The 230,686-nt window shown below is 40.0% G+C and carries 228 protein-coding genes, 6 tRNA genes, 2 pseudogenes and 1 riboswitch (2 of these 237 cut by a window edge); of the genes and pseudogenes, 85 read left to right on the top strand and 151 right to left on the bottom strand.

Going from position 1 to position 230,686, the window contains the following annotated elements:
- The 5 genes from L4F93_RS08980 to L4F93_RS08960 all read left to right on the top strand — a co-directional run.
- Window positions 1–158, top strand: the 3' portion of a protein-coding gene (locus tag L4F93_RS08980) for a hypothetical protein (RefSeq protein WP_250349971.1). 607 nt of this gene lie to the left of the window's left edge; only the last 158 of its 765 coding nucleotides appear in the window; its start codon lies beyond the left edge, outside the window; it ends in the stop codon at window positions 156–158.
- 522 nt (window positions 159–680) lie between these two features.
- Window positions 681–998 (top strand): hypothetical protein, encoded by a 318-nt coding sequence (locus L4F93_RS08975; protein ID WP_250349970.1) that lies wholly within the window; start codon window positions 681–683, stop codon window positions 996–998.
- A gap of 64 nt (window positions 999–1,062) precedes the next feature.
- Window positions 1,063–1,746 carry a bacteriophage T4 gp5 trimerisation domain-containing protein gene (locus L4F93_RS08970; RefSeq protein WP_250349969.1) on the top strand — a complete coding sequence of 228 codons (684 nt, stop codon included), beginning with the start codon at window positions 1,063–1,065 and terminating at the stop codon, window positions 1,744–1,746.
- Window positions 1,747–3,162 (top strand): hypothetical protein, encoded by a 1,416-nt coding sequence (locus L4F93_RS08965; RefSeq protein ID WP_250349968.1) that lies wholly within the window; start codon window positions 1,747–1,749, stop codon window positions 3,160–3,162.
- 832 nt (window positions 3,163–3,994) lie between these two features.
- Window positions 3,995–4,579 carry a phosphatase domain-containing putative toxin gene (locus L4F93_RS08960; RefSeq protein ID WP_250349967.1) on the top strand — a complete coding sequence of 195 codons (585 nt, stop codon included), beginning with the start codon at window positions 3,995–3,997 and terminating at the stop codon, window positions 4,577–4,579.
- 82 nt (window positions 4,580–4,661) lie between these two features.
- On the opposite strand, the gene L4F93_RS08955 is transcribed toward L4F93_RS08960, so the two are convergent.
- The 17 genes from L4F93_RS08955 to L4F93_RS08875 form a co-directional block, all read right to left on the bottom strand.
- On the bottom strand, window positions 4,662–5,714 hold the full coding sequence (locus tag L4F93_RS08955) for an SEL1-like repeat protein (RefSeq protein ID WP_250349966.1): 1,053 nt from the start codon (window positions 5,712–5,714) through the stop codon (window positions 4,662–4,664).
- A 126-nt stretch (window positions 5,715–5,840) separates the two neighbouring features.
- Window positions 5,841–6,893 (bottom strand): SEL1-like repeat protein, encoded by a 1,053-nt coding sequence (locus L4F93_RS08950; RefSeq protein WP_250349965.1) that lies wholly within the window; start codon window positions 6,891–6,893, stop codon window positions 5,841–5,843.
- Between the two features lie 125 nt (window positions 6,894–7,018).
- Complete coding sequence (locus L4F93_RS08945) at window positions 7,019–8,071, bottom strand: SEL1-like repeat protein (RefSeq protein WP_250349964.1); 1,053 nt, start codon at window positions 8,069–8,071, stop codon at window positions 7,019–7,021.
- A 126-nt stretch (window positions 8,072–8,197) separates the two neighbouring features.
- Window positions 8,198–9,244, bottom strand: coding sequence for an SEL1-like repeat protein (locus L4F93_RS08940; protein WP_250349963.1), 1,047 nt, complete (start codon window positions 9,242–9,244; stop codon window positions 8,198–8,200).
- Between the two features lie 65 nt (window positions 9,245–9,309).
- Window positions 9,310–10,365 carry a DUF6396 domain-containing protein gene (locus tag L4F93_RS08935; protein ID WP_250349962.1) on the bottom strand — a complete coding sequence of 352 codons (1,056 nt, stop codon included), beginning with the start codon at window positions 10,363–10,365 and terminating at the stop codon, window positions 9,310–9,312.
- The gene (locus L4F93_RS08930; RefSeq protein WP_250349961.1) at window positions 10,365–12,419 is read right to left on the bottom strand and encodes a phospholipase D-like domain-containing protein; all 2,055 of its coding nucleotides are present in this window, start codon (window positions 12,417–12,419) and stop codon (window positions 10,365–10,367) included. Before L4F93_RS08930 ends, L4F93_RS08935 begins: the two co-directional genes overlap by 1 nt.
- A 1-nt stretch (window position 12,420) precedes the next feature.
- The gene (locus L4F93_RS08925) at window positions 12,421–13,092 is read right to left on the bottom strand and encodes a PAAR domain-containing protein (RefSeq protein WP_250349960.1); all 672 of its coding nucleotides are present in this window, start codon (window positions 13,090–13,092) and stop codon (window positions 12,421–12,423) included.
- Between the two features lie 54 nt (window positions 13,093–13,146).
- Window positions 13,147–14,298 carry an SEL1-like repeat protein gene (locus tag L4F93_RS08920; protein ID WP_250349959.1) on the bottom strand — a complete coding sequence of 384 codons (1,152 nt, stop codon included), beginning with the start codon at window positions 14,296–14,298 and terminating at the stop codon, window positions 13,147–13,149.
- 123 nt (window positions 14,299–14,421) lie between these two features.
- The gene (locus L4F93_RS08915) at window positions 14,422–15,582 is read right to left on the bottom strand and encodes a DUF6396 domain-containing protein (RefSeq protein WP_250349958.1); all 1,161 of its coding nucleotides are present in this window, start codon (window positions 15,580–15,582) and stop codon (window positions 14,422–14,424) included.
- A gap of 190 nt (window positions 15,583–15,772) precedes the next feature.
- Window positions 15,773–16,921 carry an SEL1-like repeat protein gene (locus tag L4F93_RS08910; protein ID WP_250349957.1) on the bottom strand — a complete coding sequence of 383 codons (1,149 nt, stop codon included), beginning with the start codon at window positions 16,919–16,921 and terminating at the stop codon, window positions 15,773–15,775.
- Window positions 16,922–17,044: 123 nt separating this feature from the next.
- On the bottom strand, window positions 17,045–18,208 hold the full coding sequence (locus tag L4F93_RS08905) for a DUF6396 domain-containing protein (RefSeq protein WP_250349956.1): 1,164 nt from the start codon (window positions 18,206–18,208) through the stop codon (window positions 17,045–17,047).
- Window positions 18,209–18,372: 164 nt separating this feature from the next.
- Window positions 18,373–19,524, bottom strand: coding sequence for a DUF6396 domain-containing protein (locus L4F93_RS08900; protein WP_250349955.1), 1,152 nt, complete (start codon window positions 19,522–19,524; stop codon window positions 18,373–18,375).
- Complete coding sequence (locus tag L4F93_RS08895; protein ID WP_250349954.1) at window positions 19,524–21,479, bottom strand: phospholipase D-like domain-containing protein; 1,956 nt, start codon at window positions 21,477–21,479, stop codon at window positions 19,524–19,526. The genes L4F93_RS08900 and L4F93_RS08895 overlap by 1 nt, the downstream gene beginning before the upstream one ends.
- Window positions 21,480–21,507: 28 nt before the next feature.
- Window positions 21,508–22,080 (bottom strand): PAAR domain-containing protein, encoded by a 573-nt coding sequence (locus tag L4F93_RS08890; RefSeq protein ID WP_250349953.1) that lies wholly within the window; start codon window positions 22,078–22,080, stop codon window positions 21,508–21,510.
- A gap of 54 nt (window positions 22,081–22,134) precedes the next feature.
- Window positions 22,135–23,175, bottom strand: coding sequence for a DUF6396 domain-containing protein (locus tag L4F93_RS08885; protein WP_250349952.1), 1,041 nt, complete (start codon window positions 23,173–23,175; stop codon window positions 22,135–22,137).
- The gene (locus L4F93_RS08880) at window positions 23,175–25,208 is read right to left on the bottom strand and encodes a phospholipase D-like domain-containing protein (protein WP_250349951.1); all 2,034 of its coding nucleotides are present in this window, start codon (window positions 25,206–25,208) and stop codon (window positions 23,175–23,177) included. The genes L4F93_RS08885 and L4F93_RS08880 overlap by 1 nt, the downstream gene beginning before the upstream one ends.
- Before the next feature lies 1 nt (window position 25,209).
- Entirely contained in the window at window positions 25,210–25,893 is a 684-nt protein-coding gene (locus L4F93_RS08875; RefSeq protein ID WP_250349950.1) for a PAAR domain-containing protein, read from the bottom strand.
- Between the two features lie 278 nt (window positions 25,894–26,171).
- On the opposite strand from L4F93_RS08875, the gene tagH reads away from it, so the two are divergent.
- Genes tagH through L4F93_RS08830 form a run of 9 tightly spaced genes read left to right on the top strand, consistent with a single transcriptional unit; the run spans window position 26,172 to window position 39,472 of the window.
- The gene (gene tagH, locus L4F93_RS08870; RefSeq protein ID WP_250349949.1) at window positions 26,172–27,413 is read left to right on the top strand and encodes a type VI secretion system-associated FHA domain protein TagH; all 1,242 of its coding nucleotides are present in this window, start codon (window positions 26,172–26,174) and stop codon (window positions 27,411–27,413) included.
- 11 nt (window positions 27,414–27,424) lie between these two features.
- Window positions 27,425–27,976 carry a type VI secretion system lipoprotein TssJ gene (gene tssJ / locus L4F93_RS08865; protein WP_250349948.1) on the top strand — a complete coding sequence of 184 codons (552 nt, stop codon included), beginning with the start codon at window positions 27,425–27,427 and terminating at the stop codon, window positions 27,974–27,976.
- A 2-nt stretch (window positions 27,977–27,978) separates the two neighbouring features.
- Window positions 27,979–29,322, top strand: coding sequence for a type VI secretion system baseplate subunit TssK (gene tssK, locus L4F93_RS08860; RefSeq protein WP_250349947.1), 1,344 nt, complete (start codon window positions 27,979–27,981; stop codon window positions 29,320–29,322).
- Window positions 29,323–29,325: 3 nt separating this feature from the next.
- Window positions 29,326–30,063, top strand: coding sequence for a type IVB secretion system protein IcmH/DotU (gene icmH / locus L4F93_RS08855; protein ID WP_250349946.1), 738 nt, complete (start codon window positions 29,326–29,328; stop codon window positions 30,061–30,063).
- A gap of 8 nt (window positions 30,064–30,071) precedes the next feature.
- Window positions 30,072–32,681: a type VI secretion system ATPase TssH gene (gene tssH / locus L4F93_RS08850; protein ID WP_250349945.1), complete on the top strand. Its 2,610-nt coding sequence runs from the start codon at window positions 30,072–30,074 to the stop codon at window positions 32,679–32,681.
- Window positions 32,666–33,331 (top strand): type VI secretion system-associated protein VasI, encoded by a 666-nt coding sequence (gene vasI / locus L4F93_RS08845; protein ID WP_250349944.1) that lies wholly within the window; start codon window positions 32,666–32,668, stop codon window positions 33,329–33,331. The genes tssH and vasI overlap by 16 nt, the downstream gene beginning before the upstream one ends.
- Before the next feature lie 27 nt (window positions 33,332–33,358).
- Window positions 33,359–34,747, top strand: coding sequence for a type VI secretion system protein TssA (tssA, locus tag L4F93_RS08840; protein ID WP_250349943.1), 1,389 nt, complete (start codon window positions 33,359–33,361; stop codon window positions 34,745–34,747).
- Window positions 34,748–34,766: 19 nt separating this feature from the next.
- Window positions 34,767–38,267, top strand: coding sequence for a type VI secretion system membrane subunit TssM (gene tssM / locus L4F93_RS08835; RefSeq protein WP_250349942.1), 3,501 nt, complete (start codon window positions 34,767–34,769; stop codon window positions 38,265–38,267).
- A gap of 35 nt (window positions 38,268–38,302) precedes the next feature.
- On the top strand, window positions 38,303–39,472 hold the full coding sequence (locus L4F93_RS08830) for a type VI secretion system ImpA family N-terminal domain-containing protein (protein WP_250349941.1): 1,170 nt from the start codon (window positions 38,303–38,305) through the stop codon (window positions 39,470–39,472).
- A 46-nt stretch (window positions 39,473–39,518) separates the two neighbouring features.
- On the opposite strand, the gene mobH is transcribed toward L4F93_RS08830, so the two are convergent.
- From mobH to L4F93_RS08815, 3 genes are all read right to left on the bottom strand, one after another.
- Window positions 39,519–41,426, bottom strand: a complete 1,908-nt coding sequence (gene mobH, locus L4F93_RS08825; RefSeq protein WP_250349940.1) for a MobH family relaxase — start codon at window positions 41,424–41,426, stop codon at window positions 39,519–39,521.
- Window positions 41,427–41,543: 117 nt separating this feature from the next.
- Complete coding sequence (locus L4F93_RS08820) at window positions 41,544–42,293, bottom strand: Abi family protein (protein ID WP_250349939.1); 750 nt, start codon at window positions 42,291–42,293, stop codon at window positions 41,544–41,546.
- A 153-nt stretch (window positions 42,294–42,446) separates the two neighbouring features.
- Entirely contained in the window at window positions 42,447–42,587 is a 141-nt protein-coding gene (locus tag L4F93_RS08815) for a hypothetical protein (protein WP_250349938.1), read from the bottom strand.
- A gap of 348 nt (window positions 42,588–42,935) precedes the next feature.
- Between L4F93_RS08815 and L4F93_RS08810 the strand changes: the two genes are divergently transcribed.
- Together L4F93_RS08810 and L4F93_RS08805 are read left to right on the top strand one after the other, a co-directional pair.
- Window positions 42,936–43,577, top strand: coding sequence for a recombinase family protein (locus tag L4F93_RS08810; RefSeq protein ID WP_250349937.1), 642 nt, complete (start codon window positions 42,936–42,938; stop codon window positions 43,575–43,577).
- 112 nt (window positions 43,578–43,689) lie between these two features.
- A complete protein-coding gene (locus tag L4F93_RS08805) occupies window positions 43,690–44,145 on the top strand; it encodes a hypothetical protein (protein WP_250349936.1) in 456 nt (151 codons plus the stop codon).
- Window positions 44,146–44,220: 75 nt separating this feature from the next.
- Here L4F93_RS08805 and L4F93_RS08800 read toward each other — a convergent pair whose 3' ends face one another.
- From L4F93_RS08800 to L4F93_RS08770, 7 genes are all read right to left on the bottom strand, one after another.
- Entirely contained in the window at window positions 44,221–45,027 is an 807-nt protein-coding gene (locus L4F93_RS08800; RefSeq protein ID WP_250349935.1) for an N-6 DNA methylase, read from the bottom strand.
- 78 nt (window positions 45,028–45,105) lie between these two features.
- Entirely contained in the window at window positions 45,106–45,855 is a 750-nt protein-coding gene (locus L4F93_RS08795; protein WP_250349934.1) for a hypothetical protein, read from the bottom strand.
- Window positions 45,856–46,009: 154 nt separating this feature from the next.
- Window positions 46,010–46,978, bottom strand: a complete 969-nt coding sequence (locus tag L4F93_RS08790) for an ArdC family protein (RefSeq protein WP_250349933.1) — start codon at window positions 46,976–46,978, stop codon at window positions 46,010–46,012.
- Between the two features lie 78 nt (window positions 46,979–47,056).
- Complete coding sequence (locus L4F93_RS08785; protein WP_250349932.1) at window positions 47,057–47,884, bottom strand: hypothetical protein; 828 nt, start codon at window positions 47,882–47,884, stop codon at window positions 47,057–47,059.
- Between the two features lie 88 nt (window positions 47,885–47,972).
- The gene (locus L4F93_RS08780) at window positions 47,973–48,143 is read right to left on the bottom strand and encodes a hypothetical protein (protein ID WP_250349931.1); all 171 of its coding nucleotides are present in this window, start codon (window positions 48,141–48,143) and stop codon (window positions 47,973–47,975) included.
- Window positions 48,140–48,397: a hypothetical protein gene (locus L4F93_RS08775; protein WP_250349930.1), complete on the bottom strand. Its 258-nt coding sequence runs from the start codon at window positions 48,395–48,397 to the stop codon at window positions 48,140–48,142. Before L4F93_RS08775 ends, L4F93_RS08780 begins: the two co-directional genes overlap by 4 nt.
- Before the next feature lie 95 nt (window positions 48,398–48,492).
- Window positions 48,493–48,843: a hypothetical protein gene (locus L4F93_RS08770; RefSeq protein WP_035686545.1), complete on the bottom strand. Its 351-nt coding sequence runs from the start codon at window positions 48,841–48,843 to the stop codon at window positions 48,493–48,495.
- A 381-nt stretch (window positions 48,844–49,224) separates the two neighbouring features.
- Between L4F93_RS08770 and L4F93_RS08765 the strand changes: the two genes are divergently transcribed.
- The 6 genes from L4F93_RS08765 (at window position 49,225) to L4F93_RS08740 (ending at window position 54,202) form a co-directional block, all read left to right on the top strand.
- A complete protein-coding gene (locus tag L4F93_RS08765) occupies window positions 49,225–49,662 on the top strand; it encodes a TIGR03757 family integrating conjugative element protein (protein WP_250349929.1) in 438 nt (145 codons plus the stop codon).
- A 1-nt stretch (window position 49,663) separates the two neighbouring features.
- Complete coding sequence (locus L4F93_RS08760; RefSeq protein ID WP_395895764.1) at window positions 49,664–50,590, top strand: TIGR03756 family integrating conjugative element protein; 927 nt, start codon at window positions 49,664–49,666, stop codon at window positions 50,588–50,590.
- Window positions 50,591–50,601: 11 nt separating this feature from the next.
- Window positions 50,602–52,602, top strand: a complete 2,001-nt coding sequence (locus L4F93_RS08755; RefSeq protein ID WP_250349928.1) for an integrating conjugative element protein — start codon at window positions 50,602–50,604, stop codon at window positions 52,600–52,602.
- Between the two features lie 62 nt (window positions 52,603–52,664).
- Window positions 52,665–53,102, top strand: a complete 438-nt coding sequence (locus L4F93_RS08750; RefSeq protein WP_250349927.1) for a hypothetical protein — start codon at window positions 52,665–52,667, stop codon at window positions 53,100–53,102.
- Between the two features lie 365 nt (window positions 53,103–53,467).
- The gene (locus L4F93_RS08745; RefSeq protein WP_250349926.1) at window positions 53,468–53,986 is read left to right on the top strand and encodes a type III toxin-antitoxin system ToxN/AbiQ family toxin; all 519 of its coding nucleotides are present in this window, start codon (window positions 53,468–53,470) and stop codon (window positions 53,984–53,986) included.
- A 57-nt stretch (window positions 53,987–54,043) separates the two neighbouring features.
- On the top strand, window positions 54,044–54,202 hold the full coding sequence (locus L4F93_RS08740) for a hypothetical protein (RefSeq protein WP_326938198.1): 159 nt from the start codon (window positions 54,044–54,046) through the stop codon (window positions 54,200–54,202).
- Window positions 54,203–54,216: 14 nt separating this feature from the next.
- On the opposite strand, the gene L4F93_RS08735 is transcribed toward L4F93_RS08740, so the two are convergent.
- Both L4F93_RS08735 and L4F93_RS08730 read right to left on the bottom strand, forming a co-directional pair.
- Entirely contained in the window at window positions 54,217–54,570 is a 354-nt protein-coding gene (locus L4F93_RS08735) for a type II toxin-antitoxin system PemK/MazF family toxin (protein ID WP_250349925.1), read from the bottom strand.
- Window positions 54,570–54,836: an AbrB/MazE/SpoVT family DNA-binding domain-containing protein gene (locus tag L4F93_RS08730; protein ID WP_250349924.1), complete on the bottom strand. Its 267-nt coding sequence runs from the start codon at window positions 54,834–54,836 to the stop codon at window positions 54,570–54,572. Before L4F93_RS08730 ends, L4F93_RS08735 begins: the two co-directional genes overlap by 1 nt.
- 241 nt (window positions 54,837–55,077) lie before the next feature.
- Here L4F93_RS08730 and L4F93_RS08725 point away from each other — a divergent pair, with 241 nt between their 5' ends.
- Complete coding sequence (locus tag L4F93_RS08725; RefSeq protein WP_250349923.1) at window positions 55,078–55,413, top strand: DUF3742 family protein; 336 nt, start codon at window positions 55,078–55,080, stop codon at window positions 55,411–55,413.
- Between the two features lie 38 nt (window positions 55,414–55,451).
- Here the strand turns inward: L4F93_RS08725 and L4F93_RS08720 are convergent, their stop codons facing one another.
- The 30 genes from L4F93_RS08720 to L4F93_RS08575 form a co-directional block, all read right to left on the bottom strand.
- On the bottom strand, window positions 55,452–56,966 hold the full coding sequence (locus tag L4F93_RS08720; protein WP_250349922.1) for a conjugal transfer protein TraG N-terminal domain-containing protein: 1,515 nt from the start codon (window positions 56,964–56,966) through the stop codon (window positions 55,452–55,454).
- Between the two features lie 13 nt (window positions 56,967–56,979).
- The gene (locus L4F93_RS08715; protein WP_250349921.1) at window positions 56,980–57,279 is read right to left on the bottom strand and encodes a hypothetical protein; all 300 of its coding nucleotides are present in this window, start codon (window positions 57,277–57,279) and stop codon (window positions 56,980–56,982) included.
- The gene (locus L4F93_RS08710; RefSeq protein WP_250349920.1) at window positions 57,276–57,674 is read right to left on the bottom strand and encodes a hypothetical protein; all 399 of its coding nucleotides are present in this window, start codon (window positions 57,672–57,674) and stop codon (window positions 57,276–57,278) included. Before L4F93_RS08710 ends, L4F93_RS08715 begins: the two co-directional genes overlap by 4 nt.
- Entirely contained in the window at window positions 57,655–60,489 is a 2,835-nt protein-coding gene (locus tag L4F93_RS08705) for a conjugative transfer ATPase (RefSeq protein WP_250349919.1), read from the bottom strand. Before L4F93_RS08705 ends, L4F93_RS08710 begins: the two co-directional genes overlap by 20 nt.
- On the bottom strand, window positions 60,489–60,893 hold the full coding sequence (locus L4F93_RS08700) for a TIGR03751 family conjugal transfer lipoprotein (protein ID WP_110478407.1): 405 nt from the start codon (window positions 60,891–60,893) through the stop codon (window positions 60,489–60,491). Before L4F93_RS08700 ends, L4F93_RS08705 begins: the two co-directional genes overlap by 1 nt.
- Before the next feature lie 22 nt (window positions 60,894–60,915).
- Entirely contained in the window at window positions 60,916–62,346 is a 1,431-nt protein-coding gene (locus L4F93_RS08695) for a TIGR03752 family integrating conjugative element protein (protein WP_250349918.1), read from the bottom strand.
- Window positions 62,333–63,250, bottom strand: coding sequence for a TIGR03749 family integrating conjugative element protein (locus L4F93_RS08690; RefSeq protein ID WP_250349917.1), 918 nt, complete (start codon window positions 63,248–63,250; stop codon window positions 62,333–62,335). The genes L4F93_RS08695 and L4F93_RS08690 overlap by 14 nt, the downstream gene beginning before the upstream one ends.
- On the bottom strand, window positions 63,251–63,889 hold the full coding sequence (locus tag L4F93_RS08685; protein ID WP_250349916.1) for a PFL_4703 family integrating conjugative element protein: 639 nt from the start codon (window positions 63,887–63,889) through the stop codon (window positions 63,251–63,253).
- On the bottom strand, window positions 63,890–64,258 hold the full coding sequence (locus tag L4F93_RS08680; RefSeq protein ID WP_250349915.1) for a TIGR03750 family conjugal transfer protein: 369 nt from the start codon (window positions 64,256–64,258) through the stop codon (window positions 63,890–63,892).
- A 42-nt stretch (window positions 64,259–64,300) separates the two neighbouring features.
- The gene (locus L4F93_RS08675) at window positions 64,301–64,711 is read right to left on the bottom strand and encodes a DUF2976 domain-containing protein (RefSeq protein ID WP_250349914.1); all 411 of its coding nucleotides are present in this window, start codon (window positions 64,709–64,711) and stop codon (window positions 64,301–64,303) included.
- A 2-nt stretch (window positions 64,712–64,713) separates the two neighbouring features.
- On the bottom strand, window positions 64,714–64,962 hold the full coding sequence (locus L4F93_RS08670) for a DUF3262 family protein (protein ID WP_250349913.1): 249 nt from the start codon (window positions 64,960–64,962) through the stop codon (window positions 64,714–64,716).
- Between the two features lie 10 nt (window positions 64,963–64,972).
- Complete coding sequence (locus tag L4F93_RS08665; RefSeq protein WP_442778838.1) at window positions 64,973–65,251, bottom strand: integrative conjugative element protein, RAQPRD family; 279 nt, start codon at window positions 65,249–65,251, stop codon at window positions 64,973–64,975.
- A gap of 276 nt (window positions 65,252–65,527) precedes the next feature.
- Window positions 65,528–66,217: a TIGR03747 family integrating conjugative element membrane protein gene (locus L4F93_RS08660; protein WP_250349911.1), complete on the bottom strand. Its 690-nt coding sequence runs from the start codon at window positions 66,215–66,217 to the stop codon at window positions 65,528–65,530.
- Entirely contained in the window at window positions 66,214–66,552 is a 339-nt protein-coding gene (locus tag L4F93_RS08655) for a hemophilus-specific protein (protein ID WP_250349910.1), read from the bottom strand. Before L4F93_RS08655 ends, L4F93_RS08660 begins: the two co-directional genes overlap by 4 nt.
- Window positions 66,549–68,780: a type IV conjugative transfer system coupling protein TraD gene (gene traD / locus L4F93_RS08650; RefSeq protein ID WP_250349909.1), complete on the bottom strand. Its 2,232-nt coding sequence runs from the start codon at window positions 68,778–68,780 to the stop codon at window positions 66,549–66,551. The genes L4F93_RS08655 and traD overlap by 4 nt, the downstream gene beginning before the upstream one ends.
- On the bottom strand, window positions 68,780–69,292 hold the full coding sequence (locus tag L4F93_RS08645) for an integrating conjugative element protein (protein ID WP_250349908.1): 513 nt from the start codon (window positions 69,290–69,292) through the stop codon (window positions 68,780–68,782). Before L4F93_RS08645 ends, traD begins: the two co-directional genes overlap by 1 nt.
- The gene (locus L4F93_RS08640; protein ID WP_250349907.1) at window positions 69,293–69,556 is read right to left on the bottom strand and encodes a hypothetical protein; all 264 of its coding nucleotides are present in this window, start codon (window positions 69,554–69,556) and stop codon (window positions 69,293–69,295) included.
- 30 nt (window positions 69,557–69,586) lie between these two features.
- Window positions 69,587–70,297 carry a lytic transglycosylase domain-containing protein gene (locus tag L4F93_RS08635; protein ID WP_250349906.1) on the bottom strand — a complete coding sequence of 237 codons (711 nt, stop codon included), beginning with the start codon at window positions 70,295–70,297 and terminating at the stop codon, window positions 69,587–69,589.
- Window positions 70,276–71,031, bottom strand: coding sequence for a TIGR03759 family integrating conjugative element protein (locus L4F93_RS08630; RefSeq protein WP_250349905.1), 756 nt, complete (start codon window positions 71,029–71,031; stop codon window positions 70,276–70,278). Before L4F93_RS08630 ends, L4F93_RS08635 begins: the two co-directional genes overlap by 22 nt.
- Entirely contained in the window at window positions 71,024–71,665 is a 642-nt protein-coding gene (pilL2, locus tag L4F93_RS08625; RefSeq protein WP_250349904.1) for a PFGI-1 class ICE element type IV pilus protein PilL2, read from the bottom strand. Before pilL2 ends, L4F93_RS08630 begins: the two co-directional genes overlap by 8 nt.
- A gap of 200 nt (window positions 71,666–71,865) precedes the next feature.
- Complete coding sequence (locus L4F93_RS08620; protein WP_250349903.1) at window positions 71,866–72,102, bottom strand: hypothetical protein; 237 nt, start codon at window positions 72,100–72,102, stop codon at window positions 71,866–71,868.
- A 101-nt stretch (window positions 72,103–72,203) separates the two neighbouring features.
- Window positions 72,204–72,560 carry a hypothetical protein gene (locus tag L4F93_RS08615; RefSeq protein WP_250349902.1) on the bottom strand — a complete coding sequence of 119 codons (357 nt, stop codon included), beginning with the start codon at window positions 72,558–72,560 and terminating at the stop codon, window positions 72,204–72,206.
- Between the two features lie 83 nt (window positions 72,561–72,643).
- On the bottom strand, window positions 72,644–73,318 hold the full coding sequence (locus L4F93_RS08610) for a hypothetical protein (protein ID WP_250349901.1): 675 nt from the start codon (window positions 73,316–73,318) through the stop codon (window positions 72,644–72,646).
- Window positions 73,319–73,440: 122 nt separating this feature from the next.
- Window positions 73,441–74,088, bottom strand: a complete 648-nt coding sequence (locus L4F93_RS08605) for a DUF3560 domain-containing protein (RefSeq protein WP_250349900.1) — start codon at window positions 74,086–74,088, stop codon at window positions 73,441–73,443.
- A 112-nt stretch (window positions 74,089–74,200) separates the two neighbouring features.
- Window positions 74,201–74,338, bottom strand: coding sequence for a hypothetical protein (locus L4F93_RS08600; protein ID WP_250349899.1), 138 nt, complete (start codon window positions 74,336–74,338; stop codon window positions 74,201–74,203).
- Between the two features lie 10 nt (window positions 74,339–74,348).
- Window positions 74,349–74,609: a hypothetical protein gene (locus tag L4F93_RS08595; RefSeq protein WP_250349898.1), complete on the bottom strand. Its 261-nt coding sequence runs from the start codon at window positions 74,607–74,609 to the stop codon at window positions 74,349–74,351.
- A 98-nt stretch (window positions 74,610–74,707) separates the two neighbouring features.
- Window positions 74,708–75,106: a heme utilization protein gene (locus tag L4F93_RS08590; protein WP_250349897.1), complete on the bottom strand. Its 399-nt coding sequence runs from the start codon at window positions 75,104–75,106 to the stop codon at window positions 74,708–74,710.
- A gap of 79 nt (window positions 75,107–75,185) precedes the next feature.
- Window positions 75,186–75,650 carry an STY4534 family ICE replication protein gene (locus L4F93_RS08585; RefSeq protein ID WP_250349896.1) on the bottom strand — a complete coding sequence of 155 codons (465 nt, stop codon included), beginning with the start codon at window positions 75,648–75,650 and terminating at the stop codon, window positions 75,186–75,188.
- Between the two features lie 753 nt (window positions 75,651–76,403).
- Complete coding sequence (locus L4F93_RS08580; RefSeq protein WP_250349895.1) at window positions 76,404–78,434, bottom strand: DNA topoisomerase III; 2,031 nt, start codon at window positions 78,432–78,434, stop codon at window positions 76,404–76,406.
- Between the two features lies 1 nt (window position 78,435).
- Window positions 78,436–78,723, bottom strand: a complete 288-nt coding sequence (locus tag L4F93_RS08575; protein ID WP_250349894.1) for a hypothetical protein — start codon at window positions 78,721–78,723, stop codon at window positions 78,436–78,438.
- Window positions 78,724–78,817: 94 nt separating this feature from the next.
- On the opposite strand from L4F93_RS08575, the gene L4F93_RS08570 reads away from it, so the two are divergent.
- The gene (locus L4F93_RS08570) at window positions 78,818–79,543 is read left to right on the top strand and encodes a hypothetical protein (protein WP_250349893.1); all 726 of its coding nucleotides are present in this window, start codon (window positions 78,818–78,820) and stop codon (window positions 79,541–79,543) included.
- A gap of 61 nt (window positions 79,544–79,604) precedes the next feature.
- Here L4F93_RS08570 and L4F93_RS08565 read toward each other — a convergent pair whose 3' ends face one another.
- From L4F93_RS08565 to L4F93_RS08355, 44 genes are all read right to left on the bottom strand, one after another.
- Window positions 79,605–80,084 carry a hypothetical protein gene (locus L4F93_RS08565; protein WP_250349892.1) on the bottom strand — a complete coding sequence of 160 codons (480 nt, stop codon included), beginning with the start codon at window positions 80,082–80,084 and terminating at the stop codon, window positions 79,605–79,607.
- Between the two features lie 27 nt (window positions 80,085–80,111).
- Window positions 80,112–80,621: a single-stranded DNA-binding protein gene (ssb, locus tag L4F93_RS08560; protein ID WP_250349891.1), complete on the bottom strand. Its 510-nt coding sequence runs from the start codon at window positions 80,619–80,621 to the stop codon at window positions 80,112–80,114.
- Window positions 80,622–80,821: 200 nt separating this feature from the next.
- Window positions 80,822–81,163, bottom strand: coding sequence for a hypothetical protein (locus tag L4F93_RS08555; RefSeq protein ID WP_035689393.1), 342 nt, complete (start codon window positions 81,161–81,163; stop codon window positions 80,822–80,824).
- 178 nt (window positions 81,164–81,341) lie between these two features.
- The gene (locus L4F93_RS08550) at window positions 81,342–81,863 is read right to left on the bottom strand and encodes a DUF3158 family protein (RefSeq protein ID WP_250349890.1); all 522 of its coding nucleotides are present in this window, start codon (window positions 81,861–81,863) and stop codon (window positions 81,342–81,344) included.
- A 34-nt stretch (window positions 81,864–81,897) separates the two neighbouring features.
- Entirely contained in the window at window positions 81,898–82,650 is a 753-nt protein-coding gene (locus L4F93_RS08545; RefSeq protein WP_250349889.1) for a PFL_4669 family integrating conjugative element protein, read from the bottom strand.
- A gap of 500 nt (window positions 82,651–83,150) precedes the next feature.
- The gene (locus tag L4F93_RS08540; protein ID WP_250349888.1) at window positions 83,151–84,377 is read right to left on the bottom strand and encodes an STY4528 family pathogenicity island replication protein; all 1,227 of its coding nucleotides are present in this window, start codon (window positions 84,375–84,377) and stop codon (window positions 83,151–83,153) included.
- Between the two features lie 163 nt (window positions 84,378–84,540).
- Window positions 84,541–85,092, bottom strand: coding sequence for a DUF2857 domain-containing protein (locus tag L4F93_RS08535; protein WP_250349887.1), 552 nt, complete (start codon window positions 85,090–85,092; stop codon window positions 84,541–84,543).
- A gap of 10 nt (window positions 85,093–85,102) precedes the next feature.
- On the bottom strand, window positions 85,103–86,809 hold the full coding sequence (locus L4F93_RS08530; protein ID WP_250349886.1) for a ParB family protein: 1,707 nt from the start codon (window positions 86,807–86,809) through the stop codon (window positions 85,103–85,105).
- Complete coding sequence (dnaB, locus tag L4F93_RS08525) at window positions 86,799–88,175, bottom strand: replicative DNA helicase (protein WP_250349885.1); 1,377 nt, start codon at window positions 88,173–88,175, stop codon at window positions 86,799–86,801. Before dnaB ends, L4F93_RS08530 begins: the two co-directional genes overlap by 11 nt.
- Entirely contained in the window at window positions 88,168–89,010 is an 843-nt protein-coding gene (locus L4F93_RS08520) for a ParA family protein (protein ID WP_250349884.1), read from the bottom strand. The genes dnaB and L4F93_RS08520 overlap by 8 nt, the downstream gene beginning before the upstream one ends.
- 323 nt (window positions 89,011–89,333) lie before the next feature.
- Window positions 89,334–89,564 carry a DUF1353 domain-containing protein gene (locus L4F93_RS08515; protein ID WP_250349883.1) on the bottom strand — a complete coding sequence of 77 codons (231 nt, stop codon included), beginning with the start codon at window positions 89,562–89,564 and terminating at the stop codon, window positions 89,334–89,336.
- 48 nt (window positions 89,565–89,612) lie between these two features.
- Entirely contained in the window at window positions 89,613–90,686 is a 1,074-nt protein-coding gene (locus tag L4F93_RS08510; protein ID WP_250349882.1) for a collagen-like protein, read from the bottom strand.
- Window positions 90,687–90,697: 11 nt separating this feature from the next.
- Window positions 90,698–91,024, bottom strand: a complete 327-nt coding sequence (locus L4F93_RS08505) for a hypothetical protein (protein ID WP_250349881.1) — start codon at window positions 91,022–91,024, stop codon at window positions 90,698–90,700.
- A 2-nt stretch (window positions 91,025–91,026) separates the two neighbouring features.
- Window positions 91,027–91,353 (bottom strand): hypothetical protein, encoded by a 327-nt coding sequence (locus L4F93_RS08500; RefSeq protein WP_250349880.1) that lies wholly within the window; start codon window positions 91,351–91,353, stop codon window positions 91,027–91,029.
- A gap of 61 nt (window positions 91,354–91,414) precedes the next feature.
- Complete coding sequence (locus L4F93_RS08495; RefSeq protein ID WP_250349879.1) at window positions 91,415–96,787, bottom strand: phage tail protein; 5,373 nt, start codon at window positions 96,785–96,787, stop codon at window positions 91,415–91,417.
- A gap of 29 nt (window positions 96,788–96,816) precedes the next feature.
- Window positions 96,817–97,425: a tail assembly protein gene (locus tag L4F93_RS08490; RefSeq protein WP_250349878.1), complete on the bottom strand. Its 609-nt coding sequence runs from the start codon at window positions 97,423–97,425 to the stop codon at window positions 96,817–96,819.
- Window positions 97,368–98,111 (bottom strand): C40 family peptidase, encoded by a 744-nt coding sequence (locus L4F93_RS08485; protein ID WP_250349877.1) that lies wholly within the window; start codon window positions 98,109–98,111, stop codon window positions 97,368–97,370. Before L4F93_RS08485 ends, L4F93_RS08490 begins: the two co-directional genes overlap by 58 nt.
- Window positions 98,108–98,830 carry a phage minor tail protein L gene (locus tag L4F93_RS08480; protein WP_250349876.1) on the bottom strand — a complete coding sequence of 241 codons (723 nt, stop codon included), beginning with the start codon at window positions 98,828–98,830 and terminating at the stop codon, window positions 98,108–98,110. Before L4F93_RS08480 ends, L4F93_RS08485 begins: the two co-directional genes overlap by 4 nt.
- Window positions 98,830–99,156: a phage tail protein gene (locus L4F93_RS08475; protein ID WP_250349875.1), complete on the bottom strand. Its 327-nt coding sequence runs from the start codon at window positions 99,154–99,156 to the stop codon at window positions 98,830–98,832. Before L4F93_RS08475 ends, L4F93_RS08480 begins: the two co-directional genes overlap by 1 nt.
- Complete coding sequence (locus tag L4F93_RS08470) at window positions 99,156–102,653, bottom strand: tape measure protein (RefSeq protein ID WP_250349874.1); 3,498 nt, start codon at window positions 102,651–102,653, stop codon at window positions 99,156–99,158. Before L4F93_RS08470 ends, L4F93_RS08475 begins: the two co-directional genes overlap by 1 nt.
- Window positions 102,654–102,715: 62 nt before the next feature.
- Window positions 102,716–102,922 carry a hypothetical protein gene (locus tag L4F93_RS08465; RefSeq protein WP_103853811.1) on the bottom strand — a complete coding sequence of 69 codons (207 nt, stop codon included), beginning with the start codon at window positions 102,920–102,922 and terminating at the stop codon, window positions 102,716–102,718.
- Window positions 102,923–102,975: 53 nt separating this feature from the next.
- Complete coding sequence (locus tag L4F93_RS08460; protein ID WP_250349873.1) at window positions 102,976–103,293, bottom strand: DUF2513 domain-containing protein; 318 nt, start codon at window positions 103,291–103,293, stop codon at window positions 102,976–102,978.
- A 56-nt stretch (window positions 103,294–103,349) separates the two neighbouring features.
- Window positions 103,350–104,255: a phage antirepressor N-terminal domain-containing protein gene (locus L4F93_RS08455; RefSeq protein ID WP_250349872.1), complete on the bottom strand. Its 906-nt coding sequence runs from the start codon at window positions 104,253–104,255 to the stop codon at window positions 103,350–103,352.
- A 333-nt stretch (window positions 104,256–104,588) separates the two neighbouring features.
- The gene (locus tag L4F93_RS08450; RefSeq protein WP_250349871.1) at window positions 104,589–105,098 is read right to left on the bottom strand and encodes a hypothetical protein; all 510 of its coding nucleotides are present in this window, start codon (window positions 105,096–105,098) and stop codon (window positions 104,589–104,591) included.
- An 89-nt stretch (window positions 105,099–105,187) separates the two neighbouring features.
- Window positions 105,188–105,424: a phage tail assembly protein T gene (locus tag L4F93_RS08445; RefSeq protein ID WP_250349870.1), complete on the bottom strand. Its 237-nt coding sequence runs from the start codon at window positions 105,422–105,424 to the stop codon at window positions 105,188–105,190.
- Window positions 105,425–105,468: 44 nt separating this feature from the next.
- Window positions 105,469–105,882, bottom strand: coding sequence for a hypothetical protein (locus L4F93_RS08440; RefSeq protein WP_250349869.1), 414 nt, complete (start codon window positions 105,880–105,882; stop codon window positions 105,469–105,471).
- 62 nt (window positions 105,883–105,944) lie between these two features.
- A complete protein-coding gene (locus L4F93_RS08435; protein ID WP_250349868.1) occupies window positions 105,945–106,598 on the bottom strand; it encodes a hypothetical protein in 654 nt (217 codons plus the stop codon).
- Window positions 106,599–106,600: 2 nt separating this feature from the next.
- A complete protein-coding gene (locus L4F93_RS08430; RefSeq protein WP_250349867.1) occupies window positions 106,601–106,945 on the bottom strand; it encodes a DUF3168 domain-containing protein in 345 nt (114 codons plus the stop codon).
- Entirely contained in the window at window positions 106,942–107,421 is a 480-nt protein-coding gene (locus L4F93_RS08425; RefSeq protein ID WP_250349866.1) for an HK97-gp10 family putative phage morphogenesis protein, read from the bottom strand. The genes L4F93_RS08430 and L4F93_RS08425 overlap by 4 nt, the downstream gene beginning before the upstream one ends.
- Entirely contained in the window at window positions 107,414–107,737 is a 324-nt protein-coding gene (locus L4F93_RS08420) for a phage head closure protein (RefSeq protein ID WP_250349865.1), read from the bottom strand. Before L4F93_RS08420 ends, L4F93_RS08425 begins: the two co-directional genes overlap by 8 nt.
- Window positions 107,738–108,052, bottom strand: coding sequence for a head-tail connector protein (locus tag L4F93_RS08415; protein ID WP_250349864.1), 315 nt, complete (start codon window positions 108,050–108,052; stop codon window positions 107,738–107,740).
- Between the two features lie 52 nt (window positions 108,053–108,104).
- Complete coding sequence (locus L4F93_RS08410) at window positions 108,105–109,304, bottom strand: phage major capsid protein (protein WP_250349863.1); 1,200 nt, start codon at window positions 109,302–109,304, stop codon at window positions 108,105–108,107.
- 1 nt (window position 109,305) lies between these two features.
- The gene (locus L4F93_RS08405; protein WP_250349862.1) at window positions 109,306–109,965 is read right to left on the bottom strand and encodes an HK97 family phage prohead protease; all 660 of its coding nucleotides are present in this window, start codon (window positions 109,963–109,965) and stop codon (window positions 109,306–109,308) included.
- Window positions 109,949–111,193, bottom strand: a complete 1,245-nt coding sequence (locus L4F93_RS08400; RefSeq protein ID WP_250349861.1) for a phage portal protein — start codon at window positions 111,191–111,193, stop codon at window positions 109,949–109,951. The genes L4F93_RS08405 and L4F93_RS08400 overlap by 17 nt, the downstream gene beginning before the upstream one ends.
- A complete protein-coding gene (locus L4F93_RS08395) occupies window positions 111,190–112,701 on the bottom strand; it encodes a terminase large subunit (protein WP_250349860.1) in 1,512 nt (503 codons plus the stop codon). Before L4F93_RS08395 ends, L4F93_RS08400 begins: the two co-directional genes overlap by 4 nt.
- The gene (locus tag L4F93_RS08390; protein ID WP_100295770.1) at window positions 112,701–113,162 is read right to left on the bottom strand and encodes a terminase; all 462 of its coding nucleotides are present in this window, start codon (window positions 113,160–113,162) and stop codon (window positions 112,701–112,703) included. Before L4F93_RS08390 ends, L4F93_RS08395 begins: the two co-directional genes overlap by 1 nt.
- A 98-nt stretch (window positions 113,163–113,260) precedes the next feature.
- Window positions 113,261–113,584 carry an HNH endonuclease gene (locus L4F93_RS08385; RefSeq protein ID WP_065231301.1) on the bottom strand — a complete coding sequence of 108 codons (324 nt, stop codon included), beginning with the start codon at window positions 113,582–113,584 and terminating at the stop codon, window positions 113,261–113,263.
- Window positions 113,581–113,790 (bottom strand): Rz1-like lysis system protein LysC, encoded by a 210-nt coding sequence (gene lysC, locus L4F93_RS12465; protein ID WP_082990972.1) that lies wholly within the window; start codon window positions 113,788–113,790, stop codon window positions 113,581–113,583. Before lysC ends, L4F93_RS08385 begins: the two co-directional genes overlap by 4 nt.
- A complete protein-coding gene (locus L4F93_RS08380; RefSeq protein WP_250349859.1) occupies window positions 113,759–114,100 on the bottom strand; it encodes a DUF2570 family protein in 342 nt (113 codons plus the stop codon). The genes lysC and L4F93_RS08380 overlap by 32 nt, the downstream gene beginning before the upstream one ends.
- Window positions 114,073–114,594: a lysozyme gene (locus L4F93_RS08375; RefSeq protein ID WP_250349858.1), complete on the bottom strand. Its 522-nt coding sequence runs from the start codon at window positions 114,592–114,594 to the stop codon at window positions 114,073–114,075. The genes L4F93_RS08380 and L4F93_RS08375 overlap by 28 nt, the downstream gene beginning before the upstream one ends.
- Window positions 114,591–114,836, bottom strand: coding sequence for a hypothetical protein (locus L4F93_RS08370; RefSeq protein WP_207761604.1), 246 nt, complete (start codon window positions 114,834–114,836; stop codon window positions 114,591–114,593). The genes L4F93_RS08375 and L4F93_RS08370 overlap by 4 nt, the downstream gene beginning before the upstream one ends.
- A 149-nt stretch (window positions 114,837–114,985) precedes the next feature.
- Window positions 114,986–115,330 (bottom strand): antiterminator Q family protein, encoded by a 345-nt coding sequence (locus L4F93_RS08365; protein ID WP_100295766.1) that lies wholly within the window; start codon window positions 115,328–115,330, stop codon window positions 114,986–114,988.
- Window positions 115,331–115,674: 344 nt separating this feature from the next.
- On the bottom strand, window positions 115,675–118,113 hold the full coding sequence (locus L4F93_RS08360) for a primase-helicase family protein (protein WP_250349857.1): 2,439 nt from the start codon (window positions 118,111–118,113) through the stop codon (window positions 115,675–115,677).
- Window positions 118,114–118,121: 8 nt separating this feature from the next.
- Complete coding sequence (locus L4F93_RS08355; protein ID WP_250349856.1) at window positions 118,122–118,328, bottom strand: transcriptional regulator; 207 nt, start codon at window positions 118,326–118,328, stop codon at window positions 118,122–118,124.
- 118 nt (window positions 118,329–118,446) lie between these two features.
- Between L4F93_RS08355 and L4F93_RS08350 the strand changes: the two genes are divergently transcribed.
- The 19 genes from L4F93_RS08350 (at window position 118,447) to L4F93_RS08260 (ending at window position 130,617) form a co-directional block, all read left to right on the top strand.
- A complete protein-coding gene (locus tag L4F93_RS08350; RefSeq protein WP_250349855.1) occupies window positions 118,447–119,127 on the top strand; it encodes a LexA family transcriptional regulator in 681 nt (226 codons plus the stop codon).
- A gap of 289 nt (window positions 119,128–119,416) precedes the next feature.
- Window positions 119,417–119,493: transfer RNA gene (locus L4F93_RS08345), tRNA-Leu, on the top strand.
- Between the two features lie 57 nt (window positions 119,494–119,550).
- Complete coding sequence (locus L4F93_RS08340; RefSeq protein WP_250349854.1) at window positions 119,551–119,841, top strand: hypothetical protein; 291 nt, start codon at window positions 119,551–119,553, stop codon at window positions 119,839–119,841.
- Between the two features lie 142 nt (window positions 119,842–119,983).
- The gene (locus L4F93_RS08335; protein ID WP_250349853.1) at window positions 119,984–120,376 is read left to right on the top strand and encodes a hypothetical protein; all 393 of its coding nucleotides are present in this window, start codon (window positions 119,984–119,986) and stop codon (window positions 120,374–120,376) included.
- A complete protein-coding gene (locus L4F93_RS08330) occupies window positions 120,366–121,577 on the top strand; it encodes a DUF2800 domain-containing protein (protein WP_250349852.1) in 1,212 nt (403 codons plus the stop codon). The genes L4F93_RS08335 and L4F93_RS08330 overlap by 11 nt, the downstream gene beginning before the upstream one ends.
- A 20-nt stretch (window positions 121,578–121,597) precedes the next feature.
- Complete coding sequence (locus tag L4F93_RS08325; RefSeq protein ID WP_250349851.1) at window positions 121,598–122,146, top strand: DUF2815 family protein; 549 nt, start codon at window positions 121,598–121,600, stop codon at window positions 122,144–122,146.
- Between the two features lie 82 nt (window positions 122,147–122,228).
- Window positions 122,229–122,573 (top strand): hypothetical protein, encoded by a 345-nt coding sequence (locus L4F93_RS08320; RefSeq protein ID WP_250349850.1) that lies wholly within the window; start codon window positions 122,229–122,231, stop codon window positions 122,571–122,573.
- A 60-nt stretch (window positions 122,574–122,633) separates the two neighbouring features.
- A complete protein-coding gene (locus L4F93_RS08315; protein ID WP_250349849.1) occupies window positions 122,634–123,440 on the top strand; it encodes a DUF2303 family protein in 807 nt (268 codons plus the stop codon).
- A gap of 88 nt (window positions 123,441–123,528) precedes the next feature.
- Window positions 123,529–123,714, top strand: coding sequence for a hypothetical protein (locus L4F93_RS08310; RefSeq protein ID WP_250349848.1), 186 nt, complete (start codon window positions 123,529–123,531; stop codon window positions 123,712–123,714).
- A complete protein-coding gene (locus L4F93_RS08305; RefSeq protein ID WP_250349847.1) occupies window positions 123,689–125,752 on the top strand; it encodes a DNA polymerase in 2,064 nt (687 codons plus the stop codon). The genes L4F93_RS08310 and L4F93_RS08305 overlap by 26 nt, the downstream gene beginning before the upstream one ends.
- Before the next feature lie 2 nt (window positions 125,753–125,754).
- Entirely contained in the window at window positions 125,755–125,961 is a 207-nt protein-coding gene (locus tag L4F93_RS08300; protein ID WP_250349846.1) for a hypothetical protein, read from the top strand.
- Entirely contained in the window at window positions 125,961–126,239 is a 279-nt protein-coding gene (locus L4F93_RS08295) for a VRR-NUC domain-containing protein (RefSeq protein WP_250351667.1), read from the top strand. Before L4F93_RS08300 ends, L4F93_RS08295 begins: the two co-directional genes overlap by 1 nt.
- Window positions 126,227–127,627: a DEAD/DEAH box helicase gene (locus L4F93_RS08290; RefSeq protein ID WP_250349845.1), complete on the top strand. Its 1,401-nt coding sequence runs from the start codon at window positions 126,227–126,229 to the stop codon at window positions 127,625–127,627. The genes L4F93_RS08295 and L4F93_RS08290 overlap by 13 nt, the downstream gene beginning before the upstream one ends.
- Entirely contained in the window at window positions 127,617–127,910 is a 294-nt protein-coding gene (locus tag L4F93_RS08285; protein ID WP_250349844.1) for a DUF6378 domain-containing protein, read from the top strand. The genes L4F93_RS08290 and L4F93_RS08285 overlap by 11 nt, the downstream gene beginning before the upstream one ends.
- Window positions 127,907–128,125, top strand: coding sequence for a hypothetical protein (locus L4F93_RS08280; RefSeq protein WP_250349843.1), 219 nt, complete (start codon window positions 127,907–127,909; stop codon window positions 128,123–128,125). Before L4F93_RS08285 ends, L4F93_RS08280 begins: the two co-directional genes overlap by 4 nt.
- A gap of 2 nt (window positions 128,126–128,127) precedes the next feature.
- Window positions 128,128–128,286, top strand: coding sequence for a hypothetical protein (locus L4F93_RS08275; protein ID WP_250349842.1), 159 nt, complete (start codon window positions 128,128–128,130; stop codon window positions 128,284–128,286).
- The gene (locus L4F93_RS08270) at window positions 128,273–128,755 is read left to right on the top strand and encodes a hypothetical protein (RefSeq protein ID WP_250349841.1); all 483 of its coding nucleotides are present in this window, start codon (window positions 128,273–128,275) and stop codon (window positions 128,753–128,755) included. Before L4F93_RS08275 ends, L4F93_RS08270 begins: the two co-directional genes overlap by 14 nt.
- A 58-nt stretch (window positions 128,756–128,813) precedes the next feature.
- Window positions 128,814–129,296, top strand: a complete 483-nt coding sequence (locus L4F93_RS08265; protein ID WP_250349840.1) for a class I SAM-dependent methyltransferase — start codon at window positions 128,814–128,816, stop codon at window positions 129,294–129,296.
- A 229-nt stretch (window positions 129,297–129,525) separates the two neighbouring features.
- A complete protein-coding gene (locus tag L4F93_RS08260) occupies window positions 129,526–130,617 on the top strand; it encodes a tyrosine-type recombinase/integrase (RefSeq protein WP_250349839.1) in 1,092 nt (363 codons plus the stop codon).
- A gap of 40 nt (window positions 130,618–130,657) precedes the next feature.
- Here the strand turns inward: L4F93_RS08260 and L4F93_RS08255 are convergent.
- The 9 genes from L4F93_RS08255 to L4F93_RS08215 form a co-directional block, all read right to left on the bottom strand.
- Window positions 130,658–130,744 (bottom strand) — tRNA-Leu (locus L4F93_RS08255).
- 2 nt (window positions 130,745–130,746) lie between these two features.
- Window positions 130,747–130,822: transfer RNA gene (locus tag L4F93_RS08250), tRNA-Gly, on the bottom strand.
- A 359-nt stretch (window positions 130,823–131,181) separates the two neighbouring features.
- Window positions 131,182–131,730, bottom strand: a complete 549-nt coding sequence (pgsA, locus tag L4F93_RS08245) for a CDP-diacylglycerol--glycerol-3-phosphate 3-phosphatidyltransferase (protein ID WP_250349838.1) — start codon at window positions 131,728–131,730, stop codon at window positions 131,182–131,184.
- A gap of 116 nt (window positions 131,731–131,846) precedes the next feature.
- Window positions 131,847–134,711, bottom strand: coding sequence for a valine--tRNA ligase (locus tag L4F93_RS08240; RefSeq protein WP_250349837.1), 2,865 nt, complete (start codon window positions 134,709–134,711; stop codon window positions 131,847–131,849).
- A 15-nt stretch (window positions 134,712–134,726) separates the two neighbouring features.
- Complete coding sequence (locus tag L4F93_RS08235; protein WP_250349836.1) at window positions 134,727–135,203, bottom strand: hypothetical protein; 477 nt, start codon at window positions 135,201–135,203, stop codon at window positions 134,727–134,729.
- Between the two features lie 236 nt (window positions 135,204–135,439).
- Entirely contained in the window at window positions 135,440–136,036 is a 597-nt protein-coding gene (locus L4F93_RS08230; protein WP_250349835.1) for a zeta toxin family protein, read from the bottom strand.
- A complete protein-coding gene (locus L4F93_RS08225) occupies window positions 136,020–136,202 on the bottom strand; it encodes a hypothetical protein (RefSeq protein ID WP_250351719.1) in 183 nt (60 codons plus the stop codon). Before L4F93_RS08225 ends, L4F93_RS08230 begins: the two co-directional genes overlap by 17 nt.
- The gene (locus L4F93_RS08220; RefSeq protein ID WP_250349834.1) at window positions 136,202–136,642 is read right to left on the bottom strand and encodes a GNAT family N-acetyltransferase; all 441 of its coding nucleotides are present in this window, start codon (window positions 136,640–136,642) and stop codon (window positions 136,202–136,204) included. Before L4F93_RS08220 ends, L4F93_RS08225 begins: the two co-directional genes overlap by 1 nt.
- Complete coding sequence (locus tag L4F93_RS08215; RefSeq protein ID WP_250349833.1) at window positions 136,642–137,085, bottom strand: DNA polymerase III subunit chi; 444 nt, start codon at window positions 137,083–137,085, stop codon at window positions 136,642–136,644. The genes L4F93_RS08220 and L4F93_RS08215 overlap by 1 nt, the downstream gene beginning before the upstream one ends.
- A 242-nt stretch (window positions 137,086–137,327) precedes the next feature.
- On the opposite strand from L4F93_RS08215, the gene fumC reads away from it, so the two are divergent.
- From fumC to L4F93_RS08160, 11 genes are all read left to right on the top strand, one after another.
- Entirely contained in the window at window positions 137,328–138,722 is a 1,395-nt protein-coding gene (fumC, locus tag L4F93_RS08210) for a class II fumarate hydratase (RefSeq protein WP_250349832.1), read from the top strand.
- A gap of 195 nt (window positions 138,723–138,917) precedes the next feature.
- The gene (trpE, locus tag L4F93_RS08205; RefSeq protein ID WP_250349831.1) at window positions 138,918–140,462 is read left to right on the top strand and encodes an anthranilate synthase component I; all 1,545 of its coding nucleotides are present in this window, start codon (window positions 138,918–138,920) and stop codon (window positions 140,460–140,462) included.
- A 9-nt stretch (window positions 140,463–140,471) separates the two neighbouring features.
- Entirely contained in the window at window positions 140,472–141,053 is a 582-nt protein-coding gene (locus tag L4F93_RS08200; RefSeq protein ID WP_250349830.1) for an aminodeoxychorismate/anthranilate synthase component II, read from the top strand.
- Window positions 141,054–141,063: 10 nt separating this feature from the next.
- Window positions 141,064–141,450 (top strand): tautomerase family protein, encoded by a 387-nt coding sequence (locus L4F93_RS08195; protein ID WP_250349829.1) that lies wholly within the window; start codon window positions 141,064–141,066, stop codon window positions 141,448–141,450.
- A 324-nt stretch (window positions 141,451–141,774) separates the two neighbouring features.
- Complete coding sequence (gene trpD, locus L4F93_RS08190; protein WP_250349828.1) at window positions 141,775–142,779, top strand: anthranilate phosphoribosyltransferase; 1,005 nt, start codon at window positions 141,775–141,777, stop codon at window positions 142,777–142,779.
- 15 nt (window positions 142,780–142,794) lie between these two features.
- Window positions 142,795–144,204, top strand: coding sequence for a bifunctional indole-3-glycerol-phosphate synthase TrpC/phosphoribosylanthranilate isomerase TrpF (trpCF, locus tag L4F93_RS08185; protein ID WP_250349827.1), 1,410 nt, complete (start codon window positions 142,795–142,797; stop codon window positions 144,202–144,204).
- A gap of 15 nt (window positions 144,205–144,219) precedes the next feature.
- Complete coding sequence (gene trpB, locus L4F93_RS08180; protein WP_250349826.1) at window positions 144,220–145,416, top strand: tryptophan synthase subunit beta; 1,197 nt, start codon at window positions 144,220–144,222, stop codon at window positions 145,414–145,416.
- Window positions 145,416–146,222 carry a tryptophan synthase subunit alpha gene (trpA, locus tag L4F93_RS08175; RefSeq protein ID WP_250349825.1) on the top strand — a complete coding sequence of 269 codons (807 nt, stop codon included), beginning with the start codon at window positions 145,416–145,418 and terminating at the stop codon, window positions 146,220–146,222. Before trpB ends, trpA begins: the two co-directional genes overlap by 1 nt.
- Window positions 146,223–146,383: 161 nt before the next feature.
- The gene (gene can, locus L4F93_RS08170) at window positions 146,384–147,082 is read left to right on the top strand and encodes a carbonate dehydratase (RefSeq protein WP_250349824.1); all 699 of its coding nucleotides are present in this window, start codon (window positions 146,384–146,386) and stop codon (window positions 147,080–147,082) included.
- A gap of 65 nt (window positions 147,083–147,147) precedes the next feature.
- Window positions 147,148–148,245 (top strand): 5-(carboxyamino)imidazole ribonucleotide synthase, encoded by a 1,098-nt coding sequence (purK, locus tag L4F93_RS08165; RefSeq protein WP_250349823.1) that lies wholly within the window; start codon window positions 147,148–147,150, stop codon window positions 148,243–148,245.
- A gap of 173 nt (window positions 148,246–148,418) precedes the next feature.
- Window positions 148,419–149,609 (top strand): amino acid aminotransferase, encoded by a 1,191-nt coding sequence (locus L4F93_RS08160; RefSeq protein ID WP_250349822.1) that lies wholly within the window; start codon window positions 148,419–148,421, stop codon window positions 149,607–149,609.
- A gap of 63 nt (window positions 149,610–149,672) precedes the next feature.
- Here L4F93_RS08160 and L4F93_RS08155 read toward each other — a convergent pair whose 3' ends face one another.
- On the bottom strand, window positions 149,673–152,678 hold the full coding sequence (locus tag L4F93_RS08155; RefSeq protein WP_250349821.1) for a chondroitinase family polysaccharide lyase: 3,006 nt from the start codon (window positions 152,676–152,678) through the stop codon (window positions 149,673–149,675).
- Window positions 152,679–152,688: 10 nt separating this feature from the next.
- On the bottom strand, window positions 152,689–153,753 hold the full coding sequence (locus L4F93_RS08150; protein ID WP_250349820.1) for a porin: 1,065 nt from the start codon (window positions 153,751–153,753) through the stop codon (window positions 152,689–152,691).
- Window positions 153,754–154,043: 290 nt separating this feature from the next.
- On the opposite strand from L4F93_RS08150, the gene L4F93_RS08145 reads away from it, so the two are divergent.
- Together L4F93_RS08145 and L4F93_RS08140 are read left to right on the top strand one after the other, a co-directional pair.
- The gene (locus tag L4F93_RS08145; RefSeq protein WP_250349819.1) at window positions 154,044–154,847 is read left to right on the top strand and encodes a sulfite exporter TauE/SafE family protein; all 804 of its coding nucleotides are present in this window, start codon (window positions 154,044–154,046) and stop codon (window positions 154,845–154,847) included.
- Between the two features lie 12 nt (window positions 154,848–154,859).
- On the top strand, window positions 154,860–155,417 hold the full coding sequence (locus tag L4F93_RS08140; RefSeq protein WP_250349818.1) for a Crp/Fnr family transcriptional regulator: 558 nt from the start codon (window positions 154,860–154,862) through the stop codon (window positions 155,415–155,417).
- Window positions 155,418–155,532: 115 nt separating this feature from the next.
- Here the strand turns inward: L4F93_RS08140 and bioB are convergent, their stop codons facing one another.
- The 4 genes from bioB to thiB form a co-directional block, all read right to left on the bottom strand.
- The gene (gene bioB, locus L4F93_RS08135; RefSeq protein WP_250349817.1) at window positions 155,533–156,546 is read right to left on the bottom strand and encodes a biotin synthase BioB; all 1,014 of its coding nucleotides are present in this window, start codon (window positions 156,544–156,546) and stop codon (window positions 155,533–155,535) included.
- A 39-nt stretch (window positions 156,547–156,585) separates the two neighbouring features.
- Window positions 156,586–157,239, bottom strand: a complete 654-nt coding sequence (gene thiQ, locus L4F93_RS08130; RefSeq protein ID WP_250351666.1) for a thiamine ABC transporter ATP-binding protein — start codon at window positions 157,237–157,239, stop codon at window positions 156,586–156,588.
- Between the two features lie 97 nt (window positions 157,240–157,336).
- Window positions 157,337–158,896 carry a thiamine/thiamine pyrophosphate ABC transporter permease ThiP gene (thiP, locus tag L4F93_RS08125; RefSeq protein WP_250351665.1) on the bottom strand — a complete coding sequence of 520 codons (1,560 nt, stop codon included), beginning with the start codon at window positions 158,894–158,896 and terminating at the stop codon, window positions 157,337–157,339.
- Window positions 158,897–158,931: 35 nt separating this feature from the next.
- Window positions 158,932–159,939: a thiamine ABC transporter substrate binding subunit gene (gene thiB, locus L4F93_RS08120; protein ID WP_250349816.1), complete on the bottom strand. Its 1,008-nt coding sequence runs from the start codon at window positions 159,937–159,939 to the stop codon at window positions 158,932–158,934.
- A 43-nt stretch (window positions 159,940–159,982) separates the two neighbouring features.
- Window positions 159,983–160,071, bottom strand: a riboswitch (TPP riboswitch).
- A gap of 116 nt (window positions 160,072–160,187) precedes the next feature.
- Here thiB and glnE point away from each other — a divergent pair.
- Window positions 160,188–163,148, top strand: a complete 2,961-nt coding sequence (gene glnE, locus L4F93_RS08115) for a bifunctional [glutamate--ammonia ligase]-adenylyl-L-tyrosine phosphorylase/[glutamate--ammonia-ligase] adenylyltransferase (protein ID WP_250349815.1) — start codon at window positions 160,188–160,190, stop codon at window positions 163,146–163,148.
- Here glnE and pepT read toward each other — a convergent pair.
- Entirely contained in the window at window positions 163,145–164,401 is a 1,257-nt protein-coding gene (gene pepT / locus L4F93_RS08110) for a peptidase T (RefSeq protein ID WP_442778828.1), read from the bottom strand. The two genes, glnE and pepT, sit on opposite strands and share 4 nt — an antisense overlap.
- Before the next feature lie 201 nt (window positions 164,402–164,602).
- Here pepT and potA point away from each other — a divergent pair, with 201 nt between their 5' ends.
- The 4 genes from potA (at window position 164,603) to L4F93_RS08090 (ending at window position 168,544) form a co-directional block, all read left to right on the top strand.
- Complete coding sequence (gene potA, locus L4F93_RS08105) at window positions 164,603–165,718, top strand: spermidine/putrescine ABC transporter ATP-binding protein PotA (RefSeq protein ID WP_250349814.1); 1,116 nt, start codon at window positions 164,603–164,605, stop codon at window positions 165,716–165,718.
- Window positions 165,705–166,565: a spermidine/putrescine ABC transporter permease PotB gene (potB, locus tag L4F93_RS08100; protein WP_250349813.1), complete on the top strand. Its 861-nt coding sequence runs from the start codon at window positions 165,705–165,707 to the stop codon at window positions 166,563–166,565. The genes potA and potB overlap by 14 nt, the downstream gene beginning before the upstream one ends.
- A complete protein-coding gene (gene potC, locus L4F93_RS08095; protein ID WP_250349812.1) occupies window positions 166,565–167,332 on the top strand; it encodes a spermidine/putrescine ABC transporter permease PotC in 768 nt (255 codons plus the stop codon). Before potB ends, potC begins: the two co-directional genes overlap by 1 nt.
- A gap of 135 nt (window positions 167,333–167,467) precedes the next feature.
- Complete coding sequence (locus tag L4F93_RS08090; protein WP_250349811.1) at window positions 167,468–168,544, top strand: extracellular solute-binding protein; 1,077 nt, start codon at window positions 167,468–167,470, stop codon at window positions 168,542–168,544.
- 221 nt (window positions 168,545–168,765) lie between these two features.
- Here the strand turns inward: L4F93_RS08090 and L4F93_RS08085 are convergent, their stop codons facing one another.
- A complete protein-coding gene (locus tag L4F93_RS08085) occupies window positions 168,766–173,934 on the bottom strand; it encodes a S8 family serine peptidase (protein WP_250349810.1) in 5,169 nt (1,722 codons plus the stop codon).
- 616 nt (window positions 173,935–174,550) lie between these two features.
- On the opposite strand from L4F93_RS08085, the gene L4F93_RS08080 reads away from it, so the two are divergent.
- The 3 genes from L4F93_RS08080 (at window position 174,551) to L4F93_RS08070 (ending at window position 177,956) form a co-directional block, all read left to right on the top strand.
- Entirely contained in the window at window positions 174,551–176,188 is a 1,638-nt protein-coding gene (locus tag L4F93_RS08080; RefSeq protein WP_250349809.1) for an NAD-dependent malic enzyme, read from the top strand.
- Window positions 176,189–176,315: 127 nt separating this feature from the next.
- Entirely contained in the window at window positions 176,316–177,275 is a 960-nt protein-coding gene (locus tag L4F93_RS08075) for an AEC family transporter (RefSeq protein ID WP_250349808.1), read from the top strand.
- Between the two features lie 273 nt (window positions 177,276–177,548).
- Window positions 177,549–177,956 (top strand): OsmC family protein, encoded by a 408-nt coding sequence (locus L4F93_RS08070; protein ID WP_250349807.1) that lies wholly within the window; start codon window positions 177,549–177,551, stop codon window positions 177,954–177,956.
- 118 nt (window positions 177,957–178,074) lie between these two features.
- Here L4F93_RS08070 and uvrB read toward each other — a convergent pair whose 3' ends face one another.
- Window positions 178,075–180,108 (bottom strand): excinuclease ABC subunit UvrB, encoded by a 2,034-nt coding sequence (uvrB, locus tag L4F93_RS08065; protein ID WP_250349806.1) that lies wholly within the window; start codon window positions 180,106–180,108, stop codon window positions 178,075–178,077.
- A 390-nt stretch (window positions 180,109–180,498) separates the two neighbouring features.
- Here uvrB and L4F93_RS08060 point away from each other — a divergent pair.
- Window positions 180,499–180,574: transfer RNA gene (locus L4F93_RS08060), tRNA-Asn, on the top strand.
- A 162-nt stretch (window positions 180,575–180,736) separates the two neighbouring features.
- Window positions 180,737–181,708 (top strand): calcium/sodium antiporter, encoded by a 972-nt coding sequence (locus tag L4F93_RS08055; protein WP_250349805.1) that lies wholly within the window; start codon window positions 180,737–180,739, stop codon window positions 181,706–181,708.
- A gap of 66 nt (window positions 181,709–181,774) precedes the next feature.
- Here the strand turns inward: L4F93_RS08055 and zevB are convergent, their stop codons facing one another.
- Window positions 181,775–182,803 (bottom strand): zinc transporter permease subunit ZevB, encoded by a 1,029-nt coding sequence (gene zevB / locus L4F93_RS08050; protein ID WP_250349804.1) that lies wholly within the window; start codon window positions 182,801–182,803, stop codon window positions 181,775–181,777.
- A complete protein-coding gene (gene zevA, locus L4F93_RS08045; RefSeq protein WP_250349803.1) occupies window positions 182,794–183,426 on the bottom strand; it encodes a zinc transporter binding subunit ZevA in 633 nt (210 codons plus the stop codon). Before zevA ends, zevB begins: the two co-directional genes overlap by 10 nt.
- 352 nt (window positions 183,427–183,778) lie before the next feature.
- On the opposite strand from zevA, the gene ettA reads away from it, so the two are divergent.
- A complete protein-coding gene (gene ettA, locus L4F93_RS08040; protein ID WP_250349802.1) occupies window positions 183,779–185,449 on the top strand; it encodes an energy-dependent translational throttle protein EttA in 1,671 nt (556 codons plus the stop codon).
- A gap of 291 nt (window positions 185,450–185,740) precedes the next feature.
- On the opposite strand, the gene guaA is transcribed toward ettA, so the two are convergent.
- The 3 genes from guaA to guaB all read right to left on the bottom strand — a co-directional run bounded on the left by guaA (window position 185,741) and on the right by guaB (window position 189,812).
- Window positions 185,741–187,300, bottom strand: coding sequence for a glutamine-hydrolyzing GMP synthase (gene guaA / locus L4F93_RS08035; RefSeq protein ID WP_250349801.1), 1,560 nt, complete (start codon window positions 187,298–187,300; stop codon window positions 185,741–185,743).
- 45 nt (window positions 187,301–187,345) lie between these two features.
- Window positions 187,346–188,236, bottom strand: a complete 891-nt coding sequence (locus L4F93_RS08030; RefSeq protein WP_250349800.1) for a DMT family transporter — start codon at window positions 188,234–188,236, stop codon at window positions 187,346–187,348.
- Window positions 188,237–188,348: 112 nt separating this feature from the next.
- Window positions 188,349–189,812, bottom strand: coding sequence for an IMP dehydrogenase (gene guaB, locus L4F93_RS08025; protein WP_250349799.1), 1,464 nt, complete (start codon window positions 189,810–189,812; stop codon window positions 188,349–188,351).
- Window positions 189,813–189,945: 133 nt separating this feature from the next.
- Between guaB and birA the strand changes: the two genes are divergently transcribed.
- Window positions 189,946–190,878, top strand: coding sequence for a bifunctional biotin--[acetyl-CoA-carboxylase] ligase/biotin operon repressor BirA (gene birA, locus L4F93_RS08020; RefSeq protein ID WP_250349798.1), 933 nt, complete (start codon window positions 189,946–189,948; stop codon window positions 190,876–190,878).
- 52 nt (window positions 190,879–190,930) lie between these two features.
- Here the strand turns inward: birA and L4F93_RS08015 are convergent, their stop codons facing one another.
- The 3 genes from L4F93_RS08015 to hldE form a co-directional block, all read right to left on the bottom strand.
- Window positions 190,931–191,761 carry a DUF5718 family protein gene (locus tag L4F93_RS08015; RefSeq protein ID WP_250349797.1) on the bottom strand — a complete coding sequence of 277 codons (831 nt, stop codon included), beginning with the start codon at window positions 191,759–191,761 and terminating at the stop codon, window positions 190,931–190,933.
- Window positions 191,762–191,900: 139 nt separating this feature from the next.
- Window positions 191,901–192,239: a YegP family protein gene (locus L4F93_RS08010; RefSeq protein WP_250349796.1), complete on the bottom strand. Its 339-nt coding sequence runs from the start codon at window positions 192,237–192,239 to the stop codon at window positions 191,901–191,903.
- 211 nt (window positions 192,240–192,450) lie between these two features.
- The gene (hldE, locus tag L4F93_RS08005; RefSeq protein WP_250349795.1) at window positions 192,451–193,878 is read right to left on the bottom strand and encodes a bifunctional D-glycero-beta-D-manno-heptose-7-phosphate kinase/D-glycero-beta-D-manno-heptose 1-phosphate adenylyltransferase HldE; all 1,428 of its coding nucleotides are present in this window, start codon (window positions 193,876–193,878) and stop codon (window positions 192,451–192,453) included.
- A gap of 132 nt (window positions 193,879–194,010) precedes the next feature.
- Here hldE and L4F93_RS08000 point away from each other — a divergent pair, with 132 nt between their 5' ends.
- Window positions 194,011–194,946, top strand: coding sequence for a Kdo(2)-lipid IV(A) acyltransferase (locus tag L4F93_RS08000; RefSeq protein ID WP_250349794.1), 936 nt, complete (start codon window positions 194,011–194,013; stop codon window positions 194,944–194,946).
- A gap of 160 nt (window positions 194,947–195,106) precedes the next feature.
- Here L4F93_RS08000 and L4F93_RS07995 read toward each other — a convergent pair whose 3' ends face one another.
- The 6 genes from L4F93_RS07995 to sstT all read right to left on the bottom strand — a co-directional run bounded on the left by L4F93_RS07995 (window position 195,107) and on the right by sstT (window position 200,557).
- Window positions 195,107–195,676, bottom strand: a complete 570-nt coding sequence (locus tag L4F93_RS07995) for a TorD/DmsD family molecular chaperone (protein ID WP_250349793.1) — start codon at window positions 195,674–195,676, stop codon at window positions 195,107–195,109.
- Window positions 195,676–196,308, bottom strand: a complete 633-nt coding sequence (locus L4F93_RS07990) for an NAD(P)H-dependent oxidoreductase (RefSeq protein WP_250349792.1) — start codon at window positions 196,306–196,308, stop codon at window positions 195,676–195,678. Before L4F93_RS07990 ends, L4F93_RS07995 begins: the two co-directional genes overlap by 1 nt.
- On the bottom strand, window positions 196,309–196,761 hold the full coding sequence (locus L4F93_RS07985) for an NfeD family protein (RefSeq protein ID WP_250349791.1): 453 nt from the start codon (window positions 196,759–196,761) through the stop codon (window positions 196,309–196,311).
- Between the two features lie 61 nt (window positions 196,762–196,822).
- A complete protein-coding gene (locus L4F93_RS07980; protein WP_250349790.1) occupies window positions 196,823–197,743 on the bottom strand; it encodes an SPFH domain-containing protein in 921 nt (306 codons plus the stop codon).
- 47 nt (window positions 197,744–197,790) lie between these two features.
- Complete coding sequence (gene modF, locus L4F93_RS07975) at window positions 197,791–199,236, bottom strand: molybdate ABC transporter ATP-binding protein ModF (protein WP_250349789.1); 1,446 nt, start codon at window positions 199,234–199,236, stop codon at window positions 197,791–197,793.
- A gap of 76 nt (window positions 199,237–199,312) precedes the next feature.
- Window positions 199,313–200,557: a serine/threonine transporter SstT gene (gene sstT, locus L4F93_RS07970; protein ID WP_250349788.1), complete on the bottom strand. Its 1,245-nt coding sequence runs from the start codon at window positions 200,555–200,557 to the stop codon at window positions 199,313–199,315.
- A 346-nt stretch (window positions 200,558–200,903) separates the two neighbouring features.
- Between sstT and L4F93_RS07965 the strand changes: the two genes are divergently transcribed.
- Entirely contained in the window at window positions 200,904–201,338 is a 435-nt protein-coding gene (locus L4F93_RS07965) for a LexA family protein (RefSeq protein WP_250349787.1), read from the top strand.
- Window positions 201,339–201,412: 74 nt separating this feature from the next.
- Window positions 201,413–201,670 carry a DinI-like family protein gene (locus L4F93_RS07960; protein WP_250349786.1) on the top strand — a complete coding sequence of 86 codons (258 nt, stop codon included), beginning with the start codon at window positions 201,413–201,415 and terminating at the stop codon, window positions 201,668–201,670.
- 307 nt (window positions 201,671–201,977) lie between these two features.
- Here the strand turns inward: L4F93_RS07960 and L4F93_RS07955 are convergent, their stop codons facing one another.
- Both L4F93_RS07955 and pyk read right to left on the bottom strand, forming a co-directional pair.
- Window positions 201,978–202,640 carry an NAD(P)H-dependent oxidoreductase gene (locus L4F93_RS07955; RefSeq protein WP_250349785.1) on the bottom strand — a complete coding sequence of 221 codons (663 nt, stop codon included), beginning with the start codon at window positions 202,638–202,640 and terminating at the stop codon, window positions 201,978–201,980.
- A 164-nt stretch (window positions 202,641–202,804) separates the two neighbouring features.
- Complete coding sequence (pyk, locus tag L4F93_RS07950) at window positions 202,805–204,244, bottom strand: pyruvate kinase (protein ID WP_250349784.1); 1,440 nt, start codon at window positions 204,242–204,244, stop codon at window positions 202,805–202,807.
- A 204-nt stretch (window positions 204,245–204,448) separates the two neighbouring features.
- Between pyk and L4F93_RS07945 the strand changes: the two genes are divergently transcribed.
- Window positions 204,449–204,525 (top strand) — tRNA-Val (locus tag L4F93_RS07945).
- Between the two features lie 32 nt (window positions 204,526–204,557).
- Here L4F93_RS07945 and recR read toward each other — a convergent pair.
- Complete coding sequence (gene recR, locus L4F93_RS07940) at window positions 204,558–205,163, bottom strand: recombination mediator RecR (RefSeq protein ID WP_250349783.1); 606 nt, start codon at window positions 205,161–205,163, stop codon at window positions 204,558–204,560.
- 82 nt (window positions 205,164–205,245) lie between these two features.
- Window positions 205,246–205,575 carry a YbaB/EbfC family nucleoid-associated protein gene (locus L4F93_RS07935; RefSeq protein WP_103853095.1) on the bottom strand — a complete coding sequence of 110 codons (330 nt, stop codon included), beginning with the start codon at window positions 205,573–205,575 and terminating at the stop codon, window positions 205,246–205,248.
- A 117-nt stretch (window positions 205,576–205,692) separates the two neighbouring features.
- Here L4F93_RS07935 and L4F93_RS07930 point away from each other — a divergent pair, with 117 nt between their 5' ends.
- The 3 genes from L4F93_RS07930 (at window position 205,693) to L4F93_RS07920 (ending at window position 208,194) form a co-directional block, all read left to right on the top strand.
- Complete coding sequence (locus L4F93_RS07930) at window positions 205,693–207,621, top strand: DNA topoisomerase III (protein ID WP_250349782.1); 1,929 nt, start codon at window positions 205,693–205,695, stop codon at window positions 207,619–207,621.
- Window positions 207,622–207,754: 133 nt separating this feature from the next.
- The gene (gene secG / locus L4F93_RS07925; protein WP_250349781.1) at window positions 207,755–208,093 is read left to right on the top strand and encodes a preprotein translocase subunit SecG; all 339 of its coding nucleotides are present in this window, start codon (window positions 207,755–207,757) and stop codon (window positions 208,091–208,093) included.
- Window positions 208,094–208,108: 15 nt separating this feature from the next.
- Window positions 208,109–208,194: transfer RNA gene (locus L4F93_RS07920), tRNA-Leu, on the top strand.
- A 243-nt stretch (window positions 208,195–208,437) separates the two neighbouring features.
- Here the strand turns inward: L4F93_RS07920 and L4F93_RS07915 are convergent.
- Window positions 208,438–209,577: pseudogene (locus L4F93_RS07915) on the bottom strand (NADH-dependent flavin oxidoreductase).
- A gap of 206 nt (window positions 209,578–209,783) precedes the next feature.
- Between L4F93_RS07915 and L4F93_RS07910 the strand changes: the two are divergent.
- The 5 genes and pseudogenes from L4F93_RS07910 to L4F93_RS12460 all read left to right on the top strand — a co-directional run.
- Window positions 209,784–210,740 carry an ABC transporter permease gene (locus L4F93_RS07910; RefSeq protein ID WP_268741075.1) on the top strand — a complete coding sequence of 319 codons (957 nt, stop codon included), beginning with the start codon at window positions 209,784–209,786 and terminating at the stop codon, window positions 210,738–210,740.
- Window positions 210,733–211,701: an iron chelate uptake ABC transporter family permease subunit gene (locus L4F93_RS07905; RefSeq protein WP_250349780.1), complete on the top strand. Its 969-nt coding sequence runs from the start codon at window positions 210,733–210,735 to the stop codon at window positions 211,699–211,701. The genes L4F93_RS07910 and L4F93_RS07905 overlap by 8 nt, the downstream gene beginning before the upstream one ends.
- Window positions 211,692–212,465 carry an iron ABC transporter ATP-binding protein gene (locus tag L4F93_RS07900; protein WP_250349779.1) on the top strand — a complete coding sequence of 258 codons (774 nt, stop codon included), beginning with the start codon at window positions 211,692–211,694 and terminating at the stop codon, window positions 212,463–212,465. The genes L4F93_RS07905 and L4F93_RS07900 overlap by 10 nt, the downstream gene beginning before the upstream one ends.
- Before the next feature lie 14 nt (window positions 212,466–212,479).
- On the top strand, window positions 212,480–213,394 hold the full coding sequence (locus L4F93_RS07895) for a siderophore ABC transporter substrate-binding protein (RefSeq protein WP_250349778.1): 915 nt from the start codon (window positions 212,480–212,482) through the stop codon (window positions 213,392–213,394).
- Between the two features lie 137 nt (window positions 213,395–213,531).
- Window positions 213,532–213,648, top strand: a pseudogene (locus tag L4F93_RS12460) (hypothetical protein); the annotation flags it as partial.
- A 71-nt stretch (window positions 213,649–213,719) separates the two neighbouring features.
- On the opposite strand, the gene L4F93_RS07885 reads toward L4F93_RS12460, so the two are convergent.
- The 10 genes from L4F93_RS07885 to seqA form a co-directional block, all read right to left on the bottom strand.
- Window positions 213,720–215,207, bottom strand: coding sequence for a carbon starvation CstA family protein (locus L4F93_RS07885; protein WP_250349776.1), 1,488 nt, complete (start codon window positions 215,205–215,207; stop codon window positions 213,720–213,722).
- Between the two features lie 269 nt (window positions 215,208–215,476).
- The gene (gene dnaX, locus L4F93_RS07880) at window positions 215,477–217,567 is read right to left on the bottom strand and encodes a DNA polymerase III subunit gamma/tau (RefSeq protein ID WP_250349775.1); all 2,091 of its coding nucleotides are present in this window, start codon (window positions 217,565–217,567) and stop codon (window positions 215,477–215,479) included.
- A 21-nt stretch (window positions 217,568–217,588) separates the two neighbouring features.
- Window positions 217,589–218,131 carry an adenine phosphoribosyltransferase gene (gene apt / locus L4F93_RS07875; RefSeq protein WP_250349774.1) on the bottom strand — a complete coding sequence of 181 codons (543 nt, stop codon included), beginning with the start codon at window positions 218,129–218,131 and terminating at the stop codon, window positions 217,589–217,591.
- Window positions 218,132–218,212: 81 nt separating this feature from the next.
- Window positions 218,213–219,166: a lauroyl-Kdo(2)-lipid IV(A) myristoyltransferase gene (lpxM, locus tag L4F93_RS07870; RefSeq protein ID WP_250349773.1), complete on the bottom strand. Its 954-nt coding sequence runs from the start codon at window positions 219,164–219,166 to the stop codon at window positions 218,213–218,215.
- A 10-nt stretch (window positions 219,167–219,176) separates the two neighbouring features.
- The gene (locus L4F93_RS07865) at window positions 219,177–219,941 is read right to left on the bottom strand and encodes a TSUP family transporter (RefSeq protein ID WP_250349772.1); all 765 of its coding nucleotides are present in this window, start codon (window positions 219,939–219,941) and stop codon (window positions 219,177–219,179) included.
- Between the two features lie 22 nt (window positions 219,942–219,963).
- Complete coding sequence (gene mepA, locus L4F93_RS07860) at window positions 219,964–220,821, bottom strand: penicillin-insensitive murein endopeptidase (protein WP_250349771.1); 858 nt, start codon at window positions 220,819–220,821, stop codon at window positions 219,964–219,966.
- Window positions 220,818–221,900: a chorismate synthase gene (gene aroC, locus L4F93_RS07855; RefSeq protein WP_250349770.1), complete on the bottom strand. Its 1,083-nt coding sequence runs from the start codon at window positions 221,898–221,900 to the stop codon at window positions 220,818–220,820. The genes mepA and aroC overlap by 4 nt, the downstream gene beginning before the upstream one ends.
- Window positions 221,901–221,921: 21 nt before the next feature.
- Complete coding sequence (gene mscK, locus L4F93_RS07850; protein ID WP_250349769.1) at window positions 221,922–225,236, bottom strand: mechanosensitive channel MscK; 3,315 nt, start codon at window positions 225,234–225,236, stop codon at window positions 221,922–221,924.
- Between the two features lies 1 nt (window position 225,237).
- Window positions 225,238–226,644 carry an o-succinylbenzoate--CoA ligase gene (menE, locus tag L4F93_RS07845; RefSeq protein WP_250349768.1) on the bottom strand — a complete coding sequence of 469 codons (1,407 nt, stop codon included), beginning with the start codon at window positions 226,642–226,644 and terminating at the stop codon, window positions 225,238–225,240.
- Between the two features lie 11 nt (window positions 226,645–226,655).
- A complete protein-coding gene (seqA, locus tag L4F93_RS07840) occupies window positions 226,656–227,288 on the bottom strand; it encodes a replication initiation negative regulator SeqA (protein WP_250349767.1) in 633 nt (210 codons plus the stop codon).
- A gap of 79 nt (window positions 227,289–227,367) precedes the next feature.
- Between seqA and L4F93_RS07835 the strand changes: the two genes are divergently transcribed.
- The 4 genes from L4F93_RS07835 (at window position 227,368) to fur (ending at window position 229,567) form a co-directional block, all read left to right on the top strand.
- Window positions 227,368–228,153 carry an alpha/beta fold hydrolase gene (locus L4F93_RS07835; RefSeq protein WP_250349766.1) on the top strand — a complete coding sequence of 262 codons (786 nt, stop codon included), beginning with the start codon at window positions 227,368–227,370 and terminating at the stop codon, window positions 228,151–228,153.
- Between the two features lie 126 nt (window positions 228,154–228,279).
- Window positions 228,280–228,567 (top strand): LexA regulated protein, encoded by a 288-nt coding sequence (gene ybfE, locus L4F93_RS07830; RefSeq protein ID WP_250349765.1) that lies wholly within the window; start codon window positions 228,280–228,282, stop codon window positions 228,565–228,567.
- Window positions 228,568–228,569: 2 nt separating this feature from the next.
- Window positions 228,570–229,097, top strand: coding sequence for a flavodoxin FldA (gene fldA, locus L4F93_RS07825; protein ID WP_115249319.1), 528 nt, complete (start codon window positions 228,570–228,572; stop codon window positions 229,095–229,097).
- Between the two features lie 29 nt (window positions 229,098–229,126).
- A complete protein-coding gene (gene fur, locus L4F93_RS07820; protein ID WP_250349764.1) occupies window positions 229,127–229,567 on the top strand; it encodes a ferric iron uptake transcriptional regulator in 441 nt (146 codons plus the stop codon).
- Between the two features lie 59 nt (window positions 229,568–229,626).
- Here the strand turns inward: fur and ubiG are convergent, their stop codons facing one another.
- A complete protein-coding gene (ubiG, locus tag L4F93_RS07815) occupies window positions 229,627–230,337 on the bottom strand; it encodes a bifunctional 2-polyprenyl-6-hydroxyphenol methylase/3-demethylubiquinol 3-O-methyltransferase UbiG (RefSeq protein ID WP_250349763.1) in 711 nt (236 codons plus the stop codon).
- 221 nt (window positions 230,338–230,558) lie between these two features.
- Between ubiG and gyrA the strand changes: the two genes are divergently transcribed.
- On the top strand, window positions 230,559–230,686 hold the 5' end (the start) of the coding sequence (gene gyrA, locus L4F93_RS07810) for a DNA topoisomerase (ATP-hydrolyzing) subunit A (RefSeq protein WP_250349762.1). The gene runs 2,524 nt beyond the window's last position; the window shows 128 of its 2,652 coding nt (coding positions 1–128); the start codon lies at window positions 230,559–230,561; its stop codon lies beyond the right edge, outside the window.

Here is a 230,686-nt window from a genome sequence, read left to right as displayed (position 1 = left end):
CAGAAGATCTAGAAGACTACTTAGAGAAAATATCTAAAGAGAATTATTGTGTCATAAATTTCTCAAAAAAAATGAGAGATGTCATTCCTAATACTGAGAATTACCAATATTCTCCAACAAAAGAGATTTATCGTTCATTTATAGGAAAAAGCAGATGATTTTATTATTCATAATTCAATTAGTATTCTCTTTTCTTAGCATCTTATACTGGATAGATTTTCAGGTTATGCTTCATTATCAATCAGATGAGTTTAGTGTTGCATTTAGTTGTCTAATTATTTCAGTAAATCTAAACTTGCTATTTATTATAATTGAAACAATTAACACATCTATATTTTTAATTCTTAAAAAGTCAGTTACAAAATTAATTTTGGTATTTGTAACATTGAAGCTAATCTTGATTTTTTTATTGTTTTTTTATATTAGGAAAGGAGAGATATTTCTTAACCAAGAAACAGTGTTGTTTGTAACAATAAGTGAGATTATATCCATTATAACATACCTTCTTTTGAAAATGAATAAGAAGAATTAAAGCATAAAAACGATAACGCCATTCCAGCAATAAAATATATCATTGATAATTTATATATAGCAATATTGATGCTTACACTTGTTCCATTATTATTTTTATAAAAATAATAGGAGATCGTGGCAATCTAAAAACAACATAGGAGAATTAAGTGAGAAATAAATTTTTAATATGCATAGCATTAGTTATTGTTTTAGTTTTTTATAATTTTTCTTTAAATCTATACTCTCTATTAATAGATCCTGAAAATTTCATCCCTAGAAAGAGTAATATATTTACATTTCATCCAACATCTATTGATAGCGGTTCTGGTGGATTTTGGTTGTATGGCGAAGATTTTACCAATTATTATTATTTTAACTGGAATGAAAACAAGTCATACTTTTTTACTCCTAAAAATAATAAATGTCAAAACTTTGATAAATTTAATTATAGAACTTGGTGTGAATTAAAAAAGGAATATAATTAAAAGGTTATATAGAAATTTTATATAGTAACATAGCACATTCAGCAATAATGAATCTAGATAGTAATTGCACATTAAATCAAAAACTTACAAAGGGGAAGGTTACAACAGCATTCTCTTTGAGGATGCCGCGAACCGAGAATTATTTGAAATGCATGCCCAGCGGGATATGACCACCCTGGTTGAGCATGACCAAAAAAATCACATCAAAAACCACCGCACTTTAACGGTTAACGGTAGCCAACGTACTCAAATTGACCAAGGCAGAACCACCCAAATCACCACCGGTAATGACATCAAAACCGTCTTAGCGGGAAACAATCTTGAAACCATCAGCTTACTTAAAGCTATCCAAGCGAAAGAGATTTTCAACTATGCTCACGACCGCATTGAGCTTGAAGTGGGCAAACAAACCAGCCTGACGATGGACAATGAAAAGATTCTCCTTCGCTTTGGTAAAAACACGATTTTGATGAATGAAGAAGGGATTTGGTTGGATGGTGTGCATATTGGGATGCAGGAGACAGAAGTCGAATTAGCTTCAAACCAATCACAATATGAAGATAAAAAAATGACTTTACAATATGCAGATATCTATGGAAAATCCCCACAAGGAGAAGAAATCACCCTCACACCCTCTAAATCAGGTCAGTCGCTTCAACTTACTGCAGATAGCCAAGGGAAAATAGAGATAGAAGACACGAGTCTCAACTTTTTTACTGCAACTCAGTCAACAAGGGAGAAAAAGTAGATGTCATCAGCAGCGCATCACAATGAAACTTCAATAAGAAGAAAAGAAGTTCGCTATATTTTCTTACCTGGAGAACCTGTTGAAAAACTCGCTCGTTCTTGTGATTACACTATTTTATTAGGCTCTGTACAAGAAGTTGTGTTCAACTTCCAAACGAAACTATTTACGGATTTAACCGTTGAAATTCTCCCAAGCGAAAAAGATAGCAACAATTTTAGACTCAATGCCGTTTATGATAAACAAACCAAAAAATTAATACATGGTAACTTCTCTATTTCAAATCAAGGCATTCCCTACCGTGTCCAAGTGAGCCGATTTTTTGATGGCACATTTATTGTTCGCTCAAAAGATAAAGAACTGGGTCGATACAAAACCACCAGAATAGGCATTCAGACCGAAGAAATAGAAAAACCAGATTTATGGCTAGAGCCTATGTATATTGGATTTTCAGATGTGCCAGACATCAATCAACTACATGGCATTCATAAGGCTCATCAACAAAGTGCTTATAAATGGGTAAAAACGCTTGATCAATTTAATCATCAGGAAGTATTTAAACCCCTCTATCAACCTGAACGCATTCTTCAGGCTTTTGATGAATTATGGAAAGATAATGGTTATGCTTGCATCAAAAATGAGCCTGAGGAGGTTGGTGTGGTTGCGTTATTTAAAGTCAAAAAAGAATCTAATCTCTCAAAAATTCCCTTACAATACTACCCTTTTGGAACACCAGTCGAACGCTATAAAACAGCACAAACAGTTGAAGTAAGGGAATTAGAACATATCCTTGAAGATAAAGAATATAAGGAGCTTATAGAGATTCTCCAATATTACTCTAACGATGACATGGCTTTAGTTAAAGATACAATTGATTACACATTAGAAAATAAACATTGGATAAAAGCAATGAGTCATAAAGTCGAAGTAAAATGGATAAACGGATATTTAGCCATTGTATTTAAAGGAAAAACTCCTGCTTTTGGATTTAGATATGCTGGATTAGCGCATGAAAAATTAAAAGGTGTAACCGGAGGAATTCATATTAGTAAAAATATTAAACGAATTTGGCTATCCGCAAAAGAAGTACTATCCATCAAATCATTAGCTAAAGCAAATTTCTCCGGCCCATTAGCCGCAACAGGATTCGTGATTGATGTCATTTTGGATTATGATACAGTGATGTTGGATGAATCAGGGAGTCGAGATATTGTAGAGTTATTAGGAAGAATTGGATTATCTTTTTTGGGCGGAATGGCTACTGTGGCGATAAGTTCCATACTAACTCCCTTAATTATATCTACACTTAGTTTAACATCTGCAATTTTTATTTTTCTAATAGGAGGGGCTATTCTATTAGGCACTAGTTATTTGATGCAAAACTTTATCAATTATACTAAGGATAGCATATGGGAATAAAATATATTAATGAAAAAATAATGTATACTTTTCACATTGATAAGAAAAATCCTCTTCCTTTTTCTGTAAAAGCCTCTGGATTATTTGTTATCTTTGTTATACAGTTAATCATACTGGCATTTTCTGATTTCAACATATCATCTAACGCAAAGACTTATTTGATAATCTCCACTGCAATATTTGAACTATTCTATGTTAATTCATATATACTTATAACGAAATATTTAGAAAAAAAGAATAATATTGTTGCATTAATGTATCTACACTCCACTATATTTGGCAGTGGGTTCCGTTACTTAATTATATTTATCCCAATACAGTTTTTTATATTTTTTAAGCACCAAGAGTTATACTATAACATTATAATAACTTTGTTACTGATAACTTTTCTTGCTATTATTTCCTTAGTAAAGATAGATGATGACAAGCTATTTAACGATAGTTTACTTATATACACAAAAAAAAAGAAAGATCAAGGTTATCGATTGGTCATAGATAATCTAGTTAAAAATCCAATATTAAAATATTTTGTTTACGGCTTCCTAATTGCATTCATTATGCTTATGTTTATATCAACAAGGCATCGTCATACAGAAGAAGCACTCTATTATGTTCTTTATACAATTAGTTTTGGAGGATGTATAATTCTATATACTGAAATCTGCTATCTATTACTCATAATCAAAATAGAGATAAAAAGATTAATAAAAATATGCAGGAGAGATAATAAAAGCCCAAAGATTAAATAAATATTGTAGAAGTTAAAACTTCTATATAAGCTACCTTTAACTAAGGTAAAAAAATAAACTAAATTAGGTTCTAAAGTATATCTATGAAAAATTTTTATATAATTATTCCAATGTTACTTATTTCTTCCTGTACAACTACGCCTACGGAAATACCGCAGAATACACAGCATTGGGCCACATTACAAAACCAAGACACAAACCTTTATAACATAGATAATAAATTATTTCGTAGTGAGCAACTCATCTCAGAAAACTATGATTTAATTCAAAAACACAATATAAAAACCATTGTCAATTTACGTTTTTTTGATCGTAATGAAGACAGGAACGCTTTTCAGCATACCAATTTAAAACTTATCAATACACCATTACTTTCTTGGGCAATAACGCCTAAAGAAGTCGCTAATGTACTATGGGAAATTGAACAAGCACAAAATCAAGGTGCGGTATTAGTGCATTGTTATCATGGCGCAGATCGTACAGGTCTAATTTCTGCTATGTATCGAATCATATATCAAAATTGGGAGCCTAACGAAGCAAAACGAGAAATGATTGAAGGGCCGTATGGATTCCATTCAATTTGGAAAAACATCGAAGGATTCTTTACCCCAGATAATATTAATCAAGTTAGAGAAAACCTAATTCAATTAAGAATGAATAAAAACTAGCACAATGTTTTAACAAAAATCTGCACCTTAATAAATTGCCTCTTAGTTCAACTTTTGAGGTGCAGATAAAATAATGGTTTCCTTATTTTTTCAACGGCAATCCAGTTTGCCAATCTAACCCTGCTTTTTCAGCGAGTTTTTGCATTAACTCATCGCTTGGTTTTTGTGGTGAAGGGGCTTCAAACCAACGTTGAAAAGCGATTTTACCGTCCCAAGGTGGAAGTTTGGCTGGGGGTAAAGGAACGATTTCATCAAGGTCGGGAACGGTGGGTTTTAGAAAATAGTATGTAAATAAGTAATCATCGATCATTTCATAACGAGCCGATCGTTCAAGATCTTGAGTTATCCCTGCATTTAAAGGGTGTTTCTGACTTTTATCAAATGCTTGATATAACTTAAATGCTGACTGTTGGTTTCCTGCTTTTACCCCTTGATGGTACATCTGAATCGCATCTTGGTATTTCTTATCATTCTCATAAGATATTCCCAACCATTCAGCAGCCTCAGCCTGCCCTTGCATCGCTGCACATTTTAGTAATTTCTCTCTCAGGTCTAACCTAAATCGCAAGGTATTTTTATCATTAAGCAACGCTAAAAGCTGTCCTATATCATATTGTGCATCTCGGCTTCCCATATCTGCAGCTTTACGCAGATAAGCAAACTTCCCCCCTGGAGTAGTTTTTACCCCATAGTTGCTATCAAGGTGGTAGTAAAGTTTATACATTGCGGTGGCAGGTAAAGTTTTTTCTAGTTCTTTATTTAAGTGATACACTTCTGTTTGTGGTTTCTTCACCACCACACGTTTGGTTTCCAGCAGCCACTGTAAGCGTAAATTCGCTTGATAATCACCATTGTAGGCAGCAATGCGGTAATACACTGCCATATTTTGCCAGACCTCATCACCTTTCTTGCCCCGCCACATATTGTGTAGGTCATGATACAGCGCATAGTCATAGAGGCTATGTACTTCTTTATCAATAGGCGGACGCACTTCATGTTTACATTCAAAAGTGAGATTATCTAAAATGCTGTTGGTTTTTTGCATCGGCTTATCCTTACTGGTTGAGACCACTGTGTGACACGCACACAAGCTGGCAATAAGACTGAATAATACAAGTTTTTTGATTGATTTCATTAATCTAACCTCGCTACATTAGGATAAAAATAGAACAGTGATGCTTAAACAAAAACCATAAATCCGCCTTAATTTTCCACCGCACTTTTATTTCTGCCCTCAATGAAAAGTGCGGTGGTTTTTTCCTTATTTTTTCAACGGCAATCCAGTTTGCCAATCAAGCCCTGCTTTTTCAGCCAGTTTTTGCATTAGCTCATCACTGGGTTTTTGTGGTGATGGGCCTTCAAACCAACGTTGAAAGGCAATTTTGCCGTCCCAAGGGGGAAGTTTGGCAGGGGGTAAAGGCACAATTTCATCAAGATCGGGAACGGTGGGTTTTAGAAAATCATAATCAAATAAATAATCGCCAATCATTTCATAGCGTTTTGATCGTTCAAGATCTTGGATAATTCCCGCATTTAGGCGATGCTTCTTGCTTTTATCAAATCCTTGGTATAGTTTAAATGCAGATTGCTGATTGCCCGATTTTACACCTTGATGATAGGCTTGAATTGCTTCTTGATATTTTTTATCAGATTCATAATAAATTCCTAACCACTTTGCGGCCTCACCTTGCCCCTGCGTTGTTGCACATTTCAGTAATTGCTCTCTTAAATCTAGACGAAATTTTAGTGTGGCATCATCTTTAATTAATGCTAATGTCTGTCCTAGATTAAGTTGCGCCTCCCTACTCCCCATATCCGCTGCTTTACGCAAATAGACAAACTTCCCCCCTGGGGTAGTTTTTACCCCATAGTTGCTATCAAGGTGGTAGTAAAGTTTATACATCGCTGTGGCAGGTAAAGTTTTTTCTAACTCTTTATTTAAGTGATACACTTCTGTTTGTGGTTTCTTCACCACCACACGTTTGGTTTCCAATAACCATTGCAAGCGTAAATTCGCTTGATAATCACCATTGTAAGCAGCAATGCGGTAATACGCCGCCATATTTTGCCAGACCTCATCGCCTTTTTTGCCCCGCCACATATTGTGTAGGTCATGATACAGCGCATAGTCATAGAGGCTATGTACTTCTTTATCAATAGGTGGACGCACTTCATGTTTACATTCAAAAGTGAGATTATCTAAAATACTATTGTTTTTTTGCATCGGCTTATCCTTACTGGTTGAGGCCACTGTGTGACACGCACACAAGCTGGCAATAAGACTGAGTAATACTAGTTTTTTGATTGGTTTCATTAGTCTGACCTCGCTACATTAGGATAAAAATAGAACAGTGATGCTTAAACAAAAACCATAAATCCACCTTACTTTCCACCGCACTTTTGTTTCTGCCCTAAGTTAAAAGTGCGGTGGTTTTTCCCTTATTTTTTCATCGGCAATCCAGTTTGCCAATCTAGCCCTGCTTTTTCAGCGAGTTTTTGCATTAACTCATCACTTGGTTTTTGCGGTGAAGGGCCTTCAAACCAACGCTGAAACGCAATTTTTCCGTCCCAAGATGGAAGTTTGGCTGGGGGTAAGGGAACGATCTCATCAAGATCGGGGACGGTGGGTTTTAAAAAGTAGTATTTAAATAAATAATCATCGATCATCTTATAGCGTGTGGCGCGTTCTAGATCTTGATCAATACCTTTATTTAAAGGGTGTTTTTGTCTTTTATCAAAAGCTCTATATAACTTAAATGCTGATGGCTGATCTCCCGCTATTACCCCCTGATGGTAAATATAAATTGCCTCACTATATTGTTCGCTCAGTTCCAATATTGTACCTAAACTTATTGCCGCCTTTCCCATTCCTTGTTGTGAAGCACAATTTAATAATTGCTTAACTAGATTAATTCTGAAATCCAATGTATTCCTATCATTTATCCACTTTAAAATATCAGCCATTGCAAACTGAGCCTCCCGACTCCCCATATCCGCTGCTTTACGCAGATAAGCAAACTTCCCCCCTGGGGTAGTTTTTACCCCATAGTTGCTATCAAGATGATAGTAAAGTTTATACATTGCGGTGGCAGGTAAAGTTTTTTCTAGTTCTTTATTTAAGTGATACACTTCTGTTTGTGGTTTTTTCACCACCACACGTTTGGTTTCCAGCAGCCACTGTAGGCGTAAATTCGCTTGGTAATCACCATTGTAAGCAGCAATACGGTAATACACTGCCATATTTTGCCAGACCTCATCACCTTTCTTGCCCCGCCACATATTGTGTAAATCATGATAAAGGGCATAGTCATAGAGGCTATGTACTTCTTTATCAATAGATGGACGCACTTCATGTTTACACTCAAAGGTGAGATTATCTAAAATACTGTTGGTTTTTTGCATCGGCTTATCCTTACTGGTTGAGGCCACTGTGTGACACGCACACAAGCTGGCAATAAGACTGAGTAATACTAGTTTTTTGATTGGTTTCATTAGTCTGACCTCGCTACATTAGGATAAAAATAGAGCAGTGATATTTAAACAAAAACCATAAATCCGCCTTAATTTTCCACCGCACTTTTATTTCTGCCCTCAATGAAAAGTGCTGTGGTTTTTTCCTTATTTTTTCAACGGCAATCCAGTTTGCCAATCAAGCCCTGCTTTTTCAGCCAGTTTTTGCATTAGCTCATCACTGGGTTTTTGTGGTGATGGGCCTTCAAACCAACGTTGAAAGGCAATTTTGCCGTCCCAAGGGGGAAGTTTGGCAGGGGGTAAAGGCACAATTTCATCAAGATCGGGAACGGTGGGTTTTAGAAAATCATAATCAAATAAATAATCGCCAATCATTTCATAGCGTTTTGATCGTTCAAGATCTTGGATAATTCCCGCATTTAGGCGATGCTTCTTGCTTTTATCAAATCCTTGGTATAGTTTAAATGCAGATTGCTGATTGCCCGATTTTACACCTTGATGATAGGCTTGAATTGCTTCTTGATATTTTTTATCAGATTCATAATAAATTCCTAACCACTTTGCGGCCTCACCTTGCCCCTGCGTTGTTGCACATTTCAGTAATTGCTCTCTTAAATCTAGACGAAATTTTAGTGTGGCATCATCTTTAATTAATGCTAATGTCTGTCCTAGATTAAGTTGCGCCTCCCTACTCCCCATATCCGCTGCTTTACGCAAATAGACAAACTTCCCCCCCGGTGTAGTTTTTACGCCATAGTTGCTATCAAGGTGGTAATAAAGTTTATACATCGCTGTAGCCGGCAAGGTTTTTTCCAGTTCTTTATTGAGATAATACACTTCTGTTTGTGGTTTTTTTACTGCTACTCGTTTGGTTTCCAATAACCACTGCAAGCGTAAATTGGCTTTGTAATCGCCATTATAGGCAGCAATGCGGTAATACACTGCCATATTTTGCCAGACCTCATCACCTTTTTTGCCCCGCCACATATTGTGTAAATCATGATAAAGGGCATAGTCATAGAGGCTATGTACTTCTTTATCAATAGGTGGACGCACTTCATGTTTACATTCAAAGGTGAGGTTATCTAAAATGCTGGTGGGCTTTTTCGGGGCTGTTGAGCTGGCCTTGGGGGAGCAAGCCATAAGTAGGCAACTTAACCCTGTAACAAATAATGTTAATTTTACTGTTGGCATAAAATCTCCTTAATTTTCCACCGCACTTTTTTATGCTCTCAATGAAAAGTGCGGTGGTTTTTCCCTTATTTTTTCAACGGCAATCCAGTCTGCCAATCTAGCCCTGCTTTTTCAGCCAGTTTTTGCATTAGCTCATCACTTGGTTTTTGCGGTGAAGGGCCTTCAAACCAACGTTGGAATGCGATTTTACCGTCCCAAGGTGGGAGTTTGGCTGGCGGTAAGGGAACGATTTCATCAAGGTCAGGGACGGTGATTTTTAGAAAATAGTACGTAGATAAATAGTCATAGATCATCTGATAACGTGTTGAACGTTCTAGATCCACATATCCCCCTAAATAATCTAATTGTTTAGAGTTTGTAATCCTAAACCCGTCCGCTAAAGTAAGCGCTGATAATTTGTTTCCTGCTTTTACACCTTGGTGGTAAACTTGAATCGCCTCTTGATACCTTTTATCTAGCTCAAAGCCAATTCCTAACGATTTAGACGCCTCTCCCATACCTTGTTGAGATGCACAACTTAGAAATTGTTCAACCAAAGCTGTACGGAAAGCGAATGTTGCCTTATCATCCATTCTCTCAAGGATTTCGCCTACGGCGAACTGAGCCTCCCGACTCCCCATATCCGCTGCTTTTCGTAAATACGCAAACTTCCCCCCTGGGGTAGTTTTTACCCCATAGTTGCTATCAAGATGATAGTAAAGTTTATACATCGCGGTGGCAGGTAAAGTTTTTTCTAACTCTTTATTTAAGTGATACACTTCTGTTTGTGGTTTCTTTACCACCACACGTTTGGTTTCCAATAACCATTGCAAGCGTAAGTTCGCCTGATAATCGCCATTATAGGCTGCAATACGGTAATACGTCGCCATATTTTGCCAGACCTCATCACCTTTTTTGCCCCGCCACATATTGTGTAAATCATGATAAAGGGCATAGTTATAGAGGCTATGTACCTCTTTATCAATAGGTGGACGCACTTCATGTTTACATTCAAAAGAGAGATTATCTAAAATGCTGTTGTTTTTTTGCATCGGCTTATCCTTACTGGTTGAGGCCACTGTGTGACACGCACACAAGCTGGCAATAAGACTGAGTAATACAAGTTTTTTGATTGGTTTCATTAGTCTGACCTCGAAATTTCTGTGGTTAAACGTAAAAATTCACATAAAGGTTGATGGGGTAATCTTTGTTTATAACGTTGTTTTCTATTTATATCCATCAATTTTTCCCATTTATCAAACACTACCTTCGTTCTCTCAAAACGGTTCATTTCTTTAGGATTAACCTCCGAATTATGATTAGTATGTAAACTCCATAAATCATAACGCAACGCCCTTGCTACAGCCTGACACTCCGAAATAATCCCCAACTCCGTATCCACCTGCATACTGCGGGTATTCAGATTGGCTGAGCCAATAAAGGTAAACACATCATCAATAATCGTAACTTTCGAATGAATATACACCTCTTGCCACGCATCCATTGAGGTTAGCGTGCAAATATGCGTCCGAATCCCCACTGCATCACTGACTTCGCGTTTGAGTTGTTTCATCTCTTCATATTGTGCCTGAATCGCCTGTTGCTCCTGCTCGCTTAATGCAGATAACTCCTCTAAAACTGCCGCTTTTTTCTGGGCAACCGCCACTCCACCTTGCCCGCGTTCCTCTTGTGCAGTTAAGGTTTCAAGCTGCTCTTCTAGCTCTTGCCTTTTATTTCGATAATCATCATATTTGGTATAATCGCCATCATTCGTGTTGTCACTATCCAACTGGGTGCTTACCCCCGGCAGCACATCCTCTCGCCCCAATAGCTTGAGCATTTGATAGGTGTTATAGGTTCCACTACCAATTCCCGCATCACTGGAATTGGTCACCACAAACCAATATAACGGTTGGCTGACCTCTCGCCCATTGTCTTTCAATCGTTGCCAATGGGATTGATACGCTCGCACCAATTCTGTCCAGCGAAAATATTGGTTTTCCGTATAAATAAAATGGCTCGCCTTTTTGATATTCTCCAAATACATCGCTCGGATATGCTCTTCTTTCGGATTATCATAAGTGCGTAAGATTTGCGCCATAATTAATTCACCCAACTCAGAACGTGGGGCAAACGAATCTCGCGTTAGCACACTTCTTCGTCTATCTGCGGCCAAAGGCGTGTTGTAGGCTTCCCTTGCCTCTCGGTCAACCCATCCCACCAAATTACGGCTATCACTTCTATCCCAAGATTGGCAAAAATTATGGTTGATATCCCACAATACCTTTCCCGTTACTAAAGAAGAAACATCTTGCAACGGTATCGGGGCGTTACGTTGCGTATATGGCGTGATAGGACGGCTGTAATGAGTACTTTCATCCCAATACTCATCAAGCATATTATGCTCTAATACGAATCCCACTGCATTAGGTGGGTCAATATAATCAATCAGCACCGTCTTTTGATGATGGGAAGGGGAAACATACAATACGAGCCGGTTCATAACAGGCAACGCACTGGCCTCAGGATAATGATTAAAATGACTTTTCACACTGCGTTTTTTCACTTGCAATTTCACACGATTATCACTGAAACTAAAGCCATAAAGTTCTGTAAAAGCCCCTCTAAACACCGTTTCCGAATAAACTTCATTTAATCGGTTTAACTCGGCTAAATCCTTTTCTCCTATCTTGCCCGCCACCGCACGATACCACCAATAATCATAAGCGCGCTGAGCCTCGCTCTGATATGCTTTACCTTTTTGCTGGAAAGGCATTAACCCCGGTGCATTTCCTAAATTGGCCTCTCCCAAGCCTTTTACGGTTTGGAAGTCTATCCACATACTCCATACTAAAACCTTAACCTCTCTGCCTTCTACGGCTTTTTGTATCAATAATCGACCAATACAAGGAGATTCCCCATCTCGCTTAAAAAGCATGGAAGGTTGAAAACCCCAAATTGCAATGTCGATAGAATGTTTTGCCTTAGCGATAAAATCATACAGGGTTTCAAAAGTTGTTTGACCATTAATCAATGGCTGAAACGTCGCCGGTGTTGCAGGTGGTGGCTGAACAATCACCGGCCTTTCCGCCCCCATCTCGTTACAGGCATCTTGCCGTAAAAACCAACTTTGGTTTAACTTCCCTTGGCCTGTGGCCTTTGAAATAACAATGGTTGGATAGCGGTTTTTTGACATCTTAGTTATCCTTTAATACTTGGTGATAATCAGCAAGCTCGTTATCTTGAGCTTGCTCTGTCGGATACCCTTGTTTATCTAATGTACTAGCAAGGTCTATTTCCTCAATTAATTGCAAATGAAACCGTTGCCCATTGCCTAGCTCAATTTCGCCTTCTTTGTCTGTGTCTTTCACTTCAAAATAAAGCGAGCCGGTTTCATCAATAACACCTTGCCCAATCTCTTGCTGTTCAATCATCACTTTATAAGGCATTCCAGCATAAGCACTCTGCTTTGAATGTGCCGATTCCATTAAATTTAATCGAATCTCTTTAGCACCAGCGATACTTTTGCCATGCACGGTTTTTGTGCTGTCATAAACGGTAATCGTTGGAAAAGCATTGATAATCACCCCGCCACAGCTGGTTTTATCCCCTTCTCGGGCTAAGGCCTTACCGCCAATGGAGACGGTTTTTGCTCCAGCGATAATTACACCACTATGTCCTGGACATTCTACCTTATCACCAATACAAGCCGCCGCTTTGCCACCAAAGGTGACAGTAGATTGCCCTCCCACAACCTGGCCAACCGAACCATCAGGGTGTAGCACAGAAGCACCAATATGAGCAGGATTTTTGCCTTTCGGCGTAATCGACCAATGTTTTGGAGAAAAAGTTGATTTTGAGTCTTGCATAATGAGATTCCTTGTCTCTAACATCAATACATTCAACGTGCATCGTCTTTGCCCTTATTTTTTCAACGGCAATCCAGTTTGCCAATCTAACCCTGCTTTTTCAGCCAGTTTCTGCATTAACTCATCACTTGGTTTTTGTGGTGAAGGGCCTTCAAACCAACGTTGAAAAGCGATTTTACCGTCCCAAGGTGGAAGTTTGGCTGGGGGTAAGGGAACGATTTCATCAAGGTCAGGGACTTTAGGTTGGAGATAGTCTTTCGTTGACAAATAATTCTGTATCATTTTATATCTTACTGAACGCTCTATATCTTCAGGCAGATTTAGAAAATCAATATCTTCACCATCATTTTTTCGCTTACCATCAAATCCATAAGCTAATCTATTTGCTGAGGATGAAGAACCATTTTTTACGCCTTGATGAAACGCTTGAATTGCTTGCTCATATTGACCTTGATTTTTATAACGGATACCTAAAAATGTGGAGGCCTTTGCTAAGCCTTGGTCCGAAGCACATTGTCTAAGTTGCTCAATAATTTTTTGTCTATATGGGAGCGTTTCGGGATCATCTATATCCCCTAACATATCTGCCACCACATACTGCGCTTCTCGACTACCCAAATCCGCTGCTTTTCTTAAATAGGCATATTTGCCGTCTTTTTCTTTAGTGGTGACACCAAAGCCAATATCTAGATGTCCATAAAGCTTATAATATGCCGTCGCCGGAAGTGATTTCGCTAGAAGTTTATTGAGATTATGCACCTCATCATAGCTCGTTGAGGTTAAGGCTCGGTTGGTTTCTAATAAATATTGCAACCTTACATTGGCTTTATAATCCCCATTAGCTGCGGCAATTCGGTAATAAGGCAAAAGTTCATTCCAATCCCCTGCTTTCCCTGTCCACATTTTGTGTAAATCTTGATAAAGGGCATAGTTGTAAAGCAGTTGGGCTTCTTCGGGGATAGGTGGTCTCTCTTCATGAACACAGCTAAATTCTAAGGCAGCAAGTTGTTGCATAACATCCATTTTATACTCCTTTTTCAATTTTTCACTTTCAGCTCTTTCTTTGGCGGTACAACGTTCTGGTCGATAACTCGGCCCTCCGCCCATAAAAATAGGGTTACATTCTAAATACTTAATCAATAAGACAAAACTTACGGGAACGGCAATGGCAATAAACCAAAATATTTTTAAACACGCGTGCTTCATTAGTCTAACCTCGCTACATTAGGATAAAAATAGAACAGTGATATTTAAACAAAAACCATAAATCCACCTTAATTTCCACCGCACTTTTTTCTGCTCTCAATAAAAAGTGCGGTAGTTTCCCCCTTATTTTTTCAACGGAAGACCAGTTTGCCAATCTAGCCCGGCTTTTTCAGCCAGTTTTTGCATTAACTCATCACTTGGTTTTTGCGGTGAAGGGCCTTCAAACCAACGTTGGAATGCGATTTTACCGTCCCAAGGTGGGAGTTTGGCTGGGGGTAAGGGAACTATTTCATCAAGGTCAGGGACTTTAGGTTGGAGATAGTCTTTCGTTGATAAATAGTGTCTTATCATCTCGTATCTTAATGAGCGTTCTAAATCTGTAGAAAGATTTAAAAAATACATATCACTTCCGTCATCTTTCCTTTTATCATCAAAAGCACTAGATAACCATCCTGCAGAAGAAGAAGAGCCGTTTTTTACCCCTTGATGAAAGGCTTGAATTGCTTGCTTATATTGTCTTTCATCCTGATAACTGATTCCTAAAAACTCCGAAGCCTCCGCTAAGCCTTGTTCTGAAGCACATTGCCTGAGCTGTTCAATTATTTTTAGTCTATATTTAAGCGTTTCAGGATCATCAACTGCACCTATGTATTTAGATACTACATACTGCGCCTCTTTACTACCCAAATCTGCTGCTTTTCTTAAATAGGCATATTTACCGTCTTTTTCTTTGGTGGTGACACCAAAGCCAATATCTAGATGTCCATAAAGCTTATAATATGCCGTCGCCGGAAGTGATTTAGCTAGAAGTTTATTGAGATTATGCACCTCATCATAGCTCGTTGAGGTTAAGGCTCGGTTGGTTTCTAATAAATATTGCAACCTTACATTGGCTTTATAATCCCCATTAGCTGCGGCAACTCGGTAATATGGCAAGAGTTCATTCCAATCCCCTGCTTTCCCTGTCCACATTTTGTGTAAATCTTGATAAAGAGCATAGTTGTAAAGCTGTTGGGTTTCTTCGGGGATTGGTGGTCTCTCTTCGTGAACACAGCTAAACTCTAAAGCGGCAAGTTGTTGCATAACATCCATTTTATACTCCTTTTTCAATTTTTCACTTTCAGCTCTTTCTTTGGCGGTACAACGCTCCGGCCGATAACTCGGCCCCCCGCCCATAAAAATAGGGTTACATTCAAGGTATCTTATGAGAAAAAAAAGCCCTACTAAGCTGGCAATAAGTAGCCCCAATAAGATTTTAAAACAAGTGTAACAACGGTGTTTCATTAGTCTAACCTCGATACTTTCGGATCTGCTCGGAAAAATTGGCGTAAGGGATGTTTAGGCATTTCACCATTTTTTAATTTGGACAAAAGGAAAGCATTATCACCGCACTTTTTACCCTATTTCAAAAAGTGCGGAATTTTCCACCGCACTTTTCTTTCTGCCCTAACTTTAAAGTGCGGTAGTTTTTCCCTTATTTTTTCAACGGAAGACCTGTCTGCCAATCTAGCCCTGGTTTTTCAGCGAGTTTTTGCATTAGCTCATCGCTTGGTTTTTGTGGAGAAGGGCCTTCAAACCAACGTTGGAAAGCGATTTTACCGTCCCAAGGTGGAAGTTTGACTGGGGGGAGAGGAACTATTTCATCAAGATCAGGGACTTTAGGTTGGAGATAATCATATTTAAATAAATAACTATCAATCATTTTATAGCGAGTTGATCTTTCTAAATCCTCTGGAAGATTTAAAAAATTATCATCTGTTCCATCATCTTTACGTTTACCATCAAAGCTACGGGATAAGATAAATGCTGACATATAAGAGCCATTTTTTACCCCTTGATGATAGGCTTGAAGTGCTTGCGAATATTGCTCTTTATCCTGATATCTAATACCCAAAAACTCCGAAGCCTCTGCTGAACCTTGCTCCGAAGCACAACGTCTAAGTTCCTCAATAATTTTTTGTCTATATGGGAGCGTTTCAGGATCATCTATATCCCCTAACATATCTGCAACCACATATTGAGCCTCTCTACTGCCTAAATCTGCCGCCTTTCTTAAATAGGCATATTTACCGTCTTTTTCTCTAGTAGTGATACCAAAGCCAATATCTAGATGTCCATAAAGCTTATAATATGCCGTCGCCGGAAGTGATTTCGCTAGAAGTTTATTGAGATTATGCACCTCATCATAGCTCGTTGAGGTTAAGGCTCGGTTGGTTTCTAATAAATATTGCAACCTTACATTGGCTTTATAATCCCCATTGGCAGCAGCAATTCGGTAATAAGGCAAAAGTTCATTCCAATCCCCTGCTTTCCCTGTCCACATTTTGTGTAAGTCTTGATAAAGGGCATAGTTGTAAAGCAGTTGGGCTTCTTCGGGGATAGGTGGTCTCTCTTCATGAACACAGCTAAATTCTAAGGCAGCAAGTTGTTCCATTTTCTGCATAGTATTTTCCTTTTGTTGTGCTTTTTCTTTGGCGGTACAACGTTCTGGTCGATAACTCGGTCCCCCGCCCATAAAAATAGGGTTACATTCAAGGTATCTTATGAGAAAAAAAAGCCCTACTAAGCTGGCAATAAGTAGCCCCAATAAGATTTTAAAACAAGTGTAACAACGGTGTTTCATTAGTCTAACCTCGCTACATTAGGATAAAAATAGAACAGTGATGCTTAAACAAAAACCATAAATCCGCCTTAATTTTCCACCGCACTTTTTCTGCTCTCAATGAAAAGTGCGGTAATTTTTCCCTTATTTTTTCAACGGCAATCCAGTCTGCCAATCTAGCCCTGCTTTTTCAGCCAGTTTTTGCATTAACTCATCGCTTGGTTTTTGCGGTGAAGGGCCTTCAAACCAACGTTGGAATGCGATTTTACCGTCCCAAGGTGGAAGTTTGGCTGGGGGTAAGGGAACGATTTCATCAAGATCGGGGACTTTAGGTTGGAGATAGTCATGATCAAATAAATAATCCCATATCATTTTATATCTTACTGAACGCTCTATATCTTCAGGCAGATTTAGAAAATCAATATCTTCACCATCATTTTTTCGCTTACCATCAAATCCATCAGACAAATACGATGCTGACATATAAGAGCCATTTTTTACGCCTTGATGAAAGGCTTGAACTGCTTGTTCATATTGCCCTTGGTTTTTATAACCAATTCCCAAAGAAACTGAAGCCTCCGCGACCCCTTGTTCCGAAGCACATTGCAATAATTGTTCTGCCAGTTTTAACCTGTATTGGAATACCTCTTTAGATTCATTCTCATCTTCAATATTTTCAAGCATTTCTGCTACCACATATTGCGCTTCTCGACTACCTAAATCCGCTGCTTTTCTTAAATAAGCATATTTACCATCTTTTTCTTTAGTGGTGACACGAAAACCAATATCTAAGTGTCCGTAAAGTTTATAGTAAGCGGTGGCTGGCAATTGGCTGGCTAACAGTTTATTGAGACTATGTACCTCATCATAGCTATTTGAGGTTAAAACTCGGTTGGTTTCTAATAAATATTGCAACCTTACATTGGCTTTATAATCCCCATTGGCTGCGGCAATTCGGTAATATGGCAAGAGTTCATTCCAATCCCCTGCTTTCCCTGTCCACATTTTGTGTAAGTCTTGATAAAGGGCATAGTTGTAAAGCTGTTGGGCTTCTTCGGGGATAGGTGGTTTCTCTTCGTGAACACAAGTAAACTCTAAGGCAGCAAGTTGTTGCATAACATCCATTTTATACTCCTTTTTCAATTTTTCACTTTCAGCTCTTTCTTTGGCGGTACAACGCTCCGGCCGATAACTCGGCCCCCCGCCCATAAAAATAGGGTTACATTCTAAATACTTAATTAATAAGACAAAACTTACAGGAACGACAATGGCAATAAACCAAAATATTTTTAAACAAGCGTGCTTCATTAATCTAACCTCGATACTTTCGGATCTGCTCGAAAAAATTGGCGTAGGGAGATGAAAAAACACAGATTGATGAGAGAAGTAAATTTTACTGTTGGCATAAAATCTCCTTAATTTCCACCGCACTTTTATTTCTGCCCTAAGTTAAAAGTGCGGTAGTTTCCCCCTTATTTTTTCAACGGCAATCCAGTTTGCCAATCTAGCCCGGCTTTTTCAGCGAGTTTTTGCATTAGCTCATCGCTTGGTTTTTGTGGTGAAGGACCTTCAAACCAACGTTGGAATGCGATTTTACCGTCCCAAGGTGGGAGCTTGGCTGGCGGTAAGGGAACGATTTCATCAAGATCGGGGGCTTTAGGCTGGAGATAATAATAATCAGATAAATAATCCCATATCATTTTATACCTGATTGAACGTTCAAGATCTTTAGGGAGATTTAAAAAATCATTATCTGTTCCATCATCTTTGCGTTTCCCATCAAAACCATAGGATAAGGTAAGAGCTGACATAGAAGATCCATTTTTTACCCCTTGATGATAGGCTTGAAGTGCTTGATTATATTGTCCTTCATCCTGATATCTAATACCCAAAAACTCCGAAGCCTCCGCTAAGCCTTGTTCTGAAGCACATTGCCTGAGCTGTTCAATTATTTTTAGTCTATATTTAAGCGTTTCAGGATCATCAACTGCACCTATGTATTTAGATACTACATACTGCGCCTCTTTACTACCCAAATCTGCTGCTTTTCTTAAATAGGCATATTTACCGTCTTTTTCTTTGGTGGTGACACCAAAGCCAATATCTAGATGTCCATAAAGCTTATAATATGCCGTCGCCGGAAGTGATTTCGCTAATAACTTATTCAAACTATGTACCTCATCATAGCTCTTTGAGGTTAAGGCTCGGTTGGTTTCTAATAAATATTGCAACCTTACATTGGCTTTATAATCCCCATTGGCAGCAGCAATTCGGTAATAAGGCAAGAGCTCATTCCAATCGCCGGCTTTCCCTGTCCACATTTTGTGTAAGTCTTGATAAAGGGCATAGTTGTAAAGCAGTTGGGCTTCTTCGGGGATAGGTGGTCTCTCTTCATGAACACAGCTAAATTCTAAGGCAGCAAGTTGTTGCATAACATCCATTTTATACTCCTTTTTCAATTTTTCACTTTCAGCTCTTTCTTTGGCGGTACAACGCTCCGGCCGATAACTCGGCCCCCCGCCCATAAAAATAGGATTACATTCTAAATACTTAATCAATAAGACAAAACTTACAGGAACGGCAATGGCAATAAACCAAAATATTTTTAAACACGTGTGCTTCATTAGTCTAACCTCGATACTTTCGGATCTGCTCGAAAAAATTGGCGTAAAGGACGTTTAGGCATCTCACCTTTTTCTCTTGCCTCTTGATTTTTTTTAATTAATTTTCCCCATCTATCAAATACCTTTTTAGCATCACGGTGATCATGTAAATCAGGGGGATTGGCATCACTATCATTCTTTGCATGCAAACCCCATAAGGTTTGCCGTAACTCGCGAGCAACTTGCCCATTTTCAATTACTATACCTAACTCGGTATCTTTCTCCATACTGCGAGTATTTAAATTAGCTGAGCTGATTATCGTAAAAACATCATCCATAATGGTAACTTTGGAATGCACATAGACTTCATTCCAACTATTGGCTGAGGCTAAGGTGCAAATGTGACTTTTGATACCCGGTGTTTGGTCAATTTTTGCCTGAAGTTTTTTGAGCAACTCTGCATCTTCTTGCTCAATACCTTTTTCAGCATTCTTTTGACTGCCTTTTATCTCTTTTTCTAAGTCAGCTTTTTGTTTTTTTAGTTCGTCAATGGTTTCCATTGTTGACTTCGGATCAGAAAGCAAAGAGGGCTGTGCTAATTTGAAGTGATAATAATCCATTTCTGCTTGAATTTCTTCAATCTTTAACTGCCTCACCACATTAGGCATCACATCTTGTCTACCTAATAATTTCAACATTTGATTGGTGGTGTAAGTGCCTTTACCAAGCCCATCATCTGAAGAGTTGGTTACCGCAAACCAATAAATTGGGCTGGTTCGCCCTGCTTGGCGCATTTTTTCCCAATGGGCAAGGAATGTTTCAACTAATGGAGGATAACGAAAATATTGATTTTCCGTGTAAATATAACTCACCGTTTTTTTGATATTTTGCAGATAAATTTTTTGAATATCGGTGACTCGTGGTTCATCATAAGTGCGTAAAATTTGGGCTTTAACCTGATGGCCAAATTTTTCATTAGGGATAAACATTTCACGGGTTAGATGTTGTCGTTGTTGGGTGAGATTCTCTGTCGCCTCATAATTCCCTCGATTTTCAAATAATCCATTACGATCCCAAGATTGGCAGAAGTTATAGTTGATATCCCATAACACTTCACCCGTCACAACACTCGACACATCTTGTAACGGTGTATTGACATTTTTTCCTAGGTGAGGAAGTTTGATATCGCCATAATGATGTTCGTTCGTATCCCAATAGTTATCAATCATATTATGTTCCATCACAAAGCCGACTGCGCATTCTGGTAATTCATAATCAATTAACACGGCTTTTTGATGATGAGAAGAAGCGGTGAAAAGCAGGCTTTCGGCTTGCCAAGGCAAATTTTTATCAAAATACTTACGGTTATCAAAGGTGTCATTAAATAAAGCGATACGGCGATTTTTATATTGGATTTTCTTTCTTGCCACTGTGCGGGAAAAAGTAACTAAATGTGAATAATTTTGGCTAATATTATCAAGATCAGTATGCAAGCGCCCTTCAATAGCCATATACCAATATCTATCATATTCTTCTTGCTCTTTCCCCACATCAGCTACACGCTTATGGAACGCACCCGGTTTTCCTCCTAAATTGGCATTCTCAGCCAAAAAAGTTTGTGCATGAAACCACATACTCCAAACCAGTAAACGAATTTGAACATTTTCATACGCTTTGATTATGAGCAAATCCCCAATGCGGTAAGTTTTGTCATCGCTACCTCGCTTAAAACACATAGAGGGCTGAAAGCCCCAAATTGCTATATCAACAGAACGCTTGGCATTGTTAATTGCTTCATACACTTCAGCAAATGCCGTTTCACCATTCACTAAGGCTTTAAATGTCGCATCCACCGGTCGACTTTTATCCCCATTTTGGTAAGTCTCCGCATTATCTAAAAACCAACGCTCTGTTAAAATCACTTCATTTTGATGTTTCGCAAGTTGTATGCGAATCGGTTGTTTTTCCTCGTCCATCACGTTTCCTCCTTAATGTTACAGAAGATTAGCTTTCCGTCGCGATGATATAGCGATCGCCATTTTTAAGCACAAGCTCAAATTCGTTGATGTTTTCTGGAACTTCAAGGTAAAAATCCCCTTCTTCATTAGAAACGCCCTCACCAACTTCACTCCCATCAATGTAAAGCTTATACGGCATTCCTACATATTTCTTTTGCTCAGAAAAGGCTGATTGAAAGAGAGATAATTTAAGTTCCTGTTTTCCCTCTGCACTTTTGCCATGCACGGTTTTTGTGCTGTCATAAACGGTAATCGTTGGAAAGGCATTGACAATCACCCCGCCACAGCTGGTTTTATCTCCCTCTCGGGCTAATGCCTTACCGCCAATAGAGACGGTTTTTGCACCGGCGATAATCACGCCACTATGCCCTGGGCATTCTACCTTATCACCAATACAAGCCGCCGCTTTGCCACCAAAGGTGACTGTAGATTGCCCTCCCACAACCTGGCCAACCGAACCATCGGGGTGTAGCACAGAAGCACCAATATGAGCAGGATTTTTGCCTTTCGGCGTAATAGACCAACGTTGTGGGGAAAAAGTTGATTTTGAGTCTTGCATAATGAGATTCCTTGTCACTAACATCAATACATTCAACGGGCATTGCCTTTTCCCTTATTTTTTCAACGGCAATCCAGTTTGCCAATCTAGCCCTACTTTTTCAGCCAGTTTTTGCATTAACTCATCACTTGGTTTTTGCGGTGAAGGGCCTTCAAACCAACGTTGAAAAGTGATTTTACCGTCCCAAGGCGGAAGCTTGGCTGGCGGTAAGGGAACGATTTCATCAAGGTCGGGGACTGTGGGTTGTAAATAACTATAATCATAAAGGTAAGTTTTAATCATTTCATAGCGTTTTGCTCGTTCTGGATCGTGAGAGATGGGTAAATAATCATATTTGTCCTTGTTAGTCGCTCCATCCCTAAACCCATAATATAATGTTAAGGCTGATAGGGCATTACCATTCCTCACTCCCTGCTGATAAGCATTAAGTGCTTTGTCATAAAGTCCATCAATCTGACGACTTCCTCCAAGCTCTAAGGAAGCCTTGCCCATTCCTTGATCTGATGCACATTGATAAAGTTTTCTCCAGAGCTGGCTGCGCAACTGAAAGCTTTTATCATCTTTGATTTGACCTAAAATTTCAGCCATCGCATATTGTGCCTCTTTGTTGCCTAAATCTACCGCTTTGCGTAAATAGCTATACTCTCCAGATGAGAATACTTTCACACCATAGCCTTTGCTTAAATAAACAAAGTAGCCATAATAGGCGGAAGCTGGTGCCAGTTTTTCTAACTGTTCATTGAGGGTAATGACCTCTTTTTTATTATTTTCTGCGATAATTCGGTTGGAATAGAGCAAGTATTGCAAACGTTTATTGGCTTTGTAGTTCCCGTTTGCAGCAGCAATGCGGTAGTATTTTGCTAAATCATTCCAACCACCGATTTTTCCTTTCCATAAGCGGTGTAAATCATGATAACGTGCGTATTGGTACAGGGTTTCGGTGTCAGATGGAATGGGCGGTAAAACCTCATGAATGCAGTCCACATCAAGACGTTGTTGTAGTTCAGCTTGTGAAAACATACTTCCTCCTTTAGCACAGGCACTGAGTAAAAAACAAATAATCGGGATAAGCCCACGTGTAATATTGCGTTTCATTAATCCAAACTCCATAAACTAAATTGTGTGTTTAAAAAGCGGCGTAAAGGGAATTTGGGTGGTTGTTGTTCCTTTTCTAACTTTTGATTTTTATTCAACATATAGTCCCATTTTTCATACACTTTCGCCGCATCACGATAATGCACTAAATCCGCTGGATTTGCCTCAGGCTCGCCCCCCGTGTGCATTGCCCATAATGCCGTGCGTAAGTGGGTTGCCACCGCACGACATTCGGTGATAATGCCTAATTCCGTATCCACCTGCATACTGCGGGTATTCAGGTTCGCGGAACTAATGCATAAAAAGACATCATTAATCAAGGTGACTTTTGAGTGAACATAAACCTCCTGCCATTGTTTAGGATTGGAATTCATCGCCACTAGGGTGCAAATATGGGTTTTAATCCCAATTTCTGCAGCGAATTGTTCATAAGCTTGCTCAGCAGTCATTGCATCATCCTGTGCTTGTTGCGCTTGTTGTTGCTGATGCAGGCGGAAAAAACGGATTTCATCCGCTTTATACTGCTGCGAATTGGTATAATTCTTCCCCAATAGGCACTGTTTGGTAGTATCCAAGCATCGCTGGCGTGCCAGCTCTTTTTGATAAGCTTGCTTGATGTCTTTTTCACTCACCTCACCAAACACTTTCATCATTTTAGGCAGTTGCTCACCGCGTCCTAAATGTTGGAACATTCGCTGGGTGCTTTCCATGCCACTCCCTAAGCCTGCTTTTGTTGAATTAGTCACCACAAACCAATGAATAGGATGTTGAGGCGTTCGCCCATCTTGTTTCTGCTTTCGCCACATTTCTATAAAACTATCGACCAACGGCGGAAAACGAAAATATTGATTTTCTGTGTAAATGTAACTGGTCGCCTTTTTGATATTCTGCAAATACATTTGCTTAATATCTTCCACTTTGGGCGTGTCGTAAGTGCGTAAAATTTGTGCTTTTACTTTTGTCCCTAATTCACTACGGCAGGGGAAATCTTTCGCTACAAGTGTCTTCTCTCGCGTAAATGTGGCCAATGTCGCTTCATCAACCTGTTGGCTTTGTTCAGACCGTGCGTTGTTATAGTAATTCAGCGTAAAATTATCTTGATTGCGATTCCACGATTGCAGAAAATTTTCATTGAGATTCCACAACACTTGCCCTGTGACAAGGGCGGAAACATCCTGTAACGGCGTTTGAACATTTTTGCCTAAGTTGGGCGCGTCTAAAGGCGGATACTCATAGGCTGGGTCAGGCGTTGCCGTTGCTCGCATAAATTGGTGTGTGTGAGTATCCCAATAGTTATCTACCATATTATGCTCTAGCACAAACCCAACCGCCTGCGTAGGGTGTTCATAATCAATTAATACTTGTTTTTGATGATGACTTGGAAAAAAAGAAAGTGCTATTTTAGTCGGTGGTGAAAGTTCTTCATCTAGATACTTAATAGAAGAGGCTTGTCGAACAAGGCGGTTTTTATATTGTAAATAGGCATATTTTTTCTCTCGACAAAACCGCTCTAAATTATCATAGGCTTGGCGGAAATAATCAGGAATAGTCGCTGGTCGCTGAATACCATTCCCTTGCACCGCCGTATACCAGTAAAAATCATAATACTTTTGTGCCTCTGTAACTTCTGGCTCCCCTTTCTTTTGTATCGGTGCTAAATAAGGCAGATTGCCTAAATTTGCATCGCTAAAGGTTTGAAAATATTTCTTCATACTCCAAACCAATACCTTGACTTTCACGTTATCCAAAGCTTTCTGAATGAGTAAATCGCCAATGCAAGGGGATGTGCCATCACGTTGAAAAAACATTGAAGGTTGAAAGCCCCAAATCGCAATCTCAACAGAGTGTTTTGCTGCATTAATCCGTTGAAATAAACATTCAAATGCTTCTTGTCCATTAATTAAAGGCTGAATGGTAGCATCCACAGGTATGGCTTGAGCATCTTGAGGCTCTTTCAAAAACCAACTGTCAGCGGCATTAACCTGTCGTGCATCAATTGATAGCGTAATGCGACAAGGTGATAATTCGGTCATCTCAATCCTCCTCAATCAATGTCTGATAAGAATGTCGATAATCATCGTGAAATTCCGTTGAATGGGGAAAGTAGCTGGTACTGTGAGCAAGCGGTTTGTCATTATGTGGGTTATCTTCTCGATTTAATAGAAAGGCAAGTCCATTTGATAGCTGTATTTCAATCACTTGTGTTTGTTTCTTTATCTCGAGATAAATATCCCCTTTGTCATCAATAATACCACGGCCAATTTCAACATTGTCCACTTTTGCAAGGTAAGGTACTCCTGCATAAGCGGCTTGCTCGGCATGTGAAGATTGGTATAGCGAGATTTTTAGCTCAACGTTCCCCTCTTCTGTAGTCTTCCCATGAACAATTTTGCTTGTATCATAAACGGTTATGGTTGGAAAGGCATTGATAATCACCCCGCCACAGCTGGTTTTATCTCCCTCTCGGGCTAATGCCTTACCGCCAATAGAGACGGTTTTTGCACCGGCGATAATCACGCCACTATGCCCTGGGCATTCTACCTTATCACCAATACAAGCCGCCGCTTTGCCACCAAAGGTGACTGTAGATTGCCCTCCCACAACCTGGCCAACCGAACCATCGGGGTGTAGCACAGAAGCACCAATATGAGCAGGATTTTTGCCTTTCGGCGTAATAGACCAACGTTTTGGAGAAGAAATTAAATTTGAGTGTTGCATAATGGCGTTCCTTATGCTTATATAGATTGAACATTATTTCAGCATAGTTTATATATGCAATGCAAGCTAAACAATGCTCGACTTTGTATTTATTCATTAAGATGAAAGATTCCACAAAAACATATTTAGTTATATAATGTTTTATGTCCGAGGTTTAAGCAGGGTGTCTGTATTTTGCTTTTCCTATAGGCAGCCTCTTCTTTAGTTGTTAAATCTATTTTTAGTTTTTTTATTATTATCAGTAAAAAAACTAACACAAATTGGTATGGAGCAATAAAATGATAAGCGGAGACAATAAGACTCTAATCCTGAAAGTAACAAACTCTGCAAATATAGAGAGTGGCTGTCAGGCTTATTTTATTTTTGATTACAATGGAGGAACGCTAGGTAGCAGTAAGAATAATCTGTGGGTTATTCAAGATACCAAGAATAACATTCAGCCCGACCAGGCTAGAGTTGAATGGCGAGATAACCATTATTGCTTCCAAGTCACCGGTAAGAATGAGGTTTCGATCAATGGAAGTATGATAAATTCTCGTTCTGGTTTTATTAGATTAAATAAAAGTGACATCATCACCATTGGTAATATAGAGATTAAAGTTTATATTGAAAATGAAAAAGATGTGGATCTTAAATCTCTCGCTCTAGAACCAGTAGAAATTATCGGTACGCAAGATCATTTAAAACACCTAATCGGAGATAAAAAACAATTCTCCTCCCCTCAGAATAAAACAAATAATTTCCTCAAAGAGGATAAAAGTCTAGATCCTTTATCAGCCTTATCTAATGATGATCCAACAGTTTCCTCCACAGGATTATTAAATAATGAAAGTCCATTTACTCACTCTTCGGCTACCTCTTCAAATATAGGACGCGCTACCATGTCTTCATCAAACTTTATTGATTTACCACAACCTGAACAACATCAAAAATCCGAATATATTGAAAATGCATATGTAACTATTTCTCCTTTGCTACGAGAAATGGATACGAAAATACCGTTAAACAATAGCCAAGACATCAATGATATTCTAAGTGAGATAGGAAGCACATTAAAAGCAACAGTTGATGGTCTATTACGTTTACAGCAAGCTCAAAGTAGTTTATCAGATAAACACCTACGCCCTATTGAGGATAATCCCTTACGTTTAAACTTAGATTATCCAGCCACAATGGACATTTTATTTGGGAATCAAAAAAGCCCTGTTCATTTAGCTGCGCCTGCTGCTGTATCTGAATGTTTAAATAATTTACTCATTCATAATGAAGCAAACAAAATGGCTATCATTAGTGCGTTATCTGCAATCTTACAGGCATTCTCACCCGAAATGTTATTGGCTCGTTTTGAAAATTATCGCCGCAGTAATGAACGGCAAGACATGGATCCATCCTGGGCTTGGCGAATGTATGAAAATTACTATCGAGAATTGACTTCAACACGTCAGCAAGGCTTTGAGAAACTGTTTTGGGAAGTATACGAACAAGCCTACGATAAAGCATTACGGGAACAGGGTAAGTAATAGGATTCAGTATGATTAGCAAATTTAGTTTTTTCCTGAAAATTGCCATTTATTTACCAATTAGCATAGTCTTAATTGGGTGCAGTAGCACTTTAGAAACAGCGACAAAAATTGGGCAGATAATTAGTGACCCTAGCACCCCAGTAGGACCAATTGAAGATCGGCCATCTACAATGGCATTAACTTTATTAACTGATAATAATGTTAATCCTAATGATGATGGTGAGCCTTCCCCTTTAGAATTACAAGTTATTTATCTTTCTGAAGACTCAAAATTACTCGCCTCTTACTATGAACAATTTGAAGGAGATAGCTTAAAAGATATACTAGGAAAAAACTATATTTCTCATCAAGATTATGCAGTTCAACCAGATCAGTACAAGGTTATTTCTGATATTACATTAGATAAAGATACACGTTATTTAGGGGTTATTGCCTATTACTCAGATCCAGAAAAAGCACAATGGCGCAAAGTCATTCCAATCAAAGGTAAGGGATACCATTATAATATTTTAGTTTATTTAAAAAAATGGACATTTGATATTAAGGAGTATAAAGAATAAATATGGCAACAAGAAATCGCGTTATTTGGGGAGAAGGGACTTTTGTTAGACCTCAGCACTTCCAGCAACAACAACGGCATTTAGATTATCTACTGTCGAACCAGCTCCTTTCTCTAACAGGGTATAATTATGGATTACAATACGTAGAAATTGATTCGGAGCTTTTGAACTTAGGTAGAATTTCTCTCATCGCTGCAAAAGGTTATTTTTCTGATGGTACTTATTTTGATATACCATCTCAAGATGCCAACCCAAATATTCTTGAAGTTAAACAAGGTGATAATGTCGTTGGACAATGCATTTATTTAGCATTACCTACTTTAACGAATACTATTAATGAAATTCAATCAGAAAATCAAAAAAATAATCATATCGTACGTTATAAAGAAGTTCATGAAGAAATAAGAGATTTGCATACACCTCATGGAGATACTTCAACCATATTTTTAGCTCAATTATCACCACGCTTAATGTTTGAAATGGAAGATAAGAGTGCTTATACCTATATCCCTATTGCTAAAATAAAAGAGCGATTGGAAAATGGCCAAATTATTTTAGATGAAAAGTTTATTCCAACCTGTATGACAATCTCTGCTTCTACGGTATTGAAAGATTTTGTCGTTGAAATGGAAAATACACTGGATCAACGAACATTAACATTGGCATCTCGCATTGGTTCTCCTGGACAGCGAGGCGTTGCTGAGGTTTCTGAATTTTTAATGCTACAATTACTTAACCGTAAGTTGCCATTTTATCGTCATTTAAATATTCATCCTAATTTACATCCTGAATATTTTTATCGAGAACTTGCTTCATTTTGTGGAGAATTGATGGTTTTTACTGATGCTTCGAGAACAGTAAGCCCATTCCCTCCTTATGATCACCTTAATTTGACAAAAAGTTTTCAGCAACTATGTTCAGAAATTAGAATGGCATTAAGTACAGTTCTAACACCTAGAGCAGTATCAATCCAACTTGCTATTAACGAACATGGCATTCGTTCTGCAGCAATTAATGATGAACAATTACTCAACACTGCAACATTTATTTTAGCTGTATCTGCAAGGATACCTGTTGAAAATTTAACTCATCAATTTATGCATCAAACCAAAGTTACCTCTCAAGGTCGCCTACAGCAACTGGTAAGTGTACAAGTACCCGGTGTTTCTCTTATATCATTAGGCGCAGCCCCAAGAGAGCTACCTTACCATGCAGGTTATGTTTATTTTCAGCTAGATACAAATTCAGATGAATGGCAAGAAATTAAACGTAATCGAACTATTGCTTTCCATATATCAGGCGAATTTCCAGATTTAGATATGCATTTATGGGCGATAAGGAATTAATTTATGTTCGATCAGTCTGATTTATCATTACAAGAATATTATCATCTTCCATTGCGCGGAAATAACATTAATAAGATGATTGATGCTGCAACGCCATTACTCGGAATGATTTTACGCCTAAAAGAAGTAAATGCAGATATGATGCCCGAGAAACTGTATTCGCAAGTGGTGACGGATATACAGTCTATGGAGCAGTTACTAAGAGAAAATCATTATGAAGCTGGTATGATTGTCTCTTTCCGATATATTTTATGCACATTTATTGATGAGGTTGTGCTATCGCATGGATGGGGAAGCAGCAATAGCTGGTTAAATAAATCCTTATTGACTCATTTCCATAATGAGACTTGGGGTGGTGAGAAAGTTTATATCCTACTCGATAAGCTAATGTCTGAACCTAAACGTTATAGAGATCTCCTTGAATTTATGTATCTATGCTTCTCCTTGGGGTTTAAAGGACGTTACAAAATAAACAATCATAATGCTGAGTTTGAAGATATTTTTAAACGTTTATATGATTTGCTCCTCACATTAAGAGAGAATAAACCAGAACATCTTGTTTTATATCAAAATAATGATGAGCAAATACAACAACCTTATTCATTAACCAAAAAGCTCACAATTAAAAGAATTCTTATCTATCTCATTATCGTATTAACTTGTATTTATGCGGTCTATTTCTTTATGCTAGACCATCAAAGTGATGTAATTTTAGAGCAATTAAATAATTTACTTAATTAGGAAAATGTATGAAAGTAGAATTATCCAGCCTTATTGCCAAACTCTCTCCAGTTACTAAATCCATTATGGAAAGTACTGCTGCACAATGTATGTCAGAAAACCAAACAGAAATTTTGGTACCTAATCTGTTATTACAAGCAATAAAAACCCCACTTTGTGATATAAGAAAAATACTTTCTCATTTTGACATCGACGTAGATACACTGTCAGAACAGCTCCAAGAAACATTACCTCAAACTCCATCTTTAGTTGAGGGGAACTACCCTAGTTTCTCACCATTATTAGTAGATTTATTACAAGATGCCTGGTTGCTAACAACCACTGAACTTAATCAAAAAGTCCTTAGAAGTGGCGCTATTTTATTAACTTTACTTGCAACACCACAACGTTACTTATTACCCAAAGTATCGAATATCTTAGTTAATATCAATCGTGATTTATTAAAGCAACAATTTGAGCAAATTACATTTGGCTCTAGTGAAAGCGATACTTTCGAAAGAGAGCAAAATAGAAATAACTATGAAACTGAACATCAGCTTCTTAATAAATATGCACAGAATGTGACCGCATTAGCAAGAGAAAATAAATTAGATCCTGTCTTATGCCGAGATGACGAAATTAACTTAATGATTGATATACTTTGTCGTCGTAGAAAAAATAATCCGATCATCGTTGGAGAAGCTGGCGTTGGTAAAAGCGCATTAGTTGAGGGGCTTGCCTTACGTATTGTGGAAGGAAATGTCCCTGAAAATATGAAAGATACCGAGTTGATGACATTAGATCTCGGAGCTATGCAAGCTGGTGCATCTGTAAAAGGTGAGTTCGAAAAACGTTTTAAAGGTATTATGTATGAAGTTAGTCATTCACCAAAACCAATAATTCTTTTTATAGATGAAGCTCATACATTAATTGGTGCAGGTAATCAACAAGGTGGGTTAGATGTATCCAATTTATTGAAGCCCGCACTTGCTCGAGGAGAATTAAAAACTATTGCTGCAACTACCTGGAGTGAATACAAAAAATATTTTGAAAAAGATGCCGCACTTTCTCGTAGATTCCAATTAGTCAAGGTTGATGAGCCAAATGTTGAAGAATCTATAGTGATCTTAAGGGGGTTGCAAAATATTTATGAAACCGCCCATAATGTATTGATTGAAGAGGAAGCGCTTATTGCCGCAGCTCAATTGAGTGAACGTTACCTAACAGGCAGACAATTACCAGACAAAGCCATTGATGTACTAGATACAGCTTGTGCTAGGGTGGCTATTAATTTCACTTCTCCGCCAAAACAACTAGCCTTATTTCAGAATCAATTATCACAGATAAAATTAGAAATTGAGCTATTAGAGCGTGAAATTTCAATAGGATTTAGCCAAAATAATGTTCGTTTAACGCAATTAAATAAACAATACAATCATATACAGAAGCAAAAGGATGCCTTATCTAAACAATGGGAAAAGCAAAAAGATTGCGTAAACCAGATTATAAAATTAAGAGAGACTCTTTTAAATAATGATGTTGCAAATAAAAGATCAAATATCAATAAGTTAAAACATTTATCCTCTCGTTTATCAAAATTACAAGAAACACAAATTCTTGTTGCACCTCAAGTGACGAAACAACAGATTGAAAGTGTTATTGCAGAATGGACCGGAGTCCCATTAGACAAATTATCACAAGATGAATTGAATACAATTACTCATCTACCTCAATTCTTAACCCAAGAAATAAAAGGTCAGGATCTTGCAATTCACCACCTATATAAACATTTACTTACTGCAAGAGCTGATTTGCGTAGATTAGGACGCCCGCTAGGTTCATTCTTATTAGTAGGTCCAAGTGGTGTCGGTAAAACAGAAACAGTAATACAAATTGCAGATTTATTATTTGGAGGGAAACAGTATCTAACGACAATCAATATGTCTGAATTTCAAGAAAAGCATACTGTTTCTCGCTTGATTGGCTCTCCTCCTGGCTATGTTGGTTATGGCGAGGGAGGAATACTTACCGAAGCAATTAGACGTAAACCTTATTCCGTTGTCTTACTAGATGAAGTCGAGAAAGCGCACCCAGACGTACTAAACCTTTTTTATCAAGCTTTTGATAAGGGGGAGCTTGCCGATGGAGAAGGTAGATTAATTGATTGTAAAAATATTGTATTCTTTCTAACATCAAATTTAGGCTACCAAACTATTGTAGAGAATGCCGAAACGCCTGAAGTGATAGCGGATAAGCTTTATCCTGAACTAGCAAATTTCTTCAAACCAGCTCTTTTGGCAAGAATGGAAATCGTTCCTTATTTACCATTGAATAAAGAAACGCTATTGACCATTGTAAATGGAAAACTCAATAAGCTCGTTAACCTACTCACTGAACGTTTTAATGCAAAAGTGACTATCTCAGAAGAAGTGAAAGAGGAAATTTTATCTCGTGCAAGTAGATCTGAAAATGGGGCTAGAGTCCTTGAATCAATTATAGATGGCCAACTATTACCTCCAATTTCATTATTACTTTTACAGGCATTAGCAAATAAGGAAAACATAGATCATATCCACTTTATCGTTGATAACCATACGTTTATTGCAAAAATTGGAGACAAAGAATGCAATTTAAGCTAATTTTATACGTGATCGGAATTCTGTTTCTCCCTCTTTCTATACACGCCAGTGAAAAGGGAGAAAATTTAGATCTTTCCCTATTAAAAGACATAAAAAAATGCCGTACGGTTCAATCTGTGTTAGAACGAATAGAATGCTATGATTCTATCTCTATTGGTCAAGAAACTGGGGAGCAAAACTCAAACTCCCCCAAAGGAGAGGCGTGGACTCGAGCAAATCAGCAGGAAGCAAAACGCGAAACGAATACTACCCATTTTATCTTAACTGAACACGGAGATACTAATCCAACAATACTATTAACAACACCCGCTTTAGGGCATCGTTCAAATAGGCCAATTCTTATGTTTAGTTGTATTGATAATATCACGCGATTACAAGTAGCTCTACCGGCTCCTATCAATAAAAGAAATAGTATTTCAGTGATATTGACAACAGAAAATTCGACATTCTCAACACAATGGTTTGTTCGTGAAGACTATTTTTTACTCGAGTCTAGCCGTGGTTTAGATGGGATCAAAGAAATACAAAAATTATTTAATGCAGATACATTAAAAATACAAGCTAAACATAAAGAATTTTCTGATTTGATCTTCAATATCAAAGAATTGGCTAATGAAATTAAGCCACTACGAACAGCTTGTCACTGGTAAATAAATTTTATAACGTTGAGCAACACTATGGATTACTTAGAACAACATCCTTGGCGTCAGTTAATAGCTTCTCCTATTAGTTCGCCGATTGAGCAAGAAATCTCAGAACAAAATCTAGACTGGGAATATTTAGATGGCGAAATGGTTAAGCTAGGCTCTCTAGAACATGAACTATTGGATATTGATAACGTTCAAAAAACGGCCCTTTCTCTACTCTCTAACGAAAGTAAAGATTTAAGAATCTTAGCCCATTTATTACGAACGCTACAGCATTCTGGTGGTGTTTTAGAAGTATTACTTGCTCTGCAATTATTGAGTGATTATGTCGAGCTATATTGGGAAAACGCACCGCCATCTTCTGAACTAAAGAAATATCGTTTAACAGTACAAATCTGTAAACGTTTTGAAAATGCTGCTAACAACTTCAAGCAATCTGCCTCCCGAATAGAACAAGAAGTTGCACTTCAACTATTAAATAAACTTCATCAATATTGGCAAGATAACAAACTGGCTACGACATTGATGGATTTACTTTCTCGTTACGCTGTAGATCGAGAAATTACCATTACTCCTAAAGATCCCGAACAGAAACAACCACCGAAATCACAAAAACAAACGTTTAGTTCCTCTACGCCATCAAATCATTCTATTATTGACCCTATAGAAGTGGATGCAAGCAATGAGAGAGCTTGGAAAAATACCTTGTTTAAGGTGGTAGAATATTTATTAGATCGTGAAATATCCCAACCTTTAGGTTATTTACTCAGACGCTATGCAATTTGGAATAACATTACTACAATTCCTTTAGCTGAAGAAAATAAAACGCCTTTATCTCCACCTTCAGCAGATCGAATCGCCTATTATGAGTCATCAATAGCAAATGCAGATCTTGCATTATGGAAAGATATCGAACATAGTCTCACTGTTTCGCCTTACTGGTTTGAAGGACATTATTTATCTGCGATGATAGCTATTTCATTGGGCTATGATGAAGTAGCAAATGCTATTAGAGATTCCGTAAATGAATTTTTAGAACGTTTACCTCAATTAAAAGAATTGTATTTTAGCGATGGAACAGCTTTCTGCTCTGAACGTTTGCTACAATGGCTATCTGAGGATAATTTGTATATAAATGATAATACATCTGCACTTCAGGTTAATGGAACATCTACTGATGATTTATCTAATGAAGATATTGAAATTGCACTTGGATCCTTGAATAGAAAGAAACATACAGATTTAAAAGACAAGTTTTATGATCAAATTTTCTTAGCTCAACTACTAGAAGAGAAAGGCTTCAATGAGCTAGCCAAACAGCATTATTTTTCTATTTATAAATCCATAGAAAATCTTTCTGTAAAAGAATGGGAAGATAGTTTATATAGTACACTTAAACAAAAATTAGATAGAAATTAAAAATATAAGGTTTATAAAAATGAAATTACCATTAGCATTAACAACATTTAAACCACTTTTAACGAAAATTAGAAGTTCAGGAATTGTGCTATGTATTATAGGGTGGTTTGCATTATTAATCTTCATCTGGCTAAAAGGAGAACACTTTGCTTTAGGTGAATATAAACCACTATCAAGTTTAACTTCTAGATGGCTAACAACAGCTATATTAATTATTATTGCAATAAGTTTTATTACTTGGAAAGTAATCCAAAGATTAAGAACACTTGAAGCACGTCAACAAGAAGATAAACAACAAAAGTATCAATCTATAAAACCTGAAATAGATGCACAACGTCGATATTTTGACCATTGGGTTAATCAATTCAAAAGACATATAAACCAACAAGACTATGCCTATTTCCTGCCATGGTATCTTATATTAGGAATTGAAGATAGCGGAAAAACTACATTACTGCAAGAAGGTGGAAATTTTACTAAATTATATAATGATGAAGAGGGTGAGCAGCGAGTAAATTTCTCGATATTTACTAATAAACAAGCCGTAGTAATAAACCCTAATCACAATCTCATAGAACAGCTCGATAATATTGAAGAAAAACCCAAATTATATAAAAAATTGTGGGGTAATTTATTACACCAAATTGCCGAACAAAGAGCAAGACAACCATTAAATGGCATCATTCTTACTATCGATATACATAGATTATTAGTGTCAGACAAAGCTCAGAAAGAAATGTATGTAAAGCTATTATCTCAGCGTTTGCAAGATATTTTTGAGATGACTCAGGGAGCATTGCCCATCTACCTGATTATGACAAAACTAGATATATTGCACGGCTTTGATAGTATTTACCATACATTAAATAAAGAACAAAAAGATGCTGCATTAGGTATTAGCTTTAGTCAACACGGTGAAAATTGGAAAATAGAGTTAGAGCATTTTTGGAATCACTGGATTTCTCAAATGAATGCTCTACTCCCTTCCTTACTCTATCAAACGACTTCTGAAAAACGTAGCCAACTTTTTAGCTATGTAAGACAATTAGCAACAGCAATGGATATATGCATTCCCTTTCTGGAAAGTTTAATGACGAATAAAAGTCGTTCATTTCATTTTCTAAAAGGGGTTTATCTGACATCTGCAACTCAAAAAGGGAAAATAGATGACATTTTTGTACAGTCTGCATCGGAACAATATCACCTTGGTAGACAAACCTACCCAATATGGGGAGTAAAAAATACTCAACCTTATTTTTGTAATGAACTCTTTGAGCAAGTTATTTTTAGCTATCCAAATCTCGCACAAGAAAGCCAAGGCTGGATAAAGCAATATCGCTCTTACATAAAAACATTTTGTATCTCAAGTGGTATTCTTGCATTAGCTTTATTAGGAAGCTGGCATTACTTCTATTATAAAAACTATCAGGCTGGTATCAATGTACTTGAACAAGTAAAAGAGTTTAAAGCGATCCCTATTTCCTCTGAGCAAGATCATTTTGGCGATAAACAATTACCACTACTTAACCCGATCCGAGAAGCCACATTATCTTACGGCAATTATCACGATAAATCTTATATTTTTAAGGATATGGGACTATATCAAGGTAACGATATTGGCCCCTATGTAGAAAGCACTTATTTAAGGCTTCTTCAATTAAGGTTTATTCCAGCCATTATGAGTGGTTTACTAATCGAACTCAATAATGCGCCAGCAGAAAGTGAAGAAAAATTAGAAATTCTAAGGGTAATGCGTATGCTTGATGATAAAACAGGTAGAGATAACCGTTTTGTCAAAGAGTTTATGCGTAATTACTGGAGTAATGAATTTCCAGGACAAAAAGGATTACAAGATAATCTAATGTTACATCTAGATTATGCATTGCAACATACTAACTGGTTTAACGGTCGATTAAACGGAGATGAGATTCTCATTGAGGCTTATAAACCCTATGATTTATCCATAAAGGATGCTCAAATCGAATTAGCTCGTCTCTCAATTTACGATCGGGTTTACCAAAACTTAAAAATAAAAGCAAACACTGTGCTTGCGGCTCCTTTGAATTATAGGGATGAAATAGGCTCAGGTTTTGATACAGTGTATATGGCAAATAATGAGCAATTATTGAAGATCCCTAGATTCTTTACAGAACATGGACTAAAAAATTATTTTGTTAAACAAAATGAGCATTTAATTGATTTAATAGCAATGGATAGTTGGGTATTAAATCTTAAAGAAAATATGGAATACAGCGACGCAGATCGACAACGTATTAGCGAGCGTATTTCAGAACAATATGTGAATGATTATATTTCCACTTGGCGATCTGCGCTAAATAATTTAGATATTAGGGATTTTGCTAACCTGGAAGAAGCAATAAGTGCAATTGAAAAAATAACAGGCGGAGAACAAACAATTAAGCGAGCCTTGGTTATTTTAAGCGAAAATACGCTACCGCCTATATTACCAGATAAAGAAGGAAAGGAATTGCAAGAAGCAATAAATACGCTAGAGTATCGATTAATGTCGCAGATAGATCATAGTTTTGCTGAAGAAAAATCAGTCTTAAACGATGCAGAAAACAAAAATAGTGCATTGCAAGATATTTATCAGAAGCTATCTGATCTACATCGCTATCTTCTATCCATCCATAATGCACCAGATTCTGGAAAAGCTGCATTACAAGCAGTAAAATTAAGAATAGATCAGCGCTCATCTGATCCTATTCTAGAACTGCAGCAATTAGCAAAAACACAGCCTCAACCAGTTTCTCGTTGGTTAGGACAACTTGCGGAATATTCTTGGCGTGCAGTATTAAAATCAGCTATTGTTTCATTAGAAGTTGAATGGAACAATAAAGTGGTAAAACTATATAAAACCTATATAGATGGGCGTTATCCTTTTTCTGATAGCGCACAAGAGGTTCCACTAAGTGAATTCACCCGTTTTTTTGCCCCTAATGGGATTTTGGATGAATTTTATCAACATAATTTAAAACCATTTATCGAAAGCGACCTAACTGAATTATCAGAGGATCACTCACCATTAATTAGGAATGATGTCGTTGAGCAATTAATGCTGGCTCAAGAAATTAGAGATACGTTCTTTAATACAGGAAATGGAATTGGTATTCAATTTACCATTGAGCCAATCAATATTTCAGCAAATAAAAGACGTAGTGTATTAAATCTTGATGGTCAAATTATTGATTATTCACATGGCTTAAAAAAACAAACAAATATTGTCTGGCCAAATTCAATGAATGCGAATGTAGAAAGTAAGCTGACACTCGTTCCAACATCAAGTAATGCTCCACGTAGTTTAATCTTCAAAGGACCTTGGGCACAAATGAAATTACTTACTACTGGAAAAATAAGTAATGAAAAAGAAGGATCATTTGATATTCGCTATGATGTTGATGGAGGATATGCTACTTATAGAGTACATATTGATGCCTCAGACAATCCATTTTCTAAGGAACTATTTAAACTATTCAAATTACCTGAAACATTATATTAGTATGCTTTTTAAATGCTTTATTTTAAAGAATAGATATGAAAAATATGGATAAAAACATTACGGAAATCCAAGTAGGCAAAAACCCTTCTAATACAGATGCTTATTTAAAAATTAGGGAGCAAATCAACTTTCTCAGTCGTCCAGAAAAACGTATTGACTGGAGGAAAGTTGCTAATTTATCCTATGGTATATTTAACCAAAATGGTATGGATCTACAAACGCTTTGCTATTATACCGTTGCCAAATCTTATTTAGATCCCACTATTACACAAATAAATCAAAATCTAAGCATTATGGCTACTTTAATGAGTAATCACTGGTCTACATTCTGGCCTGATGGAATTCAGGCTAGGATAAATATCTTAAATTGGTTAAATAAACATATTAGTCCTTTAATCTTAAGTATAAACATTGATGATAAAACCTCAAAAGAGCTCTACAGGCTAAAAAATCACCTTACAGAAATACTAAATCAAATTAGTCTACATACAAATACATCTTGTAATCTGACTAATACATTAAACTTATTACAAGAGAAACTGAAAATAGAAAGAGAGCGGGATAATAATTTTCATATAGAAGAGAAGAAGAACATAAACGTTAAAAAAGAAATTCAAAAAACTCCCTCTAGAGCACAAAAGATAATAAACTATGAACATCCCAATGCCCCAGTGATAGAAGCAACTCATAGTTTTTCTCCACCTAAAAATAATAGACGCTACATTAGCCTTCTAAGTAGTTTTTGCATAGGTGTTATACTATCCTTTCTAGTTAGTTATTTTTATCTACAACAAAAAAGTGAGAACTTTCAACCTATACCACATAGTTCACCAGGTATCTTAACAATTGACTCAATGAATATTGAATTACAGTATCAATTAAACCAACAAGAAAACATTGTTAAATATGTAGAATACATTCAAAAAGAGTTGGCAAAAAATCAACTGAAACAGAAAATAACACAATTACAAAAAGAGCTAATTACAGCAGAACAAGAAAAAAAAGGAATAACAATTTCTCAATTAAAAACAGCACTTTATGATATGGAGCGCACTATAAATATAAATCCACCGATTGAGCAACAACTTTACCAGTACAGTCTTACGCCTCAAGATTATATGCTACAAACATCACTTGAAGAAAAGTTAATAGGTTTATTAGTATATTATTATAGAATACGTCAAGACAACCAAAATATTAAATGATTTAGATACATATTAAATTATATTTTTTAGATAAACCTAGAAGTATCTAGTCATCTAATAATAGGTATCTATTATTTATTAAGATTTTATCACCAAAAAATAATTTGGTATTCGGGACAAGATAACCTGTTAAGAATGACGATTTTTTAGGTCCAATCACCTTACAACGCCAAAAATTAGTCGTATCATCCTTGATCATTCGTTTTCTATGTAAGCCTAATGCTTGAAATTCATATTGTAAATTATTTACACATTCTTCATTATAAGGCTTCCCTTTTTCTTGTAAATATAGTTCAAAAGAACTTGGGCTAACAATAAATAAACAATCATTAACAATATGAACTTTTGCCGTACGATCATTAAAAGTGAGTTTATTATTTAGCAGTTTATCTTTTAGCCAATCCACAAATTTCTGACCTTCGGATTTTAAATGCTTATTTTTATCTGTTGAAGATACAACAACAGCCTCCGTTTCAACAGTGATACAAGTATCTAAATCCTCTGACTCAGATTTTAATGTCATTGTTGCCTCAGTTTCAGAATTCTCAGAAGATATATTCTCAACTTTTTGCTTATTATTGCTATTAGGTGCGAACATATTTAGTAAAAAATCAACACTATTCTCATCATTATTTTCTAATGTTGCATCAATATTATGTGATTGAAGTTCGGCATCTTTCTCTTGTAAGTTTGAGGTAGTCTCTGTATTTCCTTTTTTATTTATAGGTGCAGTATCTGCAACAGCATTTATTGTATTCGATGTATTTTCTTCTTCCTCATTTTCCTTTTCTACAACACGGATTGTTCCAGCAAATAATTCAGGGCGATCATCAACATTATCCCAAATTACCTCAGGTTTAATACGTAACAAGCTAAACTTATCTTTTGGTTTCCAACCTGCATCTGCCTTTAACTGACAATACCAAATCGCCATACCTTCTGACGTACTTTCAATAACTTGATGAGCTTGCATTTCATCAAACAGTTTACGATTATCATTCGGCGCACTAATCCCCTGTCCTATCAAATAAGCTCGAATTTGATCTGCCGCAGTTTTACTCATTAGCCATAACCCTTCTTCGGTAAGCCAACCATCTCCTGGACCTTTAGCACTGATTTTAAATTTTTGTGAAACTAAATAACGTAAGGCTAAAACAAGTTGTTTTGCAAAGGAAATTACTGGTTTTTGGACAAGTTTAGTAATATCACCGCCAAGAGCAAGAGCAACACTGTTTTGATCTGCTTTTTGCACAATTTCAGCTAATACACTCGCTTTATCATAATGTCCCGCCATAGCATACATTAATGCAGAAAAGACGTCGGGATAATTTGCTAGCCAATCGAAAGTTTCTTTGGAAATCAGTTGATTCGCGATAAATCCCCCTAATACTGGATGAAGCTCATAATCCCTTTTCTTTATATACTTAAACTTATACGGCAACGTTGGGACACCATTCCAAGCAAACCAACGTTTTCCATCTTGTAACTGTATTTCGATATCTACAATAGATTTACCAATATCGTGGACTAAGGCTAAATAAATCACTGCTGTGGTCCAAGCATCTTTTTGTTTTGCTTGTTCTTCTGGAGCTGCATTTAATGGTAAAACATAGTTTTGGCGTAATTTAGCCGCAAAAGAAATGACTTCTAAACCGTGGTCTAGCATCCCACCTAAATGGGCGTGATGATGTGATTCTGAGGCTGGCAATAGCTGAACCATCTCTGCATAACGCTCAATGGGTTTTTGATACAAATGTTCAAACATTTCCCTTGTCATTGAGACTTGTTGCCACAGCAAGCCAAGATAACGCTGCCGCAATTCTGTATTAAGTAATTCTTGGGCAGAATGAGGCTTAATCCAATCGTCTATATCCTGCTTTGGGAGAGCGTTATCTTTTACTATTTTAGATGTATGTGGTTTTGATTTAAAAAACTGTGTCAGTGATTTAAACATTAAGGTATCTCGCAAAAAATATGAATAATGAAAGAAAAGGCCATTTAGCCCTTTGGCCTTTTCGGGTAAGACCTTTCCCTTGGAAAGGTTACCCTTAAATCCCTTAGGGGATTTCCCTTAGGCCTTTTCTTTTTGAGGTTTTCGTGCGATTGTTTGACTTATACGCTCAAGTTGCTTCAATATATCTGCCGTTTTAGGCGAAATGTACCATAACACCTGTTTTATATTATTAAATACGTTGATAAGATCGATTTTACTTTCATCGAAAATTGGCTCATGGTGACAAATTCTATTCCTTAGATAACGTACTCGGCTTGTTATGTTATGTATCTCATTCACTATTAAATCACGTTCATCAGGGAAGGAAATACAAACATTAGGGAATGCTTTATTAAAATGATTTATCCATCTCATTCGATGAGTTCGTGATAACATATTTTCCCAAAATATAAAGTTAAGCTCTGCCACAACTTTTCCTGACGAAATCTCATTAGTATCTATTCTTAATGGCTGTAAGCGTCCATTGATGAAATGGAATTCATAGGTTTTGTGTGAAGACAACTTATTTACAATACGGAGCAATTCTTCTCTTGTTGCAGGTTTTAATGCTCGAATAAAGTTATCATTTAGAATACTATGTGCCCTATAACTAGGTTCTAGCGCATTAATAATGGCATTTCGTAATGCTACTTCATATAAGCTAATCACTTCCAAAAGTGCGCCACTTATTTGTATGTTCCAAATATAGAGTTCATATGCCTGCATATCTTTTAATGAAAGGTCATCTTCATCTTTGAAGTAAGATAGATAGGTTTCTATTCTTGCTTGGGATAATAGAGTGTGAAGCTCACTAATTTTAAATGCCATAATTTTAAACCATATTAATTAACACATTGACAACGATGTCATTGAAGTATAGCATATAGGAAGACTTAGGGACTGTGAAGATAGCGATCATTGATTAGCTGGACCCCCCTTTGCAAAAGAGATAGCCCCAATTGATGAAATTGGGGTTTCTTTTTATTCATCAATTTCTGCTTCCACTCCTTCTTCCTCTATAATCACTTCTTCCCATTCATCTTCTGATAAAAACTGCCAATAATTACAAATCCAACCATCTTCAAATTTTTCCCATACCCCCGCATAGTTATACTCTGTCACTTCGGGATCCGCGTGGCAAATTTGGCCCGCTTGAATTTGAGCATTGGCCCAACTTGAAAAAAGAAGGGATATAACGATAATCAAAGCTCTCATTGTTATGTAATCTCATTCCTCCTGTTCCAGTATATTTATCCTAAATGACTTTTCCTCTCCTAAATTCTCTGAAATTTCAAAACAATTAACTATCTAAAAATCCCCTGATATTTTGCAAAATAGTGACCGTCATTAGGGTATACCTCAATGACACTGGCAAAAAGCCATTAAATGCCTCCGTCATTTAGACCGAAAATGGGGTTCAATAACAGAGTCATAAAAAAATGACCTTAATGAAGGTATATTGAGTATTTTATGTTCGCACGAATTTATATGCGGGTTTCAACCGAAGAGCAAGACCTACAACGCCAAGATAAATTGATTGAGGACGCAAAACAAAAAGGATTTTATGTGGTTGCGGTTTATCGTGAAAAAATTTCAGGTACAACAGAATGGGAAAAACGCCCAGAACTTTCTCGGTTAATTAGTGATTTGCAACAAAACGATATCGTGATTGCTGAAAGTATCGATCGCTTAACACGGTTAGAACCGAAAAAAGCCCTTGAGTTAATTAATGCCATACAATCAAAAGGGGCAAAAATTCAGGTTCCTGAGGTATTTGACTTTGATACCGTGTCACAAAGCCTCGGTACAAGTGCGGAGGTTTTTGACCCTAAATTTTTAATGTCGGATCTCTTTTCTGCAATGCAGAATATGTTTTTAAAACTTGCCGTCAGTGTGGCACACAATGATTTCCAAAAACGAAAAGAACGACAATATCAGGGAATTGCACTAGCACGCAAACAAAAGAAATATCAAGGACGGCAACCTAATACCGCATTACACCACGCCATTATTGAACAGCGAAAAAATGGGACATCCATTAAAGAGACCGCTGCAATCCTTAATACAAGTGAAAGTACGGTATTACGGGTTTGGCGAAAATATAATACTTAATATAATTAAAAACGGTAATGAGGAATATCATGAACCATAACATTTTAAAACTGAATGCGGCATTTACTCAAAATAGTCCTATTAAATGAAGATGCACATAAGGAAAAACAAAATGAACGAAAAACAAGAATTAATAAAGTATCTATTTGAGTTTACTGAATTTTCTAACTACTTAAGGAAATTCTTAAAACAAAGAGAACGGAAAATTATACAGAATATTAATATCCTAATTTATATATTTTCTGGCCTTCTTATGTGCAGTTTATTTTTTTCTTTATATTGTGCTTTTACAGAGGAAGCATTTATAAATTTATTATTCTGTTTTCTATGCATGACATTAGAACTTTATTGTAGAGATAAAGTTATAGAATTTACTTTTAAATTTAGAAATGAGATCAAAACGGCAACGATAACAACAGCTCCAAATTTTGGATTGTTAATGCATAATTCAACCTACTTCAACAGATGTATATCTAAATTACTACAAAAGAAATCAGACAACAAAGTACTTGTAACAGTGCTATTGGACACATTGGATAATATTGAATACATGCTTAGAAAGCAGTAAGTCTATATACCTATCTAATGTATTTGACATCGTCGTAATAGTAAAAAGCACTCATTATTGAGTGCTTTTGTTCTATCAGTAAAAAATCACTTCATCTTCATCAAGTACTTCTTCCTCTCCCACAATGGCAGGGAAAAACGATGGTTTTAATGTCGATTCAGTTTCAATCCATTCTTCAGCATCGACAATTTCAGCCTCTGCTTTATTTTGAATATCACTGAGAGCCCATTTTGATGACCAATCCCCCATAACATACGCTAACGTATATATACAAATACGTTGTTCATCGCATAAGGTATCCCCTACAACGATACAAGCGGGAATGTGCAAAAGTGATAATTGTATATAACACATCATCGCAGCTGTGAAATCAACATCTTGGCAATGCACGCAAAACTGTTTTTGAGGGTTAAATCCATATTCATACAGTGTATTAACACAACCGATCACCATAACACCTGATCCACAGCAAGGCTCCGAAAGGGTAATATATCCTTTGCGATTTATCGTACTATCACAATCTTGTAATACGACTTTAGCCATTAAATCACCAATATAAGAGGGGGTGAAATACTGCCCCTTATAATTGTCGCCGAGTTCCAGTGCCATAAAAACTGTCCCGAGAAAATCGTATGGTTTCTCAGTGAGTGCATTGATCACGATTGATAAAAGTTGAGCCAATTTTAAAAACTCTTCATTATCATAACGTGCCCTTGAATGCTTAAATCGTGCTATTAAATCTGCATCAGCATTTGCACCGTAAGTGGCTTGATAAAATTCTATCGCAGAAAGTGTGATAAAATCTAAAAATACGGAAGAACGTCGGTATTGAGGCGCTATCTTATTAAATAATTGGATAAATTCTTTCTCATAATTACGCATAATTATCTCCATGAAAAACTAGAGATAATCCCCCTAGGGAATTACCCCTAGGGTTAACGTATTGTCTAAACCTTACTGTTAAGAAAACTTAAAATCCTCTTCAGAATAACCAAATTCTTCCGCGATTTTTAAGGCTTGCTTGGTTGAGTCAGGATATTGGTAATAACAGGTTTCTGCTTCATCAGAACTTTCAACACCACCAAAAAATATTCCTGGTTCAAAATAAGTCAATTTTATTTTGGCCTCAGGAAATGTCTGAATAAGCGTATTTACCCATTCATTAGGTGGGTTCCAAGGCGTATCAAAGCAAACATAAAAACAGGTATTACCTTCATTAAACTCATCACAATATTGGGTATTTGCGTTCCACTTGACCCCCCAATTGTTATAAGCCCAGTCGTACCATGTTCTAGCACCATATTTTAATTGATTATCAATATAAGCCTGTCCCAATGCTAAGTCATAGCCAAAATAATTTTGTTCATCTGGATTATTTCTCAAAAAATAAACAAAATTGCCAATAGTCCAATTATTTTGTCGAGATAATAAAGAGAGCCTTAACCCCTTTCTCTCATTTCCAGTAATATAATCCGCAATAAGGTTATCCGTTAGTGTCTGAGACTGATCCAAACGAAGCAATGTTTCTGAGAAATCACCCAAACTACCACAAGTGATATTTAACTCTTTAGGCATAGGGATCAGTAAATTGAAATCAACGATTCGTTCTTTCTCTTTTGGATCAAATCGAAAGACTTTTTCAGCAATCGCTTTTGCTAACGTTGCATTGGTCGTATCTACTTCAAGGGTATTTTCACACCAATTTGGCATTGTGTATCTCCTTATTTAAGTTAAATGATAAAAGGGATACACTACCCCAAAGGGATAAATGTATCCCCATTGGGAAAAGTGCGGTTAAATTTCACCGCACTTTTAAAGGTTGAAAGGAAGAGGTGCATCATTAAATGATGCCACTCCGTATGGTTTACGCTGCTTCAGGATAGTAATGTTCATATTGTTTTTGAACATCAAGCGTCTCAAGCATATATTCACAGGCTTTGCGGGCAAACCCTGAGGCTTTGAGAATGGCACGATTATCCTCTTTCAAAATCTTGAGCCAACTTTGAATATAGGCGGCATTTTGTGGAACTTGGTTAAACCCAAGATGTGCACATAAAAATGCCCCGCCCATTTCAGCAATTAGCTCTTCAAACGCATAGACTTTGTTGCCAAATTTGGCTTTACCTGAGGCAATGCCTTCTCGATTTAAACGCGAGGCGTGCCCTGTGGCATGCGTCATTTCGTGCAAAAGTACACTGTAAAAATCCTGCTCTGAATGGAATTGCTTCATTTCAGGCATCACAATTTTATCGGCACTCGGTCGATAAAAAGCGTTAGGACTTGGTCCGATATTCACTGTCAGCGACATACCATCGATAATTTTGCGAATATCTGCGTAAATCTGGTATTGGGTCAGCTCAGCATCTACTGTACGTTCTTGAACGTGATCAAACATTACTTTCGGCAAACCGTCACATTGTTCGATGTTGAAAACAGGATAACGTTTTAAAATGGCAAACTGCTCCATTTCAGGGTTTCCTTCTTCATCACAAATCGGGTTACCCTCATCGTCGCATTTTTCACGTTCAATCGGACAATAGCTCGCCACAATCGTCGCGTTCTCACCTTTACGCACATAGCCACCTAATTTGTTGGCCGCGCGAGCGGTGATCCATTTACATTGTCGATAGCCATTTTCTGCACCCGCAAGCCATAAAAGTAATATATTTATTCCTTGATAGTATCGTCCTGATACCGCATTACGAGGGATACCTAAATTACCCTCAGGGTTATTCCAAGGTTTTAGCCAAGGAACCGTGCCCGCTTCAAGTGCGCTAATAATGCGATCGGTAATTTCTTGGTAAATATCTGTTTTCTGTGTTGAATTGTTCATTACTGTTCTCCTAAATAGAAAAAGGGAACAGCCCCACAATCGGGAATGTTCCCCGATTGGGTTGAAAAGTCAGTCAATTTATTGAGGCTGACGTAATTGCGTTAAGCCCGCCAACTTGTGTGCAAAGGTTCTTGCTTCACGAATAGCATCAAGGATTAAATAACGTTGACTGCCGCCGTAAGTAGTATCCTCACTCAAGCAAGTACACCAACTTAAAGAACTCTCACCCATTTGAATGCCGAGTGCTTTGTGATATACCGTGGCACTTAAATCAACGATTTTCATACCACTCAAGATGGCTTCGCAAAATTGATTGGTATCCTCGTAGCCAAAATCTTCTGAGCTAAAATAGCCATAATGAAAAGGCACAGGTTCAACCGTAAATTCAATGCGATACTGCTTGGTGTTAATGGTGCGACGTTTTTCTTCTGGTTCAATATACATCGACTCCAGTAAACGATAACCGAGACGTTCCAGCATTGTTGAGATGGCTTTAATATATTCACCTAAATCCGCAATAAAGCTATCCCAGATTTCTCTGAACATTTCTTTATCTTTGTTGCGAATATCTCGAAAGCAAAACGCTTCTTCCGCTGGACGAGCATCAAGACTCATCGTATTACAATGTGAATAACGATACCCGAAATGATTACGCGTAATGTCAAGTACATTGAAATACTCATTCGCCCCGATATATTCGGCAATAAATGCAAATCGGCGATAGGCTTTCTCTGTTTGATCAGGATAAATGTGTTTATACAAATTTATCCAATCATCAGAATAAAGTCGCCCATAAAAAGCAACGCCATCGCCTTGGCTATAAGAAAGCGAACTTTCAATAGTTAATTCACTTGGAAAGCCTGCTTCAACCAATTTATTGTCAAAATAAGTGTGTAAAATATTCATTGTGTTTCTCCAAAATAAAAAAGGGGAAACACATTTCCTCAAGGGAAAGGTTTTCCCCTAAGGATAGGAATATCTTATCGTGATACGATTAAGATAGGTGTTGAAGGGTTAAACCCCCTTCAAGAACAGAAACGTTGTCTGAAAATAAAACCGTTCCTACAAGTCCCATCAGGTAAGCCCCTTTGCGTAAATCATCACTTAAGCGCAATAACGTTACTGTCTGTAAATGATGGAATAATGCTTTTAGCTTGGCTTTCATCTTGTTCGCCCTCCTGAGACCAACAAGGTATTTTCATCTTTTTGAGTCACCTCCAAAAAACGAAAATGTGAACCATGTTGTGCTGGCATTTTTTGTAAAAATCGCACCGCACTTTCTTGTGGTTGGCGAGCTGCCCAAACAGCCTTAGCTCGCTGAATAATTTCATCAATCAAGGCTTGCTGGGGTTTAGTATCAAGATGCTGATATTTCGGCATATAATCTCCAACTGCTGAGAATAAAATTTGCACTCTCATTGTGTTTCTCCTTAAAAATAGTGGGGAAACACAACCTCCTTGTGGGAAGCAATATGTTTCCCCAAAGGACGTAGCAAGGTTAACTAAATGTCAGTTTAGTAATACCAAAATAAGATAGCCGCAGACACCGCCCCCATCAGTAAGCCAATTAAGCTCATTGAGAGAACGACTTTTAAATGACGCCGCTTAAGTTTTTCGATTTCTTCACAATACGAAATTTCCTGTTGCTGTTGCAACATTTCGTGAAAGGCTTCTTGCTCAGCCAAACGTCGCTGAACATCGTCTTCAATACTGTGATGAACTGCTTGGCTCACGCCTGATAGTTTGTTGCGTGCAAAAACCACGGCTTTGCCTAAACCCCGACCTAAAACATAGGAAAAAGATTTTTTGGCTTTTTCGGGTTGTTGAGATGATCCAAAGGGATCGAAAGGAAGTGAATTGCTCATAATGCATTCTCCATTGAAGTTAAACATAGGTTCAAGGAGAAACGCCCTGCAGGGACATTTTTCCCTGAACAGGTGAGATAAAAGACACATTCACAGTGTAATCACTGAAACCTCTTTCAGAATGCTGAGGTTATTTCGGCAATGAACACAACTACCACAGCGGGCTAGTCCGTTGCTATTTCAGGTGTTCTGCAACGTTTTAAGGGCTACCAAAGTAGCTGACTTAATGCCCTTATCATACAAAATTCACTCCCATAAAAAAATCCTTTTTTGCTGTTTCTTTGCACAATAATTGTTTCTATTTCAAAGAGAATTAATTATTCAGTTCATTTTGGAAGTTCGCTAAGGTTGGGCTATTTCTCTTTTAGTTGGTAAAAGGTCATGATAAAGCGAACGCTCCTTGTATGTTTAAGTATCAGTATAGCTGCTTGGGCTGAACTTCCACGCGAAGTCAATATCACGGTTTTCAGCACACAAGCCTATCCCATTCAAAATGTCCAATTAGCTCAGCATCTTTACCATCTCGACCGCGTCGAACAATGGGAAGACCAGCTTAGCCAAGGCTTAAGTACCAATCCTACACAAGCGGAATATCAAGCTAAAGCGTTTTTTCAACGTCCTGATAGCCAAACCCAAATCCGCGAATTACAGCAGGCTTATCAAGGCGTGATCATGGGCTGGCAAATGGGCATTCGCAAAGTGCCCGCGATGTTATTTGACAGCCCACAATTTGGTCAAGGTGTTATTTATGGTGTCACTGATGTTCAGTATGCCATTCAACTTTGGAAACAATGGATAAATCAAAAAGAGGGAAAATAACGTGACAATAAAAATCCCGCAAAAACTGACCGCACTTTGTACCGCACTTGCTTTTACTACAACAGCACAAGGCGAAATCAATACCGCAACCATTATGGCATCGAGCGCCTCAACTAGCTGCTTAGAATACAAGGTGGTTGGCACCTGTTTCTGGCTCTTCTGCACTTATTTTGGTTGCAAAGTTCGCACTTCAACAAAAGTACGCCACTTTTTGCCTGAAATGGTGGTTTCAGCCTATAACCACGATGGACAAAATCCGTGGTCAGAAATGAATGTGATGTCTCAAGGGGTTAAAGGCGGGGAATATCGCTCACCACAAAAAAATTACAGCCAGCTTAATTTTAAAAATGCTACTGCACTTGGCCACCCTCAAGGGGCGATTGGTAATTTGTTAAAAAGTACAGGTTATTATTGCCAAACCCAAACAACACCATTTATGCCGTATTTTTTAAGTAGTCTTGATTACTTTGCTTGGCGACAAAATTTGCCCGAGATGTTTTACCCTGAAGCCCTCACGCCAGGAATGCGTGAAGTGCGTTCAGGGGCGGAGATGTGGGGAAATATTTTTCCTCGCGGTGGTGCGGTAACCCAAGTGGATGATTATAAGGCATCAGCCGTCATTGCACAGCGTGTTGCCGACATTGTTACCCGCACAGGACAACTCCATATTTATCAGCCTGCTGCGAGAACAGGCGGTGCAGGCACTTGGTATCCTAAACCCGTTAAAGAAGGCAATGCCAATAATCATAAATGGCAACAACTCTCCCCTGAGATGCAACAATCTTGCAGTGCATTCCCTGATACCCCGCCAACAATGTTATCTGAAAAAGGCAATTATGCCTGGGCGTTATGGCGTCCTTATAAATGCTGTAAGCGTCGTGGACAAACCTTTTTATACAGTATTGATTGGTATAACGACAACGAATAAAAGGAAACAAAATGAAACGACTCAATAAAGTCAGTGTTGCGGTACTTTTCGCACTCAGTACATCTCCCATTTATGCAGAGAGTTCCCTGTTAGACAACATTCAATTCAATAAATCCGACTCTGTTTTATCCGATCAAATTTACTATCAAATCGGCGGCGGTTCAGGCTATATGACACCACCGACACGAGCAAAATCCCTAAAAGCCATTGAATTTGGGATCGGCTGGAAAGCCAATTTAATGTGCGGTAATTTTGACATTAAAACCACCGTAAAAAACCAATTAAATGGCATCACGGAGGGATTTAAGGATTTAATGGGAAACGTGATGGAGTCGGCAAAAGGGGCGGTAGCCAGTCTTCCTGCGATGGTTATTCAGCGTGCCAATCCGCAGCTTTATGACATTCTGACTAATGGCGTTTATCAAGGACGGCTTGATTTTAATCGTCTAAAAACCAGTTGTGAAGCGATGTCCAAGCAACTTGCTGACTATACCCTAAATGGGCGTTGGGCAAAATCGGCGGATTTGGAAAATTATAAAGACATTGTGGCCACCGAACCTGATGCACAAAAAGCACAGAAAAAATCGGAAGACAATAAAGGGAAAAATGGTAAAGAATGGATTGGGGGACAAAAACGCGGCGGCGAAAATCAAAAACAAATCAAACTGATTGAAGATGTTTCTAAAACGGGTTACAACCTCTTACATAACCGTAATGCCTTAGATGAAAGTCCACTGCTCGGCCAATCTTGTACAGGGGCAACTTGCCAAATCTTTGACTCACCACAAAAACTCTCTGATTTTTTAACCAGAGCCATTGGTGAACAATCCATCTCGACCTGTACAGAAGATTGTGGCCCGAAAACCAGCTCAAAAGCGGGGGTTGGGCTAGCACCTGCGATTGAGGAAGAAAATGTGCAAACCATAGAGAAACTCGAACAAGTGCTGAATATGGATACCCCAAGTAAAGAAATGCTGGCTGAACTGAGTTCCAATACTATTCCTGTTACACGGGGACTCATTGAAGCCTTACGCGAAGATCCCGACGTGGAAGTGCTTAGCCAACGTTTGAGTGCTGAAATCGCGACAGCCAAAGTGATGGAAAAAATGTTGCTAGCACGTCGAGCAATACTCGCAGGAATGCGAGAGCCTTATGTGGCCGCCGATCAAAATGCACAACAAGAGCTGGAGAAAGCCTTAAATAAAATTGATTTGGAAATCTCTCAAGTCAAACTTGAAATGGATATGCAAAAAATGATCACCAGTAACACCGCATCTGTTGTGCTCCAAAACAAACTCAACCGCGAAGCCAATGTTGGCAATCATGGAGAGGGCTATGACAACGTGGATAAACGTGTCAATGACTTAGCTTACGGCACGCCAAATGCAGAAGATCATATGGAAGCAGGCGATATTGCCTTACCTCGCCGAAATATTGCCCTAGATGTTCCGATTGTGAACAACGTTGTGCCTTATAGACCGCCTTATAACACAGGGAGTAAAGCGGGTATTTATTCGGGCAGTTACAATCCCATTGCACCAATTAACGGTTCTTCATTTGATCAAGCAACGGGATTATTAAGAACATTTGAGGGATTCATCAGCAAAGCGGATTGGGACGTAAACGCCCATCGTGTAGGCTACGGCTCAGATACCATTACCAAAGCGGATGGTACAGTGATCAAAGTACAACCTGGAATGACCGTAACCAGAGAAGATGCAGAGCGTGATCTAGCTCGAAGAACTCAACTCTATACGAACCAAATAAAACGAGAGATTTCAGAACAAACCTGGAATGGTTTATCTGATCGGGCTCAAGCTGTATTAACCTCTTATATTTATAACTACGGTACGTTAAATAAGACCAAAAGTGTCATTAGTGCTGCACAAGCCTCGGCACAATCAGGCGATATGACCTTATTAGCCAATGCGATTAGACGGCGTCAAGTGGACAATAAAGGTGTCAATGCAAGACGCCGAAACCAAGAAGCCGATTACATTCTCGGCAAATAGACTGTATTTCGTACAAGCAATATAGTATAACATTTAAAATATTTCTACTTTAGGAGAAAAATATGAGACATAAAAAACTGCTTTTTTCAACATTAGCAATGGCCACATTTCTCACGATGATGCCTGCTCAAGCGGAAACAAAACCTATTTTTTCCTGCTCTACCGCACAAGGGAAAAAACTTTTAGTCGAAAAAGCAGGGAGTAATTATGTACTATCTTATCAAGGTCTCAAAGTGACTAACCCAATAAGTCAAATATTGGAGAGAACGAATTCTCATATCGTGAGCCGTTCAGGCTATGTGTTATACTCACTTGAATTCAGCGATCCGAAGTATAGCTATTATATGCAATACCAAGAATCAATGGGTGATGAAAAACCACTCTTTGCAGGGCTTTTCAGAGTTGAACCAAACAGCAATAATGACCCAACAACACTAGTGAAATGTAGCTTGAAAAAACCGATTTCAAATAATTTTGAAATTAATTTAATGAATAACTAACCGATTAACTTCCTCCTAGCTAATCAAAGCACGCAATAGCTAGAATTGCGTGCTTTGATTGACAAATTTCCCTATATTACGCAGCGTTTCTTGACAGCCTTAACAAGCATCATTCTCTTCTTATAAAACTCTTGATATTTTTATGAAAAGCGTCTATATTTAAAGTTGAAAGGCGTAAGCTGCCATAGTGCTACTTAATTTAGGTGCTTCGCTGCCGTATAATGCGAGTTTTACAAGTAGGTGCTTCGCTGCCGTATAATGCGAGTTTTACAAGTAGGTGCTTCGCTGCCGTATAATGCGAATATTAAAGTAAAGGTAAAAAAGGGCAGTTTAACTGCTCTTTTTTGCTATGTAGGACTAAAATTATGGAAAATAATACGCTTGAGCTATGTTACATTAATGACAGCTATATCCAATATTTAAAAAGTATGGGGAATAATGGGATTGAAGATAATTATTCAAAATCAGAGCATCAAAAGCCTTATATCGGTATAGTATTGACGGTCAAAGGTTATAAATATTTTGCCCCCTTATCATCTCCAAAAGAAAAATACGCAAAAATAGCCGATAGCAACCCTACTTTATTTAAAATCCTTAAAAAAGACAATAAAACTCTGTTAGGAGTCATTCGATTAAACAACATGATTCCCGTTCCTGAAAGTGCAGTAAATAAAATCTATATTAACACTATCACAGACAATAATTACAAGAATTTACTTCTCTCTCAGCGTCGAATCATTATCTTCAATACTGACAAAATTCTGCGTAAAGCTGAAAAAATGTATTATCTTGTTGTTAATAAGAAAAATAAATTTTATAGTAGTCTATCAAATGATTTTCTTGCTCTTGAACAGGCTTTAGATAACTATACTGATACCCAATAAAGTATGACAAACCGCTCCTTTTTATTGCAACACAAGATGAATTAGATAAGCCAATTGATGATGAAAGAAACAATTTATAATCCAATCGTTATTGATACAAATATCACTCCTGCTAATGAAATTTGGGATAACTGGTTTAATGATGAACGGGTCGCATCAGCAGATTTTATGTCCGATAGAGAACAACTACAAGTACAAGAAAAAGAACCTTTTTAATTGTAACTAACAATTTAGTCTTTCAGTATTGCCTCAATAATATCCTGTGTTTCAGCTAAAATATAGTCAGGCACTGACTCCACTTTCTTTGCATTTCTCCCTTTAAAATCAATAATTCTGGCTTGGTACGCCACAATAACACCTTGTGTTTTACAACCTGTCCCACTTAGTGTTACGGCAAAACCGTTATTTCTCGCAAGTGTAGCATTACCTTGTGTAATAGGAGCAATCATCATAAATCCGAGATTATGAAAAGTATGATCACTTAGTACCAAGGCAGGACGACTCTCCCCTTGTAGCTCGTTTCCTACAACAGGATTTAAGCATACAGTAATAATATCACCTCTTTTAAAATTGTATTTAGCCATTAAATTTCATTCCCTATTGGTGTAAGGGAATCCCATTCTTCAATAACGGGGAGTTGGTCAGTAGAGGTCATTGCGATACGTTCAGTTAAACTGAGTCTTCGTTTTTTCGGCGAATTAGGAACAATGACGATTTTGATTGTATTGTCATTCACCTTTTCTAACTCTAAAAAATCGCCCATATTTAAATTCATTGATTCAGTAAAGCCTTTCGGTAAACGAATCGCTTTACTATTACCCCATTGTTTTACTTGTAATCTCATAGTCATAGTAGGCAAAACGTATATCTTTCGATAAACGAAAATTCAGCCTCTCCTTAATTCATTGGTCGTTCATTCAAACACATTTGTATCATTTTATGATACGGATTTAGTGTAACTTTATTTTCTGTAATGTCAAATGATTACGCAAATTCATTATAAATTGCCTATTGACTTTTCCACACAAGAGGACAAAAATAATCAGCATATAAATTGTACAACCCTATGAAGATCATAAACGGAGGCAAAAATGAAAATGACACGTTTTGCAAAATTCGTTGATAAGACAGAAAATGTGATTAACAAATTTAAATGCTGGCAGGTGTCTAAATGGCTTAAAGCGGTTATCATTCTCGGCATTTCTGTCTTGCTCTTTGGTGTATTTTACTATTTGACCGCATTCACAATTTTGTTAGCTTTAATCATGGCTTTTAAATTTTTTCCTGAAGATGTAAAAGGTATCTTAAATTTCTTCAGTGAAATTTTTTCAACTGATGATGCCAAGAAAGATACTGAAGATGGTTATAGAGACGGAGACTTAGGGTTTGGATTTTATGTCGGTGATATAAGAACCGATGATGATTAAATAGCAAAATCAAGAATGACTTTGCTATTTTTCATTATTTATTTCGACATTGTTTTCGCACCAGATTGAACAATATTCGTTCCATTTGAGCCACTTTCTTTAACTTGTCGTGAACCTTGTGTGAAATGATCTGCCAATTTTCCTACATTCACTCCAGCCCAAGACATTGCCGTAACCCAAAGTCCAGGCAAGATCAAAAACATCATTCCCAGCACAAAACTCATAATTACATCATCACGGTCATTTTTTAAAAATGCCCAACTCAGACTCACCTCCGACTGATGACCTGGTGAGTTATATAAAATACTGATAAAAAACGAATCCAACCAACGTGCTAACTCCCACCAAAATGACACGGTCACTAATGCAAACTGCACAAACATCAACGTCACAATCGCTTTTAAGGAATAGCCACTAAATATAATGACCATCGGCGTTAAAATAATCACTGCCATAATCAGCAAGGCTTGGATCATAGGCAACGCATTACGCATTGCATCAAAACCAGGGTAAGCGGCAAGGCTGCCCGCCGTAATCCCCAATGCGGATACCACTGAAGAGACATTATTGGTTAGCGTAGAATCTAAACTACCACCGTACCCCTCATAGGCTTTCCCCCTTGAAATATTAATATTTTCAGGGCGTAATAAGGTGCGAAGTAACGCCTCATCTTGAATATTCGCATCAGTAAACAGCTCGCCTAATTTCACCGATAAATTTTGTCGCATATCCGAAAGTAGCATATCTTTTAACCCTACTTGGCTATCTGCCCACCATTCATCGCAATGAGGAAAACCGCCCTCACCCGTATTGGGTAATCCCTGATCACGGTTAGGTTCATAAGCCCAACGTTGCATCGGTTGCATCGCTCGATAACGAGGGTAAAGTTCACTATTGTTCACTAAAATTTTCCCACCAAGCCAGCTTACTTCTCGGGCTTGTGCGGCATTCATTGCTACTTGGCTATCCAACACTTTACGACGAGCAGGCAAATAACATTGCTGCACAAATTGACGGACTTCGGTCAGCAGTGCGGGGTTGTTAATTTTTTCGTGTTGCACCTCAAAGCGAATTTGACGTAAGTCAGGTTTACAAGGAATGGTTGAAACCGCCCCATGCAAAATCCCCTTATTAATGGCGTGTACTAATCCCCACAACAAGGGTACTTTGGCTTGTTTATCGGCGAACTCACTCACCATACTGGCATAACCTGTTTTTTCAGGTGCTAACGGCACTTTATAGCCACAATGCTTCGATTGCTCCACATTGTAAGCCATATTATTCAGCGAAATCGGCAACATCGGGGCAAGGGTAATCACAATCACCAGCATTGCAGGAAAAAATTGTATGCCTAGCCAATCAATCAGTAATTCGCCTTTGTTCCCTTCATCTGCCCCTTGCTTTTTCACCTCTAACCACGTTTTAATCAGTACGCCAATTAAAGGCGCAATAAATAAGCCTGTACTGGCAAGCAATCCAAATAAACCATTGTTGATTATCCAACCCAATAACGTGAGAAAATATTCAAGATAGCTATCCACATTAAACGTCATCTTATTCTCCCATTTATAATCGATACAGAAAATTCAGCCCTTCAACGGTGAAGAATACCGCTATCACTAATCCCCAAAGTTTAACGGAGAATGGACGAACACGATAAATGCGATACATTAATCCTATCACCACTGCATACAAGAAAAGCCGCCAAGCAAACCAGCCATTGGCGGTTTCCTGCAGCCACTGTGTTAAATTAAGTCCTGGCATATAGGTAACCAATACCACGCCAAGCAAAAGCACACTAAAAAAGAGCAATACGCCGATTAAAAGTGCGGCCAATATTTTGCGTGTTTTTGAACGGGGTTTCATTGTGTGTATCCTCCAAATAGCCCAGTCGGAATCGTTGGAGGAACAGCAAGCCTTTCGCTCAAGGCATAGGCAAACCAAAAGGCATCAATGTCATCAGCAACACTTAAAGAAAGCCGTGTGGCATTCATCTCGCTAACAAATTGATAATACCCGCCAATATTGAGTAAAAGGTAGGTGATCCCTTTCTCGCCAATCACCTTAATATGCCACGCACGTTGTTTGAACACGCGATGAGGATACAAAATAAACTGTTGTACATCCCCCACTCTTGCCAAAATCTGCTTACAAAGCCTCTCTAAATCTTGCAAAACTGGGGCAAGATTAAAGGGTCGAATAATTGGGTCAGCTCGAAATAAGAGACCCGTATAAGATGACTTAATGCTTGTATTCGACATTCTCAATTCCTCTTGCTTTATCAATCTGTGTCGCCATAATTAGTGCCGCATCTAGTTCACTGCATTGATGTTCTGCCATAATGGCACGTCGTTGCGCTTTTTCGTGTTTTTCAGTCATTCCTAAAGCGAGATAAATACTCGGTGGCACAACACGGAATAAGGCTTCCATATTCGTTGCCAGCACCACACCTTCGGTATATTTTTTATCGGCTTTTTTCGCTGACAATAACATCAGTTTTTGAGCCTCCGACAATCGACGAAAACGGTTTACTTCTTCGATTTCATCATTGGTGAGATTCAGCAACTCCCACCATTCAATCATACTAAGCAATTTCGCGGCCTCTTTCGGAAAATCTTCCATATTTTGTGTGGCCAGCCACAACCAAATGCCTAGTTTTCGCCACATTTTTGACCCTTTTACCAAAAACTTGGCGAGTAAGGGATTAACGGTGATAATATGGGATTCATCGGTAATATTAACGATAGGACGAAAACTATGTTGATATTTTTCCCCAAGACTGTTGATATGGTTGATCAAGGAAATGTAAGCTATGGCAAGTTCTGCTTCATAGCCTTCTCGCGCAAACATCGCTAAGTCCACAAGCGTAATATCAGCCTCTGGCCAAATCTCCCCTTCACGGTTAAAAAACTTCCCATTGATTCCCGTACAAAACATATCCATTGCCTCAGCCATTTCAGCCAATCTTGCACGCCGTTCTTCTCGGGTATCGGGGTGTTGACTCAACGCCTCTAACGCATCTCTTACATCACCCGCGAGGGTTTGTCTCCCCTCGGCATAGGTTTTTTCTGCGGCCATCATAATGGCGCGACGGATTTGGGCACGGTCGGCACGACTCATTTTGTCATCTTCTTTCATCTCACCGCCCGTGATCATTAAGCGCGTAGTCAATTCCATTTCAGCTAATAAATCACGTTGCTCACTGCCCTCTTCGTCCTCTTCTTCCTCATCAATAACTGCCTCAACATCGACGTTCATTTCGAGGAGTTTATGCGCTTCGGAAAAAAGCGGTAAGGCAATATCACTGCTCGGTTCAAGGGAGATACGGTTGACCGTTAAGCCATAACGTTGGGCGTAATCGGCAAATAAGCCAAAGGAGTTTCCTGCTTCAACCACAAAGAGACGTGGTCGATGTACCGCCATCAGTTGTGCCATTTGGGCATTCAATGTGGCTGATTTTCCCGACCCTGTTGGTCCTAACAGCAATTTATGGGCATTTTTGGCTCTGTCTTTCGGATTAATGGGGTCAAAATCCAAAGGTGAACCACCGCGATTAAAATAGGTAATGCCAGGGTGTCCAGTGCCTGTTTCACGCCCAAAGACAGGCAACATATTAGCGAGGTGCTGCACAAAATAATACTTGGTATAGTAATGCGTTTTCATATCCAACTGTGGATTGAAATTCATTGGCAACCAACGGAGATAACTGTTCAACGGCGCAATTTCAGCATTTTCTTTGACGGGAACAAGATTGTTACTCAATAAAATGGTTCTAAGCTCACGAGAACGTCGCTTGAGTTCTTTTTCATCTTTACCACGAAGATAAAAAGCCAGACTGGCTTGATAGAGCTTGTGACCATCTTTGAGGTATTCCATCACGGTTTTAACATCTTGTTTCAGGTAAATCGATTCATAATTTTCGCCTACCGCACGGCTGCTAATTCGTTCAAGATGGGCTTCTAATTTGTCTTGCGGATACACCACAATGGTTGTAACCATAATGGTCGATTCAGGCAACAAGTCGAATAAAGCATTAATATTCTTACCACGTCGTACCTCACCGGTAAAATGCCCAATGGCGGGGGTATTTCTTAGGTTATCTACAACCACCACTTCGTGTGGCAATCCATCAAAATACCAATAGTCATCTTTACTTTCAGGTTGGTTATAAAAGAGATTTTCAGAAAAATCTTGCCCAACAAACGGCAAGTCATCGCTTGTTGGTTGATGCAGTTTGTCATAACAGCTACCATTATCAAGATCAAAAGCCATCGCAGGATTGGGATTAAACCAACGTAGAAGCCATTGATGGATCTGCTCGCCTGTTTGGCGTGTTAAGTGAAGCCCCGCGGTCGTTAATGCACCAACTACTCGCTCACAGGCATTATTTAAACTTTCTACCGCGCTTTGTTCTTCATTTTTCCCCACATAACGATAGATGACCATTCTGGTACGACGAATGCGTCCAGACCAAATGGTGTTAGTAATACGATCATCAACAAATAAGCCCCCAGGTTTGCTAATATCGTTTAAATGCTTTGCCGTATTTTTCAGCCATTCTTGCGTAAACGCAGTTTGCAAAATATCAGGGGCAATATAGTCTTTCAGACTTTCCACATAAGGACGTAAATCTTGTTCATCTTGACAATAAAACTGCACAACGTACGGGTAATTATCTAATTCATCAAAACTGTCTTGCAGTGCGTCTTTAACAAGGCTTCGTACACGACTTAAATAGTCTTCGCCACGCCCTTCCGTACCAATAGGTTTAACATCAAATACCACGCCAACACTGCGAACATCATCTAATAACATCACGCCTTCTTGTTCTAAAAATTCGCCCCACGGCAGATAATCTACAAAAGAGGGTTGTTTGCTATAGAGTCTCTGATGATGTGCTGCTTGGGTTAATTTTCCACTCCGCCTCACGGTATGAGGCACTGAAAACCCAGATGAATGCTCAGAGGAATGCATTTCCTTCTCAACGTTTTTCTCTACGTCCTCGCTTTTTTCTGGACGAGAAGCCACCGTCTTATCAGGAAAAAAGGACGTCAATACGTCTGAAAATACGCCCATTATAACCCCCTTGTTCGTTCACCTGGTTGAGCATACTGTACGCGACTATAAAAGGGGATCACCGTGGAATACCCTGGGATCGGCATTGGCTCACCTGATGCCGATAAATGAGGATACACATACATAATTAAATCTGGATTAGGGAGCTTGGGAAAAAGGTTTTTAATTTCATTTTCCGCTGTGCGGGTATAATCCTGTTGTTCTTTAAACCCGATATAATTGACAGGATCAAGCTGACGGTTGTTACTATCACGATAAACCTGTAACTGTGCGCCACTGCCGCCTTTATTCCAAATCGCCTGCATTGTTTCCTCCCCTGTTGGCAATAAGGCTTTTTGTGAAGTTGAGCAAGCGGACAATACACAAAACGTGATAAGTGCGGTAAAAATTTGTCTTCTTTTCATAGCAAATTCCTTAATTGAAGTCTTAATCAAGCTGAGAGGAACGAGAAAATTGGGCATATTTCACTTTACGTCCGTTGAGGTCGTAATCAATATCAATGGCTTTATCAATGTGGATCGCAATAGGGTGTCCAGGTGGTACATAAATGGCATCAAAATTCTGCCCATAACGCTCTTTAAACCAATTTGCGGTTTCTTGAATGCCTTGCCCAAGTGCTTGGCCTACCACATATTTGCCTTGCTGTCCCGTTACCGCACCGACAACCGTATTGCCATCAACCACCGTTGTAGTTTGAGCTTGCGAGTAACCTTGTGCGGCTGCGCCCGCGGCAGCCAATAAGAAATGCGTGCCTAAATATTCAGGAGCATTAGTTTTCCGCTCACCAGGAATGCAAGGGATACCGTGCGGGTCGGATAACCAGCCAATTTTTTCATCCCCTTTGCCCTGGTTGCCATGGGTAACAATCCGTCCATCACTAAATACAAAGGTCAAACTTTTGACCTTGCCGCGCACGCAAGATAAGGTCCAATCCCCTGTTGTCGTCCCTGACACAATGGCTTGTTCGATGTCTGGCAGTTCAATGCCATTAGCAATTAAATTATCTCGCCCAATAATGGCTTTAAAAGGGTAAGGATCGTTCACCGCATTACCAATTGGGATACGCCCTAACAAGGCGGTCATTGACGTTGATCCCATCAACGTTGAATTTTCAGGGATCGTGTAAACCGCAATTTTACTTTTTTGTTTCCCACTTGATGAATTTGAAGAGGTTGTGCCACGATCATTCTCATCACTGCCTGAAATAAAAGGTAATCCTTTCTTACCCGATGTGCTATTGAATGCATTAAGGTTTGGGAAGCCAATTTTAGCGGGGTTACGTTCATCTTCGATTTGATCATCAGGATTAACCCATTCCACGCGCTGTCCGTTTTCCTCTGTCCCTGTTCCCACTTGACCATTTCCGATAGGCAACGCCGTATCCTCCTCAACGCCAATCCCATTGGTTGTATTACCTTGATACGTGGTTGACTCATTAGACGACGTGCGACCTTGTACTAACTGCGACATCTCTTCGCGAAGCATCGCGACCATATTTTGTAGCTCTTGCGTTTTGCTTTGTACCGCCTCATCGACTTGTTGCTGGACATCTTGCTCACGTTTACGCAAGGTTTCATTTTCTTTGAGGATTTTTTCATTTTGCGAGATCACTTTCTCATAACGACGGTTACTTTCTTTCGCCGCCCCAATTAACGTGCGAACCGTATCATTTTTGGTATCTCCCTCTAAACCAAGTTGGCGGATTTCTTCAGGCGTGAGATCTTTAAGTGCGGTATCCAACACACTGGGTTTTGTGCTTGAAGGCGATGATGAACCACTAAATAAGAGATAGGACACACCGCCGACCATAAGAAAAATAATCGCACCAATGACAATAAACAGCTTATTGGCTTTCATTTTGTGCCTCCTTCACCGTTGCAGAACGGGTTTGCTCAATCACTTTTTTCACCACAATTTTGGTGCGTTTAACTTTTTTCGGTGGTACGTATTTTTTTGATTCAGGAATGATGGCTTGATTTGGTCGCCCTTCCGTGACCAAATAAAGGGTTGTGGTATCTTCCGTTGAACCAACGCCCCCCAACCAATGATGTTGAAAGGTCGCCGCATAAAAACGCCCTTGCAGCTCACGTGGGTCGAGGTCAAGGCGTGAGGCGCCTTTATTTTGTAGGCGAATGGCGGTGACCACATAATCACCCAGTTGCCAGCTCATCAGTGGCGTGGCTGTAATAGGATAAGCAGGTAACAAGGTCGTGATTTTTGACGGCAGACCGTGTGCAATCTGGCGAATACCTGGAACGGGCTCAACCGTTCGCAATGGGGCATAAAACATCTGTGCGGCATAACGGGTCAGGGCGGCAGGTACCGGTAATTGAAGAGAGGTAGAAGTTTGCTCTTCTGCCTCTTCATCTTGATTTAGACTGCCTGATTGATTTTCTAATTTTCCCTCATAAAGCAAGCGAACGGTTTCTTGAGGATTGACCACCTTTTCTTTTGCGGTAATATCTAGCAAAATAATTTCATTGGTCAGCATATCTTTGAGCTGCAACCGTGCGGTAGGAAAAGGTGCTAAGGCTTTAAGATAGACCGCCCCACCTGTGGATTGTAAACGGATTTTCCCCTCCAAGGCTTTTGGATAGCCCACTTTGACGTTTTTATCGACCAAAATGACCCGTTCTTTCTCCACCTGCAAATCAATCGGCAAAGGGAGGCGTTGCCACTTCATTAAGATTTCGGCTTGAGCATTCCACGCAATGACAGCACAACAGAGTGCGGTCAAATTTCGTAAGGTTTTTCGCTTCATTTATTTTTTCTCCTCACTCTCGCTTGCCTCTAAACGTAAGGGTATTGAGGCATAACAGTTAAAACCTAACCCCCAAGGATTACGCTGCGAATCAATATCCATTCGCACAATACTGATCGGGAAACGGGTTAAGACACGTTTGACAGGTTCGTCTTTGTAATACTCATCGACACTTAAATCCAAATTCACCGTCCAGCTATCTCGGCTATGGACAATCACGCGATCATCACTAAATCCTCGTCCTGGGATTTCATACACACCACGCACACGATCTCGCAATTCACTATGACGTTGGCGATCCTCATAATCTTGTTGCAAAAAGGCTTCACATGAAGGCGTCAAAAAAGGCTTTAATGCCTCAATGTTTTTTTCGTAATCTTGAGTCCCATCAAGTGTCCAACGATTAAGCTGCTGAAAGGTTTGATAGGCAAAGGCATACACGGTTGATGTAGGCACTTCCCACCAAGGTCGCTGGCTGCCAGCCCTTAAATCAGGGGGAAGTAAGATTTTTAAGGTGCTTGGGAAGGTGTAAATAATAAACATCAAGGCAAAACAAATAATGGTGATGCAAACGATCGCAATTTTAGCGACGGTTAATTGGCGATCTTTATGGTTCAATTCACTTTTCAATCTACTCATTTAGAACAGTCCTCTTGAAGAACGACGAGTGGCCCAAAAGCCGACACGCCGAATAAATTTATTGCCGCCTAAAAGCGAATCCATGCGTTCTTCAATCAGACGGTTTAAATAGGCTTCAGGCTTGCCCCGCTTTAAGCGTGCGAACACCACTTTGCCAATCAGTACAAAAATAATGCACATCAACATCGCAAAAGCAGGGGCAAGAATCCAAGACAGCCCAATTGCCCACAGCACAAGCCCCAAAAACAACCCAATCCCAAATCCGATCGCTGCTGCAATACCAAATTCAGGTACCGTCATCCCACCGTACACAGTAGCTTCTCGATTAAGTCGGGTGGGTAAAAATTGAATATCCTCTTGATTTGACATGGTATATCCCTATCCTGTGAGCAAAAGGTAAGCAAAATAAGATTAAAAAAGTCCAACGGCCATCTTCACTAACCAGAGCGAGAAGAAAATCAGAATAAAACCAATAATCAAAGCGGTAATAAAGGGACCCCAACCTTTTTTATCGTTTTCATCTGTTGCTTGCGTATAAGTTTTAATTAAGGCTCTAACGACGGCATAGATACACCAAGCTGAAAATAATACTGCTGCAAGGGTGACTAATGATTTGAGCACAATAAAAACAATTTCCATCGGATCGGTCGTATTACTATCCACGCCAGGAATTTTAAAATCAGGAATTTTGGATGCGTCAGGTCCTGCGGCTAAGGCGTTTTGCACAGCCCCAAAACACAGAACAGAAAAAGCCAAATAACGCTGTGTTCCCCATTGCCAAGAGCGTTTTACTTGTTGAAAAAAAGAATGAAAAAGAGTCATAATTACCTCTCAGAAACGAAAAATAGCACGACAACAATTAACACTGCTGCCCCTTTCAGAATCAATTTTAAGTAGTCAAAGATGTCCCCCTTAAACCCACTGAATAACCCGCTGTAACCTTTTTTCATTGCCCATACATAAGCAAATAGCAACAATGCCACGAAAATAATCGCAAAGAAGGCACGAAGCTCAGTAGCATTCAAGCCACTGGCAATTTCAAAAGCCTTAAGCGGGGTATAATCACTTGCCATACTATCCTCCTTAATGTCTTAATTTGGTGTAATCTTCTTGCAAGCGACGAGAGGCGTTGGGATCGCGAGGAATGGCACGTGTTGGATTAATATATTGATTAATGCCACTTTTAATCGCATTAATATCTCGACGTGCAGCCTGATAATCAAAATATTCACGGTTTTTCTCCGAGGTCTGAGCGAGTACCTCGGCACGCGTAAGTGAAAGCTGAGCAGCCTCAAGCTGCTTGATAGCCTGAGCTAACTGTGCAGTTTCAGAAGCCTGCACAGTTAATGTCATCATTGACATTGATACGGCAAATAAAACCTTTTTTCCTAACGGATTCATCGACAACTCCTTAACTTAAATTGATTCGGGTTAAGGTTGCCAAAAACACAATGGGAATTTAATGAGAAATTCTATTCAGAATTGAGAGAGTTTTTAGGGAAAAAATAGATACAGCGTCAAAGGTATTGTTGAGGCTCACGAAAAAGATAAATAATCTGATACTCAGATTAAACGACATAATAATATTGAAGGAAATAATTCCTATTTCCTTCAAATTTCATTCTATGCAGTGCGACGTTATAAATATTTTTTAAAGCTCGCTGCCGTAATACAAATAGATAAACCAAATAAAAATGCGGCAGGAATTAAAATAATATTCGGGTAAACAGAAACAGGAATGGACAAATAAAGTACCCAAGAGCCTATCATCACAGGCTTAATGTAGCGTCTTGCATGGTGATACAAAAAACTTGATTCTCGTCCTGAGCCAAATTTACGCAAATCACGCATCATTAATCCCTCCGTAAAACCTGCAAAGGCGGCTAATAGAAACAACGGACTGGTAAAAATAATCACAATCAACCGCACAACAAAGGTAATCGACACATAAATAATGGACTCTAAATAGGCTCGCGTATAATGGTAAATCAAGTATTCCCAATCACTGTGTTTGTTGGGTGACTGTAACCAAGGCTGAAACCCAGTTTTCACAAATAGCCAATCATGCAAAGTGAGGGTAATAGTATTGGCAAGCTCACTCGGCGAATAACCAAAGAGGCTGCGTGTTGCACTTTCTGAAATCCAGCCTAATTCTTGAATCATCATCGCTTGGCTATGCAGATGACCTTGTTCAGGCCAAATAAACGCAATACCTAACCATTCAAAGAGAATGCTTAATAACAGGGAGATTAACAATGCAGCCAATAAGGCTGAAACTGTATGACAAGGTCCTTTTTTCTTGCTTGAACTTGAGGTTTGTTCACTCACTGAAGTGCGTCCTTATGCGATAACTGACAGTGAATAAGGGCGTAGCCTTGCTCATTTTTTGTTGACACCAAATAAAAGCAGGTTCGTTGTGTTGCTATATCTTCTTCGCGTAAAGGAACATCACTGGCTGTCCACAGTGAGATGCCCTCATCAGCATACTTTGTGGCAAATTGATGCACGGAATCTTGACTTTCAACCCACTTATTCAAATAAGGCTCAAGATAAACAAGCAACGCTTCTGAATTAGGTAACCCACAAGAGACTGCAAAATCAGCGTCAAAATTAATGGTACAATTTGGTAAATCTAATACATTAGTTTCTTTTTCAAACGTCATTCTTCTTCTCCTAAGTCTTCTTCAGTCTCTACTTGACTGACAGGTTCGCCGTCATCCTCTTCTGGCATATCAATATCGCTCCCCCAATCCACCTCTACCTTGGCAATACGTTCTTCTGCAATCATCTCTTCAAATGAACTCGCAATATCTTTTGAGGGGGTATATTCCTTAAAAGCAGGCTCCCACCAATTTGCTGCCACATGGTAATGCTTTTGCATTTTCTCCAAAAGTTCTTGCATCGAAGCGGGGATCACATCGTCTTTATCAATGGCAGGCAGTGGCATTCGCACTTTATATAACGTACTCCCGTTCATCAAAATAAATGCCTGTCCCTTAGGGAGGTTGGTGACATTCGCCACATCTAATAACGGCACTTCTTTTTGTGAAATCCGCTCTCCTGTATTGGAAGTGAAGGCTTTGTCATCATCAGGATTGCTTGAGTCGGTCACACTTGAGGTAACCATACTCTGTAAAATCGTCACCCGATGCAGTTGATCGGTAAGCAATTTTGCGGTTTCAGGCGATTTAACCCGAAACATAATCAAAGTATTAAAGTTCCCAATAGTTTGCTCGGCTTTGGCACGATTGCCCAAACGGGCTTCAATATCGGCAATGGTTTGGGTATAGGCGGTCACTTGCATACCTGCCCCACGTCCTTTATTGATAAGGGGGATAAATTCATCGCCCATCAGCTCATTAAACTCATCGCAATGTAAATTGATTTTTACGGGTTTATTTGAACCGCCAAATGCCTCAGGTAATCCTTCATTCACACCGTGCTTATAAATATGTCCAGCCATTGAAACGAGATCGGCAAACATACTATTACCTACCGCTGCTGCAACCGTGGCATCAGAAAGTGCATCAAGCCCAACATACACAATGCCTCGTTTACGGATCACTTCTTCCCAATCAAAAATCGGTCGTTCATCATTCACATCCGTATAGTCTGGCGATAATAACTCTTCGATTTTCCCCGTGGTCAATTTTTCCAAGAGCGGTAATAATGACGCCACAATTTTATCAAAATAGGTTTTATCATAACGTACAGCCGTCGCCAATCCCTCCAGAACAGGATCGAAGATTTTATTTTCCAAAATATATTGATTGATCACCCAAATCAGTGGGCGGTCTTTCATACCAAAGGATAAATTTTTTACATCAACGCCTGCGGCAATGCTTAATAGCTGTGGCCAAAGTGCAGGATCACGGGCATCAAAATAGGTTTTAGCATAATTAAGAAACAGGGAATCAATATTTTGTACAAAACGAGAGATTTGCGAATAATTTGGACGCTCCCCCATTTCAACTAAAGCTCTTGCAACAATATTAACAAAACGCCAAGCAAATTCTTTAAAGGCGGCAGAATTACCCGCCCCACTTAACTGCCCTGAAATCCTCCCTGCAACCTCTGAAACACGCCCAAAGCGTCCAATAGGATTATAGCGTGCTGAACGTTCAGGATAGCCCAAATGGAACATATAAAATTCCTTATCACGTCCAGCCCGTTTCGCTTCGGCATACATCCGTTTTAACATATCGGGATCACCTTTGGGATCAAAAAAGATGACCACTTCGCGCTCTGCTTGCGTTTTCCCTCGATGAATATCTTGCGTAACAAGGACCTCAGCAAAACGGGTTTTCCCTACCCCCGTCGTGCCAAAAACAGCCGTATGTCCACCGCGTGAATTTAACGGCTGCATCACATCAACTTCATTGAGTTCTATGCCATGAATTGCAGGAATCCCTTCAACAGGCGGCAGGGGTCTCACGGGATTAAAGCGAGAGTCAGAAGTTGTGAGTTTAGTAATAAAATTATCGTGATGTTTTTCATATTCTCTTGCTCGATTAAAAAATTTAGAAGAGCGGAGGTATTTTTTTCCCTCTGCCGAAAAGCAATCATACAATCGCTGAGTATGTTCAGGTTGCCATTCAAATCCGCGACCAAGAAATAAAAATTTCTGGCTAACAGGAATTTGACGACTGGTTAACGCATAATAAGGTAGACGCTTTAAATTCCGATGATAACGCACAATACGCCACCCTTGTCGAAAGCGAAAATAACTGATCCCGCCAAAGCCCGCAGCAAGTCCATAGCCAATCATAGGATTTAAGGCAAGAGACCAAGGCGCTACTGCACAAATATAGGCACAAGCAGCATGAGCCGCAGCGGGATAAAATTCCACAGGGGGACGCAGTAGCCCTTCTAATAAATACTTCGATGCCATTATTGTGATACCCCTGTTTCAGTGATTAGTGCAGGATAATGACTCAGCTTCAAACGACGACTTAAATCGTCCGCACTGGTTGGTAATAATGGCACATTTGGGGCAAGCTCACGTAGCGCGGTCAATTCCTCAAGGGTTGCTACATTCACCACTAACCCCACCGCTTGATTGGCTAATAATACGTTATAATGTTGTTTAAGCCATTGACGAGATAAGTTATCTACTCCCACTAAAAACAGCGGTGACATCCCAGTAAGATCAAGTGCTATCGGGCCGACTTTACCCGGGGTTAAACGATGGGAAACCACAGGGAGCATATCGGCCTCACTAATGGTATCAGGGATGGCATTCGGAAAATTGGAGGTATTTCCGTCCACCTCAGGCTGAATTCCTTCATAAAAACGTACCGCACTTTCACCACCTAAATCGGCAATGACGGGCAGTTCTGCCGAAACGGTATTTGTGTAGAAAACAAACATCGTACCTAAAATAAGCGAACGAAATAGGTTCATTTATTTTCTCCTTAAAAAACACACATAGACGAAATAACCTATCACCGAAAAATTCAAACTAATGAGTAGCGTAACCCAATAAATCTGATTGAATAGGGCTTGATAGGCTAAAGGGTAACCTTGCAATCTAGCTAATTGAGCTATCGTTGTCTCAAAATGGTCAGGTGAGAAAAAATAGAGCCATACACAACCATAAACGACGAGAAAACAAACCCCAACGCTGAAAATAAATTTGATAATGGCAGCAATTTTTTTATTCATCATATTTCAAATCTCGTAAATTTCTCTTATCGTTTATTTTGGCTCAACCCAAACAAGCGGTGTACCTTGTGGTTCAACCCAAAAAATGGCTTGATTTTGCACCGCACTTTTAGGGGATACCCAAGCATAGTTTTGTTCGTTTAAATGGATTCGGTTATTGGCAATGTGTTTATGCAGTCGATAACGCTGGCCTTGATACGCAAGAAATTGCGCAACCGACATCCCTTTACGCATACCATTGCGACGCATATTGCGAATATCTTCGGCATTCGCACGCCCTAACAAGGCTCGATGCAATCCCTCTAAACCAATGTTATGGGCAAGATAGAGATGTTCATCAGTCGGTTTAATGCCACGTAAGGCAAACTGTTCCAAATGCCAACGGGCTAATAACGCAGTGGCATAGGTATTTGTGCGGTGATGACGACGTGGATCGGATTTTGTGCCACGATTGGAGGGCGTAATTAATCGCATTCCAAGCATTTTCCCTCGCGTACTCTGTGCTAACCAATTCCACGTTTTTTGTGTAAACTGCCCAACGCCTAATGCGCCTGTTGGAGAACGTTTTCCATACCAACCATCTTCCATCTTCACCAAACCTCTTAACATCGCCTCACTCACTTGATAATGTCGTGCCGCATTATGGATATCTTGATCGATGTCTTGACCAAAACTAAACGCCTGTGCCGAAACCGTACAGGTACACAACACAAAAATCCCCACTAATAAACGAGTGATTGCCATTGTCCGTCCTGTTGAATTTGAAATGCGGCGGGCATTTTGCCTTTCGCATACTGCAACCAATACCCCGTATCGTGATTTAGGGTAATTAACCGTTTTTTCACCTTAATCGGATCAATCTGATGTTTCTTCGCCCACGCTTGAATCGCTTTATTATTCCCGCCGACGATATAAATATCGACAGGGGTGCTATTGCCTACATGGGAAAGAATACGGCTCACATCCGCCTCACATTTTGCACAGTTGTCTAAACGGGTAAAATAAATCACCCGTCCAGCCGATTGTGAAATATGCGGTTCAACCTCAAACGGCAATTCATTAGGATAAAGTTTGGCAAAGGCTTTATCATAGGCACGCTGAAATGCAAGCTCCCGTTCAACACGTTCATACATCTTACGGGCTAAGAGTTCAGCATATCGGGTACGTTCTTCCTCGGTTTTTGCTTCAATGCCCAAGGTCGTTAAGGGGTCAAGATTCGGCGACCATATTCCCCGCTCCCCTTTTTGTAATTCAAGGTAACGTTGCCATTCTTCAGTGGTCAATCCCCATTCCTGGGCTTTCTGTTGTAATTCGGATTGGGTGAGGGGATGTGTATCTAGCTGCTTTTCAAGGGTTGTCGTGTGGCTTGACGTTGCTGAAAGTAACGATGAAGAATGCGTTAAGGAATCCGCATTTCCCTGAAACGAAATGCCTATCCCCAATATGGACAATGAAACCCACTGAGCCAATTTATTCATTGATCACCTCAGTTTCTGTCGTGGTTGAAATGATTTCGACACGTTTGGTTTCCACATCAATAGGCTTATCACGCGGTGTAAAACACACCGTACGATTAAACGCATTTAACGTCATTGCGTAGGCAGGACCTGCCAACATTTGGAGGGCTTCACGAAGTTTGATTGGTCCAAATTGACGATGAACTTTAGGGAGCGGTAACGAAAAGAGCGACGCTGTTTGATTAAAATGAGAACCTGCACAAAGACGCAATCCTGTGCCTGACAAGGTGCGTGTTAAACCTTGTTCAACGGTTACCACATTAAGGTTTTTTTTCTTTGGCAACATATTTACCGTCACCATCTGTTCCAGTAAATACTTCTGTCCCTCTTCTGGTGAAGTGTTCACAAGCGTATAACGACCCTGACGGATTATTTGTGTTTTAGATTCATCTAAGCTTTGATAAATATCTGGCACAATAACTTGCTCAAATTTCACTGAAGGCGGAGAGGTATTTTGTCCAATAACCACTTCTGGCTCGGGGAAGCCCTGTGTTTCAGTAGCCGTTGATAAACCTTGTTGAGGGTGTTGAACACAACCGAGCATTGTCACACTCACACACCCTATAATTAAAAGTGAAAAATAAGATTTTTTCATTGTTCTTCTCCAAAGCTAAATTGATGAATTATCGCTTTACTATGGAGAAGATAAGATGGAAGTGGAATAATTTTTTATTCTGGCAATAGAAATAAATAAACGCATAGCATTCTTGCTATTAAGTCATACATTTAGAGAATAAATGGCAATAAGAAACCCGTTTATTACACAATAAACGGGTTATGGTTAGTGAGTTAATTTTACTTACATAGAACAGGATTACCTTCAGTATCAACTTTTACCGTTAAAACTTCATTTTTTATCCTTAAGTAAGTAACATCATCAATACAAATTTCTTGTATTGGCGAACGAGAAAAAATAGCCTCTCCAGTCACGTTCTCATATATCAACATAACGATTAGTGAAAGTAAAATAACGGCTGAAATAAAAAATAACCCTATCAATAAATTAGGTAAATATTCCTTTTCATTGTTCATAAGTTCACCTCAATTTTTATTCAAAATTTCAAGGAAAACCTCCCATAGGGAAAGTTTCCCTTATGGGATATAGTACGACGAACATTCGCCATACTTGGACGTTAATGTAATGTGGATTTGATTTCTTCCACTTTTGCCATAAACGCATTAAGCGTGTTAATCGCTTCACCATCAATACAAAAATGGCTGTCGAAACCATTTACAAAGGTGAATACCTTAACTCGCTCATCGCCCTCCTCTAAACTAATCTGTTCAAAAAAGAGACTTTCGAGTCGTCCAATAACGAGGCTTTGGTAAATATTGCCAAGATGAGGAATTTCCTCACAACCTCGAGCCACTTCCCAAACCTCGCTATCTTCAATTGTGGCATTAAAGTGATAAAGAATGCCCTCCCAGTCTGCTAAATTTTGGCTAACAGAATGGAGATAGAGTTCAGGCATAATATTATTGCAGTACATATGTGTTTCTCCTAAATAATCAATCAGAGAGAAACACACCCTAAAGGGAAGTATTTCCCTCTAGGGTTAAGATAGTGTAATAATTAGTTTACCTGCACAGATAAAGCCACTTGTCCTTTTTCTTGTTCAATGAGCATTAAGGCATCATTGAGCAAACGATGAACTTGCTTTTTCCATTGCTGTAACAACTCCCACGGATTTTGTGGTACTTCAGCAAAACCACGTTGTTTCACAAGGTCAATAATACACTGGGCTTTATGCATAATACTTTCAAGCTCAATGACTAAACTGTTAACCAAATAGGTTTTACCTGGCGAAATAAAAGAGAAATTACGCATTTGTGCATTGATTTGTTCCATTGCCTCTAACGCCTGCTCTGAAATTAGTTGAAAATCCCAGTGCGTTGGTTTGAGTTCAAATGGACGCCCAAAGGCTAAAAGTGCGTGACTGCCATTTAACAATTGTTGACATTGTTGAATAAAGGCTGGGTTTTGCATTGTTTTTTGAAAACAAGCATGTTCTGGCTCAAACGCCTGAATACACGCAAAATCCATACTCATTGATTCATCACATTCAATCTCACGTTGACATTGTGATAATTGACGATAAAACCCTTTCACTGAGGACAGATGCGTCAACTCACTGACACGATCGCAGAGTTTATAGGTTAAATAGATGAATCGTTGCTGAATATTTTTTACGGTTTCATCGTAAATTTGAGCCGCTTCCAAAACTTGGTTTACCGTTAATGTTGTCATGGTGTTTCTCCTTAATTGATAAAAAAATGAAAGGGAAACGCCCCATAAGGGAATGTTTCCCCTATGGGTAGATAAAGTGCGGTCAATTTTCACCGCACTTTTAACGTTAAAGATAAATGTGCTTAATCCCAAAGCAATGTCGCTAACTCCACTTTTTTCGCCAATTCATTGACTTTTTTCTTGGCGTAAGTGAGGGAATAACTATGTTCGCGTTTTTCTGGATTGTCTTTCAAATCTTGATGGTTTTCCTTAGCTTTAGCCAATTCAACCTGAAAATACGCAAGACTTTCTGGCATAGATAAATCAATGACTTCTGCACGCTCTCGCCAATAAGGGATTTTATCCTCATAACACTCGGCTTTTTGCATTTCTTCGACCGCTTTATCCATACGTTTGGCATTTCGCTCAATTAAGGCACGATGTCGTCTTTCGCTATGATGTCCCACTTTAATGGGTTCACCGAGGCTTAAAAACTCACGTCCTTCATTTGCAGCGTCACAATACTGTTCGCTACGCGTTTGAGCATTGTCTGCCACCGTTTGATAGTGTGCAGCTTTTTTAAGTGCATAGGTCTGACGGTTTAATCCATCACAACGCACGAAAGAATAAAAATAGAAGTCATCTTGTTGTTTCACAAGGTTGTAGATTTCTACTTTCGTTTCTTTCCCATATTTACTGGTTAGCATGACAATATCCCCTCGTTGATGAGGTTCAGGGCATTTCGCCAAAAAGACATTTGGAACAAATTTTGCATACGTGTTAAGTGACATAAGATATTCTCCTAATAAAACAGGGAATATCTGCCCCACAAGGGAAAATATTCCCCTATGGGTATAAGTCGGAATCGACCTATTCAAAAATAGGTTGATTTAATGTGAAGAGTTAACGGGGTTTGGCTTGTTTATCTGCTTTCACGTTTTTTCCAGAAATCAGATCCCAATTCGCCCAATATACCAAAGCGGTAAAAGTACCTGCTGCCAGGACTAAAACACTTGATACACCTAATAACCACCAGTTCATACAAGCCTCCTTAGCGATGTTGCTTCGTGCGTTTGACTGGTTTATGTGCCTTTTTTGACATTATATCTGCCACATAATTGAGAAGCAAACCTAATAACCAAAAGGTAATACCAACAGTTAAGAGTACAAAAGCCTCTATTTCATCAATATTATCTTTAGCTAAGACAAAACCAATCAATCCAACGCCAGCGATGGTTCCCGCTTTACGAAAATCCTCCGCAATATATTGCAACGTTTTCGCTGGAATTTTGTTAAAAAATTTGTGAATCATATCGTTCACCGCCTTTCATAAAATTAAGGGAACGACACCACAAGGGACATCATCCCCTATGTGGGTTTGAGTGAGTGTTAAAACAGACCAATCAATGATTAATCATCGCGATAAATATCACCTGAAACCGTATTGACCGCTCCCTGTATCCGTTGTGCTTGCACATCACCATTCACGGTTTTAACACTACCAGACACATCGCCGTGTATAGACACATCACCATTGACCGTTTCAATGTGTTCGACATTACCTGTTACCGCAATATCGGTGACATTGCCTGCATCAATATGATTCACATTACCGAAGACTTCAATATGTAAAACGGGTGCTTTTTCAAGCACAATCACCTGACCATCAATGATAAGCTGTGGTGCTTGAATTGACACTTGCCCATTCTCTATTGAGATGGTTTGTGATGAGGCAATCATATTTTTCACATTGCCGTGAGCAATCTGAGTGAAGACAGGTTTCCCGTTAACATAAATACCTTGTTTCATTGTATTCTCCTGCTAAAAAGAAAATGAGGATAAAGAAAAAGACTGACAAATGTGCCAGTCTTTCCGTTGAGTATAATGATTAAGCTTGTGGTGCTGATAATTCTACGTTGGCATTTTCAACATGTTCTGTTTTTGCTTCAGTAGAACTAGAATATTTGAGTTCACCATCAACTTTAACCATTTTTATGTTAATCAAGCGACCTTTCAATGCCACGCCTGTATCACCTTTCTTGTGATTTTTACCGTCTTTTTGATAGGTAAAGGTATCAAACCAAAGGTCTGACATCACAAAGGCGACCAAGACTTTTTTGTTAGCATTTACAGCATCTTGACAACGTTTAACCAGATTTTCCGTATCTTTCCCAACAACATTACAGTTGAAAAAACGGTATTCAGGTTTAGAAGACTCTCCTACTAATGCAGCAATATCGCAAGAGTAGAAAGGCGTTCCTTTTTTCGGCTCAACTAAACGGATATTGTTCAAGTAGCCTAAACCTTGAGTATGAAGGTTAAAGAAATTTTTTTGTGTAGATGAGTTAGACATAATGTTTCTCCTAAAGTAAAAATAAAAAAAGCGGAGAAACATCCTTACCCAACACGGGAAAAATGTTCCCCGCCAGGGTTAAACAGATGAGGCAGCATTCCTGTTTTCACAGCGTCATCTTTCAGAATGCTGATGACATTTCGGCTGGTATTAACACAACTACCACTGCGGGCTAGTCCGTTGCTCTTTCAAGTGTTTGGCAACTTCTAAGGGCTACAACGTAGCGACTTAATACCCACATTAAACCGCAAAATCGTCTCTCTCGTATAGAAAGAATTAAATATTAATAGAAAAGAATTTTGATCCAAAAGTAAATAAGCCATAAATGAACAATTCACTTATGGCTTATTTACTTTTTAAGATAACAATTTGAAAAAATTGTGTGAATGACAGACCAATATAAATGGATGATTGAAATCTTCCCATCTTCGTTACAATGTTTGATTTCCTATCGCATTTACCTGATTACATTGTGGTCTTTAATCAGTATAACGGAGGCATCTCAATCGATACAAAGGGCACCCAATTTTTCACCAGTGGGCTCTGGCTAGGATAAAGAAGCAACGTATTGCTAAGTCGTCATACCACTTAATAAAATGCGATGATGACTTAGCAATCACGCGATTGTCGATAAAAAGATAAAATACACACTCCCAATATCACTGAACCCTCTTTCAGAGTGCTAAGGGTATTTCGGCACAACATTGATGACCGACAATGTTAAAACGGCTTACTTTTGCCTGCCATACTACCTTATTTGACGGACTGACGCAAATTTGCAAATTGTTGAGAAAGGTTAATCGATGTCGCTTTTCTGGCAGAGGATTTTTTCTTGGCGTTTGATTCAATATATTTACATTGTGGATAGCCCGTACAACCCCAGAAGTCCCCATTTTTCCCTTTCATTTTTCGAAGTCCCTTACCGCATTGTGGACATTTTTTAATGTCTATATTGCCCATTTTGATACCTTGATGCCCACAGGTTTGAATAAGATGACGAATAAACTGTTCTTGCTTTTGCATAAATCCTTGCAAGCTCATTTGGTTCTCGGCAATTTGGTTTAAGGCTTGTTCCCACAATGCCGTTAAACCAGGATCTTTTAATACCGTCGGTAAATTATCAATCAACATGGCACCTGCCTCTGTCGCCACAATGGATTTCCCCTTTTTCTTGATATAACCACGATCATAAAGGGTTTTCATAATACTGGCTCGAGTGGCTTCTGTCCCCAGTCCTTCTGTTTCGCGTAACTGTTTCTTTAGCCGTTCATCGGTAACAAAGCGGGCGACATTCACCATTGCCGTGAGCAATGTGCCTTCTGTATAGTGTGCAGGTGGTGTGGTTTTAAGCGATTTTACTTCCGTATTCATCACCTTTAACATTTGCCCACTATTCAGTATTGGCAAACCTTGTTTCTCTCCCTGTGCTTCTTTAGAAGCACGAAACAACGCTTTCCAACCCAAAACCACAATCACTTGACCTTTGGCAATGAATTGATGCTCTCCACAAGATAGCTGAATCTGGGTTTTGTCCACTTCAAAGTGCGGTAGAAATTGAGCGAGATAACGACGTCGAATTAAATCGTACACCTTAAATTCATTTTCATCCATTTTAGTAATATCAACAGGCTGTGTTGTGGGAATAATCCCATGGTGAGCGGTAATTTTTTTATCATTCCAAGCACGGGATTTTTGGCTCAAATTAAGCTGTGTTCGTAAAGGCTGTAACTTAGGATCTGACTGCATTAGGCTACTGATGACCTGAGGCACTTCAAGTAATTGTGCTTCAGGTAGATAACCGCAATCCGTACGCGGATAGGTGGTTGCTTTATGTTTTTCATAAAGGGATTGTGCAATATCAAGCACTTGTTGCGTTCCTAAATCATAGAGACGATTACATTCTGCCTGTAAATCACTTAATGCAAAAAGTAACGGCGGACTTTCTTTTTCCCGCTTTGTTTCTACATTCTTCACTTGCACTTGACCCGCCTGACGAATCTGTTGCTCTGCCTGCTGAACAACCTTTATCTCTAAACAACGCCCCTCTTCATCACAATATTTTTCAGGAACTAAAAGACTCGCCTCGAAAGACTGCGTATTGGCTCCACAGACTTGCACCATCAAGGCATAATGCGAGGTCGGGACAAAATGAGCAATTTCCTTATCTCGATTCACTACGAGAGCCAATGTAGGACTTTGCACTCGCCCCACCGAAAGCGGCGGACCTTGATAACCTTGTTGCTGTGCCAAAAGGGTAAACATTCGACTACAATTCATTCCAATTAACCAATCTGCCCGACTACGAGCAAGCCCCGCATAATAAAGTGGCAAGGTTTCTTCATTAGTTTTAAGGTGGCTGAGGGCTTTACGTACACTAATTTCATCAAGTGCGGTGATCCATAGCCGCTGAATATGTCCACGATAGCCCGCAATGTCCAATAACTCACGGGCAATCGTTTCCCCTTCTCGATCAATATCAGTTGAAATCACCACCGTGCGTGCTTTTTTCAGCAATGCCATCACGGTTTTATATTCTTTTTTTGCATCAGGTTTAGGGGAAACTTGCCATTGGGAAGGGATAATTGGGAGGGTATCTAATCGCCACGCTTTAAGTGCAGGATCGTATTGTTCTGGCGAAAATTGTTCGACTAAATGCCCTCTTGCCCAAGTCACAACGATTGTGCCGTCAGCTGTAGATAAATATCCTTCCCCTTTTTGGGTTGCCCCCAAGACTTTTGCAATATCCCGTCCTTGACTGGGTTTTTCGCATAGAAATAATTTCATTTCACTTACCTTGAAATAATGTTTTTAACTCAGGGCGATTCGTCTCAGCAATTGTTAAAATTGCTGAAACAATTTCTTGACAGAAAGAGCAAGATTGAATGTAATGACAATCATCAGGTTTTTTAATGAAATGAGACTGGAGAATATCCTCCCAATCATCGGGATAAACGCCCCCATGGATACTTATCAGATAATGTTTAATCTCTTCAATTTCAGCTTGAAGTACCCAATTTTCAAGTTCAAGCTGTAATTCGTGCAACACTTGATGACGAGTTCGAGGAAAATCCATTATGCTCTCCGTTATTCAATGATAATTTAGGGAATATTTAATCAATAACGATTTTTGCGCACAATTTCTTATTCTTTAAAATGTGGAAATAAATATGAAATGGAAAAAAGTTAGAATCGATTTTACAGAAACTGTTAAATGCAAATTTTGCAATAGGATAATTAACTCAGGTAAAGGAATCTTGATTCAAAATGAACACGGTGATTTCGCATTTTCTGGACCAACATGTGCTAAGAAAAAATCTAACATCACAAATTATGATGAGAATGTAATTGATATAACGAAAGGATGCATATTACAAGATATACCTCATTCCGAAAAATTAATACCACAACAAAAAATATTTAATGAAAACATTGCCACAGAATACGAAAACCTTACCCCAGAAGAAGATACACAAGTAGATAACTATCTCGATGAAAATGCAATAAGTGCTTATTTAACCTTACGCTTTGAAAAATTATCCCATCTAAAGTCCATTTTCACCTCCAAAAAACTAGATGATATTTATCATTCATATATCACTAATGGTAAAATTTCTAAACAAGATGAGAATTACATAAAACAAGCCATGTATGGAAATCAATATCCTCTTTTGACATATCAAAATTTACAATCCGTCTATGCAGCTGAATATTGGTTATTATCATTTATCAAATATAATTCTGATTCAGATTTAACCTTTATCAATAATGTGTTAGGTCAACTACGTAAAAAATTAACATTATCTAATAAACAAATTATTGCTATTAATAAATGGTTTATCCATTCTGAAGGTAAAACTGTAAAATTAAAGAAAAATAGTTTCATGAATAAATAATCTTTACAAAAAAGCCCAATCATCAAGATTGGGCAACACTGAGGTTTTTGAGCAAATAAACCTATTTAACCGCTTTTAAAATATCTGCTTTGATTTGATTAGCAAAGTCTTGAGAACCTTTCACCCTCCAAGAAATAAGGGTATTTCTGCCCTCTTTTTCTAAGATAACTTCAGCATAATATCGACCTTCTTTGCCAAAGGAATCTGCCATTCGATAATAAACGCCTGGCGTTTTTTCATGGACATAGCCGCCTTCGGCAATTGCGCTTTTCTTCCATGCACAGTTCTTATTTGATTCAGGATCGCATTTTAACATTTCTTCCATTGTTTCAAACCCCACATTACGCTTAATGCGTACGTATAGGGTATCAATATCTCGTTTGGAGGTTAAGGTATCCGAGAATTGTTGTTTATCCGCATTGAGCGTACGATTAATTTCTCCCGCCCAATCCCCTACTTTTTGGTTAATTGCAGAAAGTTCAGCACAACCTGAGATAATGCCCAATATAAAAAGTGCAGTTGTAATTTTTAATGTTTTCATTATATCAGCTCCAAATTATTAGCAAACTCAAAACGGAATATCATCGTCTAAAGGCATGTCATTAATATCTGACTGTGGTGCTTGCGTTGATTGTGGAGTGTTTCTTGGAGCTTGATGCACAGGCTGTGTAGGTTGCGCATATTGATTACGACCTTGTTGTGCCGCTCCAACTTGCGTTGCCTGCCCTGCTTGATAGCGCTCAGGACGGCTATCTAACATTTGAAGTACATCTCCTTGGATTTCTGTGGTGTATCGATCTTGCCCATTTTGGTCTTGCCATTTACGGGTTCTTAATCGCCCCTCGACATAAACTTTCGAGCCTTTGCGTAAATATTCTCCCACAATCTCAGCTTGACGACGATAAAACACAATCCGATGCCACTCGGTTAATTCACGTTTTTCACTTGTATTCTTATCTATCCAACTTTCACTAGTTGCCACACTTATATTGGAAACCGCTTCGCCATTCGGCATTGTTCTTACTTCAGGATCTGCACCAAGGTTACCCACGATAATCACTTTATTAATCCCTGCCATAATGTTGTCCTCACAAATGATTGATAATTGACGTTATCTGTATTAAACGTGATTTTAGTCAGGAATAAAGGGGGTAATTCAATTTCAATTTTAAATAATTATTGAGCTGCTATGGTTTACTTTAATTGTGAATGAAATTTCTATCTTTGACATAACAACCTCCATTATAAATAGCGTGTCAAATTAATTACCTAACTACTCTATTTTTTATCTACCAGATAAAAACCGATATAAGTACCATCTAGTATTTCATCTTTACACTTATCATTGCTTCTATTTAACTTTATTTCAATTGGTAAATTAAATTGCTCAACTAGGGAAAGAAATCTATTCTGGCTTAAATAAAATGCAAAAACCTGTTTTCCATTTGAAAAATCATATATATCTGCACTATCCCCATAGTGGGAACTTAAGTAAGTATAAAGTGCCAAATTACGGCTTTCACCTAACAATAAGTCTTGTTGTATACTTTTTGAATCTTCCCACGATGTAATGCTGTACGTTATATCAATAAAATGATTAAAATCTATTTGATGCTCCATTACTAATACTCCTCTATTAATCAGTGATTGTTATCTATAACCTATCCAAAGGTAATGCCATTTTTCGTTAAGGTAAGGGGCTTGTCCCCTTACCTTTAAAAGGCCTTTTATATCCAGCGAGTACAAACCTTGAAAATCCAATGAGTACAAACTCAAAATCCAACCATTACAAACTTTTTTAATTAGGCGACATTTCACCTTGAGTGATATCTTCAACTTCGGTTAATTTATCAATGGTTGCGGATAATTGTCGCATCATCGAATTTAATACCGACATTTGCATATTTAACACCAAGCGTTCTTTTTCCATCTGAGCAATACGTTTTTTAATGCCATCAGATACCGAACTATCTTCAACAAGTCCTTTCCAAATCAACCCGCCTTTTTCAGCGGATTGATTCGCTTGTCCAATCGTGATACGCCAACGTAAAAAATGCCCACCTGAAGAAGAGGCTTTATCTTGTATTAAACGAAACCCTAAGGCTTTTGTAATCTCATTGCTTCTTAATTTTTTGACAATATCTTGATGTTGGCTGATTAAATGCTCTCTCACTTGATAAAGAGAGAGCTGTAATTGCTCACAATCCTCTACACTATTTACTTCGCTAAAAAATTGTTTCATTACTGAATTCAGTGGAGTTTGTACCGCGAGATCCCGATACATATTTTTAGGAATTAATTCATTTTTCATCTTTATCATTACCTAAACCTTGTGCCATTCTTATGATGTTTTTTTATTCTGAGCCACTCTCAACAAACTCATCTTGTTCTGGTTCAGCTTCAGATGACGAGGCATTTTTTATGACTGGAGCAAAATTTGCACGTTTTTCACCCGATAAAATTTCAGGGGATAATTCATACTTCATTCGTTTTATTGCGGCTTTATAGCGTGCATTATTTTCGATGGCATCACGGCGGGTAATCCCTGAATGGCGATAATTTTCAACCAAACCAAAACACTGACGAATTAATTTTGCTCCTGCCTCAATCCAATCTGAGGCCTCGCTACGGGTCATTAAAGCAATATGAGAGGCGGCCATTACTGCACAAGCGAGCTCATCAAATTTCAAAAAAAGGAAAATTAATTGATAGCCAAGTTGAGAATTAAAGGTCAATGCATAACGTGCGGGCTCTACTGATACTGAATTTTCCATATGGAATGCCGCAGGGATTTGTTCACTATAAAGGTAATTTACCTTATCAACCAATTGCTGCATTTCCTGACGATAACCCAGCACCTTGGTTTCAAACCGTAGTAAATAATCATCCGCATAAGGATCATCATTCGTTGCCGCACGTTGAATTTGACTCAATAAGCTCAGGCAGTTCGGCATACTGATGATCCCTGCACGGGTAATTTTGCCTTGTTCATTTCGTACCGCAGAACGCCCCACCCATAATTTAGAGGCATGATGGGTGTTGATCGTAATTTCAGGTGCACTGCGTAGTGGTCCTGGTCGTTGATTTTGAAGATCAGTGGTTGTCATATAGATACTCCTATTCTATGGTTGATTTTTATACTTTGAAGAACCCTTCTTCACTGCTTATTTTTTGTACTTTGGAGGGCCCCTCCAGTGGTTATTTTTTGTACTTTGAAAAGTCCCTTTTCAGTGATTATTTTTTGTACTTTGAAAAGTCCCTTTTCAGTGATTATTTTTTGTACTTTGAAAAGTCCCTTTTCAGTGATTATTTTTTATACTTTGAAAAGTCCCTTTTCAGTGGTTATTTTTTGTACTTTGAAAAGTCCCTTTTCAGTGATTATTTTTTGTACTTTGAAAAGTCCCTTTTCAGTGATTATTTTTTGTACTTTGAAAAGTCCCTTTTCAGTGATTATTTTTTGTACTTTGAAAAGTCCCTTTTCAGTGATTATTTTTTGTACTTTGAAAAGTCCCTTTTCAGTGATTATTTTTTGTACTTTGAAAAGTCCCTTTTCAGTGATTATTTTTTATACTTTGAAAAGTCCCTTTTCAGTGGTTGTTTTTTGTACTTAATTCAACAACTGTGCTTTAAATTTCCGTATCATTGCCGCTCTCGCTTGACGTTGTTCAAGTGTTGGCACAGACGATAGCGTTTGCTCTCGCTCTGGCACAATCGCTTGTGGTTGTGATTGATTCACCACTGGCGTATGACATTGGCTTAAATGTTGTTCAAGTAAGTAGGGATTAAATTGCCCTAAATGGGCTTTTCTCACTAGGCTTAGCAAATATCCCTGTGGTTTCTTGATGGTTCCTTTTGCAAGGCGTTCACCCGCTTCAAACAAAATAGCTTGGCACAGTCCCAAATCAAGCCCTTCCATTGCTTTAGCTACAGTACGTTTCTCAAAAGGGGTTAAGTTGAGCGTCCAATCAATTTCCTCTGCCGTACCTGTACAGTATTTATTTATAAATACCGTACTGTACTTGTACGAGGTATTCGCTGAGTTCCCTAATGGAACTGAGCCTAAAATCAATGAGTTAACCTGTTTTTCTTGGCTAAGTTCCCTATTGGAACTTGGGGAATTTTGACTGAGTTCCCTAATGGAACTCGGTAAATTAATTGTTTTTTCACTGAGTTCCTCACTTGACTGACCAAGTTCCCTATTGGAACTCAGCAAATTCTGCTGCACAGTATCTAAATTTAAATGAGAAAAATCAGCCTCTTTTTCATTTCCGAGACGAGAACAATAATCTTGATAACGGGCTTGCATCCAATCAATATGTGAAACATAGTGCCATTGGGTTTTATCTGAAAGAATATTATCGACAATATGCGTCGCAACCCCTCTCACTATGACGTCTTTATGTTTTGTGGCTGAATGGAGCAAATGTAAATAATCTTCATTAAGTTGAATCGCATCTAATATAGGGATAGGCTCATCATGCAGTAAATAGACATTACCTTTTACTTGCCCTAATTCATTACGCACGGTTTCACAAAGGGTCAACCACCTTGTCAGGCGTAGCAGTAATAAGGTTTGACTGACGGTTTTACGCGATAGGCTCGCATTCAAGTAAGGCTTATCTGAAAGCAGTTTTCCTAACACCTCGTAAGACGGAAATAATCCCCCTTGAAACTCTCTAGCTTTATGCTTGATCAGTTGCCAAGCAAATTTGGCTCGTGGGGTTAAATAAGGATCATAAAGTAGCCGTGTTGGCACGGTTTCGTGCTGATTCCCAAAAAACAGTAATCCCTGCTCTGTTTTGGGCGATGTGGTGATTTGCTCAAAAATTGTCATGTTTAATTCTCCAAAACCTGTAGTGAATTATTCCGATTGTTTTGGGTCTGTATTTCGTTATAATGCTTTTGCTTTCTTAACAAAGCCACTTATAAGGGAATGCTCCATATAGCAATCCCGATCCCCCAAGAAGAGCCTGATACTCACCTTGGGGGACTCTTTTTTATTTTTTATGACGATACCAAGGCTCAACCGCACGCCAAATTGCCGTCAAATTAATTTGCGTTTCTTCCGCAAACAACATTAATAATTCCAGACCTTCCATTGATTCTAAACTCTGGATACTGCCTTTATGTTGACACCATAATTCCCATAAAAGCGTCTTTTGCTCATCAGTGGCCGTGGCTTTTCGTCCTGGCTCTTCACGAATACCTAGCAAACTGCGTCTTGCTGAGACTTTCGTCGTACTCAAACCAAAGTAGGCATTCAACATTTGAATGGACGCTCCAAGGAGTAAGGCACGATCAATAATCATTCGTTCTTGTGAATTGACTTGTGCCATTTTAACCATTTTCCAAAATGCACTGTGATCAATATTGATCGCCGCAATTGGCACTTTAGATTGGGCAATATCGTACATTTCATCAATGCTTAACTGTTGGATTTCACTGAGTTCTGCCGTTGAAAAGCCAAGGTGATGGCAGGTATTCACATTGCCTTCGCGGATATTATTTACAATGTGGTCTAAAATCACTTTATTTAAATTATCAAGCATAACGCCTCCATTAAGCTGAAGCCCGCAAATAGCGAACAAGACGAATGAGTCGAAATAGTTTCACCAAGGTGACATCATCAATTTTAGGTTCTCGGTCTGCCGAACCTAACAATAATGCGGTATCAAAAAAACAGGCTTCCGAATAGGCTAGATTCTGTGTTTGTAACATACTGAGCAACTCATAAATGGTACGTTGAGTATCATCTTTTAAAGAATCTTCGACGGCTTTCATCTGAAAGCTGTAATCGACAGGCTCATTTACAACGTGTTCAACGAGTTCATCAAGCTCAAACTGCTCGGCAATATCTAAGGCAAGTGAATAGGCTTCCGCTTTATGTTGGCGACTTGGGTACACTTGCCAAATATCCGCAACAGGTTGACGACCAACACAAGCAAACTCTAGGCCATTTGCAATAGCTTGCTGCTCACGTTGAGCCTGAATGCTCATTCCTGGCGTAATGCCATAATTTTGGGCAAATTGCTGGGCGAGATCTTGGGTTGGTTCAGAACGAGAAACCTCATCGACTGTTTCGGTATTCACAATGTCATTGACGGCTTCAGTGTCTAAACTATCGTGGCTGGCATCTTCTACAAAAGTGCGGTCATTTTTTTCTGCGTTTTCGGCACGTTCATCAAAGATTGGTGTAATGGCACTTGCACTTTCTGATTCGGTCATCTCAACGTCTTGAACAGGTTCAGAAAGGGATTTTTCCAATTGCTGTTGCTGAAATCTCGCCACATCTTCTTCACTATGCTGAATTTGTGCATCAATTTCTTGCTGCTTTTTCGCTAATTTTTGGAATTTACGCTCATCAAGATCCACTTCCACATAGAGCATTTCATAGCTGACTTTACCCTCAAGGGCATCCGTCATCTCATTAATTAAGGCATCTTGAAAGGTCTTCACATTGAATGGGTGATCATCATTACAACGAGAAAGACTATTTTTCCAAATAGCTTCAAACGTGATTTCTGTATCAAATTGATATTGTTGCCAAACCTCAAGAGCGTTATTGCGAATGGCTAGCAACTTATCTATTGGGCTATGACCTAATCCATTAAACAATACATCAGGAATAAAAGGGTACAGATAATTTATACACCGTTCCATCTTTGTTACTAAAACATGCGATATAATGTAACCGTCATTTTCTAAAACATCTGATAATTCTCTAGACGAAAGCTGTTTTCCTAACTTTTTCTCGTAATACTCCTTCGCCTGCTGAATCCCTAACGCTTTCTCTATAAAGGTTAAATCTGCACGGGTATCATTTTCAATTAAATGACCGATCAGCAAATCGAGTTCGGCTTCCACACTGTCCGCTGTCTCCCCTTTCCAAGGTTTATATAGGCATTCAATCGCCCAAAAACGCTGATCTTGGGTTTCACTAAATAGCTCTTTTAAGGCTTGAATCCGCGTATTCCCCCCGTCTGCGATGATATAAAACGGCTCACCTGGACGTTGGGTAATATTAGGCTTATGATCGAGTCCGCGACGTCGAATAGATTCTTTGATCATCTCAAAGTTAGGATTACGGGTTTTGCGTGGATTATGCTCATAAGGGCGTAATTTATCCAAAGTTACCGTAATATACTGAGAGGTTGTCGGGTAATGCGTTGCAGCCGCCCCTACATAAGAAGGCGAGGTATTCACCATTGGTGCAACATTTAAATTCCGTGCCACGGCATCTGATAATTTTTTGTTCTTAGTATTCATCGTAATATCCACCTAAATTCATTTCATTTTCAAATAAACTAAACTCACCATAAAAACGGCATTTCACGCTCCCTAATGGTCCATTACGTTGTTTGCCGATAATGATTTCAGCTAGCCCCCGATCAACACTTTCTGGGTGATAGACTTCATCACGATAGATAAATAGGATCACATCAGCATCTTGCTCTAACGAGCCAGATTCGCGTAAATCCGCATTGACAGGGCGTTTATTGGTGCGTTGTTCTAAACTACGATTGAGTTGTGAAAGGGCATAAACAGGACGCCCTAATTCTTTGGCTAAGGCTTTCAATGCTCCTGAAATTTGCGTGATTTCAAGATGTCGGTTCTCTACTCTGCCTGTGCCTCGCATTAATTGGAGATAATCAATGAACACCGCCGCAGGCAAACCATATTGGCGGCTATATTGACGTACTTTACTGCGTAATCGAGGGATCGTTAATGCTCCCTCATCATCAATAATTAAACGTTTGCTCCAGTCTTTTTGAATACGCCCCACAGCCTCAGAAAGTTTGCCCCAATCTTCTTCCTCAAGCTCAGTTGCTCGACGAATCTTTTGCAAACTTACTCGTGATTTCATTGCCATAAAACGTTGTAATAACTGGTCAGCTGGCATTTCCTGACTGAAATAAAACACGGGCTGATCCGTCAGCTTATCCAGAATACTTGCAGTGGCCGTGAGAGAAAGTGCCGTTTTTCCCATCGCAGGGCGAGCAGCGATGATAATCAGTTCCCCCGCTTGCCCGCCAGTGGTCAATTCATCAATTTGTTGAATACCTAATGGTGTGCCTGTAACAGGATCCGCACTTAAGGTAGATTGCTCCATCTTATCGAACATTTGCGAAAAAATGTCCGCTAATTGCACCGCACTTTTATCTGTTTGATTTAACGAAATTTTCGTATATCGCTGTTCAATCTGCTCGGCAAGTGCTGCCAAATTTTCCGCATTCTTAGGCTCCTTCATTTCACTTAAAATAAACTGCCCCAAGGCTAAAAATTGGCGTTGCCGACTATATTGTTTGACCAGCTCTGCATAAGCTACAATGTTGGCAACGGATGGCGTGTTATTGGCTATTTCAGCTAAATAGGCAATCCCCCCGACATCTTCCAGCCTGCCTTTTTCTTTGCAAGATTCCGATACCGTGAGTATATCAATGGCTTTATTTTGGTTAACCAGTGACGCAATAGTTTCAAAAATATAGCGATGCTCGACAATATAGAAATCTTCAGGGGTGAGAATGATCGCCACATCATCAAAGCAATCCGCATTAATCAATAACCCGCCAATGACGGAATATTCTGCCTCAAGCGAATAAAGCTCAGCGGGGGATTTTTTCGTTTTACGCATTATGTCCTCCTAAACCTTGCTCAAATTGATGGGCAAATTGAGGTAACAAATGCATACACAGTGCCTGAATTACGGCATACTCTGCTTTGCTATGTCGATAGACGGGCAATGAATAGGTTGCCGCCTCACGGTAAGCGACTTTGTCAGGAATATGAAAATCAAGGAGGGTTTTATCAGCACTTAAGTTTTGCTCAAAAAGCTGTTTTAGCTGACTAAGCACAAATTTCACATCATTGGTATGATCGACACAGTTAGGCACCGCTTTGAGCGGCGGGAGCGAAAACCCAAATGCCTCAAAGGTCTGCAATTCTTGGTACATACCTATCGTGCCGCGAAGAAATTCTTTTGCGGATAAAATATGTGGCAAGATAGGACAAAATAATAAATCGGCAGCAAGTACAGACATATCTACCGTAATATCTCGCGTTCCGCGTGTATCCACAACAATCACATCATAGCCTTTGAGTTTTTTCAGCAGAAAGCTAAACCGTATTGCACCATCAGGGGCATTGCGTAGCATCTGGCTAACATTATTTGTGGGATCGTTGGATTGAATTAAATCTAAATTTGGCAGGGTTGTTTTTGAAATAATATGGGCGGGATCGACATCTTGATAGGTCAAAAACTCATGGATACCACCTGGTGCGACATAATCTAAAGCAAAATAAGCACTGAGTGTCGGTTGCGTATCGGTATCAATTAATAAGGTCTTTAACCCGTGATCTGCACAAAATGCACCAATATTCGCCGCATTTGTACTTTTTGCTGAACCGCCTTTGGTTGAGGCTATGGTAATGATGAATGGTTTTTTGGTAAAAAATTGATTAGTGTTCATAATCATACTCACTTATACAAGAAAAATGGATAAGAAAGTATTGACTGAAATTAATTACATAGAAGAGAGTATCTAGAATTGATCAAATCTTACTTTAAACTCTACTTAAGAGTTGATTTCAAATGGTGCCCGAGGGCGGACTTGAACCGCCACGACTCGAAAGTCGAGGGATTTTAAATCCTATCCATTATAAATATCTATAAACTATAATCATTAATAAAATCAATGACCTAATCGCCTAATCATTATAATTTTATCCCACTAAATTATCAATATTTCCTACCTTTTTACCTCTATTTCGTCAAATTTACGTCAAACTAAATTTACTTCTTCTTAAACCAAATTCCCCCAAATACTCTCGCTAATCCATACAAAAGCCGCCCTAAAATCGGCCGTTTATTTTTTAGCATACATTGCAAAAATCGCTCGTCTGCTTCTTTTCGCGATACCGTGCCATTGATGCCATAATCCCGATCGTGTTGATGGCAACAGTCATTCACATCAGCAGGTGCGGATTTCCACCCTGTGCAATAATGTTTCTGTTTCTTGCTCATAAACTCTCCAAAAAAAAATGACCGCACTTTTGTGCGGCCAAAACAAAATTAACTCCGATCAAGCATACCATCAATAGATACAATGTTGTCTAGTCTATACTCTTGGGAGTTATAAATAAATACGCGTTGTCTATAGTTAACATCTGGTAATGGGCTCCCCCCCTCGAGCGTGATTGTGATACTGGTATCATCGCTAAAGCGGATTTGGTAATCGCCCGTAAACGGTGCTTTAAAGCCGAATCCGCCGTTATGAGGTAAAGAGACCACATCTACCAGGCGTTCAGGTGGCGGATCTACACGATATAAGTAAGTATCTTTTAACGGTAGCTTGCTGATTGCGTTACTATACGTCTCTGTTGTTAATAACGCTCCTGTCTCATCATAGATGGACATTGCCCCTCCGACCACTTTAATGACAATTACTTCTGGCGCAAGTGCCAATTTATAAATCTCATCCCACTCTTGTCCCTGTCTAAATGCGAGCGTGCTCGCTCCTCTACTTAAGCTAACACGCTTATAAACTGTATCGCCATCAACATTTGGGTCATACAGATGGATATAATTTTGTAACTGCACTTCTTGTTGTTGTACGCGCTGCAAGTCCACCTCAAATTCCCCAAGCGGCAAATCATCTAACGCAGGTACTGTTACGGTTACTTTGCCTGCATATTCAGTATCGTCAAAAATGAGATTACCGTCGTCCAAGTGGGCTATATCTGGAGTAAATGCATAGGTTTCCCCTTTCACCGCTGGCATACGACTAATATTTGCAACAGTAATAAGCGCACTATCTGAGGCAAATCCATATATTTTACCAAGCTGGCTAAAATCATATTGCGCCTGTGTTAACGCTTTGATGATTCGTTTTACCCCGTCATCAAGCCCAGCGTGACCTTGCTCCCCTTTTAAGCTGGCTAACCATTCTGCTTCCGTCCCCCCAAACCCGTTGTCAACGGCTACTTGATATGCGGATTTACCGCTTGGGCCAGGTTCGCCTTGTGGACCTTGTTCACCCTGAGGTCCTACATCTCCCGTATCGCCTTTTAGCAATTCTGCGGCGGTAACCGTTACATTGATGTTGATGTCTGATTTTTCAGCTTTTGCTCTGATTTCTTTGGCCATAATAGCCCTCCTTATTTTGTAATATCGTGAGTTAATAGAATTTTGCCGCGCATCAAGGTTTTCACCTTGCCGTCTTTGGTCAGCTGTAAGTCATAATCAGCTTTTTTCCAGCTCCAGTTTTTGGTGAGGGCGTGCGTGAAATTGAGTAATACCGTATTAGCATTAAACAAAGTAATCCCGCCCTCAGCGGAGGAGAGGCGGACACCTTGCCCCATTTGAGGCTTAATCTCCATTTCAAGCAGTCCGTCCCCCAATAAAAAATCGCCTTCGTCAGTGGTAAAGGCGATTTTAAAGGTGGTGTCATCTCCACGGTATAAAGCTAAGTCTTCTTGGTGCATCGCTACTCCTTAACTTTTCCACTAGCAAAGAGATAAGGATTAACGTAGCCCTCGTAGTCCTCTGGCACATACTCTTCTGGCTGCGCTTTGACTAGTTCAGATAACGCCCATTCGTACGGGATTTGGTCCCACGCCGGTACGCTGGGGATGGTAAATGTATTGACTGATAACAACTCCTTACCCGCCTCTTTTTTCGCTTTCGACACGTAAGATGCAATTGTGATGTAAGTCGCGTGATTTAGGTAATCTACCTGCAATCCTGTTACTTCGTGATAATTTACGCTCGCACCGGTGCGATTATCTTCAAGTTGTTTTTCGATGTATTTCATAATAATTTCCTCTTTGTTTGTTTTAGATAAAAGAAAACCGCCAAGAGGGCGGTTGGTTTAGTTAAAGATGTATTGTTCTCGCAGAATTTGCGATAAAGGCATCAATTTTCAATATTCCATCATAATATACACTGGCATCAGCATATATAAGAATGATATTGCCTCTCGTATTTTTGGGTAAAAAATAATAATTTCGTTTTTTCACATCAACCCCATTAATCGTAAGCTGCTCTAAACGGTTATGAGTACGTGTATACGTATCTCCTCCATCATAAGCCTCTTGATACGTTTTCTCGATATTAAATCCCTCCGTAATAAAGCGAATCATTCTATCTACGGGTCTCTGATCGATATAAATATTTACTTGTTTTCGGTCCGTGCTATATCGTAATTTCCCGCATACATAAGTGAAAAACTCATAAATATTTGAACCAATAATTTCGGTGACTTCAAGCTGACCAGTAAATTTTCCCGTTGCCCCTTCTAGCCTCGTTCCGCGGATAATGCCACCTTCGATAGTCGACCCATTAATCGTCCCACCATTAATGCGGTTACCTGTAATGGTCGTCCCCGTGATACTTCCGCCCGTAATATTCGGCGCAGAAATGGTTTGATTTGCTCGAATATGCTTACCAATAATTGTGCCATCCGCGATTAAATCGCCATTAACGGCAACGCGATTATTAACGACAGACAACATCGGTACAACATTACCATCACTGGCATTTTTCACCACGCCAAATTTATCTGCAATAACAATCACACTGCTTTCTGCTGTGCGGTTATCACCTGATGCACCCAACGCAATGCCGGCAATCGCTTTACGACCGCCTGCAATGGTTTGCGTTTTGATGGTGTGAGTAGCAGATAGCTTGCCGTCTGTTGTCGCAACAGCTCTGCTTACGGTCGAAATTTGTGCTTTAGCATCATTAATAGATGCGGTTACGGTATCAATACGTTGACCAAGTGCTTGATCGGCTCGGGTTAGCGTCTCTCGCGTACTATCAACTTTTGCACTTACTGCTTCCACTGCACTTTCTAAGTCTTCCGGTGCAGGTGTCCAGTCGGTGGCGATTGTGCCTTTTTCCAACTTCGGCTTTTTGATGTAAATTACACCATCAGCGGTTGCATAGCTTGTAAAAATAAATTGCAATGCTTCGCGATTTCGCCCCTCTTTGTCTAATTTATTGATAACAATCGGCTTAGATACTCTCACCCACTCATCAGATTTTGGCAAAACAAAGCTAGACCTTGCATTATCTTTAAACGAGTTATCATCATAAAACTGTCGCACATAAGCACTCACCGACATATCTTTTGTAGCCTTGTACCAAAAAGAAATGGTGTATTGCTCACCTAGCTCCACTTTTTGTAAAGCTGTAGATTTTTTAGCAATAAGGCTCCAAGACGAATATAGCGCGGTCGATGATGGAAGCAGTAATACGCCATCTTCAACCCTCCCTACTCTTGGCTCATCTTGATGCTTACTGAACCGCCAGAACTCAGGACTAAATGTTTCTGTATCTTGCAAAAAGTTACGCCCACCAACTTTAATGTTATCCACTTCGGCTTTCGCATCTCTCCGCCATTCGCTTTGTAGCGTTGTGCGTGCAAGACTTGCCACTTCAGTTTTATTGGCTTTTGTCGATTGGATATTCGTAATGCCCGCTTCTGCGTTACTTACACGGCTCGTTAATGCGGTGATTTTATCCGCGTTAGCTTTGTCACCACTGGCTCTAGCTGATTTTTCTTCCGTAATTTGGCTATTAGCTTTATTCAAATTCGCTGTAAGCTGATTTAGTTGTGCGGCGGTTGAAGTGCGATTATCTGACACGGTTTTTTCTACGCGAGCTATTCCGCTTTCAGCCGTCGCCATTCTTGTTGTTAAGTTGCTCACTTGTTGAGCCGTTGCTTGCTCTTTAGTGGCTTGCGTAGATTTGTAGCTTGTCAAATCTGCACTTACTGCCTCCACTGCACTTTCTAAATCTTCAGGTGCGGGTGTCCAGTCGGTGGCAACGGTGCCTTTTTCGAGCTTGACTTTGCGATACTGTACTTGCCCAATTTGGCTATAACCTAAAATGATTCGCCAAAAATCAAAATTTTCGCCATCATCTTGCAATAACCCAGTCATTGAGTAGCGTTGCCATTGGTCGGTCAAGTTAATATACCCTGTAGTAATTCGCTCAACCGTCGGCAATCCATTTCGGCGGTTTTCACGTACTCTCATCCACATTTGAGGGCTACCACTGATACAACGAGCTTCAAAACTCAATGTATAACTATTACCAACCTCAATTTTTCCAAGGCTTTTCGAGCCTTTAGTAGAGCCAAAAGGTTTAGAGTAGAGCTGCCATTGTTTCCACGTTGTAGATGAGCCTGTAACCGTAACAATACCATCATTTATTTGATGATTTCTGTCATCTCGGCTCCCTGTGGAGAAGTGCCAACGCCCGCGCGAAAAATCACCATCATCAGCATAATTTCGTCCGCCGATTTGTAAATTATCCAATTTCGCATTCAGGTTTTGGCTAATTTCAGACAGACTTTGTGCCTGTGTGCTGACGGTGCGTTGTAGAGTAGTCAATCCACTTTCTGCGCTAGCCACTCTTGATGTAAGTGCAGTACGTTGCCGTGCTTCTGCCTCATCCCCTTTCGCCCTTGCTACTTTTTCTGCATCTAACCCTGATAAGGCTTGTTCCGCTTTCGCTGTCAAGGCAGTAATTTTTTGTGCTTGTTGAGTATCGACATTTTGCAGCTGTGAAATAGCTGTGCCACGAGCATTGGCTTCCGCTTGAATTTTTGCGGTCAATTTCGTGCTTTCGGTTTGAATTGCTTTTGTGCGGTTTGTTACTTCAGCATTCAATGCCGCAGTTCGTGCTTTAGCTTCGTCTTGAATGGCTTTTGCTCGTGCTTGTGATTCAGCAACCACTTGCGAGATAGCATTAGCAACCGCTGTTTTACGATTTCCTGCCTCATTTTCTACCGCACTTGCAATGTCTGCCTGCAAGCTATCAATCAGGCTTTGATCGAGTTCGCTTTTGGTGATTTTACCGTGTAAATAATCAGTCAAGACAGTAGCATCTTGACTTGGTCGCCCCTCTACTGCGTCTGTAAATTGCCCCGCATTATCCCCATCAACCATTCTCGCCCAAAACCAAAACCGGTCATTTAAACCCAGGCCTGTGTAGGTATAGCTACTCGTTGGGTAAGCAAGGCTCACCAGTTTGCGCGCATTGGCAAATTGATTATCTTGGCTCACCCAAATTTCAATGGCGGTTTTGGGATTGGCAAAAATCGGGTTACGCCAGTTCAATTCGATAGCAAACATTTTTGGTACAGTAACCAATTCGCTGACCGCCAAACGCACAGTAAAGGTTTTTGTGACTGGTTCAGAAAGTTGCCCTTGGGCATTTTTAGCACGAACTTCGGCAATATACTCGCCATCAGGCAAGCCAACAAAAGTCATCTTCGGTGTGGTGAGATTGTCATACAGCTTATAAAACTTGCCGTCACGATAGAGTTTAATCTGGTACTTCACCCTTGCACTATTTTGTACAATGGCATCAAAACTTAGCTCAATACCGTCGCTATTGGCCTGTACTGAGACATTATTCACTTTGCGCAGACCGCTCGTTGCAAGCGTGGTTTCTCTTGGTTCAAACACGGCACCGTTATCCACAATGGCTTCTTTTTGCGGTTCGTGTTGCAAGGCAACAATAGTGTACTTGCCTTTTTCCTCCTCGCTGATTGAAAGGCATTTAAACAATTGTACATTGATTTGTTGCGTAGTAAGCGTCCGAACCGTATAAGGCACTAAATCTTCAGGCATAGTTTCTAGCACCGCCTGATTACCTTCTGCCACGCCCAGAATGCGAATGTCTTTGTGCTTACCTTCAGCGTTGATATAGGTCAAATAACTTTTACCCGAGATTGTAATCTCACGGTCTAAAATGGCTTTGTGCCCCTCAATCGCTAAGACGCGTCCACCGATATTCGTCGCCGCATAATCGCTGTCTGCCACACGAATAATATCACCGGGGATATGCATTAAACCTTCTGCACCCACGCTAAAAGTTACGGTTTTAGTCTCTAATCGTTCGGTTTCTAAAATCCACTTTCCTGCACGGTGCGCCTGTCCGCGCGAAGTGCAACCAAAAGCCGTTACCTTTTTGATATTTAACCCGTAGCGACGAATTAAGGCATCATCTGATACCACTTCCACTTTCTTTTCATAACTGTCCGAAGCGTCAATATATTCAACGTGGATTTCGTTATGTCGCGCTTTAAGTGCAGAATATTGATAGCTAAATTCGCCATTGACCACATTGGCGTTGGTATAAGTCCACACGGGGTCGGCGGGTCTATCCATCACGACAGTGAATTCACGCCCATTCCACACAGGCATTGCTCTAAAGATTGAGCAAATATCATTGATGACATCATAAGCCTTGCGTTGCTCAACAAGCCAAGCATTACAGGTAAAACGGGGTTCTTTACCACCAAAGCCGTCTGGCACAAGTTGGTCACAATATTGCGCCACTTGGTAGAGTGTCCATTTATCCACGCTAAACTCGCCCAATCGTTGACCTAAGCCATAACGCTTGTTGGTCATCAAATCATATAACACCCACGCTGGGTTATTTGACCATGCAATCTTAAACGTACCGTCCCAAAGTCCAGTATAAGTGCGGTTAATTGGGTCGTAATTACTTGGCACTTTGAGTTTAATCCCGTAGATTTCATAGTTTCGGTTTGGGATTGAACCAAAATACTCAGAGTCAAACTGGATGCCGACAAGTGCGGTATTGGGATAAGCAAACTGCGTTTCGATGATTTCGGTATAACTCGACCAAACCGTGTTATTTTGTAAACGTTGGCTTTTGCTATCGTCAGTTAAACGCTCAACCCGCACTTGAAATGGCACGGGTGGCAAATCGCCGTACTCAAACTGGCGTAAATATTGTGAGCTGTATTTGCCTTCAATCACCACAGGATAAATACGTTCCCCAATGGTTACGCGCAACTCTACCCTTGTGCCATTGGTGTCCCCTTGGTCATTCTGACTAAATAGCGACTGAACGCCAAGGGTTAAGCGCAGACGAGAAACTTTGCTATCCGTAATAGTACGAGTAATCGGCACGGTTTTGCGTACCTGTGCGCTGACTGCCACTTCTTTTTCTGACGTGTTAAACCCCTCCATTATGTCTTGGTCTTGCACACCAATGCGCCCTTGCGCGTCCACATTATTAAAATTGTAACTGTCATCGCTAGCTTGGATTGGCGTTTTATCCAAATATACAGATTTTACCCCGTCCACCAAGCCTTGGATTTCACCCTCGGAAATAATTTCAACAATATTGACTAACTGTTTTGAGCGTCCACTTTCTGGCGCTTCAACGGGCGTACGACCGCCACCACCGCCTCCTCCACCCATAATTTACTCCTTATTAAAATCATTGTTACTTATGCAAAGCTACCTTTTCCAAACCCTGTGCGACGGGGTGCTTTATACACCTCCACATCAATCGTGCGCACGCCTTGCGAAATCACCATTGAGCCTGTGAGTATGCGACCGTACGCTAACGGCACCATTCGACCTTGCGCAATCATATTGGCCCGGTTCGAGAATGCTGTGGATTGTTTCTTTTCCGCCTCATTTTGGTTTGACATAGCGGGTTGTTTGGTGAGCATTTGAGCCACCCCACTAATCATTAACCCAAGACCTGCTGAAATTAATGCTTGTCCACCGTAAGCATAGAGTACCGCTCCAACAACAACTAAAACTGCCCCAACAATAGTCTGAAACAGCCCTGCTTTTTTCGACCCTTTCAGCACCGGTGTAATATGCACCGTCATTCCCGCTTTGAGCTTGTAAAACAAGCCTTTTTCAAGATAGCGATTATCAACATATTCACGCCCAATTCGCACGGTAAATAAACCTTGCTGGATAAATTCTCGCAGTTTGGGGATTTGTGATGTCAATGCCTTAATACATTCTGCTGGTGTCTCTGCGTCTAGCTCAAATGCAGTGCCAAACTGTTTAAGGGCACCGTAAAATCTAACGTTGACCATTGCTTAAATCTCCAAATGCTATGTGTATGTTTAAACCAGTAACCATCATATAAATCTCGTTTTGATAAGCGGCGTGGGCTATGGTGCAATACCATTTGTTCGCCAATATAAATCGCAGCGTGATTTGGCACATCTGCACCTACTTGCATTAAAATCACATCGCCAATTCGTACCGCACTTTCGTCATCCAAGGGTTCAAAGCCGTGCTTGCTCATATTGTCGAGGTACAGATTGAAACCATCTTCCCACCAATAATCGTCCCGTTCAAAGTTCGGAAAATCTGCACCCGCCAAATAATAAAAATCTCGAAACAGCGTGTAGCAATCCATTACGCCGTGATTAAACTCACGCCCAAGCAACGGTGGGATTTTGGGGAAGATATAGATTTCATCACCGCACACGAGCCAAAAATCCACGTCTGCCGCCAGTTGGGTTTGGCGGTCTAAAATCGATAGCACGGGTTCACCGCCAGGGTGCGAATGCACAAGTGCGGTGATTTTTCCCTGAGAATTTGCCTGCAAAAAATCTTCAGGCGAAATCTCGAAGTTATTTTCTTTGTCTTCCGCCTGATTTTCGCAAGGCACAAAAACCATTTCCCTACCTCTTAAAACAACAAAACCGCAACATTCGTGCGGCTCTTGGGCTTTGGCGTAAGTTAAAATCGTTTGTTTTAATTGTTCGCTCATCGCGCGCCTCCCAATTTATCTACCGATACGAACCCGCCATAGTTGCAGAGATTGTTACGCAGCTTACAGCCACTAATTAAACCGCTGCACTTGTCTTTATTCTTATCACGGGTGGGTTGGTCTTTTTCATCTGCCACAGGTCCACCTGTGTAGCCGCATTCAGCCGAGCGATAAAGCCAGCCACATTGCACCGTGATTGTGCGGGCGGAAATCAAGGCATTATCTGTTTCGGTCGGTAGTGCTAGGGTAAATACAGCCACATCTCGCTTAAGCGTAGATAACTGCTCAATGACAAAATAACTCAGCACTTCTTGGCTTGGGTCGGCTTGTCGGTTTCCGTCCGCAAAATTTACCGAGTCCAAATACTGCATATAAACTTGGCGACGGCGGACAATACCGCCTAAACACTGGTCAAAGCGTTGCACAAGCCCTGTGATAAAGCCATTAATATTAGCAAGCGTTAATTCTGGGCGGTTGCTTGGTCCTTGACCTGACATCGAAAATCCACTGGCTTTTACGCCAAAGGCTTCATAAGTGTGTCCTTGCCAGACAATAGGTTGCATCATCTCGTTTGTGCCAGCGTAAAACCGAAACAATTCGCCATTCATTCCATCTTTGTCTTTTAGGTTTCGCAAATCGACTTCAAACAGTTCGATCATTGCGTTCTGCTCGAGCTTACTCAGCTCCAGTTTCATTTGGGTAGGGATTTGTTGGGGCATTATGGCACTTCCTTAAATTCACAGCTAAATTCCGTGTAGGTTTTGCCCATTTTTGCGGGCCACTTGCTACACACGACTTTTTTACGACTGTTAGTGAATGGGTCGTGGAAATAAAAAGGCTCGACACCTTTATGCCGAGCCAAAAATTCATCCACTTCCAACCGCACTTTATTTCGCACTTTCACCACCACAGGATAAACCCGCAATAAATTATTGATCGCCCGAGACTGCCGTTGGGTGTAACCATCGCCAAACTCAATCTCATTGACTTTAGGCGAGTTTTCCACGGTAAATTCTGGACGGATGCACCATTTAAAGGTTTCCATTAGCTAAATGCGCCTCCTGCGCGGAAATTGGTTTGAATAACTTGGTTTGCCTCATTACGTGCAATGGTTTTCATCAGCTCAAGGGTGATTTCAAGTTGATCGCCCTTTTGCTTCGTGCTGACCTCGGCCTGCACTGGCTCACCTTGGTTAATCACTTTGACGGTAATATTTTGCGTGCTGTTATTGTCTCGTTGTCCAACCACTGGCACTTTCGGCACCGCTACACCGCCACCATTAGCAAAGCCTCGGCGACCCGCGAAAGCTCCACCATAGTTGAGGTAGTTAAGATAATCTAACCCAATGCGGCTTGTCGCTTCTTTCGTGATGACGTACTCACCTTTATGCACTATGCCAGCGGGGGTATATTTGCCACCTAGTCCTGTAAAACCACCGGTATCAAATCCAACCAAACCACCTTTCCAATGTTCAGGTGGCGCAGTAACGCTGCCACCACTGGAATAGCCAAACGCAGAGGAAATCGCTTTAAACATTGCCATTCGGATTGTCATTTGAACAATATCTTTGATGATTGACCGAGCAAGATCACCAAAATTTGCTTTTCCAGTCATCGCCAATTCCGTTAGTGCGTCTGACATCCCATTAAAGGCGTTTACGGTGATGTTCTCAATATTTTTTGACACATCAGTAACATCAGCCTCAATTGCTTCCCAGCCATTTTTGATACCTTGCATAGGATCATTTTTAGCTTTTTCTTTTTGCTTTTGAAGTTCTGCATTACGTTTTTTTAACTTTTCAATTTCTTCATCAAGTTTCGCAATGTTTTCTTCGGACATTCCAATTTTTAAGCGCGCAGCCTCTATATCAAGTTGGTGTCCATAACGCAGCAATTCTTGTTCTTGACGGGTTTTGCCTAATAACTCAAGCTCAAATTCCATTGCTTTCAATTTTTGCTCATTATTATAAGTAAATTGTGCGATATTAACTGCTTGCTGTGCTTTATCAATTTGTTCCGCCATCGCTTTTAATTTAGCTTGCCCCTCCGTACCAAAATGCTTATATTTTTCTGCATTGGCTGCAATATCTTGAGTGAGTTTATTCACTTCTTGATATTGGCTAGGATCGCCATAAAGTGCAATATCACTCGCATTCGCTTTTAGCTCTGCCAAGCGTTGCTGCATTTGGGTAAGCTGATCGGTGTACTGCTTAACGTAATCAATTTTTGACTTTTTACTTCCGCCCGATCTTCTATTGCTCTCTTTGGCTAACTCCGCACTTACATAGGCATCAACGAACTTATCTTTCGCTTCGCCTTGATAGCCTTTATTTTTTGCTGCTTGCTCCGCATCGTGCTTATACAACGCTTTTCCTTTTAAGCCCGCGCGCACTTTATCCGCAGCTAACTTGTTGAGGTCTTCTTGCAGTTTATCATTGGCATATCCTACAATTTTATCGCCTTGTTGGAATGCCAAAATCCCTTGTCCTGCAAACATTGAAAACAAAGACTGCAATTTATTCTTCGCGTCTTCTGCGGAGATACCCAACTCGTCCAATGATTTGCTAAATAAAAAGGTTTTATCGGTGACATCTGGGGTTTTACTTGAGCCAATGCCCAAAAGTTGATTGTAATGTTCCCGGGTAGCGTTATAGCGTTCATTAGTCGCATCTAAATCCCGCATTGACTGATCTAAATCTGCGTTGAGATCGATTAACTCACCCTGAACTTTTTTCACCTTTTCGGCGTTACTTGCAAATGAATAAAGGGAATCTGCACCATAGTTAAGCATTTCCCCTTTATTGAGTTCCTCAAGTTGTTTCTGTAATTCCGCTGCCTTTTTCTTTTGCTCCTCAATTTTTTTGTTAAATGCCGCTTTGCTTTCTTCAAGGTCTTTCAGTTGTTTTTGCAATGCCGCCGCAGACATTTTTTCTAATGCAGCTTTACTTGCATCAACCGATTGCACATAATCTTTGGCTTTTTGCGTTGCTTCCTCTGTGGCATCTGCGGTAGCGAACCAATACCCCGCAAACGAGGCAACGACGGTAAGTGCGGTTATTCCCAACATAAGCGGATTGGATAAAAATGCCGCTTTCATCATTTGAAGTTCCGCGGTTACTCCCCGCACAACACCGCGGTAAACATTCATCAACGCGCTTGATTTAATTAAGCCCGCTTGATATGCACTTTGTGCGACCGCGTTTTCCATATACGCGACTTTAACGCCTTGCTTTATAGCAATAACCTGTTCTTCTGCCGCTTTTTGCAATTTTGTCATCGCAAGTTCTTGCTGTCGAAGACTCAATATTTGGGAGGTTAACGCCGCACGCTGTTCTTGCGTTGTCGCACTTTTTAAGCGAGCAACCAATAATTCGCGTTCCACCACAATTTGTTGCTTGGCGTAAGCGATATTCTGCACTTCAGCTTGTGCAAGGTTATATTCAGAGCGCGCTTTTTCATAGTTCGCTTGTGTCGTGAGTGATAAGGTTTTCGCCGCCTCACGCTCTACAATTTGTTTTTCTTTTGCAATTTTTAGCGATTTTTGATATTCAGCGAGTTGTTGGATTTTTGGGCGCGCTAAAAAGTATCCTCCCACTAAAGCGAATTGCCCCGCCCTTTCCGCTAACGTATCAAAATTATTCGCAATGGTATTCACCACATCTGCGATGGATTTTGTACTCACCAGCCCTTGATTGAGTTCACCCACCCATTTTTGCGCGGCGTTATTTAAATTAACAAAAGCGCCCGATAAGGTTGTATCATTCGCACTAAATAAACGGTCAATTTCAACCCCCATTTTTTGTAATGCTTTGATGATAACATCAGTGGTTAAAACGCCTTTTTCACCCAACTCTTTTAATGCGCCAACTGGCACACCTAAACCATCGGCGATCGCTTTCGCTAAGGCTGGCGTTTGCGTCATTACCGAAGATAATTCTTGACCATTTAACCGCCCTTTATCTAAAGCTTGGCTAAACTGCAAAAGCCCCGCCTCGGCAGAAGCTGCGCTCACCCCCGATAAGGCAATGGTTTTATTTACCGTTTCCGTTAGGCGAGCCACCTCACTTTGAGCAATCCCAAGCTCTTTTGCGCTGCTTGCAAATTTAGTGTAGACCTGTGCTGTTGCATCCGCAGATTGAAAGGTTTTTGACGAAATATCATAAACTGCCTGAATCGCCTTTGCTTCGCTTACACTATCTTCCGTTACTAACTTAATACGGTTTTTTAATTCAGTATGCGCATCGGCTAATTTAATAATTTGTTGCGCTGCATTTTTTGCTGAACCGCCCAATACTCGAGTAGCGGTTTCAACCAGCTGCCATTTTGTGGAATTATTAATGGAATTAGCGGCTTTTTCGATATTGTTTAAATATTTTGTGGTACGTTCCGAAAAGGTTTTTACACGCTGTTGGGCATTTTCAAAGTTGACCTGTAGCTGTTTTGTGAACTTCTGTGTTTTGTAATCTGAGCTATTTAATGCTTTTTCAAAGTCTAAGGTGTTTAACCCTAGATAAATATTAAGACCACCAAGTGAACCTGACATAAACTTTTCTCCATAAAAAAACCTTGCTATAAGAGCAAGGTTTTATAATCGTATAAAGGGATTTATTTATTTTGTGGGGCTTTAAATCCATTAATTATAGCACTTAAGAAAAAGGCGATAATTAAAGCCCCCCACCAAGGAATGCTAATATCAAAATAAATCATTCCTGCGATAAATAAACCTATTGGTATCAAAAAAAGTAGGGGCAAGATAATCAGCGACCAAGAAAAACGTAGTAATCCCCGAATAAAAAACATTAGATCTGACATATTCCCTCCTAAATTTTATTTTCCAATCTACCAAATCCCCACTGGCAGTCAAGCTATTTCAATAAAGAAAACAATAAACTTTTTCCTGCTAACTTAATCGCCTCAAAGGATAAATTAATCCCCTTGGCTTTAATGGTTTGTTTAATTTTATTCCACGCCGTATCACTTCGGATTTTGTCGAGAAACTCGTGTCCTTGCCACGTTAGCTTATGTTGAGCATCAATTAATTGTGATTGCTTCAACAATTGGTAGTGATATTCCACCACAGCGGGCGGAAAGCCTTTAATGCTCTCACTATCCAACGGCGTATCATCAACCTTTTGTTCAAGTTTTAACAAAATTTTGCGGATAAGCTCCCAATCGCGTTTCATTTGGGGTCTCCTACAACCGCACTTAAACTAAAGTGCGGTTGGTTTTAAGTAAATTTTTAACGCATATTAAACGGTTTATAATACGGGTTTTTAAGCACTTTTTTAATTTCAGCTCTCAAGAAATCCATTACTTTTCCGTACTTTGATTTTGGCATACGGCAAAGCGACGGAAACCCAAAGCGAGCAAAGAGTTTTTGATAAAACTTTTCCGTCATCACGCGTGATTTTTTAGTTAAATAGCGCGAGGCCTCGGATACCCGCAGCCATTCTTCACTGCGAAAACCAATCACATCAGGCGGAAGTGTTACCCGTCGATTTGGTGGTGTTGGCAATCTGACTTCTGCCTGTTGGGCGACCACCGTTTTGAAACTTGGCGATAATATCGTTTTTGTTTTGATCAACGTTTCTCGCGTATCGTCGGTTAAAAACATCTCACACACGCGGATCAGCTCATTAAATTCTGCATTGCGAAATAATTCGCGACAGGATTTAAATTTAGGCAGTGCTTTTTCTGAATAATCTACCGCAAACACTAAGAGATAATAAAGAGTGTTGAGTAACTCACGCTCCATACTAATTATTACGGGTTGAGGTTGCGATCTTTCTGCCTTGCCTTTATTCCAATAATCGTGTAGTGCCTGATAACATTCTCTTTTGTATGTGATAAGACGCTCTCTAATTTCAGGTTTCACTCTGTTTGTATCGATGCCAAATAGCCAGCCGTTGAGATATTGGATTGGGAGGCAAACCATTTCGCGATCCTTCTCATCATTTCCAACTGTGTTTATGATAAACACAGTTGAATTTAAGACATCATCACGTTTAATTCTTTGTAATTGAGAACTCCACGCTAACCCTATATTTTCACAGATAGGGCGCATAGCAACATAATGAGTATTATTTTGTTCAAAAGTGGTTAAGGTACGATTATAAAATGGGATTGTTTGAAGCTGAGTTTTCATTGTTAGATTTCCTTTTGATGGAATATCAACTATTCAGATACTACGAATAGTTGGCGATCGACAGCTCAAAACTAGTCTAACTCTAGCGGACTTATTCCCTTACGGTATTGTATTCGTCGCACTGTCGATCATTGATATTAATTATTGTTTTTGTATCCGGTATGAGAAATAGGAGAAACTCAGATACAAAAAAACCACACATTCGGGGTGATTATCCTAGTTAGATAAAGGCTTTTGAGACCTTTAGATGAAATATAAGATAAAACCCTATTTATTGCAATAGGGTTTTATCAAAAAAAAAAAGATTTATGTAATCTATAATTTGAATTCATATCAGTAAGTATATTCGATAACCCGCTTTAATCCTTTTAACTCTTCAGAGGTAAACTTAAATTCATCATTACATACTCTATACTCTACACTAGATGCAGTGCCGAATTTTTTCATATCCTTATTGGTAAAAACAACATCTATAGACTCAACAACCTGTACGGGATTTCTTTTTACATCAGTACTTATAGTATTCTTTAACGGTTGAATCGGTTTACCGTTAACTAACCAATTTGTTGTATGGCATTTCAAATACTTCCAATCCTTTCCGGTACGAATTAACGATATTAAATTCGCATTTACTTTTTGCCCCTTAAGCACTGACACTGCAAAGAACTTATCTAAAGATACTGAATCATAATAGCTTTTACTCCAATAGGCTTTTTTGTCGCCCGTAAACTTATCTATTTCAGATTTAAACACGGGCGTTTCAATATTTTTAATCATTTCTTGGTGCGCTGCACACCCAGCCAATACCGTACTAATCAATCCAATTAATACTAATTTTTTCATAATTAACTCCTACGTTAAAAAATAGGCGTTAATCATACCAAAATTAAAGGTGTTTTAAAGTGATAGAGATCACATAGAGGTAGAATAATCTACCTCTGTGCTAAAAACATCTCGCTACCATCATCAAAATCTTGGCTATTTTCCACCGCACTTTGATCTGCAAAAAACGGCATAAACTCGGTAAGTTTTGGGCTGTCTTTTTTCGGATCGCTGTTAATCGCCGCCAGTAAGTAGGCAATTTGTGCGGTGCGGTAATCTTCACGCCATAAGCCGAACGGTTGTTCTTGGTAGAATTGTTCATATTCTTGCAAGTGATGTTCTGGCATTGCTTCGATTTCTGATAGCGTTTTACCCAACGCAAGGGATAAGGTTAATTGGAACTTGCGTCGGGCGGTGAGTTTTTTGGGGCTTCCTCACCCTTGATGGCATCAGTTAATTTCTTAAAGATGTCATTATCCAGTTGAGAAAGTGCCTCTAAATCGGCGTTGTTATTCGGATCAAACAGATTTTTCCCTTGCTCATCGCATAAGCGCATTGCTAAAGTTCGGGATAACGCATAAGGATCATAGATTTGCGTCAATTGCTTAGTGAGTTCTTCTTCATTCTCTAAGTTCAATTCAATGCCTTGCTCTTTAGCAATACGCATTAAACGATGCTGTTGACCGTAAATTTGCTCATTCACTTCACCCACGGTTAATTCGCGAATAAAATAGTCTGCACCGTCAATCTCAATTTTTTTGAGTTTAGGCTTGGTGGCCAATAATAAATCTCTTGTACCTTTCATTTGTTGATTTCCTTAAAATGTTTATAAAAAAACACCGCACTTTTTATCGTGCGGTGAGTTGGTTATGCGACTGGCAATAAATAATCACGTTTAGATGGTTTAATGGTGACGCCTGACTCAAACTTGCCTTTGACTTCACCACTGATATTGGTGCTAGTTTGAATAAAGCCAGAACCGTAAAGCGATCCCTGATTATTTTTGAACACTATCAAATAGGGGAACGTTTCTTTACCGTAGAACTTCTTGCGCAAATCCGCTTGCATTGCGGTAGCGGGCGCCCAGAAGAAAGTCAGTTTTACGTTACCAAACTCAATATCGCCCGGTTCGGTTTCGGTGCCTTCGCTGCACATCGTGGTAACATCTTCTTCCGAAAGCGTGTCGCCGTCTTTTTCAATGTTTTTGATGGCACAGAAGTTATTTGACCAAATTACCCGCGCCACTTTGGCATTGGTAAACACGGTTGGTTTGTCTTGATCTGCCCAATTCACCTCATCAGCAAAAATGATGTCATTGGTTTGAACATCTTTAACAGGGTAGTAACCGTCTAACGAGCCAAGCCCGGTAATGCGGAGCAAATCCCCTTTTTTGTAACCGCTATTGGCGACGGTGATTTTGGCATTAGGCGTGATTTCGCACGCGGTGATATTTTTTTCCGCTTCAACACCCTTGCCGATATAAAATTTTGTCCCCTGAAATGGGGTGGTTTGTGTGGCCATAGTTATTCTCCATAAGCTATTTGATACATCACTACACGACGGTGTAGTTTTGTATCGGGTTCATAATCACTAAAATCCGAAATGCGTTCGGCAAAATCAAATTCATCTTCTACCGCTTCAAACAATGCTTCGCGCAAGTTAAAGATGTCATCAACTTGATTGCTGTAAATGTCGATTTGCACTTGGTAATCATCTAAATCCCCATCTTCTAGGGCAGAATTTGGGGTGATGGTGGGGAATTGATACACAATGACAGGATAGGTCGTATTGGTATCAGGGATCACTTCATAAAAACAACGCCCTGCAACCAAAGGCGACAGGGCGTTAAATAAGTCGTGCTGGATCATTTGTTTCCTTCCCTTAAGATTTCCTCTCGTAAGGTAGTAATAATGGCATTAGCGGCTTGGTCTTTCGTTTGCTCAAACGCGGTGCGCAAGAAAGGGCGCGCCGGCATTTTAGAGGTGCCGAACTCAACAAATCGCCAATAATACGGATCGTTAGGGTTATATGCCCCGCCTTTCTGTGTTTTGGCCTTGAATTTTTCGATTTGCTTACCCGAAAGCTTTTTTACACCAATATAGGTGTTGGTTCTGCCATTTCGCCCAATTTTGGTTTTGGATTGAATGGCTTTTTTTAACGTGCCTGCACGCCGGTGCGACACTTTCTCTTTCAAGGTTGGCGCATTATTGCGTGCTTTGTCGCGCACAATCGCCCCACCTTTGCGCATTGCTTTAACGGCAATACGGTTGGCTGCTTTTCGGCCGAGTTCTTTCATTGCTGCCGACAACGCCCTTAATCCTTCCACTTTTACGCTGTTAGCCATTGACGTTTTCCTTACACAGTAATTGCAATGCGGTGCTTCGTCCTTGGTAATTCAGCACTTCAACAATCTCAAAATGCCGTTCGCCAAAAACGACCCGCATTGTAGGTGTAATACCTGCCCGATAACGTAACCAAATTTGCACCGTGACTTCGGACTGCACCTGTTGAGCAGAAAAATATTCTTTCCCCGTTAAGGGTTTGACTTCTGCCCAAACTTGAGCGACATCGCGCCACTGCGTAACCAACGCCCCGTAATCGTTTTGGCTGTTGATTTGCTGCTGTATCTTGATACGATGCCGCAGTTTACCAATTTGCATTTACACCCCCATTAATCGGTAAGGCTGGATCAACCGCCAAACGCCTTGCTCAATTTCTTTGGTGATAGCTCCTACGACAACGCTTTCTCGGTGTTCATACCAATGGGCAATGGTCATTAGCATTGCCTGTTTAATCGCCGCATTCGCCACAAGCCCCATTGATTCCTCTTCGGGTACGCTATTTAGATAGAGTTTGCGCCCGAGTTGGCTTTCAAGATAGGATTGGGCAGCGGTTTCATACTGAGTTAAGAGCGTGTCTTCTTCATTATGATCGATACGGCAATGTTGTTTGATAAGCTCAAGCGAGATAAGCATTGGTAAAAATCTCCAAAAAAAGCACCGCACTTGAGTTGTGCGGTGTTAAGGGTTATTTCGTTTTCGCGGCAAGTGTGCCTTTGATAAAGGCCTCTGGGCGATACACCGCGAGGGCTAAGCGTTCTTCCGCCAAAATGGTCACTAAGTTGCGCACAAAGTCATCTTCATTTTCCGTTGCAATAGCGATGGCGGAAGCCTGACGGTCAAACACCTGCGCGCCAAGGCTAAATGCCCCTGTCAAGAAAGTGCCAGCGGTCATTGCTTGCGTTTGCACCACTGGTAAGCCCCATAAGGTTGGCTGTGCGGTACCTTGTGGATTACCGATAATGTTACGCCCCATACCATCTTTCTCCAACTCAATTTTCGTCCAATCGATTGGGTTAAGCACATAGCCTGTGGCTGGATATTCTGCAATTAAGGCTTGTAATTGTGCTAATCGCAGTTGATCAATGATGGTGTAGGTCGCCAATTTTGCGGGATCTGCAAACGCAGTAGCTTGCGGTAAAATCCCGTGTAACGCACCACTTGATCCATCTCCGTTTAAGAGTTGACGATCTTCAAACAGTTTCAAGCCGTAAATTAAGCGACCGTTGATGTAGCTTTGTAACATTGGCGCATCATCTAAAATTTGGCGGGAGGCTTTCATATAATGGGCAATGGTTTTTACACCAAGCGTTACTTCATCAAATTTAATATCCGATTGGGCTTTTTTATCTCCCTCATTCACTTGATAGGCCGCACCATTGGTAAAGCCCGTTTCACGAATGTAGGTGATAGAATTACTTTGGGTGGTGCCTTTTGCTAGCAAGTCGCGAATGGTTAATGCCTGATCTGGTGGAGTTAACACACCCGGTAATTTATGTTCAGGGATTAATGCACCCGCCGCCCCCGCTGTATTCGTTGTGGCACTGGTAATAGTGGCTTTTACGGATAAATGGGCGGAATTGCCTTTGCGTGGATCTTGCATAAATTTTTGGAAACTGTCTGATTCCATTAACTGTTCCACTAAGGATTTTTCAGCGGTCTCATTGGCTCCCCCACGACGAGCGGCTTTTTGCTCTAACTCATCTAATCGGCTTTTTGCTTCATTCATTGAGGTTAAGGCTTCATCCACTTGCGCTTTTAAGCCCTCTAAGCCTTTTTCATTGTTCGCCATTTTACCTTGTAGTTCTTCACCTAACCCTTTTACTTGGTCGGTAGCTTTTTTAAACTCGCTGGCGAGCTGTTCAAGATTTTTTTCTGTTTCTGACATATTAATGTTCTCCCGTAATGGATTTAAGAATGGTTAATGCGTTGCTAAGTGATTTTTCTTCAGGCTCGCCCTGAATGAGTTTTTTCAAGCCGTAGCTAGCAACGGTTACAGCTTGTTTTTGTGAAAACCCCAAATCTCTTAGGGCTTTCTCAAATTCAGCAAGAGTAGGCAATCTGCCTTTTTCTAACACAGATTTCACTTTTTCCACGCGACTTGCTTCATTAGCGGGAAAAGTAACTACCGAGATTTCTCTTAATTCAATGGCAAGTAATTCTGTGGAGTCCTCTTTTTCATCATAGGTCCACTTATTCACCCGATAGCCAATAGAAAGCCCATCAATGGCTCCCGCCATCATTAAAGCGTGTACCTCCTTGGCTTTTGCCACTTCATTGATCAGTAGCCGTCCTTCACCGTATAAGCCTTTCTCATCTTCTTTAAGCTGTGTCCATACGCCGATAGGCTGATTGCGGTCGTGGTTCCATAATACCGGCGGCATTTTGCCTTGCTCTTTCCACATCTTGATGGAGTCTAAAAATGCCCCTTTGCGTACGATCTCATCGTAGGCATCTTTCACATCAAACACGTTACAATAGCCCGAAAAAAAGCCATCTTCTTTGATGGCTTCGGCTTTAAATAAGAGATCTTTAGTTCGGTTTGTCATTGGTCATATCCTTTCCGATTTTATCAATCGCGGTCAAATTAAGTTGTACGGTCAGTTGATCTGCCCCCTCTACCGCAGGGAGATTTTCTAATGCCCGCACTTCATTTCGGGTCATTACGCCATTTTGCAAAAGTGCGGTGTAAAAACTCGCTCTTCCCGCACTATCCGCTCGCAATAACCCTTCTACACTAAAAATAGGGTAAATTTTTGACCGCTCTTCAGGTTTCAGCAATTTGCGTGTAATGGTTTGTTCAATCCGTTTTAGCATTGGATTGAGTGAGTAAGTGAGGAAATTTTGCGTAATTTGCTCTGCACTTGATGCCCAAGATGACGATTTATCCGTGCTATAAATTAATTGAGGCGGTACGCCAAAGGCACGGCAAATTTCCTCAATCCCAAAATAGCGGCTTTCCAATAATTGAGCGTCTTGAGGGTTGATCCAACTGCCCGACATATTGGCGGGTTCCATTCCCGCTTCAAGCACCATCCACTTGCCCGCGTTTTCAGGCTTGCCAAATTCGCTTAGCCCCTCTCGCACGCGCTTGCGTTGTTCATCGGATAAAATCCGCTCACCCGTTTTCAGAAAACCACCCGCCTTTAAATTATTGTTAAAGGCTTTGGCGGCGGCATTATTCGCAGCAGTTTGCAAGCCCATTACTTGTGCTTGGTAGCGAATGGGGGATAACCCAATTAAACCATCAAGGGTAAAACCTCTAAAGTGCAAAATATCCCGTTCGGCGTAATTGCCCCCGTCCACGTTATTTTTGGTGTAAATGTAGCGGATTTCGCCGTTATCACTGCGTTGCACCTGCATATACTGTGGATCAAGAATATCCAATGCAACCACGCGCCCACCAATCCGATTTATGCGGCAATAGGCGTTGCCCCATAAATCAAGGTTAGCAATCACCGCTTCCCAAAACTCACTGGCACACATATCCGCATTCGGCGTATCGTGAACAATTTTATAAAGAGGGTGATCGCGAGCGATTTGCCGTTGCTCATTTTTAAGGTGGAAAGGCAGTGAAGCAATGGTTTGACTGCGTAACCGCACACAAGCCCAGACCGCACTTAATTTCAGCGCAGTTTCCCCATTTACGGTTTCGCCCGCACCACTTGTTTCACTCACAAAAGGTTCCACCGTGCTGCCTTTATCAAGGCGTTTTCCGCCTGAAAACCAGCGTTGGTAAAAACGGCTCCACCAGTTTTTATCATTTAGTGTACTCATCCGATAATCATATCCTGTAAAAATGCATCAATATTCAATGGCGTTTCCGCACTTTCTGCTATGCCTAGCGCCATGGCAAGTGCGACCATTCCGTCAATTCGTCCTGTTGCTTTGTGTTTTTCAAATTTTCGGTTGCCGGCTGGATCTTTGGTAATGACTGCATTTGCCGCACACATCGTTAAAACAGGGTGCATACCGTGGCGCAGTTGCCCATTAAGCAATTGGCTTTCTAACGTATCAATTGCTGGCGACATATCCTTAAATCCTTGACCAAAAGGCACTAGGGGCAACGTAATGCCCTGTGTGTCCATTTCTTTTTTGAAAATATCCATTCGCCATCGGTCAAACGCAATTGAGGAAATATCAAAATCACTTAAGATGTCGGCAATATCCCGTACAACGTGAGCATAATCCACGGAGGCACCGGGTGTTGTGCGGATAAAACCTTGTTTTGCCCACACATCATAAGGGCTTCGATCGCGCTTTGCGCGGTCAATCAAACCTTGTTCCGGCGTCCAAAAATAACTATAAACATTGGTTTTGCCGCTTGGATCTTTGGCAACCAGCACCAGCGAGGTTAAGTCTGTTCGGGCGGATAAATCTAAACCGCCATACACACTTAATCCCGTCGGTGGCTGTCCCACTTCGCCATTGGCTTTCCAAACATCTTGCGTAACAAACGTGGATACCGTGCTAACCCGCTGGTTGAGATTCAAATTGCGGAACGTATTTTCAAAACTTGGCATTCGGTTAGCTTTGTCTGCCAATTTTTTGATGTCTTCCTCACTGCGGAACACACCTAACGCAGGATTGGCTTGTTTCCACGCTTTCGGATCAGTAATTTTTAAGTCTTTATCCGCGCTGTAAACGTGGCAAACCGTATGTGGATCGCCGCTGTTGATTGCGTCATCAATCCAAATGGAAAGCAAATCTGCATCGTTTGCCGCTTGTGTGCTGATGGTGAGCAATAATGGGCTTTTATGTGCGCCTTGTGCGGTCGTAATCGCATCAACAAAAGCCGATTGACTCCCTTGCACTTGTCCAACTTCATCTAAAATTGCCAGTACTGGCGATAAACCTTGTGCGGTTTTACCATCTGCGGCTAAGGCTTTGTATTCAACATTCATTGGCCGCCCAACCAGCCGCTTACCACTTGGCTTAATATCAACAAGGGTAGTCAGTTTAGGGTTAAGTTGGATCATTTTTACCGCGAGGTTAAATACGAGAGCGGCCTGTTCACGACTTAAGGCTCCGCTGACAATTTGGCTATTTAAGATGGCAACAGGTCCCACTAAATGTGCCAGCAATAAACACGCAATAAGTGCCGTTTTTCCATTTTTACGCCCAATCGACAAAATACCGTGTGTGGTCCCCTGTGGATTGTCATAAACGTCAAAAATAAAGCGTTTTTGGAAATCCTCTAATTTAATCGGGCTTCCTACTAACGCCCCTTCGGGGACAAAACAATATTTTTCAATAAAGGCAATGACTTTTTCTGCCGTCGTCATCAGTTAAACACCCTGGCAATTAAGCCGTCATCATCATTAATCGCATTCCGTGCCTCTTGATAAAGCTGATTGGTCTTCACTTGATCACGACTTTCCCCATTTGTGGCGCGACTGTGAATTTGCAAACTTCGGCACATTTGGATTTCACGCTTGTACAGATCTTCGATCACATAGTGCAGCGGGTGCATTTTCATTGTGCCGGTGTCTGTTTTTACCCAGCGTCGATGATTTTGTAACTCGTGTTCATAATCATCAATTTCTACATAGAGTTTTGCGAGTTTTACCGCCCGTTCTTGATCGATCGGCGTCCAACTGTCTAAGGCTCGGCTATTGATAATACTGTTCCAATAGCGCGTTTCTAATTTTGTTAATTTTTGTGGTGGTGATAGCTTGGTTTGTGCCGCTTTGGTGGCTAACACTTTTGCAGTGGTGCTATCACTACGCAATTTGCGTCCACTCATAAAATCACCTCCTAAAGCTATAAAAAAGGGTAGAAAAACTGTAATAGCGATCACGCAGAGTTCCCCCAGCGGTAGCCCAAGCCATTTGCCCGAACTTTTTACCCGCCCTCCCCCTTATTGAATGGGTGGTCTGGGTCAATAGGAAATCCACTTGCATCACAGCCTATATGATTAAGTTTTTTAATTTCAGCTTTTTGTTTTGCGCTGTCGTGATGTAACTTACAAAGCGATTGCAAATTATCTGGGTCAAAGAATAAATCTAGATTGCCCTTGTGGGGGGTAATGTGGTCCACTACCGTAGCGGGGGTAAGTTTGCCCGCTTGAGAACAGAAAACGCATAAGGGGTGTTTTGCTAATTGGTCTAAGCGTAGTTGCTTCCACGCCTTACGATGATAAAGATGATGCCAACTAGCCCTACTCATTTATGTAACTCCACTTGCCAGTCTCTAATCTTATCAATCCGATTAAGACACATATCACGCTCACGTTTGAGTATCACGGCATACTGTGTTACATCGCCATAAGTGCGCCCCTTAAATGCCGTCTTATCCAAATGCCCTAATAGTACAGGCGGAATGCTCGGGCAATGTGTTGTCTCAATCTGACTGCTGCAAGAACTCAATAACATTACGAGGAGCAGCAGCATTATGAGCGTCCACATTTTTAACCTGCGCTTGAATTGTGCGAATAACATTATCGGATTGCTCCCTGATTTTGCTTTCTGATGTAGTAATATCTTGGGTAAGTTGATAATTGCCTTTTGCCTCTGCTTTAAGGCTTGCGATAGTTTGGCTTTGCGTGGTGATGGTTTGGGCTTGCATTTGATTTTTGGCTTTCAAACTACTAATCATCTGCGACTGATGACCTACCCAACCACACAAGCCCAATATCAAACAAAGTGCGGTGAGATTTAGCCACGTTTTAAACTGGTTAAACATAATGCTTTCTCTTTTTCGCGGCGAGTTACTAATCCTTTCAATACCTTTCCGTTTGAATATTTCCAGCGGGGAAACTGCTCACACACAGCTTGAATATCGCCTTGTTTTGCGTAACGATAAATCGTAGAGGTTTTGAGTTTGCCACAGCCTACATTAAAGGTGAGTGAGGTTAATGCCTCAAATGCACCTTGCGGTAGAGCTTTGCCGTTGGCATAACGGTTGACGCACTGTTCCGCCGTTTGAATATCTTTGGCCCAGCGGTCGGCAATCTCTTTATCAGAGTACACCTTGCCGAAAGTAATATCGCCCGTTGACCCGATCCCTACCGTCCACACGTCCGCGGGGCACTTATACGGCTCACGCATACAGTTTTCAGCTTCACCGATTAATGCCATTCCCTTTTCAGTGGTGCGGATTTCATCTGAATAATTAAACATTACCAAACCAATGATTGCTACAACAGAACAGCCCGCAATTTTCTTGAAATGTTTCATTTAATATCTAGCCCTTTCCTCAATCTCGCCACAGTGAGCTGATGGATTTCTTCCTTACGTTCTTCATCACGCTTTCTCGCCCGCCAATCACAAATACGTTGATATAAATTAGCAAGTGCGGTAACAATACCGATGGCGAGGCTCAACATCATTAAATTTTGTTGATCGCCAAGCCAAGCTAAAAAGCCGCCAAAGCCTGACCAAAGATAGCTTTGTGTTCCCATATCTTTCATAATTTTCATACTCCGCCTCCTGTTTTCGAGGCAATAAAAAACCCCGACTGGCATAACCAATCAGGGTTCTATAAATTCTTACTCTGTTCTTTAGTTGCGCTTTCCGCAAGATACGGGAGAAATATACCTTAGCTGCTTAGCAGTTGTCAAATTTTTTTTTAACGTCTGCATAAAAAACCGTAAATAAAATGTTCGGCTGCCGTAAAGACTTTTTCGACATAGTGGCGCGAGCGATTAATTTTTTTCGCAATTGTTGCTTGAGACAACTGATCGATGTAAAAAGATTTGATCATCTCATAACCCAGTATATCAATTTTTTTTAATTCACATACCGCACATTCTACCGCTAGGATTTCTTCCTCTATCAAAGTTATAGATCTTGATGGGTCTTGTTCAGCACCTTCAATCCCTAATGCGTGTCTGGGGTAATCTACACCGAGATCAAATTCTCTCGACCATAACCCCCAATCATCTAACCGTAATTTAAATTCTTCTTTCGTCATTTTTTTTCTCTCCTATGGGTGGCGCTCATTTTTTAACCGCGCCACCTTGATAAAGCCTTATTCTTACTGGGTTTGTCATTATTTTTATGCCGAAAAGGTGGCGGTGGCACTACCCTCAAAAACTTTATATATAAAAATTACGTTAATACATTATGGTTCTACCATTACCACAATATATTTTTCATTTTTTAAATATCTTTTTTTACTGCCACCCTGCCACCTTTTACTATTTTTAGCTCTAATATATTGATTTATAATTATTTTTTAAGGTGGCGCTCATTTTTTAATCGAGCCACCCTTGAATAGCTAACATATTGATTTCATTAACATTGGCGGGTGGCACTTCAAGCTAGACTTTCAAAGTCCGCCACCGCATTTTCCGCCATCTCTAACTGCTCGCGAATGTAGCATAGATCGCTCAAATCGACAGAATTATCCAAAATCCAAGGACGTAGCTTTTTACCTTTAAATTTTAGCGTTGCTTGAAGGCTTATATGCTCTTGCAATAACTTTCTTAACGCCATTTGATCAACCGTCAAATCCTCATTATTTTCGGTTAAATACCGCATAATCTGTGCGATAGTCATAGCTTTAGCGGGCGGCTGGCTCAAGAAGTCGAGGAAAGCCACTTCTAAATCTGAACGGTTAAAATCAATCATTTTACGGCGTGCTGGCGTATCAAAGGAATGTGTCCAACGGTAATCTGATAAATCCAACGACACCAAATAGCTATAAACTTCGGCGATAAATTGCTTGTCATTAAGTAAGCTATAAAGGTGGTCGTAATAGGCTTTTTCTTTTGCGTGATCAGGCCCACCAAATACATTAATTCTTCGGTCTTCCTCCTTCAGCACTAGGGCATCCGTATGGTTGGTCATAAAAAAGAAATTGGTATAAACGGGCATTGTTTTCTTCGCGCCGTATTTTAAGTTGATCTCTAAGTCATTTTCAGTCAAAGTATCGCGCACTTTATCGCTTACGGCGAATCGTTCGCTACGCTCTTTGACCTCTTCGACACTGCACAGAATTGAACGGTGCATAAAGTTATTAAATTGACCGTCCACCAACTCGTGCATTTTGCACTTTGTGCAATTCCATTTGCCTAGCAAGTGCTGTAATAACTCAACGACCCAACCACGCCCCGTACCGTGTGGGGTAGAAACCAACATATTCGTGACTTTATTACGTCGTTCAGGGCGTTGGCGAAGCGAAGCCATCCACTGAATAAAGTGCTTACGCTCCTCCTCTCGCGGAATGAGGTATGCCATATGATGGAGAAAGTGCGGTAGTTTTTCCTGTGATTCTACAAAAGGAATTTCGGGAAAATGAAACTCGTTAAGATAGCGTGAACCGTCCTTATCCTCAATGATAAACTCACGTCCGGGCAAATATACCGCACTAAGCACAGATTGACGTTTAGGGTGGCGTAACCATTCTTTCCAAACAGGCACTTCGACGGGTTTCTTGCCATCTTGTTTAAAAATGGTAATATTTGCAGTAAAATTTTTGAACTCGCTAAATTTAGGCGCGTAGTTATGACGGTCGCTATCTAGGTCATAGACACGATCGTTTTCAGCCATATAAATATAGCGTCGTACAAACTCAGCCACCTTATCGTCGGGGGTGGCTTTATCATTGGCTTTTAAGGGTTCAAACATACCCTCGTAGTATCCAATCGCGTCAAGAAAATCGCTATCAGTACGATGCGCACAATGTGCGTGCTGGCATTTAAAATGCCCTTGCTCAAATCCTCCAGTATCTGCGGGGAAATAAGCGGTTGCCGTCTCGTTTGAACTCTCACCCGAATGATCATCTTCAAAAGGGCAACGGATGAAGCGTTCACCACGCTTTCCGATGCTAAAAACTTGCCATTTTTTATCAAGGAAATTAGCGACATCATCAGAAGAATGCGCATTACCTTGCGTTAGATCACGCGTGCGACTTAAATTTTGCGATTTGCTATCCACCACATCCATAACCAAAGGCAACGATTCCCATAGAGTTTCAAACTCTGCTGCGCTAATTACAGGGATTTCGGTTGGTAAACCCCCTTCCCATTCATAACGGACGCCACTTGGGTGAGTACCAATGGCGACAAATTGCTGCCCTTTTCCTAAAAATTCGATCAATCCGCCTTCGGTTAAACGAAGGATACGTTTTGGTAGCTGCGCATTTTCAATTCCGATCAAAAATAAGCATTTTTTAGAATTTGCACGGAAACGTTTTGGCGGTATTTTTCCAAAATATTGATGTAAAGTATTTGCCACAAAATTTACAATTTCTTCGTTTTCGCAATCAATATCTAAACCATAAATATAGATTTGCGAATTTTCTTCAGACATTCGCGTAATATCGTCAGACATTCGCGTAATTGATGTATTTTTAACCTTTTTTGACATTCGCGTCGTTGTTACGCGAATGTCAAATTTGCTTATTTTTTCACCGTTTACGCGAATGTCTAGTTCGTTTTTTAAACAATTACCAGAATGTTTTTGTGTTCTGACCAGAATGTTCCCTGTCCGTATGCAAACACCTAAGCGATCATCTTTTTTCCATTGGTTAATCTTTTCAGGAGTAATCTGTCTATTGGTCCAATTGGATAACCCCGCTATCATATCTTCATTATTAATGACAGAAGGTAATTTCCCTTTTTCTTTTATCCGACTACGAGGGGATAATCCCACATTAGGATCTGACACAACGGGTAGCAAATCCGCCCCAAGCCCTAGATTCGTAAAATGTTCCCAATCTGTAGGTAACGCGCCATAAATTATTTTTTTCATCACATCACCTATTTTCTTAATACGGACCAATCAATATCGGGGCGCAGTTCTTCACAGGTAACCTGCCCGTTAGTTAATTTTTCGATTTCAGGGCAACGCTCGGCGGGAACACCTGATTTTTGCCACTTAGACACCGCCCAAGGACGGATATTAAAATGCTTTGCTAATGCGGATTGCCCACCGACAATCTGAAATACTTTTTGAATGGCTAACATAAAAATTTCCTTTTTGGTCTTTCAATTCTACTTGCAGTAGATATTCTAATACTTATAATAGAGTTGATACAAGTTTTTTTTAACCGTAAAATCTACCTAAGGTAGAAAGGAGCATAAAATGACAGAAGCAACATTGAGCAGCCGCTTAAAAGCTCTAATGGATAAAAAAAATGTATCTATCCAAGATTTAAGTAATGCGATTGGCGTAACCTATGAAATGGCAAGACGCTATACGCTAGGTACAGCTGAACCGAGAATAAATAAACTAGAAATCATCGCAGAGTATTTAGGAACAAGCCCAGCTTGGTTGCAATTTGGGGTAAATGATTCAGCGATAAAAGGATCAACCTTAAACGGGGACGAACTTAAAGAGTTAAAACCTAAAAGTGAATTAATCAAAAGAGCCCCCATCCGAGGATACGCGCAGTTAGGCCGTGAGGGTTATTGGGAAGATATGAGCTATCCCGTCGGTATAGGAGATGGTTATATAAATTGGATGAGTTATGATCCAGACGTTTATGCATTAAAATGCCAAGGGACCTCAATGCAACCCCGAATAAAACACGGTGAATATGCGATTTTAGAGCCTAATCACAGAGTCATTAACGGCGATGAGGTCTTAATTGTTACAGCCGATCAGCAGGTGATGGTAAAAGTTTATGCGTATGAAAGAGACGGTTTAGTACGTCTCGAATCGATTAATGAGGATTTTGCCCCAATTGATATTCTCCGATCTGATATTGAAAAAATGCACTATCTTGCAGGGATCGCTAAAAGTAGTTTAGTTTTTGATTATTAATTGAAAGACTTTTTACACACTAAGACCGCTCAATAGAGCGGTTTTTTTTATTCTTAAAATTTTTTTTATAAAAAAAGAGAAAATAAAATGCCTAATAAATCAATAAAATACAACTTTTTGTAGCAAAAAATCAAAAAATATCACAACCAAAGGTTGACATAAAAATCTACTTTAGGTAGCATTAACACATCCAAACAAGGAACAGCTCTTTAACAATTAGATTCACACCCTTTAAGCTCAATGAGTACGCGACTGTGTGCGTGGGTGGCTGAGGTAAACACAATTTCGTGGTTGCGTGGCGCAATTGGCAGACGCACTAGATTTAGGCTCTAGCAGTTGAAGGTTCGACTCCTTTCGCAACCACCATTACATTGACCGATTCGTAGAAGTCGCTCAATGTAATGAGAACAAGGAGAAACACTTATGACTAAAATCATCATTCAACGCAGTGTGAAAAAGTATTGCGAGTCTGATAAAGTGAGACAGTTAGGTAAAGCGGGACGACGCGAACGGATGTTTGAAGTTTCCCGCAGAGTAAATACCCAGCTTGATTTTACGCCTAAACTTAGCCGAGTAGATCGTGCAACAAACTTTAATAATGCGCGAAAAATCGTTCTGCAAGAAGAACCGCCAAAAAAACGTTATCATCAATCCGCAATTCTCACCGCGAATGCAAAACAAAAACGTGTTTGTGGTCATCGAGATTTAATTTAATCATATTCAATGACAGCCCGCCAAGTGCGGGCTTTTTTATACCTAAAATTTATGTTTAGCAATGAAGAACTGATCCAAATCGCCCTACTTTATAGCTTAGGCGTCTTAGTTTATATCCTTTTATCTATTAGGAGAACATCGTATGTTAGAACAAGCCATCCAAGAAAATACCGCGGCGGTAAATAAGCTCTGTGAGTTGTTTACTGCCTTTTTATCGACTTCACAAACTGCCTCAAAACAAGTTACAGAAGCCGATACAGAAGCTGAAACAATCCAAGTCGAGCCTGAAACGGTCATTGGGGTAAACGAAAATGTAGTGCCACAAATTCCCGAGGAACCTCAAATCGATTTTGTAGCGTTACGCAAGCAAGTATCTAAAGCCACCATTGAGTTGGCAAAAATTAACCGTGATAGGGTGAAGAACCTGTTAACTCAGTATGGTGCCGAAAATGTGAAAGGATTAAAAGATACCGCCCTATTAGCTTATCAAGATGCCCTAAATCAGCTACAACAAGAGGTAACAAATGCCAACTAATCACGCCTTACTCTCACCAAGTGCGGCGCATCGATGGCTACATTGCCACGGGTCCTTATGGCTGGAATCGCAATTTGAAAATAAAGAGAGCCCCGAGGCCCTAGAGGGCACTACGGCGCACGCCTTAGCGGAAACCTGTTTGCGCAATCAATCTTCGCCAAGCCAGTACCTAGGTATGCAATTAGAAGACGGATTGATGGCGGTCGATGCCGAAATGGTCGAAAATGTCGAACGCTATATTGCGGAGGTACGGGAAGCGGCACTTAGTGGATTACTTTTTATAGAAGAAAAAGTGGATATTTCCCCCTATTTAGATCAACCTGACACCTTCGGCACGGTAGATGCGCTAATTATCACCGAAGATGAAATCCAGATACACGATCTGAAATATGGAAAAGGCGTAAAGGTTGACGCTGAAAATAACGATCAATTACAGCTTTATGCCTTAGGCGCTTATGCGCTTTATCAATTTGCTTTTGATATTAAGCAAGTGCGAATGGTTATCCACCAAGTCCGATTAAATACCGTATCAGAATGGATTATCCCGATTGAACAGCTACTCGAATTTGGCGAGCAAGCTAAGCAATCTGCGCAAGAAGTTATGCGTATCTATCAATCAGGTATCGTAACAGAAAGTGATTTTACGCCAACCGAAAAAGCGTGCAAATTCTGCCGAGCGAAAGCACATTGTAAGCCCTTAGCACAATTTGTCGCAAACACGATAGCCAATGATTTTGTCAATCTCGATACGGAAATTGATCTACAACCGGCGGTAAATCATCTTGCTTTTTGCGATACGCAGCATCTTGCGCACTTACTCCCTCAACTAGATTTGATTGACAGCTTTACGAAAGCGGTACGCACGCGTGCCACCTGTGAATTAATGCAAGGCAATCAAATCCCTGGCTACAAATTAGTTGCGGGTAAAAAAGGGGCTAGAAGCTGGACCGATGAAGCCGAAGCAGAAAAACGCTTGAAAAGCCTCAAATTTAAAGTGAGTGAGATGTATAACAAAAAATTAATCTCGCCTACTCAGGCCGAAAAGCTCCTTAAGACTCAATCCCCGTTACGCTGGGAACAATTGCAAAGTGTGGTCGAACAAAAGCAAGGATCACCCGCCGTTGTCCCCGTGTCGGATAAACGCCCTGCGCTTATCATAGATTGCGTAGAGGATGATTTTGATAACCTCGATAAATCTTAAACAACAAAAGGAAAACAAAAATGAAAGTAAAACTAAAAAATGTTCGTCTAGCCTTCCCACAATTGTTTGTGCCAAAAGCGATTAATGGTGAGGGAGAACCGCGATTTAGTGCCTCGTTCTTGCTCGAAAAAGGTTCTGAAAATATCAAAGCCCTTGAAAATGCCATTGAACAGGCTGCACAAGAAAAATGGGGCGCAAAAACGGCTGCGATTATGACATCGATCAAAGCCAAAAATCATCTCTGTTTACGAGACGGTGCGGAGAAAGCGGAATATGAAGGCTTCGACGGGAAAATGTATGTGTCGGCAAGTAATAAAGGGAAACCAAAAGTCTTTGATCGCGATGGCGCAACAGAATTGGCACAACAGGACGGTAAACCTTATGGGGGCTGTTATGTGAATGCGGTTATCGACATTTGGGCACAAGATAATAACTTCGGTAAGCGTATCAATGCCTCATTAATGGGCTTGCAATTCGTACGAGATGGTGATGCCTTTGCTGGAGGTGGCGTTGCAAGTGCCGATGACTTTGACGACCTGGGCGTAGCGGAAGTCGAAGACTTAGGTTAAAACCAATCCCAAACAGACCGCACTTTATCAAAAAAATGAAGTGCGGTTTTCTTTTTTAACCCTCAATACAAAGGATAAAAATATGAAAACAAATCTTAACGAATTTTTCGACGAACTCGATGCTGGCGTTTTCGCTAACAAAGTCGCACAAGCACTTTCTGATGTTGCTTTAGGGGTGATCAACCACGATAAGCAAGGTGAGGTCAGTATCAAGTTTTCGCTAAAACGTATGGACAGCGATAACCCTCAAGTCCAAATCTCCCATAAGGTCACTTATACCAAACCAACAAAACGCGGTAAATCTTCGGAAGAGGACACCACGGCGACACCAATGTATGTGCATAAAGGTGGCGCACTTTCCGTTAGTCCTGAACGCCCAGAAAAAGAGGGGCAAGTATTAAAGTTCGTGGATGCTAAGGTCGCGTAGACTTAGCAAAAGCCATTATTCAATTAAATAAATTTACTTAATTAAGAAGGAAAACATATTATGAGTACAAATCAAATTCAAGATATTGTAAAACTTGGTTTATCTAGCGTACGAGTGGATAACACCGCACATCCAATTGCGATTTTGCCAGAGGATATGACCATTCATAACCTCGAAGAATTTAATGATACACGGGCCTATTTCCGCGCACGATTTGAGACCACAAGTTTTAACGCCGTAGTCGAGTATGCTAAGGCCAATACGCAAGATGATGCTCAAGCGTTTATTGATGAACGTCGAATGACTGCAGAAATTGTGTTTGATATGGGGAATGTCCAGCACCCTAAACACGCTCGACACCGCGCAAAATTGGATATGGTAAAAACTGCGGCGTTTAAAGCATTATGCGAGTTTGAAGGGGTTAAACATAGCCAGAAAAACTTTGCGGAGTGGCTAGAAGATTGGGCGGATTATATCAGCGCAAATGATGAAAACGGTAACGAAATGCCGTTAAATAAGGCTATTCAAGCGGTGAGAAAAATCACACTTGATTATGCTCGCAACGAAGAGCACGAAGTAGGCGATTTCGCAGCAACTAAATCCGCGCTTGAACGTGTGGAGGCGAAAAGCAAACTAGAACTGCCTGCAAGTTTTACTTTTACCTGTGATCCTTATACAGGTCTTAGCATCCGAGATATGCATTTGCGTTTATCTATTCTTACTGGCGGAAATGAGCCACAATTAATTGTTCGAATAGTCAAAGGTGAACAATTAAAAGAAAGTATTGCGAATGAATTCGCAGATAAATTACGTGATGCCATTAGCGACACTGACATTAAAGTAAATATCGGATCAATTAGCATTTAATTGTTATTAATCCCAATAAGCCCCGTTTATTTAATGTAGGCGGGGCTTTTTATTATACAAAATACGCTAGGTTGCGTGAGGTATAAAAATGAAAACGATCATTATGTTAACCGTATTTATTACCATTTTCGGACTTGTAGGCGCAATGGATTATGAAGACGAAATCGCCATTCAAAAAGATTATTGCGAAACCTCCCTCAACGGAAAATGGGTTTCAGAAAATGACAATCAATATTGTGAGGTTCCAAATGTTCGCACATACGCTGTACGCTGACTTAGAAACCTATTCGCCGGTACCAATAAAAAATGGGGTACACGCTTACGCAGAACACGCGGAAATCTTGTTATTTGCTTATGCACTTAATGACGCTCCAGTACAAGTCTGGGATTGTACGGCGGGACCAATGCCAGAAGTATTACGGCAGTTATTAGCGGATCCAAGTGTACGACTTTGTTTCCACAATTCGCATTTCGACCGCACAATACTTAGACACACAATGCCGCACGCGATAAAAGGCGGATTAGACCGCTGGTTCGATACGATGATTCAAGCCTATTGGCACAGTCTACCCGGTGGACTTGGGGAATTAAGCGAGATATTTAGGCTAGAAACAGACCAAGCCAAAGACAAAGCGGGTAAACAATTAATTCAGTTATTTTGTAAACCCCGTCCGAAAAACAGCAAAATTGAACGCGCAACAAGCCTTACGCACCCAGAAGAGTGGGAACGATTTAAACAGTATGCAAAGTTAGACATTGAAGCAATGCGAGTTTTGCATAAAAAAATGCCGATGTGGAATGCCACACAATCAGAACATCAACTTTGGCAACAAGACCAACAAATCAATGACCGAGGTTTTGCCGTTGATATTGAGCTTGCAAAAGCTGCAATCTTAGCTATCGATAAGCAAAAAGCCTCGCTTGCCAAACAAACTCAACAACTAACAAATGGGGAAGTTACCTCTACGACACAAAGAGATGCGTTACTTGCGCATTTGCTTACCGAGTATGGCGTAACCTTACCAGATATGACTGCAAGCACAATAGAAAGACGGTTACAAGATGAAAATTTACCCGAAGCCGTCAAAACCTTACTCTCCTCTCGCTTAATCGCGAGTGCGACGAGTGCGAGTAAATACAAAAAGTTGCTTAGTGCGGTAAATACTGACGGTAGATTGCGAGGCACTCTACAGTTTTGCGGCGCAACGCGAACGGGGAGATGGGCGGGAAGAACCTTTCAACCGCAAAACTTACCCAGACCAAGTTTAAAGCAAGCGGATATTGATATGGGCATTGAGGCATTAAAAGCAAATTGTGCCGAACTTATTTTTGATAATGTTACCGAACTTGCAAGCTCTGCCTTACGCGGTTGTATTATCGCACCAAAAGGTAAAAAACTCGTGGTATCGGATCTTTCAAATATTGAGGGAAGAATGCTTGCTTGGCTAGCGGGGGAAAATTGGAAACTCAATGCGTTTAGCGCATTTGATAATGGCACCGGGGCGGATCTCTATAACCTCGCTTATGCAAAATCTTTTGGAATACCCGTTGAAAACGTAAATAAATCACAACGCCAAATCGGAAAAGTACAAGAATTAGGACTAGGTTATGAGGGGGGCGTAGGCGCATTTTTAACCTTTGCCACGGTATATCGGCTTGATTTAGACGAATTAGCAAAATCCGCAAAAATTCCGTCGCATATCAAAGTTGAAGCGCAACGCGCGTGGGACTGGGCAAAAAAACAAAAACGGACACACGGACTGACCGCTGAAATTTATCAAGTATGTGATGCCATTAAAAGAATGTGGCGAGAAGCGCACCCCGCAATTTGTGCCTTTTGGAAAAATGTTGACCTTGCGGTACGACAGGCAATACACAAACCAAACACACTTATCGGAGTAAGGGCATTGACTTTTGAAAAGGTAGGGGCGTGGTTGCGGATCAGATTGCCATCAGGTCGTTATCTCTGTTATCCGGGAATCAGGCTTGATGATCAAAATCGAATTACCTATATGGGGATTGATACTTACACCCGTAAATGGCAACGCATTCAAACCTATTCCGGCAAATTGGTAGAAAACATCACTCAGGGTTGCGCTAGAGATATTATGGCGGCCAATATGCCTACCATTGAAAATGCGGGTTACCAAATTATCCTCACAGTGCACGATGAAGTGATCACTGAAGCATTAGATAATCCCCGTTATACCCATCAACAGCTTAGCCAGCTATTGGCTATCCCACCAGATTGGGCGGATGGATTACCGCTAAATGCGGGGGGCTTTGAGGCCCATCGATACAGAAAGGACTAACAATGAAATATAAACCATTAATCAAAAAGTTACCCGATAAGCGTGGCTATATTGGGCAACTGCAAAATGAAAAAGGGCAAATCTTGCGAACTACACCTAATTTTTGTGCCGAGGAACTGGCTATTTCTGCCCTAAACAAGCATATTCGGGATTATAACGCACGTTTTAAAGTCAATATCCCGGAAGTACCACAGGTGAAAACATTTTGATGAAAACATTAATCCGCGAATCAGACATCGAAAAGCACCTCGTCAACGAAGTGAAAAAACGAGGGGGGATTGCTTATAAATTTGTAAGCCCCGCGCGTGCTAATGTGCCAGATAGATTACTGTTGTTACCCAATGGAAAATTGCTTTTTGTTGAATGCAAAGCACCTAAACAAAAACCAAGAGCGGGGCAACAACGTGAAATCGACCGCATTCGGAATCTGGGACAACGCGTCGAAATCGTAGATAGCTATGAGTTAGATCATTTATGGACAGATTAAACTTTACCCCTCGCCCTTATCAACATCTTATCATTGATTATATTATCCACCACCCACGTTGTAATATTTGGTCAGGAATGGGAACCGGCAAAACGGTCTCAACGTTAACCGCACTTGATTTATTAATCTTATTGGGGGAGATTGAGCCCCCAATATTAATTATTGCACCGCTACGGGTAGCAAGATCAACTTGGATTGATGAAGTCGATAAGTGGCAGCATTTAACCCATTTTAAAGCAATTGCCGTTGTGGGCTCTCCTAAAGAGCGTATCGCTGCACTTAATACGCCTGCGGATATTTATACGACCAATTACGAAAATATTCCTTGGTTGGTGGAGTATTTGGGGAAAAATTGGCGTTTCTCCACCGTGATTGCTGATGAAAGTACTAAGTTAAAAAGCTTCCGTACGCGTAAAGGCGGTAAGCGTGCCAAATATCTTTCGGTGGTTGCACACCCGAAAGTAAAAAGATGGATAAATTTAACTGGTACACCTTCTCCAAACGGGCTAATCGACCTTTGGGGACAACAGTGGTTTGTTGATAAAGGTCAACGACTAGGAGCAACCTTTACAGCCTTTAAAGACCGTTGGTTTAAAACGATTCCTATCGGCACAACGGGCTTTTCTAAGGTTGAGCCTTATGATTTTGCACAACAAGACATCCAACAAAAGCTAGCCGATTGCTGTTTATCCATTCAAGCGGAAGATTATTTTGATATTAAGCAACCTATTCAAACCACGATCACGGTGGAACTCCCCTTAGAGGTGATGAAAAAGTACCGTGAATTTGAACGAGAAATGTTTATTGAACTCGAAGGGCAAAATATTGAAGCGATGAATGCCGCCGCAAAAACACAAAAATGCTTACAGCTTGCCAGTGGAGCTATTTATACCGAAGATGGCTACTGGCAAGAAGTCCATAATGCAAAACTACAGGCCTTAGAAAGTATCGTGGAAGAAGCCGCTGGAATGCCAGTTTTAGTAGCCTACCATTTCAAAAGTGATTTAGCACGATTAAAAAAATATTTTCCGCAAGGAAAAGAGCTTGATACTGCCCCCAAAACTATCCGAGATTGGAACAAAGGAAAAATCCCTATTTTATTTGCCCACCCTGCCAGTGCCGGACACGGGCTTAACTTACAAGATGGCGGAAATATCCTTGTATTCTTTTCGCATTGGTGGGACCTAGAGCAGTATCAGCAAATCGTCGAACGGATAGGGCCAACCCGACAAGCACAAGCGGGACATCATCGTCCCGTTTTTATTTATCACATCGTGGCTCAAGGCACACTTGATCAAACGGTAATTGACCGCCGAAACAACAAAAAGACGGTACAAGAAATATTACTCGACTCGATGAAACAAAAAGGAGTTAAAAATGACAGCTAAAACAAACGAAATATTAAATCAACGGCAATCCATCTACGGAGACTTTGAAACCACCGCTAAAGTTGCTCAAGAAATAAAATCAACGATTGATAAACGCTCCGAAAGTTTGAATGCACAACAGCGTGAGGCTTTAGAAATGATTGCAACAAAAATAGCAAGAATATTGACAGGCGATCCCGATTATAAAGACAACTGGCAAGATATTGCGGGTTACGCGCTCTTAGGTGGCGAGCTGTATTCCCCCGTGATCGAAAAGGATATGCTTAAAGGACGACTAGAATGAACTTAAAAATTTTTAAACCAAAAGAACCTGAGCTAATTATAGATGAGGGTAAAAAATACATTCTTTTAGAGCATTCTAAAACCTTTGGCTGGGATATAGTCCGAGAAACAAGATATGGCTTACCACTTGATGAAATAAAACAAGTGTATGCGTATCAAATTAAATATCGTGATATTAACCCTAAAAATTTATTAATTGTTCCTGTGGAGGATTAATTATGGGTAGATACGACAAAATAGAAATTCACAAAGAGATGAATAAAGTTGCTAAGCAACTTAAAGATAATGATTTTATAAATAAAATGCTTATCTCTTACGATAATAACACTATGGTTATTTTCTTCAAAGATGAGGAGGAAGAAAATGAAACCATTTGATTTAGAAAAAGCTTTAGCGGGTGAACCAGTAAGACTTAAAAATGGATTAAAAGCATTTGTTCTTAATAAAGTTGAAAATAAAGAATTAGCTAATCTTTTACAAATTAATACTAATTCATTAGTTGGTTATGCATCTGACAACAGTTTGCATTTATTGGAATGGAATGAACAGGGAGATGATTTAGTTTATTGCAACCAAGAATATTCCATTACTGGTATGTGGGAAGAGCCTAGACGTTTTATTAATGGTATCGAAGTTCCTGAACCTGTAACGTTAGATAATTGGGTAAATGGAATCTCTTATTGGTTTGTAAATTTTAGTTATCGTGGCGAAATATGCCTAGACTATCTTGATGCAGATTATCACAATGACAAGAACTTAATTGAGAAAGGACTAGTATTTGAAACCAAAGAAGGTGCTGAAGCAATGGCGAAAGCATTATTGAATTATAAAATTGAGACAAAATAAAAATGAATTACGACTAACAAGCCACTGTAACAAGTGGCTTTTTTATTTGGAATAAATTATGCAAAAACCTATTTTAGATGTATGTTGCGGTAGTCGTATGTTTTGGTTCGACAAGCAAAATCCTGACGTCTTATTTGCCGATAACAGACAGACTGAAACAACGATGAAAGATAGGGATAAAATCCGTAAACTTGAGATAAATCCTGACGTCATCCACGATTTTACCGATATGCCCTACCCCGACAAATCTTTTAAGCTCGTCATCTTTGATCCACCACATTTAAAAGCTGGCGGTGATAATGCGTGGCTAGTAAAAAAGTATGGCCGACTAAACAAAGATTGGCAAACTCAACTCAAAAAAGGCTTTGATGAATGTATGCGCGTGCTTGATGACCACGGAACGCTAGTTTTTAAGTGGAATGAAACGCAAATCTCTGTTAGCGAAATCATTAAAACTATTGATCATCAACCTTTGATCGGCCACAAATCAGGAAAAGCCAATAACACACATTGGCTTTTGTTTTTTAAATTGCCAACTTAATCGGGATTTTTATTGGAGGGAATATGGAAGAAATCCTAACTATTCCAGAAGTTGCCGATAAACTCAAAATGAGCTATGGAGCTGTTTATGCTCATCGGTTTCATTGGGGATTTTTCCGTATGGAAGGATCTAGAGTATGGCGAGTAAGTAAAACAACACTTGATCAGAAGCGGCAAAACACGCAAAATGTTTGCCGATTAGACGATCAGGTCGGCGATAAGGAGAGAAAATGCCGATCAGGAAAAACAAATTCGGTGTCTGGCAAATCGATATTACCACACCGAGCGGCCAGAGAATTAGACGCTCTGCTCAAACAACTGAAAAGAAATTAGCCCAAGAGCTACACGACAAGCTAAAACACGAATATTGGCAAGTCGAACAGCTCAATAAAAAGCCCGAAAGAACGATCGAAGAAGCACTAATAAGGTTTCTTGAAGTTTCGCAAGGGCAAAAAGATTTTAAGACCAAAATCCGCCACACGGAATATTGGCGATCTGTATTGGCTGGGCGAACTCTTAGCTCTTTAACAACTGATGATATTGTAAATAATCTCCCTACGCACAAAACAAGTACGGGGGAAAAATTATCGCTATCCACACAAAACCGTTATCGTAGCTCAATAATGCGTGTTTTATCGCTTGCTCAAAAAGCAGGTTGGATAGATAGTATCCCTTATATCCCTAAAAATAAAGAGCCTAAAGTTAGGGTACGTTGGATCACTCAGCAACAAGCCCTTGAACTTCTTAATGCATTGCAGCTTAGCTGGATGCGAGATGTTTGCGCCTTTGCTCTTGCCACCGGGGCAAGAATGACGGAAATTTTATCGCTTACTTGGGATAAAATCGATCTGTCTCGTAATATCGCCATTGTCAGTAGCGATGTGGCTAAATCAGGACGAGCACGGTCGTTGTTACTAGGTAAAGATGCCTTAGCAGTGATCGAAAAAAGGCAAGCCCAACAACTCTCCCGCTATGTATTCCACCGCGGGCGAAATAAGCAAATAAAAGAAATTAGCTATCCTGATTTTAATCAGGCACTGGAAAAGTGCAATATCAGTGATTTTCGCTTCCACGATTTGCGTCATACTTGGGCAAGTTGGCACGTCCAAAACGGTACGCCATTAATGGTACTAAAAGAGCTAGGCGGATGGGAAACGCTTGAGATGGTAAAACGCTATGCACACCTCAATGCGGACCATTTACTGAGCTATGCAAATCACGTCAAACTTACGTCAAAGTGCCTTTTGGACACGACAAAATTTGACGCTGAAAATGATATTTTAAACGGGGAGCTAGAAAAGAAAAAAGCCGTAAGTTATTGATTTGAAAGGGTTAACTTACGACTTAATACGAAATTCTTAATGGTGCCCGAGGGCGGACTTGAACCGCCACGACTCGAAAGTCGAGGGATTTTAAATCCCTTGTGTCTACCGATTTCACCACTCGGGCGTTGGAGCGGGAAACGAGGCTCGAACTCGCGACCCCGACCTTGGCAAGGTCGTGCTCTACCAACTGAGCTATTCCCGCATTTAGCTAACTTTCTGTTTCGCTAAGCAACGAGGTGCATTTTACGGATTTCAATTTATTAGTCAAATAGAAATTTACTTGATTTAGTTTAATCGACTAAAAAAAGCTCAATCTTTATCTATTCGTTTATTGTTCAAGCAATATGAGAAGATTTAAAGTACAAGATGAAAAATTTAGGGATAAAAAACTATATTCCCTATTTCGCTTTGAAATGGCTATCTCAATAACGCAATAATATTGATCATTATAAAAATACTCTTGGCTATCATTCTTCGATGACTGAATTATTATAAAAAATAAGTAAAAAAATACCGCACTTTATTATTTGATGAAGTGCGGTATAAAATAGTGAAATTTTTTTAACTGTCTAATAAATTCTCTTTTGCTGCTTTTAAATATTGTAGCATTGACCAGACGGTTAAAATTGCTGCAATATATAAAAATACGATTCCTGCGATTTCCATTAATACATTATAACGCCATAATAATCCGCCTAAAGCAAGCATTTGGGAAGCGGTTTTTACTTTACCGAGCCAAGATACCGCCACTTTACTGCGGCTACCGATTTCAGCCATCCATTCGCGTAGGGCTGAAACGATAATTTCTCTTGAGATCATCACTATCGCAGGTAAGGTTACCCAAAAACTATGCTGATACTCCACGACTAACACCAATGCGGCCGCAACCATAACTTTATCAGCCACGGGATCTAAAAACGCCCCAAAGGGTGTGCTTTGATTCCATTTTCTGGCTAAATATCCATCAAACCAATCTGTAATCGCGGCGACAAAAAAAATGGCTGTTGTCAAGAAAGGCGCCCAAGAGAATGGTAAATAAAATGCCATAACAAAAAATGGAATTAAAATGACACGGAATAAGGTTAGAATTGTAGGGAAATTTAATTTCATAGGGCGTAACAGTCACAGAAAATAGATAATCTTTAATTATTTTAAAGCATATTTTTCTAATTAGAAAATACTATTTAAAAAATATCCCTCTAAAAAGAGGGATACGCTGTAATAAATTAAAGTGCCTCAATCGCCTGATATTGCGCTTGAACTTTTGCAATGGCCTCTTGATAGCCTTGCATTTTTTCACGTTCTTTCGCAATGACTTGCTCTGGCGCTTTTGCCACAAAGGCTTCATTGCTCAATTTGTTTTCAATACGAGCAATTTCACCGTTGAGTTTTTCTAGCTCTTTAGTTAAGCGTGCTAACTCGGTAGCTTTGTCAATAAAGCCTGCCATTGGAATAAGAAGCTCTGTGTTGCCAACCAATTTGGTTACCGAGAATGGCGCTTCTCCCCCATCCTTTAACAATTCAACGCTATCTAATTTTGCTATACTTGCTAATAATGCACTGTTATTAGAAAGAATTTGTTGCTGTTCTAGCGTTAAATGACGTAATAATGCGTCTAAGCCTTTGCTTGGCGCAATATTGCATTCCGCACGGATATTACGCACTGCGACGATGATCTCTTTCAACCAACTCATTTGTAGCTCTGCTTGCTCATCAATTTGGCTTGCTTCATACTGTGGATAAGGTTGTAGCATAATGGTGTCGCCACTCACACCCGCAAAACCTTTCACTTTTTGCCAAATCTCTTCAGTAATAAATGGAATAATTGGATGAGCTAAGCGTAGCAATTTTTCTAATACATTTACCAGTGTACGACTTGCCGCGCGTTTTTGTGCCACATTACCCTGTGCAAATATTGGTTTTGTGAGTTCTAAATACCAATCACAGAACTGATCCCAAGTAAACTCATAAATGGCATTCGCTGCTAAATCAAAACGATATTGTGCAAATGCAGAACGCACGGCTTCTACTGTGCGGTTAAACTGCGAATTGATCCAGCGATCCGCAAGACCATACTCCAGCTCTCCCTCAGATAAATCTAATTTATCATTGGTCAGTACGAAACGGCTTGCATTCCATAGTTTATTACAGAAATTACGATATCCCTCTAAGCGTTTCATATCCCAGTTAATATCACGCCCATTACTTGCAAGGGCGGCCAAGGTAAAACGCAATGCATCTGTACCGTGTGCAGCGATGCCATTAGCGAACTCTTTACGGGTCGCTTTCGCAATTTTTTCCGCTAATTGCGGTTGCATCATATTGCCCGTACGTTTCTCGAGTAAATCTTCAAGGCTAATACCGTCAATCATATCGATCGGGTCAAGGACATTCCCTTTTGATTTTGACATTTTTTGCCCTTGTTCATCACGAATCAGTCCTGTTACATAGACTGTTTTGAATGGAACTTGCGGTTTACCACTTTCATCTTTGATGAAGTGCATCGTAAACATAATCATACGTGCAACCCAGAAGAAAATGATATCAAACCCCGTGATCAAGACATCTGTTGGGTGGAACATTTTCAGTTCTTTGGTCTGCTGTGGCCAACCAAGGGTAGAGAATGTCCATAAAGCCGAAGAGAACCACGTGTCTAGCACATCTTCATCTTGTTTGAGTACAATATCAGAATTTAGCTGATATTTTGACCGCACTTCTGCTTCACTGCGAGCCACATAAATATTACCTTGTTCATCATACCAAGCAGGAATGCGATGTCCCCACCAAAGTTGGCGAGAAATACACCAATCCTGAATATCACGCATCCACGAGAAATAGAGATTTTCATATTGCTTCGGTACGAATTGGATTTCCCCCTCTTCTACCGCTTTGGTCGCCACTTCTGCCAATGGTTTTACGCTCACATACCATTGATCGGTGAGCATTGGCTCAATTGGTACGCCACCACGATCGCCATAAGGCACTTTTAGATCGTGTGGTTTAATTTCTTCCAATAATCCCAATGCATCGAAATCTGCCACAATTTGCTTACGCGCTGCAAAACGCTCCATTCCACGATATTTTTCTGGAATGTCTGCCACATAATTTGCGAGAGGTTTATTATCTATGCCAATAATTTCCGCCTCATCACGAATATCCGCATTTAACGTCATCACATTTACCATTGGTAACTGATGGCGTTTACCTACTTCATAGTCGTTAAAATCGTGAGCTGGGGTGATTTTTACCACACCTGTTCCAAATTCACGATCCACATAATCATCAGCAATAATTGGAATTTCACGATTTGCTAAAGGCAAGATCACAGTTTTGCCAATAAGAGATTGATAGCGTTCATCTTCAGGGTGAACTGCCACAGCAGTATCGCCCAACATTGTTTCAGGACGTGTGGTAGCAACCACGAGATAATCTTTGCCATCAGCCGTTTTTTCGCCATTAGCTAATGGGTAGCGGAAATGCCAGAGCGATCCTTTGCTTTCTTTATTTTCCACTTCTAAATCTGAAATAGCAGTGTGCAGTTTCGGATCCCAGTTCACAAGGCGTTTGCCACGATAGATCAACCCTTCCTCGTGCAAGCGTACAAACACTTCTTTCACCGCATCAGAAAGTCCATCGTCCATCGTGAAACGCTCACGATCCCAGTCGATTGAGTTCCCTAAACGGCGCATTTGCTGGCTGATTGTACCGCCTGAATAGGCTTTCCAATCCCAGATTTTTTCAATAAAGGCTTCACGACCGTAATCGTGGCGAGTTTTGCCTTCTTCTGCCGCGATTTTACGTTCCACCACCATTTGCGTGGCAATCCCTGCGTGGTCTGTCCCCGCTTGCCAAAGGGTGTTATCCCCTTCCATACGATGAAAACGAATCAGCGTATCCATTAAAGTTTGCTGGAAAGCGTGTCCCATATGCAATGATCCCGTTACATTCGGCGGTGGAATGGCAATGCAATAACTCGGTGCATTCGGGTTTTCATTCGGCTTAAAATAGCCCTGTTCTTCCCAGTGTTTATAAAGTGCTTGTTCTACGGCAGAGGGATCAAAACGATCTGCCATTTGGAATGGTTTTGTCATTTGTTTTACTCTTATTTAATATGATAGTTTTTGTTGTAAACTACTAATTCTGCTTCTTAACTCTATACATAAATTAGAATTAACCTGATAACTATAGTTACAGCTATTATTGTCGTATTTATTTTGCCAATACTTTATTTCCCTTGATATGTTAGTTTGTCCCTGCATTCCTCTTATCGACTGCTGATTTTCTTTAATTAAATTTTTTATATCTAATATATTTGTATCTAACTTTAATTGTAAATTATTAGTTACACTAGCGAGTTCTGATTTTAAAGCATATTTAGAAGTATTGTTTTGCAAATTTTCCAAGTCTTTTTTATATGATTCTAAAGTGTTTTTAACTTCCTGTATTGGCGTTATAACCTTTACTCCAGATGAGTCTGAGATATTATCTAGCCAATTTTTAGGTTCGATTACGCCAAAGTAAGAACATAATAAAAAAATGAATGCTACAAAATTAAAGTAAGATAAAAAAGATGGTTTATTCATATAATTCTCCGATAGACTCTATATTACCTCTTATTTATTGAAACTCCGATAGCACTCCTCAAGAGACGAAGGTTAGTATTTGGAGTTGCAAATTTTTGCAGAAATTCAACCGCTTATAATCCACGCACGGCAAGCAGTACGTGGTAACGATAAGCTTTCGGCTAAGCGAGCAACTCTGTAGCTCTTTCTTTTCTAACGTCCAGTCCTAACGGGGCTGAACTATGCGTAACCTAGTACTACGTTGCCGTACTAGGTGTTTCCAGCGAGTTTTTCAATTTCCCACACCACTTTGGAAATTTATCAATCCATTGAGTTAATTTATTGTCGCTAATGTGAAAAACCAAATTTGGGGCTTCGCTTGAATTATCGTAGATAAATACTTCATCACAAAGCGGTAATATTTTCGTTAAATTTTGCAAACTGATGTCGTAACGGTTACGGATAGTTGCTTCATCAATAAAATGTCCACCGCTTGCTACTCTGGCTTTTACTCGCTTGATGTTAATTGAAACCCCATCAACACCAATATAATTTAATCGCACAAAAAAGCCATTTTCTTTTGCTGTTTTAATACGTTGCAAAACGGAATTACCTGATAGGGTAGATTCCATAGAAAACGAAATTTGTTGGTTAATCGCAAATTTAAATAACTCAATCGCTTTTCTACCCGCTTGGCTATCCACCGAACGAGGATTTTCAGGGTTAATTTGCATTGCGATATGATCGGAATCAATAACAATCTGTACAGCATCTTTGTTAAATCCACGCAAAGTGGTTTTGCCTGCCCCATTTGTGCCACAGTAGAAAATAGCTAAATTATTTTGCTTGTGCATATTCAATGACTATTTCTGTACCGTCAGGGTAATGATCTACAATGTTGCCATTTGGGCGTTTGAATGTCAGCACCTCACGTTTTTTCTTATCATCCATCCAAGTTTTAAAGAGAATATGTAATTGCCGTTGTTGTTCGATAATTTCTTCTTTTGTCATTGGTTTCATTATTTATTCTTCTCCAACTTCATATCCAAATGCGGTATGCCGTCTTCTAAATATTCTGCTGAAGTGGGCTGAAAACCCAAAGTGCGGTAGAAATTTTGCAAATAAGTTTGCGCTTGGATTAGCACAGGTTCGGTTGCCCAATGTTGTTGGCAATAAGCCAATGCGTGTTGCACTAATTCTTTGGCTAAGCCTTTGCCCCGTGCGTGCTGCGCCACTAGCACTCTGCCAATATGAATGCCGTCATCTTGTGGAATAATGCGGCAATAAGCACAGATTTTGCCGTTAAATTCTTGCCAAAAATGCACCGCACTTTGATCCCAATGATCCACTTCTTGATAAGCACATTGTTGCTCCACCACAAATACGGCGGTGCGAATTTGGTAAATGGCAAATAATTCTTGTGTGCTGAGTTCAGCAAAGGTTTTTGCATTCCACCTCATCAGGCTTGCTCCGTGCTGAGCTGCCAACCTAATTGACGGTATTGTTTATAACGCTCCCGTGCGATGGCTTTTTGCGTTTCGTCAGCGGGAACAAAATCAATAATCTGATTAAAACTCGCAATAAAATCGGGAATTTGGGCTTGCAAGTTTATTAATAGATCACGGCGTTGTGCGTTGCGTTTTTCCGCCCAGCTAATTTCAATGGGGGTGGCATATTGAGTGATTTCGCCCGATAAATTATGTGGCACAAACTCTTCTGGCTCTCTCGCCCATAGGGCTTCATCAAGGCGAAAAGCCTGTTCTTCACTTTCGCAGCTAATTAGCACTTTTTTGCCTAATCGCCAAGCCTGCGCAGCCAAATCACAAGCCAAGGTTTCCATTGCAGACAATGGGGATTTTGCTTGTGTTTTGTCTAAAATGTAAAACTGTGCGTGCTTTGCCATAAAAATGCGTCTTTTACCCGTATGAAATCAGATTTTTAAACGCCTAATTTTAACGAAAAATCCGATAAATAGAAAACATTAATTTTTCCGCTGCCAAAAAATTCAAAAAAATCTTACCGCACTTTATGATCTACATCACAAAACCCAACTTTGCCAACTTTCCTCAGATTCCATTCATACTTCTAAAGTGGTAAACTCAAAACGTTTTCTTATTATTAATTCAATCATTTGAGGTAACTAGAATGGAATTTCGTATTGAAAAAGACACGATGGGCGAAGTGAAAGTGCCAGCAGATAAATACTGGGCGGCACAAACAGAACGTTCCCGCAATAACTTCAAAATTGGGCCATCGGCATCAATGCCACAGGAAATTATTGAGGCGTTTGGTTATTTGAAAAAAGCCGCTGCTTACGCAAATAATGAGCTAGGCGTTTTGCCCGTTGAAAAACGTGATTTAATCGCCCAAGCTTGCGATGAAATTTTAGCCCATAAACTTGACGATCAATTCCCATTAGTCATTTGGCAAACCGGTTCAGGTACGCAATCCAATATGAATTTAAATGAAGTGATTGCAAACCGTGCGCACGTTATCAATGGTGGAAAATTAGGTGAAAAATCAATTATTCATCCAAATGATGATGTCAATAAATCACAATCATCGAATGATACTTATCCAACCGCAATGCACATTGCGGCCTATAAAAAAGTGGTGGAAGTCACTATTCCTTGCGTTGAACGTTTACAAAAAACCTTTGCTGCAAAAGCAGAAGCCTTTAAGGATGTGGTGAAAATTGGGCGTACTCACTTAATGGATGCAACACCACTGACATTAGGACAAGAATTTTCTGCCTATGCTGCGCAATTAGATTTTGGCTTGCGTGCGTTGAGAAATACCTTACCTCATCTTGCCCAGCTTGCTTTAGGCGGTACGGCGGTAGGTACTGGCTTAAACACACCGAAAGGCTATGATGTGAAAGTAGCGGAATATATTGCGAAATTTACCGGCTTACCATTTATCACCGCGGAAAACAAATTTGAAGCCCTTGCCACCCACGATGCCATTGTTGAAACACACGGTGCGTTAAAGCAACTTGCAATGTCTTTATTCAAAATTGCAAACGACATTCGATTATTGGCTTCAGGTCCGCGTTCTGGTATTGGTGAAATCTTAATTCCAGAAAATGAACCCGGTTCTTCTATTATGCCCGGTAAAGTAAATCCAACGCAGTGTGAAGCCTTGACAATGGTATGCGCACAAGTGTTAGGTAACGATACCACCATTTCTTTTGCAGGTTCACAAGGGCATTTCCAACTTAATGTGTTTAAACCTGTAATGGCGTACAACTTCTTGCAATCTGCCCAGTTATTGGCTGATGCTTGTGTTTCTTTTGATGAACACTGTGCAAGTGGCATTGAACCCAATTACCCACGCATTAAACAGCAACTTGAAAATTCATTAATGTTGGTAACGGCATTAAATACCCATATTGGTTATGAAAATGCGGCTAAAATCGCCAAAACGGCGCATAAAAATGGTACGACATTAAGAGAAGAAGCCATAAATCTAGGCTTAGTCACGCCTGAACAATTTGATGAATGGGTACGCCCTGAAGATATGGTTGGCAGCTTGAAATAATGCCAATTTAACCTTCATCTTATTTGAAATGTTGGTAAGGAATATTCTTTACCAACATTTCTTTTCTCTTTTATAGCGAAAGCGCTCAAATAAGCCAATTAGCTAAATTTCCTTCTTGATGAAAACAGTCCTTGACAAAACCCTTTTGTACTAGTTTAATAGTGCATTATTATTTTATGCAAAAAAGGAATTCCAATGACAATGCCTTTTCTCCACGTATTTTCACAAAATGTGGCTTATCACAGCGATCCAACCGCTGTTTTTGCGACATTATGCCAAGATCAAACCAATACACTCTTACTTGAATCCGCCGAAATCAGCAGTAAAAATAGCTTAAAAAGTCTTTTATTAATTAATTCTGCGTTAAAAATTAGCTGTTTAGGTCAATGCGTAACCTTTAACGCATTAAATGAAAATGGTGTGGCATTATTACCTTTGCTACAAGAAAAATTACAACATATGGCACAACGCCTTTTACAGCAAAACAATCAACTCATCGCGGAATTTGCGCCACTCAATCCAGATCTTGATGAAGACAGTAAATTACAAGCGCCCACAATTTTTGATGGTTTACGTTGCTTAACCGCGCTTTACAAAACAAGCGAAACCCCCATTTTTCTTGGTGGCCTATTTGCTTATGATTTAGTGGCAAATTTTATTCCAATGGAAAATATTGTACTACACAATGATGGCTTAAGCTGTCCTGACTACGTTTTCTATTTAGCAGAAAATTTATTGATTCTCGATCATCAACGCCAACAAGCTCAACTCCAAACCTTCTGTTTTAATCAAAATGTGCTTTCTGCCACGGAACAAAGTGCGGTACAAATTACGCAAAAATTACAGAAAATTGAACCGCACTTACCTCTCCAATCGGCTTCAACGAAAGTGAGCGTGAACATTGAAGATGACCCCTTTAAAGAGATTATTCGCCGTTTAAAACACCACATCAACATTGGTGATGTATTTCAAATTGTGCCTTCACGCCGTTTTTCTTTGGCTTGTCCAAACAGTCTTGCTACTTACCGCCAATTAAAAGTGAATAATCCAAGCCCTTATATGTTTTATATGCAAGATGACGATTTCACGCTATTTGGTGCGTCCCCTGAAAGTGCATTAAAATACAGCCAAGATTCTCGCCAATTAGAAATTTACCCTATTGCAGGATCACGCCCAAGAGGATTTGATGCTCAAGGGAATATCGATCCCGAACTGGATGCGCGTTTAGAATTAGAATTACGTTTAGATAAAAAAGAGTTAGCAGAACATTTAATGCTAGTGGATTTAGCACGGAATGATATCGCACGGGTTTGCCAAAGTGGTACACGTCAAGTGAAAGACTTAATGCAAGTGGATCGTTATTCACACATTATGCACTTGGTCTCTCGCGTGGTGGGTAAACTTCGCCCTGAATTAGATGCCTTGCATGCTTATCAAGCCTGTATGAATATGGGAACGCTCACGGGCGCACCAAAAATCAAAGCAATGCAATTAATCTATCAAGTGGAACAACAAAAACGCCATAGCTATGGCGGTGCAGTGGGCTATCTCTCATCAGATGGAAATTTCGATACCTGTATTGTGATCCGCTCTGCTTTCGTGCAAAACAACATTGCTTATATCCAAGCTGGCTGCGGTGAAGTGCTAGATTCTGATCCCCAAATGGAAGCAGATGAAACTCGCCACAAAGCCAGAGCGGTAATTAATGCCATTATGCAAACCAACCAACTTGCACAATAAGGAAACTCTATGGCAAATATTATATTTTTAGATAATTTTGATTCCTTTACTTATAACCTTGTGGATCAATTTAGAACGCTTGGACACCAAGTGCAAATTTACCGCAATGACTGCAATATTGCGCTGGTAGAAAAAATGGCACTAAAGCCAAATAGTATCCTTGCTCTTTCTCCCGGACCGGGTAACCCACAAGAAGCAGGCATTTTACTGCCACTTATTAAACGTCTTAAAGGCAACGTGCCAATGATTGGCATTTGTTTAGGTCATCAAGCGTTAATCGAAGCATTTGGCGGTGATGTGGTTCATTCTGGCGAAGTGCTGCACGGCAAAGTTTCCAATATTCAACACGATGGACAAGCAATGTTTGCGGGGTTAAATAACCCTATGCCAGTGGCACGCTATCATTCCCTAATGGGAGAAAATTTGCCCGATGAATTTATTGTAAACGCTGAGTATAACGGTATTGTTATGGCAATCCGTCACAAAACGCTACCCATTTGCGGTTTCCAATTCCACCCAGAAAGCATTCTTACCGTGCAAGGAGGAAAATTGCTAGAAAACGCAATAAATTGGTTGCTTAATCGTCATTAAGGATAACACGATGATTATTGTTTATGGATTAAAAGATCGCCTAAATTCACGCAAGGCACAGCTTGCAGAAATTATTTATGCTTGCTTGAATCTTGAAATGGATATTCCAACGGGTAAACATTTTATTTATTTCCAAGGGACAGAAGCAGAAAATTTGTATCTACCTAGCGGACGTAGTCAAGATTTCACCGCCATTGAAATTAATCTTATGCAAGGCAGGACTGAATTTACTAAAAAACGATTAATTAAAATGCTTTTTTGTGAATTAGAAAATAAACTCAATCTTTCTCCCATAGATGTCGAGATCACCATAAAAGAGCAGCCAGCTCACTGCTGGGGATTTCGTGGAATGACAGGTGATGAAGCAAAAGATCTCAGTTACAGCATTTATCGTTAGCCAAACTTTGTATTTTAGTTATTATGAAATATTAAACAAAGCACCTTCGGGTTCCCTTCAGTCTCGTCCGAATGGAAGCTAAATTTTTAGGCGAAAAAAAATTGTAATTTTGTGTAGTGAAACGGAACAAGATCTCTTTTTTCGCCGCCCGAAAAATTTAGTTGGAATGAGGAAAAACAAGACTAGGGTGTGCTTTCTTTTGCCTACTTTGCTTTGCACAAGCAAAGAAAAGTAGGTCGCCTTTAGGGCGAAAACCTAAACCTAAAATAGATATACACGATTAAAATTTAAAAATAAAATTAACAGAATTGAAAGGAATACCCAATGCAAACCGAACAACTTCTTAACCAACTTTTTGATAAACAATCTTTATCCCAAGCGCAAGCAGAACAGCTATTTAATGCCATTTTGCAAGGCGAATTAAATAACGAACAGCTAGCAGCCGCACTCATTGCGCTAAAATTGCGTGGAGAAAGTGCAGAAGAAATCAGCGGTGCGGTCAATGCCGTCCTTGCTAATGCCAACCATTTCCCAACGCCTGATTATGTGTTTGCCGATATTGTTGGTACCGGTGGCGATGGCGCAAACACCATTAATATCTCCACAGCGTCTGCCATTGTGGGGGCTGCTTGTGGTTTGAAAGTGGCAAAGCACGGCAATCGTAGCGTATCCAGTAAAACTGGGGCAAGTGATGTTCTCAGTGCATTAGGGGTCAATATTAATATTAGTGCGGAACAAGCACGCCAAGCCCTTGATGAAATTGGCATTTGCTTTTTATTCGCACAACAATATCACCCAGGTTTCAAACACGCTGTGCCTGTTCGCCAAGCATTAAAAACACGCACTATTTTTAATATTTTAGGCCCATTATGTAACCCTGCTCGCCCAAAACATCAATTATTAGGTGTATATTCCCCCGAATTGATTGCCCCTTATGCAGAAACGGCTGTACGTTTAGGGCATAAACACAGCATTGTGGTACACGGTGCGGGTTTAGATGAAGTCGCCATCCACGGCAAAACAGAAGTGGCAGAAATTCGTGATGGAAAAATTGAACGTTATAGTCTAAGCCCTTACGATTTTGGTTTTGAGCCGCAACCATTAGAAAGTCTGCGTGGCGGTGAGCCAGAAGAAAATGCAAAATTTTTGACCGCACTTTTACAAGGCAAAGGCAAAGCAGAACACGCCCAAGCGGTGGCAATGAATACCGCCTTATTAATGAAATTATTCGGCTATGAAGATTTGAAACAAAATGCTGAAAAAGTGCTTGCTGTGCTTGCCTCAGGAAAAGCGTTTGAAACCTTAATCGCATTGCGTGCAGTAGAATAATCAAGAGAAAACACAATGATCATTAACAACCAAACTCCAACGATTTTACAAAAAATTGTGCAAGATAAAGCACAATGGGTGGAGGCAAAATCGCAAGCCTTCCCTTTGCAAGCATTTGAAAAAAAACTTGAAAAATCTGACCGCTCTTTTTATCAAGCATTAGCACAAGGTACGCATCAACGTCCGGCTTATATTTTAGAATGCAAAAAGGCCTCACCTTCTAAGGGCTTAATTCGTGCAGACTTTAACCTTGATGAAATTGCTCAAGTATATAAGCATTATGCCGCAGCCATTTCCGTGCTTACGGATGAAAAATATTTTCAAGGGGATTTTGCTTATATTCAGCAAGTTCGTCAGCAGGTTAGCCAACCTGTGCTGTGCAAAGATTTTATGATTAGCCCATATCAAGTTTACCTTGCACGCTATCACCAAGCTGACGCGATTTTACTGATGCTTTCCGTGTTAGATGATGAAACTTATTCACAACTGGCAGAATTAGCCCACGAATTAGGTATGGGGGTGCTAACAGAAACCTCTAATCAGCAAGAATTAGAACGTGCTATTGCATTAGCGGCGAAAGTTATCGGAATAAACAATCGTGATTTACACGATCTTTCTGTCGATCTTGACCGCACACCGCCTCTTGCTCGCCAGATCCCAGCGGATCGCATCATCATTAGCGAATCAGGCATTTATTCTCATCAACAAGTTCAACAATTAAAACCTTATGTCAATGGCTTTTTAATTGGCAGCAGCCTAATGGGAAGCGATGATTTGAACAATGCGGTAAGGGCGGTGATATTTGGTGAAAATAAAGTCTGTGGTCTAACACGCCCTCAAGATGTTCAAGCCGTGTATCAACAAGGTGGTTTATATGGTGGATTGATTTTTGCTGAAACCTCAAAACGCAAATTGTCTTTACGTCAAGCGCAAGAACTTGTGACGCAAGCCCCATTACGCTTTGTCGGTGTGTTCCAAAATCAACAAATTGATTTTATTGTAAAAATTGCTTCTCAGCTAACGCTTTTTGCCGTCCAGTTACACGGTAGTGAAAAGGCAGAATTTATTGCACAATTACGTCAGCAATTGCCTACTGAATGCCAAATTTGGCAAGCCATTTCCATTCCAGTAGAAAAACAAAGTGCGGTACAAATTGAACCCATTTCACATATTGATCGCTATGTCCTCGATAGCCAACTTGCCAAGCAACAAGGTGGTACAGGGCAACCCTTTGATTGGTCGCTCATTCCTACTGAAATAAAAAATAAAGCAATGCTCGCAGGGGGCATTAATCTGGAAAATGTCGCACTTGCCCTATCGCAACATTGCTTAGGTTTAGATATTAATTCAGGCGCTGAAAGCAGTGCGGGTGTGAAAGACGCCCACAAGCTCGCGCAATTATTTCAACAAATTTTAGATTATTAAGCATAAGGAAAAATTATGTCAGAAACCCAGCTTAACCCGTATTTTGGTGAATTTGGCGGAATGTATGTGCCAGAAATTTTAGTCCCTGTGCTAAAACAACTGGAACACGCCTTTGTAACGGCACAAGCCGATCCTGAATTTCAAGCGGAATTTCAAGATTTACTGAAAAACTATGCCGGTCGTCCTACCGCATTGACCCTGTGTCGTAATCTCACCAAAGGTACTAAAACAAAACTTTACCTAAAACGGGAAGATTTATTGCACGGTGGTGCGCACAAAACTAACCAAGTTTTAGGGCAAATTTTACTTGCTAAACGAATGGGAAAAACACGCATCATTGCTGAAACAGGTGCTGGTCAGCACGGGGTTGCTACGGCCCTTGCTTGTGCAATGTTGGATATGCCTTGCCGTATTTATATGGGGGCAAAAGATGTGGAGCGTCAATCACCAAATGTGTTTCGTATGCGTTTGATGGGGGCGGAAGTTATCCCCGTTGAAAAAGGCTCTTGCTCGTTAAAAGATGCCTGTTGTGAAGCAATGCGCGATTGGTCTGCCAACTATGAAACCACACATTATTTACTTGGTACCGCAGCAGGGCCTCACCCTTTCCCAACTATCGTGCGTGAATTTCAAAAAATGATCGGCGAAGAAACCAAACGCCAAATTTTAGAAAAAGAAGGGCGTTTACCTGATGTGATTATCGCTGCCGTAGGCGGGGGGTCTAACGCCATTGGAATGTTTGCTGATTTCATTGATCAACCACAAGTACGTTTAATCGGCATTGAACCTGCCGGCAAAGGCATTACCACTGGGCAACACGGCGCGCCACTTCGCCACGGTAAAGTGGGGATTTATTTCGGAATGAAATCGCCAATTATGCAAACCGATGATGGACAAATCGAAGAATCTTACAGTATTTCTGCGGGCTTAGACTTCCCTTCTGTGGGACCACAACACGCCCATTTACACGCTATCGGACGTGCAGAATATGAAAGTATTACGGACGATGAAGCCCTAGATGCCTTCCAAGCGCTAGCCAAACACGAAGGTATTATCCCTGCGTTGGAAAGCTCACACGCGTTGGCTTATGCGTTAAAATTAATCCAACAAAATCCAAACAAAGAACAATTAATCGTCGTAAATTTATCAGGGCGTGGGGATAAAGATATTTTCACAGTGGATAAAATCTTAACTGAAAAGGGGAAAGTGTAATGAGCCGTTTTGAAACCTTATTCACCCAACTTAATACTAAAAATGAAGGCGCATTCGTGCCGTTTGTCACGCTATGCGATCCCGATTTAGCACGCTCTTTTGAGATTATTTGTACCCTTGTCGATAACGGTGCAGATGCGTTAGAACTGGGTTTTCCTTTTTCTGATCCCTTATTAGACGGCCCCGTCATTCAAGCGGCTAACAATCGTGCCTTAAATGCTGGTTGTAGTACGGCAGAAAGTTTTGAGCTGCTGGCAAAAGTGCGGACGAAATATCCTGAAATTCCGATCAGTTTATTATTATGTGCGAATTTAATTTATGCACAGGGTTTAGATCATTTCTATCAACGTTGTACCGAAGTGGGCGTGGATGCCGTGCTTGTGGCAGATATTCCTTTACTTGCAGCTGAACCTTATATCCGTGCTGCGAAAAAACACGGCATACAACCTGTGTTTATCTGCCCACCAAATGCGGATGAAGCAACCATTAAAGGCGTAGCACAACATAGCGAAGGCTACACCTATTTAGTTTCTCGCGCTGGCGTAACCAGTGCAGAAAACCAAAGCCATGCAGCAAATTTAGATACCCTTGTAGAACAACTTAAAGCCCACCAAGCGCCGCCAATTCTACAAGGTTTTGGCATCGCCCAGCCTCAACAAGTAAAAGAAGCCTTGCAACTTGGTGCAGCCGGGGCTATTTCAGGCTCTGCAACAGTCAAAATTATCGAACGCAATCTAGATAATCATCAAAAATGCTTGAGCGAATTGGCTCAGTTTGTGAAAGCGATGAAAGACGCCACGTTGTAAGCTAAACTTCAATTCAAAACATAAAAGTGCGGTGAAATTTTTGTTAATTTTTCACCGCTCTTTCCCCAGCAACTCATACCTGTTGTTTATCTCGTATAGTTTAATTTACCCTTGTCTTATTATTCGTTATACTGTGCATCCATTAATTTTGGAGTATTTCAATGAAAAAAATCGAGCAACTTTTCGCCAATAATTATAGCTGGGCAACACGAATGAAAGAGGAAAATTCCGATTATTTTCGTGAGCTTGCTGATCATCAAAAGCCAAGTTATTTGTGGATTGGTTGTTCTGATAGTCGTGTGCCGGCGGAAAAGCTCACCAACCTTGGACCCGGTGAGCTGTTTGTCCATCGCAATGTGGCAAACCAAGTGATCCATACCGATTTAAACTGCCTTTCAGTGGTGCAATATGCTGTGGATGTATTGGATATTGAACATATTATCATTTGTGGGCATACCAACTGCGGTGGAATTAAAGCGGCGATGTCAGAACAGGATTTAGGCTTGATAAATAATTGGTTATTACATATTCGTGATATTTGGTTTAAACATAGCCATTTATTGGGTAAACTGCCGCCAGAAAAACGTGCGGATATGCTAACCAAACTCAACGTTGCAGAGCAAGTTTACAACCTTGGGCGTTCTTCTATTGTGCAATCGGCGTGGAAACGGGGGAAAAAACTTTCCCTACACGGCTGGGTTTATGATGTGAATGACGGCTATTTGATTGATCAAGGCGTAATGGCAACGAGCCGCGAAACGCTGGAAATTTCTTATTTAAGTGCGATTTCTCGTCTTTTAAAACAAAATGAAGATGAACAAGAAAACGCTGAAACGCCGACTGAACAAATAGAAAAATAAGCAAAAAATGCCCCGCACTTTCTATGCGGCATTATTTTTTAACCAACATCATCAAGGATTTTATAATGCAAAAAAGTGCTTTGTACCCTGTTATTTATGTGTTAGGTAATGGGCAACTTGGACGAATGTTGCGCTATGCTGGTGCGCCTTTAGATATTCAGGTTGTGCCATTGCCTTTCAATGCCCCCGTGTTTGAACTGGAAGAAGGTTGCTTAATTACCGCAGAAATTGAACGATGGGAAAACACACCTCTGACAGAAACCTTAGCCAATCATCCGCAGTTTATTAATCGTTCCGTTTTTGGCTTACTCGCCGACCGCCTTTCGCAAAAATCGCTTCTTGATGAACTCAATCTTCCCACTTCCCCTTGGACACTCATTCATTCTGCCTCCCAATGGCAAGATATTTGGCAGCAAATTGGCGATAAAGTTGTGGTGAAACGCCGTACTGGGGGATATGACGGACGTGGTCAATGGATCATCACCGAAGAAAATCAGGCGCAAATCACTCAAGATTTATATGGCGAAGTCATTGCGGAAAAATTTATTCCCTTTGATGGTGAAATATCTCTAGTGGGGGCAAGATTTAAAGACGGCGCAACCCGTTTTTATCCGATTACACACAATCTGCAACAAAACGGTATTTTACGTTATAGCGTCGCAGATAGCGCTCAGCCACAACAGGCTGTATTACAACAGCAAGCAGAAGCGATGTTAGCAAAAATAATGCACAAGCTAGATTATATCGGCGTGATGGCAATGGAATGTTTTGTCATTGGCGATAAATTACTCATTAATGAACTTGCGCCTCGAGTACATAACAGTGGACATTGGACGCAACTAGGTTGTGCAATCAGCCAATTTGAACTTCATTTACGAGCATTACTCAATTTGCCAACACCAGAACTGACTAGCACAATGCCCGCAATGATGATTAATTTAATTGGCACAACGCATAATCTGCAATGGCTCAATATGCCATTTAGTCAATTGCATTGGTATGGTAAAGAAGTGCGTGAAGGACGTAAGCTAGGGCATATCAATTTGGCTCATCCAGATCGTCAAGAACTAGTGCATTTACTGGATAAATTTTCGCAAGTACTGCCACAAGAATATCAATCTGGTTTAGCTTGGGCAAAAGACAAATTGAAATTATCTAAATAATCATCGCATTTTTTGAAAAAATATTGACTTTCTTAGACAGAAAGCCAACTTAGTACTAATAAATACTTGCGAACAGAGGGAATTCTCAAGTATAACGTTACACAGGATTTCTTCTCTTAGAGAAATAACATTATTAACCACAAATTCAACACAACATTAGAAGGATAATCACGATGTTTGAACATATTAATGCTGCTCCAGCCGATCCTATTTTAGGTTTAGGTGAAGCCTTTAAAGCCGATGATCGTACTCACAAAATCAACTTAGGGATTGGTGTCTATAAAGATGCTAAAGGCAACACACCCATTATGAAAGCGGTGAAATCAGCCGAACAACGTTTATTTGAGGCTGAAACTACCAAAAATTATCTTTCGATTGATGGTGTTGCTGATTTTAATGCGCGTACGCAAGGCGTTTTGTTTGGCGAGCATTCAGAAATTGTAAAACAAGGACGAGCTAAAACCGTACAAAGCCTTGGTGGAACTGGAGCATTGCGTATTGCCGCAGAATTTATTAAACGTCAAACAAAAGCCCAAAATGTTTGGATTAGCACGCCTACTTGGCCAAACCATAATGCGATTTTTAATGCGGTGGGCGTAACTATTCGCGAATATCGTTACTATGATGCAGAACGCAAAGCTCTTGACTGGGAGAATTTAATCGCTGATTTAAGCAATGCAAGTGAAGGCGATGTGGTGTTATTACACGGCTGCTGCCATAACCCGACAGGTATCGACCCAACCCCAGAACAATGGCAACAACTGGCTGAAATGTCTGCTAAAAATGGCTGGTTACCGCTATTCGACTTCGCTTATCAAGGGTTAGCAAATGGTTTAGAAGAAGATGCCTTTGGTTTACGCACTTTCGCAGCGAACCATAAAGAATTATTAATTGCGAGTTCTTATTCTAAAAACTTCGGCTTATATAATGAGCGTGTTGGTGCGTTTACCTTAGTTGCCGAAACCGCGGAAATCGCCACAACAGCATTGACTCAAGTGAAATCCATTATCCGCACACTCTACTCTAACCCTGCCTCCCACGGCGCTTCCAGTGTGGCGATCGTACTCGCCGATCCAGCACTAAGAGAAGAATGGACAACCGAGCTAGGGGAAATGCGTCATCGTATTAAAGAAATGCGTCACCAATTCGTCGCATTATTAAAAGAATACGGCGCACAGCAAGACTTCAGCTTTATTGAACAACAAAACGGTATGTTCTCATTTAGTGGTTTAACACCAGAGCAAGTCGATCGCTTAAAAGAAGAATTTGCTATTTATGCTGTACGTTCAGGGCGAATCAATGTTGCAGGTATCACCGAAGACAACATTCGTTACCTTTGTGAAAGTATTGTAAAAGTGCTTTAATCAAAATTTGAAAAAATAATACCGCACTTTAAAGTGCGGTATTTTTTTATGGTTTTTTAGGCGCTATTTCGCTGCGACTAATCTCACTTTGCAAGGTGTTGCATCTGTGGTTTGGGTGGATATCAATGTGGTCTCCCCTTTCACCGTTGCCGTTGCACACTGGCTAGCCTGTTTAAGCTGCCATTTACCTTTTACCGTTAAGGTAGAATTTTGTGTCTGAGAAGCGCTTTCACGCCATTGACGGGAATAAATACTAACTTCGGCTTGTTTGCCCGCTTTAACCTGATCCGCTTCAATCCCTTTATAGAAAGCGAGATCTGGATTCACAATAGATAAATCAAGTGATTGATCTTGCTGTTGTGCCATCACCATAACAGGCTGATCCGATCCAAGTACAATCCCACCTACATCATTATGCTCTGCTTCAAAATAAGCATAGGCTTCTTGTCCACTATGCTTATCTTTGACTGCGTGCAGTTTATTCGTTTGCGATAATTTTTGATAAGCTGGCATTTGATCATTTTTAGCCGCAACAAGAATGGTATATTCATATTGCCCATTTTTCGGGGCGACACCGTGATCAATAACCGCTGTGGCAAATTTCCCTTTCGTTGGTTTATCATCACGATCATCAACAGATTCTTGTTCTTGATAAGTAAACACAACATTTTGCCCTTCTGGCACATAATAGCGATTACCGGCAGGATCCGCAAAGGTAACTGCTTGTTTAATCTCTTGTTTTGTGCCTAATGCCGAAACAGCATTTCCATTGACTAAAACAGATTGAAGTTCTGCCACACTATGCTGGAATAAGGTGGTTTCTGTTCTATGTTGTTTATCAGCATTCTGAATATCTGTCCCTAATGCAATAATTTGGTTATCAAATAGGAAATAAGATTTTCGTGCAAATAGAGAATCTTGCTGATATTTACTGTGTCCACGCAGTTTCATTGCATACATACTGTTATTATGCAAATCTGTTCCACCTGCATAGGTTTCTGTGGAAAGTAGCATTTCCTCAAGCCCCGCAGCAGGAAGTTGTAACAACTGTGCTTTTAGCTCTGGATAAGGCAGATGAATGGTTGTTGTGCCAGGGAAACGGTTCCAATCCCAACCATCATAACGATAACCACGATCATCAAAATGTTGGGGGATAATTTCTAATGCACCATAGGACATATACCGTCCATAGCGATTGTTTTTCTCGTAAGATTCATTTCCTACTAAATAGCGACTAAATCCTCGTGCAATAGCAAGCCAAGACAAGTTTGGATCATCTTGATGACGGCGTTGTATTACCATTGACGCATAATTCATCGTCCAAGCCCCTACGGGTTCTGCAATGGCTGGAACTTGTTCAAAGGTTGGCTTATGCGATAATGCCGCATAAATTCCTGCAAAAGTGCGGTTAATTTTTTCCCCATTTTTCTCATTACCTGCTAAGGCAAACCATTTAAATGGTGCTGCAGCAACAGAAAATTTTCCCGTTGGGTGGCGCCCACTAATAACAATTGGGATATGCCCATCTTTACTATAAACCCACATTTTATATAACACATCATTTAGACGTTCTCGGGCATCTTGATTAAGTGCATAAGGTGAATCACTCATAGCATAAACCACAGGGGCTAGCCCACCAAAAGCGTCTTTTCCATATGCGGTGTAATGTTGTGAATGGTGGAAAATTGAGCCATCCGGCTTAAATCCCCCTGCAACCCCTTTTGATTGTAAAATGGTGGTACTCAACCAATGGGAAAATTGTTTTAACAAGCCTGTTCGTTGCTGTTCATTTGGTAACAGTAAAATACTTTTTACAATCCATTGGAGTTGCGTATTTAAAATATCCACATTTGCTTCAACAATACGTTCATCAGGCTCAAAAATACGCCCTGTTCCACTAAACCACGCCATTGCGCCTTGTGCTTGTTCAAGCAATCCTTGCTTTTCAAGTAAATCACGCATTAAGAACCACGCATCAAAAAGTTCTCGGTTTTGATAGCCCATATGGGTAACAATTTGGATACTGCTACCACGCACAAAACCTTGATCAAATAAATAACGGGTGGCAAGTAAGAATTTGGCTTCCAGCTGTTGGCGTTGTTCCTCTGTCAATTGCCCCATGCGCAAGGCTTTTGCACTTTCTAACATCACTTTACCTAGCTCACGCATTGACACAGAACGAAGTAAGAAATCTTGATCTTGCTTGCTAAACACTTGATCATTTTTCATAAACTTCTGTCGAGCAGGGAAATCAAGCATTGGACCTTGAATGACGCCCTCTTTTTCACTGATATTAAAAGCTTGATATTTTTGTAAAATTTGTGAAAAATCCACCGCACTTGGTTTATCCGTAAACACATTTAACACTTGCTCAAAACGTTGGTAAATGCTTTCACTTTGCGGATCGGAATGCAGACTTCTATTAAAATCAAAGTGCGGGTAATTTTTGCTTAACATTTGATCATACAACAGCAAACCATTCCAGTTTTTATTCACTGCCGTACTTGCAGTAGGATTAACAAAAGAGGCTTGATAATCAGGAATTGGGTAACGATTATCCACAGGAACATTGAATAAAAGCTGATCTAAATAAAGTGATCCCGCTTCATCAGGCGCTTGAATCACCAACTTGTCTAAGCTTGTCACATTTTCGCCTTGCATATCACGAAATGGCACCGCAATCCCCCGCCAGCCTGTAAAATCTAAATTGATTTTAAAGGATTTTTTTACCTGACCATTTTGTTCAAAAGCAAATTGCAAAGGCTGTTTTAAGGCGTTATCGTTATAAAGCCATAGCATAAACGTTTGCGGCAAAATATCGTCATTTTGTGAAAAATCTAAATTTTGTGAAAACACTAAGCGCCCTTTTGGCTCAAACTGCCAATGCAACGCCTGCTTCCCATCTTTGTAATGCAACGCACTCGGTGCAACTTGCCCATTTGTAACGGTTAAATAAGCTGGAGGCTGTGCTTTTTCAAAAAAATCCCACGCATAATTCGCCGCATTCACACTGCCCGTGATGACACAAGCAGTTAATAGGCTTAGCTTTGGAAATAAGCTCGCTTTCATAGGCTCTCCCTTAGAATAAGAAACGGAAACCCGTGTAGTATTGATTTACATATTTATTATGCACATTCACGTTACTGATATTACGATCACGTCCAAATTCAATAAAGGTGATTAAGTCTTTGATTGGGCGATAATCAAGCCCTAAGGTGTAACCGTGGTTCACATTTTCACCCCGTTTTTCATAACGGAATTGGCTATAACCAGCAAATTTTGGTGTGATGAAATATTTTGCTGCAAGGAAATGTCTTTTTTCTTTTACTGCATTATGATCAAGGTAGTTCGCACGTTGTAGATCTTTTAATTCACCATAGTTATAAGCAACTTCTAAATTACGGTATTTCACTTCCGCCGCCACACGCCACGCAGAACGATTTACATTTTTTTCAATCCAAGATTGATTTATTCCTGCGCTATCTGGTGCAGAGAATTGATAACTATCATAATTATCGCGAGTGTAACCCGCTCTAAAGCGTAATCGCCAGTCGTCATTCAATTTATTGGTATAATAGAGTGCAAGCCCGTAGCCATTTTTTAAATGCTTCGGTGAGTTATCCACTCCTTTTTCAGCCGAACCAAATAAATAATCCGAACCAAATTGGAACCCAGCTAATTCTACAGAACGGAAATGCAAGCCTTTATTGGCTTCTGCGGTAAGTGGATTACGTCCGCTTCCTCCTAACTGCCAATCACCTAACATAATGGCATCGCCATTGGTTGGTAAACGACCTAAATATAAACGTCCTACGGCTTTATGTTCTATACCAAGATAAAGTTGTGCCGTACGCGGATCACCAAAACCTGAATGATTGCTACCACTGGCATCTTTTCCACTAAAAACAATTCTGGTTTTACCGATTAATCGTATCTCTTCTGTCATATCTTGTGCAAAGATAAACTCCACACGCGAGCCACGATCACGCAAATCTGAACGCTGCCCTTCGGTATGCGCAAGCATTGGTCTAAATTGCCCATTAAGCTGTACGCTGGTGCCATCTTTTTTATAAATTTCTACCGCACTTGCTGTACTTGTTGCGGCAATAAGTGAAAGTGCAAGAAGGGAAAGTGATTTTTTCATATAACAATTATCCTTATTATTTATTGTGAAAAGACACCTCAAATCAAAGACGATTAATCTGAGCCATTGCGATGTTCAAGCTGGTTAGATACGACAAAAAAATAACTAAAACTGAGCATTCAACCTTATCATAGGCAAATATTTCACAGGGGAAAAGCACCGCACTTTAAAAATAAGATCAAGATCACAAAAATATTAAAACAGAGTTTTGATATTTGCTTTTATGATGCCGATCATAAGGATTATTAATTTGATTATTCATAATAAAGGAAAAATCATAAGGATAGACTATGACCTTTTCTTTGATCATTATTCTTCTTTTATGCGGTATATTAACTAACCTGATGTCAGCTATTTTTGGTATTGGTGGCGGGGTGTTGATGGTACCCATTTTACATACACTTTTCCCTTATATGCCAATCCAAATGATTTCTGCCACTTCACTGACTATCGTAATGGGATCAGCGTTAATTAATCTGTTTTACTTTTATAAGCTAAATATTGAGATTGATAAGAAAAAATTGCTCCTTTGGTCACTAAGTATGATCATTGGTGTACAACTTGGCTTTCATCTCAGCTTTAATGTTTCAGATAACCTGATAATAGGGGTCTTTGTCATTACGCTGATTGTATTGGCATTAAAAACCTTTTTGCATCCGAACAATAAGAAAAAGCAACAAGCACAGAAAAAAGATTGCTTACGTGGTAGCCTGTTCTGCTTTCTGGGTGGGGGAATTGCTGGGATTACAGGGATCGGTGGTGGCTCAATTATGTCGCCACTAATTAGCCAGTTGCCCAGTGTTAGCATTAAAAGTGTGGCGGTTTATACCAATTATATGATGGTGATTGGTGGCATTGGCAATCTTTACGGCTATTTAACCAAAACCCCAGAAGTGATTATCCCCCATTCCTTACAGATTGGCTATGTGAGTTTCTCCATTGTACTCATTGTCGTGCTAAGTGCTTTTTTTATGAGTTTTATCAGTATGAAACTTCGTGGCATTATCAAAGAGGAAACCGCACGTAAATTGCTTAGTATGATCTTGCTTTTTATTGCTTGCTATATGCTACTATTGCGAGTAATACAAGGATAAATTATATAGGATATGGAAATGCTTAAACCGATGAATTTTAAAAATTGTCAATATAATCATTTGGTTGCTGTTGAAAAAGGCACTCAGCTTTATCGTCAAGGGGAAACTGCCCACTCGTTTTATTGTGTAAAAAATGGGCTTATTGGCTTATATCATACCCTTGAAAATGGTAAAGAAAGTTTAGTGAGAATTTATAAAGCAGGGGATTATTTTGGATTTCGTACCCTATTTGGTGATAAAAAATATCACTGTACAGCCAAAGTGTTAAGAGAAGCAGAAATTATCAAAATCACGCCACAACATATTGATTCCTTCTTTTTAGAAAACCCTGAAACCATTCGCTTTTTATTCCAAATTCTTTCAAATGAACTGCGTGATGCAGAAGATCGCCTTGCTAAAAGTGCGTATTTAAAAAGTTTAGATCGTGTAATTGACAGTATTTATTTCTTAACAGAAAACTTTCCTGATTACCATTGGACACACCGAGAAATCGCTGAGTATGCAGGCTGTGAAACCGAAACTGCTATTCGCATTACCCGTGATTTAAGAAAGAAAAATTTATTATCGTAATTTCATTTTCCTCAACGGTTTAGCCTGTACTTAGCGCATTGGATTATCTTGTTAAACTGACATCGCAATAAAAATGGCAGCGTCTATGCTGCCATTGCGTCAATAAATCGTTACATTAATTTTGTTCTTGTTGCAGACGATTTTCTTCTGTTTCTGGTTCAAGATCAAGTTTTGCCATTAGAAGCTGATCGCCATCTTCTTCAGGATTTTCTGTTACTAATAGCTTATCCCCATAGAAAATCGAATTTGCCCCAGCCATAAAACACATTGCTTGCATTTCTTCTGACATTCCTTGACGTCCCGCAGATAAACGGACATAACTTTTTGGCATCACAATTCGTGCAACGGCAATGGTACGCACAAACTCCGTCCAATCTAATTCCGCCGCCTCAGCCAATGGCGTGCCTTCCACTTTCACTAATTGGTTGATTGGCACGGATTCTGGTTGTGGATCGAGATTAGCTAAGCTGGCAATAAATGCGGCACGTTCTTTCCGTGTTTCATCCATCCCAACAATTCCCCCACAACATACCTTTAAGCCGGCTTTACGCACTTTCCCAAGGGTATTAATACGATCATCAAATTGGCGTGTGCCAATAATTTTTTCATAATGCTCTGGTGCGGTATCAATATTATGATTGTAGTAATCCAACCCAGCTTTTTTCAAATCTTCCGCCATACCATCTTGCAATAAGCCAAACGTCCCGCAGGTTTCTAGCCCCAGATCTTTTACTGCTTTAATAATCGTGGTGATTTTTTCAATATCTTTTGGTTTTGGCCCACGCCAAGCCGCCCCCATACAAAAACGACTTGCACCACGGGATTTTGCCACTTTCGCTTTCTCAACAATCTCATCAACATTAATTAATTGTTGATTTTGCACCCCTGTTTGATAGCGTGCCGATTGTGGACAATAACCACAATCCTCAGGGCACCCCCCTGTTTTAATCGACATTAAGGTAGAAAGTTGAATCGCCCGTGGATTAAAATTCTCACGATGAACCTGAGCGGCACGATACACCAACTCTAAAAAAGGGGTTTCAAATAACGCTTCCACTTTACACACTGACCAATATTCTAAGGTTGGGTGCGGTGTTAAAGAAGGAATTTGAATGTTTGTGATTGTCATAAATTATCCTTATTACAAAAAGTGCGGTCTATTTTAGACCTAAATTTTTAATTCAGGTAATGATTTATCACTAATCCTACCATTTTCAACACATAAAAGGCGATCAATTTTTCCGACTAATTCATTAGGTTGATGAGTAACAATGAGCAACGTCAATGTTTTCTGCTGAGATAAATTCTCTAATAAATTCAACATTTCTTGACGCAAATGAGGATCGAGCGCAGAAAATGGTTCATCAAGCAATAAAATCGGTTTATCACGAAGCAGACAACGAGCTAAAGCGACACGCTGTTTCTGCCCGCCAGAAAGGGCATTAGGTAAGCGAGATAAAAAATCGCCTAATCCGACCGCACTTGCCGCCTTTTCCACTTGTGCTTTTTCTTCCGCACTCAGCGTTAAACTAGGCTTTAAACCTAAGGCGATATTTTCAGCCACCGTTAAATGCGTAAACAAATTATTCTCTTGAAAGAGCATCGAAACAGGACGCTGATGAGGCGCGCTAAAGGTGTGATTTTGCCCATTAAGCCAAATTTCCCCCTTATCGGAGAGTTCAAATCCAGCAATTAAATTGAGTAAAGTGCTTTTCCCCGCCCCACTCGCCCCCACTATGGCAACACGTTGTCCCGCCGAAATATGCAGTTGGAAGTGCATCGCTTGATTGGGGTAATGAAAATAAGTATCCAGTTTAATCATTATCTTGTCTAAATCATTAACGTAATAAGAACCAATATCGAACAAAAACAAAGTGCGGTGCAATTTTTTGCTATTTTCGCTTTGCTCTTGCTTTTCGCTATGCCACATTTTGCGGTTTTTCAATCATCATAAATAACAGACCACATAACCCTAATAAAATTAAAGCGGTTACGCTCGCTTCTTGCATACGATATGAGCCTAATTGCTGATAAAGCAAATAAGGCAAAGAGATGAAATCTTGATTACCAAATAAAGCAATCGCTGTGAAATCGCCCAGCGATAAGGCACAAGCCAATGCGCTAGCATACCGCATCGCTGAACGCAAAGTTTGCCATTCTACCACTCGCCAGCGTTGCCAGCCTTGCACGCCAAGAGATTGGCAAAGTCGCTCATATTGCATTGTTTGATACATTGGGGCAGAAAGCGTGCGAATCACAAAAGGCATTGCCAAAATGCCATTACAAAACGCTACAATAAGGAGAAGATGCCACGGCTGAAAATCAAGATCTTGCAAACGAATAAATAGCCCTAACGCCACCACTAAAGTTGGGATCGCAAGCACGATCATCCCCATATTACTAATGACATTGGCACAATAACGGTGGCTTTGCCAAGCTAAGCGTAGCACGAGCAAGAGTAATGCCATTGAAAATACAATAGCAAATAGCGCAGAACATAGTGCAATACTTAAGGAATAACCCAAAGCACGCCATAACTGGGGATTTTGTGCCACTTTTTGCCACGCGTCCCAATCTAATCCTGCCACCACCATATAAAGCAAGGGTAAAAAAATAAAAATCAGCACACTGCCCACACAAAAAACTTGCCAAATTTGTACCGCACTTGTCTGCTTTTCTCGCCAGAACTGGCGTAAATCGAGCTGGCTAGGATCTTTGCGATGAAAGAAGCTGCTCATCATAAGCAATAGGACACAAAAACCGCATTGCAACAACGCTAACATTGCCGCTTTAGGTAAATCAAATTCAAATAAAATGGCTTGGTAAATCGCCACTTCTAAGGTGGTATACGCTGGCCCACCACCAAGTGTGAGTACAATGGCAAAGCTAGTAAAGCAAAGCATAAAAATTAACGCAAAGGCAGGCAAAAATTGTTGGCGTAAATAAGGTAATTCGATTAAACGAATAAATTGCCAACCGCGAATATTAAGCTGTGAACTAAGCTGACGTTGCTGATTAGGAATGCTTGATAGGGCTTGCAAAAATAGACGGCTTGCTAAAGGAATATTAAAAAATAAATGTGCGATTAAAATGCCACTTAAGCCATAAATATTGGGTTTCCAGTCAATCTCAAGGGCGGAAAATAACCTTGCCACCCAACCTGAATGTCCGTAAATCCCTAATAGTCCTAGTACAGCCACCAAAGCTGGTAACACAAAAGTGAGGGAAAATAATTTCAAAATAAGCGATTTACCACGGAAATCTTGGTAAAAAAACGCACGGGCAAATAATAATCCGATACTCACCGATAAGAATGCCGAAAGAAATGCCTGCCCAAAACTAAAGGCGATAACGTGGCGAATGTAGTCATCTTTCCAAAGCGCTGTCCATTGCTGATGATTGCCAAGATTTAACACCGCACTTAAGGTAAAGCCATAAAATGTCGCCAATAGCAATATCACGCCCATTCCCCCAAGCATTGAAGAAAGGGGGAATTTTTGCACGTAACGGCGTATTATTGTGTTAAGCTGGCTTGCCAAGTGTTCGTCCATTGTTTTAATTGTTCTGTATTGACGCCACTTCCCAACGTGGTTTTGCTTTGCTGTGCTTGTTTCAACGCATCAAAGTGCGGTTCAATTTTTTCATCAATAACGGCAAACATAATATTTTTTTGTGAAATTTGGCGTTGCGCTTCTGGAGTAATCAAAAATTGCATAAAGGCATCAGCACAAGCGTTAGGGTGATTTGCCATTCGCGCTGCGGTTTCAATTTGTAGCACTTGCCCTTCAGCAAAATCTGTCGCGGCATAATTGGCATCCTTGTCATTTAAGAGATGATAAAGTGGTGAAGTGTTATAACTAAACACCAAATCTGATTCGCCTTTTAAAAATGCGCCGTAAGTTTCTGACCAACCTTTCCCTACGGTAACGGTATGGCGAGCCAATTTCTTCCACGCCGCCTCTACATCATCGCCATAAACTTCATTCATTAAGATCACTAATCCACGCCCTACGCCACTGGTACGCGGATCTTGATAAATGATGCGAAGTTGTTGATTATCAACCAATTCTTTTAGGCTTTTCGGTGGGTTTGATAATTTTTCTTTATGATACACGAAGGCATAAGCACCAAAATCATAAGGTAAGAACACCTTATCTTCCCACTTCTCAGGTAAAGAAAGTTGCGCCATTGGCACCTGATGTTCTGCAAATAATGAGGTCTTTTTCGCTTCTTCAAGCATTGTTTGATCTAAGCCTAGCACAATATCGGCTTTGCTCTTTTTCCCTTCAAGGCGAATCCGATTAAACATTACCCCAGTGCTATCAAAAGGCACATAATTCACCTGACATTGGGGGTGAGTTTGCTCAAACAGCGCTTTCACTTTTGGACCGGCGCCCCAATCAGCACTAAAACTATCATAAGTATAAACTTGCACCTCTTGCGCGGAGCTTGGTGTCGCCATCAGACTAGTGCCCAAAAGTGCGGTAAGAAAAGTAAGAGAAAAAGATTTTTTGAATTGCATAGTGTTTCCTTCCAATAAAAAACGACCAGCAATATTGACGTGAACAGCAAAAAAATTAGTTTCCTACGTCAGTATTAACTGTATCAGGTTCACGGGTATGATCTCAGCTATCAAGCACCCCGACTAATTTGAGCCTCTAGCTCGCGTTCAGTGTAGTAATTTTCCTTTACCAATGCAATCTATGTATTTAAAAATTCTTAAAATTTCTTTATAGTTAGCAATCAGTTAATGATTGATAAGGATAACCTATGGCATTTTCTGTTCCTCACCTTGACGATACGTTGAAAACACTGGCAGATTGTTTAATTCAGCATTACCCTGAACATTATAATGAAGGGCTTTACACGCAACTTGCACAGCAGAAAAATGATCCGACTAGCCTAATAGGTAAACTGGCACAAGGCATTGCAATGTCTGATTTTGTTGCAGAAACGTTAAAAAAACAACCGCACTTTTTACACCAATGTTGGCAACAATTCCCCCATTTAGAAAATACAGCCTATTACCAACAAGCCTTGCATTCCTTACTTCAAGAAGTTACTGATGACACCCAACTTTATCGCCAATTACGTCTTTTTCGTCATCGCGAAATGGCGAAGTTAAGTTTATGTCAAAGTTTAAACTTAGCGACGGTCGAAGAAATTTTCATTGCCCTTTCACAATTGGCAGAAACCATTATTATTGCCGCTCGGGATTGGCTTTATCAGCGTGCCTGTGCTGAAATGGGTATACCGATGGATAGCCACGGCAAACCGCAACAACTTTATATTTTAGGAATGGGGAAACTAGGCGGTTTTGAGCTGAACTTTTCCTCAGATATTGATCTCATTTTTACCTACCCTGCTAACGGCGAAACGCAAGGCGCAAGGCGTTCTATTGAAAATAGTGTCTTCTTCACTCGCTTAGGACAACGTTTGATTAATGCCTTAGATCAATATACCCCTGATGGCTTTGTGTATCGCACAGATATGCGTCTGCGCCCCTTTGGTGAAGCGGGGGCATTAGCCCTAAGTTTTACCGCAATGGAACAATATTACCAAGAACAAGGACGAGATTGGGAACGTTATGCAATGATCAAAGGGCGTATCTTAGGCGCTGATCCGCAAGATCCCAATGTCAAAAACTTACAAAATTTACTCCGCCCTTTTATTTACCGCCGTTATATTGATTTTAGCGTTATCCAATCTTTACGCGAAATGAAACATAAAATTGAACGGGAAGTGCGACGCCGTGGGTTATCGGATAATATCAAACTGGGCGCGGGAGGCATTCGTGAAATTGAATTTATTGTACAGGTTTTCCAACTTATTCGTGGTGGACGTGAAATTAAATTGCAACAACACGGATTGCTTCACATATTACCTGAATTGGAACAACTCGCTTTACTTAGCTCTCAAGAAGTCACTGATTTAAAAAATGCTTACCTTTTTTTACGCCGTGTAGAAAATGTGTTGCAAGCCATTGACGACAAACAAACTCAGCTTTTGCCAGAAAAAGAGCTGGATCGCCAGCGCCTGATTGTTGCTCTGCAACGTTATACCCAATGGAATACGCAAAAACAGCCTGTCCTCGTGGAAAATAGCATAACAAGCTGGGCGGATTTTGATGCCTTATTACAATCGTACCAAAATAAAGTGCGGTCGGTTTTTTCACAATTAATTGGTGCAGAAAATGATCCCTCACCACAAGAAAATAGCCAATGGAACGATTTTTTAGAAACGGATTTCAATGAGGAAGATCTTCTGCTCATTCTGCAACAAAATGGCATAACATTGGCAGAAAATGCACCGCTCCTACAACGCCTTACTCAGTTTCGCAACGAACTGGCTCGCCGTCCGATTGGAAGCAGAGGGCGTGGCGTATTAAGGCAGTTAATGCCGATGCTACTTACTCAAGTGTTTCAACATCAAGCCTATGAAAGCTTGCTCCCCCGAATGTTGGATATTGTGGATAAAATTCTCACTCGCACCGCCTATTTGGAATTATTAGTGGAAAATCCGCAAGTACTCAATCAGCTCATTGAGCTATGTTCACACTCACAGCTTATTGCTCAACAAGTGGCGCGACACCCCATTTTGCTTGATGAATTATTAGATCGCAACGCATTATTAAACCCGACCGATTTCAGCGAATATGCCAGCGAATTAAAGCAATATCTACTCCGTTTACCGCAAGATGACGAAGAACAGTTTATTGATGCCCTGCGTCAATTTAAGCAAAGCACCTTGTTACGTGTGGCAGCCGCAGATATTCTCGGCGCATTGCCCGTAATGAAAGTAAGCGATCATTTGACCTATTTGGCAGAAGCGATTATTGCTGCCGTTGTAGAGCTTGCTTGGCAACAAGTTACTGCGCGCTTTGGTATTCCTGAATATCTTCCGCCTAATGAGAAAGGTTTCTTAGTCATTGGCTATGGCAAATTAGGTGGCATTGAACTGGGCTACAAATCTGATTTGGATTTGGTCTTTCTGTTTGACGGTAGCAAAACAGGTCAAACGCAAGGCGGCAAAAAAGTGATCGACAGCAATCAGTTTTATCTCAAACTGACGCAAAAAATCATCAGTATTTTTAGTATGAATACGAGTGCGGGAGTGCTTTATGATATCGATATTCGCCTACGCCCGTCTGGTGATGCGGGTTTACTTGGCTGCTCGCTAAGTGCCTTTGAGAATTATCAGCTTAATGACGCTTGGACGTGGGAAAAACAAGCGCTTGTACGAAGCCGAGCCGTTTATGGCGATGTTGCCTTACGCCAACGCTTTGAACAAATTCGCCGTAAGGTACTTTCTGCGCCACGGGATCTTGTCAAACTTAAGGAAGACGTAAAAGCAATGCGTGAGAAAATGTATCAACATCTTGCCCATACCAATCCTGATGAATTTAACATTAAAACCGATCAAGGCGGCATTACGGATATTGAGTTTATCGCCCAATATTTGGTATTGGCTTACGCGCCGCAATACCCTAATTTAACCATTTGGTCAGATAATGTGCGGATTTTTGAGTCAATGGCAGAACTCCAAAATAGCGAAAACAAAAGTGCGGTGATAAATGTTGATATTTCTGAACATTTGAAAAATGCCTACACTCGCCTACGCAACCGTATTCATCATTTAAATTTACTTGGCTTGCCTGCGGTGGTAAAGCAAGCAGAATATCAATCTGAACGGCAGTTTATTCGCCAAATTTGGCAAACGTTATTTGATTAGCCACAGAGTTTATTGGCTAACTGGGCCATTTTTACAATCACCCTTGTTGCGTCCCACATTCCTTCAAGGGTGGTCAGTTCTTGCTTGCTATGAAAATTGTATCCGCCCGTAAATAACATTGGGCAAGGAATTTGCTTTTCCGCCAATTTTGCACCAAGATAGCCTGAACGAATCGGCGTGAGAATAGGTTCAATACCACATTGCTTCATAGCTAAATCAGCAAGTTGGAGCGATTTTGGCTGTTGTTTAATGATCTCAGCCATATTGCTATATTGATCTTCAATACTTAGCTGTGCTTTCTTTCTTAAACGTTTTTTGCGATTAAAATCCACAATCATCATCGCCAAAAATGCCTTACGTTGCTCAAAGCTCACCCGATCAAAATCACAAATTAAATAGCGCATTTCCACTTTTTCAATATCGCCCGCTAGACTTTCTAAATGAAAAAAACCTTGTTTTCGTTCTGTTTTTTCTGGCACTTCTTGAGCAGGCAAGCCTTTTTGAAATTCACACGCTAATGTCAATGCGTTACGCATTTTATCTTTGCCTACGCCAGCTTGAATATTGCGTCCATAAAGCGTTACGGTGGCGGTAGCAACATTCACATTTTCATAGCCCAAACTGCCAACCCCTTCCCCTGCAAGACAATATGCCCAATCACAAGTAAATTTATCAAAAGGAAAATGTTTCATTCCTTGCCCTGTTTCTTTATCTGGCACAAAGGCGAGGCGAATATTGCAATGAGAAAGATGATTTTGTTGCAAAATATAAAGTGCGGTCAGAATTTCTGCAATTCCTGCTTTATTATCTGCCCCTAACAAGGTTTTTCCATCACTCACCACCAAGGTTTTGTTAATCAGTTTTTGCAAAAACGGATGATATACAGGGCTAATAAATTCCTCACCAACGCCAAGAGAAATATCACCTCCGCGATAATTTTCAATCACTTCAGGTAAGGTATGTTTGCTACTACATTGCGGTGACGTATCAAGATGACTAATAAACCCAATTGTTGGCATTTGGGGGCTAATATTGGAAGGCAAAAATGCGGTCAGAATACCTTGTTTACTTAATTCAATTTGTTGCAAGCCCAGTGCGAAAAGCTCTTGTTGCAGAAATTTGGCTAACTTTGCTTGCCCTATGGAGCTGGGAATGGGTTTGGCATTAAACTTTGCTTGTGTATCAAAACTCACATAGTTTAAAAAACGTTCCAGTAATCCTTCTTGATATTGCGTGCTATTTTCCATAATCATTTTATCGCTTTACAAAAATTGTTGCATTTTATTCTAACGAGGCTGTTGGCTTGAGGTATTGATATATAACAAAATTCAACCTAATTTTTTTAGGCAAAATGTGATTAATTGCTTTTCATTGTGGGGCGTTCGCTATATCATTAGCACTTATTTTTATCTATTGATTGTTCAACCAACTTGTTAGGGAGAAAACCAAAGCTAGTGGAAAATTCAGTTCAAACCAAACCGATTATTGAGCTTCGTTCTTTAACTAAGTCTTATGGCGACAAAACGATTATTGATGGTTTAAATCTTACCATTAACAATGGCGAATTTTTGACGATTTTAGGGCCTTCAGGCTGTGGTAAAACCACTGTTTTACGTTTAATCGCAGGATTAGAAGATCCTAACGGCGGTAAGATTATTCTTGACGGTCAGGATATTACTGACGTGCCGGCAGAACGTCGCTTTGTGAATACCGTATTCCAAAGTTATGCTCTTTTCCCACATATGACGATTTTTGAGAATGTGGCTTTTGGTTTACGTATGCAAAAAGTGCCAAACGCAGAAATTAAGCCGCGTGTAATGGAAGCCTTACGTATGGTTCGTTTAGAAGAAATGGCTGAACGTAAACCCACTCAGCTTTCTGGCGGTCAGCAACAGCGTATTGCCATTGCAAGAGCGGTAGTCAATAAGCCAAAAGTATTATTACTAGACGAATCTCTTTCTGCATTGGATTATAAATTGCGTAAAGAAATGCAAAATGAACTGAAAGCATTGCAACGTCAATTAGGGATTACCTTTATTTTCGTTACTCACGATCAAGAAGAAGCCTTGACGATGTCTGATCGTATTATCGTAATGAACAAAGGGAATATTGAACAAGACGGTACGCCTCGTGAAATTTACGAAGAGCCGAAGAATTTATTTGTTGCACGCTTTATTGGTGAGATCAACGTTTTTGATGCCAAAGTGATTGAGCGTGTAAGCGAAAAAACCGTAAAAGCCAATGTTGAAGGACGTATTTGTGAAATCTATACGGATTTACCGGTTCAACCAGATCAACACTTGAAAGTGCTTTTACGCCCTGAAGATATTGTGATTGAAGAATTAGATGAAAATGAGCAATCTAAAGCGATTATCGGACACGTTTCTGATCGTAACTATAAAGGAATGACATTGGAATCCAGCATTATTCTTGATCATAATGATATGAAAGTGTTAGTGAGTGAATTCTTCAATGAAGATGATCCGCATATTGATCACTCAGTAGGACAAAAGGTCGCCCTCACTTGGCACGAAGGTTGGGAGGTTGTGTTAGACGATGAAGACAGCTAATACGGGATTTCAAAAAATTACCATTACAACCATCTTTGCTTGGTTAATTTTGTTTGTATTAGCGCCTAACCTATTGGTGCTAACAGTCAGTTTCTTAACCCGTGATGGCAGTGATTTTTATGCATTGCCATTTACCTTTGAGAATTACACACGCCTATTTGAACCGCTTTATGCCCAAGTGGTGTGGAATTCACTTTATATGTCGGGTATTGCCACCATTATTTGTTTAATTATTGGTTACCCTTTTGCCTTTATGATTAGCAAAATTAAGGAAAAATATCGCCCAATTTTGCTTTTTTTAGTGGTTTTACCATTTTGGACAAACTCACTCATTCGTATTTATGGAATGAAAATTTTCCTTGGCGTAAAAGGGGTGTTAAATAGCACATTACTGACCTTAGGCATAATTAACGAACCAATTCGTATTCTAAATACCGAAGTGGCGGTAATTATTGGTTTAGTCTATTTATTATTACCATTTATGATTTTGCCATTGTATGCCGCTATTGAAAAATTAGATCACCGTTTATTAGAAGCGGCTAAAGACTTAGGAGCAAACAGTTTCCAACGCTTTGTCAAAGTGATTATTCCACTCACGATGCCAGGCATTATCGCAGGTTGCTTATTAGTGCTATTACCTGCTATGGGAATGTTCTATGTGGCTGATTTACTTGGCGGTGCGAAAGTGTTACTGGTGGGTAACGTAATTAAGAGCGAGTTCTTAATTTCACGTAACTGGCCATTTGGTTCAGCAATTAGTATTGGCTTAACCATTTTAATGGCGTTCCTCATTTTTGTTTATTACAAAGCAAGTAAATTAATGAATAAGAAAATGGAGTTGGAATAATGAGTCGTTTACTGCGTAATATTTTTATGTTGGTGGTGTACGCTTATTTGTATATCCCAATTATCATTTTGGTCACCAATTCTTTTAATGCTGATCGTTATGGATTGAGTTGGAAAGGGTTTAGCTGGAATTGGTATGAGCGTTTATTTAATAACGATACCCTGATCCAAGCTGCATTGCACTCGGTTACCATTGCCTTTTTTGCGGCAACCCTTGCCACCATTGTGGGGGGATTAACCGCCATAGCCTTATATCGCTATCGTTTCCGCGGTAAACAAGCAGTGAGCGGAATGTTATTTATCGTTATGATGTCGCCTGATATCGTTATGGCCGTATCCCTACTTGCCCTATTTATGATTGTCGGCATTTCATTAGGTTTTTGGTCATTATTACTGGCACATATTACCTTCTGCTTGCCTTATGTGGTGGTGACAGTCTTTTCTCGCTTAAAAGGATTTGATGCCAAAATGCTTGAAGCGGCAAAAGATTTAGGTGCGAGTGAAATTACCATTCTGCGAAAAATTATTCTGCCTTTAGCCTTGCCTGCCATTGTCTCAGGCTGGTTACTCAGCTTTACCATTTCACTTGACGATGTTGTGGTTTCCTCTTTCGTAAGTGGTGTCAGCTACGAAATTTTACCACTGAAAATTTTCTCATTGGTAAAAACAGGGGTAACACCTGAAGTGAATGCACTAGCAACCATAATGATTATTTTCTCGCTAACTTTAGTCATATTAAGTCAGCTTGTGGCGAAAAAAGATAAATAGCCCGAAAAGGAAAATAATACTTCACAAATAAGTATAGACAAAATAGAATACGCCTTGACGCCCTCAAGGCGTTTTTTATTCGTATTTTGTTATACAAAATATATCTCTAACCCTCTTAACAGGAGAATGATAGAAATGAAAAAATTTGCAGGTCTTTTCACAGCCGGAATGATCGCAGTGACTTTAACAGCTTGTAATGATAAAGAAACAAAGAATGCGGAAACCAAAGCACCCGCTAACGATACCGTATATCTTTATACTTGGACAGAATATGTGCCAGATGGCCTATTAGATGAATTTACTAAAGAAACTGGAATCAAAGTCATTGTTTCAAGTCTAGAATCTAATGAAACAATGTACGCTAAATTAAAAACACAAGGTGAATCCGGTGGTTACGATGTGATCGCCCCATCAAACTACTTTGTGTCAAAAATGGCGCGTGAAGGTATGTTAATGCCATTAGATCACAGCAAATTACCTGTTATTAAAGAGCTAAACCCAGACTGGTTAGATAAACCTTATGATAAAGGTAACAAATATTCTTTACCACAATTATTAGGCGCACCGGGTATTGCCTATAACACCAATGATTACAAAGGATCTGATTTCACTTCTTGGGGTGATTTATGGAAACCTGAATTTGCGGGAAAAGTACAATTACTTGATGATGCACGCGAAGTCTTTAACATTGCGTTATTAAAATTAGGTCAAGATCCAAATACCCAAGATCCTGCTATTATCAAACAGGCTTATGAAGAGTTACTCAAATTACGTCCAAACGTACTTTCTTTCAACTCTGACAACCCAGCTAACTCATTCATCTCTGGTGAAGTAACAGTTGGTCAATTATGGAACGGTTCTGTGCGTATTGCGAAAAAAGAACAAGCACCTTTAGATATGGTATTCCCAAAAGAAGGGCCTGTTCTTTGGGTTGATACCCTTGCCATTCCAGCGACCTCTAAAAACCCTGATGGCGCACACAAACTAATTAACTATATGTTAGGTGCTAAAACTGCGGCAAAATTAACGGAAGAAATTGGCTATCCAACATCAAATGTTGAAGCATTAAAATTACTTCCTGATGAAATTACTAAAGACCCTGCAATCTACCCAACCGCTGAAGTATTACAAAACAGCTACTGGCAAGATGATGTTGGTGATGCGGTTCAGTACTATGAAGAATATTACCAAAAATTAAAAGCCGCGAAATAATTTCTCGCGACAAATAAACCTCGCTAAATGCGAGGTTTATTTTTGTCTTCTAGTAAAAAATTTATCAAAATCTTACCGCACTTAATGTACTCAAAATATAGCGAATACAATAATCCTTATGTTGCAAACGTATTCTTAAAAAGTGCGTTTTATAATGAGAAGCGGAGTAAACGGAAAAAAGTATAAAGCACGATAAACCGTGCTTTATGCAAATATGCTATCTAAAAAGAATAACCGACAGAAACATTAACTCGATGATAATGATCTTTAGCCATATCTCCAGATAAAGAAAAACGCCAATTATGATATTGATAGCCCATCCCAATGCCAAATAGTGGTTTCCAATCAGGATAGAGACGATAAGACTGCTCAATATCCACTGAGGTTGTCGCATAGCTTACGCGACCACGATTTTTATTATGTAAGGTTTTTTGTAAAGCTAAGCGACCGAATAAAGTAAGGTTTTTCAGTTTGTATTCTAGCTCTGAAATAACACCAATATTTGTCTGCTCTGTGACTAAGCGATTAATTTTCACATCATCATTTAACATTAAATGTGTTAATTGTTTATGTGTGTAATCAATATTGGCGATATTATGCCATATCCATTGGGCATTAATAGGTTGTGACCAATGAATGCCAAGGGTTGAAGCATAAGATTGAGTATTGCCTTGTGAATGGGTGTTCTGTGTATTAAATTGTTGTTGATATTTTAATTTTCCTACACCGTAGTTAAAACTTGTTAAGAGCGTCCAGTTTGGTATAAATTCATATCCATAGCCTAGACGGAATGCAACATCACGTTCATTAAACGATTTTTCAACCTCTTTGTAATGCTCTTCATATTTCTGCCGCTGCTCACTAATGCTGAAACTGAATCGGTGTTTGCCTTCCACAAGAAGACCATTAATTGCCACACTATTAAAGTGATCAGTCGTATTAATATGGCTAACATCAGGCGAGGCAGAACGATTTTCACCACTAATCCAAAGTGCGGTATGATTTTTTTGTGAAAATGATGCAATCCAATTTAAACGCTGAAAGGCCTCGTGGTTAACCCAGCTTTGCTGCTGATGTATTAATGATTGAATCCCTTGACTGAATAAATATTCAGTAAAATGTGTTCTATCTGTATTGAATAAACGGTTTGCCCATTGTTTTTGCTGTGTATTTAATTGCTGTGAAGCATAGCCTTGATCGAGTTTTTCTAAAACGCGATCGAGTAATCTTGCATCTTCCATTGCACCTAAATAAGCTCTCTGCGCTTTATTCTTTTTATTTATCGAGGACGCTTCCTCTGAATGACCAGTTGATGCGGATTCAGTTGTATTATCTGTTTCAACAGTAGAAGCTGTTTCAGTGGTTGCTGGAACAGTTGTTTCTTCGGTTGTTGATGTTTCCTCTGAATGTCCAGTTGATGCGGATTCAGTTGTATTATCTGTTTCAACAGTAGAAGCTGTTTCAGTGGTTGCTGGAACAGTTGTTTCTTCGGTTGTTGATGTTTCCTCTGAATGACCATTTGATTCGGACTCAGTTGCATTGCCCGTTTCAACAGTAGAAGCTGTTTCGGTCGTTGCTGGAACAGTTGTTTCTTCGGTTGTCGATGTTTCCTCTGAATGTTCAGTTGATTCAGATTCAGTTGCATTGCCCGTTTCAACAGTAGAAGCTGTTTCAGTGGTTGCTGGAACAGTTGTTTCTTCGGTTGTTGATGCTTCCTCTGAATGTTCAGTTGATACAGATTCAGTTGTATTGTCAGTTTCAACAGTAGAAGCTGTTTCAGTGGTTGGTGGAACGGTTATTTCTTCAGTTGTCGGTGTTTCCTCTGAATGACCATTTGATGCGGATTCAGTTGTATTATCTGTTTCAACAGTAGAAGCTGTTTCTTCCGTTGGAGGCGTGACTTTATCGTTAATTACAGGTGTTTCTGGTGAATGCCCATTTGAAGTATCTTGATCTTCTAAGGCTTGCTGAACGCTTTTACGCTGTAATCCTACATAAATCTCTTTTTTATTCTCATCGAAAACAATTGTGTTTGCCACATCAATTAAAGCAGGATTTAAATTAAGTTGAATACCATTATTAACTAACCCATTGGCACGCAATAATACTTCACGTCGGCCGTTTTGTGGCACATAGTATGGAGCAATTTGATCGACATTCATTATGCCTCCAAGGTTTGCTATACCGCTCACATTAATGGTTGAACCAATTGCTTTATTAATTACGCCAGTCGCGTTATTAATTAAATTACCATTGATATTCCAATCTGTTTGATTAAGTGATTCTATTATTCCAAAATTGTTTACACTACCAGATGTTATCGGTTGAGCTTTTTGATCTTTTGATGAAAGCTTAACTAATGTTCCAGATGCGAGTGTTCCTCCTTGTTTTACGATAAAATTGGCTTGATTCGAGCCGTTTAGAGTTAGTTTACCCTGTTCAATGATCCCATCACCCTTAAAGCTATTATTACCATTGAAAACGAGTTCTTTTTCACCTAATTTCGTAAAACCGCCATCACCCTCAATATCATTATTAAAATAATAACGTTCTGCAATACCATTGACAGTAAGTCGGTTATCATTTTGGGAATCAAAGCGCCCATATCCCATTAATGCTTGAGATTTATTAATTACGCCAACACCCCAAGTTTCATCAATACCTGGGGTACCTTTATCAATAGCTGTTGTAAACAGTGTGTTGCGTATATCTTTAGCTTCAAACCAATCATATTTTTGTTTTACTGCAAGGGCTACTCCACTGGCATATGCCGTAGCACTAGAAGTACCACCGGGACGACTAATTTCACGATATCCTTTATCAGGATTAAAATAACTAATTTGCGTATCCACATTAGATGTTATACAGAAGTTTTTAGCTTTTCCACAAGGACGAAATACTTTTTGTCCATTGCTCTTCACACCTGTTACCGCAATAATTGTATCTTTAAGTGAGGTCAGCAAATCTCCAGTATTATTATCAATAAGCGCGATGATTGTACGCCCTGGTTGAGTACCGGCTTCACTGTGATATTCACTGCTTTCGTTACCTGTTGCGAAAAGCTGTAAAGAACCTTGTTCTTTTATATTTTGTACTTGATTGACGTACTCTTGATAATTTTGTATTTCTATAAAATCTTTCCAAATATTTCCAATAACGGGAGCAGCCTTTTGAGTTTGTTGTTGTAAACGTTGGTTTGCAGCATAACTAGCAGATAAGATTGAACGCCAAGAACTATTAGGAGCCCGTACTCCCTGAGTGATATATAATTGACCCATTCCTGCGGTATTAAGCAAAATACGTCCCATTTTTGAACCATGGAAGCTATGATCATTCACATCTGGCTTAAAGTAATGTTGTACTTCAAAACTCGGTGTTTGATTTGGTTTAGCCGCAACGCTTTCAGGATAAAGTTCCCCTTCTTTGAAGGTACGAGGATCCACTCCTGTATCAACTAACATTGCGATAGCTGGTTTATGAGAGGATGAGGTTGTTGGATAACGATCTGTATCTGTCCAATTCGGAAAATAGTTTTTTTCTGCTTCAGGTAAATCTGCTAAATTTATTACCGCACTTTCTGAATGAGCGGAAACTGTTGTATCCGTTTTTTCTTTATTTGTTATAACTGTATCCGTCGGCGGAGATGGTGGAGTGATCGTATGGGTTAAATCATCAAGTGCCTCGCTAATATTTTTACGTTGTAATCCAACATAGATTTGTTTTTTATTTTGATCAAAGGCAATGGTATCCGCGATATTAACTAATGCAGAATCTAAGTGTAAACGAATGCCATTATCGACCAATTCATTTGCTCGCAACAGCACTTCTCTCCGCCCCGATTGTGGAACATAGCCCTGAGTAATTTGGCTGACTCGCATTACGCCATTTAAAATTGCCTGCCCACTCACATTGATGCTTGAGCCTATTGCCGTATTGATCTCACCTGTTTCCGTATTGGTAAAATCCCCCTCAATATATAATGGTGAAGGATTGATAACTTCAAGACGCCCGCTGTTATAAAGGCTTCCCGTAGAGATTTTATTTGGGCTTGTTCCCGTTGCGAGTGTTGCACCTTGTTTAATTTCAAATTGCGCAGTATTTGTTCCGTTAATGGTGAGTTTTCCTTGTTCTATTACCCCTTTTCCCTGAAAACGATTATTACCATTAAGAACAAGTTCTTTATCACCGCGTTTTGTGAAGCCGCCATCGCCCCCAATATCATTGTCAAAATAATAGCGTTCTGCGATACCATTTACATCAAGCACATTATTATTTTGGGCATCAAAACGTCCATAGCCATTTAACGCTTTTTGTTTATTGATTTCACCTACACCATAAACGACATCTATACCGGTCTCACCTTTATCATTTGCCGTGGTAAAGAGAGTGTTACGAATATCTTTTGCTTTAAACCAATCGTATTTTTGTGCAATAGCAAGCGCAACGCCACTCGCATAAGCGGTTGCACTAGAAGTGCCATTAGGAATATCCGCATAAATCCATTGCTTTAGAATCGGATCAAAATAGTTGATTGGTGTATCTGCATTTGCCGCCAAACAAAAATTTTTCGCTTTTCCACAAGGCTGATATTTTTGCTTACCCTTCGTAATCGCTGTAATGGCGATGACGTTATCTTTTAAACGTTCATCAAGTTGTTCAGAGTTCGGGGCAAGCATTCTTGAGACAGAGGAATAAGGTTCATTAGGAATCGCAGGATCAAGTGGTTCATTGCCATTTGCAAAGAGTAACAAAGAACCTTGTTTTGCAATATGAGCAAGTTTTTCAATATATTCAGGTTGTGCATATTCTGAGATGCCTTCTACCCAAATATTGGCTACAACAGGAGCCGCTCGCCCTGTTTGTGCAATGCTTCTTTCATTCGCCACCCCCATTGCTAATAATCGGTTTCGCCAATGGGGAACTGGCTCACCTCTTTTTCTTACTAAGCCTTGTACTGGATAAATTGAACCACCGCCAGCAGTGTTTAATAATACACGCGCCATTTTTGTTCCGTGCATTTCTGGACCATCGTCTATCATATCTGGGCTAAGTTGAGTACTAATGTGATGACTAACACTATCATAGAAAGAGAAACCGTGAGCAACAATGCTTTCAGGGTAAATTTCGTCTTTTTCAAAGGTATGAAGATCCACTCCCGTATCCACTAACATCGCGCGTAAAGTCGTCAGTTTATCCTGATTAATATGATTATGATCTGTATCTTGCCATTGATGTGGTTGAGCCTGTGCTTCGGGTAAATGTGCTAATTTAGCCACGGCGTCTTGGCGGTTTTCTGCATCATTTTGGTTTCCTTGTGCTAAGTAAGGAAAAAGTGCGAGCGTAATCGCCATCGCCAATGGTGAAAGCGAGAAAAGACGAGGTGAGTTCATTATATGGATATCCTTTAATTATTTTTTGATGTAAAAAGAAGATTGATACGTCTTAGAATGAAAGTTTACTCCAAATTGCTCTAATAGTGTATCTCTTTATGTCAGAATTTTAATCGTAATAGAAATAAAGCTAGCTAATTGCATATTCAGTACAAGATAGTATAAGCCTTGCCGTTCTACTTGAGAAGCCAGATTATAGCGAATTTACTCACAACTTCGTGCGCTTACTTACTTTTAAGCGTACAACCAAAATAACTTTCATCTGCGTTAATCTCATCATCAAATATTTCTAGCTGTAAACTATTTTAGGTCATCCCAAAATATTTTTATCACGCAATAATTCACCCAAGTTACAATAAATGCGCAAAATAACGAGCATTTACTTTTTCAATACATATGAAAATAATTACATTACTAAAAATAACAAAACAAAATAAACAAAAACCCGAATTATACAAAAACCCTTTCAAAATCAATATATTGCAAAAAAAAAAAAAAAAAAAAAAAAAAATAACATTCACTCCACTTGAAATTGTTATTTATGCGTCTATACTCAGTAGCAAATAGCTATTTTACATCTCGACAAATAATCTATTTCATAAATAAGGAGTTAATAATGAGTCATACCCCTGATATTCTAACTAATCCCCTAACCAATAAAGGCACGGCTTTTACGCTTGAAGAACGTAATAAGTTAGGTTTAACCGGGCGATTACCTGCTGCTGTGGAAACCCTTGATGAACAAGCCAAACGTGCTTATGAGCAGCTTTCTCGTTATGAAAAACCAATGGAAAAATACATTTTCCTCGATCAACTACATAATCGTAATGAAGTGCTTTATTATCGTCTTCTTACCGATCATCTCGCCGAAATGTTACCTATTGTTTATGACCCAACCGTAGGTGATGCAATAAAACAATGGAGTCGTGATTATCGCCGTTCTCGTGCTGTTTATTTAAATGTGAACCGTCCAGAAGATATTCGTGCTTCTTTTGAAACATTAGGGCTTGGCGCAGAGGATGTTGATCTCATAGTCTGTTCTGATGCAGAAGAAATCCTTGGTATTGGCGATTGGGGCGTGAACGGAACGGATATTTCTGTTGGTAAACTTGCCGTCTACACTGCCGCTGCGGGCATCGATCCAAGCCGTGTCATTGCGGTGAATTTAGATGTTGGTACCGATAACGAAGCATTGCTAAATGACCCAACTTATCTTGGTAATCGACACGCTCGTGTGCGTGGTGAACGCTATGATCACTTAATTAATGAATATTTAAAAATAGCAAGTGAAATGTTCCCAAATGCCCTCTTGCACTTTGAAGATTTTGGCCCTTCCAACGCACGTCGCATCTTAGTTGAAAATCGTGAAAAATACCGTATTTTCAATGATGATATGCAAGGCACTGGCGCAATTGTTATGGCAGCAGTCATTTCAGGTTTAAAAGTTACGAAACAAACATTCGCTGAACAACGCCTTGTCGTCTATGGGGCGGGAACTGCGGGAACAGGAATGGCAGATCAAATTAGTGCTGCAATGGAACGTAATGGACTTTCGCGCGAAGAAGCCCAAAAACGCGTATGGCTCATTGATATTAATGGCTTAGTCACAGATGATATGCCAAATCTACCGAATTACCAGCAAGAATATGCGCGCTCTGCGGCTGAAGTGGCAAATTGGCAACGTTCAGAGGGTAAAATTGGTTTGTTAGAAGTTGTAAAACAAGTCAAACCAACCATTTTAATTGGCACCTCCACAGATCACGGTGCATTCACTGAAGAAGTCATCAAAGCACTTTGTGAAGGCGTAGAACGTCCAATTTTATTACCGCTCTCTAACCCAACAGAACGTATTGAAGTGATGCCACAAGATGCAATCCCTTGGTCAAAAGGTAAAGCCTTAATCGCAACGGGTATTCCAGTATCTCCTGTGCAATATAACGGAACGGCTTTCTATATTGGACAAGGTAACAATGCGCTGCTTTATCCCGGCTTAGGATTAGGTGTCATTGTATCAGGGGCAAGCCAAGTCACTGACGGAATGTTGCTCGCTGCCGCTGAAGCTGTTGCAAGCCAAGTCAATCCACAAGATTTAGGGGCGGCGTTACTTCCCCCAGTAGATAATTTACGCGCTTCGTCAGCAACGGTGGCTGTCGCTGTCGCCAAACAAGCAATAAAAGATGGTGTTGCAACCAAACAGAGTGATAACTGGGTACAAAGCGTGCAAAACGCAATGTGGCAAGCCGTTTATCGCTAAATACGCCTATGCCGTCTGAAAATCAGGCGGCATTTTTATAAAAAAGACGGCGCTTTTATTAATTAATCTCACAAAGCGCTTTCTAAATAATCCTAAAAAAGAAATTATTCCAACAGAGGAAAATATAATGCTTTTTCTCACCGCACTTGAAAGTGTCTTATCTATCGTTCTGATTATTGTATTAGGTTTTTATTTACGCCATAAAGGCTATTTTGCAGACAGCTTTGCTGGCAATATTTCTAAACTCATTATGAATATTGCCCTCCCTGCTTCTATTTTTATTTCTGTGCTAAGTTACCTTACTCGTGAAACATTATTTTCGCTATCAGATGGATTAATTTATGGTACTGCTGCAATATTCTTAGGTTATATTATTGCGTGGTTAATGACAAAAGCCTTCAATATTCGTGCAGGGCGGAAAGGCGTTTTTATTAATACGATAGTAAACGCTAATACCATATTTATCGGCTTACCCTTAAATATTGCATTATTTGGTGAAAATAGTATGCCTTATTTTTTGGTCTATTATGTACTAAATACCATTTCCACTTGGACTTTCGGCGCTTGGCTGATTGCACGAGATAGTAGCCAATCACAATCATCACCACATCGCTTATTTAACTGGAAAAAACTTTTACCTCCACCGTTACTCGGGTTTCTTGTTGCCCTCATTTTTTTACTCATCAATATTCCTGTACCAAATTTTATTCACAGCGCATTAAGCTATATAGGGGCAATGGTTACGCCACTTTCACTCATTTATATTGGCATCACGCTTTATGATGCGGGATTAAAAAGCCTCAAATTTGATAAAGACACCATTACCGCACTCATCGGCAAATTTGCTATCGCCCCAGCGATTATGGTATTTCTCATTTTTATAGGTAAAACCGTGCTACCATTGCCAACGATTGAGGCACAAACGCTGATTCTACAATCCTCCGTTTCTGCTCTTGCCATATTGCCTATTCTTGCCAATGAAGCCAAAGGTGACGTGTCTTTTGCTACCAATATTGTTACCACAAGCACCTTATTATTTATTCCTATTGTGCCACTGATTGATGGTTTACTTGGGCTTTTAAACTAAATTTACGAAAAAAGCACCGCACTTATAAAAATGCTGTTTATCTGATTTAAACAGCATTTTGTATCATTTTATTTTTTCTAGGTTCTTTTGTTACTTAGAGATAATTCTTATAAAATCCTATTAATCTCTCCATAAATCAAAATAATCAAACTCATCCTATTCCACTTTAATTTCCCTCATTATTTTTCTAAATAAAAAAATAATATATCTTGCACTTCCCCAGTTTTCCTTTTACTCTAATTGAGCTACAAATTAGTCTAATAAGGAGTTCCTATGGCACACATTTCAACGATTCATTACACTGGCAATTTGCACAACGATTTAATCCATTTACAGAGTGGAAACAAAATTTCCACTGATGCCCCTGTGGACAATAATGGTAAAGGTGAAGCCTTTTCACCAACAGATTTACTTGCTGCTTCACTTGCCGCCTGTGCAATGACAATTATGGGAATTCGAGCAAGAAATCTTGGCGTGGATTTACAAGGCACACGCATTGAAGTAGAAAAAGAAATGGCGCTCACCCCACGCCGAGTCGCACGTATTGTATTAGATTTCTATCTTAACAAAGCGCTTGATGAACGCACGCGTGCCACGCTCGAAGCCGCGGCTCACACCTGCCCTGTCGCCAAAAGCCTCAGTGCAGATTTAGTACAAGAATTTCGTTTTCATTACGAATAACATATAAAAAAAGCCTTATTTTCATAGAAAATAAGGCTCTCACTTTCAATTATTTAAACCAGTCTTCAGAAAACTGCTGTGGAGAAATCGGATTAATGTATTCTTGTAAACATAAGATTTAGTTCTCCAAAAACCTTTCCCTTAACTGATGCAACTGATCACGTACCGCAGCGGCTTTTTCAAATTCCAAGTTTTGGGCGTGTTTGTACATTTGTTGTTCCAGTTTTTTGATTTGTTGCTGAAGTTCTTTTGTACTGGTTGGTTGATAAAGTGCGGTAGGTTCTGCCACTGATTTTTGTTTTTGCTTGCTTTTTGCTTTGTTATTGGTTGCACTTTGTCCAATATCAAGCAATTCGCCGACTTTTTTATTCAACGCTTGTGGCACAATGCCGTGTTCTTCATTGTATTTCATTTGTTTTTCACGGCGGCGGTTGGTTTCGTTAATAGCTTTGTCCATTGATTTGGTAATACTATCAGCATACAAAATGGCTTTACCATTTAAATTTCGTGCCGCACGTCCAATAGTTTGGATCAATGATCGTTCGGAACGCAAAAAGCCTTCTTTATCGGCATCTAAAATTGCAACTAAAGACACTTCGGGAATGTCTAAGCCCTCACGTAATAAGTTGATTCCGACCAATACGTCAAATTCCCCTAAACGTAAATCTCGAATGATTTCTACCCGTTCTACGGTATCAATATCAGAATGCAAATAACGCACGCGCACACCGTGTTCTTCTAAATAATCGGTCAGATCTTCTGCCATTCGTTTAGTGAGTGTAGTAACTAAAACGCGTTCATTTTTATCCGCTCTTTGGCGAGCCTCGGAAAGTAAGTCATCCACTTGAATCGCTACGGGGCGGATTTCAATTTCAGGATCGAGTAACCCCGTTGGGCGTACGACTTGATCGATAATCTCACTACCTGATTTTTCTAATTCGTAAGGGCCGGGCGTCGCTGAAACATAAATGGTTTGCGGAGCAAGGCGTTCAAATTCTTCAAAACGTAATGGGCGATTATCCAACGCGGAAGGCAATCGAAAGCCATATTCTACCAAGGTTTCTTTACGTGAACGGTCGCCACGATACATTCCGCCAATTTGTGGCACAGTAACGTGAGATTCATCAATAATTAATAAGCCATCGGCGGGAATATAGTCAAATAACGTCGGAGGTGGCTCACCTTCTTTACGCCCAGATAAATAGCGAGAATAATTTTCAATGCCTGAGCAATAACCCAATTCGTTCATCATTTCAATATCAAACTGAGTGCGTTGGGTAATGCGTTGTTCCTCTAGCAATTTATTTTCTTTGATGAAATACTCTCGGCGCTGCGCCAGCTCCGCTTTGATTTGCTCAATGGCATCTAAAATCCGTTCACGCGGGGTAACATAGTGGGTTTTCGGATAAATGGTGTAACGTGGCACGGCACCGAAATTGGCGCCAGTGAGCGGATCAAATAAACTTAAACGTTCAATTTCATCATCAAATAATTCAATACGAACCGCTTGATCATCAGATTCCGCTGGGAAAATATCAATAATTTCTCCCCGCACTCTGAATGTCCCGCGCTGAAATGCCTGATCATTGCGGGTATATTGCAACTCCGCTAATTTCGCTAAAATTTGTCGCTGGTTAATAATCGCACCCGTTTGTAAATGTAACATCATCTTCAAATAGCTATCGGGATCACCCAAACCATAAATAGCAGAAACGGAGGCAACCACAATGGTATCACGCCGTTCTAAAAAGGATTTTGTTGCAGACAGACGCATTTGTTCAATTTGGTCATTAATAGACGCATCTTTTTCAATAAACGTATCACTACTTGGGACATAGGCTTCTGGCTGATAATAATCGTAATAAGAAACAAAATATTCCACCGCATTTTCAGGGAAAAACGTCTTCATTTCAGCATAAAGCTGAGCTGCAAGGGTTTTGTTCGGTGCCAACAACATTGCGGGGCGATTAAGTTTGGCAATGACATTGGCAATGGTAAAGGTTTTACCCGATCCCGTTACGCCAAGTAGCGTTTGATGAGCCAAACCATCATTAAGATTTTCGCTCAGCTTTTCTATCGCCTGAGGTTGATCGCCCGAGGGAGAAAAATCGGAATGCAGAATAAACGGTTTGCTGTGAATTTTGTTACTCATAAAAAACGCCCTATTAGAAAAGTGCGGTCAATTTTAGCATAATTTTTTCCTTTCGGCTTGAACAAAACATTAAGTTTTACACAGAGTTATATTTGTCAAGATTGAAATCTCACAAAATCAAAAAAAATTTTAAAAAAATTTCTAGATTTTTATTAACCAATTGATAAATAAGAAAATGTTATTTTACAATCAATTTTATTGCTAATCAGTAAATACCTAGTTTTTTCAAGGGATCAGCGATTTTTTCAAATAAGAACCCACAGACTTATCCACAGGCACTGTGGATATAAAAAAAGAATATAATTTTTCAACATTTTTTTAATTTCACTGTTGACAAAGGAAAGACAGATCATTATCATCTGCGACCAATTCCTTGTGATACAGAATTATTCCTCCTTAGTTCAGTCGGTAGAACGGCGGACTGTTAATCCGTATGTCGCTGGTTCAAGTCCAGCAGGAGGAGCCAATTTTCTCTTTTGGCAGTTTTTATTTGTCTCCTTTTATAAAAGCTATTTAATTCCAAAAGAGCTTAAAGCCCATATCCTCCTTATGGGCTTTTATTTTTTCTAATTAACCTTTCATAAGAATGATAATATCCGTTACTTTTCATCATTTATAGGACAAACAAATGTTTTTATCTTTTCTCGCTATACTTATCGGATTAGTGATTTTAGTCTGGAGTGCAGATCGTTTTATTGATGGTGCCGCTTCTCTCGCCAGCTATTTAGGGATGTCGCCCTTATTAATTGGTATTGTTATTATTGGGTTTGGCACCTCTGCGCCTGAAATCATTGTTTCTGCCCTTTCAGCCCTCAACCACAGCCCGGGGATTGCACTGGGCAATGCTTATGGCTCAAACATCACCAATATTGCGTTAATTTTAGGTGTCACCGCCATTATTAAGCCAATTATCGTCAATTCACAAGTGCTAAAAAAAGAATTGCCCGTGTTAATGTTTGTTACCCTACTTTCTGCTTGTTTAATTTATGATGCCACCATTTCTCGTCTTGATGCCGTGATTTTATTGGCAGTCTTCACACTCTATATGGGCTGGACAATTTGGCAAGGCACAAAACATTCAAGCGATAGCCTTGGGCAAGACATTACCGATGAACTCAAAGAAAAATCACGAATGCCGTTAAAAACCGCCTTATTATGGTTAGTCATTGGATTGGTATTATTAATGGGCAGTTCGCAATTATTAGTGTGGGGGGCAGTAAATATCGCCACTTATTTAGGTGTGAGTGATTTAATTATCGGCTTAACCATTGTTGCCATCGGTACGTCATTACCTGAATTAGCAGCTTCTATTATGGCAGCGAGAAAAAATGAATTAGATCTCGCTGTGGGCAATATTATTGGTTCTAACTTGTTTAACACACTTGCGGTAGTAGGGATTGCAGGTGCTATTACCCCAATTCAAGCAACGTCCGAAGTGTTTAGTCGAGATATGCTCGTTATGATCGCCTTGACGGGCTTACTGTTTTTATTTGGTTATGGGTTCAAAGGACGAACAGGGCAGATTAACCGCCTTGAAGGGCTAATGTTATTTCTCGCTTATGTGGCGTATAATTCTTTGCTTATTTACACCGCACTTTGATTTGAATAATAAGACAATCAAAAGAAAAAAGGGGTGATCTTTCACCCCTATTTTTCACCGGAAAGATTATCCTCCAAATAGCACCGCGCCACCACGCATAGGCAAGGTTGTGCCATAAAAAAGTGCCGTAGCAAAGAAAATCACCACGCCGCCTGCGATCAATTTCACGACAATCTCAGCATAAGGCGAATTTTCCGAGCTAAAATACCAACGCCCCAACTTCACTGCGGTTTGCCTTGCGTATTGCACAATCAACGCAAATAAAGAGAGTGTCATTCCTGTGCCAACCGCCATTGCCATCGCGGCTGCGATTCCCCACTTATAAAGATTGAGCATATAGGAAAGAAAAAGAATAAAAATCGCCCCTGAGCAAGGTCGCATACCAATCGTTAAAATCACAAGCAAGCGGGATTTAAAATTTGTGGCGTGATCTAATTGCTGTGAACTGGGTAAATGTTGATGCCCACAGCAGCAACCTTTTTCGTGATCACAATGGATTTGTGCAACCTGAATGGGGTTCTCCAATCTATTTTTTGCCGAGGTAGGCTTAATAGAATGAATTTTCCCCAGTGAAGCAGTGCGTTTACTCTGACGAAATTTGTGCAAAAATTTCACCGCACTTTGATAAATCCAATAGATGCCCAATAAGAACATCAAAATAAACGCAGAACGTTCAAGCCAAAGCTGGCTCAATTTGAAATAATGGGAAGACAATTGCAACCCCGCCACGAGAATAGATGTTGCCACCACTGCCACCAAGCCCTGCATTAAAGAAGACAATAAGGTGAGCTGAACACTGGTTTTTAATTGAGATTGATGGGTAGATAAATAACTGGCAATCACAAATTTACCGTGTCCGGGGCCAAGGGCGTGTAGCACCCCATACAAAAAACTTATCAGCATTAAGCTTAACCCCGCTTGCACGGGATAGTGATTGATTTGATGTAAATATCCAGAAATACTTTGGTTAAACGCCTTCTGCCAACTCATCGTTTGACCAAACAAATAAGGTAAGACATAAAACCCCAGCACCACCAGTAACAGCAATATTGCGAGGTACTTAATCCCTCTTTTTGTGTGCTTTTTTAATTGCATACAATCTCCACTTTTTGGCTAAACACTTCGCCAAGGGAACTGTCCTCATTACGCTGACTGCGATCTAAAGAAGCTGCATATTCGCGCACCTTCTGATCCACATTCGGTTCAACTACTTTGCCCGAACATTGCGCAGGAAGTTGTGAAAAATCCACCGCACTTTGTTTGTTATTAAGTGTTGGATACGTCATTGCCACAAAATAAGTGGGATCGTATGTTGCTAATTCAAACTGATTTCCCTTTAGCAGTTGGGGGTTAGACAACAAAAAATCAAAATAGTACATCACTTGTGTGCCATTTGATTTCATTCCATAATGCTGTGCCTGTGCTTTATATTTGATCTTGTTCTTATTTTTATCAAAGAGATAGCTAAAATAATGCTCATTCACAATATTTTTCATTGCCTCATCAATCAACTTTTGCTTATCACTCGGCTGAGTGGATTGCGCTAAATCATAAATAATACTGGCGGAACTTGCTTCATCCAACACCCACTGCATTGAAAAGCCCACTAATCTTCCGTCTTCTACCAATACTTTGTTGTGCATATCAATAAAAGCGTGAGGATGGGCAAAACAAGATAAAGGCAATAACACCAACACACTTAAGCACTTTCTTAACATAACTGACCTTAATAAAAATTATTCTCAAAAAACGAATCCTATCACTAAACCCCATTTGAAACAAAATGCTCGCTGGAAATTCACTTGCTTAAATAGTATAAAAAAACAGTATTTATGTGATTTACATCAAAAAAATGTAAGTTGATCATTTCTTTATACACAATTTCTTTGTAGTATATACACCGTCAAGTGACAGCTTGATATTCATAAAGTTCCTAAATAAAATAATCAAAATAAATAGCTAAACTACTTTCCTACCTCCCGTTTGGGAGGTTTTTTTTCGCTTTCAATTCGCCAAAAACAAAAACATCAAGTAAAATAACCGCACTTTTTACAGCTAAGAGAACAATTTATGTCATCACAATTTGTTTATACTATGCATCGTGTCGGTAAGGTTGTGCCGCCGAAACGTCATATTTTAAAAGATATTTCCTTAAGTTTTTTCCCGGGTGCCAAAATTGGTGTGCTAGGGTTAAATGGTGCAGGGAAATCCACCCTGCTTCGCATTATGGCTGGCGTGGATAAAGAATTTGAAGGGGAAGCGCGTCCACAACCCGGAATTAAAATTGGTTATCTCCCACAAGAACCTAAGCTAGAACCACAACAAACCGTACGCGAGGCCGTGGAAGAAGCCGTTGCCGATGTAAAAAATGCCTTAACACGTTTAGATGAAGTTTATGCGCTTTATGCCGATCCTGATGCTGACTTCGATAAACTTGCCGCCGAGCAAGCACAATTAGAAGCTATTATTCAAGCGCACGATGGGCATAATCTAGAAAACCAACTTGAACGTGCCGCTGATGCGTTACGTTTACCGGATTGGGATGCCAAAATCGAGCATCTTTCAGGGGGAGAACGCCGTCGCGTAGCACTTTGCCGCTTATTGCTTGAAAAACCAGATATGCTGTTATTAGATGAGCCAACCAACCATTTAGATGCAGAGTCAGTCGCTTGGTTAGAGCGTTTTTTACACGATTACGAAGGGACTGTGGTTGCCATTACCCACGACCGTTACTTCCTAGACAATGTCGCAGGTTGGATCTTAGAGCTTGACCGCGGTGAAGGCATTCCTTGGGAAGGCAACTATTCTTCGTGGTTAGAGCAAAAAGAAAAACGCCTTGCCCAAGAAGCGGCGGCAGAATCTGCTCGTCAAAAATCCATTGAAAAAGAGTTAGAATGGGTTCGCCAAAATCCAAAAGGCCGTCAAGCAAAAAGCAAAGCCCGTATGGCGCGCTTTGAAGAATTAAATAGCGGTGAATATCAAAAACGCAACGAAACCAACGAATTATTTATTCCACCGGGTCCACGTTTAGGGGATAAAGTCATCGAAGTGAGCAATTTAACTAAAGCTTATGGTGATCGAACATTAATTGATGATTTATCTTTCAGTATTCCAAAAGGTGCGATTGTTGGGATTATCGGGGCGAACGGTGCAGGAAAATCGACCCTTTTCCGTATGCTTTCTGGGCAAGAACAACCTGATAGTGGAAATATTACGCTTGGTGAAACCGTGGTGCTTTCTTCTGTGGATCAATTCCGTGATGAAATGGACGATAGTAAAACAGTATGGGAAGAAGTCTCGCACGGACAAGATATTCTGCGTATTGGTAACTTTGAAATCCCAAGTCGTGCTTATGTTGGACGTTTTAATTTTAAAGGCGTCGATCAACAAAAACGTGTTGGTGAATTGTCTGGTGGGGAACGTGGGCGTTTACATTTAGCCAAGTTATTACAAGCTGGGGGAAACGTGCTGTTATTAGACGAACCAACCAACGATCTTGACGTGGAAACCCTACGCGCCTTAGAAAATGCGATCTTAGAATTCCCGGGCTGTGCAATGGTAATTTCCCACGACCGCTGGTTCTTAGACCGTATCGCAACCCATATTCTGGATTACGGCGATGAAGGCAAAGTTACTTTCTATGAAGGTAACTTCTCAGACTATGAAGAATGGAAAAAGAAAACATTCGGTGCTGATGCACTACAACCGCATCGTATTAAATACAAACGTATAGCAAAATAATGGCATTAAAAAAGGCGAAATGATGATTTCGCCTTTTTGTTATAAACGGTATATAAAATCAACGCCCTGAATCAATGGAAAAATTTGAAAATCGTAGATACCACGCCAATTTCCAACTCAAATATGTAGCAACCAGTTTAATACGTCAGTCTGTCTACTTTTCTGTGAAAACTCTACAAGAGACATCCAAATAATTACGCTAATTTACTACAATGCCAGCTTTGAAAAAATATATTTAAATTTTAGCCCTCAAAAGTAGGATCAATACCTACTTTCGAGCTTAAAAACTTGCTACTCCCACTCAATCGTCGCAGGTGGTTTTCCGCTGACGTCATAGACTACGCGGGAAATGCCATCAACTTCATTAATGATACGATTGGAAATTTTGCCGAGTAGGTCGTAAGGCAAATGCGCCCAATGTGCGGTCATAAAATCAATGGTTTCTACGGCACGAAGAGAGACAACCCAGTCATATTTACGTCCATCGCCCATTACACCGACAGATTTTACCGGTAAGAATACCGTGAACGCTTGGCTAACTTTATAATACCAACCTGAGTTGTAAAGTTCCTCAATAAAGATAGCATCGGCACGACGGAGTAAATCACAGTATTCTTTTTTCACTTCACCAAGCACGCGTACGCCTAAGCCCGGACCGGGGAATGGATGGCGGTTGAGCATTTCAGCTGGTAGCCCGAGAGCTAATCCGATTTTTCGCACTTCATCTTTGAATAATTCGCGTAATGGCTCTACCAAACCAAGTTTCATATAATCCGGCAATCCGCCTACGTTGTGATGCGATTTAATCACGTGTGCTTTGCCTGTTTTACTTGCGGCAGATTCAATCACATCAGGGTAAATCGTGCCTTGTGCTAGCCATTTTACGCTGCTGAGTTTTTTCGATTCATCATCAAACACATCAACGAACACTTTACCGATCATTTTGCGTTTCGCTTCTGGATCATCAATGCCTTTTAATGCATTTAAAAAGCGATCTTCCGCATTCACATGAATGATATTTAAGCCAAATTTATCACCAAACATTGCCATTACTTGCTCTGCTTCATTAAGGCGTAGCAAACCATTATCTACAAAGACACAATGTAAGTTTTTACCGATAGCACGGTGTAATAATAAAGCCGTAACGGAAGAATCCACACCGCCTGACAAACCTAAAATGACTTCATCATTACCAACTTGCGCTTTGATACGAGCGATCGCATCTTCAATGATATTTTCTGGTGTCCAGTTACGTTCACAACCACAAATATTCACCACAAAATTAGTTAAAAGGGCTAAGCCGCTTTTTGTGTGGGTAACTTCAGGGTGGAATTGCACACCATAGAAGTGGCGATTTTCATCGGACATTGCGGCAATAGGACAAGTTGGCGTAACACCCACAATTTGAAAGTGCGCTGGTAATTGGGTAACTTTATCGCCGTGACTCATCCAAACATCTAATTTATGATCACCGTCATCTAAACCGGCGAAAAGTGCGGTTGGATTTTGCAAAGAAACAGAGGCATAACCAAATTCACGGTGGTCAGAGGTTTCGGTTAAACCACCTAGCTGCATTGCCATTGTTTGCATTCCGTAGCAAATCCCCAATACTGGCACGCCCGCATTAAACACATATTCAGGGGCACGCGGACTGTTTTCTTCCGTTGTGCTTTCAGGTCCACCTGAAAGAATAATACCTGTTGGGTTAAATTCACGGATTTGTTCTTCCGTTACGTCCCACGCCCAAAGTTCACAATATACGCCAATTTCTCGTACACGGCGTGCAATAAGCTGGGTATATTGTGAACCAAAGTCCAAGATTAAAATTTTATGGTTGTGAATGTTGTTCATTGTTTACCTTTAATGTGTTACACCCTTGTTAGGGTAAATAAAAAATTATTTTCTCAATGCGATAAAACAGCCTAACATCACAAGTAACATTGCAATAACTTGAGTCATATTAACGGTTTCACCAAGTAAAATAAAACTGATAATCGCTGTTGAAATCGGTACTAAGAGTTGCAGAATATTAAAAAAGACTAATCCTTGTTGTTGTACAATATAGAACGCTAAAAACATTCCTGCCATTAAGCAATAAATCCCGGCAAGGATTAAGATAATTAACATCGTGGCTGAGGTTTCTGCTAATTGAATAATGACGCCATCATCTATTGCTAAACAAAGATAAATAATGCCTGATAGTATTGCTGTTGAGGCACTAATAACAATCGGGTGAAGCACAAGTGCGGCTTTTTTTACAACAAGATTTTGTAATGGTTGTACAATAATCCAACCTGTGAGAAGTATAATTCCTGTCGTTAAATTACTGCTTTCGCCTTGATGTTGCCCCAATAGTACGAAAGCAAATGAGCCAATAAGTGCGATAATTGAACCGATGTAAAAAGTCCGTGAAGCTAAATGATTACGCTCATCTTGATAGAATATTGCTGCCATTATTGTTGCCACAGGCATCATAATGATACCAAAGATACTTCCCGTAAGTGCTGTCGTGTACTTTATTCCTTCCGTAGAAAGATAAATATTAAGCACCATAATCACAGCAATTAAGATTAAATAGCCAACTAACTTCGGCTGCTGAGCAATGAGTACCAATTGTTGGCGATATTTCCATAGTACGATTGCAACAAATATCACACCCGCTGAAAGTAGCCTAACCGCATTATTATTTAGAATATGAAAAGACAAACTCACATAGCGGATAACGGGGAATGCTAAACCAATGGCAAGCACATAGATAAAAGCGATGAAATAACGGTTATTTAGCATTATTTTCCCTCTTAATCATTAATTGATTAAATATCAAGGTGATAACTCTATAATTTACCATTATTAACATCGCTTTTTTACGCTATTTTAAACAGATAAAAATCAAATCATTTTATCCCATTCTATAATTCGGTGCTTCTTTGGTGATGGTGACATCATGCACGTGGCTTTCTTTGATGCCCGCACCGCTGATTCGTACAAATTGGGCTTTGGTGCGAAGATCTTCAATAGTGGCACAGCCTGTTAAGCCCATACAAGAACGTAAACCGCCCATCTGTTGGTGGATAATTTCTTTTAGGTAGCCTTTGTATGGGATACGCCCTTCAATGCCTTCTGGTACGAGTTTATCTGCAGCATTATCACTTTGGAAATAACGATCTGATGAGCCTTTGCTCATCGCACCTAAGGACCCCATTCCACGATAAGATTTAAATGCACGTCCTTGGTAAAGTTCAATTTCTCCCGGTGCTTCTTCTGTCCCCGCAAACATTGAGCCAACCATCACACAGCTTGCGCCAGCGGCAATCGCTTTGGCAATATCACCAGAATAACGAATACCGCCATCGGCAATCACCGGAATACCACGATCTTTCAGGGCTTCCGCCGCATCAGCAATGGCGGTAATTTGTGGCACACCCACGCCAGTAACAATACGTGTGGTACAAATTGACCCCGGACCAATACCAATTTTAACCGCACTGGCCCCCGCATCCGCAAGGGCAATCGCACCTTCTGCAGTGGCAACATTACCCGCAATAATTGGTAAATTTGGGTATTTTGCACGAGTCTCACGTACACGTTGTAACACGCCTTCAGAATGTCCGTGAGAAGAATCAATTAATAATACATCCACCCCCGCTTGCACAAGCGCTTCGATACGTTCTTCATTGCCCGCTCCGGCACCAACAGCCGCACCTACACGCAAACGACCAAATTCATCTTTACAAGCATTTGGTTTTTGTTCTGCTTTTTGGAAATCTTTGACTGTAATCATTCCTTTCAGTTTAAAGCTATCATCCACCACAAGCACTTTTTCTACGCGATGGTTGTGCATTAATGCTAAAATTTCTGTACGAGCTGTACCTTCTTTTACCGTAACAAGACGCTCTTTTGGCGTCATCATTTTTTCTACTGTTTGGCTAAGATCATTAACAAAACGTGTGTCGCGTCCAGTAATAATTCCTACTAAATTCCCTTTGCTATCCACAACAGGGTAACCCGCAAAGCCATTTTTTTTCACTAATTCAGCCAATTCTGCTAAAGTGAGATCTGGTGAAACCGTAACGGGTTCAGAAACAATGCCACTTTCAAATTTTTTCACTTTACGTACACGATCAGCTTGACGTTCAATGCTCATATTTTTATGAATAAAACCAATACCACCTTCTTGCGCAAGAGAAATGGCAAGTTTTGCTTCAGTAACGGTATCCATTGCTGCTGAAAGCATAGGTATATTTAAACGAATGGTTTTAGTTAATTGAGTGGATAGATCGGCAGTATTTGGTAATACGGTAGAATGTGCAGGAACAAGTAGCACATCATCAAAAGTAAGGGCTTCTTTTAGTACGCGTAGCATAGCAATATTCTCTCTTTTTATGAGGTTAATGTTAAAAAATATTGCGACGAGATTATACAGAGTTTATGCTGATTTGGGAATGGCAAATTGTAAATATTTTTTTAATTAAAAAAATTCGATATAAGGGAAGAAAATGTTTAAGCTTTTAACGTTGTTAGCCGATGGCAAGAAAAATTCTCGCCAAAATTTGACCGCACTTTTACATTGCGATGAACGCGAAATGAATACGCATATTCAAGCGTTAAGTGAACAGGGCATTCACTTTGAATTGAATGGTGATGAAATCCAGCTCAAACCCGAATTGCCGTTGCTTTCAGCCGAGCATATTAAGCAGCGTCTTGCCCCTTATCCTGTGGTGGTTAAACCCGTGATTCATTCCACAAATCAATTCTTGCTAGAACAGATTGAACAGTTAAAAAAAGGGCAGCTTTGCTTGGCAGAATATCAATATGCAGGGCGAGGCAGAAGGGGGCGAGATTGGCTTTCCCCCTTTGCCGGGCAGATCATTCTCAGTGCCTATTGGACATTTCCACCGAATATTTCCCTTAATGGGCTAAGTTTAGTTATCGGTATCGCCATTGCGGAAACCTTACAAACCTTTGGCGCGCAAAGCATAGGGTTAAAATGGCCAAATGATGTGTTACTACAAGGGCGTAAACTGGCTGGTGTGCTTGTTGAAATCGCCAATCGTAAAAATGGTTTGCTGAATTTGGTTATTGGTATTGGCATTAATCTTGCCTTACCAAAACAGGCAAGCATTAATCAACCTTGGGCAGAATTAAGGGAAATTCTACCGCACTTTGATCGTGATGAAATCATCATTGCTTTGGTACAACGACTTTACCACTATCTTGACCTGTTTGAACAAGAAGGAATGACATTCTTCCATTCACGCTGGGCAGAGTGGGACGCTTTTCTTAACCTGCCGGTAAGTATGATCAGCGAAAATGGCAGCCAGCACGGTATTGAACGAGGCATAGACAGCGAAGGTTATCTTTTATTAGAAACCAAACAAGGCATAGTGCGGTTTAATGGCGGTGAAGTGTCATTACGCCGAAAAGTATAAATATAGAAAGCAACAAATAAGGGGAAGCGTTCCCCTTTATTGCGTCAATTTATTAAACTACCCTTTGCACTAGCGCTGAAATATCTTCCGCAAAACGTTCTTGCGCCGCCATTTGTTCAATTTGTTGCGATGTATATTTCTTACCGTTATACACCACCACAATACTCACATCATCAGGCTGCAAAAAATGACTTGTGCCAAATTCTGTATAGCGGGTCGCGCCAATACTGACAATGGCTTTGGTTGGATAATTCGCTTTCTTTAAGAATTCTGTAATATCATTCATTGGTCCAAAATCAGGCTGATGATTCATTTGCTCCACAATCCAATCTAGCAATCTCTGATGAAAATAACTGTACCCCAAGGCTGGACTATCCACGCCATAAGTATTCATCTCACCACGACGTTTATGAAAGCAAGCAATACGGTAATCATCAATTTCACTACCTAATGTAAAAGAAGTGAGCGGAATCGTTTTTTCTGCTAAGCCTTTGGTTTCCTCACCCCAGTTTTTCTTTTCACAAATTTTATTGGCATTAGGACGGCGGATAGAACAATCGTTATAAGCGGCAAAGGCGTAAGGTAAAAGTGCGGTTACTTTTTCGTTAGAATATTGAATATCGCACAATAATGCAATTTCAGGCTCAATCTGCAAATTATCTGCGCCTGCTTGCGGAAAACGAATATGCGTGGCACTTAACGGATTTACCGCCAAAAAGTCATATTCCCCCAGATTCTCTGCAGGTACATAAAAAGGAAAAATCGCTTTCGGCTGATGCCTTTCTGCTGTTTCTACTTGCTCAAAATCCTTCGCCTCACCCGCTTGCTCTAAATGTCCCGCAAAATTGCCTGCGACACCAAGGCCGATAACGTTTTTTGTCATTTTATTGCTCCTTTTATGTTGATCATCTCTCTCAAATCCTACAAGGTTAGAAGGGATTTTCAAGAAGAAATTGAAGGGATTTAATCATCCATAATGGGAATAAAATAAAAGCGAGAAACTCTCGCTTTTATCTTTTAAATTAGGCAGTTAAATCTTTAATTTGGGTAGTTGGTGCGTTGTTCATCACTGATTTTACACCATTTTTTGCCCCTTCTTGAGAGGCATAATATTGGCTACGCCCAATTTCTTGGTGATTTTTTGCCTTTAATATAAAGTAAGGCTTATCATTTTTAGCAACTCTCATTTCAAAGTTAGCTTCATCAGCACCATTTTTCTGTACTGAAGCAATCCCATTTAATGCTGATGCTTTAGTTTTGTACAATTCACTGGTCAAGATAATTTGTGAATTTGCCGCATATAAATTAAACATAAATTGACCATCGTTTGCTTGTTTTAGTTCATACCAACCTAATGCCATAATATTTTCCTTCTTAATAAGTCGTGGGATATTCCACGCGTTCATCATAAGCTTTTTTTCTGTTTTTTCAATGCGTTTATTAGAAACCTTAATTCAACCCATTAGGTTATTGAAAGAAAGTTAAATTTAATACGCCAACAAGAGCCTAGGGTTATCAAATTAAAAAATCATCATTTTTTACCCTGTACCTCTCCCATTTTATCCAATTGCCTTACTTTAATGATCGAATTTTATTAATCACATTACTACTAGAAAAACCATTTTCAAAATTTAACACTTTTACTTCACCGCCGTTGGCGATGACTTCTTTGCCACCCGCAATCTCTTCTGGTTTGTAATCACCGCCTTTGACTAATAGATCAGGTAGCACTTCACTGATTAAACGTTGCGGTGTGTCTTCAGTGAACTCAACAACCCAGTCTACCGCTGCAAGTCCTGCGAGAACAGCCATTCTGGCTTCTAATGGATTGATTGGGCGACTTTCCCCCTTTAAGCGTTTTACTGAAGCATCGCTATTTACTGCCACAATCAAACGATCACCAAGCTTACGGGCATTATCTAAATAAGAAATATGGCCGGGGTGAATAATGTCAAACACACCATTAGTCATCACGATTTTTTCGCCGCGCTGTTTAGCTTGAGAAACCACTTCTTTTAACTGTTGCTCATTCATTACCCCAAAGCCTGTGGTGGTACGGCCGTGAATGGCGTTTTCTAATTCCACGTTAGACACCGTAGAGGTTCCCAATTTTCCAACCACAATACCCGCCGCGACATTAGCCAAATAACACGCCTCCTCAAAGCTACGCCCATCAGCTAATGCCGTTGCTAAAACACTGATTACGGTATCGCCCGCCCCAGTCACATCAAACACTTCCTTCGCTTCTGTTGGCAAATGGAATGGTGGTTGTTCAGGGCGGAGTAAGGTCATTCCTTTTTCTGAACGGGTAACCAACAAAGCACTTAATTCAATATCTTGGATTAATTTTAAGCCTTTTTCCACAATCTCATCTTCGCTATGGCATTGACCGACAACCGCTTCAAATTCTGACATATTTGGCGTTAATAAAGTTGCACCACGATAGCGTTCAAAATTCGTGCCTTTAGGATCAATTAACACTGGCACCTTAGCTTGACGGGCAATTTGAATCATTTTTTGCACTTCATTAAGTGTACCTTTGCCATAATCAGAAAGGATCAAAGCGCCAAAATTTTGCACCGCACTTTGTAATTTATCCAACAATAAATCGCTTTTTACATTGTGGAAATCTTCTTCAAAATCAAGGCGTAATAATTGTTGATGACGCGAAAGTACACGGAGTTTAGTAATCGTTGGATGGCTCGCTAATTGCACAAAATTACAATCAATGCCCTGCTTTTCTAACATTGTTGAGAGTGCGATACCTGCCTCATCTTGCCCTGTTAAACCAACTAACTGAACAGGAACATTCAAGGAGGCAATATTCATCGCCACATTGGCTGCGCCACCAGCACGCTCTTCATTTTCTTGCACTCGCACCACTGGCACAGGGGCTTCAGGAGAAATACGATGCGTTGCACCAAACCAATAGCGATCTAACATCACATCGCCAAGCACAAGCACTTTTGCTTGTTGAAATTGAGTAGAATATTGCGCCATTTTGACCTCATTCTTTTTCATTAAATGACAAATTTTTGCAGATTTTACCATAGGATAAATGCTATTTACTAAAATTTCCGCTAAACTAGCCCTTTAATTAAACCAATTTTAACAAATAGCTCTTTTTTAATTATGGCAAATTCATCACTTCCAAAATTTCAACTCGCATTTCTTGCTCCAAAATACTGGGCATTTTGGATTGGTTTAGCCATTTGGCGCCTCATTCTTTTTCTTCCCTACCCTATTTTAGACAAAATTGGCAATGGGCTTGGCTGGCTATTTTCTAAATTATCTGTTGGCAAACGAAGAATGAAAATTGCCAAACGCAATCTCACCCTTTGCTTTCCTAATTATAGTGAACAGCAAATTAATGAAATTGCACAAGCGAATGTGAAAGCTACGGGAATGGCCATTATTGAAACAGGAATGGCGTGGTTTTGGTCGGATAAGCGCATCAAAAAATGGTCAAAAGTGGAAGGGATTGACTACCTAAAAACCCACCAAAAAGATGGCGTCATTTTGACCGGTGTGCATTTTCTTACCCTTGAGTTGGGAGCGAGAATTCTGGGGCTTTACACACCGGGTATTGGCGTTTATCGCCCAAATGATAATCCACTAATGGATTGGCTACAAACTTGGGGTCGGCTACGTTCTAATAAAGATATGCTCGATCGCAAAGATTTACGTAATATGATCAAAGCATTACGCCGTGGTGAAATTATTTGGTATGCGCCAGATCACGATTACGGCAGAAAAAATGCCGTTTTCGTCCCTTTCTTTGCAGTGAAAGAGGCGGCCACCACCACGGGCAGTTATTACTTATTAAAATCCTCACCGCAAAGCAAAGTCATTCCTTTTGCCCCATTACGCAATAAGGACGGCTCAGGCTATACCGTCAAAGTTTCTGCCCCTGCGGATTTCTCAAACCTCAGCACTGAAATAGAAATTGCCACTCGAATGAATCAAGTGGTTGAACAAGAAATTTTGCAAGGTGTGGAACAATATATGTGGCTACACCGCCGATTTAAAACCCGTCCACAAGAAAGTGATGCGAGTTTATATGATTAGAAAATGAAGGGTGAAGCAATACGCTTTCACCCTTTGTCATAAATAGTACCAAATCTAAAGTGCGGTAAAATTTTCACAAATTTTTCTTACTCTAAAGGTTGGAATGAAATATTCAGGCTAAATAAGGCTACACGACATCACCTAGTTTTTCATAAAACCGTTAAGATTGCTGTTCTTCCAATTCATCAGCCATCGCAGAGAGAATTTCCCGTGAGAGAAAGGAAAGTGAGCGATAAAAAGGTAAATTTGCTTGGTTTTCTACTAAATTTAAGAATTTAGTCGCGCAAGGTAATAAAAATTCAGCAAACAAGGTTTGTTGAGCCTCAAGAGAATCAAGGTTATCTTCAATCCAAGACGCGGTGAGAAAAATTAGCGGAAAATTCACCGCACTTTGTTCCAGTTCTGGCATTCCCCGTTCTTGACGAAAAGCGATGAAATCAGCCGATTTAAGATCATAAGCCTCAATATTCATTGGCACAAGAGCATTTTTTCCGCAGAATAAACGCTGATATTCTTGATCTAATAAGGCTAAATCAATCTTCATTTGCAATGCCTCAAGGGCTTGTTCGCTTTGTTTATCTGTTTCTAACGGCCACAGTTCATTGAGAGGTTTTTGTTGCAACCACGCAAAGACATTTTGCAACATGGCATCTTGTGGGGAACGATAAAAGAGATTGCCAAATAATCGGCTAATTAACGAAAAATGGTTAAGGCTGTTTTCGTTGTTCATTATGCGCTTTCCTTGCTGTTTAAGATTTCTTGAGTGGATAAAAGTGCGGTTAAATTTTGTGAAGTTATTTGTTCCACTTCTTCAAGCATTTTTTGGCGAGCATTATCATCAATAATATGAATATCACCAAAAAATTTATGCTGAATATCTTTAATTCCACAGAAATTAAACAACCCATCTACCAAGCAATCACGCAAGGATTTATCAATGCCAAACTGTTGATATTTTTCAACATTACTGCCGATGGTAATAAATTGTTGCATTTTTTTACCTTGTAATAAGCCCACGGATTGCCCGTTTTCTGTCTTGTAAGCGAAACCGTGGCTTAACACGCGATCTAAATAGCCTTTCAAAATTGCTGGAAACCCCATCCACCATAGGGGATAAATGAGCGTGATTAAATCTGCCTCGCGAATTAACTGATGTTCATAACGAATTTCTTCTGGCGTAATCCCTTGATTCGCACCTTGTAATTCATTCCACGAAATCACAGGGTTAAAGTTAAGCTGATATAAATCACGTACTTGCGTTTCTACCGCTCGCTTTTCGCTTGTGGACTTTACGCGGTCTAAAATGCTACGATTAAAACTGCCCTGCCCATTTGGATGGGCAAAAATAATTAAATGTTTCATTTATTCTTCTACTTTCTTAACAAATAAGGTGATCCCTTCCACGTTATACACTTCAATCACATCATTCACTCGTAAATGCTTACCTTGAATTCGCCAAGTCGTATCGCCAAAATAGCCTCGACCAATGCCGTTTTCATTGATTTCTTGCACGATCCCTTTTGTCCCAAGCATTGCGTGATCTCGTTGATTTAATGAGGAATGTGATTGATCTTGCAGATCTTTACCGTGTTGGTATTTCCACCAAGAAAAACTTAAAATAATGGCTAAAATGGCATAGCCAATCACTAAAAAAGTTAAGGATAAGGTTGCAAATAGTGCCATCACACCAGCGATAATAATCGCGGCTAAGCCCCACCAGAGTAAAAACACGCCCGGAATAAGAATTTCGGCAATCAATAAACCGAAACCTAAAATAAGCCAATGCCACACTGACCAAGTTGCGAGCCATTCCATACTTATCCCCTTATTTTATGTATTGAAAAGGGGCAAATGCCCCTGATAATGATTGGCAGATTTACTGCTTTTCACCTTTTAACAACTCAGCAATACCTGCCACAGAGCCAATTAAATTACCTGCTTCAAGTGGCATTAATACCACTTTACTATTATTCGCGCCGCCGATTTCTTTTAACGCTTCGGTATATTTTTGGGCAATAAAGTAATTAATCGCTTTGGTGTTTCCACCCGCAATCGCCTCAGAAACCATCTGTGTGGCTTTGGCTTCTGCTTCCGCCGCACGTTCACGCGCTTCGGCTTGTAAAAAGGCTTCTGCCCTCTCCCCTTCGGCTTTGAGAATACGTGATTGTTTCTCCCCTTCCGCACGTAAGATTTCAGCTTGTCGAATCCCTTCGGCTTCTAAAATTTCAGCACGCTTATTACGTTCCGCTTTCATTTGCGCATTCATTGCTGCGATTAATTCGTGCGGCGGACGTACATCACGGATCTCAATACGCGTTACTTTAATTCCCCAAGGATTCGTTGCTTCATCCACAATGGATAACAAACGTCCGTTGATATTATCACGCTGTGAAAGCATTTCATCCAATTCCATTGAGCCTAGCACGGTACGAATATTCGTCATCGTTAAATTGATGATCGCTTGCTCTAAATGGTTCACCTCATAAGCCGCACGGCGAGCATCGATCACTTGCACAAAGCACACCGCATCAATGGAAACATTGGCATTGTCTTTCGAGATCACTTCTTGCGAAGGAATATCTAACACTTGTTCCATCATATTAATTTTACGACCAACACGATCAACAAAGGGAACAACAAAATTTAACCCAGGGGTAAGTGTACGAGTATAGCGACCAAAACGTTCGATCGTCCAATGATAGCCTTGTGGCACAGTTTTAAGCGTAGAAAATAAAACTACGCCGACTAAGATTAAAAAAATAATAGCGGCCGTTGGCAACCCCTCTAATAATTCCATCTCTTTCTCCTACTATAATGATAAATAGTTATGCCGAAGTCTAACAATTACACTGGCTTTTGTATATAGTCGTATCCGCCATTTTTATTAACAAACTCAAATAAATGAGTGATACAACTTGGCACATCTTGCTCTTGATGTGAAACAAACAATAATTGCGTTTCGCTATTCATTACCAGCTGATCAATAAAGTGTTTTACCAGTTTACGATTTACCCCATCTAACCCTTGCAAGGGTTCATCTAAAATCAATACAGGTGGATGTTTTACCATTGCTCTTGTAATCAGTAATAAACGCTGCTGTCCCCAAGATAAAGATTTAAACGGCTGATTTGCTTGTGCAGTTAAATTCAATCGGGCAAGCCATTCCATTGCTTTAATGTGCAAAGCATCTGGCACTTTTTGATAAACACCAATACTGTCAAAAAATCCAGAAAGGATCACATCACGCGCTGAGCAATTCACCCGATAGTCCATATGCAATTGGCTACTGACATACCCCATTTTTTGTTTGATCTGCCAAATGGTTTCACCAGAACCACGTTGATTGCCAAATAAACGCACTTTATTAGCATAAGATTGTGGATGATCGCCACTAATCACGGAAAGCAAGGTCGATTTTCCTGCGCCATTTGGACCTTTTATCCACCAGTTTTCCCCCCGCCTTACTTGCCAATTGAGCTTATCCAGAATTTTTTTCTCACCATATTGAATGGTTACCTGCTCTAATTCAAAGAGCGGTTGATTTTCGTCAAGTTTTATCGCTGGCATCGCACGTTCAGGTAAAGGAATATGTTGCGCAGAATCCGCATAGCGAAGTTGTTGATAAAGGCTTTGTTGCTCAATGGTATTGCGTTCCCCCTGCAAAATCACTTCTTGATGTTCTAACAAGGCAAGATGATCGGCTTCATCAGGAATATCATCAAAGCGATTTAATATCAGCAAAATCGCGATTTTTGCTTGTAACTGTGCGAGCAACACTTTCCATTCTTTAACCGATTGTTGATCCAATCCTTCAAAAGGTTCATCTAAAATGAGCAAATCAGGCTGTTGTACTAAGGCTTGGCATAGCAACACTTTACGACTTTCTCCAGTAGAAAGTTGAATAAATGGGCGATCTAAAAGTGCGGTAATTTTTAACAGCGAACTATATTCTTCAAATAAAGCAAGATCCGCGTTTTCTGCCAAAATGGTTTGTTTGGCAGTTTTGCCAAAATCATCAGGGCTTACGCCATCATTATTGCGATCTTTAAAGGTTTCACTGACAATTTTTTGCTGTTTTTCAAAAGAGAGGGAACAAACAGTTTGAAACCGATTTTCCATTTTCCCCTCAAGCAAAGGCAGTTTGCCTTCTAACGCCAATGCAAGTGCGCTTTTACCACTGCCATTGCTGCCCACGACGCTCCAATAGGCATTGGGCTGAATGGATAATTCATCTATTTTTAAGCGTTGATGATGAGCAAGTTGAAATCTTGCATTTTGAATCGTAATCATACTAGCCACCTATAAAAAAAGCGGAAATTTAATCCGCTCTTTCTTATTTAACATCTTTTCATCTTTAACAAAAAGATTAACCTTTTTGTGCTTCCTCTTCAGAGATACACACCGCCGCCGTAAATACTACGTCAGTAGATGAATTCAACGCGGTCTCTGCGGAATCTTGTAACACACCAATGATAAAGCCTACGCCGATAACCTGCGCAGCAATGTCATTTGAGATACCAAACAAGCTACAAGCTAATGGAATTAATAATAATGAACCACCCGCAACGCCCGATGCACCACAAGCACACACGCTTGATACCACACTTAATAATAATGCGGTAGGGAAAGATACTTCCACACCTAAGGTATGCACAGCAGCTAAGGTTAATACCGTAATTGTGATTGCCGCACCTGCCATATTGATACTTGCCCCTAGTGGAATAGAAACAGAATAAGTATCTTCATTTAAGTTTAAGCGTTTTGCTAACTCCATATTTACAGGAATATTTGCCGCTGAGCTACGCGTGAAGAACGCAGTTAAACCACTTTCACGCACACAAGTCCAGATCAATGGATATGGATTATGGCGAGTTTTCCAATACACTAAAATTGGGTTTACGACGAAAGCAGTAAATAGCATTGCACCAATTAATACGCATAATAAACGCACATAATCAAATAATGCGCCTAAGCCTTTATCCGCAAGGGTTTCAGCCACTAACCCGAACACCCCAATTGGGGCAAAACTAATGATGAAGTGAACGATTTTTGATACCCCTTCAGACAGATCATTCATCACATTTTTAGTGGTGTCTGATGCGTGGCGTAACACTAAACCTAAACCAATCGCCCAAGAAAGAATCCCAATAAAGTTTGCATTAAACAGCGCATTGATTGGATTATCCACCACATTTAACACTAAGGTTCCTAACACTTGAGAAACTTCGCTTGGTGGTGATAAAGAATTTTCTTGTGTTTGCAATGCAATTTCTGTTGGAAAAGCAAAGCTAAATAACACCGCAGTTAATGCCGCAAGGAAGGTGCCTAACAAATATAAAATCACCACGGCTTTCATATTGCTTTGCGTACCAATTTTTTTATTCGCAATAGCTGAAATAACCAATAAAAAGACAAGAATTGGTGCAACCGCACGCAATGAGCGCACAAATACTTTACCTAAAAAACCCGCTTTTTCAGCAAGATTAAAGCCGAGCATTGATTGTAAGCTTGGTGCAATAATCGCCAAAAGTAAGCCTAGCACTAAACCGATAGAAATTCTTTTCACTAAACTTCCGTGAAAAAACAAAGAATATAAACGAGATGTATTCATAATAATTTACGATGTTGTGTTTAAGCTGAACCAAATAAATGGGTCAGCAACGAGTTAAAATTCAGATCTAAAATTAGATCCCCCATAGCCCTTGTAAAGATAGCCTAATTTTTTACTAAAGAAAATATAAAATCGTAAATTAACGCATATTATTTACATAAAGATAGAAATATTTCCTTCTAAATTAAATAAAATTCATTATTTTCTCCTTTTTGCCCTAAATCTTGTGCAGTAACACAAAAATGTGAAAAAAATTTTTATACAGTATTGACGAGCTGTATAAAACAACAGTATCATTTTCACTGTATAAAAACCCAGTAAGTTTAATGATAAGCGGAGCATCAAGATGAATTACCTCAACCAACAAACCCCGTTCTCCTATCAGCCAATGCCATTTTTAACTGATAGTAAATCTTTCAATTCCACCTTTAATAGAAAACTTGATTTAAATCTTTATTGCATTAAACACCCCCAAAAAACCTGCTTTATTCAGGTAACAAACCCAAATATGCTGGCGTGGGGAATTGAAATGGGCGATATGCTCGTGGTGGAACAAAATGATCATCTTGGCATTGGGGATTTAGTGGTAATGGAACAAAATCATCAATTCTGCATATATGAGTTTGTTGCTTATGAAGATAAAGCATTCATTTTTCTACCACTGGATGCCAAAATGAAAAGCATAAAATGTGAAAAATGGTCTGCCTTACCCATTATTGGCGTAATTACAAATACCATTCATCAAATAAAACCTAAAAAACAAATGCGATTTGCCGCTTAACTCATTGAAACGAAAAGTGCGGTGCAAATTTTTTCATTTTTACTGTTTAGGACAAATAAAATAGGAAGCATATAATGAAGCAGTTAGACATTCGTTTTATGAAAGAAAGCGACACAAAACGCCAAGAATACCAATTAAAAATCATTGCTAAGCTGCAAGATGTACTGCCTCGAAAGATCGCGGAGAAATTTGAAGATATTCACGTTCGTATCCGTTTTTCCAGTGCGGCAGGTGTGGAAATAACAGGTATCAAAAATAAAGACGAAAAGGAACGTTTAATGGAATATTTAGAAGAACTCTGGAACGACAGTTCGTTGGTTGAACTGGATTGATAAAGCAAGATAGAAGCGAATATTCATTGCGTTCATCATATAAAAAATCATAAAAAAACCACCACACTTTAGTTTATCTATGCCATTAGCTTCTAGGGGGATCTCTATTTGAATAATGCGACTAAAAAGAGACAAAATCGCTAGCAAAATTAGGTAAATTATGCAGAGAACTGGGATATTCTCAAACTATTTCACAAAGTTTTGCAGGGTTTGGGAATTTTAGACCATTACATTATTCACATACCCAATAAGGTTTGCCCTAAATATTCATCGAAGAAAAAAATAAAGTGCGGTGTTTTTTAACAATTTATTCCAGCCAAGTGACCAATTCTTCCATCGGTTTTCTTGATTTCGCTTTAATCTCTTTCGCCCGATAACCAAAGGTAACGATCACAGAAACGCCCCATTCCACTGGATCAAACGCACCTGACTGGGCTAAAATTTGATTCACCGCTTCATAGTTAAAGCCTTCTATTGGACAGCTATCCACACCAATAAATGCCGCGCCTGTCATCATATTTGCTAATGCGATATAAGTTTGTTTACTTGTCCAATCGAATAATGCCCGTTCACTTTCCAGCACGTTCATATCATTTTGTTGAAAAGTGTGGTATTTTTCTTTCGCTTTTTCCATTTGTTCTGGCGTTAATCCACGCTTAATTAAGGCATTATGCAAATAATCTGAATCGTAACGTGCATTTTTCTTTGCTAAAATCGCCACCACATAACTCGCTTCATCAAGCTGAGTTACCATTCCCCAGCTGACCGGTTTAAGCTTTTCACGTAATTCTGGATTTTGAATCACGACGAAATGCCAAGGCTCTGATCCCACTGAACTTGGTGATAAACGAGCAAGCTCTAAAATATAATCAAAATCCTCACGGCTCACTTTTTTATTTGGATCGTAATAACGTGTTGCGGCACGAAAACGAAATCTTTCTAATACTTGTTCTTTACTGATTACACTCATTATACTTTCTCCCGATAAGGTTAAATGCCATCATTATAGCAAGCACAGTAAAAATTCAGGAAATGCTATGACAATTAAAGTTGATAGACATCAAATAAAAAAAGTTACCTATTTTTGTTAGGTAACTTTTTAATCTAGGTTTAAGTTCTGTTTAAAAAATCAGATTATTCAACCACTAATGTGCGACAAGTGTTTGTTCCACCAGAGGTTAGAAGATCACCTTGAGTTAATAACACAAGATCACCCGTTACTAAATAACCTTTATCTTTCAACAATTGCATCGCCGCTTTCAATCCTTCAATAGTACGGCTTTCTTGATCGAAATGAACAGGTACAACACCACGATATAATGCACAAAGATTTAATGTTTCTTGGTTACGAGATAAGGCAAAAATTGGTAAACCAGAGCTAATGCGAGACATTAATTTCGCTGTATGTCCGCTGTTTGTCATTGCAATAATTGCGGCAACCCCTTTCATATGGTTCGCAGCAAACATTGCTGACATCGCAACCGCTTCTTCAATCGTATCAAAAGTGCGATCAACACGGTGGCGTGAAACGTTTACGCTAGGCATTTTTTCTGCCCCTAAACACACTTTCGCCATTGCTGCCACGGTTTCAGCAGGATATTGCCCCGCAGCGGTTTCAGCAGAAAGCATTACTGCGTCTGTACCGTCCAATACCGCATTGGCTACGTCCATTACTTCCGCACGGGTTGGCATTGGGTTGCTGATCATTGATTCCATCATTTGCGTTGCGGTAATCACCACGCGATTTAATTGACGAGAACGACGGATTAATTTTTTCTGTACGCCCACTAATTCAGGATCGCCAATTTCAACGCCTAAGTCACCACGGGCAACCATAATCACATCAGAAGCAAGAATAATATCGTCCATCGCTTCATCACTCATTACGGTTTCCGCACGTTCTACTTTTGCCACAATTTTCGCTTTAAGACCGGCTTCTTCCGCTAATTGACGTGCATAGTTCAAATCAGCACTTGAACGAGGGAAAGACACGGCTAAGTAATCCACCCCAATACGCGCTGCAGTAATAATATCTGCTTTGTCTTTTTCCGTTAAGGCATCGGCAGATAACCCACCGCCTAATTTATTGATCCCTTTATTATTTGAAAGAGGCCCGCCGACAGTCACTTCAGTGAAGACTTTTGCGCCTTCAGTTGATAATACTTTTAACTGAACACGACCATCATCTAATAATAAAATATCACCCGGAACAACGTCTTGTGGTAAGGTTTTATAATCTAAACCAACGGCTTCTTGATCCCCTTCACCTTTTGGTAATTCTGCGTCTAAAACAAATTTATCACCCACATTTAAGAAAATTTTGCCATCTTTAAAAGTAGAAACACGAATTTTAGGCCCTTGTAAATCCCCTAAAATCGCCACAGTTTTACCTAATTTTTGTGCAATTTCACGCACACGTTGCGCACGCCCAATGTGATCTTCAGGCGTACCGTGAGAAAAGTTCATTCTCACTACATTAGCACCCGCTGCAATAATTTTTTCTAAATTATTACCACGGTCTGTAGAAGGCCCCATAGTACATACAATTTTGGTTCTTCTTAGTCTTCTAGACATTACTTACTCCATTGTTCTTCAAAATACAAACTAAAAATTGCGGGCTATTATACGCCTAAAACCCAGCAAGATCGAGATCGCCTACGCGAAAAACAGCAAAAAACGCTAAGCCATTGATTAAATTTATGGCAATTAATCATACAATATGAAAAATGCCCTTGTGTTACACGGCAAAAGTCGCTAAGATACGCACCAAATTTCAGTGCGACTATAGCTCAGTTGGTTAGAGCACCACCTTGACATGGTGGGGGTCACTGGTTCGAGTCCAGCTAGTCGCACCATTTCTTCTAATTCCCCCTAAATTTTCTCTTATTTAATACTCAATTTCTCTGCGCCCAGAAAAAGAATGTCCAAGCGTGTTACTATCCACCGTTTCTAGCTCTCCGCCCACTGGGATACCGTGCGCAATACGAGTGACTTTGATATTGTATTGCATACAAAGTTCTGCAATATAATTGGCGGTTGCCTCACCTTCCACCGTTGGATTGGTGGCGAGAATCACTTCATTAAAGGTTTCATTTTGCAACCGTCTATTAAGCAAGTCTAAACCGATTTCTTTTGGCCCGATACCGTCTAAAGGAGAAAGATGCCCCATTAAGACGAAATAACGCCCTGAGAATTGCCCCGTTTGTTCAATGGCTTGAATATCTGAAGGTTGCTCCACCACACAAAGCAAACCAGTGTTTTGACGACGTGGATTATGGCAAATAGTACACACGTCTTCTTCAGTAAAGGTTCTGCATTGCTCGCAATGCCCAATTTGCGACATTGCGGCGGTTAAAGCACGCGCTAGCTCCATTCCACCGTTGCGATCCCGTTGCAGTAAATGATATGCCATACGTTGTGCCGATTTCGGTCCCACTCCGGGTAAACAGCGCAGTGCATCAATAAGATTTTCTAATAATGGGCTTGTTTGCATTGTTTTGCCTAAAATAAATAAAAAAACACACCGCACTTTGATTTTTAAGAAAAAATGAAGTGCAGTGCAAAATTAGGGGAATTTAGAACGGCATCTTAAAGCCGGGCGGTAATGACATTCCTGCGGTAACTGATGCCATTTTTTCTTTTTGCAATTCTTCTGCACGGCGAACAGCATCATTAAACGCGGCTGCAATCAGATCTTCGAGCATTTCTTTATCGTCTTCCATTAAAGAAGGATCGATTTCAATACGGCGACAGTTATGCGCACCATTTACCGTAATTTTTACCAAGCCTGCGCCAGATTCACCCGTTACTTCCAACTGTGCAATTTCTTCTTGCATTTTTTGCATACGATCTTGCATTTGTTGGGCTTGTTTCATTAAGTTGCCTAAGCCACCTTTTCCAAACATAATTTTTATCCTCAGTGTTAATAAGTCGCAACATTCTAACGAAAAATTAATAAATTGGGAATAATGAAATCTGTGTTAGAATGCAGAGCTTTGTTTTAGCTAATTGATGTTGTCCCTATGCGATTATTTATAGCCGAAAAACCTAGCCTTGCACGCGCCATTGCCGATGTGTTGCCCAAACCCCATCAGCGTGGTGATGGTTTTATTCGTTGTGGCGAAAATGATTGCGTAACTTGGTGCGTTGGCCATTTATTAGAGCAAGCTGAACCGGAGGCTTACGATCCCAAATTCAAAATGTGGCGCTTGGAAGATTTACCCATCGTGCCGCAAAAATGGTTGCTTATTCCACGCAAAGCGGTGAAAAAACAATTGGATACCGTAATCAAGCTCATTCATCAAGCTGATGAACTGATCAATGCCGGCGACCCTGATCGTGAAGGGCAGCTTTTAGTCGATGAAGTGTTTAGCTATGCCAATCTTTCTGCCGAAAAAAAAGCTCAAATCCAACGTTGCTTAATTAGTGATTTAAACCCAAGTGCGGTGCAAAAAGCAGTAAAAAAATTACAATCTAATCAACACTTTATTCCCCTTGCGACATCAGCTCTCGCCCGCGCTAGAGCCGATTGGCTTTATGGCATTAATATGACGCGTTCCTACACGAAACGTGGGCAAAATATGGGCTATCGCGGTGTGCTTTCTGTGGGTCGCGTGCAAACCCCAGTATTGGGTTTGATCGTTCGCCGTGATCTGGAAATTGAAAACTTCCAACCAAAAGATTATTTTGAAGTGCAGGCTTTCGTGCAAACAACGGAAGAAATCGCGCAAAAATTCACCGCACTTTGGCAACCAAGCAAAGCCTGTGAAGATTATCAAGATGAAGACGGACGCGTACTCTCACGAGCCTTAGCAGAAAATGTCGTGAAACGTATCACAGGACAACCTGCAATGGTGACGGATTATCAAGACAAACGCGAAAAGGAAGCCGCTCCCTTGCCTTATTCCCTTTCTGCCTTGCAAATTGATGCCGCAAAACGCTATGGACTTTCCGCCCAAGAGGTGTTGGATACCTGCCAACGTTTATATGAAACGCACCGCTTGATCACCTATCCACGTTCAGATTGCCGTTATTTACCCACAGAGCATTTTGCTGATCGTCACAAGGTGATGAATGCGATTTCCGCACAAGCCCCCGATTATCAATCATTACCCAGTATCATTAATCCTGAACAGAGAAATCGTTGCTGGAATGATAAAAAAGTGGAAGCACACCACGCCATTATCCCAACGGCAAAAAATACCCCCGTTAATCTCACACAAACAGAACGAAATATTTATCAGCTTATCGCTCGTCAATATTTAGCCCAATTCTGTATTGATGCGGAATATCGTCGCTGCAAAATCACCTTAAATATAGCAGGGGGAAAATTTATCGCCCAAGCCAGTAATCTACAAGTGGCTGGCTGGAAAGAACTTTGGGGTAAAGAAAATGACGAGCAAAATAACGCCGACCCCTTGCTTCCTGAAGTAAAAAAAGGGCAAAAATTATTCTGTGAAAAAGGGGAAATTCTCAGCAAGAAAACCCAGCCACCGAAACCATTTTCTGATGCGACCCTACTTTCAGCAATGACAGGGATCGCACGTTTTGTACAAGACAAAGCCTTAAAAAAAATCCTACGCGAAACAGATGGCTTAGGCACAGAAGCCACTCGCGCAGGCATCATTGAGTTGCTATTTAAACGTGGTTTTATCTATAAAAAAGGGCGTCATATTCACAGTAGCAAAACAGGGAGAATTTTAATCCAAGCGTTACCTGATATTGCCACGCTGCCCGATATGACTGCACATTGGGAAGCCCAGCTCAACAGTATTAGCCAAAAAGAATTGAATTATCACCAATTTATGCACGAATTGATACAATCCCTACCTGCCCTGCTCAGTTATACCAATTTCGATGCGTTACGGCAGCTTAGTGCATTATCTCGACAACAAATGACGACAAAAAATGCAAGCACAACAAAAAAGAAAAGTGCGGTGGAAAAATCATAAGTTTTACGGCAAGTTAAATTGCTTACAATTAAAACAATCGACAATTTTTTAAAGAAAATCGCTTGCGCGCTGTTTTAATATTCGCTAATATTCGCCCGTTAATTTTTGGTATCCAATAACAAGAGAAGAAATAATGTATCAAGCACTGTTAATTATCTACTTAGTTGTATCTGTTATCCTTATTGGTTTCATTTTAATCCAACAAGGTAAAGGTGCAAACGCAGGTGCTTCATTTGGAGGCGGTGCATCAGGTACAGTATTTGGTGCAAGTGGTGCAGGGAATTTTTTATCCCGTACAACCGCAATCTTAGCAGTTATCTTCTTTGTTACTAGCCTTGCTATTGCTAACATTAACTCTCACCACGGTGAGGTAAAACAAGGCAAATTTGATAATCTTTCACAAGTTGCAGAAAAAATTCAAGAACAGCAACCAAAAGTGGAAGAAAAACAAAATTCAGATATCCCACAATAATCTAAACCGAATTTTGCTCTGATGGTGGAATTGGTAGACACGCTATCTTGAGGGGGTAGTGTCCATAGGACGTGCGAGTTCAAGTCTCGCTCAGAGCACCATAACACTTAACTAAGCCTTTCGTAATCACTCGAAAGGCTTTTTTAATGCCTGTAATTTCAAGGCGTTAGCCTATTTTGCTTATCGCAACTAACCGTAGCTAATTGAGTTAAAGGGCGGATCGTAGTAACTATAATGGTAACTATGAACGGAATATCGTTACGATCCCATTTTTAATAGTGACTAAAAGTACACCGCACTTAATGGATATAAAAATAGCACTCATACCGAGTGCTATTTGCGTTTTAAATATCCACAGGCTGCCAATCTTGCCCTTTCACTGGTGGTAACCAAGGGCTGCCTTTTATACATAAAGACCATAAATAATCAGGTATGCGATAATGATCTGGCTGCTCAGGATCAAGTGCGGTGATAATTTCTTGCGTTTTTCCTTGAGCAATTAACGTCGCAAGATTTGGGTTAATCATTATAGACTTACCCACACCAACAAACTCTACCCATCCTGTATTCAAGGCGCCAACAAGCTGTTCTGCGCTAAATAAATTTCCCACTCCAATAAGCGGTAAACGACCATTTAGACGTTGATGAATTAATTCAAGACGGGCAGAATGAGTATCTGCACCACGGCGAGCCTTTTTATAAAAATCCCACAATGACACGTGTAAATATTGTAATGGCTTCTCAGCTAAAGCGGACACCAATTCAAGCGTATCTGCCATTGTTAATCCATTCTCACCCGGCTCTTCTGGCGATAAACGATAGCCAATAATGAATGCTGGGCATTGATGTTTCTCACGCATTGCATTCACTGCATCGATCACTGCAAGTGGGAAACGCAAACGATTTGTCAAATTCCCTCCCCACTCATCGGTACGTTGATTACTTTGCTTAGAGAAAAATTGCTGAATTAAATAACCGTTCGCCCCGTGAATTTCTACCCCATCAAACCCCGAGCGAATAGCAAGCTCTGTGGCGAAAGCAAAATCTTGAATAATTTGCAAAATCTCTTCTTGAGTCAACGCTCTTGTTTGTGTGTCAGGATCTGCTGAAGGCGCCACTTTCTCTTTTCCATTCAATAATTCGGATAGTGCTAATTTCCCGCCGTGATGAAGTTGCAGAATGGCTTTTGCTCCTTACTGTTTAATAATCTCCGCAGTTTTACTTAAACTTTCCAAATGAAATTCATTTAACGCTTCTGGCTGTCCTTGAAATGCCTTACCATTTTCTGATACCAATGTTGCTGCGGTAATAAACATTCCCATATTTTCTGCACGCCCTTGCAAAAATTGAACCTCTTGGCTTCCTAATGTGCCATCAGGGTTTGATGCAAAATGGGTTAAAGGGGCAACCACTAAACGATTTTTGATTTCAACATTGTTATTCAAAAAATACGGTTGAAATAACGCTGAAAATTGCTGTTCCATTCGATTCCTCATTCATTTATTTATAAAATCTTTTCTATCATACGCGCCAAATGATAAGAAAAATAGTGTTTTCCCTTACAAGAGGAAAATTTGATACATATGAGGGATTTTTGCACCACACTTTGATTTTTCTTTGCTCTTCAACGCTGACGTGATAACATTCAATATAATTATGCTAATTATTCTCATTTTTAAAATCTATTAATATGATTAAACGCCGTTATTTGTTTATCTTATTATTGTTACTTTCGGGTATTTCCCTCTTTTTAGGCGTAAGTACCGTTAATTTGCAAGGATTATTCAATTTTGATGCTCAGCAGTGGCAAATATTTTTGATTAGCCGCTTGCCCCGTTTAGTCAGTATTTTGATTGCTGGGGCATCATTGAGTATTTGTGGATTGGTTATGCAGCAGTTAAGCCGTAATCGGTTTGTTTCCCCAACCACAGCTGGTACGATGGATAGCGCAAGGCTGGGCATTTTAATTGCAATGTTACTGTTTCCTTCTGCTTCAATGTTACTCAAAACAAGTGTTGCAATTCTGGTTTCTTTTTGTGGCACATTGTTGTTTATGACATTGCTTTCTAAGCTGAAATTTAAAGATAGCATTTTTGTGCCGTTAGTCGGCATTATGTTTGGCAATATTATTAGCGCTATCACCGCATTTATTGCCTATCAACAAGATTTGTTACAAAACCTTTCTGGTTGGTTGCAAGGCGATTTTTCCTTAGTAATGGCTGGGCGTTATGAAATGCTATATTTCAGCATTCCGGCATTGATGCTTGCTTATCTTTTTGCCAATCGTTTTTCCATTGTAGGAATGGGGCAGGATTTTGCAGTCAATCTTGGTTTGAACTATCAGCAAGTGCTTTATTTAGGCTTAGCCATAGTTGCAACGGTATCATCGATCATCATTGTCTCGGTGGGCGTTATCCCCTTTCTCGGACTGATTATTCCCAATATTGTTACCCTTTATTTGGGGGATAATTTGAAAAAAGTGCTGTCTCACACCGCACTTTTAGGTGCTGTTTTTGTTCTGTTTTGCGATATTCTGGGGCGCGCGTTGATTTATCCTTACGAAATTTCCATTAACGCCATTGTGGGCGTATTCGGCAGTGCCATTTTTCTTTATATGCTGTTAAAACAAAGGGTTCAAAATGGTTAAGCACGTTTACGATCCTAAAAAGTCCTTAATTTTACTGAGTATTTTCGCATTACTTAGCATAGTGCTGTATGTGTTTTATCATCTCCCTACTCGCTGGGAATATGCCTTATATAACCGCGCTCTTGGCGTACTTGCTATTGTAATGACAGGTGTGGCAATTGCACTGGCTACGATGATCTTCCAAACCATTGTAAATAATCGCATTTTAACGCCGAGTATTTTAGGCTTGGATAATCTGTATTTGCTCATTCAAACCCTGATTATTTTTCTCTTTGGTTCAAGCACATTAACCTCAATGAACCCCATTGTATTATTTTTTGTTTGCACCAGTTTGATGATGTTATTCGCACTGGGTCTCTATCGTTTTTTGTTTAAAAATGAACAACAAAGCCTGTTTTTCTTGCTTTTAGTGGGGATCATTTTTGGCACTTTTTTCCAAAGTTTAACTTCTTTTATGGAAGTACTCATCGATCCCAATGAATTTCAGATCGCACAAGACATCGGCTTTGCCAGTTTTAACCGTATCAATCTTGATATTTTATGGATCGCGTTAGCTGGCTTACTCGCCACAATACTTTATACCCTACGCTATGTGCGTTATTTTGATGTGCTTGCCCTTGGGCGTGAACAAGCAATTAACTTAGGTGTGGATTATCCCGCGATCACTAAGAGATTACTCATTGTTGTGGCAATTTTAACGTCAATTTCCACCGCACTTGTTGGGCCTTTAACCTTCTTGGGCTTATTGGTGATAAATGTTACCTTTGAATTTATTCGTACTTATCGCCACACAATATTAATCCCCGCCGCAATGCTGATCGCCGTGATTACCCTTGTTTTCGGGCAATTACTGGTTTCCCAAGTCTTCACCTTTAACACCACCTTGAGCATTATCGTGAACTTTGTTGGTGGCGTCTATTTCCTTTATCTGTTATTAAGGACAAATAAAAAATGGCAATAGAGATTAAAAATATTAATAAATCTTATGGTACTAAAAAAGTAGTAGATAACCTTTCGGTTACCATTCCGCAAGGTAAAATTACCTCGTTTATTGGCCCAAATGGTGCAGGAAAAAGCACGGTGCTTGCCATTATCAGCCGTTTACTGCGTGCAGATAGCGGCACGGTAAGCCTAAATGGGGTGCCATTACATCAGCAAAAAAGCAGTGACATTGCTAAACAACTTTCTATTCTAAAACAATCCAATCACATCAACTTGCGTTTAACGGTGGAAGAATTGGTTGCCTTCGGGCGCTTTCCTTATAGCCAAGGAAATTTAACCAAAAACGACCGCACTTTTATTGATAATGCGATTGCCTATATGGATCTAGGCGAGTTTCGTCATCAATATATCAACCAACTTAGCGGTGGGCAGCGCCAACGTGCCTATATCGCAATGACCTTGGCGCAAGATACAGATTACATTTTGCTTGATGAACCACTAAACAATTTAGATATGAAACATTCCGTCCAAATTATGCAAGTGCTACACAAGCTCACTACCGAATTGAATAAAACGGTAGTCATTGTGATCCACGATATTAATTTTGCCTCTTGTTATTCTGATTACATTATTGCAATGAAAGACGGCAAATTAGTTCATCAAGGGGACGTTGCCACAATGATGCAAGAACCCGTTTTAGCGAGCATTTACGATATGCCAATCCCAATTCAACAAATTAATCAGCACAAAATTGCTGTGTATTTTCGACATCAATCAGCTTAATACAGGAGTATGCTATGAAAAAAACCTTCTCAACCCTTGCCCTCAGTCTTTGCGCCTTACTCGGCGTTGCCAGTGCGAATGCAGCGGATATTACCGTAGAAAATGCAGCTGGCAAACAAGTTGTGCCACAAAATCCTAAGCGTGTTGTGGTGCTTGATTTCTCAGCTGTGGATACCCTTCGCACGCTAGGTGCAAAAGATCGCATTGTTGGCATCAGCAATGCCGGCAAAGTGCCTAAATATTTAAGCGAATTTAGCAAAGAACATTACGCGAGTGTTGGCGTGCCACCAGAGCCTGCGTTTGAGAAAATCAATGATCTTCATCCAGACCTTATCATCGCCACCGGTCGCCAAGAAAAAGTATTGGATCGCTTAAAAGAAATTGCGCCAGTCTTTTTTGTTAAAGTGGACTACAATAATTTCTATCCAAGTTTCCAACAAAATATCCACGCATTTGGACAAATTTTTGATAAACAACAAGTGGCAGATGAAAAACTGGCACAGCTAGACAAACAAATGAAAGCCCTTGCAGAGAAAACCAAAGGCAAAACCGCCCTACTTGCTTTAGTCAATGAAAGCCGTATGAGTGCTTTTGGTGAAAACTCTCGCTATGGTATCGTTTATAGTGGTTTTGGCTTCACCCCTATTGATAAAAATATTAAATCCTCCACCCACGGAATGAGCATTGGTTTTGAATATGTGCTAGAAAAAAATCCAGATTATTTATTGATCGTGGATCGTACCGCAGCCATTACGGACAAAGCCAATAATGCCCAAACCGTGTTAGATAACGCTATTATTCACCAAACTCAAGCGTATAAAAATAATCATATTGTTTACTTAAATGCCGCAAATTGGTATTTAACTTTCGGTGGTTTGGAAAGTATGGGGATTATGATCGATGAAGTAAAAAGTGCGGTGGAAAAATAGGGCATTTTTCTTATAACAAACAACAAACTATGAATTCCCCCTTTTTAAAGGGGGAATTTTTTATCTCACATTACATTACCTCTCGCACCTCAACTTTACGCTTTTCATAACGAGATTTTGTACAGGCATCAGCAGTTGCAATCGCCGCTCTTGCTGCTTCCCCTGTGAGTAATTTCTCAAATTCCTTACTTGGCTGCATACCGTGCATAATGTCATTGAGCTATTTGCGTTCTTTCCAAATGATAGGAAAATAACTTATCTAAACGTGAGAATAAAAAAAACCGCACTTGGTTTCTCAAGTGCGGATAAATTTTGTGGAGTTTTTTTAGCTTCTGACTGTTTCAGAATCAGGATCACCATTGGAAATTGGTTTTAACAAGGTGAAGAAGCAAATGATCGCTAATAGTGTTAAGCCTGTGCCTACCCAAACAGACACATCATAGCTTAAACCTAAACCAATTTTTGCATAAGCAAGGAAAGTGGCAGAAACCATTGTCATAAAGATGGCTGGAATTGTACAAATCCAGTGGAATTTATGATAGCGATATAAATAAGCCGCGGCTGTCCATAACATAACCATTGCAGTCGTTTGGTTTGCCCAGCCGAAGTAACGCCAAATTACTTGGAAATCGAGTTTAGAAATGATGAAACCTAGTACGAATAATGGAATAGCGATCATTAAGCGTTTAACTAAATTACGCTGATCGATTTTGAAAAATTCCGCGATAATCAAACGTGCAGCACGGAACGAGGTATCGCCAGAAGTGATTGGTAATACCACCACACCAAGCACCGCTAAAATACCACCGAAGTAGCCTAGCATATGGGTGGCGGAATCATAAACCACTTTTGATGGTGTGCCTGCGGTGATTGCATCATTCATTAGTGCTGGGCTATCGTAGAAAGTTAAGCCTACTGTACACCAAATTAAGGCAATCACCCCTTCGCCGATCATCGCACCATAGAAAACAAAGCGACCTTCTTTTTCATTTTCCATACAACGTGCCATCAATGGAGATTGTGTTGCGTGGAAACCTGAAACCGCACCGCAAGCAATGGTAACGAAAATCAATGGCCAAATTGGTAAATCTTTTGGATGCATATTTTCAAAGAATTTCGAGAAACTCATCTCGCCAACAGTATGGAATAAGGCTTTGTCTTCAAATAATAAGGCAAATAACATTCCAAAAGACATAAATAGCAATAACGCACCAAACAATGGATAAATGCGACCAATAATTTTGTCCACCGGCACTAAAGTAGCAATGATGTAATAACCAAAAATAATTGCTGTCCAAACTAATAACGTGCTTTTCGTTTCTAGGTTGAACATTTCACCGACATTATCCACTGTTAGATTGGTTAATAAGCTGGCTGGTGAAATGACGAATACAACCCCAACAAGAATTAACAATACAAGGGCAAGGGCATTCATAAAATGCTTAACTGGCGCACCTAAATATTTACCCGCAAGGTTAGGCACTGATTGTCCCCCATTGCGAACACTTAACATTCCGCAGAAATAATCGTGTACGGCACCTGCAAAAATGCAGCCAAAAACGATCCATAGCATTGCAACAGGTCCATATAATGCCCCAAGAATTGGACCAAAAATTGGCCCTGTCCCTGCAATATTTAATAATTGGATAAGCCAGATTTTCTTTTTAGACATCGGCACATAATCCACGCCATCAGCCATTGTGTGAGCTGGGGTTGCACGGTTTGGATTGATCTTAAAGACACGTTCAACCACAGAACCGTATAAAAAGTAGCCCAATAAAAGCAAGGCTACGCAGGAGAGAAACCATAACATAAAGAACCTCATAAAAATTAAACATAAAATTTCGTGCGGAAGTTTAACAAGAGTAAATCTGATGTAAATATATTGTTGCAGTTTATGTGATCTTCCGCACAGTTTTTATTCAAGGATTGATAAAAAAGATCCGTCAATCCGATCCTTATACTTCTTTATGGGTATTTCTCGTGGTCAATATAACAATGAAGTGATGATTTTTTAAGCGAAAAAATGCCCTAATTTATCACCGCACTTTATTTTTTAGCCATAAACTGCGTTTCAAATGATTAAACTGGACGAACACTATCAAGTGCCAATACGCCATCAAATTCTTCGCAGAAGCGCTGTAAACGTTCATCTGCTTGTAAATTTTCTCGCGCCTGTTCGCTTAACTCTTGGTAGATTTGTTTACGGTAGTCCATTGGGGTGAGCTGTTGGAGATCTGCATTAGTTTCCACAGAAAGTGTCACATCTTGCTGATAAAATTGACTTAAGGCTGTTTGTAACTGAATGCGAAGTTTTTCATTATTCAGATGCAATTTATCTCGGCGCAAGCCTAGCTGAATTTGGTTTTCACTCTGGCTTAAAATTACGCAATTCATTGCCATTTGTTTTGCCAAGCCTGAAATAGCTAACTGTTCGATAATATCCGTCCATTTATCCTGCGCTTTTGCCATCGTCAGCACTTTTTCTTTTAGTTCTGGCGTTGTATTTTCTAAAATGGCTTTGCGAATTTCTGACGGACTTGCATTATCCTGTTCTTCTGCCATTGCTGGATTGCTCCAGTTCCAACGGTAGTTTTCAGCTAAATTGAGATCATCTTCCTGATCAAGATCAGCAGAAAAATCTGGCTGATTTTGCACCGCACTTTGAATGACAGGCATATCCATTGGTGGTATCTCTGCTTCTAGCGATTGAGGAATTGATGGCTGAGAAATCTGCTGATGGATAGATCGCCCAGTGTTTTTCTGCTGGCTAAATTTGCGTTCTACCACAGGGAGATCCGTCACTTGATTGGTATTAGTGTTTTTTTTTTCGCTCGTTACAGGGGAAGAAAGTTGATCCAATGCATCCATCACTTCTAACGCTGCATTACTCATCGCAGAAGATGGACGATTTGATGTTGAATGTCCTTGTGGTTGCGCAACAAATTGCGTTGTTTTTGATTCTGGATGAGCCTTAAATTGTTGCGATACCACGGGCATTTCCACTAATTTTGTGTGATTTTGTACCGCACTTTGCACTGAATTCTGGGGGGAATTCACTTGTTCCACTGGCTGCATTTCAGGTGCTGCTTGGATAAGTTTAGGGTGAAAAGCCAACGCACGTAGTAAAATCATTTCTACGCCCATTCGCTGAGTTGGTGCAAAGGAAAGCTCTTTCTGTCCGTTTAAGATAATTTGATAGAAAAATTGTACATCTTCTGGAGGAAGGTGTTTCGCCAAAAAGCCAATATGGCTTTCATCACTAATTTGCGCCTGTGGTAGCAATTGACACATTGCAATTTTATGCAAGTTTTCTGCCACAGCTTTTAGCAATTCGTTCCAATCACCGCCTTTTTCCGCCACGGCTTGAATTGCTTTCATTAAGCCTTCCCCGTTACCTTGCTGTAAGGCATACAAAATATCAATAGGCTGACTATCATCGAGTAAGCCAAGCATTGTATTTACCACATCAAGAGTAATATTCGCGTTGCTCATTGCAATAGCTTGATCTGTTAAGCTTAGACTATCACGGATACTGCCTTGTGCGGCTCTCGCTAATTTTTCAATAGCAAGCGGTTCAAAAGGGATCTTCTCTTGCTGTAAAATAAAGGCTAAATGATCAGCAATTTGTTGCTGATCAAGTGCTTTAAGATGAAATTGAATACAACGTGATAAAATAGTAATCGGTAACTTCTGCGGATCTGTGGTTGCCAGTAAGAATTTGACATATTCAGGCGGTTCTTCAAGGGTTTTCAGTAACGCATTGAAAGAATGACGAGAGAGCATATGCACTTCGTCAATTAAATACACTTTATAACGCCCTTGCACCGGTTTATATTGCACATTATCAAGCAGTTCACGGGTGTCTTCTACCTTAGTACGTGAAGCGGCATCAATCTCAATAAGATCGATAAAACGCCCTTCTTCAATGGCTTTGCAATGCTCACAAACCCCACAAGGATTCGCTGTTACCCCTTCAACACAATTCAACCCTTTTGCGAACAGGCGAGCAATCGAAGTTTTCCCCACGCCACGCGTTCCTGAAAAAAGATAGGCGTGATGTAAGCGATTTTCATTCAATCCGTTAGCAAGGGCAGTAAGAACAGGTTTCTGTCCTACTACATCGGAGAACTTTTGCGGTCGCCATTTTCTTGCTAATACTTGATAACTCATTGCTTGCTCGCTTAGGATAAATTAGTGTCCGTCAAAATTCACTAAGGAAAATGGCGTTACCCCTAAATCACGTAACCGTTGTTCACCACCGAGTTCAGGTAAATTAATGACAAAAGCAGCATTTTTCACTTCCCCACCTAAACGTTTAACCAATTTCACGGTAGCTTCTACCGTACCGCCCGTGGCTAATAAATCATCAATAATCAATACGTTATCGCCTGATTGAATCGAATCAGTGTGAATTTCTAAGGTATCTTGACCATATTCTAATTGATAGGATTGGGCAATCGTTTCACGAGGTAATTTACCTGGTTTACGCACTAATACAAAAGGAACATTTAACGCTAATGCCACGGGTGCGCCAAAAATAAAACCACGGCTTTCTGTGCCAATAACTTTATTGATCCCTTTGTCTTTGTATTGTGCCACGATTAAATCAATGGTTGCCTTGAACGCCTCTGGGACTTCAACGAGGCTTGTAATATCACGAAAGATAATGCCTTCTTTCGGGTAGTTTGGAATAGATTTGATCGATGATTTAATCAGTTCTAATTGTTTGTTCATTTTCTTACCTAAAGTGCGGTCAAATTTTCGACCGTTTTCTATAAAAAAGAGCGGCACGCATATTACCACAGATTATTTAATTTAACGATAAATATCCGCACCATCTTTTCGGGTTTTTAATAAACGTAAAATCCATACATATTGCTCTGGCGTTGGGGTAACAAATTGCTCAATTTCTTTGTTCATTTCCCGTGCCATTTGCGCGGGATCTTCGCTAATTGGCATTGGTGGATGAATTTCCATTTCATATTTGCCCCGCTCTGCGTTATAACGAGGAAACATTGGGATCACCACGGCTTTAGCAAGTTTTGCCATTTTATTCAGCCCCGGTAAAGTGGCTTTATAAGTGGCAAAAAAATCAGCATATTCACTTAATTCTTCGCCATAATCTTCATCGGGCAAATAATACCCTATTTCGCCTTTTTTGACCGTGTTAAGAAAGGGTTTGATCCCATTTTGACGAGCGTGCATTTTTCCGCCAAAACGCTGACGTGCCATTGTCCATAGCCAATCCACTAAAGGATTACGATGTGGATTATACATCGACGTCATTGGCATTCCATAAGTATGTAAAATAATACCCGAGGCATCAATTGCCCAACCGTGTGGCACCATTAAAATAATATTATGGCCTGCCGCTTTGGCCTGTTGAATAACGTCTAAACCAATAAATTCACTGCGTTGCTGCAAATGTTTTTTGGAACGCAATGCAATTTCCCCAATGCCAAGCATCACTTGGCTCACGGTGATGAACATTTCGTCAATCACCTTTTCGCGTTGCTCTTCTGTCCAATCAGGAAAGCAATATTGTAAATTCACGCTTGCTCTATGGCGTTGTTTTTTTGCTTTTTGCGCTACAATTAAACCAATTTTCGCCGCAAGCTTATCCCTTAAACGAAAAGGTATAAAGGCAAATAACGCCAAAGCCAAAATACCTAGCCAAACAGCCCAATATTTTGGCAATAAAAACGCCCATTGCCATTTGGGATCATAGCCTATGCGCGCGGTTAAACGTACATCATCTTGTTGTGTCATAAATCCTCAACTACCCAAACCAGCCTTGATCATAGGCCATTTTAGCCGTCATAATGAAAGACATCATCACCACCATCGGACGAATTAGCTGTTTGCCCTTGCTTAATACCATTTTCGCGCCTAAGTTTGCGCCAATAATCTGCCCTAACATCATTACCAGCCCAGCTTCCCACCAGATTTGTCCGCCAATCAGAAATAACAAAAGTGCGGCAATATTTGAGGTAAAATTTAATACTTTGGCGTGAGCAGTCGCTTTAGCAAGATTAAAACCCAATAAGGTTACAAAAGCTAAACTCAATAGTGAACCTGTTCCGGGTCCGAAGAAACCGTCATAAAAACCGATCCCAAATCCCGCACTAAAGGCAAACGTTGCGTAAGAAATGCGTTTATGGCGATCTTCATCGCCCAAATTTGGCGTAAATAAAAAATACAGACCAATTGCGAGGACTAAAAAGGGGATAACCTTTTTAATCAATGCACTATCAACGAGCTGAATAAGTAGCGTGCCAAACACTGCGCCGATAAATGTCATCAGCACCAGTAACCAAATGGCGCTTAAATCTACCGCTTTTTTACGTAAAAAATAAAAACTTGCGGAAAAAGATCCGCCACAAGCCTGCAATTTGTTTGTGCCTAATGCCATTGCTGGGGGGATGCCTGTCATCAATAACGCGGGGATGGTGATTAAGCCACCACCACCTGCAATAGCGTCAATAAACCCCGCAATTAATGCGACAACAAATAATAAGGCAATAAGGTTGAGGCTGATTTCCATTTTTCGTTCCTATCTCGAAGGATTATTCCAACCATTCACTTTGGTTTGGTGAGCTGCTCACTTGCTGACATAAAAAAGGTTCAGGTGGACGTGGTTTGGGCTTCACACTGCCTGTTGATGGTTTGGCAGGTTTAAACCAAGAATATAATTCTTCACCACAGCCTTCACCCGCAGGAATGGGGGCTTGATTTTCACAATATTTAGCGCCTTGCGGACAAGTTAAACGAACGTGAAAATGCGAATCGTGGCCAAACCAAGGACGGATTTTTTGTAGCCAGCTACGATCCCCGCGTACCGTTTGACAAAGTTTCACTTTAATCGCTGGATTGACAAAAATACGCGCTACTTGCTTATCTTGTGCGGCTAGACGGATTAGATTGACGTGATTTTCTGTCCATACAGAATCATCAACACGCTGTGCTTTACGATCCACCACTAACAAGCCCATTCCCGCTGGGTTTTGTGCATCTTTATCGGATAAACGTCCTAAGCGTAGCCAAATATCCGCATCCAAGCCCATTTGATGGCTGGCGTGTCCAGTAAGAAAACGTCCGCCCCCCGGCATCGCAATATCGCCGATAAGCATTGTTGGAATCCCCGCTTGCTTCACTTTTTTACCTAGACGCTGTAAATAGGCAATCATATCAGGGTGTCCATAATAACGGTTTTTACTTGTCCGAATCACTTGGTATCCTTCCCCATTAAATGGCAAGGGTTTAGCCCCAATGATACAGCCATTACTATATGAGCCAACTGGCTCAGGTTCACCTGAGATTGGACGTTTTACTTTTTGCCAATATTCTGGACTGGCTATGACACTGCTAGTCGAAAAAATGCCACAAAAAAGCACCGCACTGACTGATTGAATTAACTTTTTCATTTACATTGAGCCTTAAATCTTAATAGGTGATCGAGTAAAACAATGGCGATCATTGCTTCTGCAATCGGCACGGCACGAATCCCTACACAAGGATCGTGGCGTCCTTTGGTGATAACTTCCACGGCTTCATTATTTAAATTGACGGAACGTCCCGCAATGGTGATGCTAGATGTTGGTTTTAGTGCAATCGTCGCAATAATGGGTTGTCCAGAGCTGATCCCGCCCAAAATACCACCTGCGTGGTTAGAACAAAAACCTTCTGGCGTCATTTCATCACGGTGCTGCGTGCCTTTTTGTTCCACCACCGCAAAACCATCACCAATTTCTACCGCTTTCACTGCGTTAATGCCCATTAAGGCGTGTGCCAAATCCGCATCAAGGCGATCAAAAACCGGTTCACCTAAGCCAACTGGGACATTTTCTGCCACCACCGTTAATTTAGCACCAATCGAATTGCCTTCTTTTTTTAGTTCACGGATTAATTCATCAAATTTTTCCACCGCACTTGGATCTGGGCTAAAAAAGGGATTACTGTTTACTTGTTGCCAATCAATTTGTGTAATGTCCTCTACGGTTTTGGGATCGATGTTCACTGAGCCAATTTGTGAGAGATAACCACGTACTTCAATGCCAAAATGTTCACGTAAATATTTTTTCGCAATTGCCCCAGCTGCCACTCTCATCGCGGTTTCTCGTGCAGAAGAACGTCCACCTCCGCGATAATCACGCAAACCGTATTTTTGTTGATAAGTATAATCAGCGTGCCCCGGGCGGAAACGATCTTTAATTTCACCATAATCTTGTGAGCGTTGATCGGCATTTTTGATGATCATTCCAATACTCGTACCTGTGGTTTTTCCTTCAAACACCCCAGAAAGAATTTGCACTTCATCATCTTCTCGTCTTGCGGTGGTATAGCGAGAGGTGCCGGGTTTACGGCGATCTAAATCAGGTTGGATATCCTGTTCAGATAGCTCAAGCCCCGGTGGGATACCGTCCACAATACAGCCCAAAGCAATGCCGTGCGATTCGCCAAAAGTAGTTACTCGAAAAAGTTGTCCGATGCTGTTTCCTGCCATTATTTTTCCTTCTGTTATTCCTTATGATTTTGCTAAATTTTCTGACATAATTTGTACTTCTTGTGCCGTTGCTTGATTTTTAATAAAGACATCAAGCTGATTAAAGGCGATTTCTACATTATGTGCGGCGAAGAGTTCATCAATTCGACGATTGAGATGATCGATCGTCATCGTTCTTTCATTAAGATTGCCCACATAAACCCGTAGTTCATGATCTAATGTACTTGCCCCAAAGACAAGGAAGTATGCCATAGGCTCAGGATCTTTCAACACATATTCACATTCATCTGCCGCTTGTAATAATAAACGTTTAACTAATTCCAGATCCGATCCATACGCCACGCCTACGTTAATCACCACACGGGTCATCGAATCTGTTAATGCCCAGTTAATTAAACGCTCTGTCACAAAGGCTTTATTTGGCACAATCACTTCTTTTTTATCAAAATCAATTAATGTGGTCGAGCGGATACGGATTTTTGAAACCGTACCAGAATATTCTCCAATCGTTACCACATCACCAATGCGCACTGGACGTTCAAATAAAATAATAATCCCTGAAATAAAGTTAGCAAAAATTTCCTGTAAACCAAAACCTAAACCAACAGAAAGTGCGGCAAATAACCATTGTAATTTAGACCACGACATTCCCAACACGGAAAAAGCCGCCCCACCGCCTAATGCAACAATAAAATAGGTTAATAATGTAGTAATCGTATAAGGGGTACCCTGTGAAAAACTCACTCGAGAGAAAATTAAGACTTCCAGCAAACCCGCGATATTTTTAACGATCGCATAAGTCCCTATCAGGATAATTAAGGCAAATAACAAATTAAGTAAGGTTATTGATTCGGTTACCGTTCCTGAATCTGTCGTAACTTGCTGCTGCCATAAGGTTACGCCTTCAAGATAATAAGCTACGGTAATAAGATCTGACCAAACCCAATAAAATAAACCAAATAAGCTCACCCAAAGTAATAGATCAACGATACTTTTTACTTGGCTTTTGACTTGTGAAATATTCAGCACTTCTTCTTGTTGAATTTCCGAATTTAGCTCATTATCACTATTCTCTTCTTTTTGCGCTTGCATTTGCTCACGCTTTTCTAATAAACGACGATAAGATAATCGACGTGCTGACACGGTAAAACTACGATAAATCACATCTTTTGCGATCATCCAAAGCACCAATACAAAATAAGAAGACATTAAATGTTCCATCAAATTAAGTGCGGTGTAATAGTACCCCATTATAATCAACACAATTAATGCTATCGGCGCAATCACAAGTAAAATACGAGCAAATTTAAATAAATAGCTCCGCTCACCTGCTTGTTCTTGGGTTTTCTGATAAATACTTACCGCATAGCGTAAACGTGGCCCTACGATAAAAAGGGAAATTACTAAAATTGAAATGGTTAGCACTTCCCCGATCACATCATTCGTAATCCCCGTATCTAAATGGGTAAAAATCGAGGCATTCAGCCATAACGCATAGATCCAAACTGAACGTTTAGAAACGGAATAAAATAGCTGTACATTATATTGCGGCATATTAAAGTGACGATAAGCTAATCCATTTGGGCGTAGCATTGCCAAAATAAACGCAAAGAACAACCAATACCCCGCCATTTTTAAAGACCACAACCAAAACGGTTCTGGATTTTCAAAACAGATTGACGCAATTAAAATTAAAAGAGAAAGAAAAATCAGTGTAGAACGCAAACATAAGATTAACGTCCATAAAATCGCCTCGGGGGTATAATGCTGGCGTTCACCTCTTAATGTATTGATTTTACTGTTAATATAAGCCAGACGTTGGGTGATTTTTTCTTTACGCCACTGAATCAATGCCGCCAAAAGCAAAAGTAGAATAACCTGCAACACCGTTGGCACGAAGTTATCTTTCCAATTCGCGAAATTGATCAAACTTTTAATATCTTGCAACTGGTATTTCACTTTTGGCAAGAAATTAGTAAACCAATCCATATCCAACGGTGGATTACTTCTCACCCAGAAACTTTGCTGTTGTAATTTGCCCTGCAAAGCATCACTAATTGCCGTAACCTGCTGTTGGTTTAACTCAATATTAATCGCTAAATTTAGCTGATTATTCAGGTTCGTAATGGAATCTGATAATAATTTACGCCGCTCTTGTAAAATTGCAGTCAGCTGATTTTTTTCATCGTCCGTTAAATGTGCGTTGGCGTTTTTTTCTAAACTGACAATGTAGCTTTGGGTATCATATAAATTATCGCGCAACTCAGTTAAATCAAAAATTTGCACGCGTAAATCCGTAATCTGCTTTGCCAGCCCACGAATCATTTGATCTTGCGGTAAAAGTTGCTTTTGCTTATTGATAATACGTGAAAGCACTAACGTTCCTTGTAACGCACTAATTTGCTCGTTAATGTTTCGCTCTGTTTGTTGCAAATTATCCAGCACACTTTTTATCCGTAAGCTATCTTGTGATAGCACATTTAACTGCGCTGTCTGTTTTACCAAATCTTGGCTAATTCGCACATTTTGGTTTTGTTGTTCAACAATGATAGGATTGCTATCTTGCACATTCGTTTGCGATTGTTTTAACTGCTCTGCCTGCTCACGGGTTTCTTGCAAATTCTTTTCATTAATCACTTCTTGTAGCATTGCTAATTTTGTTTGCAACTGCTGCTGCATCAAGGTTTTTTGCTCTAATTGAATGGTATAAAGCGAAGTCAAATCATTATTGCCTTGCAATAACATTTGATTATAGCTGTTTTGCAAGCCGATCAACGCCAGCTCTGTTTCGAGCTTATTTTTTTCTACGGAATCTCCCGCACTAATGCCAAAGAGTAATTTATCAATTTCTTGTGAACGAATTAAATTCGCGCTCAATGCAGACTGCGCACGTTCAGGTGCGGCGCGTTGGCTCACTAACTGAGCATTAATTGCCCCCAAATCCGCTTGGATTTGCTGTAGATGTTGCTGAGTAGCCATAGATTGTGTTTGCAACTCAGCCAACGATAATTTCTCAAACGCTTTTACCGTAACAGGTGAGGCATTTTTTAATTTATCTACCGCCGCCTGTAAAGCCGCAACCTGACTCGGGGCATTCTCCACAGATTGACTTAATGATGCGTTATCCGCTTTCTGCTTTTCAATATTTCCAAGCAACGTGAGGGTTTCTTCAAGATTTTGCACCAAGATTTTATTATTGACATCCGTTTGATCGGCCTCTTTTGCCGCGGCAAGCTGTGTTTGAATATCCGCTTCTTTTGGTAAATCTGCCCAACTTGTAGAAGCCCAAGCCAAGGACAGAAAAAAGATCGCCCAAATACGTTCAATTATTTTCATTTTATTTTCCTAATAATTCTTTTAAAGCCATTTTTAACGCATTACGCGAAATTTTAATCGTTCCCTGTTGCTGGCATTGTGCCACATCTAATGGAAAATAGTGTATCGGTTGTTTAAATTTTTCTAATCGCGAAGCAAGCCAAATTCGTAAATTTTCCACCGCACTTTGGCTAAATTCATCAATAAACTCAACCATTGCCACAGGGCGTTGCCCAAATTCCATATCTTCCACAGGCAGGACAACAACTTGTTTTACCTTAGGATAATGCAAAATAACCCGTTCAATTTCTTCAGGCTGAATATTTTCTCCGCCTGAAATAAACATATTGTCTAATCGCCCTAAAACGCATAGCTCATCATTTTGCCATTCACCGAGATCTTTGGTGTGAAGCCAACCATCCTGTTGAACCAAAGGCAATATTTCACCCTGTTGCCAATAACCTAGCCCTAAGCCTGCACCACGCAAACAAATTTCTCCCTCAATCAGCGCAAGTTCTCGACCTTTGAGGGGGAAGCCCACACCACGATATTGATCGCTTTTTTTCGCACAGACTGTGGATGCCATTTCTGTCATTCCATAACCAGAATAACAAGTCAGACGATATTGTGCCGCCTGCTGCGTTAAGGCAAGGGGAATATGGCTGCCCCCTAATAAAATGTGCTGAGTATGTTCAGTCTGTTCAGAACGTTGTTGCAAATAAGTGAGAAAGCGTTGCAATTGTGTTGGCACAAGAGATAAATGTGAAACCTCAGCCGCGGCGGAATAAAAATTCTCATTCGGCAAATGCAATCTTGCTCCCGCGTGCAACCAGCGCCATACAATGCCTTGCCCTGAAACGTGATATAACGGTAAAGAAAGCAACCACGCATTTTCTGCCCCAAATGCCATTAATTCGCACACGCCTTGCGCATTATCCAAATGTCCTTGCAGGCTATGCACCACCGCTTTAGGGCTGCCCGTTGAACCGGATGTGAGTGTCATTGTCGCTGGACGATTGGGATCATAAGCCGCCGTGCAATTTTTTTTAGCTTGCGAAGCCGTAACGGATACAACAAGTGCGGTGCAATTTTGCAATATTTTTTCGCCCTTAGGATCATAATAAAAATGTACATCCGCATTTTCACATAATTGGGTAATCTTTTCTTCTGGAAAAGCCGGATTAATCCCCAACACTCTCGCGCCCAATTGAATCCCTGCTAAATAGGCAAGCAAGAGCGCAAAACTATTTTTTCCGCATAAGGCAATCCCCTCACCAACATTCACTCCTTGCTGAGAAAATGCCTGTGCCACAGTATTAATTTTTTCACTCAGTTGCTGCCAAGAAAAAAGTTCGCCTTGCTCATTGCGCAAGGCTACTTTATGTTGATAATCAGGCTGGGCGGCATAATGTTGCCAAAGATATGTCATTGTAATGCCAATTAATTTACTGTGAAAAATGTGCGCACTTCGTCAATCAATTCTTCTGGCAAGTGCATTGATTGCATTGCACCTTCCAACATTAACATTTTACGACCACTATTTGTATTGGTGATCACCCAATATGGCGTATTAGGAATTTGTTTTGGCTTAGTGTGATTCCCCGCCATTAACAATGTCCCCTCATCACGGGCAAAGTACACGCGCGTACGCCCTTGTAAGGATTCCGTAGCCTGTGCAAAACTTTCTGGATTGGTGCGATAAAGCACGCGTAAAATAGCCAAGAAGCGTACCACCGCTTTGCTTTCTTGCTGAAAATCAGCGGACTGGATCAACTCACGCACCTTGCTAACCATTTTTTGGATCGCCTCATCAGATTGCTTTCTCGTTGCCACTTTTTCTTTTGCGGCTGGTTTTTCTTCCACTTTTTCATTATCTCGTGCTAATTCGTTGGAAATTTCCACCGCACTTTGATTATCAGCAGAAAGGTTTGGTGCAAAGGTCACATTATGATCAGTACGCACCGCAGGAAAATTGAGTAAACGGCGTAAAATATCAGAAGCACTTTCACCGATAGATCGGGTTTGGCTGGCTATGTATTGATAAAGTTCTTCATCTACTTCAATAATTTTCATTTTTTCTCTCCAGTTGCTTGATCTCTTTACGCTTTTGCAACATTATAACGATTTATTTTCAAATACTCACGCAAAAATTATGTCGCAAACGCAATTACTCAATTTTCAATTTCATCAATTAAAACAACCTACTAGCAACCCAACCTTAGTGTTTATTCACGGATTATTTGGCGATATGAATAATTTAGGGGTGATTGCCCGAGCCTTTGCGGAAAATTACCCTATTTTACGCCTAGATTTACGCAATCACGGACAGAGTTTTCATTCTGAATCAATGAATTATGATTTAATGGCGGAAGACCTATTAGCCACTATTGAACATTTAGATCTTAAACAGGTGATCTTAATCGGGCATTCCATGGGGGGAAAAACCGCAATGAAAGCGGCAAGCCTTCGCCCTGATTTAGTGAAAAAATTGATCGTTATTGATATTGCGCCAGTGAAATATGGCGAACACGGACATAATAGCGTATTTGATGGCCTTTTCGCCGTAAAAGAAGCTCACGCAGAAACACGCCAGCAAGCCAAACCAATATTAGCTCAACACATACCAGAAGAAAGCATTCAGCAATTTATGTTGAAATCCTTTGATGCACAATCTACTGAAAAATTTCGTTTTAATTTGACCGCACTGAAACAAAACTATTCTCACCTTATGGATTGGCAGGATTGTTTTTATCCCAACCCTACTCTATTTATCAAAGGTGGACAATCTGATTATATTCAACCTGAATATAGCAAGCAGATTTTAGCCCAATTCCCCCAAGCCAGCTCTTTCACCATTAACGGCAGTGGACATTGGGTACACGCCGAAAAACCTGACGCGATTATTCGCATTATTCAGCGTTTTTTAGATAGCCAATAACAATCTCACCAATCAAAGGTTGAGGGTTTTAATCAACTATGAATTGTGATATAGTTCGCGGCGATGAGTAGTTGTAGCTTATCATTCTCAATTAGCTACATTTTAACCAGTTCAGTGATTTGAAAAATGGCAAAACAAGATGCAGATTGCATAACCTTAGATCTGTTTGCTAACACACCCAAAGTGGGACGCCCAAAAACAAATCCGCTGACCCGAGAACAACAACTCCGTATCAACAAACGTAATCAACTTAGACGGGATAAATCCTGCGGTTTAAAGCGTGTTGAGCTGAAATTGCATACGGATATTGTTCAACAATTGGAAGATTTAGCGTCTGTACAGCGTGTTAGTCGTTCAGAGTTAATCGTAACGATTTTACAAGAATATTTTAAATTTCAAGAAAATAGGAAATAAAAATGGCTATCGTTGGTTTATTTTATGGTAGTGACACGGGCAATACTGAAAACATTGCACGAATGATTCAAAAACAATTAGGCTCAGAAGTGGTAGATATTCGCGATATTGCCAAGAGTACGAAAGAAGATATTGAAGCCTATGACTTTTTAATGATTGGTATCCCAACTTGGTACTATGGTGAAGCCCAATGCGACTGGGACGACTTTTTTCCAACCTTAGAAGAAATTGACTTCACAGATAAATTAGTCGCCATTTTTGGTTGTGGCGACCAAGAAGACTATGCAGAATATTTCTGCGATGCAATGGGAACAGTACGTGATATTATCGAACCAAAAGGTGCGATTATTGTCGGTCATTGGCCAACGGAAGGTTACACTTTTGAAGTTTCGCAGGCACTCGTTGACGAAAATACATTTGTAGGTCTATGTATTGATGAAGATCGTCAGCCAGAACTGACTGCTGAACGTGTTGAAAAATGGACAAAACAAGTTTTTGATGAAATGTGTTTAGCTGAGTTAGTTGAGTAACCCACCAAGAGCAAAAGAAAGGAAACATTATGTCTGAAGAAAATATTAAACTTCTTAAAAAAGCAGGGTTAAAAATTACCGAGCCACGCTTAACGATTTTAGCGTTAATGCAAGAACATAGTATGTCACATTTTTCTGCAGAAGATGTTTATAAACTATTGCTTGAACGCGGTGAAGATATTGGCTTAGCAACGGTTTACCGTGTACTTAACCAATTTGATGAAGCAAATATTCTCATTCGCCATAACTTTGAAGGAAATAAATCCGTTTTTGAACTTGCACCGAGTGAACATCACGATCATATTATTTGCGTGGATTGTGGCAAAGTCTTTGAGTTTAATGACGAGATCATTGAACAACGACAAAAACAAATTAGTGAAGAACACGGTATTAAATTAAAAACGCACAGTTTATATCTTTACGGTAAATGTAGTGATATTGATAACTGTGATGAGAAAGAAAAGAAATAATTACGCTTCTAAAAACTAAGCAAAAAATCACCGCACTTTTAAAAGCGTGCGGTGATTTTTTATCGCATTTTAAATGTTGCCATATAATTAGCACTGACGTCCTGATTTAATTTGAATGTTCCCATAAGTGGATTGTAATGATAGCCGACCATATTCACACAATCTAACTCAGCGCGGTCTGTCCAAGCAAGTAATTCAGCGGGTTTAATAAATTTTTCGTAATTATGTGTGCCTTTCGGCAACATTTTTAATACATATTCCGCACCAATAATAACCAACGCCCACGCTTTTAAAGTGCGATTAATCGTAGAAAAAAACAATACGCCATTAGGCTTTAACAAGGCTTTGCAGGTATTGATGATCGAGCTAGGATCAGGAACGTGTTCCAACATTTCCATACACGTAATCACATCAAATTTTTCTCCGTCAAGTGCGGTGTATTTTTCAAGAAAATTTTCTATGGTGGTCTGTTGATAATCAATACTTAGACCATTTTCTTGTGCGTGTAATTTTGCTACTTCAAGGGGGGCGGTGGTCATATCAATACCGGTAACATTTGCCCCTTGCTTAGCCATTGCTTCAGCTAAAATACCGCCGCCACAACCAACATCTAAAACGTTTTTACCAAATAACCCCCCAGCTTGTTGGCAAATATAATCCAAACGAAGCGGATTTAAGCGGTGGATAGGTTTAAAATCCCCTTCAGGATCCCACCAAGTTTTCGCCATTTTTTCAAATTTTTCCAGTTCTTGTTGGTCGATATTTTGCATTAGATTGTTCTCTTGTTTTTGATTTTTATTATTTTAGCGTAAATTTTCTATCTTTTTTATTCTACGGTAAATTTCTCTTTTCTTTGCTAAGGTTATCACACGCTTTGTTTTATGCCCCTTATTATTGCCTAAGTGCGGTAAAAATTCATTACAAAATTAGAGATATTATTGGAATTATGATACAATCCGAGCAATTTTTTATGTAATTAGGGAATATTTCAATGACGAATTTGGTTTCAAACGTTACCCCTGTTAGTATCGAAGAAGAACTTAAATCTTCTTACCTTGATTATGCTATGTCGGTAATCGTCGGCCGTGCTTTACCTGATGTACGAGATGGCTTAAAACC

It is taken from the genome of Avibacterium sp. 20-132 (genome assembly GCF_023611925.1).
Taxonomy (GTDB): Bacteria; Pseudomonadota; Gammaproteobacteria; order Enterobacterales; family Pasteurellaceae; genus Avibacterium.
Note: the sequence above shows the minus strand (reverse complement) of the source record. Positions and strands in the feature narration are given on the sequence as shown.

Excerpts from the sequence above, each read along its gene's own strand:
- L4F93_RS08965 (WP_250349968.1), top strand. The coding sequence starts at position 1,747 with ATGTCATCAGCAGCGCATCACAATGAAACTTCAATAAGAAGAAAAGAA.
- L4F93_RS08960 (WP_250349967.1), top strand. The coding sequence starts at position 3,995 with ATGAAAAATTTTTATATAATTATTCCAATGTTACTTATTTCTTCCTGT.
- L4F93_RS08955 (WP_250349966.1), bottom strand. The coding sequence starts at position 5,714 with ATGAAATCAATCAAAAAACTTGTATTATTCAGTCTTATTGCCAGCTTG.
- L4F93_RS08950 (WP_250349965.1), bottom strand. The coding sequence starts at position 6,893 with ATGAAACCAATCAAAAAACTAGTATTACTCAGTCTTATTGCCAGCTTG.
- L4F93_RS08945 (WP_250349964.1), bottom strand. The coding sequence starts at position 8,071 with ATGAAACCAATCAAAAAACTAGTATTACTCAGTCTTATTGCCAGCTTG.
- L4F93_RS08940 (WP_250349963.1), bottom strand. The coding sequence starts at position 9,244 with ATGCCAACAGTAAAATTAACATTATTTGTTACAGGGTTAAGTTGCCTA.
- L4F93_RS08935 (WP_250349962.1), bottom strand. The coding sequence starts at position 10,365 with ATGAAACCAATCAAAAAACTTGTATTACTCAGTCTTATTGCCAGCTTG.
- L4F93_RS08930 (WP_250349961.1), bottom strand. The coding sequence starts at position 12,419 with ATGTCAAAAAACCGCTATCCAACCATTGTTATTTCAAAGGCCACAGGC.
- L4F93_RS08925 (WP_250349960.1), bottom strand. The coding sequence starts at position 13,092 with ATGCAAGACTCAAAATCAACTTTTTCTCCAAAACATTGGTCGATTACG.
- L4F93_RS08920 (WP_250349959.1), bottom strand. The coding sequence starts at position 14,298 with ATGAAGCACGCGTGTTTAAAAATATTTTGGTTTATTGCCATTGCCGTT.
- L4F93_RS08915 (WP_250349958.1), bottom strand. The coding sequence starts at position 15,582 with ATGAAACACCGTTGTTACACTTGTTTTAAAATCTTATTGGGGCTACTT.
- L4F93_RS08910 (WP_250349957.1), bottom strand. The coding sequence starts at position 16,921 with ATGAAACACCGTTGTTACACTTGTTTTAAAATCTTATTGGGGCTACTT.
- L4F93_RS08905 (WP_250349956.1), bottom strand. The coding sequence starts at position 18,208 with ATGAAGCACGCTTGTTTAAAAATATTTTGGTTTATTGCCATTGTCGTT.
- L4F93_RS08900 (WP_250349955.1), bottom strand. The coding sequence starts at position 19,524 with ATGAAGCACACGTGTTTAAAAATATTTTGGTTTATTGCCATTGCCGTT.
- L4F93_RS08895 (WP_250349954.1), bottom strand. The coding sequence starts at position 21,479 with ATGGACGAGGAAAAACAACCGATTCGCATACAACTTGCGAAACATCAA.
- L4F93_RS08890 (WP_250349953.1), bottom strand. The coding sequence starts at position 22,080 with ATGCAAGACTCAAAATCAACTTTTTCCCCACAACGTTGGTCTATTACG.
- L4F93_RS08885 (WP_250349952.1), bottom strand. The coding sequence starts at position 23,175 with ATGAAACGCAATATTACACGTGGGCTTATCCCGATTATTTGTTTTTTA.
- L4F93_RS08880 (WP_250349951.1), bottom strand. The coding sequence starts at position 25,208 with ATGACCGAATTATCACCTTGTCGCATTACGCTATCAATTGATGCACGA.
- L4F93_RS08875 (WP_250349950.1), bottom strand. The coding sequence starts at position 25,893 with ATGCAACACTCAAATTTAATTTCTTCTCCAAAACGTTGGTCTATTACG.
- tagH (WP_250349949.1), top strand. The coding sequence starts at position 26,172 with ATGATAAGCGGAGACAATAAGACTCTAATCCTGAAAGTAACAAACTCT.
- tssJ (WP_250349948.1), top strand. The coding sequence starts at position 27,425 with ATGATTAGCAAATTTAGTTTTTTCCTGAAAATTGCCATTTATTTACCA.
- tssK (WP_250349947.1), top strand. The coding sequence starts at position 27,979 with ATGGCAACAAGAAATCGCGTTATTTGGGGAGAAGGGACTTTTGTTAGA.
- icmH (WP_250349946.1), top strand. The coding sequence starts at position 29,326 with ATGTTCGATCAGTCTGATTTATCATTACAAGAATATTATCATCTTCCA.
- tssH (WP_250349945.1), top strand. The coding sequence starts at position 30,072 with ATGAAAGTAGAATTATCCAGCCTTATTGCCAAACTCTCTCCAGTTACT.
- vasI (WP_250349944.1), top strand. The coding sequence starts at position 32,666 with ATGCAATTTAAGCTAATTTTATACGTGATCGGAATTCTGTTTCTCCCT.
- tssA (WP_250349943.1), top strand. The coding sequence starts at position 33,359 with ATGGATTACTTAGAACAACATCCTTGGCGTCAGTTAATAGCTTCTCCT.
- tssM (WP_250349942.1), top strand. The coding sequence starts at position 34,767 with ATGAAATTACCATTAGCATTAACAACATTTAAACCACTTTTAACGAAA.
- L4F93_RS08830 (WP_250349941.1), top strand. The coding sequence starts at position 38,303 with ATGAAAAATATGGATAAAAACATTACGGAAATCCAAGTAGGCAAAAAC.
- mobH (WP_250349940.1), bottom strand. The coding sequence starts at position 41,426 with ATGTTTAAATCACTGACACAGTTTTTTAAATCAAAACCACATACATCT.
- L4F93_RS08820 (WP_250349939.1), bottom strand. The coding sequence starts at position 42,293 with ATGGCATTTAAAATTAGTGAGCTTCACACTCTATTATCCCAAGCAAGA.
- L4F93_RS08810 (WP_250349937.1), top strand. The coding sequence starts at position 42,936 with ATGTTCGCACGAATTTATATGCGGGTTTCAACCGAAGAGCAAGACCTA.
- L4F93_RS08805 (WP_250349936.1), top strand. The coding sequence starts at position 43,690 with ATGAACGAAAAACAAGAATTAATAAAGTATCTATTTGAGTTTACTGAA.
- L4F93_RS08800 (WP_250349935.1), bottom strand. The coding sequence starts at position 45,027 with ATGCGTAATTATGAGAAAGAATTTATCCAATTATTTAATAAGATAGCG.
- L4F93_RS08795 (WP_250349934.1), bottom strand. The coding sequence starts at position 45,855 with ATGCCAAATTGGTGTGAAAATACCCTTGAAGTAGATACGACCAATGCA.
- L4F93_RS08790 (WP_250349933.1), bottom strand. The coding sequence starts at position 46,978 with ATGAACAATTCAACACAGAAAACAGATATTTACCAAGAAATTACCGAT.
- L4F93_RS08785 (WP_250349932.1), bottom strand. The coding sequence starts at position 47,884 with ATGAATATTTTACACACTTATTTTGACAATAAATTGGTTGAAGCAGGC.
- L4F93_RS08780 (WP_250349931.1), bottom strand. The coding sequence starts at position 48,143 with ATGAAAGCCAAGCTAAAAGCATTATTCCATCATTTACAGACAGTAACG.
- L4F93_RS08775 (WP_250349930.1), bottom strand. The coding sequence starts at position 48,397 with ATGAGAGTGCAAATTTTATTCTCAGCAGTTGGAGATTATATGCCGAAA.
- L4F93_RS08770 (WP_035686545.1), bottom strand. The coding sequence starts at position 48,843 with ATGAGCAATTCACTTCCTTTCGATCCCTTTGGATCATCTCAACAACCC.
- L4F93_RS08765 (WP_250349929.1), top strand. The coding sequence starts at position 49,225 with ATGATAAAGCGAACGCTCCTTGTATGTTTAAGTATCAGTATAGCTGCT.
- L4F93_RS08755 (WP_250349928.1), top strand. The coding sequence starts at position 50,602 with ATGAAACGACTCAATAAAGTCAGTGTTGCGGTACTTTTCGCACTCAGT.
- L4F93_RS08750 (WP_250349927.1), top strand. The coding sequence starts at position 52,665 with ATGAGACATAAAAAACTGCTTTTTTCAACATTAGCAATGGCCACATTT.
- L4F93_RS08745 (WP_250349926.1), top strand. The coding sequence starts at position 53,468 with ATGGAAAATAATACGCTTGAGCTATGTTACATTAATGACAGCTATATC.
- L4F93_RS08740 (WP_326938198.1), top strand. The coding sequence starts at position 54,044 with ATGATGAAAGAAACAATTTATAATCCAATCGTTATTGATACAAATATC.
- L4F93_RS08735 (WP_250349925.1), bottom strand. The coding sequence starts at position 54,570 with ATGGCTAAATACAATTTTAAAAGAGGTGATATTATTACTGTATGCTTA.
- L4F93_RS08730 (WP_250349924.1), bottom strand. The coding sequence starts at position 54,836 with ATGACTATGAGATTACAAGTAAAACAATGGGGTAATAGTAAAGCGATT.
- L4F93_RS08725 (WP_250349923.1), top strand. The coding sequence starts at position 55,078 with ATGAAAATGACACGTTTTGCAAAATTCGTTGATAAGACAGAAAATGTG.
- L4F93_RS08720 (WP_250349922.1), bottom strand. The coding sequence starts at position 56,966 with ATGACGTTTAATGTGGATAGCTATCTTGAATATTTTCTCACGTTATTG.
- L4F93_RS08715 (WP_250349921.1), bottom strand. The coding sequence starts at position 57,279 with ATGAAACCCCGTTCAAAAACACGCAAAATATTGGCCGCACTTTTAATC.
- L4F93_RS08710 (WP_250349920.1), bottom strand. The coding sequence starts at position 57,674 with ATGTCGAATACAAGCATTAAGTCATCTTATACGGGTCTCTTATTTCGA.
- L4F93_RS08705 (WP_250349919.1), bottom strand. The coding sequence starts at position 60,489 with ATGGGCGTATTTTCAGACGTATTGACGTCCTTTTTTCCTGATAAGACG.
- L4F93_RS08700 (WP_110478407.1), bottom strand. The coding sequence starts at position 60,893 with ATGAAAAGAAGACAAATTTTTACCGCACTTATCACGTTTTGTGTATTG.
- L4F93_RS08695 (WP_250349918.1), bottom strand. The coding sequence starts at position 62,346 with ATGAAAGCCAATAAGCTGTTTATTGTCATTGGTGCGATTATTTTTCTT.
- L4F93_RS08690 (WP_250349917.1), bottom strand. The coding sequence starts at position 63,250 with ATGAAGCGAAAAACCTTACGAAATTTGACCGCACTCTGTTGTGCTGTC.
- L4F93_RS08685 (WP_250349916.1), bottom strand. The coding sequence starts at position 63,889 with ATGAGTAGATTGAAAAGTGAATTGAACCATAAAGATCGCCAATTAACC.
- L4F93_RS08680 (WP_250349915.1), bottom strand. The coding sequence starts at position 64,258 with ATGTCAAATCAAGAGGATATTCAATTTTTACCCACCCGACTTAATCGA.
- L4F93_RS08675 (WP_250349914.1), bottom strand. The coding sequence starts at position 64,711 with ATGACTCTTTTTCATTCTTTTTTTCAACAAGTAAAACGCTCTTGGCAA.
- L4F93_RS08670 (WP_250349913.1), bottom strand. The coding sequence starts at position 64,962 with ATGGCAAGTGATTATACCCCGCTTAAGGCTTTTGAAATTGCCAGTGGC.
- L4F93_RS08665 (WP_442778838.1), bottom strand. The coding sequence starts at position 65,251 with ATGTCAATGATGACATTAACTGTGCAGGCTTCTGAAACTGCACAGTTA.
- L4F93_RS08655 (WP_250349910.1), bottom strand. The coding sequence starts at position 66,552 with ATGACGTTTGAAAAAGAAACTAATGTATTAGATTTACCAAATTGTACC.
- traD (WP_250349909.1), bottom strand. The coding sequence starts at position 68,780 with ATGGCATCGAAGTATTTATTAGAAGGGCTACTGCGTCCCCCTGTGGAA.
- L4F93_RS08645 (WP_250349908.1), bottom strand. The coding sequence starts at position 69,292 with ATGAACCTATTTCGTTCGCTTATTTTAGGTACGATGTTTGTTTTCTAC.
- L4F93_RS08640 (WP_250349907.1), bottom strand. The coding sequence starts at position 69,556 with ATGATGAATAAAAAAATTGCTGCCATTATCAAATTTATTTTCAGCGTT.
- L4F93_RS08635 (WP_250349906.1), bottom strand. The coding sequence starts at position 70,297 with ATGGCAATCACTCGTTTATTAGTGGGGATTTTTGTGTTGTGTACCTGT.
- L4F93_RS08630 (WP_250349905.1), bottom strand. The coding sequence starts at position 71,031 with ATGAATAAATTGGCTCAGTGGGTTTCATTGTCCATATTGGGGATAGGC.
- pilL2 (WP_250349904.1), bottom strand. The coding sequence starts at position 71,665 with ATGAAAAAATCTTATTTTTCACTTTTAATTATAGGGTGTGTGAGTGTG.
- L4F93_RS08620 (WP_250349903.1), bottom strand. The coding sequence starts at position 72,102 with ATGAACAATGAAAAGGAATATTTACCTAATTTATTGATAGGGTTATTT.
- L4F93_RS08615 (WP_250349902.1), bottom strand. The coding sequence starts at position 72,560 with ATGTACTGCAATAATATTATGCCTGAACTCTATCTCCATTCTGTTAGC.
- L4F93_RS08610 (WP_250349901.1), bottom strand. The coding sequence starts at position 73,318 with ATGACAACATTAACGGTAAACCAAGTTTTGGAAGCGGCTCAAATTTAC.
- L4F93_RS08605 (WP_250349900.1), bottom strand. The coding sequence starts at position 74,088 with ATGTCACTTAACACGTATGCAAAATTTGTTCCAAATGTCTTTTTGGCG.
- L4F93_RS08600 (WP_250349899.1), bottom strand. The coding sequence starts at position 74,338 with ATGAACTGGTGGTTATTAGGTGTATCAAGTGTTTTAGTCCTGGCAGCA.
- L4F93_RS08595 (WP_250349898.1), bottom strand. The coding sequence starts at position 74,609 with ATGATTCACAAATTTTTTAACAAAATTCCAGCGAAAACGTTGCAATAT.
- L4F93_RS08590 (WP_250349897.1), bottom strand. The coding sequence starts at position 75,106 with ATGAAACAAGGTATTTATGTTAACGGGAAACCTGTCTTCACTCAGATT.
- L4F93_RS08585 (WP_250349896.1), bottom strand. The coding sequence starts at position 75,650 with ATGTCTAACTCATCTACACAAAAAAATTTCTTTAACCTTCATACTCAA.
- L4F93_RS08580 (WP_250349895.1), bottom strand. The coding sequence starts at position 78,434 with ATGAAATTATTTCTATGCGAAAAACCCAGTCAAGGACGGGATATTGCA.
- L4F93_RS08575 (WP_250349894.1), bottom strand. The coding sequence starts at position 78,723 with ATGGATTTTCCTCGAACTCGTCATCAAGTGTTGCACGAATTACAGCTT.
- L4F93_RS08570 (WP_250349893.1), top strand. The coding sequence starts at position 78,818 with ATGAAATGGAAAAAAGTTAGAATCGATTTTACAGAAACTGTTAAATGC.
- L4F93_RS08565 (WP_250349892.1), bottom strand. The coding sequence starts at position 80,084 with ATGAAAACATTAAAAATTACAACTGCACTTTTTATATTGGGCATTATC.
- ssb (WP_250349891.1), bottom strand. The coding sequence starts at position 80,621 with ATGGCAGGGATTAATAAAGTGATTATCGTGGGTAACCTTGGTGCAGAT.
- L4F93_RS08555 (WP_035689393.1), bottom strand. The coding sequence starts at position 81,163 with ATGGAGCATCAAATAGATTTTAATCATTTTATTGATATAACGTACAGC.
- L4F93_RS08550 (WP_250349890.1), bottom strand. The coding sequence starts at position 81,863 with ATGATAAAGATGAAAAATGAATTAATTCCTAAAAATATGTATCGGGAT.
- L4F93_RS08545 (WP_250349889.1), bottom strand. The coding sequence starts at position 82,650 with ATGACAACCACTGATCTTCAAAATCAACGACCAGGACCACTACGCAGT.
- L4F93_RS08540 (WP_250349888.1), bottom strand. The coding sequence starts at position 84,377 with ATGACAATTTTTGAGCAAATCACCACATCGCCCAAAACAGAGCAGGGA.
- L4F93_RS08535 (WP_250349887.1), bottom strand. The coding sequence starts at position 85,092 with ATGCTTGATAATTTAAATAAAGTGATTTTAGACCACATTGTAAATAAT.
- L4F93_RS08530 (WP_250349886.1), bottom strand. The coding sequence starts at position 86,809 with ATGAATACTAAGAACAAAAAATTATCAGATGCCGTGGCACGGAATTTA.
- dnaB (WP_250349885.1), bottom strand. The coding sequence starts at position 88,175 with ATGCGTAAAACGAAAAAATCCCCCGCTGAGCTTTATTCGCTTGAGGCA.
- L4F93_RS08520 (WP_250349884.1), bottom strand. The coding sequence starts at position 89,010 with ATGAACACTAATCAATTTTTTACCAAAAAACCATTCATCATTACCATA.
- L4F93_RS08515 (WP_250349883.1), bottom strand. The coding sequence starts at position 89,564 with ATGAGCAAGAAACAGAAACATTATTGCACAGGGTGGAAATCCGCACCT.
- L4F93_RS08510 (WP_250349882.1), bottom strand. The coding sequence starts at position 90,686 with ATGGCCAAAGAAATCAGAGCAAAAGCTGAAAAATCAGACATCAACATC.
- L4F93_RS08505 (WP_250349881.1), bottom strand. The coding sequence starts at position 91,024 with ATGCACCAAGAAGACTTAGCTTTATACCGTGGAGATGACACCACCTTT.
- L4F93_RS08500 (WP_250349880.1), bottom strand. The coding sequence starts at position 91,353 with ATGAAATACATCGAAAAACAACTTGAAGATAATCGCACCGGTGCGAGC.
- L4F93_RS08495 (WP_250349879.1), bottom strand. The coding sequence starts at position 96,787 with ATGGGTGGAGGAGGCGGTGGTGGCGGTCGTACGCCCGTTGAAGCGCCA.
- L4F93_RS08490 (WP_250349878.1), bottom strand. The coding sequence starts at position 97,425 with ATGGTCAACGTTAGATTTTACGGTGCCCTTAAACAGTTTGGCACTGCA.
- L4F93_RS08485 (WP_250349877.1), bottom strand. The coding sequence starts at position 98,111 with ATGAGCGAACAATTAAAACAAACGATTTTAACTTACGCCAAAGCCCAA.
- L4F93_RS08480 (WP_250349876.1), bottom strand. The coding sequence starts at position 98,830 with ATGCCCCAACAAATCCCTACCCAAATGAAACTGGAGCTGAGTAAGCTC.
- L4F93_RS08475 (WP_250349875.1), bottom strand. The coding sequence starts at position 99,156 with ATGGAAACCTTTAAATGGTGCATCCGTCCAGAATTTACCGTGGAAAAC.
- L4F93_RS08470 (WP_250349874.1), bottom strand. The coding sequence starts at position 102,653 with ATGTCAGGTTCACTTGGTGGTCTTAATATTTATCTAGGGTTAAACACC.
- L4F93_RS08465 (WP_103853811.1), bottom strand. The coding sequence starts at position 102,922 with ATGTCAGATCTAATGTTTTTTATTCGGGGATTACTACGTTTTTCTTGG.
- L4F93_RS08460 (WP_250349873.1), bottom strand. The coding sequence starts at position 103,293 with ATGAAACGCGATTGGGAGCTTATCCGCAAAATTTTGTTAAAACTTGAA.
- L4F93_RS08455 (WP_250349872.1), bottom strand. The coding sequence starts at position 104,255 with ATGAAAACTCAGCTTCAAACAATCCCATTTTATAATCGTACCTTAACC.
- L4F93_RS08450 (WP_250349871.1), bottom strand. The coding sequence starts at position 105,098 with ATGAAAAAATTAGTATTAATTGGATTGATTAGTACGGTATTGGCTGGG.
- L4F93_RS08445 (WP_250349870.1), bottom strand. The coding sequence starts at position 105,424 with ATGCCAGAACATCACTTGCAAGAATATGAACAATTCTACCAAGAACAA.
- L4F93_RS08440 (WP_250349869.1), bottom strand. The coding sequence starts at position 105,882 with ATGAAAGGTACAAGAGATTTATTATTGGCCACCAAGCCTAAACTCAAA.
- L4F93_RS08435 (WP_250349868.1), bottom strand. The coding sequence starts at position 106,598 with ATGGCCACACAAACCACCCCATTTCAGGGGACAAAATTTTATATCGGC.
- L4F93_RS08430 (WP_250349867.1), bottom strand. The coding sequence starts at position 106,945 with ATGATCCAGCACGACTTATTTAACGCCCTGTCGCCTTTGGTTGCAGGG.
- L4F93_RS08425 (WP_250349866.1), bottom strand. The coding sequence starts at position 107,421 with ATGGCTAACAGCGTAAAAGTGGAAGGATTAAGGGCGTTGTCGGCAGCA.
- L4F93_RS08420 (WP_250349865.1), bottom strand. The coding sequence starts at position 107,737 with ATGCAAATTGGTAAACTGCGGCATCGTATCAAGATACAGCAGCAAATC.
- L4F93_RS08415 (WP_250349864.1), bottom strand. The coding sequence starts at position 108,052 with ATGCTTATCTCGCTTGAGCTTATCAAACAACATTGCCGTATCGATCAT.
- L4F93_RS08410 (WP_250349863.1), bottom strand. The coding sequence starts at position 109,304 with ATGTCAGAAACAGAAAAAAATCTTGAACAGCTCGCCAGCGAGTTTAAA.
- L4F93_RS08405 (WP_250349862.1), bottom strand. The coding sequence starts at position 109,965 with ATGACAAACCGAACTAAAGATCTCTTATTTAAAGCCGAAGCCATCAAA.
- L4F93_RS08400 (WP_250349861.1), bottom strand. The coding sequence starts at position 111,193 with ATGAGTACACTAAATGATAAAAACTGGTGGAGCCGTTTTTACCAACGC.
- L4F93_RS08395 (WP_250349860.1), bottom strand. The coding sequence starts at position 112,701 with ATGACGACGGCAGAAAAAGTCATTGCCTTTATTGAAAAATATTGTTTT.
- L4F93_RS08390 (WP_100295770.1), bottom strand. The coding sequence starts at position 113,162 with ATGAGTGGACGCAAATTGCGTAGTGATAGCACCACTGCAAAAGTGTTA.
- L4F93_RS08385 (WP_065231301.1), bottom strand. The coding sequence starts at position 113,584 with ATGAGTAGGGCTAGTTGGCATCATCTTTATCATCGTAAGGCGTGGAAG.
- lysC (WP_082990972.1), bottom strand. The coding sequence starts at position 113,790 with ATGTTATTGAGTTCTTGCAGCAGTCAGATTGAGACAACACATTGCCCG.
- L4F93_RS08380 (WP_250349859.1), bottom strand. The coding sequence starts at position 114,100 with ATGTTTAACCAGTTTAAAACGTGGCTAAATCTCACCGCACTTTGTTTG.
- L4F93_RS08375 (WP_250349858.1), bottom strand. The coding sequence starts at position 114,594 with ATGAAACATTTCAAGAAAATTGCGGGCTGTTCTGTTGTAGCAATCATT.
- L4F93_RS08370 (WP_207761604.1), bottom strand. The coding sequence starts at position 114,836 with ATGAAAATTATGAAAGATATGGGAACACAAAGCTATCTTTGGTCAGGC.
- L4F93_RS08365 (WP_100295766.1), bottom strand. The coding sequence starts at position 115,330 with ATGACGAAAGAAGAATTTAAATTACGGTTAGATGATTGGGGGTTATGG.
- L4F93_RS08360 (WP_250349857.1), bottom strand. The coding sequence starts at position 118,113 with ATGAAAAAAATAATTTATGGCGCGTTACCTACAGATTGGGAACATTTT.
- L4F93_RS08355 (WP_250349856.1), bottom strand. The coding sequence starts at position 118,328 with ATGTTAGCCATTCAAAAAGTATTTCAGATTGTCGGTGGGCAATCCGCA.
- L4F93_RS08350 (WP_250349855.1), top strand. The coding sequence starts at position 118,447 with ATGACAGAAGCAACATTGAGCAGCCGCTTAAAAGCTCTAATGGATAAA.
- L4F93_RS08340 (WP_250349854.1), top strand. The coding sequence starts at position 119,551 with ATGACTAAAATCATCATTCAACGCAGTGTGAAAAAGTATTGCGAGTCT.
- L4F93_RS08335 (WP_250349853.1), top strand. The coding sequence starts at position 119,984 with ATGTTAGAACAAGCCATCCAAGAAAATACCGCGGCGGTAAATAAGCTC.
- L4F93_RS08330 (WP_250349852.1), top strand. The coding sequence starts at position 120,366 with ATGCCAACTAATCACGCCTTACTCTCACCAAGTGCGGCGCATCGATGG.
- L4F93_RS08325 (WP_250349851.1), top strand. The coding sequence starts at position 121,598 with ATGAAAGTAAAACTAAAAAATGTTCGTCTAGCCTTCCCACAATTGTTT.
- L4F93_RS08320 (WP_250349850.1), top strand. The coding sequence starts at position 122,229 with ATGAAAACAAATCTTAACGAATTTTTCGACGAACTCGATGCTGGCGTT.
- L4F93_RS08315 (WP_250349849.1), top strand. The coding sequence starts at position 122,634 with ATGAGTACAAATCAAATTCAAGATATTGTAAAACTTGGTTTATCTAGC.
- L4F93_RS08310 (WP_250349848.1), top strand. The coding sequence starts at position 123,529 with ATGAAAACGATCATTATGTTAACCGTATTTATTACCATTTTCGGACTT.
- L4F93_RS08305 (WP_250349847.1), top strand. The coding sequence starts at position 123,689 with ATGTTCGCACATACGCTGTACGCTGACTTAGAAACCTATTCGCCGGTA.
- L4F93_RS08300 (WP_250349846.1), top strand. The coding sequence starts at position 125,755 with ATGAAATATAAACCATTAATCAAAAAGTTACCCGATAAGCGTGGCTAT.
- L4F93_RS08295 (WP_250351667.1), top strand. The coding sequence starts at position 125,961 with ATGAAAACATTAATCCGCGAATCAGACATCGAAAAGCACCTCGTCAAC.
- L4F93_RS08290 (WP_250349845.1), top strand. The coding sequence starts at position 126,227 with ATGGACAGATTAAACTTTACCCCTCGCCCTTATCAACATCTTATCATT.
- L4F93_RS08285 (WP_250349844.1), top strand. The coding sequence starts at position 127,617 with ATGACAGCTAAAACAAACGAAATATTAAATCAACGGCAATCCATCTAC.
- L4F93_RS08280 (WP_250349843.1), top strand. The coding sequence starts at position 127,907 with ATGAACTTAAAAATTTTTAAACCAAAAGAACCTGAGCTAATTATAGAT.
- L4F93_RS08275 (WP_250349842.1), top strand. The coding sequence starts at position 128,128 with ATGGGTAGATACGACAAAATAGAAATTCACAAAGAGATGAATAAAGTT.
- L4F93_RS08270 (WP_250349841.1), top strand. The coding sequence starts at position 128,273 with ATGAAACCATTTGATTTAGAAAAAGCTTTAGCGGGTGAACCAGTAAGA.
- L4F93_RS08265 (WP_250349840.1), top strand. The coding sequence starts at position 128,814 with ATGCAAAAACCTATTTTAGATGTATGTTGCGGTAGTCGTATGTTTTGG.
- L4F93_RS08260 (WP_250349839.1), top strand. The coding sequence starts at position 129,526 with ATGCCGATCAGGAAAAACAAATTCGGTGTCTGGCAAATCGATATTACC.
- pgsA (WP_250349838.1), bottom strand. The coding sequence starts at position 131,730 with ATGAAATTAAATTTCCCTACAATTCTAACCTTATTCCGTGTCATTTTA.
- L4F93_RS08240 (WP_250349837.1), bottom strand. The coding sequence starts at position 134,711 with ATGACAAAACCATTCCAAATGGCAGATCGTTTTGATCCCTCTGCCGTA.
- L4F93_RS08235 (WP_250349836.1), bottom strand. The coding sequence starts at position 135,203 with ATGAATAAACCATCTTTTTTATCTTACTTTAATTTTGTAGCATTCATT.
- L4F93_RS08230 (WP_250349835.1), bottom strand. The coding sequence starts at position 136,036 with ATGCACAAGCAAAATAATTTAGCTATTTTCTACTGTGGCACAAATGGG.
- L4F93_RS08225 (WP_250351719.1), bottom strand. The coding sequence starts at position 136,202 with ATGAAACCAATGACAAAAGAAGAAATTATCGAACAACAACGGCAATTA.
- L4F93_RS08220 (WP_250349834.1), bottom strand. The coding sequence starts at position 136,642 with ATGAGGTGGAATGCAAAAACCTTTGCTGAACTCAGCACACAAGAATTA.
- L4F93_RS08215 (WP_250349833.1), bottom strand. The coding sequence starts at position 137,085 with ATGGCAAAGCACGCACAGTTTTACATTTTAGACAAAACACAAGCAAAA.
- fumC (WP_250349832.1), top strand. The coding sequence starts at position 137,328 with ATGGAATTTCGTATTGAAAAAGACACGATGGGCGAAGTGAAAGTGCCA.
- trpE (WP_250349831.1), top strand. The coding sequence starts at position 138,918 with ATGACAATGCCTTTTCTCCACGTATTTTCACAAAATGTGGCTTATCAC.
- L4F93_RS08200 (WP_250349830.1), top strand. The coding sequence starts at position 140,472 with ATGGCAAATATTATATTTTTAGATAATTTTGATTCCTTTACTTATAAC.
- L4F93_RS08195 (WP_250349829.1), top strand. The coding sequence starts at position 141,064 with ATGATTATTGTTTATGGATTAAAAGATCGCCTAAATTCACGCAAGGCA.
- trpD (WP_250349828.1), top strand. The coding sequence starts at position 141,775 with ATGCAAACCGAACAACTTCTTAACCAACTTTTTGATAAACAATCTTTA.
- trpCF (WP_250349827.1), top strand. The coding sequence starts at position 142,795 with ATGATCATTAACAACCAAACTCCAACGATTTTACAAAAAATTGTGCAA.
- trpB (WP_250349826.1), top strand. The coding sequence starts at position 144,220 with ATGTCAGAAACCCAGCTTAACCCGTATTTTGGTGAATTTGGCGGAATG.
- trpA (WP_250349825.1), top strand. The coding sequence starts at position 145,416 with ATGAGCCGTTTTGAAACCTTATTCACCCAACTTAATACTAAAAATGAA.
- can (WP_250349824.1), top strand. The coding sequence starts at position 146,384 with ATGAAAAAAATCGAGCAACTTTTCGCCAATAATTATAGCTGGGCAACA.
- purK (WP_250349823.1), top strand. The coding sequence starts at position 147,148 with ATGCAAAAAAGTGCTTTGTACCCTGTTATTTATGTGTTAGGTAATGGG.
- L4F93_RS08160 (WP_250349822.1), top strand. The coding sequence starts at position 148,419 with ATGTTTGAACATATTAATGCTGCTCCAGCCGATCCTATTTTAGGTTTA.
- L4F93_RS08155 (WP_250349821.1), bottom strand. The coding sequence starts at position 152,678 with ATGAAAGCGAGCTTATTTCCAAAGCTAAGCCTATTAACTGCTTGTGTC.
- L4F93_RS08150 (WP_250349820.1), bottom strand. The coding sequence starts at position 153,753 with ATGAAAAAATCACTTTCCCTTCTTGCACTTTCACTTATTGCCGCAACA.
- L4F93_RS08145 (WP_250349819.1), top strand. The coding sequence starts at position 154,044 with ATGACCTTTTCTTTGATCATTATTCTTCTTTTATGCGGTATATTAACT.
- L4F93_RS08140 (WP_250349818.1), top strand. The coding sequence starts at position 154,860 with ATGGAAATGCTTAAACCGATGAATTTTAAAAATTGTCAATATAATCAT.
- bioB (WP_250349817.1), bottom strand. The coding sequence starts at position 156,546 with ATGACAATCACAAACATTCAAATTCCTTCTTTAACACCGCACCCAACC.
- thiQ (WP_250351666.1), bottom strand. The coding sequence starts at position 157,239 with ATGATTAAACTGGATACTTATTTTCATTACCCCAATCAAGCGATGCAC.
- thiP (WP_250351665.1), bottom strand. The coding sequence starts at position 158,896 with ATGCTTGGGGGAATGGGCGTGATATTGCTATTGGCGACATTTTATGGC.
- thiB (WP_250349816.1), bottom strand. The coding sequence starts at position 159,939 with ATGCAATTCAAAAAATCTTTTTCTCTTACTTTTCTTACCGCACTTTTG.
- glnE (WP_250349815.1), top strand. The coding sequence starts at position 160,188 with ATGGCATTTTCTGTTCCTCACCTTGACGATACGTTGAAAACACTGGCA.
- pepT (WP_442778828.1), bottom strand. The coding sequence starts at position 164,401 with ATGATTATGGAAAATAGCACGCAATATCAAGAAGGATTACTGGAACGT.
- potB (WP_250349813.1), top strand. The coding sequence starts at position 165,705 with ATGAAGACAGCTAATACGGGATTTCAAAAAATTACCATTACAACCATC.
- potC (WP_250349812.1), top strand. The coding sequence starts at position 166,565 with ATGAGTCGTTTACTGCGTAATATTTTTATGTTGGTGGTGTACGCTTAT.
- L4F93_RS08090 (WP_250349811.1), top strand. The coding sequence starts at position 167,468 with ATGAAAAAATTTGCAGGTCTTTTCACAGCCGGAATGATCGCAGTGACT.
- L4F93_RS08085 (WP_250349810.1), bottom strand. The coding sequence starts at position 173,934 with ATGAACTCACCTCGTCTTTTCTCGCTTTCACCATTGGCGATGGCGATT.
- L4F93_RS08080 (WP_250349809.1), top strand. The coding sequence starts at position 174,551 with ATGAGTCATACCCCTGATATTCTAACTAATCCCCTAACCAATAAAGGC.
- L4F93_RS08075 (WP_250349808.1), top strand. The coding sequence starts at position 176,316 with ATGCTTTTTCTCACCGCACTTGAAAGTGTCTTATCTATCGTTCTGATT.
- L4F93_RS08070 (WP_250349807.1), top strand. The coding sequence starts at position 177,549 with ATGGCACACATTTCAACGATTCATTACACTGGCAATTTGCACAACGAT.
- uvrB (WP_250349806.1), bottom strand. The coding sequence starts at position 180,108 with ATGAGTAACAAAATTCACAGCAAACCGTTTATTCTGCATTCCGATTTT.
- L4F93_RS08055 (WP_250349805.1), top strand. The coding sequence starts at position 180,737 with ATGTTTTTATCTTTTCTCGCTATACTTATCGGATTAGTGATTTTAGTC.
- zevB (WP_250349804.1), bottom strand. The coding sequence starts at position 182,803 with ATGCAATTAAAAAAGCACACAAAAAGAGGGATTAAGTACCTCGCAATA.
- zevA (WP_250349803.1), bottom strand. The coding sequence starts at position 183,426 with ATGTTAAGAAAGTGCTTAAGTGTGTTGGTGTTATTGCCTTTATCTTGT.
- ettA (WP_250349802.1), top strand. The coding sequence starts at position 183,779 with ATGTCATCACAATTTGTTTATACTATGCATCGTGTCGGTAAGGTTGTG.
- guaA (WP_250349801.1), bottom strand. The coding sequence starts at position 187,300 with ATGAACAACATTCACAACCATAAAATTTTAATCTTGGACTTTGGTTCA.
- L4F93_RS08030 (WP_250349800.1), bottom strand. The coding sequence starts at position 188,236 with ATGCTAAATAACCGTTATTTCATCGCTTTTATCTATGTGCTTGCCATT.
- guaB (WP_250349799.1), bottom strand. The coding sequence starts at position 189,812 with ATGCTACGCGTACTAAAAGAAGCCCTTACTTTTGATGATGTGCTACTT.
- birA (WP_250349798.1), top strand. The coding sequence starts at position 189,946 with ATGTTTAAGCTTTTAACGTTGTTAGCCGATGGCAAGAAAAATTCTCGC.
- L4F93_RS08015 (WP_250349797.1), bottom strand. The coding sequence starts at position 191,761 with ATGACAAAAAACGTTATCGGCCTTGGTGTCGCAGGCAATTTTGCGGGA.
- L4F93_RS08010 (WP_250349796.1), bottom strand. The coding sequence starts at position 192,239 with ATGGCATTAGGTTGGTATGAACTAAAACAAGCAAACGATGGTCAATTT.
- hldE (WP_250349795.1), bottom strand. The coding sequence starts at position 193,878 with ATGGCGCAATATTCTACTCAATTTCAACAAGCAAAAGTGCTTGTGCTT.
- L4F93_RS08000 (WP_250349794.1), top strand. The coding sequence starts at position 194,011 with ATGGCAAATTCATCACTTCCAAAATTTCAACTCGCATTTCTTGCTCCA.
- L4F93_RS07995 (WP_250349793.1), bottom strand. The coding sequence starts at position 195,676 with ATGAACAACGAAAACAGCCTTAACCATTTTTCGTTAATTAGCCGATTA.
- L4F93_RS07990 (WP_250349792.1), bottom strand. The coding sequence starts at position 196,308 with ATGAAACATTTAATTATTTTTGCCCATCCAAATGGGCAGGGCAGTTTT.
- L4F93_RS07985 (WP_250349791.1), bottom strand. The coding sequence starts at position 196,761 with ATGGAATGGCTCGCAACTTGGTCAGTGTGGCATTGGCTTATTTTAGGT.
- L4F93_RS07980 (WP_250349790.1), bottom strand. The coding sequence starts at position 197,743 with ATGGAATTATTAGAGGGGTTGCCAACGGCCGCTATTATTTTTTTAATC.
- modF (WP_250349789.1), bottom strand. The coding sequence starts at position 199,236 with ATGATTACGATTCAAAATGCAAGATTTCAACTTGCTCATCATCAACGC.
- sstT (WP_250349788.1), bottom strand. The coding sequence starts at position 200,557 with ATGAATACATCTCGTTTATATTCTTTGTTTTTTCACGGAAGTTTAGTG.
- L4F93_RS07965 (WP_250349787.1), top strand. The coding sequence starts at position 200,904 with ATGAATTACCTCAACCAACAAACCCCGTTCTCCTATCAGCCAATGCCA.
- L4F93_RS07960 (WP_250349786.1), top strand. The coding sequence starts at position 201,413 with ATGAAGCAGTTAGACATTCGTTTTATGAAAGAAAGCGACACAAAACGC.
- L4F93_RS07955 (WP_250349785.1), bottom strand. The coding sequence starts at position 202,640 with ATGAGTGTAATCAGTAAAGAACAAGTATTAGAAAGATTTCGTTTTCGT.
- pyk (WP_250349784.1), bottom strand. The coding sequence starts at position 204,244 with ATGTCTAGAAGACTAAGAAGAACCAAAATTGTATGTACTATGGGGCCT.
- recR (WP_250349783.1), bottom strand. The coding sequence starts at position 205,163 with ATGCAAACAAGCCCATTATTAGAAAATCTTATTGATGCACTGCGCTGT.
- L4F93_RS07935 (WP_103853095.1), bottom strand. The coding sequence starts at position 205,575 with ATGTTTGGAAAAGGTGGCTTAGGCAACTTAATGAAACAAGCCCAACAA.
- L4F93_RS07930 (WP_250349782.1), top strand. The coding sequence starts at position 205,693 with ATGCGATTATTTATAGCCGAAAAACCTAGCCTTGCACGCGCCATTGCC.
- secG (WP_250349781.1), top strand. The coding sequence starts at position 207,755 with ATGTATCAAGCACTGTTAATTATCTACTTAGTTGTATCTGTTATCCTT.
- L4F93_RS07910 (WP_268741075.1), top strand. The coding sequence starts at position 209,784 with ATGATTAAACGCCGTTATTTGTTTATCTTATTATTGTTACTTTCGGGT.
- L4F93_RS07905 (WP_250349780.1), top strand. The coding sequence starts at position 210,733 with ATGGTTAAGCACGTTTACGATCCTAAAAAGTCCTTAATTTTACTGAGT.
- L4F93_RS07900 (WP_250349779.1), top strand. The coding sequence starts at position 211,692 with ATGGCAATAGAGATTAAAAATATTAATAAATCTTATGGTACTAAAAAA.
- L4F93_RS07895 (WP_250349778.1), top strand. The coding sequence starts at position 212,480 with ATGAAAAAAACCTTCTCAACCCTTGCCCTCAGTCTTTGCGCCTTACTC.
- L4F93_RS07885 (WP_250349776.1), bottom strand. The coding sequence starts at position 215,207 with ATGTTATGGTTTCTCTCCTGCGTAGCCTTGCTTTTATTGGGCTACTTT.
- dnaX (WP_250349775.1), bottom strand. The coding sequence starts at position 217,567 with ATGAGTTATCAAGTATTAGCAAGAAAATGGCGACCGCAAAAGTTCTCC.
- apt (WP_250349774.1), bottom strand. The coding sequence starts at position 218,131 with ATGAACAAACAATTAGAACTGATTAAATCATCGATCAAATCTATTCCA.
- lpxM (WP_250349773.1), bottom strand. The coding sequence starts at position 219,166 with ATGACACAACAAGATGATGTACGTTTAACCGCGCGCATAGGCTATGAT.
- L4F93_RS07865 (WP_250349772.1), bottom strand. The coding sequence starts at position 219,941 with ATGGAAATCAGCCTCAACCTTATTGCCTTATTATTTGTTGTCGCATTA.
- mepA (WP_250349771.1), bottom strand. The coding sequence starts at position 220,821 with ATGAAAAAGTTAATTCAATCAGTCAGTGCGGTGCTTTTTTGTGGCATT.
- aroC (WP_250349770.1), bottom strand. The coding sequence starts at position 221,900 with ATGGCAGGAAACAGCATCGGACAACTTTTTCGAGTAACTACTTTTGGC.
- mscK (WP_250349769.1), bottom strand. The coding sequence starts at position 225,236 with ATGAAAATAATTGAACGTATTTGGGCGATCTTTTTTCTGTCCTTGGCT.
- menE (WP_250349768.1), bottom strand. The coding sequence starts at position 226,644 with ATGACATATCTTTGGCAACATTATGCCGCCCAGCCTGATTATCAACAT.
- seqA (WP_250349767.1), bottom strand. The coding sequence starts at position 227,288 with ATGAAAATTATTGAAGTAGATGAAGAACTTTATCAATACATAGCCAGC.
- L4F93_RS07835 (WP_250349766.1), top strand. The coding sequence starts at position 227,368 with ATGTCGCAAACGCAATTACTCAATTTTCAATTTCATCAATTAAAACAA.
- ybfE (WP_250349765.1), top strand. The coding sequence starts at position 228,280 with ATGGCAAAACAAGATGCAGATTGCATAACCTTAGATCTGTTTGCTAAC.
- fldA (WP_115249319.1), top strand. The coding sequence starts at position 228,570 with ATGGCTATCGTTGGTTTATTTTATGGTAGTGACACGGGCAATACTGAA.
- fur (WP_250349764.1), top strand. The coding sequence starts at position 229,127 with ATGTCTGAAGAAAATATTAAACTTCTTAAAAAAGCAGGGTTAAAAATT.
- ubiG (WP_250349763.1), bottom strand. The coding sequence starts at position 230,337 with ATGCAAAATATCGACCAACAAGAACTGGAAAAATTTGAAAAAATGGCG.